Annotated in this window: 165 protein-coding genes, 2 tRNA genes and 2 pseudogenes (2 of these 169 only partly in view); 114 read left to right on the forward strand and 55 right to left on the reverse strand. The window is 37.3% G+C overall.

Translation table 11 applies throughout. The features are described from left to right. The 4 genes from EDF66_RS03660 to EDF66_RS03675 all read right to left on the reverse strand — a co-directional run. Positions 1 to 1,154 carry the 5' portion of a RagB/SusD family nutrient uptake outer membrane protein gene (locus EDF66_RS03660; protein WP_132840707.1) on the reverse strand. It extends 841 nt beyond the left edge of the window, so the window shows 1,154 of its 1,995 coding nt (coding positions 1–1,154); it begins with the start codon at positions 1,152 to 1,154; its stop codon lies beyond the left edge, outside the window. Between the two features lie 11 nt (positions 1,155 to 1,165). Then, positions 1,166 to 4,588 carry a TonB-dependent receptor gene (locus tag EDF66_RS03665; RefSeq protein ID WP_132840709.1) on the reverse strand — a complete coding sequence of 1,141 codons (3,423 nt, stop codon included), beginning with the start codon at positions 4,586 to 4,588 and terminating at the stop codon, positions 1,166 to 1,168. A 250-nt stretch (positions 4,589 to 4,838) separates the two neighbouring features. Beyond that, positions 4,839 to 5,984: a FecR family protein gene (locus EDF66_RS03670; RefSeq protein WP_132840710.1), complete on the reverse strand. Its 1,146-nt coding sequence runs from the start codon at positions 5,982 to 5,984 to the stop codon at positions 4,839 to 4,841. A gap of 66 nt (positions 5,985 to 6,050) precedes the next feature. Next, the gene (locus EDF66_RS03675) at positions 6,051 to 6,629 is read right to left on the reverse strand and encodes an RNA polymerase sigma-70 factor (RefSeq protein WP_132769655.1); all 579 of its coding nucleotides are present in this window, start codon (positions 6,627 to 6,629) and stop codon (positions 6,051 to 6,053) included. Between the two features lie 364 nt (positions 6,630 to 6,993). Here EDF66_RS03675 and EDF66_RS03680 point away from each other — a divergent pair, with 364 nt between their 5' ends. From EDF66_RS03680 to EDF66_RS03690, 3 genes are all read left to right on the forward strand, one after another. Further along, positions 6,994 to 10,260 carry a SusC/RagA family TonB-linked outer membrane protein gene (locus EDF66_RS03680; RefSeq protein WP_243655982.1) on the forward strand — a complete coding sequence of 1,089 codons (3,267 nt, stop codon included), beginning with the start codon at positions 6,994 to 6,996 and terminating at the stop codon, positions 10,258 to 10,260. A 13-nt stretch (positions 10,261 to 10,273) separates the two neighbouring features. After that, positions 10,274 to 11,725, forward strand: a complete 1,452-nt coding sequence (locus tag EDF66_RS03685; protein ID WP_132840711.1) for a SusD/RagB family nutrient-binding outer membrane lipoprotein — start codon at positions 10,274 to 10,276, stop codon at positions 11,723 to 11,725. A 290-nt stretch (positions 11,726 to 12,015) separates the two neighbouring features. Next, entirely contained in the window at positions 12,016 to 13,194 is a 1,179-nt protein-coding gene (locus EDF66_RS03690; protein ID WP_132840713.1) for an acyloxyacyl hydrolase, read from the forward strand. A gap of 62 nt (positions 13,195 to 13,256) precedes the next feature. Here EDF66_RS03690 and EDF66_RS03695 read toward each other — a convergent pair. Then, positions 13,257 to 13,331: transfer RNA gene (locus tag EDF66_RS03695), tRNA-Val, on the reverse strand. A gap of 279 nt (positions 13,332 to 13,610) precedes the next feature. Here EDF66_RS03695 and EDF66_RS03700 point away from each other — a divergent pair. From EDF66_RS03700 to EDF66_RS03805, 22 genes and pseudogenes are all read left to right on the forward strand, one after another. Next, on the forward strand, positions 13,611 to 14,267 hold the full coding sequence (locus EDF66_RS03700; RefSeq protein WP_132840714.1) for a Pr6Pr family membrane protein: 657 nt from the start codon (positions 13,611 to 13,613) through the stop codon (positions 14,265 to 14,267). Between the two features lie 181 nt (positions 14,268 to 14,448). Then, positions 14,449 to 15,129, forward strand: coding sequence for a response regulator transcription factor (locus EDF66_RS03705; RefSeq protein ID WP_132840715.1), 681 nt, complete (start codon positions 14,449 to 14,451; stop codon positions 15,127 to 15,129). Next, on the forward strand, positions 15,119 to 16,492 hold the full coding sequence (locus tag EDF66_RS03710) for a sensor histidine kinase (RefSeq protein ID WP_132840716.1): 1,374 nt from the start codon (positions 15,119 to 15,121) through the stop codon (positions 16,490 to 16,492). The genes EDF66_RS03705 and EDF66_RS03710 overlap by 11 nt, the downstream gene beginning before the upstream one ends. Positions 16,493 to 16,710: 218 nt before the next feature. Continuing rightward, positions 16,711 to 17,613 carry a dihydrodipicolinate synthase family protein gene (locus tag EDF66_RS03715; RefSeq protein WP_132840718.1) on the forward strand — a complete coding sequence of 301 codons (903 nt, stop codon included), beginning with the start codon at positions 16,711 to 16,713 and terminating at the stop codon, positions 17,611 to 17,613. A 96-nt stretch (positions 17,614 to 17,709) separates the two neighbouring features. Continuing rightward, positions 17,710 to 19,197, forward strand: a complete 1,488-nt coding sequence (locus tag EDF66_RS03720) for an aldehyde dehydrogenase (NADP(+)) (protein ID WP_132840719.1) — start codon at positions 17,710 to 17,712, stop codon at positions 19,195 to 19,197. A 21-nt stretch (positions 19,198 to 19,218) separates the two neighbouring features. Then, a complete protein-coding gene (locus tag EDF66_RS03725; RefSeq protein ID WP_132840720.1) occupies positions 19,219 to 20,220 on the forward strand; it encodes a 4-hydroxyproline epimerase in 1,002 nt (333 codons plus the stop codon). Positions 20,221 to 20,242: 22 nt separating this feature from the next. After that, a complete protein-coding gene (locus EDF66_RS03730; protein ID WP_132840722.1) occupies positions 20,243 to 21,502 on the forward strand; it encodes an NAD(P)/FAD-dependent oxidoreductase in 1,260 nt (419 codons plus the stop codon). 326 nt (positions 21,503 to 21,828) lie between these two features. Continuing rightward, positions 21,829 to 24,072 carry a S9 family peptidase gene (locus tag EDF66_RS03735; protein ID WP_132840723.1) on the forward strand — a complete coding sequence of 748 codons (2,244 nt, stop codon included), beginning with the start codon at positions 21,829 to 21,831 and terminating at the stop codon, positions 24,070 to 24,072. A 167-nt stretch (positions 24,073 to 24,239) separates the two neighbouring features. Beyond that, complete coding sequence (locus EDF66_RS03740; RefSeq protein WP_132840724.1) at positions 24,240 to 25,196, forward strand: ornithine cyclodeaminase family protein; 957 nt, start codon at positions 24,240 to 24,242, stop codon at positions 25,194 to 25,196. A gap of 197 nt (positions 25,197 to 25,393) precedes the next feature. Beyond that, entirely contained in the window at positions 25,394 to 26,356 is a 963-nt protein-coding gene (locus tag EDF66_RS03745) for a glycoside hydrolase family 43 protein (protein ID WP_132840726.1), read from the forward strand. A gap of 337 nt (positions 26,357 to 26,693) precedes the next feature. Beyond that, positions 26,694 to 27,896 carry a porin gene (locus EDF66_RS03750; protein ID WP_132840727.1) on the forward strand — a complete coding sequence of 401 codons (1,203 nt, stop codon included), beginning with the start codon at positions 26,694 to 26,696 and terminating at the stop codon, positions 27,894 to 27,896. Positions 27,897 to 28,011: 115 nt separating this feature from the next. After that, positions 28,012 to 28,314: an urease subunit gamma gene (gene ureA / locus EDF66_RS03755; protein WP_132769601.1), complete on the forward strand. Its 303-nt coding sequence runs from the start codon at positions 28,012 to 28,014 to the stop codon at positions 28,312 to 28,314. An 18-nt stretch (positions 28,315 to 28,332) separates the two neighbouring features. After that, a pseudogene (gene ureB, locus EDF66_RS03760) lies at positions 28,333 to 28,629 on the forward strand (urease subunit beta); the annotation flags it as partial. A gap of 77 nt (positions 28,630 to 28,706) precedes the next feature. Next, entirely contained in the window at positions 28,707 to 30,557 is a 1,851-nt protein-coding gene (gene ureC / locus EDF66_RS03765) for an urease subunit alpha (protein ID WP_132840728.1), read from the forward strand. Positions 30,558 to 30,571: 14 nt separating this feature from the next. After that, entirely contained in the window at positions 30,572 to 31,057 is a 486-nt protein-coding gene (locus EDF66_RS03770) for an urease accessory protein UreE (RefSeq protein ID WP_132840729.1), read from the forward strand. Between the two features lie 7 nt (positions 31,058 to 31,064). Beyond that, positions 31,065 to 31,751, forward strand: a complete 687-nt coding sequence (locus EDF66_RS03775; RefSeq protein WP_132769593.1) for an urease accessory protein UreF — start codon at positions 31,065 to 31,067, stop codon at positions 31,749 to 31,751. Positions 31,752 to 31,755: 4 nt separating this feature from the next. Continuing rightward, positions 31,756 to 32,370, forward strand: coding sequence for an urease accessory protein UreG (ureG, locus tag EDF66_RS03780; RefSeq protein ID WP_132840731.1), 615 nt, complete (start codon positions 31,756 to 31,758; stop codon positions 32,368 to 32,370). Between the two features lie 7 nt (positions 32,371 to 32,377). After that, positions 32,378 to 33,331: an urease accessory protein UreD gene (locus tag EDF66_RS03785; protein ID WP_132769589.1), complete on the forward strand. Its 954-nt coding sequence runs from the start codon at positions 32,378 to 32,380 to the stop codon at positions 33,329 to 33,331. Then, a complete protein-coding gene (locus EDF66_RS03790; protein ID WP_132769587.1) occupies positions 33,324 to 33,677 on the forward strand; it encodes a hydrogenase maturation nickel metallochaperone HypA in 354 nt (117 codons plus the stop codon). Before EDF66_RS03785 ends, EDF66_RS03790 begins: the two co-directional genes overlap by 8 nt. An 81-nt stretch (positions 33,678 to 33,758) precedes the next feature. Next, positions 33,759 to 34,217, forward strand: coding sequence for an urease accessory protein UreE (locus tag EDF66_RS03795; protein ID WP_132840732.1), 459 nt, complete (start codon positions 33,759 to 33,761; stop codon positions 34,215 to 34,217). 390 nt (positions 34,218 to 34,607) lie between these two features. Next, positions 34,608 to 35,225, forward strand: coding sequence for a LuxR C-terminal-related transcriptional regulator (locus EDF66_RS03800; protein ID WP_132840733.1), 618 nt, complete (start codon positions 34,608 to 34,610; stop codon positions 35,223 to 35,225). An 89-nt stretch (positions 35,226 to 35,314) separates the two neighbouring features. Continuing rightward, complete coding sequence (locus tag EDF66_RS03805; protein WP_132840735.1) at positions 35,315 to 38,137, forward strand: collagen binding domain-containing protein; 2,823 nt, start codon at positions 35,315 to 35,317, stop codon at positions 38,135 to 38,137. Here EDF66_RS03805 and EDF66_RS03810 read toward each other — a convergent pair. The 6 genes from EDF66_RS03810 to EDF66_RS03835 form a co-directional block, all read right to left on the reverse strand. Next, the gene (locus EDF66_RS03810) at positions 38,134 to 39,495 is read right to left on the reverse strand and encodes a hypothetical protein (protein ID WP_132840736.1); all 1,362 of its coding nucleotides are present in this window, start codon (positions 39,493 to 39,495) and stop codon (positions 38,134 to 38,136) included. The genes EDF66_RS03805 and EDF66_RS03810 overlap by 4 nt on opposite strands. 25 nt (positions 39,496 to 39,520) lie before the next feature. Then, entirely contained in the window at positions 39,521 to 40,318 is a 798-nt protein-coding gene (locus EDF66_RS03815) for a hypothetical protein (protein ID WP_132840737.1), read from the reverse strand. A gap of 25 nt (positions 40,319 to 40,343) precedes the next feature. Further along, complete coding sequence (locus tag EDF66_RS03820) at positions 40,344 to 40,880, reverse strand: hypothetical protein (RefSeq protein ID WP_132840739.1); 537 nt, start codon at positions 40,878 to 40,880, stop codon at positions 40,344 to 40,346. A 168-nt stretch (positions 40,881 to 41,048) separates the two neighbouring features. Then, entirely contained in the window at positions 41,049 to 41,684 is a 636-nt protein-coding gene (locus EDF66_RS03825) for a TetR/AcrR family transcriptional regulator (protein WP_132840740.1), read from the reverse strand. A gap of 1,282 nt (positions 41,685 to 42,966) precedes the next feature. Beyond that, positions 42,967 to 43,419 carry a carboxymuconolactone decarboxylase family protein gene (locus tag EDF66_RS03830; RefSeq protein ID WP_132840741.1) on the reverse strand — a complete coding sequence of 151 codons (453 nt, stop codon included), beginning with the start codon at positions 43,417 to 43,419 and terminating at the stop codon, positions 42,967 to 42,969. 73 nt (positions 43,420 to 43,492) lie between these two features. Next, positions 43,493 to 44,068, reverse strand: coding sequence for a Crp/Fnr family transcriptional regulator (locus tag EDF66_RS03835; RefSeq protein WP_132840743.1), 576 nt, complete (start codon positions 44,066 to 44,068; stop codon positions 43,493 to 43,495). 270 nt (positions 44,069 to 44,338) lie between these two features. On the opposite strand from EDF66_RS03835, the gene EDF66_RS03840 reads away from it, so the two are divergent. From EDF66_RS03840 to EDF66_RS03865, 6 genes are all read left to right on the forward strand, one after another. Continuing rightward, positions 44,339 to 46,903: a galactose oxidase gene (locus EDF66_RS03840; protein WP_132840744.1), complete on the forward strand. Its 2,565-nt coding sequence runs from the start codon at positions 44,339 to 44,341 to the stop codon at positions 46,901 to 46,903. Between the two features lie 246 nt (positions 46,904 to 47,149). After that, on the forward strand, positions 47,150 to 50,347 hold the full coding sequence (locus EDF66_RS03845; RefSeq protein ID WP_132840745.1) for a SusC/RagA family TonB-linked outer membrane protein: 3,198 nt from the start codon (positions 47,150 to 47,152) through the stop codon (positions 50,345 to 50,347). 18 nt (positions 50,348 to 50,365) lie between these two features. Continuing rightward, on the forward strand, positions 50,366 to 52,342 hold the full coding sequence (locus EDF66_RS03850) for a RagB/SusD family nutrient uptake outer membrane protein (protein ID WP_132840747.1): 1,977 nt from the start codon (positions 50,366 to 50,368) through the stop codon (positions 52,340 to 52,342). Positions 52,343 to 52,352: 10 nt separating this feature from the next. Further along, on the forward strand, positions 52,353 to 53,084 hold the full coding sequence (locus EDF66_RS03855; RefSeq protein ID WP_132840748.1) for a DUF3823 domain-containing protein: 732 nt from the start codon (positions 52,353 to 52,355) through the stop codon (positions 53,082 to 53,084). 182 nt (positions 53,085 to 53,266) lie between these two features. Next, on the forward strand, positions 53,267 to 54,250 hold the full coding sequence (locus EDF66_RS03860; RefSeq protein WP_132840750.1) for a family 43 glycosylhydrolase: 984 nt from the start codon (positions 53,267 to 53,269) through the stop codon (positions 54,248 to 54,250). A 96-nt stretch (positions 54,251 to 54,346) separates the two neighbouring features. Further along, the gene (locus EDF66_RS03865) at positions 54,347 to 56,602 is read left to right on the forward strand and encodes a GH92 family glycosyl hydrolase (protein WP_132840751.1); all 2,256 of its coding nucleotides are present in this window, start codon (positions 54,347 to 54,349) and stop codon (positions 56,600 to 56,602) included. Between the two features lie 75 nt (positions 56,603 to 56,677). Here EDF66_RS03865 and EDF66_RS03870 read toward each other — a convergent pair whose 3' ends face one another. Both EDF66_RS03870 and EDF66_RS03875 read right to left on the reverse strand, forming a co-directional pair. Continuing rightward, positions 56,678 to 59,176, reverse strand: a complete 2,499-nt coding sequence (locus EDF66_RS03870) for a glycosyl hydrolase family 95 catalytic domain-containing protein (protein WP_132840753.1) — start codon at positions 59,174 to 59,176, stop codon at positions 56,678 to 56,680. After that, on the reverse strand, positions 59,163 to 60,422 hold the full coding sequence (locus EDF66_RS03875; RefSeq protein ID WP_207898445.1) for a glycoside hydrolase family 71/99-like protein: 1,260 nt from the start codon (positions 60,420 to 60,422) through the stop codon (positions 59,163 to 59,165). The genes EDF66_RS03870 and EDF66_RS03875 overlap by 14 nt, the downstream gene beginning before the upstream one ends. Positions 60,423 to 60,817: 395 nt before the next feature. Between EDF66_RS03875 and EDF66_RS26015 the strand changes: the two genes are divergently transcribed. Continuing rightward, positions 60,818 to 60,991 (forward strand): hypothetical protein, encoded by a 174-nt coding sequence (locus EDF66_RS26015; RefSeq protein WP_165902355.1) that lies wholly within the window; start codon positions 60,818 to 60,820, stop codon positions 60,989 to 60,991. A gap of 12 nt (positions 60,992 to 61,003) precedes the next feature. Here the strand turns inward: EDF66_RS26015 and EDF66_RS03880 are convergent, their stop codons facing one another. Together EDF66_RS03880 and EDF66_RS03885 are read right to left on the reverse strand one after the other, a co-directional pair. Next, the gene (locus EDF66_RS03880) at positions 61,004 to 61,717 is read right to left on the reverse strand and encodes a LytR/AlgR family response regulator transcription factor (RefSeq protein WP_021190018.1); all 714 of its coding nucleotides are present in this window, start codon (positions 61,715 to 61,717) and stop codon (positions 61,004 to 61,006) included. Then, the gene (locus tag EDF66_RS03885; RefSeq protein WP_207898447.1) at positions 61,714 to 62,664 is read right to left on the reverse strand and encodes a sensor histidine kinase; all 951 of its coding nucleotides are present in this window, start codon (positions 62,662 to 62,664) and stop codon (positions 61,714 to 61,716) included. The genes EDF66_RS03880 and EDF66_RS03885 overlap by 4 nt, the downstream gene beginning before the upstream one ends. A 360-nt stretch (positions 62,665 to 63,024) precedes the next feature. On the opposite strand from EDF66_RS03885, the gene EDF66_RS03890 reads away from it, so the two are divergent. Then, positions 63,025 to 64,008, forward strand: coding sequence for a DUF6268 family outer membrane beta-barrel protein (locus tag EDF66_RS03890; protein WP_132840756.1), 984 nt, complete (start codon positions 63,025 to 63,027; stop codon positions 64,006 to 64,008). A gap of 70 nt (positions 64,009 to 64,078) precedes the next feature. Here EDF66_RS03890 and EDF66_RS03895 read toward each other — a convergent pair whose 3' ends face one another. From EDF66_RS03895 to EDF66_RS03905, 3 genes are all read right to left on the reverse strand, one after another. Beyond that, positions 64,079 to 64,822 carry a DUF2490 domain-containing protein gene (locus EDF66_RS03895; RefSeq protein WP_132840758.1) on the reverse strand — a complete coding sequence of 248 codons (744 nt, stop codon included), beginning with the start codon at positions 64,820 to 64,822 and terminating at the stop codon, positions 64,079 to 64,081. Positions 64,823 to 64,985: 163 nt separating this feature from the next. Then, entirely contained in the window at positions 64,986 to 65,567 is a 582-nt protein-coding gene (locus tag EDF66_RS03900; RefSeq protein ID WP_132840760.1) for an outer membrane beta-barrel protein, read from the reverse strand. Between the two features lie 308 nt (positions 65,568 to 65,875). Continuing rightward, positions 65,876 to 66,928, reverse strand: a complete 1,053-nt coding sequence (locus tag EDF66_RS03905; RefSeq protein WP_132840761.1) for a hypothetical protein — start codon at positions 66,926 to 66,928, stop codon at positions 65,876 to 65,878. A gap of 211 nt (positions 66,929 to 67,139) precedes the next feature. Between EDF66_RS03905 and EDF66_RS03910 the strand changes: the two genes are divergently transcribed. Both EDF66_RS03910 and EDF66_RS03915 read left to right on the forward strand, forming a co-directional pair. Next, positions 67,140 to 67,520: a DoxX family protein gene (locus EDF66_RS03910; protein WP_132840763.1), complete on the forward strand. Its 381-nt coding sequence runs from the start codon at positions 67,140 to 67,142 to the stop codon at positions 67,518 to 67,520. A 243-nt stretch (positions 67,521 to 67,763) separates the two neighbouring features. After that, positions 67,764 to 68,861: a mechanosensitive ion channel family protein gene (locus EDF66_RS03915; RefSeq protein ID WP_243655984.1), complete on the forward strand. Its 1,098-nt coding sequence runs from the start codon at positions 67,764 to 67,766 to the stop codon at positions 68,859 to 68,861. A gap of 157 nt (positions 68,862 to 69,018) precedes the next feature. Here EDF66_RS03915 and EDF66_RS03920 read toward each other — a convergent pair whose 3' ends face one another. The 6 genes from EDF66_RS03920 to EDF66_RS03945 all read right to left on the reverse strand — a co-directional run bounded on the left by EDF66_RS03920 (position 69,019) and on the right by EDF66_RS03945 (position 77,707). Beyond that, positions 69,019 to 70,206: a TlpA disulfide reductase family protein gene (locus tag EDF66_RS03920; RefSeq protein WP_132840765.1), complete on the reverse strand. Its 1,188-nt coding sequence runs from the start codon at positions 70,204 to 70,206 to the stop codon at positions 69,019 to 69,021. A 56-nt stretch (positions 70,207 to 70,262) separates the two neighbouring features. Then, complete coding sequence (locus tag EDF66_RS03925; RefSeq protein WP_132840767.1) at positions 70,263 to 71,681, reverse strand: RagB/SusD family nutrient uptake outer membrane protein; 1,419 nt, start codon at positions 71,679 to 71,681, stop codon at positions 70,263 to 70,265. Between the two features lie 12 nt (positions 71,682 to 71,693). Then, positions 71,694 to 75,170 carry a SusC/RagA family TonB-linked outer membrane protein gene (locus EDF66_RS03930; RefSeq protein ID WP_132840768.1) on the reverse strand — a complete coding sequence of 1,159 codons (3,477 nt, stop codon included), beginning with the start codon at positions 75,168 to 75,170 and terminating at the stop codon, positions 71,694 to 71,696. A 14-nt stretch (positions 75,171 to 75,184) separates the two neighbouring features. Further along, positions 75,185 to 76,282: a FecR family protein gene (locus tag EDF66_RS03935; protein ID WP_132840770.1), complete on the reverse strand. Its 1,098-nt coding sequence runs from the start codon at positions 76,280 to 76,282 to the stop codon at positions 75,185 to 75,187. A 62-nt stretch (positions 76,283 to 76,344) separates the two neighbouring features. Continuing rightward, entirely contained in the window at positions 76,345 to 76,908 is a 564-nt protein-coding gene (locus EDF66_RS03940) for an RNA polymerase sigma factor (RefSeq protein ID WP_165902356.1), read from the reverse strand. 397 nt (positions 76,909 to 77,305) lie between these two features. Then, complete coding sequence (locus EDF66_RS03945; RefSeq protein ID WP_132840774.1) at positions 77,306 to 77,707, reverse strand: hypothetical protein; 402 nt, start codon at positions 77,705 to 77,707, stop codon at positions 77,306 to 77,308. A 527-nt stretch (positions 77,708 to 78,234) separates the two neighbouring features. Here EDF66_RS03945 and EDF66_RS03950 point away from each other — a divergent pair. From EDF66_RS03950 to EDF66_RS03965, 4 genes are all read left to right on the forward strand, one after another. Next, positions 78,235 to 79,857, forward strand: a complete 1,623-nt coding sequence (locus EDF66_RS03950) for a tetratricopeptide repeat protein (RefSeq protein WP_132840776.1) — start codon at positions 78,235 to 78,237, stop codon at positions 79,855 to 79,857. Between the two features lie 206 nt (positions 79,858 to 80,063). Further along, positions 80,064 to 82,850 carry a TonB-dependent receptor gene (locus EDF66_RS03955; RefSeq protein WP_132840778.1) on the forward strand — a complete coding sequence of 929 codons (2,787 nt, stop codon included), beginning with the start codon at positions 80,064 to 80,066 and terminating at the stop codon, positions 82,848 to 82,850. Between the two features lie 88 nt (positions 82,851 to 82,938). Continuing rightward, positions 82,939 to 84,201 carry a right-handed parallel beta-helix repeat-containing protein gene (locus EDF66_RS03960; RefSeq protein WP_132840780.1) on the forward strand — a complete coding sequence of 421 codons (1,263 nt, stop codon included), beginning with the start codon at positions 82,939 to 82,941 and terminating at the stop codon, positions 84,199 to 84,201. 9 nt (positions 84,202 to 84,210) lie between these two features. After that, positions 84,211 to 85,287 carry a phytase gene (locus EDF66_RS03965; RefSeq protein ID WP_132840782.1) on the forward strand — a complete coding sequence of 359 codons (1,077 nt, stop codon included), beginning with the start codon at positions 84,211 to 84,213 and terminating at the stop codon, positions 85,285 to 85,287. Positions 85,288 to 85,816: 529 nt separating this feature from the next. On the opposite strand, the gene EDF66_RS03970 is transcribed toward EDF66_RS03965, so the two are convergent. The 5 genes from EDF66_RS03970 to EDF66_RS26025 all read right to left on the reverse strand — a co-directional run bounded on the left by EDF66_RS03970 (position 85,817) and on the right by EDF66_RS26025 (position 92,664). Beyond that, positions 85,817 to 87,601 (reverse strand): fimbrillin family protein, encoded by a 1,785-nt coding sequence (locus EDF66_RS03970; protein ID WP_165902357.1) that lies wholly within the window; start codon positions 87,599 to 87,601, stop codon positions 85,817 to 85,819. A 28-nt stretch (positions 87,602 to 87,629) separates the two neighbouring features. After that, positions 87,630 to 87,761: a hypothetical protein gene (locus EDF66_RS26430; protein ID WP_262708232.1), complete on the reverse strand. Its 132-nt coding sequence runs from the start codon at positions 87,759 to 87,761 to the stop codon at positions 87,630 to 87,632. 950 nt (positions 87,762 to 88,711) lie between these two features. Beyond that, positions 88,712 to 90,550, reverse strand: a complete 1,839-nt coding sequence (locus EDF66_RS03975; RefSeq protein ID WP_132840786.1) for a hypothetical protein — start codon at positions 90,548 to 90,550, stop codon at positions 88,712 to 88,714. Between the two features lie 113 nt (positions 90,551 to 90,663). Next, on the reverse strand, positions 90,664 to 92,466 hold the full coding sequence (locus EDF66_RS03980; protein ID WP_132840787.1) for a hypothetical protein: 1,803 nt from the start codon (positions 92,464 to 92,466) through the stop codon (positions 90,664 to 90,666). 30 nt (positions 92,467 to 92,496) lie between these two features. Then, a complete protein-coding gene (locus tag EDF66_RS26025; RefSeq protein WP_165902359.1) occupies positions 92,497 to 92,664 on the reverse strand; it encodes a hypothetical protein in 168 nt (55 codons plus the stop codon). 1,212 nt (positions 92,665 to 93,876) lie between these two features. Here EDF66_RS26025 and EDF66_RS03985 point away from each other — a divergent pair. The 7 genes from EDF66_RS03985 (at position 93,877) to EDF66_RS04005 (ending at position 101,927) form a co-directional block, all read left to right on the forward strand. Further along, positions 93,877 to 95,472 (forward strand): fimbrillin family protein, encoded by a 1,596-nt coding sequence (locus tag EDF66_RS03985; protein ID WP_165902360.1) that lies wholly within the window; start codon positions 93,877 to 93,879, stop codon positions 95,470 to 95,472. A gap of 30 nt (positions 95,473 to 95,502) precedes the next feature. Beyond that, on the forward strand, positions 95,503 to 95,676 hold the full coding sequence (locus EDF66_RS26030) for a hypothetical protein (RefSeq protein ID WP_165902361.1): 174 nt from the start codon (positions 95,503 to 95,505) through the stop codon (positions 95,674 to 95,676). Positions 95,677 to 96,035: 359 nt separating this feature from the next. Then, positions 96,036 to 97,619 (forward strand): fimbrillin family protein, encoded by a 1,584-nt coding sequence (locus EDF66_RS03990; protein WP_132840791.1) that lies wholly within the window; start codon positions 96,036 to 96,038, stop codon positions 97,617 to 97,619. Positions 97,620 to 97,645: 26 nt separating this feature from the next. After that, positions 97,646 to 97,819 carry a hypothetical protein gene (locus tag EDF66_RS26035; protein WP_165902362.1) on the forward strand — a complete coding sequence of 58 codons (174 nt, stop codon included), beginning with the start codon at positions 97,646 to 97,648 and terminating at the stop codon, positions 97,817 to 97,819. A 315-nt stretch (positions 97,820 to 98,134) separates the two neighbouring features. Continuing rightward, complete coding sequence (locus tag EDF66_RS03995) at positions 98,135 to 98,320, forward strand: hypothetical protein (RefSeq protein WP_132840793.1); 186 nt, start codon at positions 98,135 to 98,137, stop codon at positions 98,318 to 98,320. Positions 98,321 to 98,359: 39 nt separating this feature from the next. Continuing rightward, the gene (locus EDF66_RS04000) at positions 98,360 to 99,946 is read left to right on the forward strand and encodes a hypothetical protein (RefSeq protein WP_132840795.1); all 1,587 of its coding nucleotides are present in this window, start codon (positions 98,360 to 98,362) and stop codon (positions 99,944 to 99,946) included. A 118-nt stretch (positions 99,947 to 100,064) separates the two neighbouring features. Continuing rightward, a complete protein-coding gene (locus EDF66_RS04005) occupies positions 100,065 to 101,927 on the forward strand; it encodes an acyltransferase family protein (RefSeq protein ID WP_132840796.1) in 1,863 nt (620 codons plus the stop codon). A gap of 78 nt (positions 101,928 to 102,005) precedes the next feature. On the opposite strand, the gene EDF66_RS04010 is transcribed toward EDF66_RS04005, so the two are convergent. Then, on the reverse strand, positions 102,006 to 102,809 hold the full coding sequence (locus EDF66_RS04010; RefSeq protein WP_132840798.1) for a tyrosine-protein phosphatase: 804 nt from the start codon (positions 102,807 to 102,809) through the stop codon (positions 102,006 to 102,008). A 516-nt stretch (positions 102,810 to 103,325) separates the two neighbouring features. Between EDF66_RS04010 and EDF66_RS04015 the strand changes: the two genes are divergently transcribed. Together EDF66_RS04015 and EDF66_RS04020 are read left to right on the forward strand one after the other, a co-directional pair. Next, a complete protein-coding gene (locus EDF66_RS04015) occupies positions 103,326 to 105,317 on the forward strand; it encodes a nucleoside-diphosphate sugar epimerase/dehydratase (protein WP_132840800.1) in 1,992 nt (663 codons plus the stop codon). Positions 105,318 to 105,588: 271 nt separating this feature from the next. Beyond that, positions 105,589 to 107,727 carry a hybrid sensor histidine kinase/response regulator gene (locus EDF66_RS04020; RefSeq protein WP_132840802.1) on the forward strand — a complete coding sequence of 713 codons (2,139 nt, stop codon included), beginning with the start codon at positions 105,589 to 105,591 and terminating at the stop codon, positions 107,725 to 107,727. Positions 107,728 to 107,785: 58 nt separating this feature from the next. Here the strand turns inward: EDF66_RS04020 and EDF66_RS04025 are convergent, their stop codons facing one another. Continuing rightward, the gene (locus EDF66_RS04025; RefSeq protein WP_132840804.1) at positions 107,786 to 108,592 is read right to left on the reverse strand and encodes an anti-sigma factor domain-containing protein; all 807 of its coding nucleotides are present in this window, start codon (positions 108,590 to 108,592) and stop codon (positions 107,786 to 107,788) included. After that, on the reverse strand, positions 108,592 to 109,152 hold the full coding sequence (locus EDF66_RS04030; protein WP_132769506.1) for an RNA polymerase sigma factor: 561 nt from the start codon (positions 109,150 to 109,152) through the stop codon (positions 108,592 to 108,594). Before EDF66_RS04030 ends, EDF66_RS04025 begins: the two co-directional genes overlap by 1 nt. A gap of 320 nt (positions 109,153 to 109,472) precedes the next feature. Here EDF66_RS04030 and EDF66_RS04035 point away from each other — a divergent pair, with 320 nt between their 5' ends. The 11 genes from EDF66_RS04035 to EDF66_RS04085 all read left to right on the forward strand — a co-directional run bounded on the left by EDF66_RS04035 (position 109,473) and on the right by EDF66_RS04085 (position 123,433). After that, positions 109,473 to 110,039, forward strand: coding sequence for a fasciclin domain-containing protein (locus tag EDF66_RS04035; protein WP_132840805.1), 567 nt, complete (start codon positions 109,473 to 109,475; stop codon positions 110,037 to 110,039). Positions 110,040 to 110,438: 399 nt separating this feature from the next. Further along, positions 110,439 to 111,107, forward strand: a complete 669-nt coding sequence (locus tag EDF66_RS04040; protein WP_132840807.1) for a MarR family winged helix-turn-helix transcriptional regulator — start codon at positions 110,439 to 110,441, stop codon at positions 111,105 to 111,107. A 76-nt stretch (positions 111,108 to 111,183) separates the two neighbouring features. Continuing rightward, positions 111,184 to 111,618 carry a phytoene/squalene synthase family protein gene (locus tag EDF66_RS04045; protein WP_207898449.1) on the forward strand — a complete coding sequence of 145 codons (435 nt, stop codon included), beginning with the start codon at positions 111,184 to 111,186 and terminating at the stop codon, positions 111,616 to 111,618. Between the two features lie 245 nt (positions 111,619 to 111,863). After that, positions 111,864 to 112,334, forward strand: a complete 471-nt coding sequence (locus EDF66_RS04050) for an SRPBCC family protein (protein WP_132840809.1) — start codon at positions 111,864 to 111,866, stop codon at positions 112,332 to 112,334. Then, a complete protein-coding gene (locus EDF66_RS04055; RefSeq protein WP_165902363.1) occupies positions 112,331 to 112,786 on the forward strand; it encodes a sterol desaturase family protein in 456 nt (151 codons plus the stop codon). Before EDF66_RS04050 ends, EDF66_RS04055 begins: the two co-directional genes overlap by 4 nt. A 2-nt stretch (positions 112,787 to 112,788) precedes the next feature. Next, positions 112,789 to 113,475, forward strand: coding sequence for a lycopene cyclase domain-containing protein (locus EDF66_RS04060; RefSeq protein ID WP_132840811.1), 687 nt, complete (start codon positions 112,789 to 112,791; stop codon positions 113,473 to 113,475). 39 nt (positions 113,476 to 113,514) lie between these two features. Next, positions 113,515 to 114,804 (forward strand): cryptochrome/photolyase family protein, encoded by a 1,290-nt coding sequence (locus EDF66_RS04065; protein WP_132840813.1) that lies wholly within the window; start codon positions 113,515 to 113,517, stop codon positions 114,802 to 114,804. A 20-nt stretch (positions 114,805 to 114,824) separates the two neighbouring features. Continuing rightward, positions 114,825 to 115,337: an isopentenyl-diphosphate Delta-isomerase gene (gene idi, locus EDF66_RS04070; protein WP_132840815.1), complete on the forward strand. Its 513-nt coding sequence runs from the start codon at positions 114,825 to 114,827 to the stop codon at positions 115,335 to 115,337. A gap of 403 nt (positions 115,338 to 115,740) precedes the next feature. After that, positions 115,741 to 118,977 (forward strand): SusC/RagA family TonB-linked outer membrane protein, encoded by a 3,237-nt coding sequence (locus EDF66_RS04075; RefSeq protein ID WP_207898451.1) that lies wholly within the window; start codon positions 115,741 to 115,743, stop codon positions 118,975 to 118,977. Between the two features lie 12 nt (positions 118,978 to 118,989). Beyond that, entirely contained in the window at positions 118,990 to 120,726 is a 1,737-nt protein-coding gene (locus tag EDF66_RS04080) for a RagB/SusD family nutrient uptake outer membrane protein (RefSeq protein WP_132840817.1), read from the forward strand. Between the two features lie 376 nt (positions 120,727 to 121,102). Further along, entirely contained in the window at positions 121,103 to 123,433 is a 2,331-nt protein-coding gene (locus EDF66_RS04085) for a hypothetical protein (RefSeq protein ID WP_132840819.1), read from the forward strand. Between the two features lie 123 nt (positions 123,434 to 123,556). Here EDF66_RS04085 and gmd read toward each other — a convergent pair whose 3' ends face one another. The 3 genes from gmd to EDF66_RS04100 all read right to left on the reverse strand — a co-directional run bounded on the left by gmd (position 123,557) and on the right by EDF66_RS04100 (position 127,989). Continuing rightward, positions 123,557 to 124,654, reverse strand: coding sequence for a GDP-mannose 4,6-dehydratase (gene gmd / locus EDF66_RS04090; protein ID WP_132840821.1), 1,098 nt, complete (start codon positions 124,652 to 124,654; stop codon positions 123,557 to 123,559). A gap of 36 nt (positions 124,655 to 124,690) precedes the next feature. After that, the gene (locus tag EDF66_RS04095; protein ID WP_132840823.1) at positions 124,691 to 125,638 is read right to left on the reverse strand and encodes a GDP-L-fucose synthase family protein; all 948 of its coding nucleotides are present in this window, start codon (positions 125,636 to 125,638) and stop codon (positions 124,691 to 124,693) included. A 404-nt stretch (positions 125,639 to 126,042) separates the two neighbouring features. Next, complete coding sequence (locus EDF66_RS04100) at positions 126,043 to 127,989, reverse strand: polysaccharide biosynthesis protein (protein ID WP_132840825.1); 1,947 nt, start codon at positions 127,987 to 127,989, stop codon at positions 126,043 to 126,045. Between the two features lie 632 nt (positions 127,990 to 128,621). On the opposite strand from EDF66_RS04100, the gene EDF66_RS04105 reads away from it, so the two are divergent. From EDF66_RS04105 to EDF66_RS04120, 4 genes are all read left to right on the forward strand, one after another. Next, positions 128,622 to 129,887, forward strand: a complete 1,266-nt coding sequence (locus tag EDF66_RS04105; RefSeq protein ID WP_132840827.1) for a chloride channel protein — start codon at positions 128,622 to 128,624, stop codon at positions 129,885 to 129,887. A gap of 223 nt (positions 129,888 to 130,110) precedes the next feature. After that, the gene (hmpA, locus tag EDF66_RS04110) at positions 130,111 to 131,316 is read left to right on the forward strand and encodes an NO-inducible flavohemoprotein (RefSeq protein ID WP_132769486.1); all 1,206 of its coding nucleotides are present in this window, start codon (positions 130,111 to 130,113) and stop codon (positions 131,314 to 131,316) included. A gap of 496 nt (positions 131,317 to 131,812) precedes the next feature. Then, positions 131,813 to 133,720 carry a heparinase II/III family protein gene (locus EDF66_RS04115; protein ID WP_132840828.1) on the forward strand — a complete coding sequence of 636 codons (1,908 nt, stop codon included), beginning with the start codon at positions 131,813 to 131,815 and terminating at the stop codon, positions 133,718 to 133,720. Between the two features lie 115 nt (positions 133,721 to 133,835). Then, on the forward strand, positions 133,836 to 135,083 hold the full coding sequence (locus tag EDF66_RS04120) for a glycoside hydrolase family 88 protein (RefSeq protein ID WP_207898453.1): 1,248 nt from the start codon (positions 133,836 to 133,838) through the stop codon (positions 135,081 to 135,083). A gap of 229 nt (positions 135,084 to 135,312) precedes the next feature. Here EDF66_RS04120 and EDF66_RS04125 read toward each other — a convergent pair whose 3' ends face one another. Further along, positions 135,313 to 135,504 (reverse strand): cold-shock protein, encoded by a 192-nt coding sequence (locus EDF66_RS04125; protein ID WP_021190047.1) that lies wholly within the window; start codon positions 135,502 to 135,504, stop codon positions 135,313 to 135,315. Between the two features lie 256 nt (positions 135,505 to 135,760). Here EDF66_RS04125 and EDF66_RS04130 point away from each other — a divergent pair, with 256 nt between their 5' ends. From EDF66_RS04130 to EDF66_RS04200, 15 genes are all read left to right on the forward strand, one after another. Further along, positions 135,761 to 138,091 (forward strand): GH92 family glycosyl hydrolase, encoded by a 2,331-nt coding sequence (locus EDF66_RS04130; protein WP_132769482.1) that lies wholly within the window; start codon positions 135,761 to 135,763, stop codon positions 138,089 to 138,091. Between the two features lie 6 nt (positions 138,092 to 138,097). After that, positions 138,098 to 138,811: a basic secretory protein-like protein gene (locus EDF66_RS04135; RefSeq protein ID WP_132840830.1), complete on the forward strand. Its 714-nt coding sequence runs from the start codon at positions 138,098 to 138,100 to the stop codon at positions 138,809 to 138,811. A 12-nt stretch (positions 138,812 to 138,823) separates the two neighbouring features. Next, on the forward strand, positions 138,824 to 141,115 hold the full coding sequence (locus tag EDF66_RS04140) for a GH92 family glycosyl hydrolase (protein ID WP_132840832.1): 2,292 nt from the start codon (positions 138,824 to 138,826) through the stop codon (positions 141,113 to 141,115). A gap of 102 nt (positions 141,116 to 141,217) precedes the next feature. After that, a complete protein-coding gene (locus EDF66_RS04145; protein ID WP_165902364.1) occupies positions 141,218 to 142,618 on the forward strand; it encodes a sensor histidine kinase in 1,401 nt (466 codons plus the stop codon). 3 nt (positions 142,619 to 142,621) lie between these two features. After that, positions 142,622 to 143,305: a response regulator transcription factor gene (locus EDF66_RS04150; protein WP_132769474.1), complete on the forward strand. Its 684-nt coding sequence runs from the start codon at positions 142,622 to 142,624 to the stop codon at positions 143,303 to 143,305. A gap of 226 nt (positions 143,306 to 143,531) precedes the next feature. After that, positions 143,532 to 146,786, forward strand: coding sequence for a SusC/RagA family TonB-linked outer membrane protein (locus EDF66_RS04155; protein ID WP_207898455.1), 3,255 nt, complete (start codon positions 143,532 to 143,534; stop codon positions 146,784 to 146,786). 10 nt (positions 146,787 to 146,796) lie between these two features. Then, a complete protein-coding gene (locus EDF66_RS04160) occupies positions 146,797 to 148,728 on the forward strand; it encodes a RagB/SusD family nutrient uptake outer membrane protein (protein WP_132840836.1) in 1,932 nt (643 codons plus the stop codon). Positions 148,729 to 148,768: 40 nt separating this feature from the next. Next, entirely contained in the window at positions 148,769 to 148,825 is a 57-nt protein-coding gene (locus EDF66_RS26565; RefSeq protein WP_410528406.1) for a hypothetical protein, read from the forward strand. A gap of 190 nt (positions 148,826 to 149,015) precedes the next feature. Beyond that, positions 149,016 to 151,301, forward strand: a complete 2,286-nt coding sequence (locus EDF66_RS04170; RefSeq protein ID WP_132840838.1) for a GH92 family glycosyl hydrolase — start codon at positions 149,016 to 149,018, stop codon at positions 151,299 to 151,301. 281 nt (positions 151,302 to 151,582) lie between these two features. Continuing rightward, complete coding sequence (locus EDF66_RS04175) at positions 151,583 to 153,103, forward strand: DUF6377 domain-containing protein (RefSeq protein WP_243655985.1); 1,521 nt, start codon at positions 151,583 to 151,585, stop codon at positions 153,101 to 153,103. A 242-nt stretch (positions 153,104 to 153,345) separates the two neighbouring features. Continuing rightward, a complete protein-coding gene (locus EDF66_RS04180; protein WP_243655986.1) occupies positions 153,346 to 156,291 on the forward strand; it encodes a SusC/RagA family TonB-linked outer membrane protein in 2,946 nt (981 codons plus the stop codon). Positions 156,292 to 156,301: 10 nt separating this feature from the next. Then, positions 156,302 to 157,825 (forward strand): RagB/SusD family nutrient uptake outer membrane protein, encoded by a 1,524-nt coding sequence (locus EDF66_RS04185; RefSeq protein ID WP_132840843.1) that lies wholly within the window; start codon positions 156,302 to 156,304, stop codon positions 157,823 to 157,825. A 39-nt stretch (positions 157,826 to 157,864) separates the two neighbouring features. Then, positions 157,865 to 159,337 carry a glycoside hydrolase family 30 protein gene (locus EDF66_RS04190; RefSeq protein ID WP_132840845.1) on the forward strand — a complete coding sequence of 491 codons (1,473 nt, stop codon included), beginning with the start codon at positions 157,865 to 157,867 and terminating at the stop codon, positions 159,335 to 159,337. 12 nt (positions 159,338 to 159,349) lie between these two features. Then, a complete protein-coding gene (locus EDF66_RS04195) occupies positions 159,350 to 160,687 on the forward strand; it encodes a DUF5125 domain-containing protein (RefSeq protein ID WP_132840846.1) in 1,338 nt (445 codons plus the stop codon). Positions 160,688 to 161,122: 435 nt separating this feature from the next. Continuing rightward, a complete protein-coding gene (locus EDF66_RS04200; protein ID WP_132840848.1) occupies positions 161,123 to 161,491 on the forward strand; it encodes a hypothetical protein in 369 nt (122 codons plus the stop codon). A gap of 209 nt (positions 161,492 to 161,700) precedes the next feature. On the opposite strand, the gene EDF66_RS04205 is transcribed toward EDF66_RS04200, so the two are convergent. Beyond that, entirely contained in the window at positions 161,701 to 162,225 is a 525-nt protein-coding gene (locus tag EDF66_RS04205; RefSeq protein WP_132840850.1) for a hypothetical protein, read from the reverse strand. 220 nt (positions 162,226 to 162,445) lie between these two features. Here EDF66_RS04205 and truA point away from each other — a divergent pair, with 220 nt between their 5' ends. Next, positions 162,446 to 163,207: a tRNA pseudouridine(38-40) synthase TruA gene (gene truA, locus EDF66_RS04210; RefSeq protein ID WP_183917590.1), complete on the forward strand. Its 762-nt coding sequence runs from the start codon at positions 162,446 to 162,448 to the stop codon at positions 163,205 to 163,207. 5 nt (positions 163,208 to 163,212) lie between these two features. Continuing rightward, complete coding sequence (locus EDF66_RS04215; protein ID WP_132840854.1) at positions 163,213 to 164,976, forward strand: ABC transporter ATP-binding protein; 1,764 nt, start codon at positions 163,213 to 163,215, stop codon at positions 164,974 to 164,976. Between the two features lie 97 nt (positions 164,977 to 165,073). On the opposite strand, the gene EDF66_RS04220 is transcribed toward EDF66_RS04215, so the two are convergent. Further along, the gene (locus tag EDF66_RS04220; RefSeq protein WP_132840855.1) at positions 165,074 to 165,604 is read right to left on the reverse strand and encodes an acetyltransferase; all 531 of its coding nucleotides are present in this window, start codon (positions 165,602 to 165,604) and stop codon (positions 165,074 to 165,076) included. Between the two features lie 267 nt (positions 165,605 to 165,871). On the opposite strand from EDF66_RS04220, the gene EDF66_RS04225 reads away from it, so the two are divergent. Then, on the forward strand, positions 165,872 to 166,351 hold the full coding sequence (locus tag EDF66_RS04225) for a DUF4293 domain-containing protein (RefSeq protein ID WP_021190063.1): 480 nt from the start codon (positions 165,872 to 165,874) through the stop codon (positions 166,349 to 166,351). Positions 166,352 to 166,417: 66 nt separating this feature from the next. Then, complete coding sequence (locus tag EDF66_RS04230; protein WP_132840857.1) at positions 166,418 to 166,972, forward strand: hypothetical protein; 555 nt, start codon at positions 166,418 to 166,420, stop codon at positions 166,970 to 166,972. A 32-nt stretch (positions 166,973 to 167,004) separates the two neighbouring features. On the opposite strand, the gene EDF66_RS04235 is transcribed toward EDF66_RS04230, so the two are convergent. Then, positions 167,005 to 167,544: a tetratricopeptide repeat protein gene (locus tag EDF66_RS04235; RefSeq protein WP_021192435.1), complete on the reverse strand. Its 540-nt coding sequence runs from the start codon at positions 167,542 to 167,544 to the stop codon at positions 167,005 to 167,007. Positions 167,545 to 167,657: 113 nt separating this feature from the next. On the opposite strand from EDF66_RS04235, the gene ung reads away from it, so the two are divergent. Next, positions 167,658 to 168,332 (forward strand): uracil-DNA glycosylase, encoded by a 675-nt coding sequence (ung, locus tag EDF66_RS04240; protein ID WP_132840859.1) that lies wholly within the window; start codon positions 167,658 to 167,660, stop codon positions 168,330 to 168,332. Between the two features lie 9 nt (positions 168,333 to 168,341). Here ung and EDF66_RS04245 read toward each other — a convergent pair whose 3' ends face one another. Together EDF66_RS04245 and EDF66_RS04250 are read right to left on the reverse strand one after the other, a co-directional pair. Further along, on the reverse strand, positions 168,342 to 169,421 hold the full coding sequence (locus EDF66_RS04245) for a DUF6695 family protein (protein ID WP_132769449.1): 1,080 nt from the start codon (positions 169,419 to 169,421) through the stop codon (positions 168,342 to 168,344). A 384-nt stretch (positions 169,422 to 169,805) separates the two neighbouring features. After that, positions 169,806 to 170,276 (reverse strand): Lrp/AsnC family transcriptional regulator, encoded by a 471-nt coding sequence (locus EDF66_RS04250; RefSeq protein WP_021192431.1) that lies wholly within the window; start codon positions 170,274 to 170,276, stop codon positions 169,806 to 169,808. A gap of 342 nt (positions 170,277 to 170,618) precedes the next feature. On the opposite strand from EDF66_RS04250, the gene sufB reads away from it, so the two are divergent. The 3 genes from sufB (at position 170,619) to sufD (ending at position 174,256) form a co-directional block, all read left to right on the forward strand. Beyond that, positions 170,619 to 172,070: a Fe-S cluster assembly protein SufB gene (sufB, locus tag EDF66_RS04255; protein ID WP_021192430.1), complete on the forward strand. Its 1,452-nt coding sequence runs from the start codon at positions 170,619 to 170,621 to the stop codon at positions 172,068 to 172,070. Between the two features lie 70 nt (positions 172,071 to 172,140). Beyond that, a complete protein-coding gene (gene sufC, locus EDF66_RS04260) occupies positions 172,141 to 172,899 on the forward strand; it encodes a Fe-S cluster assembly ATPase SufC (RefSeq protein WP_132840860.1) in 759 nt (252 codons plus the stop codon). A 58-nt stretch (positions 172,900 to 172,957) separates the two neighbouring features. Next, complete coding sequence (gene sufD, locus EDF66_RS04265) at positions 172,958 to 174,256, forward strand: Fe-S cluster assembly protein SufD (RefSeq protein ID WP_132840862.1); 1,299 nt, start codon at positions 172,958 to 172,960, stop codon at positions 174,254 to 174,256. A gap of 64 nt (positions 174,257 to 174,320) precedes the next feature. Here the strand turns inward: sufD and EDF66_RS26570 are convergent. After that, a pseudogene (locus EDF66_RS26570) lies at positions 174,321 to 174,512 on the reverse strand (PH domain-containing protein); the annotation flags it as partial. 502 nt (positions 174,513 to 175,014) lie between these two features. Between EDF66_RS26570 and EDF66_RS04275 the strand changes: the two are divergent. The 5 genes from EDF66_RS04275 (at position 175,015) to EDF66_RS04295 (ending at position 184,620) form a co-directional block, all read left to right on the forward strand. After that, complete coding sequence (locus EDF66_RS04275) at positions 175,015 to 176,352, forward strand: sensor histidine kinase (RefSeq protein ID WP_165902365.1); 1,338 nt, start codon at positions 175,015 to 175,017, stop codon at positions 176,350 to 176,352. A 159-nt stretch (positions 176,353 to 176,511) separates the two neighbouring features. After that, on the forward strand, positions 176,512 to 179,127 hold the full coding sequence (locus EDF66_RS04280; protein WP_132840866.1) for a zinc-dependent metalloprotease: 2,616 nt from the start codon (positions 176,512 to 176,514) through the stop codon (positions 179,125 to 179,127). A 24-nt stretch (positions 179,128 to 179,151) separates the two neighbouring features. Continuing rightward, positions 179,152 to 182,493, forward strand: coding sequence for a SusC/RagA family TonB-linked outer membrane protein (locus EDF66_RS04285; RefSeq protein ID WP_132840867.1), 3,342 nt, complete (start codon positions 179,152 to 179,154; stop codon positions 182,491 to 182,493). An 11-nt stretch (positions 182,494 to 182,504) separates the two neighbouring features. After that, the gene (locus EDF66_RS04290) at positions 182,505 to 183,824 is read left to right on the forward strand and encodes a RagB/SusD family nutrient uptake outer membrane protein (RefSeq protein ID WP_132840869.1); all 1,320 of its coding nucleotides are present in this window, start codon (positions 182,505 to 182,507) and stop codon (positions 183,822 to 183,824) included. Between the two features lie 70 nt (positions 183,825 to 183,894). After that, positions 183,895 to 184,620 carry a LytR/AlgR family response regulator transcription factor gene (locus tag EDF66_RS04295; protein ID WP_132840871.1) on the forward strand — a complete coding sequence of 242 codons (726 nt, stop codon included), beginning with the start codon at positions 183,895 to 183,897 and terminating at the stop codon, positions 184,618 to 184,620. Here EDF66_RS04295 and EDF66_RS04300 read toward each other — a convergent pair. Beyond that, the gene (locus tag EDF66_RS04300; RefSeq protein WP_165902366.1) at positions 184,599 to 184,979 is read right to left on the reverse strand and encodes a PH domain-containing protein; all 381 of its coding nucleotides are present in this window, start codon (positions 184,977 to 184,979) and stop codon (positions 184,599 to 184,601) included. The genes EDF66_RS04295 and EDF66_RS04300 overlap by 22 nt on opposite strands. Positions 184,980 to 185,236: 257 nt before the next feature. Between EDF66_RS04300 and EDF66_RS04305 the strand changes: the two genes are divergently transcribed. Beyond that, on the forward strand, positions 185,237 to 186,472 hold the full coding sequence (locus EDF66_RS04305; protein WP_132840874.1) for an MFS transporter: 1,236 nt from the start codon (positions 185,237 to 185,239) through the stop codon (positions 186,470 to 186,472). A gap of 40 nt (positions 186,473 to 186,512) precedes the next feature. On the opposite strand, the gene EDF66_RS04310 is transcribed toward EDF66_RS04305, so the two are convergent. Together EDF66_RS04310 and EDF66_RS04315 are read right to left on the reverse strand one after the other, a co-directional pair. Further along, positions 186,513 to 186,585 (reverse strand) — tRNA-Gly (locus tag EDF66_RS04310). Positions 186,586 to 186,649: 64 nt separating this feature from the next. Beyond that, positions 186,650 to 188,188, reverse strand: a complete 1,539-nt coding sequence (locus tag EDF66_RS04315) for an NAD(P)/FAD-dependent oxidoreductase (protein ID WP_132840876.1) — start codon at positions 188,186 to 188,188, stop codon at positions 186,650 to 186,652. Between the two features lie 176 nt (positions 188,189 to 188,364). Here EDF66_RS04315 and EDF66_RS04320 point away from each other — a divergent pair, with 176 nt between their 5' ends. From EDF66_RS04320 to EDF66_RS04340, 5 genes are all read left to right on the forward strand, one after another. Next, on the forward strand, positions 188,365 to 188,943 hold the full coding sequence (locus tag EDF66_RS04320) for a LemA family protein (RefSeq protein ID WP_021188860.1): 579 nt from the start codon (positions 188,365 to 188,367) through the stop codon (positions 188,941 to 188,943). A gap of 89 nt (positions 188,944 to 189,032) precedes the next feature. Next, entirely contained in the window at positions 189,033 to 189,464 is a 432-nt protein-coding gene (locus EDF66_RS04325) for a TPM domain-containing protein (RefSeq protein ID WP_132840877.1), read from the forward strand. A gap of 69 nt (positions 189,465 to 189,533) precedes the next feature. Then, the gene (locus EDF66_RS04330; RefSeq protein ID WP_132770060.1) at positions 189,534 to 190,298 is read left to right on the forward strand and encodes a TPM domain-containing protein; all 765 of its coding nucleotides are present in this window, start codon (positions 189,534 to 189,536) and stop codon (positions 190,296 to 190,298) included. 44 nt (positions 190,299 to 190,342) lie between these two features. Then, positions 190,343 to 191,473, forward strand: a complete 1,131-nt coding sequence (locus EDF66_RS04335) for a TlpA disulfide reductase family protein (RefSeq protein WP_132840880.1) — start codon at positions 190,343 to 190,345, stop codon at positions 191,471 to 191,473. Between the two features lie 72 nt (positions 191,474 to 191,545). Next, positions 191,546 to 191,989, forward strand: coding sequence for a hypothetical protein (locus EDF66_RS04340; RefSeq protein ID WP_132840882.1), 444 nt, complete (start codon positions 191,546 to 191,548; stop codon positions 191,987 to 191,989). 69 nt (positions 191,990 to 192,058) lie between these two features. Here EDF66_RS04340 and EDF66_RS04345 read toward each other — a convergent pair whose 3' ends face one another. After that, complete coding sequence (locus EDF66_RS04345; RefSeq protein ID WP_132840884.1) at positions 192,059 to 193,645, reverse strand: glycoside hydrolase family 10 protein; 1,587 nt, start codon at positions 193,643 to 193,645, stop codon at positions 192,059 to 192,061. A gap of 153 nt (positions 193,646 to 193,798) precedes the next feature. On the opposite strand from EDF66_RS04345, the gene EDF66_RS04350 reads away from it, so the two are divergent. From EDF66_RS04350 to EDF66_RS04415, 14 genes are all read left to right on the forward strand, one after another. Next, the gene (locus EDF66_RS04350; protein WP_132840886.1) at positions 193,799 to 195,226 is read left to right on the forward strand and encodes an L-serine ammonia-lyase; all 1,428 of its coding nucleotides are present in this window, start codon (positions 193,799 to 193,801) and stop codon (positions 195,224 to 195,226) included. Between the two features lie 94 nt (positions 195,227 to 195,320). After that, the gene (locus tag EDF66_RS04355; RefSeq protein WP_132840888.1) at positions 195,321 to 196,124 is read left to right on the forward strand and encodes an MBL fold metallo-hydrolase; all 804 of its coding nucleotides are present in this window, start codon (positions 195,321 to 195,323) and stop codon (positions 196,122 to 196,124) included. Between the two features lie 494 nt (positions 196,125 to 196,618). Next, a complete protein-coding gene (locus tag EDF66_RS04360) occupies positions 196,619 to 199,771 on the forward strand; it encodes a SusC/RagA family TonB-linked outer membrane protein (RefSeq protein WP_132840889.1) in 3,153 nt (1,050 codons plus the stop codon). Positions 199,772 to 199,782: 11 nt separating this feature from the next. Continuing rightward, positions 199,783 to 201,246, forward strand: a complete 1,464-nt coding sequence (locus tag EDF66_RS04365) for a RagB/SusD family nutrient uptake outer membrane protein (RefSeq protein ID WP_132840891.1) — start codon at positions 199,783 to 199,785, stop codon at positions 201,244 to 201,246. Positions 201,247 to 201,258: 12 nt separating this feature from the next. Continuing rightward, the gene (locus EDF66_RS04370) at positions 201,259 to 201,945 is read left to right on the forward strand and encodes a hypothetical protein (protein ID WP_132840893.1); all 687 of its coding nucleotides are present in this window, start codon (positions 201,259 to 201,261) and stop codon (positions 201,943 to 201,945) included. Between the two features lie 5 nt (positions 201,946 to 201,950). Next, positions 201,951 to 202,943, forward strand: a complete 993-nt coding sequence (locus EDF66_RS04375; protein ID WP_132840895.1) for a DUF5007 domain-containing protein — start codon at positions 201,951 to 201,953, stop codon at positions 202,941 to 202,943. A 174-nt stretch (positions 202,944 to 203,117) separates the two neighbouring features. Next, positions 203,118 to 204,296, forward strand: coding sequence for an exo-beta-N-acetylmuramidase NamZ domain-containing protein (locus tag EDF66_RS04380; RefSeq protein WP_409049526.1), 1,179 nt, complete (start codon positions 203,118 to 203,120; stop codon positions 204,294 to 204,296). 426 nt (positions 204,297 to 204,722) lie between these two features. Then, positions 204,723 to 205,502, forward strand: a complete 780-nt coding sequence (locus EDF66_RS04385; RefSeq protein ID WP_132840896.1) for a hypothetical protein — start codon at positions 204,723 to 204,725, stop codon at positions 205,500 to 205,502. A gap of 195 nt (positions 205,503 to 205,697) precedes the next feature. Further along, positions 205,698 to 206,285: an RNA polymerase sigma factor gene (locus EDF66_RS04390; RefSeq protein WP_132840898.1), complete on the forward strand. Its 588-nt coding sequence runs from the start codon at positions 205,698 to 205,700 to the stop codon at positions 206,283 to 206,285. A 170-nt stretch (positions 206,286 to 206,455) separates the two neighbouring features. Next, positions 206,456 to 207,550, forward strand: coding sequence for a FecR family protein (locus tag EDF66_RS04395; RefSeq protein ID WP_132840899.1), 1,095 nt, complete (start codon positions 206,456 to 206,458; stop codon positions 207,548 to 207,550). 189 nt (positions 207,551 to 207,739) lie between these two features. After that, the gene (locus EDF66_RS04400; protein WP_243655987.1) at positions 207,740 to 211,135 is read left to right on the forward strand and encodes a SusC/RagA family TonB-linked outer membrane protein; all 3,396 of its coding nucleotides are present in this window, start codon (positions 207,740 to 207,742) and stop codon (positions 211,133 to 211,135) included. Positions 211,136 to 211,443: 308 nt separating this feature from the next. After that, positions 211,444 to 212,946: a SusD/RagB family nutrient-binding outer membrane lipoprotein gene (locus EDF66_RS04405; protein ID WP_132840901.1), complete on the forward strand. Its 1,503-nt coding sequence runs from the start codon at positions 211,444 to 211,446 to the stop codon at positions 212,944 to 212,946. A gap of 18 nt (positions 212,947 to 212,964) precedes the next feature. After that, positions 212,965 to 213,858 (forward strand): alkaline phosphatase, encoded by an 894-nt coding sequence (locus tag EDF66_RS04410; RefSeq protein ID WP_132840902.1) that lies wholly within the window; start codon positions 212,965 to 212,967, stop codon positions 213,856 to 213,858. A 142-nt stretch (positions 213,859 to 214,000) separates the two neighbouring features. Further along, positions 214,001 to 215,551 (forward strand): sulfatase, encoded by a 1,551-nt coding sequence (locus EDF66_RS04415; RefSeq protein ID WP_132840904.1) that lies wholly within the window; start codon positions 214,001 to 214,003, stop codon positions 215,549 to 215,551. 87 nt (positions 215,552 to 215,638) lie between these two features. On the opposite strand, the gene EDF66_RS04420 is transcribed toward EDF66_RS04415, so the two are convergent. After that, on the reverse strand, positions 215,639 to 216,208 hold the full coding sequence (locus EDF66_RS04420) for a hypothetical protein (RefSeq protein ID WP_132840906.1): 570 nt from the start codon (positions 216,206 to 216,208) through the stop codon (positions 215,639 to 215,641). 227 nt (positions 216,209 to 216,435) lie between these two features. Next, positions 216,436 to 217,287 carry a hypothetical protein gene (locus tag EDF66_RS04425; protein WP_132840907.1) on the reverse strand — a complete coding sequence of 284 codons (852 nt, stop codon included), beginning with the start codon at positions 217,285 to 217,287 and terminating at the stop codon, positions 216,436 to 216,438. A gap of 101 nt (positions 217,288 to 217,388) precedes the next feature. Between EDF66_RS04425 and EDF66_RS04430 the strand changes: the two genes are divergently transcribed. The 3 genes from EDF66_RS04430 (at position 217,389) to EDF66_RS04440 (ending at position 219,773) form a co-directional block, all read left to right on the forward strand. Further along, on the forward strand, positions 217,389 to 217,805 hold the full coding sequence (locus EDF66_RS04430) for a hypothetical protein (RefSeq protein ID WP_132840909.1): 417 nt from the start codon (positions 217,389 to 217,391) through the stop codon (positions 217,803 to 217,805). A 139-nt stretch (positions 217,806 to 217,944) separates the two neighbouring features. After that, complete coding sequence (locus EDF66_RS04435; protein ID WP_132840911.1) at positions 217,945 to 218,337, forward strand: hypothetical protein; 393 nt, start codon at positions 217,945 to 217,947, stop codon at positions 218,335 to 218,337. 215 nt (positions 218,338 to 218,552) lie between these two features. Continuing rightward, positions 218,553 to 219,773, forward strand: a complete 1,221-nt coding sequence (locus tag EDF66_RS04440) for a hypothetical protein (protein ID WP_132840913.1) — start codon at positions 218,553 to 218,555, stop codon at positions 219,771 to 219,773. Between the two features lie 59 nt (positions 219,774 to 219,832). Here the strand turns inward: EDF66_RS04440 and lipB are convergent, their stop codons facing one another. The 7 genes from lipB to EDF66_RS04475 all read right to left on the reverse strand — a co-directional run. Then, positions 219,833 to 220,531: a lipoyl(octanoyl) transferase LipB gene (gene lipB / locus EDF66_RS04445; protein ID WP_132840914.1), complete on the reverse strand. Its 699-nt coding sequence runs from the start codon at positions 220,529 to 220,531 to the stop codon at positions 219,833 to 219,835. A gap of 112 nt (positions 220,532 to 220,643) precedes the next feature. Beyond that, the gene (gene hflX / locus EDF66_RS04450; protein WP_021191965.1) at positions 220,644 to 221,831 is read right to left on the reverse strand and encodes a GTPase HflX; all 1,188 of its coding nucleotides are present in this window, start codon (positions 221,829 to 221,831) and stop codon (positions 220,644 to 220,646) included. Positions 221,832 to 222,057: 226 nt separating this feature from the next. Continuing rightward, positions 222,058 to 224,163 (reverse strand): ATP-dependent DNA helicase RecG, encoded by a 2,106-nt coding sequence (gene recG / locus EDF66_RS04455; RefSeq protein WP_132840916.1) that lies wholly within the window; start codon positions 224,161 to 224,163, stop codon positions 222,058 to 222,060. Positions 224,164 to 224,360: 197 nt separating this feature from the next. Beyond that, positions 224,361 to 226,028, reverse strand: coding sequence for a RagB/SusD family nutrient uptake outer membrane protein (locus EDF66_RS04460; protein WP_132840918.1), 1,668 nt, complete (start codon positions 226,026 to 226,028; stop codon positions 224,361 to 224,363). A 10-nt stretch (positions 226,029 to 226,038) separates the two neighbouring features. After that, positions 226,039 to 229,098 (reverse strand): SusC/RagA family TonB-linked outer membrane protein, encoded by a 3,060-nt coding sequence (locus tag EDF66_RS04465; protein WP_132840920.1) that lies wholly within the window; start codon positions 229,096 to 229,098, stop codon positions 226,039 to 226,041. 445 nt (positions 229,099 to 229,543) lie between these two features. Next, positions 229,544 to 230,263, reverse strand: coding sequence for a hypothetical protein (locus tag EDF66_RS04470; protein WP_132840922.1), 720 nt, complete (start codon positions 230,261 to 230,263; stop codon positions 229,544 to 229,546). Between the two features lie 18 nt (positions 230,264 to 230,281). Next, a protein-coding gene (locus EDF66_RS04475) for a hypothetical protein (protein ID WP_132840924.1) crosses the window boundary here: on the reverse strand, positions 230,282 to 230,686 show its 3' portion. It continues 300 nt past the right edge of the window; the window shows 405 of its 705 coding nt (coding positions 301–705); its start codon lies beyond the right edge, outside the window; it ends in the stop codon at positions 230,282 to 230,284.

Below are 230,686 nucleotides of genomic sequence, written 5' to 3' on the forward strand. Positions count from 1 at the left end.
AAGATCTGTAAACGGTTATCGCGGTCAATCTTTACATCGCTGATTAAATTATCGCCCTTATATCCTGAAGTTGCAGCATAAATCGGTAATCCATTGGCCATGGTAAAATTTTCGACTAATCCTTTTGCATATCCCGAATTCCCTGCATTTCTGTTCATGTAATGGTTTACAGTATGCGTAACATTTAAAGGTAGGCTATATTGCCTCCAAAGAAGCACTTCACTATAGGCATTTAGGTCAAAATCACCAAACATCTTGAAGTAAGGATTATTGGATGAATTAAAGCCATTATCTTTTGTATTGTTAACTAATGCTACTCCATCTGCTACCAACTGCGCAGACTCCATGGCCTGTGTCAGGAAGTAGTCGATTTCCTGATCGATGTTCATGGCGAAATTAGCATTTGATTTTGCTCCTGGCCATCCCGGTCCGCCGGGTACTAAAGCAGTTCCTTTATGGTATTTTAACCAAGTTGCTTCATGGAGTGCCACACGGGATTTTAACAATAGTGCTACATTTTTGGTGATCCGAGTTTTTCCGGAAGCAGTTGTTGTACTGAGTAAAGTAGCCGCTGAATCCAGATCTGCGATAATAAAACGGGCAACTTCGTTTCGGGGTTTACGAGTGGAAATGACGGTTAATTCCTCCAGATTATCTTTTACGGTATTTTTTAAGATGGGGAAATCTCCCAATGCCTGTACTTTGTTGAAGTATTCATAAGCCCGTAAGAAATAGGCTTCACCGATATAATGCTCAATATTGAGCTTATTGCCGGTTATGCTGTTACTTTTCCATTTGGGAAGTACCGATTCGAGGAAATAATTGACCTGACGGATATTCGTAAAATCCCAGTCTCCACCTGTAGCGCCTACCCGCCATTCGCCAGGTACCCAACGTGTCGCATAGCCCGAAGTCACTTGATTGTCTGTCCCGTTATCATTAGCAAATGTACCTAATCCCCAACCTCCATGTGTTGGGAAATTGTAACGGGTAATGGTATATGCCGCGAGATCAGCTTCTGTATTTAAGTACTCTGAGGGTGTTACATCGGACAAAGGTGCTCTATCCAAATATTTATTACAGGATAATAATGTACTAAAGGCAAGTACCGTTGCGCAGAGTTGTTGTATCTTATTTATATAGCTCTTTTTCATTATTCAAATCATTAAAAATTCACACTTAATCCAAAAGAATAGATGGTTGAGAACGGGTATGATTTACCATCGTTCCATCCTCCTAAACCAACCGTCTCCGGGTCAAATACTTTTGCCATTTTTGTAAATGTCAATAGATTCTCTCCGGAAGCATATACACGGATTTTTGACAGTCCGATCTTTGATAATAAAGCAGGGTTGAAGGTATAGCCGAGCTGCGCATTTTTTAACCGTAGATAAGCGGCATTCTGTATATATCGTGTCTGGGTCTGCTGGTTCTTTTGGGTGTTGAAATAAGGTCTTGGTAGGTAGGCATCGGTGTTGATCCCCAGCACATCGTTCTGTACCATCACTGAATTCTCGTCCCTAAAGAAATCCATGTTTTCCTGGAAACCTGCCGATTGCCACATACCGCCATTGGCACCCCAGAAATAAGGTCCGTTGGGCACGTGATCCCGTTTTCCAATTCCCTGAAGAAATATCCTAACGTCAAATCCTTTATAATTGGCAGTAAGATCTAAACTGTATCTAAAGCGGGGTAGGCTATTGCCGATTATGCTCATATCACCTGGATTGGACAAGGTACTTGCTCCATTATTTACCTGTCCATCTCCATTTTTATCCAAATACATAACATCTCCTGCTTGCCATTTGGTAGCGAAGGATTGTTTGGTATTGGCAATATGTGCATCCATCTGCTCCTGAGTCTGTGCGATACCTAGCGTTGTATAACCCCAGAGCTCTCCGTTCTTTTTACCGTTATACCATTGGGTAAAATTTCCGGTTGAATTAGGGTATTTGGTGATGGTCTGTTGATCGTCTGATAATACAGCACGTACGCCATAGTTGAAATCTCCGATATCGTCTTTCCATGAAAGTTCAACTTCAAACCCTTTAGAGTACATTTCTGAATTATTGATGCGAGGTACCGCTGTTCCTAAAATCGCAGGTAGATCGGGTGCTGGACCAATCATGTCATAGGTATTTCTTTTATAGAGATCAAATGCGAGTCCTAAACGATTATTCAGGGCCGCGACATCTAATCCTAGATTCCAGCTGGAAACGCGTTCCCAGGTTAAAGAAGAGGAGATTAAATTTGGAGCACTTGCCGAATTTGGTTTCACACCATTGAGTAACCAGCTACCCTGTCCCGCTGTAACCGGCATGATGGAATAGAAAGGATACCAGTTGTCTGTTCCTTGATTCCCTAGTTCTCCATATGATCCTCTAAGTTTGAATAAGGATATTTCAGATTTTAGAGGCCAGAAGGCTTCGTTGGAGATATTCCAGCCTGCAGAAAATGAAGGGAAGAGATTCCATCTTAGGTCTTTCGGAAATCGGGATGAACCATCATAACGGGCATTTAATTCCAATAGGTAACGGTCTTTATAGCTATAATTGACCCTGCTAAAAAATCCTGCAATAGCCCAGTGCTGATAACCACCATTGGTTTTTGGATCTAATGTTGCGGTATTTAACGTAGGGATATCGTCTGTGATCAAACCGCTCATATTACCGCTTAGCGTTCTGTACTTATTCAATTCTGAATTGAATCCTGCCAGAACTGTAAACTGGTGGTCTTCGGCAATATTGAAACTATAGTCTGAAAATAAATTGGTACTGAAGTATTCATCTTTTCGAGCAGTTTCCGCGACACTGGTTCCGCCAGCACTGTTGTAACCGACCGGAACAAGGAAAGGTTCTTTGTTTACAGCATAAGCATAAGCTTTTAAGATTTCCCCGTGATCATTCCTATTGGTGATTCTGTAATTGACATTACCGGTGATGTTCCAACCTTTGACCGGTTGATATTTTAACTGGATCTGCTGATATAAAAAGTCTTTTTGGTAGTTGGTACGTCCTCCGTCCAGTAATTGATTTATTTCTGAAGGTTCTGAAAAGAATCCATTATCATCGCGTACAGGAACGGTTGGCCAGCGTCGGGCTATATTATGATAATAAAGATCATTCATATGCGTTGCTTTATCAAAATCTTCTCTTACAAACCGGGTATTTGTTAATAGATCTAGCTTATCGGAAATTTTGATATCTAATTTTGTAGCAAATGAAAAACGTTTGAAATTATCGTTTGCATATTTATTTAAACCATCCTGATCCATATAATTCAGTGAAGAATAATATTTAACACGGTCTGATCCACCGTTCACACTCATGGTATGTTCATGTGAAGTGGAGAAGTTTTTATAAAATTCTTCAAACCAGTTGGTATTGGCGTTCGATCCGGTATAGTACTGCCATTTTCCATCTGCACCCGCTGTGGAGACGGTACTGATTTCTCCATTTTGATAGGCAATGATTTTATCAAGGACAGTTTGTGAAAATTTGGCCGCTTCGCCATCATTCGCTGCGACTTCATTGTAATAGTAAGCAAATGTTTTAGAATCCAGCATGGTTGGTAAACCTCGTGGTGCACTTAACCTGATATTGTTGTTGTAATTGACCACCGGTTTTCCGATTTTCCCTGCTTTGGTTGTAATTAAAATAACACCGAAAGGAGCTCTAGAGCCATATATGGCGGCTGAAGCGGCATCTTTTAAAACGGATATATTTTCGATATCCTGCGGATTTAGCGCATTCATATCGCCCTCCATTCCATCGATCAATACCAATACAGATGAAGAGGAACCAACACCAATTGTACCTGCTCCGCGTATATTGACACTCATGGTTTGGTTAAGTTCGCCACCTAGACCGGCAGTCTGTAAATTTAATCCGGGTACCATTCCTTGTAGGGCCTGTCCTAAGTTTTGCACAGGTCTGGACTCAAGTTGCTTTGCGCTGACCGTAGAGACGGAACCCGTCAAATTTATTTTTTTCTGTGTGCCATAGCCAACGACGACAACTTCGTCCATGGCAGAAGCGTCCTCCTCCAAGGTGATACTCATCTGCGCTGAAGCGATATTTTCGATTGTTTTAAAGCCTACATAACTAAAAATTAAGGTTGATCTGGAATCTTTTACGGTTAATGTGAATGTGCCATTTTCATTTGTAGTTGTACCATTATTTGTCCCTTTTTCTCTGATGCTTACTCCCGATAAAGGACTGTTGCTAGATTTATAGACTTTACCGGAAACAACCAATTGTGTTTGTACAGGTTCTACGATCACGGTTTTGACGATTTCCAATTTGGGCTTAATCAAAATTGTATTGCCATTCCATTCGTAATCAAAGGGTTGTTCTGCTAATACCAGTTCCAGGGTACGTTGTAACGGTAGTCTTTTTATATCTACAGAAACAGGTTTTGCTTTGCCGATTAATTCAGTATTATAGACCATCCTGATTCCTGTCTGTTTTCGAATACTGACGAGTACTTCTTTTAAGCGGGCTTCTTTTACGCTTAAGCTTATTTCTTGCGACAGTACATTGGCGGAAACCTGTAAGCTCACAATAATAAGGAAAGTTGTTATTTTCATTTTTAGGAAAAAACCATTACATAAGATTGCAGGGATTTCCTTCAAAAAAATGAAAAATAATTCCCTACAATGCATCATTTTATTTATACATTTGTTCATTAGGTGATTGATTAGTAGTACTTTAAGTTTATTTGGTTACCTTTTAATTGGTTCAGTTGCATGGCGGTGCAACTGGATTTTTTTGTTTTTAGGTGTTTGTTTAGTTGTTTTTTATCATAGGCATATTTTTTAGTAGGTTTTGAATGGATAATTATTTTTCAACTTTTATCGTATTTTGCTCGAATTGGAATTTGACCGGTCCTGTCTTTTCCAGCATTTTCAATACATCTGAAAGTCGTACCTGCTTGGATAATTGTAGTGTATAGCGTGTTCTTGGAAGTGAATTATAATCCACTTTTACATCATACCATCTTGCAATTACACGTAATATGGACGCCAATTCTTGATCTTCAAATAGAAAATCACCATTTTTCCAAGCCATAACAGATTCTATATCGGCTATGCTCTGTTTTGATAGGCCAGAATGATGATCGGTCGTTACTTTAAAATTGGGCCTCATGAGAATGGTTTTTTCATCTTTTCCCTGTAATGATCGAAGTGCAATTTGCCCCTCTAGCAGGGTAGTTTCTGAGTAGCTTTCATCTTGATAAGCATTTACATTAAAATGGGTCCCTAAAACCTGGATTTCCTGCATGCCGTGCCGCACAGTAAATGGAACTTTTTTCTTTGCCACTTCAAAGTATGCCTCTCCCTGCAGCTGTACTTTTCGTTGGTGGCTAAAATCTAAATTGTACGTGAGAGCAGATGCTGCATTTAACCAGACATGTGTTCCGTCTGGAAGTAAAACTTCATATTTGCCCCCACGAGGTGTTTCTATGCTATTGGTACCTTTCAATCCTTTTGCTTTTGTATCCGCAATGATATAGAGGAGCTGTCCATCTTGATTGCTTTTCACCGTCAATCCTTTTTCTTTTAACAATGTCCGATTACTGCTATTGCGATCATCAAGTGAAATAATGGTTCCATCCGCAAGTCTTAAGATGGCTTTATTCGTTCCTGGCATGATCTGTTCAGCTTGTTGAGAAAATTCTACTTCGGAAATATTTTCAAACTTTTGATTGAAATAAAGTATTCCAGCAATGCTCAGCATGATTAATACTGCCGCAGCTACCGGAAACCATCGTTTCCAATTTATAAACCTGCTCTTTTGAAAATGGATTTGATTTTCAATCTTGGATAAAATCGCCAATCGGCGCTCATCTGTAAAGAATGCTTCGTCCAATTCTTTTCCCTTACCATAGGTCTCATGAAATCTGGACAATAGCTGTTCTTCTTCGAAAGATGTTTCACCTGCGAGATACCTATCCAGTAATGCTAGAATTTCTTTTTGTGTCAAAATTTATGGTTATATGTATATATGAGTAAAAGGTATGATCTATCCCTAGGCAAAAATTGATTTTTTTTAAGGATGGAGTAGAAGAACCATAAATAACTCCACGCTGAGGGTTTTTCCCAGATTACTCCTTAAGAATAGTAGCGCATTTGATATATGATATTCAACTGTTTTCGTGCTAATGGCCAATTTTTCAGCAATTTCTTTATGTGAAAGATGCTCCAGACGGCTTAACTTAAAAACTTCTTGGCAACGGGAGGGAAGTGCATCGATAATCTGATTGATCTGTTGATCGAGTTCCTTATATTCCAATAGTTCTTGATTGCTATCGGTGCTCAGCGTATCCATAAAATTTACAATATCTTCTGTAATAGTCTTACGTCTCAATTGTCTCAGTACCTCATAACGTACAGATGCGTATAAATATGATTTTAAAGATATTTTAATGAACAGTTTTGAACGGATTTCCCAGAGGTTAACAAATACTTCCTGAATGGCATCTTCGCATTTGTCATGGTCCTGCAATATACGGTAACTGGACTGGTATAAGTTTTTCCAGTACTTATTGTATATAGCGGTAAGTGCTGAATGGTCATTATCCCTCAACTTTATCAATAGCTCGTCATCCCCAAATTGAGTGTTTTTCATAAAGCGGTTTTCTAGACACCCAATATATGTAGTATTTTTATAAATCACAAATTATGTAGTACATAATATAAGGTTTGCAATCTTGTTATTACTTTGAAACCTAGTTTTTTATAGGTTATTAATGAACTGATATGAACGATGAGTCAATGTTCATATCTCTATTAATTTCTAGAGATACCGTCTGATATGATTGTTATAATCAAGTTAATAATTATCCATCGTCTCCAGGTTCGTTTTGCCATTATGGTCAAACATAATGTTATGTTAACACAGTCTTAACCCGCAATTGATCTTGCATGCGTAGTATTGCAACAGTTTTAAACAACCCTGCAATTGCTTGCTGTGTTTTGAAGACTTATGAAGAATGAAAAATAGAAGAACTAAATTTTATCGGTATCCTGTATCTAAAGCTACCTCTTTGCTCTTGATCGCAGGATTAGGAATGACTACTGCTGAAGCGAACAACAATTTCTTTGCTAAACAGGAAATTTTAGCGATCAAGCAACAAGGTATAATCGTTTCCGGACGTATTGTGGATGCAAAAACCAATATTCCTGTTATAGGCGCTACGGTATTGGTGGATGCTAAGGCGGTAGGTACGACAGATGCACAAGGAGAATTTGAAATTAAAGCCCTGCCGAATCAACAGGTAACTTTTAAAAGTGTGGGCTACCAGCAGGTACAGCGCATTTTTACCTCTAATTCACAGCAAGTTGTCATTGCTTTAGAATCTTCAGATGTCGCAATTTCTGAAGTAGTCGTGACGGCTTTGGGAATTAAAAGAGAAGCAAAATCACTAGGTTATGCAGTGAGTACCATCAGTAGTAAGCAGATGACCGATGCCGCATCTAGCAACTGGGTGGATGCGATGAAGGGCAAAGTTGCGGGGCTTAATATTACGCAAGCGAGTTCGGGACCTTTAAATACGGCAAGAATTACACTACGAGGTGATCAATCCTTAGATCCGACGAAAAATGAGGCTTTGATTGTTGTTGATGGTGTGCCTATGGTAAATGGTCGCTTTAGTTCTGGCGTAACGGATGCTTATGGCGCCGGATCTAGCGGAGCAGATAAGGATGTACCGGTCGATTTTGGGAACGGTCTTGGTGATATCAACCCAGATGATATTGAGTCGATCTCCGTGCTAAAGGGTGCAGCTGCGACTGCATTATATGGAAGCAGAGCTGGTAATGGTGCATTGATCATTACGACAAAATCGGGCAAGCGGAATGCTAAGGGGATGGGCGTTACGGTCAATTCCAATACGAGTTTTCAAGATATCTTAAAGATGCCCGACTTGCAGTATGAATATGGTCAGGGAAACTTGAATCGGAATGCAGCGGGAGAGCTTTACTATTCGTACGGACTCAGCGAAGATGGCGCGAGTACGGGAGGTACTTCCAGTGCCTGGGGACCTAAATTTGATGGACAGCTGTTTTATCAGTACGATCCTACAGTGGAGGGACAGGGCGCGACGCGCACACCATGGGTACCTTACAAAGATGGGGTGAAAGGTTTTTTTAAAACTGGTGCAACCTACATCAATAGTGTCGCATTGGATGGTGGAAATGACAAGTATAGCGCCCGTGGATCTATTACCCATACTAATAATAAATGGATCATGCCTAATACGGGCTTCGAGCGTTTTGTAGCTTCTTTCAATACAAATGCTCAGCTCAGTGATAAGTTAAAGCTTAATCTAAAGGTAAATTATACCAATAAAACAAGTGGTAACCTACCGGCAACCGGATATAATAATCAGTCAATTTCATATTTTATGATCTTTCAGAATCCAAGTATAGACTTGGATTGGTACCGTCCGATGTGGCAAAAAGGTCAAGAAAATATTAAACAGATTCACCCTTTCAGTTCTTATATTGAGAACCCCTTTGTCATTGCCAATGTCATGACCAATAGCCTAAATAGCAATGGTTTTGACGGGATGGCGCAGGTACTTTATACTTTCAGTCCTAAATGGGATTTGATGGTACGTTCTGGTATGAATATGAACTCTAACATGCGCGAGCAACGTCGTCCATGGGATACTGCTAATTTTCCTAAGGGTTATTACAAACAACAGGATATCTTCTATTTCGAATCCAATACAGATGCCCTATTGACTTATAACGATCAACTTACTCCGGACTTTAATATCCGCGCCTCTGCTGGGGCCAATCTCATGAAACGTGATATGAAAGAGGCTGTAAGTGTGGCAAGAGGGCTCAATCTGCCTGGGATTTATAAATTGAGCAATGCCCTGACGAACTCTTTGGCAGATGGTAACAATCTGACCCGTAGAGAAACCCAGAGTGTGTTCGGTTTGGTTAACTTATCTTGGCAGGATAAGGTTTACTTGGATCTTACCGCACGTAACGATTGGTCTTCGACGTTACCATCGGATAATCGTTCTTATTTTTATTCGTCGGCAAGTAGTAGTTTTATTTTAAGTGAATTGATGACTTTGCCAAAGGCGATTTCATTTGCAAAATTACGTCTTTCAGTGGCGCAGGTCGGAACAGATGGAGACCCTTATACAACGCTTAAATATTATAAAACTTCGATTTTTCCAGGATCAGCAGAAGCACCATCCAAACTGCATAATGCGGAATTGAAACCGGAGATTTCCACTTCTACAGAGACAGGTTTAAATGTTTCTTTTCTGAATAACCGATTGACGGCAGATATCAATTTCTATTATAACCGTTCTCGAAATCAAATCTTGACAGTACCCTTGGATGTGACGACCGGTTATAGTGCGGCTGTTATCAATGGTGGTTTGATCAGAAATCAAGGTTTAGAGATCAGTTTAACCGGTACACCGATTAAAAATCAAAACTTCCAATGGAATACGACCTTGACCTGGTCAAAGAATGATAACAAAATCTTAGAATTAAGTGAAGGTGTAGACACACCGCAGCAGATTATTGCTTCTAGTGGGTCTGGCGCCGCAGAAATCATTGCGACTGTAGGTGGTTCGACTGGTGATCTGTGGGGTTACGGTCTGGTACGTAATGATGCCGGTCAGGTTCTGATTGATGGAAAGACTGGTCTTCCTGTTCGACCTTCGGACAAAGTCAAAATCGGAAGTGCTTATGCGGATTGGAGAGGTGGATTCAGTAACGAATTTCGTTACAAAAACTTGAGTTTAAATGTGTTGATCGATGGTCAGTTTGGGGGTGTCGTTTATTCGCAAACGCATCATAAAATGTCGGAACAGGGCAAGCTTACCAATACACTGAAGGGCCGTGAGACAGGAATGATAACTGGTGAAGGGGTGGTCGCCAATGGTGACGGAACTTTCAGCCCAAATACGAAAGAAGTACCTATTAATACCTGGTATGGTGATTACTATCGACGTGCAAATGTAGAAACGAATAGTTTTGATGCTTCTTATTTAAAGCTTCGTGAACTCCGTTTCGAAGTTGCTTTGCCGCAACATCTTTTATCTCGGTGGAAAGTGAATAGTGCTTCGATCGCCTTTTTCGGAAGAGATTTATTTATGATCAGCAATTTCCCGATGTTCGATCCCGAAACAGCTGCGCTAAACGGTGCTACGATTATGCCTGGTGTAGAAATGGGGCAGATGCCAAGTACGAAAACATATGGTGTGAATTTAAGAGTAAACTTTTAAGTAGAAAATTGAAATGAATAAGAAATATATTGGTATCGCATTATTAGTAACAGCAGGGCTAAGCTTTGGAAGTTGTACGAAAAATTTTGATGCTTTAAATACAGATCCTAATCAAATTGAGCTGATTACTCCGGGTTCTTTAATTACGCCAACTGTTTACGGTATGACAACCTATTTTACAGTGCGGAGCAATGACTTTACTTGGGAAATCATGCAGACAGGTCTTGCGAATCCGAGTGCTGCAAACGGAATACACCGTTACTATTTTACGGAACAATCTGGAGATGGTACTTGGAATAAATGCTATGCTTATCTGCGTAATATACGCGAAATGGAGACTTCGGCAGTAGCGAGAAATAATGAAGCTTATCAGGCTGTCGCCAGAACATTGAAAGCTTATATTGTCGGTATACTGACCGATAGCTTTGGAGATGTTCCGTTATCTGAAGCATTAGGAGCTGAAAGTGGCATAACAAAACCTAAGTTTGATACCCAGGAACAGATTTATGCGGATATGGTAAAGGGATTGGAAGAAGCGAATAAGCTTTATCAGGGTGAGTCTGTCATGAACGGGGAAGATATCCTGTATAAGAATGATAAAAAGCTATGGCGTAAATTTAATAATTCGTTACTACTACGTTATTATTTACGTCAGTCGAAGCGTATGGATGCTTATGCAAAAATTAAAGTGATGCTGGACAATCCCGCAGATTATCCGATCTTTCAATCAAATGCGGAAGCAGCGGTGGTACAGGTGACGGGCTTAGCTCCTTATGATTATGCTTGGGGAAGAAGACAGGATTATGTGAATTTTACGGCAATGGCTGAATTTTTTGTCGACAATCTGAATGCTTTGAATGATCCTCGCCGTCCCTTTATCATGAAAGAAGCGACACGTTTAGTAGATGGTAAAGTGGAGAGCATAGGCTATCGTGGAATCCCGGCAGGGCATTCCGGCGATCTTTCTGCCTATAACTTCAATCCGAGCACACCGAATGGAGATTTAGTATATCCAGAAGCGGTGGGTACTCCTGTTAAAGAACTGATCATGCCTTATGCTGAGGTTGAATTTATCAAAGCAGAAACTTACTTAGTATTAGGATTGACAAATGAAGCTAAAACGGCGTACGAGAAAGGTGTAAAAGCTTCGATAGAACAATATGGTGGTGTTATGCCGGTAACTTATTTTGAGAATGAATCCGCAAAATTTGATGGTACTCAGGAGCGCATCATGATGCAGAAATACCTGAGTTTATTTATGGTGGATTATCAGCAATGGTTTGAATATCGTCGCACGGGTTTTCCAAAACTGCCTAAAACACCTTATATGTTTCATGATGGGGTAATGCCATCGCGGTTTATGTATAAAAATGAGGTCAGAAGGTTTAACCCAGATAATTATGCAAAGGCTGTTGCGCAAATGGGGGGAGATACTTACCACACGAAAGTATGGTGGGAAAAATAGTTTTTTAGAGCGATATCATATCGTTTTATTTTATGAGCCGATTACATCATGTAATCGGCTCATTTTTTGTGATGGATGGAAGGTTAGCGTGTGAGAAGATTAGAAGTTCAGGGCTTTAGACTTTTAGATTACTCATTCACTATATGACTATTTGGAAGTTGAGAAAGTGATTGATACACCTGTTCCGATGTGAGCGATAAGCTGAAATTTTGTGTATAGTGTTTGCAATTGGTTTAGGAGTTGCTACTTTTGCAAACAAATTAATCTTTATTTAAATTAACATCCCTTTCATGATCATCCGAATTCTGATTTTTATCATGCTCACCTTTAGTTCCTTTGCCTTAACGGCTCAGGTCAGTCCCCGCATTTCCAGCTCCTTGGATTCCAGCAAATCAGTTGGTTCTGGAAAACCGCGATTGATCTTTCAGCTTGAACATGAAAGTGGCGGTGAATTGAAGATGAATGAACGTACAAAGGAAACGCTTGCAGATTCGTATTACAGTGGTATTAATTTCCGCGTTGGCTTTCAGAGTCAGTACCGTGACTCTGTCACGAGTGTGTACAATGAACTATACAATTACCCGATCTATGGTATTGGAGTGTATAGCAGTACTTTTGGACAGGAGCATCTGGGTAAACCTTTTGCAGTCTATGGCTTTGTTGCCATTCCTATTAAACCAAAAGTAGATAGCAAATGGAATTTTAATTACCGAATTGGTCTGGGACTTTCTGGGCGGTTCAATCCTTATAACGAAGAGGATAATCCTTTAAATCTGATTATTGGCAGTAAGAACAATGTTTACATCGATCTTGGGGTACAGGCAAATTACCGGTTGAGTCAAAAATTCCAACTTGGAGCAGGAATTGCTTTTCATCATTTCAGCAATGGTGCCCTGGCATTGCCCAATACAGGAATAAACTTACTACCGCTCAGTCTTTCTGTTGCATATAGCCCTTCAAGCAAACCTTTTGACTTTAGAAAATCGGCAATTCCGCCAATGGAAGATAAGCAGGAACTCCATTTTAATTATGCTTTTGGATTTAAGCAGATTGATCGTGAAAATGATAAGCAATACTTTAAATCAACCCTTGGCGCTTACTATAGTAAACATTTGGGGTATAAATGGCGTATCGGTGCCGGAATGGATGCTTTCTATTCAGCTAGCGGTAACGATAAACAAGTTGCAGGCGATAAAGCGGGGTCATTTTCAGCGTTATTTTCTTACGGACCGGCATTTTACATTGATCACGTTCTGAATTCAAGATTATATCTTAATGGTAATGTTGGAGCCTATTTACACCGTAATAAATTTAATGGAGAGAGTAGCCCGATCTATCTGAGAGCCGGGGTTCGGTACAAAGTTTATCGCGATATTTTTACAGGTGTTTCTATTAAAGCCCATGCCGGAAAAGCGGACTTTATCGAATGGACTATGGGGTATGGATTGCAGTTAAAAAAGAAAAAGTAGCATTATTATAAAATTACATCATAAAAAAGAGCATCTGAATAGCATTCAGATGCTCTTTTTTGTGGAGACTACTGGGTTCGAACCAGTGACCCCTACCTTGTCGAGGTAGTGCTCTAAACCAGCTGAGCTAAGCCTCCATTGTTGTTCCTATAGGTCACGGAAACGGGTTTGCTTCCCTATGCCTGAATGAACTGGTGCAAATAAAGCAATTTTATTTGTAAAATAAAAGTTAGTTATCTAAAAGCAGTTCGTTTTTAGTATTTAGATGGTAGTAATTAGTATTTAGATGGTAGAAGGTTAGTCGATTAGAACTTTTGTTGCCGGGTTATTTAATAGTATTTAGACGATATAAGATTACTCGGTCACTATTTAAAAGTTTTTTAATTATTTTTGAGAGAATTGACATTTGAGAAACTATGAAACAAACGGCTTTACCTCAGAATGTGAAAGGACTTAATGCGGTAGTATTAATCATAATGGCTATCGTTACCTTGGATTCTATTGAACCTTGGACCGCCTGGAATGTGGATCCGACATCTCCTGGTTATGGCTGGAACAGATTCAGTTATTTTACAATCCAGAGTAATTTTATTGCGATGGTTACTTACCTGATTGCGGCTGTGGCAATTTTTAGAAATAAGCAACTTGGTGAATGGTTCAGGTATCTTCGCGCGGGAGCAGTTCTTTATATGATGGTAACCGGGATTGTATTTGCCGTTCTGCTTCGTAACACACAACTTGACCCAGACCATTTTAGCTGGAGCAATTTTATTCTGCATGAATTTGGTCCATTTTTTATTACTGTCTGGTGGTTGTTATGGCCTTCACGAAAACCGATTACATCCGGCAAAGCCTTTTATTTATTGATATTCCCGTTTTTGTGGGTCATCTACACGTTTATCCGAGCTTCGATAACGGGTTGGTACCCTTATCCGTTTTTAGATCCTGCAACTGCCGGAGGTACAGCGGGGGTTATGACCTACGTATGCGGTTTAACAATATTCTTTGTCGTTCTCTGTCAACTGCTCGCATGGATTAGCCGTGCAAGGGAAAATAATAATACACTTTATTAAATATTGAGATAATAGTAGTTAGTAACTAGACTAGAGCTGATTGCTTCGAAGAAATTGCCTATTTTTGTAAGTTGTGAGATCTTTCTTATTGCGATGTTTAATAGAAGGTGAGATGGTTAAAAAGTTAATGGGTTAAGAAAGTATATCACTTATGACTGTTTTACATTAAAATAAAAAAGAATTGGAAATACTACTAGTTGAAGATGAGCCATCTGTAATTTCGTTGATTGAAAGGGGATTGAAAGGAGAAAACCATTCAATCAGTGTCGCTATGGACGGATTTACGGGATTAAAAATGGCAGGTCTTAACCAATATGACTTGATTATTTTGGATGTGATGCTTCCGGGGATGAACGGATTGGAGATCTGTCGAAATATCCGGAAGACGAATAAAGACGTGCCCATTTTGATATTAAGTGCATTAAATCAGACGGAAGATATTGTTGAAGCATTTAATCGTGATGCTGATGATTATCTGACGAAACCTTTTAAACTGGACGAACTTCGTGCGCGAATCAATCGGCAGTCCCGAAAGGCCAGACAGCAGACCACGACCAGTAACACCATTACTATTGATAATCTCGTTATGGATAGAGACAGTAAGAATGTGCAACGTGGAGGTAAATCCGTAATTCTGACGGCTACTGAATACCGATTACTGGAATATCTAATGGTCAATAAAAATAAGATTTTATCCCGGGTTGATATTTTGGAAGAGGTATGGGGTATGGATTTTAATATGAGTACCAATGTGGTGGATGTTTATGTCAACTACCTGCGTAAAAAAATAGATCATCCTACAGAAAAGAAACTTATCCATACTGTTATCGGTATGGGCTATATACTGAGAAATGAAAATTAGAACGAAGGTCATTGTACTTTTTTCAGCGATTTCGATTGCCTATATTGTATCTTTTGCCCTATACGTTTCTTATTTTACGAAGGACAGTCTGCAGACCAAATTCTATCACCGGCTGGAAGAAAATGCCACTATTGTCGGTAATCATATCATACAGAATGATGCGTATAATAATAAGGTGTACTACGAAGTAACCCGAAAATATCTACGCCAGCTTTCTGAGGGTAAAGATTATCTGTTGCGGATTGTTAAAGGACATACCGATCTCCGCTATAAACCCGATCTGCCTTTACCGGATGCTTTCTATGAAGAAGCAATCGTAAAAGGGAAAGCGCAGTTTCTGCATCATAAAACCTCCTATGTAGCCCTATTTTTTGTCGATTCTCTACACAAAGAAAACCTATTGGTTATTTCTGCGGGCGTTGATGAGTATGGACATGATGAACAACAGATACTGGATCATACTTTGATTTCAGGTGGATCCTTAGCGATTATCTTGGTTGTTCTGCTGTCTTTTTATTTCGCCAATAGACTGCTTGCACCTATCAAAGCCATCAATAAGGAATTAACTCAGGTGGATATATCAAATCTGAACAAACGGGTTAAAAATAACTATTCGAATGATGATGATGAAATCGGAATATTGATTTCCAATTTCAACGCCATGATGAAACGACTGGATATTTCGGTTAAATCACAGCAGAGCTTTATCGGCAATGCATCCCACTCGTTACGTACACCTTTAACGATTATTGGTGGGGAAGCTGAGCTGGCTTTGCATCATCTGGATAAAAATCATGAAGCATATTATTCGGTAGAGGCAATTGCTAAACATGCTTCAAAGATGAATCTCATCATCAATAATCTTTTGCTCTTGTCACGTACCGGATTTGAGGGTAAGATCGAAAGCAAACAGTGGATCCGAATCGATGAGCTCTTATATGATGTACAGAAGAGTGAAAAAAGCATGAACCCGGACTGTGAGATTTTTCTGGATTTCTCGCATATTCCTGAGGATAGCAGTGAGATGAATATCTTTGTGAATCCGGATCTCTTTTATATTGCCTTCAGTAATATTGTTTCTAATGCCTGTAAGTACGGGGATAAAAAAATGGTCACGATTTCACTGGTCTGTCATGAAAATCTTGTCGTAGTCAAAATTTCAGATCATGGTATCGGTATCCCGTTACACGATCAGCCTCATATTTTTGATTCTTTTTATAGGGCCTCCAATGTGGGTGCGATCTACGGGAATGGATTAGGATTAGTACTGGCCAAGCATATTTTTGAATTGCATCATGCCATACTTTCAGTGTCTTCGATTGAAAACAAGGGTACATCTGTGAGTGTTTATATACCCAAATAGTTTTTCTGATTTCGCTCTCCCAAATTTTAACCGCGTTTTTTGAAGCATATAGGGAATCTCGCTCAAGATGTATGTTGCTAATTATAAGAATTTACTTTACGGGTAGTTCAAAATGTTAAAATCCAATAAGCAATTATTAAAAGACGGTTAGTTTACTTCTTTTATAGTTGGTTTCTTTGATAAAAGAAAATATTAAATTAATTAAGTAAAGACCAACTATGGCTGAATTAAATTGGAAGGGTGTTTACCCGGCAGTATTAACCCCCTTTAAAGAGAATGGTGAGATTGACTTTGATATGTTTGCTAAGAATACCGAAGCACAGATTAAAGCAGGGGTGCACGGTATTATCATTGCAGGATCATTGGGGGATGCAGCAGTTCTGGATACGGATGAAAAATTTGAATTATTGACTTATGCAATCCAGGTTATTGCAGGCCGAGTACCTATTATATTGAACATCGCAGAAAATACCACTAAACATGCTGTTAATTTTGCTGTTAAAGCAAAAGAATTAGGTGCAGACGGTTTAATGTTATTGCCACCGATGCGCTATAGAGCTGATGACCGTGAGGTGGTCGCTTATTTTAAAGCAGTAGCCAATGCGACAGATTTACCTATTTTGATCTATAACAATCCTGTTGATTATGCTGTGTTTGTGTCAACAGTAATGTTTGATGAATTGAAAGACTGTCCAACGATCGTTGCGGTTAAGGAATCTACTCGAGATTTGACTAATATAACCCGGATGAAAAATAAATTTGGAGACCGGTTTAAGATATTAGGTGGTGTGGATACCATCTCGTTGGAGTCAATTTTAGTGGGTGCTGATGGATGGGTCTTTGGATTAGTGGATGCTTTTCCAAATGAAACTGTTGCGATGTACAAGTATGCCGTAAATGGCGAATACGATAAGGCATTAGAAATTTATCGTTGGTTTATGCCTTTGCTGGAACTGGATATTCACCCTAAGCTTATTCAATATATTAAGCTTGCGGCAACAGCCGAAGGAATAAGTACGCCACATCTTCGTGCACCTAGACTTCCGTTGATAGGTGAGGAAGCGGAGAGAATCAATAAAGTTATTGCTGATGGTATTGCTAATCGTCCTCAGTTAAATTAGGATCTGCTCGTTGAATAGCGTTAAAGTACTGTGGGCGATTGGTGAATACTATTCGCCTACAGTTCGTTTTTACATAAAAAAATTGGATTAAAAAAAATGAATCAATCACAAGTTTATTTGGATGAGCGTATTCGCATAGCGGCAGAAGCATTTCAATTTTTGAAATCTACGACGATTGCACAACGGGCAGCATTTATGCATGCTGTTGCAACTGAAATTGAAGGGTTAGGCCCGGAACTTTTGGAGACTGCTCATGCGGAGACGGCATTGCCGTTGCCTCGCCTTACAGGAGAAAAGGCTCGGACAGTAGGGCAATGGCGCAGTTATGCCAATGCGGTTGCATTGGGTATTTATACGGAAGCCCGTATCGATTTAGCAAATACTGAAACGGGTAAAAGTGATATCCGGAAATTCAATTTGGGTATAGGACCTGTTGTTGTATTCGGGGCCAGTAATTTTCCATTTGCCTTTTCTACGGCTGGAGGTGATACGGCCAGTGCCATTGGTGCAGGTTGTCCGGTGATTGTGAAAGGTCATTCGGGACATTCCCAAACATCGACCATTATGGCCGATACCATAGCTACTGTTATTAAGAGATTCGGCTGGCCTGAAGGGGTATTTAGCCATATTCTCGGAGCCAATATTGAGGGTACGGATACTAAGATAGGCGCTTATCTGACTGCCCATCCTCTTGTGAAAGCCGTCGGCTTTACGGGCTCGTATTGGGGTGGAAAAGCCCTGTTTGATATCGCTAACCAACGGGAAGAACCGATACCGGTATTTGCCGAGATGGGAAGTATCAATCCAGTATTTGCCTTTACCCATCTTTTAACTGACCGTGCGGAAGCGCTTGCGAAAGAATACGCCGCTTCACTGACTTTGGGTGTGGGCCAGTTCTGTACCAACCCTGGGGTATTTATAGCTGTAAAAGGTGATGCTCTAGAACGGTTTAAAAAAGCGTTGGCATCGGAAATAGCTGTTATTGCACCGGGTATCATGCTCAATAAGGGGATCTATGAACATTTTGAAAAAAATAAAATAACGTTAAGCAGCCAAAATGCGGTAGCGGTAATTGCCGAATCGCGTATTGAAGCTACTCTAGGTCAGGGACGTCCAAGAATTATTAGGACTACGGCAAGCAATTTTTTGAAAAACCAGGTATTGAGTGAGGAAGTATTTGGTCCTTTTGCGGTATTGGTAGAAGCGGAAAATAATGCAGAGGTATTGGCTATTGCGCAACAACTTAAAGGGCAACTGACCATTACAATTGCAGGGACTACGGAAGATGTGAAGGAGCATCAAGATGTTTTCAATGTGGTAAAAGATAAAGCGGGACGTCTGCTCTTTAATGGTATGCCCACTGGAGTAGAGGTTGTTTATGCTATGCAACATGGCGGTCCTTTTCCTTCTTGTACTGATCCCCGGTTCACCTCTGTTGGGCCAGATGCAGTAAAGCGTTTTGTACGCCCATTATCTTTTCAGAATTGGCCCGATGAATTTTTGCCAGAGGAGTTGAAAAATGAAAACCCATTAGGCATTGCACGCATCGTAGATGGTGCTGTCGTAACAAAAACAAGTATTTAGGACAATTTTGTATAGCAATTGATGAAGAAAACATTTTTTTGTATTGATTCCCACACCTGTGGTTGCCCTGTGAGGCTGGTAGCAGGAGGAGGACCGGTGTTGCGTGGAAACTCAATGATGGAGCGTCGGCTGCATTTTATGGAAGAATATGACTGGATTCGTAAAGGACTGATGTTTGAACCGCGAGGTCATGATATGATGAGCGGTAGTATTCTTTATCCTCCAACAGATCCCAATAATGATACCGCTGTACTTTATATCGAAACAAGCGGATGTCTTCCGATGTGTGGTCACGGGACCATTGGTACTGTGACGCTTGCGATAGAGGAGGGCTTGGTCATTCCAAAAGTCCCGGGTAAGCTGCGATTAGAAACTCCGGCCGGTTTAATCCTGATCGATTATGTACAAGAAGGTCCTAAAGTAAAAACGGTTAAACTGACGAATGTAAAGTCTTTTCTTTATAAAGAGGCGCTGACCGTACAGTGTCCAGACTTGGGAGAGATCGTGGCCGATGTCGCCTATGGTGGAAACTTTTATGCCATCATAGATCCTCAAAAGAATTTTAAAGATATCAGCGATTTTTCGGCTAGTCAGCTCATTCATTATGGAAAGATTATTCGTCGTCTCCTTAATGAGAAGACGGATTTTATTCATCCTGAAGATGAAAATATATATGGTCTTAGCCATATACAATGGACGGGAAAACCCACTAAAGAAAATTCTACAGGAAGAAATGCGGTGTTGGTCGGTGAAAATGCACTGGATAGGTCTCCTTGCGGTACCGGAACCTCTGCCCGTATGGCACAATGGTATGCTAAAGGGAAGTTGAGCAGGGGGGAGGAATTTGTTCATGAGAGTTATATCGGTTCGCAATTTGTCGGTCGTATTGAAGAAGAAACGAAGACAATATCGGGCCAGCCAGCAATCATTCCTTCGGTAGAGGGATGGGCAAGAATTACGGGCTATAGTCAGATCATTATTGATGACGAAGATCCGTACAAAGAAGGATTTCAGGTTATGTAATTATTATTAAAATATCAAAAACGTGTCAACACATAATAAAGGAAAAGTTGCTATCATAGGAGCGGGGATTGCAGGGTTATCCACCGCTTATTACCTCTTACAGGATGGTTGGGAAGTTCAGATTTTGGAGAAGGGTGACGGGCAAGATAATTGCTCCTATGGCAATGCAGGAATGATCGTTCCCAGCCATTTCACCCCATTGGCAGCACCGGGTATCGTAGCACAGGGTGTAAAATGGATGCTAAACAGTAAAAGCCCGTTTTACGTTAGACCCTCATTGAATTTTTCATTGATAGACTGGGGTTTAAAGTTTTTGAAACATGCCAATGAAAAACATGTAAACCGAAATGCAGCAGCTATACGTGATTTGAATCTTGCAAGTAGCCGCTCATATGATGAATTGGCGCAACAGGAAGGTTTTGATTTTGAGCTAAGACAGAACGGTATTATGATGCTTTATAAATCTAGCCATGTCGCACATGAAGAAATTGAATTGGCAGAAAAGGCTCAAAACTTGGGATTGGATGTGGAAGTTTTTGATCAAGCAGGGATTCAGGCTTTAGAACCTAATCTGCGAATGGATACGATCGGTGGTATTTTATACAAATGCGATGGTATCTTGTACCCCCCAAAATTGATGAAAATATTGACCGATTACCTGCTCGCTCATGGGGTGAAATTCAACTATCAAACAGCGGTGTCAGGATTCAAGTTTTCAGGTAAAAAGGTGTCTGAAATCATTACTTCAAAAGGGACATTTTATGCGGATGAAATTGTCGTAACAGGTGGAGCTTCTCTCCCTGCATTAGCCTCTAAATTACAGTTAAAGTTTCCTTTGATGCCTGGAAAGGGATACTCCTTCATGCATAATACAACGGGGAATAACCACATGGTGCATGCTGCGCTGTTGCTGGAAGCACGTGTGGCGGTGACGCCTATGAATAATCAAATCCGCTTCAGTGGAACCATGGAATTAGGTCCGGCTAATGATAAAATATACAGCAACCGGGTAAAGGGCATCGTCGAGTCAATACCAAAATATTTTCCTGATCTGCAAGTTGATTATCCGAAAGATATTTGGTTTGGCTACAGACCATGTTCGCCAGATGGGCTTCCATATTTGGGCAGGACTTCCAAATACAGTAATGTCAGCATTGCTGGTGCGGGTGGTATGATGGGGTTGAGTCTAGGACCTGCTTACGGAAAAGCGATCACGGCCTTACTGTCCAACAAAGCCACCGAAACAGATATCACGGGCTTTAATCCGGATCGGTTTCAATAGACAAAAATAAATACCTGTGCCGTTGTTATGTTTTATGCATCATCGGAATTTTTTGGTTGAGATATAAGTGCCCTGATGTACCGCTTACCTGATAAAGCCTTTGGATATCCTGTATAGCGGCCATCTATATTTTGATGAAGATCTCGTTTATTATTTTGTTGGTTATCGATAAACAGCAATTTACACAACCGGGTATTATCATTACGCTTTTGGGTATTCCATTATCCTATTTTGTAAAACATAAAGACATAATCTTACTTATTTTTTATCCTGCCTGTGCACAATTAGAGGCAGATCAACACATGCGATATAAAAAAATAACACATATGAAGATAACATTAACGACTGTTTTATTGCTGCTATTTCAGCTTACGACAATGGCTCAGGGAACATTGGAGGATTATAAACGTGCCAAAGAGATCAGAAGCTCATTTGGCAAGGTGTATGAGGTACCACAGCAGATTATTTGGTCTGAAAAAGGAGATAGTTTTTCTTATCGGCTGAATAAGAAAGACGGTAAGAGGAGCTTATATCTGGTAGATGTGGTTACGCAGAAAAAAATAGATACCGATGTTGCCGCGATTGAAAAGCAGCTATCGGCTCAATTGGGTAAAGAAGTGAATTTAGGTGTTTTGTGGGGGAGAGATCTGAAAGTATTGACGGCAAACGAGGTTGAGTTTACGGAAGAGAAAGTGATCTGGAAGTGGAATGGACAGGAAAATAAGTTGAGCAAATCGCGAGATATCGCAACAACAGGTGCTAACCGTAGATCGGATGGCTATTGGGGAGCACGCTGGGATGATAGTAAGGGTGAGCCGGTAGACTCTCCTGATAAGGTCTATACCGCTTATATTAAAAATAGTAATGTATATATCAGAAAAAAGGAGAATGCAAAAAGCGAGCAGCAGTTGACCTTTGATGGAAGTCCCGGAGAGTATTATAGTGCCCGTATACAATGGTCCAATGATTCAAAAAAATTGGCTGTTTCAAAAGTGAGAAAGGCTGAAATCAGACAGTTGACTTTACTGGAGTCTTCTCCAACCGATCAATTACAGCCTAAATTACAAACTAGAGACTATAATAAACCCGGTGATGCTTTGTCACAATATTATCCAACTATTATTGATGTGACGGATGGTCGGGTGATACCTGTAGATCCTGCTCAGGTAGCCAATCAATTTTCACTTTCTGCACTCGCATGGAAAGCGGATAATAGTGGAATAACATTTGAATATAACCAACGTGGCCATCAACGGTATGACGTGATGGAATTGAATGCTGTAGACGAAAAAACTAAAGCCATTATTTCAGAACGGAGCACAACATTTATTGATTATAGCGGGAAGAAATATCGGAAAGATCTCAAAAAAACAGCTGACATCATCTGGGCTTCGGAACGCGATGGATGGAATCATCTGTATCTGTTTGATGCAAAAACAGGAGCATTGAAACACCAGATTACCAAAGGAAATTGGGTGGTGCGTAAAGTTGTTAACGTCGATGAGGACAACAAAAAGATTATTTTTGAGGCGAGTGGCATGAATAAAGACTTGGATCCTTATTTAATCCGTTATTACGCGATTGGTTTTGACGGTAAGGGCTTGAAAGAACTTACTCCAGAAGCAGCCAATCATCAAGCAACATTTAATCCTGATCATTCTTTATTTGTAGATCTCTACTCGCGGGTTGACCAAGCTCCACAGGCCGTATTGCGACGTGTAGCAGATGGGCAGATCGTGATGGATTTGGAAAAAGCGGATATTTCGGATCTGGAGGCTACGGGATGGCGCAAACCTGAAGTGTTTAAGTCGCTTGCTAGAGATGGTAAAACAGATATCTGGGGCATTATCGTCCGTCCACGAAATTTTGATCCTAACAAAAAATATCCTGTGATCGAGTATATTTACGCTGGTCCACATAGTGCTTTTGTTCCTAAATCATTTTCTGCTAATCCGGCCGGACTTGCTGAGCTTGCTGAACTGGGTTTTATAGTCGTGCAGATTGACGGAATGGGAACATCCAATCGTTCGAAGGCATTTCAAGACGTCGCCTGGAAAAATCTAAAAGATGCTGGTTTTCCCGACCGTATTGCCTGGATGAAGGCTGCCGCGCTTCAATATCCTTATATGGACATTGAAAAAGTCGGTATTTATGGTACTTCTGCCGGAGGACAGTCTGCTGCTGGAGCACTCTTGTTTCATCCTGAATTTTATAAGGTAGGGGTTTCATCTTGTGGCTGTCACGATAACCGTATGGACAAAATATGGTGGAATGAACAATGGATGGGCTGGCCGATCGGACCTGAATATGCAGCTTGCTCTAATATCGAAAATGCGTATAAATTAGAAGGAAAGTTGCTATTGATCGTTGGGGAGCTGGATGATAATGTAGATCCTGCATCGACTTATCAGTTCGTCAATCAGTTGATTAAACATGGTAAAGATCATGACTTCATTATGGTTCCGGGAATGGGACATTCTTCTGGTGGTGATTATGGAGAAAAGAAACGTCGCGATTATTTTGTGAAACACTTGCTAGGGGTAGAACCTCCTGCTTGGAATGCTTATTAGCGAAGGTATTTGAACTGGAAGCAGCACCTTGCAGCCATGCTGATGGATGGTTGTTACGATCGGCTTAGCAAGGTATGTACAGATAGAAGGTCGTAAAATTAATTTTTGCAGTTAAGTACAGGGTTCAAGCTTTCTTGTATGCTGTTGAATTTAAATTGGATGAAAATATGAAAATCATTGATAAAGAAACTATTGAATCTATACTTAAATATGATAAATTGATTGAAGCGCTGCGCCAGATTTTTCAATCGACGTTTACTATGCCTGTTAGGCACCATCACTTTTATCAAAATGCTGAGGGAATTGAAAATACGCTTATTCTGATGCCTTCGTGGACGGACAATTATATCGGAATCAAGCAGGTTGTTGTCGCTCCTGAGAATCATAGCAAAAACCTCCCGGCTATTCATGCCTTGTATACGTTGTTGGATGCGGTCACTGGAAAACCTTTGGCACAGATGGATGCGGCAGGGTTGACATCCCGAAGAACAGCCTGTACTTCTGCTTTAGCGGCTTCTTATTTAGCTCGAGATGATTCAAAAATCTTACTGATTGTTGGAGGAGGGAAAGTTGCGCAACATCTTGTGCAAGCGCATTCGGCTGTGCGTGCGTATGACCAAATTTTGATCTGGACAAGAAATGAATCGAAAGGTGGAGATCTGGTATTGAACTTACAGCAGGCGGGATTTCGTAATGTTGTGTATGCCGATAAGCTGGAAGAGGCTGTGCGTAGGGCAGATGTGATCTCCTGTGCGACGCTTAGTCATGAACCTTTGATAAACGGGGAATGGATTAAGGCTGGAACTCACTTGGATCTCATTGGATCACATACGCCTAAAACGCGTGAAGTAGATGATAGCGCCATTCTTAAAAGTAGCATTTTTGTGGATTCGCGCGCGGGAGCGCTCCACGAGACGGGAGAACTTGCGATCCCCATTGCAACCGGTGTACTGGATCCTGCAAGTATAAAAGGTGATATCAAAGAACTTTGTTGTGGTGAAATTATGGGAAGATCATCATCAGATGAAATCACTTTATTTAAATCGGCGGGATTGGCAATTGAAGATTTGGCGGCAGCTTTGCTCGTGTATAGGAATGTGGGAGAGGAGATGACATCGGTTTGATCATTTCAGAAAATGAAAAAGAGTAGGACTTTGTCAGTCATCATACCGCAAAGAATATTTTTTGATTCTTTGGGAAGCATAGTAGGTTGATTTGGATTTCTGTCGAAATTATGATCGTTCTTTAGATAGATTTTGTATGACCATAAATTGGAATATTAAGTTATATTTCCTACTTTCAAGGCTACTAAAACCTTTTAATGATGAAAATATTTTTTTATTTCCTTGCAGGCTTCGTCCTCTACATTTCACAACCTGTCTATGCGCAACAAAATCCTGTATTTCCAGGTTGGTATGCCGATCCTGAAGGTATTATATATAACAATGAGTATTGGGTTTTTCCGACCTATTCTGCGCGATATGAAGATCAGATATTCTTTGATGCGTTTTCATCAAAAGATTTTGTCACCTGGAAAAAGCATCACCGTATCATTGATACGGCTGAAGTAAAATGGGCTAAAAAAGCGATGTGGGCACCAAGTGTTTTTCAGAAAGACAAGAAATACTATTTATTTTTTGGTGCGAATGATGTGCACAAAGGCGAAATTGGCGGTATCGGCGTAGCTGTTGCTGACAAGCCGCAAGGTCCTTACAAAGATCTGCTTGGGAAACCGTTAATTAATGATATTGTGAATGGGGCACAACCTATTGATCAATTTGTTTTTAAAGATAAAGATGGACAATATTATATGTACTATGGTGGCTGGCAACATTGTAATGTGGTCAAATTAAGCCCTGATTTTAAGAGTTTAGTTCCTTTTGATGATGGAACGATCTATAAGGAGGTAACTCCTGAAAACTATGTAGAAGGTCCGTTTATGTTTATTCGCAATAATAAATACTACTTTATGTGGTCTGAGGGAGGTTGGGGTCTTCCGAATTATAAGGTAGCCTACGCTATTGCGGATTCTCCTTTTGGTCCCTTTAAACGAATAGGTACCATTTTGGAACAGGATCCTGCAATCGCAACTGGGGCGGGACATCATTCGGTGATCAAGGTACCAAATAAAGATCAATATTATATCGTGTATCACCGCAGGCCATTAGGAAAAACGGGTGCGAATGAACGAGAAACTTGTATCGATGTGATGACATTTGATGCGAATGGTTACATTAATCCCGTAAAAATGACTTTCGAAGGTGTGAAGCATAAATTGAAGTAAGTTCAAGCAACCTCATTAAGAAATTTCTAATATAGAATCCCGGTAGTGCCTAACAACGCTATCGGGATTCTGCATTTATAGACATTTTTGTCTCTTTTTTGTAACAATTTGTGCTCTTAATCAAATAAATAGTCGAAAAATGAGAGTATAGACAGCGAATGGAAAGATTGATTAAGTTTTCTAATCTCGCTCTAATTTCGCTCTTATCACATTTTTATCTCTTTGTGATATACTTGTGCGAATGTACAGATAATGAACATGTCATGAGTACGCTGTTATCCTGCAGCATTTCATATGCTCATACATCTTCATTGTTATTGAAAAACAAGTTATTCTCATGAACATAAAAGCATTAATCGCGACGACGTTATTTTTTTTCCCTGCTATCTTGTTACTGGTCACAGCACAGGAGAGGCCTGCGGCATTGCTTATAGAACAAGAGGCTGACTCCTTGAAAAGCAAGGAACCTGCCCGTGCAGATCTTTTTAAACTGGATGTGCTTTTACGCGCAGGATTAAATATTGAGTCCATGGGCGACAATGAGCGCAGTAATAAAGTTAATTTGGATGAAGCCCGTATTTTGCTTCACGGTGATTATAATGACCAACTCTCTTATCGTGTTCGTTTTCGTTTAAACCGTCCGTTTACACCTACAAGTCAGGACAATGCTTCGCGGGCATTGGATATGGCTTACATCAAATATAAATTTGGAAAGGATGATAAATGGTCTATTACTGCCGGAAAGCAAAGTGCTTTGGTCGGAAGTTACGAGTTTGAAAATAATCCGATCTATGAATTTATGTTCACGGATTATGTGGACCGTATTCTTAATCTTTTTGTGGTAGGGGGAACGCTTTCTTATGAGCTTAATGCTGACCACTCGCTAAACGTGCAGGTTTATAATACAATCAACGACAGTTTTGTGGATCTGCATACCAAAAACGGTTATGCAATGGGTGACTTGAAAGCGTCTAAGACACCAATTGGGGCTTATGCTACCTGGATCGGATCGTTCTGGAATAAAAAGATCAGTACAAAGTGGTCTTATAATATTTCGCAGTTTGCTCAAAATAAAACCAATCACGGGATCTCTTTGGCTAATAAATTTAAAACAGATAAAGACATGCTGTATGTGGATCTGCAGTATAGTTATCTGGCGGTAGATCATGCTTTGATCGCATCTGCTGCGATGAATGACTTTTATGCGCGTACGAATTCCGATCGTGTACTGGCTCAGGATGTGACTTACAAGTCTATTGTGGTCCGTTACGATAGAATGCTTACGGATAAATGGGAGCTTGCTCTGAAAGGAGCATATGAAACAGCTGGAATGGATAAGGATGCAAACATTGATGCTAATTTCCGTCAAAACTGGACCTATTTTGCGGCTTTACAGCATAAACCGTTTAAAAAACAGGATTTACGGTTTTATCTGGGTTACGTCGGCAATACGGTGTCTTTTGATCGTCAGTTTGATCGCGCTCAACAACAGTTTAACCGCCTTACATTAGGAACTTATTTTACGATACCGGCACTATAAATTTTTTACACATCGATAGGGTGGGTTCAGGTGATAGGTAATGCTATGCTTACTGTAATTGAACATATCCAAGATGTTTTTATTAATAAAAAGCTTTGAATTTAAATCAATCAATATGCATTTAACACCGAGAGAAACAGAGAAGCTCTTGCTCCACTTGGCAGGGGAACTTGCTGCCAAGCGATTAAAAAGAGGGGTAAAATTAAACTATCCGGAATGTATCGCTTACATCAGCGGACAGATTATGGAAGAAGCACGTGACGGTAAGTCTGTGGCATCACTGATGCAGTATGGTACGACATTATTGAAGCGTTCCCAGGTGATGGAAGGTGTTCCGGAAATGATTCACGATGTACAAATTGAAGTAACCTTTCCGGACGGAACGAAATTGGTTACGGTTCACAACCCAATCCGTTAATTTAATAGCGTATACGATATGATACCAGGAGAATATATCCTTAAAAAAGGAGAAATAAAAGCGAATGTCGGCTATAAAACGACAAGTGTTACCGTGAAAAATGTAGGTGACCGCCCGATTCAGGTTGGCTCTCATTATCATTTTTTTGAAGTGAATAAAATGTTGTCTTTTGACCGTGAGGAAAGTTTTGGAATGCGTTTAAATATCCCTGCGAGTACAGCGGTACGTTTTGAGCCCGGAGAACAAAAGAAAGTGATCTTGGTCGAAATGGGAGGTAATAAAGAGATCCACGGGTTTAATGGCTTGACCAACGGTAAATATACCGATCCAAAGGTTAAGAAAGCCGCACTGGAGAAAGCGAAAAAATTGGAATTTAAAGATTCGAAATAGTTATGGCAGGTTGGAATAGAAGAGAGTGGATTAAAGTAGTCGGAATGGGTACTTTAGGTTCGATTGTAGGACTTGACGCTCTTGGTTTAGATAAACTGGGTTTAGATAAATCGTCGGTTAAGTATATAGATGGGGAGCTTTATATCCCTCGTGATAAATATGCTGCATTATTTGGCCCAACGACGGGCGATAAGGTCCGTTTGGCAGATACAGAGCTTTTCATTGAAATCGAGAAAGATTTTGGTGTTTATGGTGAAGAAAATAAATTTGGTGGCGGTAAAACAATCCGTGATGGTATGGGCCAATCTGCCCGTGCGATGCGCGATGAAGATGTACTGGATTTCTGTATCACCAATGTAATTATCATCGATCACTGGGGTATTGTGAAAGGTGATATCGGTATTAAAGACGGTAAGATCGTGGGTATAGGTAAAGCGGGTAACCCGGATGTGCAGGATGGTATTACCAAAGGCATGGTGATCGGCGGGTCTACCGAGGTGCATGGAGGTGCGGGACATATCTTAACTGCAGGTGGTATTGATACACACATCCACTTTATTTCACCACAACAGGTAGAAACAGCACTTTATAGTGGTGTCACCACTTTTATTGGTGGTGGAACCGGTCCTGCTGATGGTACCAATGCAACCACGGTGACTTCTGGTAAATGGTATATGGAGCGTATGTTTGAAGCTTTTGAAAACTTGCCGATCAACGTAGGTTTTTTTGGTAAAGGTAATATATCGACTACTGGACCTATTATTGAGCAAATTGAAGCGGGTGCACTGGGGGTGAAAATCCACGAAGATTGGGGTGCTACTCCAGCGACAATTGATGCCGCGCTTACTGTTGCGGATAAATACGATGTGCAAGTTGCCATCCATACGGATACGCTGAACGAGGCGGGATTCTTAGAAGATACAGTTGCGGCTATTGATGGCCGTGTGATCCATACGTTCCACACGGAAGGAGCGGGCGGTGGTCACGCGCCGGATATCATCAAAATTGCGATGTATCCTAATATTTTACCAGCATCGACCAATCCAACAAAACCTTTTACAGTAAATACGGTAGAAGAACATTTGGATATGTTGATGGTTTGTCATCACTTGGATAAAAACGTGAAGGAAGATGTGGCGTTTGCCGATTCACGTATCCGTCCACAGAGTATTGCGGCTGAAGATATTTTGCAGGATATGGGTGTGTTCTCGATTATGAGTTCAGATAGCCAGGCGATGGGACGTGTAGGTGAGGTAATTTCACGTACTTTCCAGACGGCACACAAGATGAAAATTCAGCGTGGTGCATTAGCGGAAGATAAAGGAAAAGACAATGATAACTTCCGTGTGAAGCGTTACGTTTCTAAATATACGATCAATCCTGCTAAAGCGCATGGTATCGATCAATACATCGGTTCTGTTGAACCGGGTAAGATTGCCGATTTGATATTATGGAAACCTGCAATGTTTGGTGTGAAGCCAGAAATGATCATTAAAGGGGGTATGATTGTGGGTGCTAAAATGGGTGATATCAATGCGTCTATCCCTACACCGCAACCCGTTTTATACCGCCCGATGTTTGGAGTGCACGGTAAAGCATTACAGAAGTTGTGTTTCAACTTTGTTTCCAAAGTTTCTTTGGAAAATGGCAACATCAAGAAATTAAACTTGTCACGTGTGAGTCTACCGGTAGAAGGTTGCCGTACAGTACGTAAAAAAGATATGGTGCATAATGATGCAACACCAAATATCGAGGTGAATCCAGAAACTTACGAAGTGTCGGTAGATGGTGTTTTGGCCATCTGCGAACCTCTACATGAAGTGCCAATGGCACAACGTTTCTTCTTATTTTAAAGAAAATCGGATTTATGCTACTGGCAAGAACAATCTTGGGCAATATCGCTAGCGGATCCTTCCAACTGGAGGTGGACTTCCTTCAGTTGGAATGGTTCGACACCACAAAAAAAATCATTCGGGCAATTACAGTAGGGGGACGTGAAATCGGTTTCAAAAATTTATCCTCCCGGCAACTGTCGGATGGTGATGTACTCTACCGTGATGAAAAGGCTGGTTTTTGTATTGCGGTCAAGATATTGCCCTGTTCTTGTCTTGTATTTCGAGCAAATGGCCCAAAGCAGATGGCCTACGCTTGTTTTGAAATCGGAAATCGACATGTTCCCGTTTTTATCAACGATCGGCAAGAAGTCATAACAGCATTTGAAAAACCTTTGTTTGATCTGCTCTGCCGTAGGGGGCTAGAGCCGACGATCGAAACGCGGGTGATAGAAAAAACGAGTACTCTGGTGATCCATCAGTATACTTCAGGAAAAATGAAAATAAAACTAGGACTATAACATGCATATGAATCCATTATTAACGCTGTTGCAGATCAATGACTCGGTATTTCCTATTGGAGGATTTACGCATTCATATGGATTGGAAACCTACATTACAAAAGATATTGTAAAGGATAGCAAATCTGCCGAAGAATATGCAAGAACCATGTTGGAGCATAATTTTTATTATAATGACGCCGCTTTTTTTTCAAAGGCCTGGACACTCTGCGTGAAGCGTGCTTCTAAGCAGAAAATCGCAGCGCTTGATGAACTGGTTACGGTGCTAAAAGCGCCTTATGAAATAAGGGAAGCCAGTAAGAAACTTGGAATTCGCTTTTTGAAATTGACGGAAAAACTACATCCTGTAAAACGCTGTTCTAATTACCTGCAGTCGATCAGCAGCAATGAGCTGCATGGTCATTATGCGTTAGCATTCGCCATGTATGCGCATGCATTAAAAATAAGCTATCAGGATGCGCTCAGTGCATTTTACTATAATGCACTTAACGGCATGATGACCAACTGTGCGAAACTTGTTCCGATCAGTCAGATGGATGCACAACAGATTCTTTTTAAACTTCAGCCTTTAATTAACCGCTTGGTTGCTGAGCAACCGAATATGGATGAGGGGCTTATCGGTAATTGCTGCGTGGCGCAAGATATACGCTGTATGCAGCACGAAAAATTATATACACGAATTTATATTTCATAATCATATGGAAACAAGAAACTACGTCAAGGTAGGCGTAGGCGGACCTGTAGGGTCTGGTAAAACTGCCTTGATTGAACGACTGGTAAGATCGATGTCTACTGATTACAGCATATGTGTTGTGACAAATGACATCTATACGCGTGAAGATGCGCAATTTCTTCAAAAAAATTCGGCTCTTCCGGCAGAACGTATTATCGGAGTGGAAACAGGCGGTTGTCCGCATACCGCGATCCGTGAAGATGCATCGATGAATATTGAAGCAGTGGAGGAACTGGCCACCCGTTTTCCGGATACAGAACTGATCTTTGTGGAGAGTGGAGGCGATAATCTGACTTCTACTTTTAGCCCAGATCTTGCTGATGTCAGTATTTTCGTCATCGATGTAGGTGAAGGAGAAAAGATGCCCCGTAAAGGCGGTCCGGGTATTACACGTTCCGACTTATTGATCATTAATAAAATCGATCTGGCTCCTTATGTACATGCCGATCTGGAAGTGATGCGTCAGGATACCTTACGCATGCGTGGCGAAAGACCTTTTATTTTTACAAATCTCATGACCTTGGAAGGATTGGAAGATGTAAAAGGCTGGTTGAAAAAATATGCATTGTTAGAGCAATAAGAATAAGATGGAAAGTGTAATTCAGCTAAACGTAGCTAAAGAGGGAACCTATAGTGTATTGAAAGAAAGCTGTCACAATGCTCCTTATAAGCTCACACATTATGGTGCCCCAAAGCTACAGGAGCATCTGGAAATGATTATCATGAGTGCTTCTCCCGGTATTATGGATGATGATACTTTGGATATTGAGATCAATATGAAAGCTGACACGCAATTGAAGCTTTTTACACAGTCTTTCAATAAACTTCATCCGATGAAACGCGGAGCCCGACAGACAACTGTTGCACGTATCGCACACGACGCGGTCTTTCATTATATTCCACATCCAGTTACTCCTTTTAAGGATTCGATATTTAAAAATGAAAACAGTGTCTATCTTGAAGGTAATGCAGTTTTGATCTGGGCGGATGTTGTCGGTGCTGGGCGTATACACATGAATGAGGCTTTTTTGTTCAACAGCCTACACAGTACGACGAAGATATACCGCAACAACAAGCTGATCCTGATGGACAACCAGTTCCTGTCACCTGCAAAACAACCGATAACAGGCCTGTTATTCTTTGAAGGATATACGCATCAGGCAACTTTTATTTTTTCAGCCCTATTTGCGAAAGAACTGAAGGAAGAGCTGGATGAAATTATGACTTTGGATTACAGTGATATTACGTACGGTTTCACAAAAGCTGCGGATGATATTGTCATGTTGCGGGCTTTAGGAAATGATGGCGAGCTGCTTTACGATTTTATGGGTATGCTCGGACAATTGTGCTGGGATTTTACACAACATATCAAGGAAGAGTCTAGACTTGCAGGTATTGCTGAAGATCAACTTGAGGAAAGTACTAAGGAAGTTGCTCCAGTACCGGTTGTTAAAGAGGTGAAAAAACGACCTGCTCTTAAAAAAACGAATGCGGTTAAGGCTCGTCCTAAGACGAAAAAAAAGGAGGTTGTGGATGCATGAGCTATCGATCGTAAGGGATATCTTTAGCACCTTGGAGGAAGCTTATCCGGGGCGGATGCAAGATATTATCAAAGTGGAGATAGAGGCTGGATTGTTATGTAATATTCAGCCTATCCTGATTCAGAATGCTTTTGAAGCCTACGTGCTTGATGAAGCGTTGTTTCAGGATCTGGAGCTCGAGGTGAAATTATTACCCATCATTGCTTACTGCAAAGTATGTGCAATGAATTTTGAAGTACATTATCACCGGTTTGTATGTACTTGTGGACAGCCCTCTGACCAGATTATACAGGGGGAGGAACTGCGCATCAGTAAGGTGCTGTTTAATAATAAAACTGGTCATTAAAAATCAATGATATAAAAAACAGATGGCTGTCTTGATTAAGGGAAAAATCTTAAAAATTGCGATCTGTTTATCCGATATGATATGCTTGTTATCGAAAGAAATTTAATCACTCCATCTGAAATTGATCCTTTGGTCATAGACCTACTGGCGATTGACTGGTATGAAGTCAACAAGACTGTTTTGAGTCGTGAGACAAGGGATGGCCGATTTGTGCGCCTCCATCGGACAGGCGGTACTGCTCTTGATGATGGAGAGTTTGTGTATTCTTCTCCAGAGGTCGCCATACAGATATATATCAAACCATGTGCTTGTATCGTTCTTAAATCTACAGATCTTAATGCTATCGGTCATTTTTGTTTTGATGTTGGCAATCGGCATTTACCTCTATTTTGGTTTGATGATGGGCTAGCACTTGCGTATGATGGACAGCTCTATCCAGCATTAAAAGGGCAATATGGCAACAATGTTGTTATAGAAACGCGCACACTTTCACCAGCCTCTGCTTTACAGGCGTTTGGCGCATCATGGTTATTAAGTTAGAAGGTCAAATGGCCTAACTGCTATCTACATGATGTTAAGCTCTCCCTCCGCTTACCAGCCCCAGCCGTTACTTTCGTATCAGGTCACTTTATGTGAGGTTGGAAAATAGAAAGTTAATAGTTAAGATTCTTTCTGCTTAAAGTTTTCATTTGTTGCTCAGGCAAATGATTGATATTTGCTGAATATAAGTTAAGTAATTCTTTATTTCTGAAGAATTAGTTTGCGGAAATACTGATATGACAGCAGTATTTATACTTAATATTGAAAAAAATGAACTATTTTATCCTTATAAAAAGTTATCTTTAATCAATAGTATAGATGTTCAATAACAAGTTTAAGTTTTGAATATTTTTATAAACAGATCACCTAAATTTTAAGTACAACTGTATTATGATTAAAGTGGGAATTATTGATAACAACGCACATACTCGAGAGGCTATTAAGCGTATTCTTGTGACACACACGTTGGGGGGCACCGCTATTCCTATAACAATTCTTTTTGATTTGGAATACTGCAATTTAACCCGGGAGGAGAAATCTCCAGTTCCTGATGTGTTGCTGCTCGATATTGAACACCAAGATACCTTGATCATGGAAAAAGTAAAAAAGCTTTTTCCAATGTCTGAGGTGATCATATTGACTAATCTATCGGATGTAAAAATTGTTCGTAAATGTTTTCGAAATGGAGCCGTCAGTTATTTGCTGAAGGATACGTGTATGCAGGATCTTGTGCATGCCATACTTATTACGCTTAATCAAGGTTCTTTTATCAGTCCTACAATCAATAGGGCACTGATCAACCAGGCTTTTAGTTCAAAAAAATACGAAGATCTGCTCACGGCGCGTGAGCTTCAGGTAGCCAATGGTATCGTTGAAGGATTGAGTTATAAGCTGATTGCTGAAGAATATAAAATATCATTAGATACGGTACGTATTTATATCAAACGTGTATATCGAAAATTAAATATCAACAGTAAAGGCGAACTGATTGCGCAATTGTCGATGTAGAGATTATTTCGTAACATGAAGATGTGACTTTATATATTTCTCACTGACCGAATTAAGACTGATTTTTGTTATAATTTGAATTTCCTGATATGCGCATAAAATGTCTGTGGAGTTTCTTGTTTCTGATGTGTTGCTCATGTGTTTTCTTATCCGAAGCGAAAAGTCAACAGGTTGCTGATGTGGCCATAAGCTTTGATCAGGATACAGTAAGCGTAACAGGAGGTCGGACATTTTCTAATAAAATCAGTCTCCATAATTTAACGGATAAAATCATCGAACTGATCCCTTCAGCTGTTGAGACGATGTCTTTATCGGGATTAATAAAGCTGCCGCAGCGAATCATATTACAAGCTCGGGAGCAAAAAAGCTACCCATTAAAGTATATGGGTGATCGGAATACCTTAAAAAACAATCATCAATCTTTTTCAATCAGTTTTTCTAGTGATGATCAATCCATCCGTTTACCCAAACCGGTATCTTTTTTCATCAAATTGAATGATGAAAAAACACTTGTGTTACAAACGGAACAGCCAGCATATTATTTGGATCTTTCCACCAATCAGGTACAATTGCTCGTGCAGGCATCAAATTTTGGACTTGTACCGATTACATTTAAGCTTCTTTTTTCAGGCTATCCTCAAGGCTTTACCATTACCGGAGACGTTATGCAGGTTACCTTACAGCCCGGGGGGCAGACACTACTTCCTTTAACGGCTACTATGCGGTATAAAAGTAGTTTTCAGGATTTTGACTTTGTCATGCAAGGGATTGATGAAGAGGGTCGAATCTTAGCGGCTAGTCGTGTCCGAATTATGCGGGTTGGAAGTGTTAAGCGGTTTGGAGCTATTAACAATCTTGAAAATGATTTTAATAACAATACGGTCGCCTTGCAGTACCTCAGTTTGGGACAGGGAAATTCTATTTATCAGTTCCAAGCTTATGGAGATCTGGAGCTCGAAGAAAACAAAAACCTGAACTACAGACTGAATGTCGATTATTATCAGGAACAAAAGGCGTTAAATGCTTATGACACCTATATCGATTATCAAGACAAAGACTGGGGCGTTAAAGTCGGGAATATTTATGAAAATCTGGATCAGACGATTAGTGGAAGAGGAATTAAAGCGAGTTATAAATTTAGTAAAAATCGCTCGATCAGTCTCTACGGAGTCGAAAATAATTATATGCTATTCAGTCAGCTGCAGAATTTGATTCCTGGCGCGAAAATTATCGGAGCTAATTATGCTGTTCGATCGGAGGATAATCAGGAAAGTTACCTCACCTATTTACATCGTGAACACAGTTATCGTGAGATCAAGAGCGATCAGGTAAGCGGAAAGACTTCAGTCCGGTTCAATGCACAGCAACAATTGGGGCTGGAAGGGGGGTACAGTATGGAGCGTACAGATTATAATGGAAGCAAGCATGCTTTTGCCATGGGCATTAATTATAACTATAGCACAGAACAGTATCAGATAACGAGTATGAATTATTACAGCTCTCCCTATTATACAGGTTTGCGGAGGGGTTTAATACAGAGTGATACCCGGATCAGTAAGGTGTTAGAAAATAATCAAAGTATCGCTGCCCGGATCAGTTATCTGGATAATAATCCCAAATTTCAGGAAAGGTATAAAGATTATTACATTAATAATCCTAGTCGGATCCAGATTTATGAGCTTGGTTATCATACTGGTCTGGGCAAATTTCAACTGGATTTTAGGCCTTATTTTATTTTTCAGGAAGTGGATTATCAAGGCTTTGGAATTCCAGGTATCGGTCCTGCAAATTGGAAATCAAATGCCATTAGAGGAATCGGCGATATCAATTTTTTTAGTACGGGACATCGCTTTTCCCTGCGCACAGATTATGGCTATACGTATAAGAATACTTCCAATAAGCCGCTTTCTCCCTTTCATTCGTTACGTGTGACGGGTACCTATGGATATCGGTTTATCGGTTTTAATACCTATATCCAAATAAATCCTTACTACTTAAACGATTTGCTTGCTACGGCATCGGATGCAAATTTTAGAATTTATTCTTTTGGACCCAATATGCAGATCAATAGTTTTAAGGGAACGCTGCAGGCACAGGTAGCGGGTATGTACAGCTATTATGGATTTTCCCGAAGTAATAATTTATCGGTTAACGGAAATGCCAAATGGCATTTAAAAGGGAACTGGAGTCTCACTGCTGACATCTTTTATAATTTTATGCGCAACCGCCTTCCTCTCAATTATCTATCTGAGGCAAATGCTGTAGAAACCATATCGTTTAATAACCGACAGTTTCGAGTAGGTATTGAAAAGAAATTTTCCAAATTTAATAGTGCGAAAGGACATATGTTGCAGTTGTCTTTTTTTGACGACAAGAATAAAAATGGCGTTAAAGATCCTGATGAAGCAACTCCTGAAGCAGTTGTGGTTAAAATTGCCGAAGATGTAGCGAGTACCGATGGAAAAGGACGGGTGAAATTTTTAAATATGGCTAAGGGTTCATATGCTGTCCTTGTTGAAAATAATCAAGGCTGGGTAGCTCAGGGACCGATTAGTATTGTTCTAACAAAAAATCAGAGGCTAGCTATTCCTTTGGTGAAAACACGAATTTTAAAAGGTAGGATTAAGCCTATAGCAGGTAAATACCTGCAAACAAATCCGGAGCTATCCGGTATTCGGATTAATGCAGTCGATAAGGAAAGTAATACGTTCACGACATTGAGTGATGCTGATGGCAACTTTACCTTTTTCCTGCCATTAGGGAATTACAAGGTAACAATACCGACGGCAGGTATGCCCTTTTCGATTGAAAATCCGAATCAGGAAATTGATCTAAGTGAAAAAGGAACCGTTTATCTCCAAGATTTTAATTATAAAGATGAACGTAGAAAAGTGGGTATTAAGCGTTTTTAAGGAGCCACAAAACTAAAGATGATATTCGTTGTATATGTTCCTGCCGGTTTGTTGAGCAATTTTGAAGTTTCTGATGCAGGAATGCTGTATCTGATATTTAAGGATCTGTCGATTACAGGGTCAGCTCCATTAATAAGCTGTTGCGCGGTGGCAGACAAGGTTACTGTCTGCATACCGGTTTGACCTGGCATCGGTCCTATCCGCATGACATTTAGTGGAACGCTATTAACTCCAGAGGCAAAGTTAGCCGAAGTGGCTCTTACATACACGTTATAAGGCGTAGTTTTACTTAATTTTAAGTGTGCTGACATATCTTGGTTAACTCCATTTTGGTAATGACCAGCTGTTGAAAAGGTTAAGTTAACTGTTGATTGGTTGGCTATTATTTCACTTAGATCGCTGACCACAACCTCCAAACTGCCGACAGCTTGCGCTTGTAAAGTTCCTGTAGGATAGGTAGCAGTTGGCTTGTTCCAGGTGTAAGTGATCGGTACTGAATAGGTTCCTGCCTGTAAAAATCCCGCTTTAAGTTTTGTCGCATCGATTGAAAACGCGTAATTCAGTGTTTGGGAATTATTCGTGGGTACTGCAAGTCCGGCAACAGGAGTCAATCCCTGAGCTGTGGTTGATAGTGTTATAGGGGTAGCTGTAGCGACGGCTGTTAAAGTAGCTGCCACTGAAGAAACAGGAGTGACCGGCAGGCTGTTGTAAGGCAATGTGGTGCTAAAACTGAAATTTGAATTACCTGTCTGTAAACTTGGTCTATAATTTACGGTGTTTGTAAGACTAAGGGCTTTACTTGCACTAATACCTGCGGGTGTACGATAAAAACTCAAATTGTTAACTAAGATGCTGGTCGTTCCTGCTGTGGTTAGTGGCGTTATGAAAGAAGGAACAATAATATTCATCGTATGGGTTGCTGGAGTAATCACATTCCCTAGTCCTAAAAGACCGGGAGCTAAAAAAAATAGTTCAGCAGTATATGTTCCTGCTACCCAAGTGAAGCCAGCTGTAGCCAATCGTAAGTTGTTGAGGACAGTGCCAGAAGCAACACTGGCAACTGCTGCAAATATATTTTGATTGGTCGTGGAAAGTGCAATTTCTGTAAAAGTACCAAGAACCGTGAGATTATTAATAGAGACCAGCTTGATATGTGCCAAATTGAGTGGAGCAGGACCATTACCTCCAAGCGTATTACTGAAATTAGCGGTATTGGACTTGACACCGATTGTAGGTAATAGGCCGAGTGCAGATGTATAGGTACCGGATGTGAAATTTTGTTGATAATCTGTTCTTGCGGTGATATTTGCTGCTGGTAGATTCACATTGATTTGAGCCTGTACATGTATAGTGTACAAGCTTACTGCTAGTGTGAGGGCGCTCTTAATATGTAATTTCTTTTTCTGCAATTTTCAAGTCATATTGAGTTCCGGCATCTAGGATAGCTACAGCGAGGTAGCGTCCTTTGAGTGTTGCTGGTAAATCCAGTTGAATCCATTGTTCTGCCTCGGGCAACATTGCTATTGCAATTGATTTGACCGGGACTTCTTCCCCAGTTTCAATATTGGTCAGCTCGAAACGAACATAGGCATCTTTATTGATCTGACCCGTGTTTTTCACTTTGACAAGCATTTTCCGGATGCTAATGCCCGTTTCCTGTGTGGTGAGGCCTTTATCTTCAAAAGCTAAAAATTCCAAATCTCCAGTTGACAATCCAGTAGGGACATGATAAATCTGTATACCCATTTCAAGGAGGACGTTCATATTTACGCCTTTTTGAAGTTCGCCTTTCTGTTCCTTCACCTGCGTGAAAAATAGCATGCTATTGGTTAATACAAGTGAGGTGCCGTCATTCGGAATGGTCATATTGAGGTTCACATTTTTAGTTTCGCCCGGCGCTAACCGGACAGAGTTTTCCGAGAGTAATAACCATGAGGCATTGGATTGCTTGCACTGACCTATAGGGTAATATTTTTTAACACCTACGGAATCACGATCCCAGTCTTTCATATTTGCTACGAAATAGAATTCGGATGTTGAGGTATTGCTAAAGGAAATGGTTTGACTGACTGTTTGCCCAGCCTCTCCTTTAAAAAAAATACGAGAAGGCGAAACAGAAATACCCTGAGCGTAGGTCAGGGTATTTAAGTATAGAAAAACTAGCGTTAAATAAAATTTCACAGATTAAGATAAAGTGTGCTATTGTTTACAATTGTGTTGCGGTATACGTTACCGTTGTTGTATAAACCTCCAAAGGTAAAGAAATTAATGAGCTTGGGTTTGTAATGGTATAATTTACATTGTATGCCGCATTTATTTCTGCAACTGCGCCCGACACCAGCACTTGATCTACCTGCGTTAATGCTGTTACAGGTGTAGGAGAACCCCCATGTAGTGTTGCAGGATCAATATTGATTCCGACTATTCCTAGCGCAGGAAGGTTTGTAGTATTGGTTGAGTTGGAAGAAGTAAATAACCCATCTGCACTAACGGCAATTTCGTATGGTTTGTTGCTGATCACCGTGAGATGTCCAGGTTTTGTAACTGTTTTGGAAGCCGTATATTCTGCTGCTGTTCCATAAACAAAATTGACCGTAGGTGCTGCATCTAAAGCAATGGACAGGACGGCTGCCTGCAAATCAATGTTGACCGTTACGGGCGCTGTACTTACTTGAGCTTTGGCTTGTTGTCCCAGACATAGTGCGACCAGGGCAAATAAAGATAATATTAGGTTCTTTTTCATAATTCTCATAATTATTATATGCTTAACACTGATTAAAATTAGTGATTATGAGAGGTATATCCAATGTAATGAAGTCACATAATGATGTTATAAAGAACGTGATACTGTTAGGTCGTTAGAGCGAGAGTAGGTTAGGGTTCTGCTCCGTCACTTCGTGTCTTGGCCACGCTAAACTATGCTATAGGTATCTTCTAAAATTTTTTTAATTGTCGTTTTAATTCTTCCCATTCCTTGGTCTGTTGTAAGGTCTATTTCGCAAAATGTGCTATTAGTTGTTTTGGTATGCAGAACAAGATAATAAATACCGGCAACCAAGATACTGGAAATCGCTCTTAGATCTACATGTTGATCTTTGAGTTCCTGATCAGCTTTGGGAAAAAGCAAGGGGTAAATTTCCTCTCTGTTTGCTGTCACGTGAGCCATGAGCTCTGTATTTTCACTAATCTGCCAGAGCACAATTTTTTGCATTTCGTCGTCGTTCGTGAAATGTTCAAGTTGCGTCAATAGTAGATTTTCAAGAATGAGGCGTGTACTTGTTTCGGGAGCAGTAGTTAAGAGGTTTATCGCACTTTCGTTAATAGTATCCCAATAGTTTTTACCTTTAATATAGGTTTCAATGAGATTGTTTACGGAACCAAAATAAACAGAGACGAGTTTTCTATCTACACCAGCTTCGGCCGTAATATTGCTGACCGTTAATCCAGTATATCCTTTTTGTTTAAGAACAATTCCAACAGCTTGAATCAGCTTATTCATCGTTCTACTTTTGTTGTTTTTTTCTCCTTGGTAAGTTTTTCTAGCCATTGAAATATCTTAGGTCATCATCATATAGCTATGCAATATAAGTATTTTATCTGTAGAAAAGTTAACCAATGGATAATTTTTTTTGACTTAAAGCGTTTAAATTCTCGTAAAAGCGTCTATAGGCTCAAATAAGGCGGTTTATATGTGGCAACATGAATCTTGATGTTTTTAAAAATTATTGTAATTCAATCAGAATTATCCTTTATTTGAGATAATTTTGATTGTCGACCCCGATCCATAAGCACAATAAATTCTTTTTACCGATCTGTTTTTTTGGTGATCGCTTATTTTATCCCGATCATCATGCTTTAAAAAAAATGCATTCGATTTTATTTTGGATTATACTAACCTTATATCGGGTATACGTTGCTATTAGTTGAAAATTTCTTTTTTAAATTTTATACATCTTAAAGCTGGGGAGAATACACTATTTAGTCATGTTAATTACTTTTTCCACATGCTGTTCACAAAATGGTTAATTGACCCCTAATTTTCACTTTTTTGAATACCGTTATTTTTATTTTATAAAGGATGTTTATAAAATGTGGATAACATGTTAATATAAGTGGAAAAATTGTGCGATACAGGTGATAAATAATTTTTAGAGCCTTTAATTGTAAATGATAAATGCCAAGATATCCACATATTGTGACTAATAGTTGTTTTTGTGTGAATGGAGTTGGATGTTGAATAGGTGTGGATTACTTTTTCCACATAATATGCACAATGTTCGATTTTAGTGTTATTTGCGCATATTTTTGACGAATTCAAATTTTTCAGTAATTAGATATCGCTAATGTGTGGATAACATGTTGATAACTCAATAAATTGAAGTTTGGTGTTCGGTGTAAATAGTTTGAATCTCGTCTTTTATCTGCGTTTTATGTTCATAAGTGCATATCTTGTTGATAGAAATTGAATTTTTGTTAATTAACATTACTGAACTAACAATGTTAATTACTTTCTCCACATATTGTCAGTAAAACTGTGGAAAGCGGTTTTTTGAGGTTGTTTTAGTGCAAATTTCCATTTTGTCTTTCTGTGTTGTTAACAAAATGTGGGAAACGTGTTGAAATGTGTGAATAAGTGTGTCGAAGGAGACTGTATACTTGTTTAAATGTTAGAAACTTATGTGGTGAGAAGGTTTTAACAATTTACTACGTCGCTGGATTATTGTGTCACTTACTAAGAGGTTAGCAAGTTAAGATGTTAGTAGGTGAGAAGGTAAGTGAGTTGGAAAGAAACCGTAGATAAGAAAATATACGGTTTCTTTTAAAGAGCTTTATCCGTGGGCTTCTTCGATTTTTAGATGGCCACTGATTGCAATTCTGTTCCAGGCATTAATCACTACAACTGCCATGATGATTTGAGCGATCTGATTATCGGAAAAGAACTTTAAAGCTTTGTCGTAGGTTTCGTCAGTTAATCCGTTTTTATGGATTAGTGTTACTTCTTCTGTAATTTTTAGCACTACCTTTTCCTCTTTGGTAAAAATATCATGTGTTTCATGCCATGCACTTATCAGAAAAATACGTTGGTTTGTTTCTCCGTTTTTCAACGCATCCTTGGTGTGCATATCGATGCAATAAGCACATCCATTAATTTGAGAAGCACGAATTTTAATAAGTTCTTTTAGCGATTTTGAAATCGGAGCCTGAGCGATATACGTTTCAAGGCCCATCATTGCTTTTAATGCATTGGGTTCTACCGAACCGATATTAATACGATTTTGCATAGTTTTATTTTTTAATAATTATTGTTAACAGTACAAAAATGGGTATTGTAAAATTTTAAAAAGTTAAACTGGTTTAAGAAACACTTTTCTTCCGGATTTCACTTAAATATTCTGGCGTAAAACCAAGAAAAGAGGCAATAAGATATTGAGGTACTCTTTGTACAAATTCAGGGTGTTTATGTGCCAAACTTAAATAAAACTCCTCTTTAGATAATGAAAAAAGATAGTGTACGCGCAACTGTGCGGCGGCATATGCTCTTTGATAGATAAATCGAAAATAGCGTTCCATAACCGGAAATGCAGCTAAAAGTTTTTCTTGACTTTCCTGATCTATATATAGCACTTGCGTTTTTTCTACTGCTTGAATGTAACAGGACGTCGTTTGTTTATGCTCATATGCAATATTATCGGTGAGCCACCAGGTTTCGATAGCAAATTCTGTTGTTTGTTCGGTACCTTTTTCATTGATAAAAAATTTACGGAGTAAACCATCAACAACAAAATAATGATACTTGCAAACTTGGCCTTCCTGCAGTAAATTTTCTTTTTTGGCGACCTGTTTTGTGTTAAAATACTTCAATATTTCATGAAACGTCTCATCATCAATCGTGACGAATTTTTCTAAATGTTTTCTGAATAACTCCGACATGGTATGCTTATATATTTTATACTAAAGTTAGGAATTTAAATATGTACTCTTGCTCCCCGATTTGACCGACCATTATTTTGTATTAAATATCTTTTTTTGATGATTTCATATAAATGTCCTCATCGACCCATGCTACACAAGAGATTTTTGACTTAAAGAAATTGTGTTACAGCAATAACATTAATGATGAAGCAAATTGGCCAAATTTGTCTTATATTGTTATATTTCATTTATAATTTTATATTTTTGAGATAAGGCATAAACCAAATTGTGAAAGGAAAATCAAAACATTTTCTACTATTTCTATTATTCATACTGATCTATCAGATTGGATCGGCGCAGTATGGTTTGGAATTTTCCAGTCATAATATGGAGGCTGATAAGCGTACAGGTCTGCTTATTGGATCAAAAGAATATATTTCCTTTCAGCATAAAGTTTCTGTATCATTTGACCTATCTTTTTTGCCATTTCAGCAAGATTATTTTGGATATATCTTTCGGTTGATGACTGAAGATGGTCTGAATATAGATTTAATTTATGATAGGCGCCTTGATCAGGGTAATCATTTTAAGCTAGTGGTTGGAGAGGATTTTACACCCATCTCATTTAATATTGCTCCCCTTGATTTATACTACAAATGGACATCTATGCGACTGGATCTAGATGTGGATAAAAAAGAATTAAATTTTGAAGTAGGAGGTAAGTCCTATCCTTATAAATTGAAAAGAAATATCAAGACACAGTTCAAACTGGCATTTGGCGCCAATAGTCTGAAAAGTTTCAAAACGATGGATGTACCCCCCATGCGTATAAAGGATATTCGGATAGCTGACAATTCAAAACCTAAGTTTTATTGGCCTTTGGATGAGTATTTCGGTATAAAAAATCTGGATATTTATGCGAAAAACCCTGCAGAAATCTTAAATCCAATCTGGATAAAACAGTTGCGTAGCGAATGGAAGATGCAATCTTCTTTTAAATTAGAAGGACAGGCGAGTGTCGCTTTTGATGCTGATGAGGAAACACTATTTTTTGTTGGAACTAATCGTTTAATTGTCAATAAGGTCGGAAGTGACTATTTGCGTTCTCAGGAATATACCAATGGGAAACTTCAACTTGTTAATGGGAGCCAATCTCTTTTTGACCCTATTCGGAAAAAAGTACTTAACATCTCGGTGGATCAAAAAATTGTAGCAAGCTATGATTCAATAAGTCGAAGCTGGGACAGACAGTTTGACTATCCAGCGGTTGGAACAAATTACTGGTGGTTCAATAAATGTTATAATATAAGCGACAGCAGTATTTATATGATCGGAGGTTATGGTCACTTTAAGTATAAATCGAGTGTACTCCGATACCATGTCCCAAGTCAGCAGTGGGATAGTGTAGCTTTAAGTGGCGATGAGATTTTTCCACATTATCTTGCTGGTATGGGGCAAGATAAAGATGGAGTTTATCTTGCTGGAGGATATGGGAGCTCAACGGGTAATCAGATGCTCAATCCACGGGTCTCCAATGAATTTTTAAAACTAGATTTACAGCACAAAAAGATCATAAAGCGCTATGAGTTCCCTAATAGCCTGGCAGACATGGTATGGGCAAACAGTTTGGTGGTTGATGAACATAATGGGCTGTTTTATGGATTAGTATTCTCCAATTCTAGATTTAAGTCTAAGTTGCAATTGGTCGCGAGTAATTTGAACAAAACACAAAGCCAATTTTTAGGAAACAGTATCGCTTTCCCTTTTCACGATATCCGATCATTTGCAGATCTCTATTTTGCGCCAAATTCAAAAACTTTTGTGGCTGTCACTTTACTGTATGATGATAAGACGGATCTGACCAATGCTACAGTATATACTCTTATGGCACCACCCTTGCCATTTGAACCACAAATCTCCTTAACATCTAAATCTGTCGTATTAAACTACATACTCGCTTTTGGGGCAACAATAGCACTCTTGCTATTGTCTTGGTTCTTATATCGTAAAAAAATATCTAAAGGGGTTAAAAGTAATACGAGTGTTAGCCCAGAAAAAGAAGAGAAAGTCGTTGTGACTGGTGAAATCATATCTATTCCCGCTACACTATCCGAGCCGCATGAAACAATGGATACTGCTGGTATTTATCTATTTGGTGGAGATCTGCAGGTTTTGGATCAGAATGGGAAAGAAATTACAAAAAAGTTTTCACCACTGCTAAAAGAATTGCTTCTGATTTTTATTCTGTATACTGTCCGTTGGGAAAGAGGGATCAGTTCGGAAAAATTAACTGAATTATTTTGGTCAGATAAGACACAATCGAGTGCCCGAAATAATAGATCAGTCAATATTGCCAAATTGAATAGTTTGCTGGAATTGCTAGGGGATTTTAAAGTTTCCAAAAAAAGTGGCTATTGGTGTCTTGAACCTTTGGATAGCATTTATATCGATTACTTAAGATTCAATCATCTCGTATCAAATAAAAAAGTTTTCAGTGAAACTGAGATCAGGGAGCTGCTTGACATTATCGATAAAGGAGGCTTTTTGTTTGAAGTGGATTACGAGTGGCTTGACCACTTTAAAAGTGAAATTTCTATTCAGGTATTGACCACTTTAGGAAATATTATAGAACATATCCAGATTTCGGACAACGCCTCGTTAATTATCGAGATCTGTAACAAGATTTTTTATTTTGATGAAGTCAATGAAGAGGCCATGATTTTTAAATGCCGTTCTTTACTTCAGTTAGGATATTATAGCGTTGCCCTGCAATGTTATGAAAACTTTTGCCAAGTATATGCCCGTATGTACGGGGAGCCTTACCCAAAGAGCTTTAAAGAAAGTATAAAATAAAAATATTTTATAGCGCTGATATACAGGAGTTAATGTTTGTTTTGGCCGGTTGTTAATGTTCTGTTAATCTTCTATTATACCCTCCAATTCTATATTCGTTCTCATATTTAATAACCAAGATTATGAGACCGAAAATACCACTTAGATTTTTCCTAAGGGAATAATTGCTATGGGTTACTTTTCCAAGTGACCACCCCTTCGAATACACCATTATGAGTCATTCTATAACCAATTAAAAACCAATTAATGAAAACAAACTTCATTTTTAGAGGAAATGTGGCGCCTTGGTGCAGGCTCCGTAAATACCCTTGGCAATGGGCACTTTCCTCGCTTATTTTACTATCGCCCATGGCATCAGTTGCGCAGCAAAAATCTATTGATGGTAAAGTACAGAGCTCAAACGAAAAACCTATCATTGGTGCTTCGATTACAGATGTACGGACTGGCCAGAGCACCTCAACAGATGCTCAAGGAAAATTCAAGATTAATGCTTCACCTGGTGACAAATTGATCATCAGTTATGTGGGCTTTCGGAAGTCAGAAATTATTGTTGGCCAGCAGTCTCTTTTAGAAGTACTGCTCGATGAAGACAATACGATGCTTGATGATGTTGTCGTTGTCGGTTACGGAACGCAAAAGAAAGCATCCCTGACAGGGGCGATCTCCTCAGTAAGTAACAAGGAAATTGCTGTTACTAAAAATGAGAATGTGGTCAATATGCTTGCAGGTAAATTGCCGGGAGTGCGCATTAGCCAACAGTCCAGCCAGCCAGGATCATTTGAATCTAATATTGATATCCGTGGTATGGGTGAACCGTTGATCGTCGTGGACGGAATCCCGCGCGATAAAGATTATCTGTCGCGTATGGATGCTAATGAAATCGAAAGTGTCTCTGTGTTAAAGGATGCTTCAGCAGCGGTATATGGCGTACGTTCAGCTAATGGTGTACTACTGGTGACCACGCGCAGAGGAAGTAATGCTGATGGCAATTTTGAAATCAATTATTCTTATAATCATGGTTGGCAGAAGTTCCTTTATGTACCCAATACGGTAGATGCTCTTGCCTATATGCAACTTAAAAATGAACAGATAGGCCGTGACTTCAATAGTAACTACCCGGTAAAAATGCCTAATATCTTTGGCGAATCGGATTTTGAGGCATATCGGAATGGTACCAAAAAAACATCGAATTATGTCGATGCTGCATTTGATCATGTATCGCCTCAGTACCAACATAATTTATCTGTTAATGGAGGAGGAAAGAAGGTCAATTACTTTTTTAATCTTGGTCATATGGATCAGATGGGGGCTTATAAAAGTAAAAGTCTCAACTATAACCGCTGGAACTTCCGATCTAATATAGATGCCCAAATTACGGAAAGATTAAAGGTTTCTTTGGATCTTGGAGGCTATGCCGACGAGACAAACCAACCCAGAACGGATATCTGGGCTGTATACAAACAGGCATGGCGACAAAGACCTATTGTACCGATCTATGCCAACGATAATCCGTTGTATCCCAACTTTGAGATGATTGATAACGAAAATCCAGTTGTTGTAACCGATTCCAAGCAAACAGGATACCGCAAGTTTTTGAGAAAACAATTTAATGGTATTCTTTCCTTAGATTATAAGATCCCTTTTGTTGATGGTTTAAATGCAAAAGCTACTTATAATTATGATTTTAAATACAGCGATAATACTGATTTTAAAAAATCATATTTCTTATACAGCTATACACCGCCTGTATATGACGGAAATGGGCAGATTGTTACTCCTGAAAAATATAATACACATGAAAAGAATGCTCCTACGACGATAAGAAGAAGTTCTTATCCCGATACCCATTCACTAATGCAATTCTCGCTGAATTATAACCGAAAGTTTGTCGATAAACATCAGGTATCGGGCTTGTTGCTATTTGTGGAGGAATATAATAAATGGGATAGCTTTTATGCCCAGCGTGAGATCATGGTCAATTCGGAATACTTATTTGCCGGAGAAGACAAAAATCAATTGGCCAATATGGAGGGAATCGGAGAGCGGACTGCACGTGGTTTAGTTGGTAAGTTTAATTATGATTACTTGGGCAAGTATTTGGCAGAATTTAGTTTTCGATATGATGGTTCTTCCAAATTTCCAAAAGAATCCAGATGGGGGTTTTTTCCGGCCGCATCAGTTGGCTGGCGGATGAGCGAGGAGTCTTTTATTAAAAACAATTATGATTTTATCAATAATCTGAAAATAAGGGCTTCCTATGGTAAGTTGGGAGATGACCGTTCGGCAGGTAATTATCCTTCTACTATCGTCGGTTATGCGCTTGAACCTAATGAAACGGGATGGATTTTTGGTGGCAATCTTGTTAACGGAGCCTTACCTACAGCTATTCCAAATCCCAACTTGACCTGGTATACGTCTAAGACTGCAGATGTGGGATTGGATCTGGACCTGTGGAATGGTAAACTGGGAGTAACGTTTGATTATTTTAACAGAAACCGTTCAGGATTATTGGCGACAAGTCTTGATCTTATTCCAGGAACGGTTGGAGCCAACTTACCTCAGGAAAACTTAGAAAGCGACCGTACTTTCGGGTACGAAATTGCATTGACACATCGCAATAAAATTAATGAATTCAATTATTTTATTAATGCTCAGGTGTCCTCGACCAAAAGTCAATTTGTAGATCGCGTAGAGTCGAAAGCAGGCAATTCTTACGACAATTGGCGAAACCGGAATTCAAATCGGTATAAAGATATCTGGTGGGGCAAAGATTATGCAGGGCAGTTCGGTTCCTATGATCAGATTTATAATCACCCGACTTTGGTTACTAGTGGTACACTGCCAGGAGATTATTATTATGAGGACTGGAACGGAGATGGTTTGATCAATGATGCTGATAATCATCCTATTGCAACTTATAATATGCCTTTAATTAATTACGGTTTTAATGTGGGTGGTTCGTGGCGCGGTTTTGATGTAGCTATGAATTTTCAGGGAGCTGCCAAAGTGTATGTACAGTACACAGAAGTACTGGCTGGACCATTGCAATTTGATGGTGGTGCACTGACACAGTTTTTGGATCGTTGGAGACCTTTAGATGGTACTGCAGATCTTTTTAATCCGCGCACCCAATGGACTTCAGGTTATTACCCTTCTACAGGTTCACCCATGGCCGAAGGAACGCGTGCTGTTCAAAATGCTTCTTACCTCCGTCTGAAAACTTTGGAACTGGGGTATTCCTTTCCAAAAGAATGGTTACAGGCTATTAAAGTCAAAAATTTTAGAATTTATGCAAGTGCCTATAACCTCTTTACCTGGACAGGTCTGAAATATTCAGATCCAGAGCATCCAGGTGCGGCAGGAGGCTCTTCTTCCGGTGAGATTGATGTGTATAAGTATCCCATTAACAAAACTTACAATATCGGGGCATCCATTAAATTTTAATTTCAAAACGAACAAAACATGAAAAAATCAATTGCTATAATAATCATTGGCCTTTTCCTGTGCTCGAATATGCAATCTTGCAGGAAAATGGATCTAGATCCTCTAGGAGTATTGGGTGAGGATGCGCTTTTTGGAAACGAGGCTGGAGCACGAAAATATGTTGCTGGTATGTACAGCTTCCTACCAATAGAAGATTTTGTCTATCATCCAGAACGTGGATTCAGGTGGGACAATTACTGGCAGAATTCTGAAACTTTAGCTGCAATGAGCGGCGAGATGACGGGACAATTTTGGGGAGTGGCAGGTGCGCAGGGCTTCGGCTATTGGCCTTATGACCGTATTCGGAACATTAATACTTTGATCGCCGGATTGCCCAAATATCAAACGAATTTTAGCGAAGAAGGCTATAATCAAATATTAGGAGAAGCACATTTCCTGCGGGCTTTCTATTATTTTGCACTGGTAAAGCGTTATGGTGGTATACCCATTATTACAGAAGTGCAGGATCCTACAGGTGATAAAGCGCAGCTTTTAGTAAAACGGAATAAAGAAAGTGAAGTCTATCATTTTATAAATGAGGATCTTCAACAGGCAATTACGAAGATGGCCGCCACTAGTGAACGTGGTAGAGCCAATAAATATGTTGCGGCTTCGTTACTTTCCCGTGCTATGTTGTACGCAGGGAGCATCGCAAAATATAGCGGTTACGGTAATCTAGCCGGAGATGCTACAGATCAGGAGTTGGTAGGGATTAAAAAAGAGGAAGCCGAATGGTTTTTTAAACAGTCTTATGATGCCTCTACCATCGTACTGGGAGGTCCATACAGTCTGTATAATAAAAATCCGCAGGATAAGGAACTTAATTATGTGAATCTATTTCTGGATCTGGATAGTCCCGAAGATATTTTTATCAAAGAATATAGCATTACTGCACCGCATAACAACCGCTTGAAGCATAGTTACGATGCAACCCATTTACCTAACCCGACTTTTTCGAGTGACAATGAGTCGGCCGCATATCCGGTGTTGAATGTTGTTGAACTGTTTGACGAACTCCCGATAACGGATGCCATAACAGGAAAACCGATCCGTTATACCGATCGTAAACAATTGTATGCGGAACTGGAACCCAGACAACGTGCTACTTTTTATTTCTCAGGTATGGAATTACGTGAAGGTGCTGAACGTCGTAGTTTTGATATTCAACGCGGACTTTATAAAACTTTTCCTGGAAAGGCTACTGATGCACAGATGGGATCTGGATCTGCAACAGTGAACAGCGAGTCAAACCGTATTTTGGGTGGACCTAAAAATAGTCAGTACGATTATAATGGTACGAAGATTAATATTACGGGTGAACATGGTATGTGGAAGGATGGTCATGCTAATAATACACGTACGGGCTTCTTTATTCGGAAATACATCAATTACAAGATGTCCACTAAGGATGTAAAATTGTACAACAGTACACAGCCTTGGAAGATTTTTAGGCTGGCAGAAATCTTGTTGAATAAAGCAGAAGCAGCCTATGAACTTGGAGTGATCAAAAATGATGGATCTCTGAAGCAGGAAGCTTTCCAATATATTGCTCAGGTTCGCTTAAGGGCAGGAGCAAAACCTTATGTATATAACGGCGCTCCGGCTAATCTTTCGGGAAAATATGGTTATCCTTTGGATGGCAATATGCAGTTTATCCGTGAAGAACGTGAACGTGAACTTTGCTTTGAAAACCACCATTGGTGGGATATACGCAGATGGCGTATTGCAGATGTTGAATTAAACAACTTTGTGCCTAATGCGTTGATGCCTTATTTGGTATTGGATGAGCTGAAGTATAGTCCTACTGGCCAGCGAATCAACTCTTTTATTTTCATCAAGGAAAAAGAACCTTGGAATAAAACCTTCAATTTTGAGAAAAAATGGTACTATGAACCTATTCCAGGAGGGGAGTTGAACAAGAATCCAAATTTATATCCACAAAATCCTATTTATTAATTCAACAGCAATGAAAACGATAAATTTATTGATGGCTTTAGCAGGTATGTTTTTTTTGAGTGCCTGTTCAAAAACTGATAATTACGAAGGGCCAAATGCCAGTATGAGCGGCCAGGTAACTGATCAAATTACCAAAGAACCTTTTCTGACAGGCCAGGGTGAATTTAGTATCCGGTTATTGGAAACAAGCTGGAGCGATAATCCAGCTCCGCAGGATCTGCAAGTCAAGCAGGATGGTTCGTACAGTCATACCAAACTATTTCAAGCCACTTACTCACTACAACCTTATGGTGGTGCTTTTTGGCCTGCAGATAAGATAGAAGGATTTAAATTGGGGGCTAATGCTAAGCAGAATTTTGAAGTAACCCCATACCTGCATGTAAAAAATGTAAAATGGAATCTGAAGGCTGAAAACAAATTGGATATTTCATGTTCATTGGCAGCTCCGGTTACCAATGGACTGCCACAGGTAATTGAGATAAGGCCATTCTTTAGTCTAACACCTTATTGTGGTGCAGGAAGCCGGATTGATGCGTACTATAAAGATGAATATCGGGTATTGATTAATCAAAATTGGGAGAACATCGGAAGTATGCAGACCGGTGAAGGAAAAGAGACCTACACCATTAAAGATATTCCTTTAAAATCTGGCTATACCTATTACGTTCGTATGGGCGCAAAAGTGCGCGATACTTACGAGAAATTTAATTATTCAAACGTTGAAGTGATAACAGTCCCATAGTGGTAAAACGAAGGCTATCGTGAGTTTAGTTCTTTTAGAAAATAAAGGAAAACAAACTCACGATAGTTTTCTACTCATGGGGAATACTATTCATGTATCAAACGAAGATTTTGTGCTTTTAATCTCAATATGAATGGAAGAATATCTCTAATAAACAAACATAAATACATAATTATATTCTGATGAAAAAACTATTTAAAACGGGTTACAGAGCCCTATTCTTAGGTTTGACTTTGTTTTATAATGCGTCTTTGATGGCGCAGGACAATCCATTTATTAAACATATGTATACCGCCGATCCGTCAGCACGTGTCTGGGCAGATGGACGACTTTATGTATATGCATCTCATGATATCGCTCCGCCTCAAGGTTGTGATCTGATGGATCAATACCACGTGTTCTCTACGGCTGATATGAAAAACTGGACAGATCATGGTGAAATATTACGTGCTTCTCAGGTTCCATGGGGCAGAAAGGAAGGGGGATTTATGTGGGCTCCAGATTGTGTATATAAGAATGGTGTCTATTATTTCTATTTTCCACATCCAAGCGGAACAGAATGGAATAAAACTTGGAAAATCGGAGTGGCGACAAGTAAATCGCCGATCAAAGATTTTGTCGTACAGGGTTATGTAAAAGGTGCAGAAGCTCTGATTGATCCACATGTCTTTATCGATGACGATGGACAGGCCTATTTTTACCAAGGCGGAGGCGGTGTGTGCATGGCCGGTAAACTCACGGACAATATGATGGAAGTAGAGGGGCAACTCCAGAAAATGGAAGGACTGGAGGATTTTCATGAAGCATCTTGGGTACACAAATATAAGGGTAAATATTATCTTTCTTATTCAGACAATCATGATGAAAATTGGAAAGACGGTGTAAAGGGCGACAATCGAATGCGTTATGCCATCAGTGAGAATCCTCTGGGACCATGGAAATCAATGGGTATTTATATGGATCCGACCGATAGTTATACTAATCATGGTTCTATTGTTGAATTCAAAGGTAAATGGTATGCTTTCTACCACAATAGTGAGCTCTCTCGAAAAAATGGAGAATTTAATGACTGGTTACGGTCAATAGCGGTGGATAAGCTGGAATATAATAAGGATGGCAGTATTAAAAAAGTAAAACAAACGGGACTAATCACAGTTTCTAAATAATACTGCTATAAATAGACCCTATATTGTCAAAATAAATTATCTTTAAGATCTTAAATGTTATTTTTCCTTAAACCGTTGATTCCTTAATTGTTTACCATGTTAAAAAAGATTATTAAACATAAATCGAATACATTATTACGCACAATATATTGCTGTTCTTTTCTTTCGGTTTTTATGCTAAAAGGTTTTTCTCAGACCCAAAGCCCCAAAGAATATGTGGATTATGTCAATCCTTATATGGGAAACATCAGTCATTTATTAGTGCCGACTTACCCGACCGTTCATCTACCAAATAGTATGTTGCGGGTTTATCCTGAGCGAGCGGACTTCACTTCAGATCGCTTATTTGGTCTTCCGCTTATTGTTACGAGTCACCGTGGAAAATCGGCTTTTAACTTGAGTCCGATGATAAAATTACCATCCGATCTGAAACCTGTGCAACTGTACAGTTATGATCAGGAAGAAATAAATCCCTATTCTTATACGGTACAGCTGGATCAGGAGGATATCAAAGTAGATTATGCGGTATCACATCAGTCGGGTATGTACACCTTTACTTTTCCTACCAAATCAAATAAGTATCTGCAGTTCAATTCACATGAAGGAAAATTGCAGTGGGATGGTCAGGGGCTTTCCGGTTCCCAGGATATCGGGAATGGCACCCGTGTCTATATTTATGCTGTTCCCGAATCAAAACCGATAACAGTGAGTCTTTTGAAAGGTAAGCAATTGGAAAAAAGTACAGAAGCCACAGGTAAAAATGCCTGTCTAGTTTTGCAATTTGAACAATCTGGATCAGCCTTACGGATGAAGTATGGTATTTCTTTTATCGATGTTGCGCAGGCAAAGGCTAATCTGAAACGTGAGATTACGGATTTTAACCAAGAAAAATTAGCAGCCAATGGACGAAAAATCTGGAATGAGGCTTTAGGGAAAATTGCTGTAGAAGGTGAAAATGAATCGGATAAAAAGGTGTTTTATACCTCTTTATATAGAACTTATGAGCGTCCTGTTAATATTTCTGAGGATAATCGCTACTACAGTGCATTTGACGGGAAAGTACATGATGATCAAGGGAAAGCATTTTTTACAGATGATTGGATATGGGACTCGTACAGGGCGCATCATCCGCTTCGGGTATTGCTCGATTCGGATAATGAAGCCTTGATTTTGAATTCCTTTGTTCGGATGTCTGAACAGATGAAGGAACCATGGTTACCGACTTTCCCTGAAATAACCGGTGATAGCAGACGCATGAATTCCAACCATGGCGTGGCCACATTGCTAGATGCTTACCGAAAAGGAATACGTAATTTCGATATTAAGAAAGCTTATCTGGCGGCGAAAGGTGCTATAACTGAAAAGACTTTAGCACCATGGTCAGGTAAACCTGCCGGAAAATTGGATGCTTTTTTTAAGGAAAATGGCTATATACCGGCACTGTATCCTAATGAGAAAGAGACAATACCTGAGGTGAACAGTTTTGAAAAAAGACAACCTGTGGCAGTTACTTTGGGTACTTCCTATGATCTTTGGTGTTTGGCTCAATTAGCCAACGAGCTTGGTATGAAAGCGGATTATGAACTGTTTATGAAACAGTCATTCAACTATAGGAATCTATTTAATGAGCAAACTAAATTTTTCCATCCAAAGGACGATAAAGGTAAATTTATTATGCCTTTTGATTATGTGTTTTCAGGAGGACAGGGGGCGCGTGAATACTATGGCGAAAATAATGCCTGGATATACCGCTGGGATGTACAGCATAATATTCCGGATCTTATCAAATTGATGGGTGGTAATGAATTGTTTATTCAATATTTAGACGATATGTTCCAGCAACCTTTGGGCAGATCTAAATTTGATTTTTATGCACAGCTTCCTGACCATACCGGAAATGTAGGACAATTTTCTATGGCCAATGAACCTTCGCTCCATATTCCATATCTATACAACTATGCGGGACAGCCTTGGATGACACAAAAACGGATTCACAAATTGGTGGGAGAATGGTTTAGAAACGACTTGATGGGAGTACCTGGAGATGAGGACGGAGGCGGTATGTCAGCGTTTGTTGTTTTTTCACAGATGGGATTCTATCCGGTAACTCCTGGACTTACTTCTTATAGCATAGGTTCTCCTTTCTTCTCAAAAGCGAGTATACAACTTCCTAATGGCAAGTCTTTTGTTATTATCGGAAAAAATGCTTCGGCAAAAAATAAATATATTCAGTCTGCCAAATTGAATGGCCAACCTTTAAATACACCACAATTAGATCATGCGGATATTCTTAAAGGGGGGATACTTGAATTTGTGATGGGTGATAAAGCCAATAAAAACTGGGGTAACTAAATCAGAATATTAGGTCTAATCAAGAAAGCGCCGGTATTTATGCCGGCGCTTTTTTTGTTGTTAGTACTATATCTTTTAATTATTGTTTTGAAATAACTGTGGCGTAATGATCACAGCTTTTCCTTGGGTGCCCATGATTTCAATCTGTTTACCGGCATAGCTTATGCAGAGTGGTCCTGTTCTGTTTGGTAGTAGCTGTGCTTTTTGTAAGGATCCATTATTCCAGTGGATATTAACCGTAATTCCACCTCTTGCTTTAAGTCCTTCAATACTTCCACTAGGCATATTTTTACTTAATGCGGGAAGTAATTCGATCAAGTAGTTGTTATTTTTATCACGAACTTGACTTTGAAGGAGCATCTCAGCAATTGCAACTGTAGCTCCAAAATTTCCATCAATCTGAAATGGAGGGTGATTATCAAATAAGTTAGGTAAAGTTTTATCGCTGATGAGGTTATAGAGTAACTGATAGGAGTGCTCGCCGTCATGCAGTCTATTCCACATATTGATTTTCCAGGCCAAGCTCCAGCCAGTTCCATGATCGCCTCGACTTAGTAACGTTTTTTTTGCAGCTTCGGCTAGATCTGGTGTATTAGCGATAGATATTTGGCTACCCGGGTGCAATCCAAAAAGATGTGAAGTATGGCGGTGGTTTACTTCGGTTTCTTCATAGTCCTCTATCCATTCCATAATGCGTCCCGTTTTGGCACTTATTTGTGTTGGTATAAGCTTTTGTAAAGTCTCTTGGCACTGCTGTCTAAAAGTTGCATCAACTTGGAGCACGGTAGAAGCCTCAATACAGTTTATAAGTAAGTCCCGAATAATTTGGCTATCCATAGTCGCTCCATAGGTAAAACTTGAAATCTCTCCATTAGGCAGTTTGAAACTATTTTCTGGAGAATGGGAAGGATTAGTGGTCAAGTAATTGGCAAAAGGTTTATTTTTTGGAATTTTTACCATGAAATCCATTATAAAATTGGCTGCTCCTTTCATGATGGGATAGGCTTTTTCTTTTAGAAACTGACGGTCACCTGTAAACGTATAATGTTCCCAAGGGTGCTGCGCTAACCATGCTGAGCCCATGGGCCAAATCCCCTGTACTCCGTCTGCAGGGGCGGTATAGCCCCAAGCATCGGTAAGATGATGCACGACCCAGCCTTTTGCACCGTATAGTGTGTGTGCTGTTCGTTCTCCAAAAGGAATGAGAGCTGTAGTCAGATCAAATAAAGGTTGATGTAGCTCAGATAGATTGGTCAATTCGGCAGGCCAATAATTCATCTGCAAGTTTATATTGGTATGAAAATCTGCATTCCATGGCGGATCCATCTGCCAGGCCCACATGCCCTGTAAATTGGCCGGCATATGACCCGGACGCGAACTGCTGATTAATAAATAACGACCAAACTGGAAAAATTTTGTAATCAGTTCACTCGGTATTTTTTGATGCTCTTTTGTAAGTGAAATGAGAGCATCTGTAGAAATGCCCGATCTGTTGTGTTGATCCGGATCTTCCAAACTTAGATTTACCCTGTTGAAATAATGCTGATAGTCTTGAATATGTTGACGTTTTAATAGCGGATAATCAACATTTTTGAATGGCTTTAGCGTATTCTTACAGCTGGATAAAGGGTCAATATTACTTTGTTGTGCAGGATAACTGATATGTTTTAAACCTGGATAATTTGTTGCCGCAGTGACCAGTATCGTAATCTCGTCGGCATCGGTAATCATTATTTTTCCATTTTTATTTGAAAATTGACCACCCTTTAGATATATTTTTGCAATTGCTGCAAAGCGTAGTCCTTTTTCCTGTTTAGTTTCAGCTTGTCCGATCTGTCCTTGTAAAATTAACTGAGATGGATCCTTTGGGTCGGATATGCAACTGAAATCCTGTGCTCTTTTCCATGTGAAATTAAGGTCTAATGATTTTTTTTTACTGGCAGTGTAATGGATAACCATGGTGTTTGCAGGAGCCGAAATAAAATATTGGCGTGAATAGTTGACACCTTTATGCTGATAGCTGGTCTGCTGAACAGCTGTCTTTAGGTCCAAAGAGCGTTTATAGTTCTCTACATGAAGATGGGGCATGTCCAGCCACAATTCACCCAGGGACTGGTAAGGTTTGATATGCATAGGTTTACCCATCAACGTACTGTCTGCAAGCTCAATGGCTTCTTTATTCTTTCCTTCGAAAATAAGGTTTTGGATAATTGGGAGTGCAGTTTTTCCTTTGGGATTGTTTGGATTTTGTGTATTTCCGGCCCAAAGTGTACTTTCGTTAAACTGAATACGTTCATCGGCTACACCACCAAAGACCATGGCACCGATTTGACCATTACCTAAAGGTAATGCTTCTTCCCATACCGATGCTGGACGTATATAGGTGAGATTTAAAGGTGCAAATGGGATCGTCTGGTGTGACTGAATTGCAGCACGGTCTGTCCAATATTGATCGATTTGCTGTTGCCGATCACTGGCAGGGATTGCGTTAGAGCTGGTCTTATTTTGGGCAGTGCTATGCGCTAGCCCTAAAAATATGACGAAGTAGCTGATTATGAATTTATTTTGAATCATTTCGTTTTCTTTTAGGTTGATGAAGCGGTATTGCCGTCTTGTTTTTTAGGTATTTGCTTGCCTGTCCGGTTAACCAAAGATAGTGATCGTTAGGAAGATGATCCTCTATGCCGACAAAAGCACCCGTTCCATTTAAGGGTACATCTTTCTGGTGAAGTGTTTTGAAGATTGCTGTACCTTCATCTACTTCATCAAACATGGCAATATAGAGCATTTCTGCACCTGACGTAAGATTATACTGCAATTGTGTCCAGAAGAAATTGCCTGAATCCCGAGGTACAAACGCCTTTGAACTACCGGTCATATTCGTCCACGAAAATCCAGGAAAGCAAAGCGGAACATAATCTACCTGATATTGTTTGCACCATTTCATATCCGCCTGGATCAGGGATTTGAACTGGTCAAATCCGACCTGATTATACCTTCCTACAAACCAAGGCATGATAATATCTGATTTTTTAATCAGTGCATGCAGCAAAGGATCTGACTCTGTATCCTGACGTTGTTCGCGCCAATAGGTGGGAACACCCAAAAGTACACTGTAACCATTTTGTTTCAGGTAGTTGACGATACGCTCGGCAGTTTTTAAATTATACTTGCGGCCATCATTAAATCCGATTCCCCAAACCGCAATCAGCGGTTTTCCATTGTGAAATAGATAAGTTTTTGCATGCTCTCTTTTTTTTAGATTCCATTTTTTTTCGAGTGCAGCAACATCATCCATCAGTATCTTATCGTCACCATCTTTTATACCGCTAAGATCGTACATAACGCATATTGCACGATCGAATTCATTAGCAGATTTGATGGCAGAATTTAATACGGTATTGAATTGGTTTAAGCCACTTGGATTAGCAATTTCTCCGACAAATCGTTGCATAAATACACCGTCTACTCCATAGTGTTGCATCCATTTGAAGTGGAGATTAACCGACGAGTAATCATAAGAACTATAGAGTTTAGCGGGCTTTCCTTCCTTTGTTAAAAAGGGACTATCGTAGGTAATGACATATTCTGTTACGTCTGGCCAGAAATCAACATTTGTAGAGCCGGGGTTAAATCCGTATTTACCTTTGTAGTGATACCATCCCCGATTAGCTCCGTCATCCGGACTATTAAACCAGCCTTGGTAGCCTGCCATAACCAAGCCTTTGTAGGAGTTGTACTGCTTTTGTGCAAATAATAGACTTGTTGAAAAGAATAAGAGCATGCTTAGGACATGAATTTTACATGTTTTAATCATCATACAGATTTATATTTAGTTTATAATTTCTAAATATCACAGCGAACCATTAATAGTATATTAACAAAAGTATTAATAGAGGTAATTTTATGTTTTTTTTTAATTTCAAGATGCAGATTCTTCGTTATACTGTTTTAATGAAAGCAGTTGATGTTCCTGTATAATGATAATCTTTTTTAATCAGAAGCGAGGCATCCATTCAATTTCGTATAATAATCTAACCTTTTGGTATAAAATTCAAATCTGGTAAGTCCATATCGAGTAGATTTGTTTAACAATGCTCTATTCCGGTTTGATAGAGTCAGAATAATTTGGTTAAAACTAATTCAAAGAACATGGTTAAGCAGGTATTAATTTTTAAGAGTTCAATAAAAACAGTAGAGAGCAAAATTTTTTTGATGCAATTATTGCAATTGAATATGCCGGAAGTGTTTTCTCCTACAGTAGATCTTGACGATGAAGATTCGATTTTTCGAGTAGAAACAGCTGGCTGTTCTATTGATCGGTTAACCAATTTGTTGGACAGCCATAATATTCGAGTTGATTTATTGGAACGCTTTGATGTTGCCTAATCGGATGAACTCTTATAAAAGACCGCTTGTATATTTTTGGAAAAAATCGTTGCGATAGATTTCTCCTATCGGTATCTCTGCGTCGTCTATGTAAATGGTATGACTATCAAAAGAATCGATAAATGACATATTGATCAGGTAAGATTTACTTACCCGGATAAAGAGTTCGGAGTTCAGTTTTTGATGGATTGTTTTTAAGTTCATGGCTGTGATCAGTTTGTTGTTGCGAGTATAGATCACGACATAATCTTTTAGGGCTTCAATGAATTTGATTTCATCAAAGGTGATTTTATAATATTTTCGATCTGATTTTATCAGTATAGAATTGTCATTGCTGGCTTCAAATGTGTTTTTCTGTTCATGAAATGTCAACAGTTTTTGGTAAGCGATTGCTTTCGTTATCGCTTTTGCTAGTCGCTCCTTTTTGATCGGTTTTAAGAGATAGTCAATTGCGTCAAGTTCATACCCCTGCAATGCATACTGACTATATGCTGTCGTTAAAATCACTAATTTATCTGTAGGCAATGACTGTGCAAAATCAAGACCATTGATGGTCGGCATTTCAATATCCAGAAATAGCAGATCAACAGCATTATTTTTTAAAAATTCCATTGCCCCAATAGCGCTGGAAAATTCCCCTACAATCTCAAGGGCTGAAATTTCTTGTACCAGATTGCTCATTTCTTCACGAGCGAGAGGTTCATCATCAACTATAATACACTTCATATTGGGATCGTTAATTTTACGCTATATTCCGTTTCTTGAACAGTAATATTTAACTGATAATCGTCTTGATATAACAATGCTAACCTACGTTTAGTATTGGTGAGGCCCAGCCCACTATATTTTTTGTTAGGATTGAGGGCAAGTTTTGGATCTTTGGAATTGCGGCATTCAAAGTGAAGCTGCCCATCACTTGCCATGAAGGAAATATGAATAAAGGACGTTCCTTCTGTCGCACTTAAACTGTATTTTATAGCATTTTCGATAAAGGCCGTAAAAATATGCGGAGGTAAGAAAATATTTTTTTTAACGAGTTCAGGTTCGCATTGTATGGTCGTTTTTAAGTGATCTCTTCTTATTTCTTCCAATTTTAAAAAATTGGTTATAAAGTTTATTTCTCCAGTTAAAAGTGTTTTATCGTTATCATTTTCGTAAAGCTGGTATCTTAAAAAATCCGATAGTTTGATAATGACTTCCGTTGCCATTTCAGGATCTTTACGTATCAGTGCTTTGACATTATTCAACATATTAAACAAAAAGTGTGGCTGTATCTGGTTTCTTAAGGAAGTTAACTCAGTTGTTAGGGCCAGATTTTTGAGTTCAGATATTCTCTTATTGTCTTTGATCCAACGATTAAAAAGTTTCAGTGTTGTGGTTGTCAAAATAATGGGAATACTGACTAAGATCCCGTTGAAAAAATTCATGTTTTGCCGCTTATCAACTTTTAAATTTGCAGCCGTTATAACATGCATATAATTGGAAACATACATGACGATCAGTAAACTTCCAATAACCAATAAGATTAATAATATTATATAGATCTCATACCTTCCCTTGAAAAAAAAACGTGGTATCAGCAGATACATGTTGATGTAGAACATACATACAAAAACGATCCATACTGATAAATGTAGATAGGTTTTATATGGATCAGATAGCTCTGTCTTCATGTCTGAATTGAAAAAAAGCAAAAGGAGTCCCACTACAAATACGCTGTGGCGGAGGACCCTATATTTTTTTTCGGTCAAGTAACGTATGATTATTCCATTTTTAAAATCTTGCATCAGTTCTTAGTAATAATGTTACTGTATAGGACAAAAGTAATTTTTTTTGAGCCTACTCTAATTTCTTTTATACCAAGAGTGCTTTTTTTTATACCAAAGTAATTGAAGTAGTATGGTGTGCGTTCTATATTATTCTAAGAAAGGATCTTTTGTATAAAATAAAGGGCGTTTCGTCTAAAATGTATTTTTCATATCCACATTTAGGATATTCTTGTACCGTTTTATCAACCATTTATCCATTGTTATATGTTAAAAAAGATTTTGCTCATATTTGGAATAGGCATTTACACTTTTATTACCAAAGCCCAGACAAAAGACAGTATCCCAGACAAAGTCCGTGCTATTATTGCGGATAAATTTCCGGCGATTCGCGTACTGAATCTGGAGTACGAAATTGTTGGTGGGTTTAAATATGCTTCAAAGTATTTAAAGAATCCACTTCCTAAGGGAGAGGTTCAAAATATGCATCAAGCGAATGCCAGTATGAATGTCAACTTGATGAAGAGAAAAAATTGGACTTTAGGAACGCTTGTGGGGTATCGGCATTTTTCTGTAGAGCTGCTGCAACCTGATTTGAGTACGCGGCAAATATATCAAGAGAAGCAAGATTATTACTATCACCATGAATCATTAAATTTTACTTACTACTCAAGATTATTTGGAAAAATGGCTATTTATAGCGCGAGTTTGATGACTGATGGAAGTGAGAAAGGCTTTGAACGTGTTCGTGGTATGCTGATGGGAAACTTGGTTCTAAAAGCTACCCGTGAGGTGCAGATGACCTTAGGTGTGGTCGGTTTATTGGATCCAAGTGCCCTTGTACCTGTGATACCTACTTTTACATATAAGAGACAGTATCAACAGGGCTGGGTGGTCGATGTCGTGTTGCCGAAAGCCGTTTATCTTCGTAAAACTATTTTGGGTAATGGACGTGCATCTTTTGGATCGGAGCTTGATAATAACACCTTCTATATCTATGATTTTGCTGGATTATCGAGCGTCCAGATCTTCAATCAGATGAATTTGAATTCAGGGCTGCTTTATGAACACAATCTGGGACGTTCTTTTATAGCTATGGTCAAAACCGGGATGAGAAATTCGTTAAGATCTCGAATATCAGAGAAAAACAAATCTCAGAACGATTTTATTTATGAAGCATCTACGGATCCATCTTTTTATTTTAATGCTGGTTTATCGTTTAATCCTTTTGCAAAAAAACGCGTTAATTAACGCGGATAATCCGTGAATGATATAAATGGAGCATTATATGCTGCCTTTTTAAATCAAAGAGCGCTATCGTTTATAATCTGAGGTAAGCTGCGACCTGTATGATATTATTTACAGTCTTATTATTTCTGCCTAGGCTATATTGATTCATGTAACCTGCTTCTATATCAAATTTTGGATTTACCCGCCATCCTAATGCTAGGTAAGCTCTGTTTTGGTCAAATAACTTACCATTGGTGGAATTTTGAATATGTGCAAAAATTTCATTTTGCAGTGCAATGAAAGGACCATCAGTAAAACTAGTGGTTTCGGAAACAGGGACAATGGCACGGGTGAAATAGCGCAGTCTTTGGGCAAAATCGTAACGGTCCGTAACCAGCTCGTTTTGCTCAACAGTAGGTTGGCCCATAAAGCGCTGTTCTAATCTAAAACGGTGCTGCAGTGTGGAAGGTCGATTTAGAACGGTAAATTTTTGGTTTATAATAAATTGCTCCCATATGCGGTGTTCTGGTACCCAGCCATGGGTAGCGCTAATATTTCTTTGGTTTCCGATGTAGGCATACCCTAAAGTGGCAATCATATTGTTCTTGATATGATAATTCAATCCCGGTCGGATAATAAAGGATTGTATGTCTTTGAGTTGATCTGTACTTCGAGCTTGTCCATCAAAATGTATGCTGAACCGGGGATCTATTTTGTAAGTGAAAAATGCGGCACTCCAACCTGTAAATGTCTGCTGTGTCTGTGCTTTTAAAGGACCACTAAATATGAACAGGAAGATCATGCAACTCTGAAGAAGAAATAATTTAGATAGCATTATTATAAAAGTTTGAATTGGTTTATTAAGTTTAATATTTAAATCTGTTAAGTATCCTTATCCTGAATGGAAAAATAAACAAATTTATTTTACATCCGATTGAAAACAATCACATTTAGATGAACTTTAACCGAGAATTTAGACACCTCTTTTTATAAGGCTTCTAGAAAAGGTTCCATTTAACGCCTATTTGATATTGCGAAATACTCGTATTCCAGTTGTGGTATACACCGGTTTTTCTTTCTACATTTTGATATCGGAAATACAATTTTCCCAATTCTAATCCAAAAGTGTAACCCATTCGGGAGCCTCTATTAAATGCCTCTTCTCCATTATTCAGTAGATATTTATCTTCATTCAACAATTTATTGAATTCGAGGCCACCTAATAATGCAAAATTTGATGTTAGGTCTAACTTAAATAATACAGGGAAATCAAAGAACTGGAGGGCCTTGTTTCCTTTTGAAATACCGTTAACCTGATCCACAGTTTCAGCATTTGTTCTGACACGTGTTACATTATAGGTGGGCTCTACTTGGATAGCCATATTAGGTCTAAAATGATAACTTAGTATACCTCCGACTTGAAAACCTATCCGATTTGCTGAACGGAATGATAGTCCATCAGCATGAGATAAATTTCCACCTAATTTTATTCCTGCTCCAATTTGGGAAAAAACCTTCGCAGTAGGTACTAAAAGTATTAATAGAAGCACTAGTAAAGTTAATCGTATATTTTTACACATATACAAAAGTACCTTTTCTAGATAGCTCAGCTTACTGACTTTTGTAAAGATTTGGTCAATAAGTTGGGTTTTTAATAGGTTATTTTCAATTTTTACAGTTAATAAAACTACAGTAAGACCAGTTTAGTCACATGGAAAAACAACTGGATGACTTTGGATAACTGTTGGCGCTTTAGGTATTAATTTACTTCCCTTATAATCAATATAGTCTTATTAATAGGTATCACTTTTGTCGATAGGAGACCAGATCATGTTTAAACTTTCCAATTATGTGCTCATCTTCATTTAATTTCAATAATTTGTATTGTTTATTTCTTTCGTATTAAATACATGCTCTGACTATTGGAAGAATAGAATGCGAACCCATGGGGTGAAATATAAAATGTTGGTCTAAAATGGAGTGCTGAATAATTTGCTTCTAACACCGTATAGAATCGATTTTTGTAATCGTCAAATCTTTCTTTCTCTACAGCGATATGGGGCTCAAAAAAATTAAAATCACGATCTCCGATCTTTGTTTTAAAGAAAGCTTTCCCGCGCCAGTTTTTGACACTATATCCTGGACTTCCACCACCGATATTGTGGCTGTATTTTAATTTTTCCTCAGGGTGAAAATGTAAAAAAGTAATGTTTTCAGGTAAATAAGGATCTTGTTCGCCGGTCCAAAAAACATCGTCACGGTAACGGCCGGCATCTTCACTGCTATCAATGCTTCTGTATGCTGGTATTTCTTGCCATAGCATCTGCCATTGTTCATCCTGGTAAAAGAAAAACTGCATGTAGTAATGATCATTTCTAGTAACATTTTTTAAAAACCAATATTTGCCATCTTTTTTCGCGCTTGCAATTTTTTGATTTATTTTTTCTCCAGTCCAACTCAAATCTTCATTTAAAACTTTAAAAGCATGTGTGGTGGTATCGCCATCTTGTGGCCAAGTGGTGTAATAGGCTTTTTCGTCATTGGTGAAAATGATGAAATCATCAATAAATTCTGGCCAATATTTATTTTGGGACAAGTGTAATGTATCTTCTGTAATTCCTTTACTATTTATTTTATAATAAAGCATATCACCTTGGGTCTCATCATTTTTTTCTGCATCGCAGGATACGATCAGTTGGTCATTCACAGATGGAAAGATGCGAATGGGATTAGGTGAACTGGAACGAGTGACTTCAGTTTCACAGAACAGTTTCACTTCGAAAATATCGGAATGATACTTTTCGTTAATTTCTTCAAAATTAGCATATGCCGCATCTAAGGGTTCGTTGTTCCGCTCTATAATTCCGTCGCAGGACGTTAAACTGGATATGAAAAGGATCGTCGTGCTTAAAATTGAAGTGAAAAGGGTTGTTTTATTCATGTGATTTAATTTAATCATTATACCTGTCATTTAAAATGAAGCCAATGGTAGAAAAGAATTTTTTGGTTTTGTAAATTCGTTGTTCCCGCTGTCGCAATTCACCCCTTATAATGTCGTTTTTGTAATCTGTTAATTTAAGCAAACCCTTGCATCTTTGTCATATCAATATAAACAATTTTGCAATATAAATAATTCATAAATCTTCAAAAACATGAAAAAGAATAAATTAATCTTTTGGATAGCTACAGCGATCCTTATTATCTGGGAGGGTATCATGCCTCTTGGTACGCTTTTATTTGCGCCACAGTATGTTAATGCTGGAACTAAACCGTTAGGATATCCAGACTACTTCGCTTATGCACTTATTATCTGCAAAGTGCTCGGAGTAATAGCCATTTCTTATCCTAAAACTCCAAGTAAATTGAAAGAGTGGGCCTATGCCGGATTAACATTTAACCTAATTTTTGCTTTTATTAGCCATGCAATGGTCGATAAAAATATTGGATTTATGCTGTTGCCACTTGTTATACTTGCTATACTTATTATTTCTTATGTATATGGCAACAAGACGTATGGTCTTGTAGTAAGGTGATAAATCTTATTACACGATGTCAATAATAAGTGAGAACTGTATTTTCTTCAATAGTAGATAAGCCGATTCAAGTAATCGGCTTATTTATTATTGTCGGTTAATGCTTTTTGGTGAATTGAATATATTCGTTGCGGTCTCTAAATCAGTTGGTTTTGTTCCTTTTTTAAAATAAAACAAACGTTAGGCCAAGCATACCGTTATACTTATAGTACATAATAATGGTAGCATAAAAAAAGAAAAATAATGATGAACGAAGAATTAATTCAACTTTCACAAAAATTTCCGGCTTGGATATGGAATACTGCATTTATACTGTTTTCCTTTGCACTCGGGATCCTCATTAAGATTTTATTTATCCCGATTTTGCGTTATCAGGCGATTGCACAGTCATCTTATTCCCTTTTTCGGTCTTTTATACGGCGATTTAATAAGATTTTGAGTCTTTTTATTCCCTTGGTTGTTTTTAACAGTTTGTTACCTTTTGCGCGTTTCAATACCACCACATTGCATATTGTCGGTAAAATAAATGAAATCTTACTGATCAGCTTTTTTGCTGTTGTTCTGATTCAGGCCATAAAAGTTTTTGAAGATTATTTATATCATCGTTTTGATATCAATAAAGAGAATAACCTGCGTGAAAGAAAAATTAGGACACAGATTGTTTTTATTCGAAAGGTCTTCATTACTATTATCATCGTTGTGTCTTTTGCCATTATTTTGCTAAGCTTTGAAAGTATGCAGAAGATAGGTGCTGGACTGCTGACGGGTGTCGGAGTTGGTGGTATAATCATTGGTTTTGCCGCTCAGAAATCTCTTGGAAATTTATTAGCAGGTTTTCAGATTGCTTTTACACAGCCCATTCGGATGGATGATGTGCTGGTCGTTGAGGGCGAGTGGGGTAAGGTCGAAGAAATCAATCTGACTTATGTCGTGGTTAATATCTGGGATAAGCGCCGTCTGGTGCTGCCGATTACCTATTTCATCGAAAAACCTTTTCAGAATTGGACGAGAACTACGGCAGAGATATTAGGAACTGTTTTTATTTATGTTGATTTCGCGATTCCTGTCCAACAATTACGAGAAAAATTAGGCTCATTGCTTATGCATCATCCTTTGTGGGATGGTAAGGTCAATGTCCTGCAGGTCACTGATCTGAAAGAGCGAACGATGGAGATTCGTTGCTTAATGAGTTGCCGAAACTCGGGACAGGCTTTTGATCTTCGCTGCTATGTAAGAGAAGAGATGATGAGTTATATAAGGACAAATTTCCCAGATTGTCTTTCTAAATCGAGAATTGATTATGGCGCTGAAGTTAATAGAAGTGAACTAAGAGGAATGTAGCAGTTTCATTTTCTAATCTATTCTTTTTCGTGTAAGTAGACTATGGATTACGTGTAAATATTTGCGAACCGTATTAAGAAGGGTTATTTAATGGATGAGCGGTATACCTAGATCATATACCGCTATCCATTGACATGTAATTAAGGTAGGTAATTTTTTATTGAATAAGCTCAGCTAAAGCTTGGTCTAAACTAGCACCACGCATAGCATGTTTTACGATACGTCCTTCATTATCAATTAATAATGCATAAGGAATTCCTTGGATATCATAACTTCGGGCGATTTTGCTATCAAAACCTGCAGGGGCATTGTATTGATTCCAATTCATATTTTCTTCAGACATCGCTTTTTTCCAGTCTTTGTCCTTTTCGTCAAGTGAGATACTGACAATGTCAAAACCTTTGTCTTTCCATTCTGAATAAGTATGTCTTAAATGAGGGATTTCGCCACGGCACGGACCACACCAAGAAGCCCAAAATTCTAACAAAATGTATTTCTTATCTTTTGGAAATACAGATAACAGCTGTACTTGTTTACCTTCCTGATCCATAAGCGGTCCATCGATAATTTTAGAACCTATTGCAGTTGCTCTAGCCTTTGTGATCATTTCTTTTAAATCAGTATACGCCCTTTTACCATTCCAATAGGGGGCGAAAATAGTAATCAGCTCATCCATCTGATTCCGGGATAAATTATCTTCCCCATAGCCCATGATCATATAGCTGGCCTCATCTAATGAAACCCGGGCCTCAGGGTTGTTTTTGATAAAATTCCATTTTCTTTCAAAAATATTCTTTTTAAGAGGGGCGATCTCTTTTAAGATCGCTATACCGCGTTGGGTGTTAAACTTTTCTTCCAAGGATGGTGTATAATACTCACTCATATAGGCTTGATCAAGACGACTGATTTCTTTTCTTTCGTTTTGGTTCAGGTTGCTAAGTTGATCTGCAAGGCTCTGTGCTTTTGAACCTTCGATTACTGGTTTAACCTGTGGAAGATTTGGTCGGTAGTAAAAAGATGGTAAACTATCAATATCTCCCGTTAAATTAATACGGCCTTGATCTAGATAAAACATACTCGCCTTCCAAGTCGATTCTTCAGCTTTTGCGGTAGGGGCAATAGTCATTCGGATCAATTCGGCTTCTGGAATTTCACCTTTGATCTGGAATGTATTATTTTTAATGACCGCAGACCCGATGATGCGCTGGTCACTGCCTCCTAATAATTTAACGAGTTGACCATTGGCTTTTTGGCCTTTAATTTTTCCTGTTAGCGTAAATTGTTTTTGAGCAATTGAGAGCAAAGTCAAACTGCTCAAAGCAAGGGTTAATAATGTTTTTTTCATTGTTATAGTTTATTTTTAGAGATCATCATTTTATTGAAATCGCACAACACCACTTGTTATAAAGGGTTTTGTTTTAATAAATTATTTCCAGCCAATGCGGATTGAGGTATCGGTAAAACCAATTGTGAATCGGTTTTAATACTGGATTTTATGGTATTTAATGCAAGGTTTTTTGCTTTGTAAAAACGAACAAAATCAAACCAGTCTTCGCCATTTTCAGCAAAAAGTTCGAGAATCTTATGTTTGAAAATGTGGTCTAAAAGGACTTCATTTTTTAATTTTGAAACATAATCTGGAGGGTAGCCTGCACGTGTTGCCACTGTCTGGAAGCTTTCCCGGCATAAAATGTCATTGCCATTGCGAATTGATGCTTCGGCAAGTATAAAATAAATCTCACCTAATCGTAAGATCATCTGGGCATTATGTTTTCCTGCTCCATTTGATGAGTAAGGGTATTTTCCATTTCCCTGGGCTCCGGCTAGAGTGGGATTAAACATGAGGTAAAAACGTCTGTCATAGCCATTTCCTGTTGTTAGATTACCGTCAGATTCTGATCCTTCAAGAGCGTCAGCCATACGTTTTGTGTAGTCGCTATATGTTGTTCTGGATACCTGATCAGAGACTGTTTCTGTTGAACCGGATGTGTAGGTTGCAAAAAGTGCTTCCGAAGATTCAAACCCATTCGTAAATATGTGGCTAAAGTTTTCTTCCAATAAGTATCCTTTATTTTGTGCCTCATCGATCACTTCTTTGGCAAAATATGCCGCTTCAGCATATTTTCCCATATGCAATAATACTTTTGCTTTAATGGCCTTGGCCGTTGTTCTGGTTACATAATAATGTAGTTCTTGATGTTCTGGTGCCTGGTTTATCGCATCGTCAAGATCCTGCATAATAAAATTGTAGCTCTCCTGAACATTTGCTCGTGGAGCAGTTTCTGTTCCTTCGAACGGTTTATTTCTCAGTACAATACCATAGGGTGAATTCAGATCAAAGAAGGAGCCGAAATGACGTAAGAGCTGAAAATGGGCAAGCGCACGCTGCACCTTACATTCAGCGATAATTTCATTGGTACGGTGTGCCGGCATCCCCTTGGCATCGCCACGTTCCATTAACATAATTAAGTTATTGGCCGTATTGATAGTCAGATAGGTGCCCTGGTAAATATTGGATAATGCTATATTGTTGGCCTGAATACTGTTGTTGATAAATTCTTGTCCACCTGTCACGCCCCCACCTTTACTGGCTGTGGTTCCAGATAAAATAGACATATAGGGACGAAATGACGCTATATTAAACGTTCTCCAGCTTTTGTAAACACCTCGGAGTACAGCTTCGGCCGATTCAGAATTGTAAATCACATTGTCCGTTTCCATCTTATAATAGGGTTTGATATCGTCAATGTTGCCAACCATTGAGCAGGCATTTAGACTGCTAACAGCAGTAATAAAAAAGGCTAAATATTTGATGTTCATATCGATGTTGCTTTAAAAGGATGCTTTAAGACCTAGTGAGAATGTTTTAGACATGGGATAGCTATCATTGCTGGAAGTATTGGAGACAATGGAACTTCCTACAAATTCAGGATCTAGACCGGGCCATTTTGTACCGGTCCATAGATTTGATGCTGATGCGGATACCGTGATCTGGTTCATCTTCCATTTTTGTAAACAGTCTTTTGGAAGTGTATAGCTTAAACTGATATTTTTTAGACGTAAAAAAGAAGTTTCATAAACCAATCGATCTGAAGTACGGGAATTTGCGGCCGGATCATAATAAGTTATTTTAGCAAAATGAGCATCCGTATCTTCGGGAGACCACATGTCGTTATAGATTTCTTGATTAAGATTTTGGCCTAGTATGCCGAATAGACTGTTCTGGAAATCATCCATAATCGCTTTTGCTCCTTTTGAATATTGGAATACAAACGATAAGTTGAAATTTTTATAGTTGAGGCGGTTGTAGATACCTCCAAAATATTTGGGTTGCGCAGTAGCAATGACTGTGCGGTCATCTGTATTGATAACGCCATCATCATTTAGATCCTGATATTTGTAGTCTCCAATGCCCGTCGCGATATTTTGATAATAACCTGTAGGAGATTGACTGTTAAGAAGATCAATCTCTTCTTGGTTATTGAATATTTTCTCGACCAAGTATCCCTTTCTTGTACCCGCGGGATAGCCCTCTAAATAGGAATCGACAGCATATTGATTAATATTGGCACCGTGTAATTTTTCAATTTTGTTTTTATTACGTGCAATATTAAAAGAAAGTTTCCAGTTGAAATCTTGTTTTTTAATGATATCATAACCCAATTCCAGCTCAAGACCGGTATTGCTCATGTCGATGATGTTGGCATAATAAGTATTTGAACCTGCCTCAAGTGGTACAGGTGCGGGAGCTAATGCCCCGGTTGTATAGCGGTCATAGATATCAAAGCTACCTGTGAGACGGTTTTTGAATAAAGAAAAATCTAACCCGGTATTGTATTCACGTGTTTTTTCCCATTTTACGTTCCGATTAGGCACATTTGGGTCGAGTACTATGGCGGGTTTTCCACCCCAGAGGTCATTTGAACCACGTACAAAAAACTGACGGTATAAAAAGTTAGCAATATTGGTTGATCCGGTATTTCCCCAGCTGAGACGTAATTTTAAATCATTCACCCAGTCTATATCGTACATAAACTGCTCTTTATTGATTCGCCATCCTAATGAGAGCGAAGGGAAATATGCGCGTTTATTTCCGGGTCCAAATTTAGAGGATTCGTCTGTTCTGAAATTGGCCTCAGCTAAATAACGATCCTGGAATTTATAGCTTAATCTGCTATAAATGGAGTTTAGGCCCTGGTCTGTACGGAAATAATTAAAATAAATATCTCTTGCCGCGGAACCGGGATCCGTCAAGATTTCATTGTCAGGGAATTCCTCATAACTGTGCGACTCGCCGCTGTTTTTGTAACGGTCGAAGCCCATACCGACCATTATATATAGCTGGTGTTGCTCCTTTTTCCAATCGTAATCGAGGCGAAAATTGAGACTTGTATTGCTGTTATTTGATGTATTGGTGTTGAGTGTCGCATATAGGTTGGATCCGTATGCCGAAAAATCATCTTGAGCATATGTCGGAGAGAATATCTGTGCTCCACCATTGTAGGATGCTACACTGATATCGGTATGGAGTTTTAAATTTTTAACGAACTCATATGTCGCGTAAGCAGCTCCTAAGAATTGATTGATATGATTTGCACCTCTATTATTGAGCTGTGCCAGTGGATTGGCCAGTAGGACAGGAGCACCATACATCAATGTCCCGTCTATGGATGAAAAGTTTCCAGCATTGTCGTAAGCCGAAACGTCAGGCCTTACAAGCCATGGTTTTGTTTGTCCTTCCGAGAACAACTGCTGACCATATTTTAATCTGCTGTAAGCGTAACTTAATGAGGCGCCTACTTTCAGTCGTTTATTGATGTCACTATCAAAAGCGATACGGCTACTATACCGCTTTAGACCATTATTAATGTATAATCCTTCTTGGTCAAAAGCGTTAAAGTTGAAGGCTAGGTTACTGCTTTCAGACCCGCCATTGAGCGAAACGTTAAATTGAGAGGTACGTGCATTTTTGTTACGAATTAATTTGGTCCAGTCGGTATGGCCATCGTAAAATGCACCTTCGTTTAATCCATCAAAACGATAAGTAAGGGGTGTACCAAAACCATCATCCTCCAGAGGGGTTAATTTGCCCATGATCTCCATTGCGGGTATCTGGTTGTAATAGGCCTCATATGGATCTATTTTTCCATTATTAATCCCATCTATGGTATTTTGAATGATTATTTTCTGTGCTTCTTTAAAATGTTCAACGGATAATGGGCTGTACATCTTCGTTGGATTGCTAATGGATTGTGTATAATCGGCAGCAATAATAAACGGTTTGTTTTTCTTGCCTCGATTTGTTTTGACAATAACAACACCGTTAGCGCCACGGGAACCATAGATAGCAGTGGCTGCGGCATCTTTCAAGATATCAATACTTTCTATTTCTGATACCGGGATATTGACCAGAGGATTGATGGTTGGAAAATCGGCAGATGGCTCAATAAAAAATGGAACTCCATCAATGACGTACAGCGGCTCATTGGTACTCCCTGATAATGGTGATGTAATACCTCTGATATTCAATTTAGCTGTCGCTCCTGGTGCTCCTGAATTTTGCGTTACCATCACGCCCTTTACGGCTCCGCCTAAGACTGATTCAAAAGTTGCCGCATTATTACTGAAATCGGCTAACTTTTGCTGATCAATCGACGATACTGCACTGGTGATGTCTTTTTGCTGTTTGCTACCATAACCGATAATGACTACCTGATCCAATTTAGCATCTGCAACAGTCATCTTCATCATCTGGTTGACATTTGCTCTATCGAGAACAATCAATGATGCGGTTGTGAAATAGCCGATATAGCTATAAGACAGTTGGTAGGTACCATAAGGCAATTCTGCAAAGATAAAACTTCCTGTATCGTCAGACATCGTGATGAGATCCAGACCTTTTCCAACAATTTTCACGGTTACTCCACGCATCGGCGCATTGTTTTCGGACTGTCTTATATTTCCTGAAACAGCTCCCAATTGCTGTTCTTTAGATTTAATGATGATGGTTTTATCTTGAATCTGGATCTGTAGCGGCTGTGTCTCAAAGATTTCGTTTAATACGTCTTTAAAATTAATCCTTTGACGAGAAATGGTTACCGGAATTGTGTTTTTTAAAACCTCATCTGCATATAAAAAGCGATATGAACTTTGTCGTTCTAATTGCTGAATAACCGATTTTAAGGAGCTGTTATGAACCTCAATCGTGACTTTCTGAGCATAGCCTGCAAGAGAAAACTGGATAAAAAAGGCTGTCAACAGCAATAACGTAAGATACCATCTTACATGATTGAAGTAATTTTTATTCATAAGGTTAGTATTAATTATTTTGTTTTTACATAGATCGTTTGATGCTCAATGGCAAATTTCACTTTATCGGTCATTTCCAATAACTGCAGTACTTGTTCGATATCTTGGTATTTTGAAATACTTCCTGTAAACTGGATCTGAGCGAGTTCTTTATTTTCAAAGGTTACTTCGATATTATACCATCGCGCTATTTTTTGCATGATGTTACCTAGCGGTACACTCTGGAAAATGAAGAGGTTGTCTTTCCATGCGGTACTTGAGGCGATCTTGGCTTTGGAGATTAGGATTTTTTCGCCATCAAATATGGATTGCTCTCCAGGTTTGAGTAAAACCTGCTCTTTTTCGGATGCTATGCTGACTTTTCCTTCAACTAGGGTTGTCGTGATATATTTATCATTGCGGTAGGCCTCGATGTTAAATTTCGTTCCTAGAACAGTAACTTCCTGTTCTTTTGACTGAACAATAAAGGGTTTGCTTTTATGCTTGGCAACTTCAAAATAACCTTCACCAACCATCTTGATGCGTCGTTCTGTTTCATTAAATCGGGAAGGAAACTCGATTTCTGACTCTGAATTTACTAAGATAACCGAGCTATCGGATAGGATGATTCGATATTGTCCGCCACGGGGTACGATGAGTTTATTATGTAAACCTGTTGTCGATGCAGTTTGCTTTACTTCGTATGAAATCGTACCATCTGCAAGCTTTTTGATTTTGATACCGTTTGACTCCACAACACTACCGATTTTTAATTGGGTTAGATCCAATGAATCTTTTTGTCCAAGGATTAAAGTGGCCCGGTTGGTTCCCGGTTTGATTCGGGAGAGTTCCACTAAATTCGGTTTATTCGTTTGGGATACATAATAGATCAACACGGAAAAAGATAGAAATGCTATCAGTATAGCAGCATAGCGGTACAGGTTATTTTTTTTCTTTTGAATCGGATTCACACGATTCCAGCTCTGTTCCTTTATCGATTCATATTCGCCACTTGTTATGGCGTGTTTAAAATCTAAAGTGTTGTACCATGATTCTACGGTACGTTTTTCAGATTCCGTACACGTACGGTTTTTATAGCGTGTTAGTAAATCTATTATTTCCTGATCTTTCATCTTTGTTTATTAGGTCTTCTATAAACAAGACAAGACTAAAGTGCAAAGGGAGTAGATGAAAATCAAATTAAAGTAAGAAGTACATAATTAATTTTTTTCTTCAGGATCTTGAGTGCATTTGCGACTTGTTTTTTTACTGTCAGTTCGGAGATGGCCATTAGCTCTGCAATTTCCTTATGTGATAGTTCCTGATTTCTACTCAACAGATAGATCTGCTTCATCTTAAGCGGAAGTGCATCAACCTCATTTTGTATGATCTGCTCAAGTTCATTTTTATGGATGGTGCGGTCAGTTGTTTCTTCACAATAGCCTTTAAAATATTGAAACAGTTCTTCTCGCTCATCCTGTTTTTTGGTTTTGATATAGAAATTGATCACACTATTGCGTAGTGAGGTAAATAGGAAGTTGATGACTTTACCTTCGATATGAATCGTATCCCGCTTGTTCCATAAGTTCATGAAAAGATCTTGTGTCAGATCTTGAGCATCCTCCTTTAATTTTACTTTACGTAGTGCTTGTCCTAATAGTGGATAGAATAACCGGTCGTACAGGAATTGAAATGCATTGGCATTTCCGAGCTTGATAAGCTCGAAGAGTTGTTCATCGCTGCAGTTCTTGTATTCCATGAGGTTCATCAACAAATATAATATTTATTTGTATTACATAATGTAATGTTTCCTAAAACTGTAAATGGCATATTTTTAGAGCCTTATGATAGCTGTTGATAATAATATTGGATAAATACGTGAAAAAATCATCGGTAGTAAGTATTATAGATTTTTATTACGATCAATCCATTTGCAATGATTGCATATAATGGATCCATGATGACAGCCAGAGTAAGTACACTCAAAATTTTCCTGGCTTTATGTCTAACAGTTATGGGTCTTATGAGTCGAGGCAGGTAAAGTAAAGTTTTTGCTACCGTTTTAGTAGTGGAACAACGAAAGCGCAAGGTACGCGAAAATCAGTACTTGAGCACGAAAGTGGAAGAATATAATAGTATTTACTTTGAAGAGATCGCTATTTAGATTGAACAATTTTTATGCCATCAAAGTAATTTCCATTTTGTAATCCAATCTGTAAAATCCTTTCACTATTTGAATTATTTCTTGTGAGACTAATAGTGATTTTATTACCCTCTTTTCTTTCTATTTGGAAATCTAGATTATTTACAACAAAATTTTTTGCTCCTACTTCGATATTCGTGATGTCCATACTCTTACCGTTGATGGAGATGTCATTTAGCCACCAATTTGTGGATTTAGTGGTAATGATGATGGAGCTTGCTTCAGAATCAAAATTTACTATTTTTTGAGAGAGTTTAATATTATCGTCCCAATCACCATCTATCCTATTTTTTTTACATGATATGGTACAAAATCCTACTAATAGAATCACTAAATAGAAGATAAAGTTTTTCATGTTAATTTTAAAATTCTTTTAATGTATCTAGTTTGCTGATTAATATTTTTTTATTGCTGGTGTTCTTATTAGAAATCTTCTTTCTAATCACTCGGTAAAACTGGATCAGGTTTATCACGATCACAATCCCATAAATTAAATGCAATATTATCATGTAGCTAAATTTAATGAAAATTTTCCTCATTTCTATTTGAAAATATTTTTATAGAGAAATATATAGATAGTTTACTTGAAATTATTCTCTTCTAATGTATATTATTTGTTATCCTGGTAATTTATAAGAGTATACTGCCTATAAACCAGTTCTTCTATGGGGATGTGGTGTTGTTATTATTTAAAGGCATATATGTTCTGTTTAGAGATAGTTCCCTGGTGTCTTATAATATGCCTTTAACACATTTTACACGATGTGATGATCGATCTTTTTTGTTCTATGATGTTAAGTGGCCGTGCATGTAATGTGATTTAATATTCTGTTAACATGCTTCGTGTACATTTGCACATCAACATCAATTAGTTACTTGAATATGAGGATTTCTGATAAAATTATATTTTTAATACTATTTATAGCACAGGCATTTATCGTTGACACCGCACATGCACAGGTAGAATCGTTTAAAGATATTCGGGTGTTAAGTCAAAACTATCCTGATTCTGCGATTACGCTAGTCAAAAAGCGGTATGCTGAGGCGGTTGGTGATAAAGACTTGTTATTACAAGCCAATTGTTTACAGGCAATAGGGTGGTTATGTGTTAATCAAGGGCATTATGGACAGGCGCAAGATTATTATTTCCAAGCGGACCGTATCTACACCCAATTAAATGCGAAACAATTACTCGCATCTAATTGGAGTGATATAGGTGAACTCAATATTTTTAACAAACAGCATGATCTTGCTAAAAATTACTTTAATAAAGCGCTCCATTCTTTCAGAGCCGAGAAAGATAAAAATGGTGAAGCTGGTGTATTGGGTAATATTGGTCATCTATTTGAAAAGGTCGCTGATTATGATTCGGCATTCGTATACCAAATGCGGGCCTTAGCGATTTATAACGAAGAAGGAAATAAAAATGGCGAAGCTAAGATTCATGAGAATCTGGGTAGTATTTATGAAGATTTGGAACAGTATGATCGGGCATTTGATCATTTTGAAAAAGCACGTGACTTATATGATGAAACGCAAGACAACTACGGAAAGATTGTAGTGGTGAATAATATGGGTGATATTTTCAGGAAAACCGGCAAGTTTTCGGAAAGTATACAATTAACAAAGTGGGCTTTTGATATGGCAGAGAAATTGGGAGATGTGTATCAGATGTCGGCAACGACTAAAGATCTAAGCAAAACATATGCATTAAGCGGACAAATGGATAGTGCTTATGTTTATGCAGAGCGAAGTCGGAAGCTTGTGCTGGAGTTATATAGTGTAGATGGGGCTAGGCATACTGCTTTTTTTCAGGCACTTTATGATATGAATCAAAAAACAGAAGAAATTGAACAATTGCAGGTCACTAAAAAGATCAACTCCATTTTGTTGCTGGGAACTATTGTTTTTTTGATCTTGTTAATTATTTTATCGTATGTGCTGTATAGTCGTCAAAAAATAAAAATCAATAATCAGATGACCGAGTCGCGAAAGCAAGAAGCGGAAAGGGAATTAGCAGAAATTGCACTTAAAAATCAGTTGCTTGAAGATAAACAGCTTAAGCAGGAGCTGACGCTCAAAGAGAAGGAGTTGACGTCGCATACTTTGAATTTAATCCGTAATAACCAATTTTTGGAACAGCTCCGAGATGAGTTAAAAGTAATGGTTAAGGATGAACGACGGGATCAAAAAAAGCAAATGCACGATCTGGTTTTGCAGATCAATGAAAATATTACACAGGGTATTCATTGGAAAGAATTTATGGTGACTTTTGAAAGAGTACATCATAGTTTTTTTGAAAAACTAATACAACGGTTTTCAGATTTAACTGCTGCCGATATGCGCTTGATCGCATTGCTTAAAATAAATTTGAACAACACGGATATTGCTGTGCTTTTGGGGATATCACAAGATAGCCTTCGTGTGGCTAGACATCGCCTGAGAAAAAAGTTAAAATTGGAACAAGGTGAAGATCTTACAGGTTACCTACTCAGTATTTCATAATTTCTTAACATAACGATAACGGAATGGTAATGGCGTTTACTTCCCTATTAAACGTTTGATTAATAGCTTGTTGATTGGTTTTGTTTCCTTGTTGTATAGTCCGTAAATCTACTTGTTTCCTTGTTGTAACGCTTGCTATTTTGTGAAACTGAAATTGGATGTCATATTTGCTCAACGATCAAAGATTCATATATAATCTAAGCAAAATGAAAAATTTTTTAACGGTATTACTTGCCTCCAGCATTTCGGTCAGTGCAGCATATGCAACCAAGATCAAAGGTAAAGTATTGGATGGTCAAACCGGTGAAGCCATAACTGGAGCCACTGTTTTTTTGGAACAAAGCGGACTATCTACCAAAACACAATTGGATGGTTCATTTGAATTAAAGGGATTGTCCGCAGGAAAGGTCAAAGTACATATTAGACATATGGCCTATGCCGAATTTACCCAGGAAATCGAAATTAAAAAAGAAGATACTCCCCATTTTATTTTTCAACTTACTTCTACAGATCAAAAATTGATGGAGGTAACGATCAAAGGACAACGAAACGGCGGTGATGATGATCCCAGTGCGAGACGGCTGGAAAAGAACGCATCGCAGATCATGAATGTTGTTTCGGCTAGAGCTATTGAGATTTCTCCAGATATCACGGTCGCAAACGTTGTGCAACGCGTATCGGGGGTTTCTATAGAACGGAATTCTAATGGAGAAGGGCAGTATGCCATTTTAAGAGGTATGGATAAGCGTTATAACACAACCTTGGTCAATGGTGTAAAAGTACCAAGTCCAGATAATAAGTATCGCTACGTACCATTGGATTTGTTTCCTTCAGATATGTTAGAACGTCTGGAAGTATACAAATCACTTACACCAAATATGGAGGCAGATGCTGTTGGCGGTGTTGTGAATATGGTTATGAAAGCTGCGCCAAGCAAATTATTACTACAGGCTAATTTGGCGACGGGATATAGTCAACGTTATTTTAATCAGGACTTCGGAAGTTTCGCGGCCGGTGGAACTTCATCCAAATCACCTTATGAACTTCATGGTAAAAATTACAATGCGACAGCAGCAGATTTTAATAAAGGGGTATTAGACTATACCTATAAAAAACCTTCGCCAGATGTCGTTGGTAATTTAACTTTCGGGAACCGCTATCTGGATGATAAGCTGGGTATAATCTTGGGGGCAAGTTATCAAAATCTGCACCGCGGAAGCCGCTCTATTTTTTATAAATCTGCTGTGGTCGGCGTAAATCCGAATGCAGTTATTACTGAGCAACAAGATCGTCAGTATGATGAACAGCAGCAACGCTTAGGTCTACATAATAAAATCGACTATCGTTTTAATCCAAACCATCGTTTGAGCTTCTATCAAATGTATGTGAATCTGAATAATACGCAACTTCGTGATGCGGTCAATACCATCTATAATGGTCAATATGATCCTAATATTGGAAAGGCAGAATTGACCTATGTAACGCGAAGTCGAAAGACACAGCAACAGATCTATAACGGAACTTTGCAGGGTGATCATCGTTTTATGGACAATAGACTGAATGTAAGGTGGTCGGGTGCGCTGTCCTCTGCTAGTAATCAATTGCCTCAAAATACCACGATAAGTTTAGACGGTATTCAAGAGAATTTTGAGCGTAAGCGCACTTCTCTTGTTAATAAATCGCCTGTTACCTACCGTTGGGAAAGGAATACCGACAATGATTATGCGGGTTACTGGGATGTGGCTTATAAAGTGCCTATGGCAGATCGCAAATTGGAGTTATCTACAGGTGGGCTATATCGTGATAAACAACGAAGTAGTTTCTATAACAATTATAACCTTTCTCCTGCATCTGCGGAAGAGGCAAAGTATAGATATGGTGTAGATTTTCAAAATTATACGGAACTGAATTTGACCGTGACCAATCCGACAGGTGCCGTTGCTAATCCGTTGACTTATGATGCCAATGAGAAAACTACAGCAGTGTACGGAATGTTCAATTATGAAAGTGACAAACTCCAAATGATTGGAGGGATCCGTATGGAACATACCAATCAAGATTATAAATTACTGTTTCCTGCAGGGGAAAAGAGACCAAAAGGATCTCAAGTCTATACGGAATGGTTGCCAAGTTTGACCGTCAAGTATCATTTGAATGAGAAACAGCAACTTCATGCCGCTTATTATCGCGCATTGAATCGTCCCGGTTTTTATGAAATCGTTCCTTCCTCTGTCGTGAATGAAGAGTTCTTAGAAAGAGGAAATCCAGATCTAAAACATGCGCTTGCGGATAATTTTGATTTACGTTATGAATTGTTTCCTGAGGCTTCGTCACAATTTTTTGTTGGCATGTTCTACAAAAAGATTAAAAACCCGATCGAGTATACGTTTCAGCCAGATGAAGTCCGCAAGCAGGATGTGTATTACACACCGGGTAACTTTGGTAATGCAAATAATTTTGGAATCGAAGTGGATTACATCAAGTACATCCAAAAGTTCGGGATAAAAGCGAATTATACCTATACACACTCGCGTATTACTACTGCGAAAATGTCACGTAGAATAAACGAAACGACACAAGATCCAGAACCTATTATTGTTGACCAAACGCGTCCATTATACGGGCAGGCGGCACACATAGCCAATCTATCTTTACTGTATAAGGATGCGAATAAAGGCTGGGAGGGACAATTGGCGGGTTCTTACACTGGTGATCGCATCAATACTGTATCGCAGTTTTTGAATGATGATCTATGGCAAAAAGGATTTGTGCAGCTGGATGCTTCTATTGAAAAGAAATTTAAGGCGGGTTGGGCTATTTTTGCCAAAGCCAACAATATTTTGAATACTCCGATGGAACTGTATGTAAAGGGAATGAATCCTGAAAATGAAAAGATTGCGGAGAAGCTAACGGAAGGTGGTAATACGCTTATCAGAAAAGATCTTTACGGTCAAAATTATATTCTTGGTTTGCGTTACTCATTTAATAAGTAATCGGACAGCATCAATATTTTATTTAACAATCTTGACCTAATCGTGGTTAGAAAACAAATCAATTATGACAATTAAACAATTTGTTACAATGAAAAATAACATGATTTTATCGTGTCTAGCGTGTTTTTTTCTAATGCTAACGGCATGTGAAAAAGCGAATATTGACGTCGATACGAGCGAGGCTGATGGCAGTGCGATCGGCGAAGTATCCGGAGTATGGAGTAAAGGCAGTGTCCAACATATAAAAGGAGATATTATTATCCCCGAAGGCAAAACATTGACCATCGAAGAGGGGGTTACAGTTTTGATGGATACAGAGAATAAACCCGAAATTGTGGTCTTGGGCAATTTGTATGCACTCGGAACAGATGATAACCCAATCAGGTTTACCGTAGAAGAACAGTATAAAACTAAAACAAATGAATTTGGAAAACTTTGGGGTGGAATTTTAGCGGCTCCGAGTTGTCAAGAGCTGGTTTTAGATCATACCGTTCTGGAATATGGCGGTGCGATTACATCAGATGCTTCAACTTCTGTGAAGATGGGTTTGTATAAGAAAGTATCGGGAGAGGCACTACCTGCGCTTTGGTTTTCCAATGCTGACGGGAAATTAGTGGTCCAGAATAGTACGATCAGTCATTTTCATGAAGACTGTACATATATTGAAGGTGGGAAAATTATCTTTGCTAATAATCGCTTTTTCTCAAATGGTGTGACAGGTGGTGAAGCGATGAACTTTAAATCTGGTTCTATTGCCGATATCGCCTACAATCTGGTTTACAGTGTGAATACGAATGCTTTAAAGCTGTCCAATTCGGGTGACAAGACTCCCCAAGCATACATTATGGTGTATAATAATACAATGCTTAATACGGGATGGCGCAGACCTACTGCCAAAGGCGGTTCGATATGGATAGAGGCATATGTAAGAGTGGAGATCTACAATAACCTTTTTGCCAATACCCGATTTGGCGTCAAGCGGGATCCTAAAAAATCGGAAGATAATCGTTCAATATTTAGCAATAACTGGTACTTTGGTCAAGATCAATTAACTGTAGATCAGTTTCAGGTTGGAAAGAATGATATTGTAGCAGGATCAAATGATGTTAGAGGTAAACTAGCAGGAGAGAACAATCCGAAATTTGTAACTTATCCTTTGGAGACTTCGGTTAATAACTATGTGTTTGATCCGGCTTGGGACTTTCACCTTCAAGGGAATTCTCCAGCCCTAAAATCGGGAACTTTATCTTTTAAACCACATTTCATTACCGGACTGGTCATGTCAAATGGATTAACCTATAACTCACCTGCACCCGCAGTTTATGCAGGTGCTTTTGGAACAAAATTTTAATTACTCAACATGATAACTTTAAAAACAACACTATCTATTTCTTTGATCGTATCAGCGATATTTCAGGTGGCTTGCAATAATCCACAAACTAATGCTGTTGCTACAGATACCATTAAGCCCATTTTCGTGACCGATGCGGTGCGTTATGATTCCGATGATCCTGCGATCTGGATCAATAAATCTGATCCAAGTAAGAGTTTAGTGATCGCAACGGATAAAGATGCTGATGGAGCGCTTTTTGTCTACGACCTAGCAGGTAAAATTGTAAAGGATAAGGTCGTGTCCAATTTGAAGCGCCCGAATAATGTGGATGTAGCTTATGGGTTGATCTTGAATGGGAAGCCTGTTGATATTGCTGTAACAACAGAACGTATGACGCATAAATTGCGGATATTTTCGCTCCCTGATATGAAGCCTATTGATCAGGGTGGATTGGATATGTTTGCAGGTGAAACAGCGCCTGATTTTAGGGATCTTATGGGCATTGCGCTTTATACTTCATCCAAAGGACAGATTTATGCTATTGTGGGGCGGAAAAATGGTCCTAAAGATGGCTATCTGTGGCAATATTTATTACAGGATAATGGTTCGGGTGCTATAAAGGCAACTTTTGTGCGCAAATTTGGTTCTTTTAGCGGGAAAAAGGAGATCGAAGCAATAGCGGTAGACAATGAACTTGGATATATCTACTATTCGGATGAACAGGTGGGAGTAAAGCAATATTATGCAGATCCTGCAAAAGGAAATGAGCAACTGGCTTTATTTGCAACTGAAGGTTTTAAAGAAGATCATGAAGGTATTTCTATTTATAAATTGACCGATAGTACGGGATATATATTGGTTTCGGATCAGGGGGCAAATCGTTTTCAGATTTTTAGCCGTGAAGGAACTAAGACAAATCCATTTGAACATAAGTACTTGAAAACGGTACCGGTCATGGCTACACAAAGTGATGGCTCGGAAGTTGTATCGGTTAAATTAAATGATACATTTAAACATGGTCTTTTTGTTGCGATGAGTGATGATAAAACTTTCCATTATTATCGCTGGGAAGATATTGCAGGTACAGATTTGAAAATGAAGTAGCTGGTTGGTCTTGGGGTAATGAGGCAGGTTTTTTGAACCGGTGGGAAATGCTCTTACGATACATCATAGAAAAGCTTATGTACAACGATTGGAATGAAAGGGTGAGTTGATATGACCTTAAAACATCCTTTTTCATCTGGTTTTTACATGGAAACCATTATTATTAATCTAGAAATCAGGGGTATTTCACTTTGTAAAAACTGTTGATTCGCAGTGGTATATAACTTGCTATGATACCGATAAAAACGAGTTTAAAAGAGGAATTCAAATTAAAGGTAGAATTACTTCTGCCTATAATGTGGTTAAATATTAAAATCGCTAAAATTTTCTTTGTTATATTTATTACTCTTAGTGTTATGAAATATAATCTAGGTTTTTAGATTAAATAATGGAAAAATGAGAAGCGTGAATAATAGTTATGGTTTTTAGTAACAAATTAAAGTTCATTTAAGCAATAAGAGCCGTTTCAAATTGAAGCGGCTCTTATTGTCTATGGAATTCTTAAAGCTTAGTCTGCTTTTATATATTCTTATAATGCCGGCTCAGGATTATAGCCTGGCATTACACTTTCAATATTCCAGCTTTCATCACGTACGCAACGTACATTCATCAGTTCGGAACTGATGACATCTAATCCTAAAAGATTGATGTTTAATAAACCTGCTCCAGTAGAAGCTATAGTTGCAGAACCTAGTAAACCAGATGCTTTGTAACCAATGAAACTTTGAGCGCCAACGCCTGTTCCTAGAAGAGATAAATCGATCAATTCACTACTTGACCAGAAAGCGGCATGTTTACCTTGAGTGTTGCCTAAATTTAAGGAAACTAAATCTGATAGTACAGAAATTTTTGTTTGTGAACCGTTATAGTTGAACCGAAGTACGTTTTGCGAATCATTATACGCAGGATTAGCTCCAGTTGCACCTGCATATTCAAGAGCTTTGTTGTTTTCTGATGTTCCTTTTGTTTTCGAAGGCAATACGAGATCCAATACACCGCCTAGTAAGTCTCCTAAAAGTCCCGCTCTTGATGTAACGGCTCCAACTTGTGTCGCGGTTGGAGTTTTCCAAAGTCCAGCAGGATAAACAAGTGCGCAAGGATCTTTTTGCTTTTTAGGATCGTTAGACGCTAATGTCATTGGAAGATGTCCTTTAAAACTAAAATATGCTCTTGGATCTGCTATTGCATTGAAATCGTTTGTTGGATTGAAACGGTATGGTGTCGCATCGCCCGCTTTATAATATAGGTTCGATCTTGACCATTGTACACCATCGCGTGTCAATGCAGACTCTGTAAGTCCTAATAATAGACGGTGGTTTTTACCGCGCTCAGGGGAAATAGCTTGCGTTTGACTTAACGTTGATGTTGAAAATACACGATTTGTACCATTGTCAAGCTTGATGTTCAGATCTTTAACAACAACTTTAATAGCCTGAGGAGTCTCGTCTGCAGTATAATAATAAGCTATCTTTTGACTCGCGTCCCCTTCACTTGTATTGATAAATGAAGCAAATGATATTTCTGGAGTATGAGCGGCTTGTGCCAAAACTAAAGCTCCTGTTGTTAAATCAACTGTCGCCGTTTTTGTGCTGTGACCAGTCACTGTCACTGTCGCAGAGTTCATTGGTCCGAACATACCTTTTGTGTTCAACTCGATGCCAATACGTGAAAATAAACGATTGAAAGTAATGTTAATTGGACTTGTGTTATCACCGATTGTTAAATCTGCTGCTGAAGAAGCAAAAAGAACATCTTTATTCTCTGGTAATAAAAGTTGATCGTCTGCTCCACGGTCTGCTACTGCTTCTTTGTTGTTATAAGATAAAGCTACCCATTTATAGGAAACACCTTTTTTTACCTGAATTGGCGTTTCTTGCCCTACTGTAAATTCGTAAGAATTATCGTAAGTATATGTTGCCCCTTCTTTCTTATATAAGAATAATCGGTATTTGGTACCTGCGGCCATGTTTGATGAGACTGGTGTTCCGTTGGCAGCTCTTAAAGATGGAGTTTTGCTTGCTGAAGGAACTTGGTTATCAACGGCAACTACGGCGTCAAAACCATTTCCTGAAACCAATTCAATTGATTTTTCTGAAGAAGTTTTGTGATTTGAAGTGCTTGATTTTGATCCTTTTGAATTATTGTTTTCGCCATCGCTAATGCCTGCAATGCGAACGATAATTTGACTGCTGCCGGCTGGAAGTTCTTGTCCAGATTCATTGTTGTCTTTGTTACAGCTGGTAATGGCTAAGCTGCCTAATGCAAAAAATGCTGCTAAGGCAAACTTACTTGCTAAGTTGTTCGTTTTTTTCATGATCTTTTTAATGTGGCTGATGTTGAGCTTAAAAATTATTTGTATCCCAGCCTGAGCCACCTTGACCTTCTTCATAATCACTGACGCCTGGAGCGCCGGGCTGTGCATTTCCTACTGAGGCAGCTGCGATACCTTGTTCTAATTCAATTACATGTTCCATAATGCTGGGAGCCACATACATTTTTTTTTGTTCGTTATTCATTAATTTTAATTTAAATTATCATTAGTGCTGACAATAATATATTTCAGAAAAATGATGTTGTATATAAAAGCATGCTAACCATAATTAATGCCTTATGGTAGCAGATTGTTCTTTATTAAAGTGTTATTCCAGTTTTCTAGTTGCAACAGCTGTAAGAAAGCTTTTTCTGTATTCAATGAATAAGAGAAATAAACTATGATTTAGCTGTGTAAAATTAGTTTTTTGTCATTTATAAGTTAAATACTTTCATTTATTTATCCAATTTCAATGATTTGTATTTCAATAGGAAATTTTTAAAATTCCCTTGTTGTAAATTTGTAACTTTTAGTTTAGTTGTGCAAATGTATATCTTTAAATATTGTTTTACAACATTTTAAATATATTTTTTATTTTTATTTACAATAACGCAAAAATTAACAAACAATATTTTCAATCACAACAACTTTTTGTTTATGTATTTCGCTTATTTATAGATGTATATGTATTATTTGTTGTGAAATGATAATTTTACTTCAAAATAATTACTACTCAATTGATAGCAATTTTATTTATTATAAAATAAGTCTAATTTGATTGTGTTATCAATGATGGTGTTTGCTTTTTGGTTGGTGAAAAACAGTGCTGTCTAATTATTTTGTGCCAAAATAATTTTGTAAGAATTTGCTTCTTTAAGGAAGGGGGGGGCTATTTTTTATCATTTACATGAATCAGTTTGTTTCTGGCTATTTTACACTGTTTATTGATTTTTATTGCATAAATGTATTTCTGGGTATTATGTTCTATAGTATTTAATTGTTTTAAGTATTGTAATGTGTGTTAAAAAATAAGAACGCCTCCGAAAGGGGGTGTTCTTACTTTTTTGCTTGATCTGATTGTTTACTTAAGGGGTGGTAATACCGGCTTTTATTTTATAATATGGGGTAGGGGTTGTAGTTTGGCAATGTGCTGACTGTGGTCCAGGAGTCGTCGCGTACGCAACGGACATTCATAAAGCCTGAAGCAACTAGGCCTAACCCTAAAAGGTCAATATTTAAAAGGCCCGCACTCTTAGTTGCAATTCCTCTTTGTGGTTGGAAAAGAGACATTGATTTTGTCGAGCCTAAATATCCCCATGCTCCGACACCAGTACTCAATTGATCTAACAATCCGCCGTCTAGTACGCGGTCGCTGGTCCATATTCCTGCGGTGGCTCCTGCTTCTATAATGCTCATATTGATTAGGCCATTTGCTAAGATGACATTATTTTGCACGCCGTTGTAATAGAATCGTACTCTATTTGTTCGGGAAGTTGTGCCTCCGTAGGCTGGGTTAAAACCTGCTGTAATGGGGTATTCAATATAAATCGTACCATAGTTTGATCCTGGTGTTGCTGGTAGGGTGCCTAGCAGGTCAAGTACGCTGCCAAGCGCGCCGTCAAGTAATCCGCGGTTGGATGTTAGTGGGGTTATTTGAGCTTCACTCGGTGTTTTCCAGAGGCCGGCTGGATACACCAGTGCGCAGGGATCTTTTTGGTTGGCAGGGTTTGCTGATGCTAATCTGCCAGGAAGGTGGCCTTTGAATGAAAAGAAGCTTTCTTGTTGATTGGGTAGATAGGGATTGTTGGCATAAAAGCGGTATGGTGTTGTTGCTCCCAATGCATCAGAAGTTCTATAGAAGAGGTTGGACCGTGCCCATTTAGTTGTGCCCAGTGTTAATGCGGATTCTGCAATGCCGACCAAAAATCGGTGGTTTTTCCCGCGCTCTGGAGTGATGGTTTTGGTCTGTGTTAGTGTGCTGAGAAAGAAATTTCTCGTAGTGCCGTCATCGAGTTTGGTGATCAGGTCTGATAAAGTTATGGTTAGGCTTTTCGCGGGCTGACCAGCTGTGTAGAAATAAGCGACTTTTTGATAGGCTTGACCTGATACTGGATTGATATCGGTAAAATCGTTTTTGGTGAGTGCCAGGTCGGTTCCTGTTGTTAGACTTCCGATAAACTCACCTGTGATCAGGTCAATTGTTCCTGTTTTAAGTATTTGATCTCCGGTGACACTGATTGTGGGGGTGCTTGTCATCGGGCTGAATAAGCCTAGTGTATTTATTTCAATCGCAACGCGGGCAAATGTACGATTGAAGTTGATTGCTATGGGTGTGGTGGCTCCGGTAACGATCAGATCTGTGCTGGATGTGGCGTAGAGTACATCTTTATTTTCTGGTAAGCTAAAATTATTGTCAGGGCCACGTTCTTGTACTTGATCTGTTTTTGAGTTGTAGGATACTGCTACCCATTTGTAGGTGCCATTGTTGAGTTGGATTGGGCTTTCAGTACCTGTGGTAAGTTCTACTGATTTTGAATAATTGTAGGTGCCGTTATTTTTTTTGTATAAAAATAGACGGTATAGTGTGCCAGTTTCCATGGGTGATGTTGCTGCTCGGGTGTTATTTGCAGCTTTTATTCCTGTTTGTGTTGTTGTTGGGCTGTTGTTGTCTATAGCGATGACAGCATCAAAACCGTCTCCCTCTACTATATTAATAGTGTGTTTCTGGGGTATTGTAGGTTTGGGGGAGGTGGATTTAGTTCCGTTAATAATGCTTAGGTTCCCTTCGTTGATGCTTGCGACACGAACGGTAATCTGACTTTGGCCATTAGGAGTTTTCTGTTCTGCTTGACTATTGTCTTTGTTGCAACTACTGGTTGTGGTGAGTATGCAACAGGTTAGCAGTGGTAGGAGGGTGCAATTGCTGATGCGGTTATTCTTGAATATCTTCATAAGAATGTGATTAGGGTAATAGACAAGAGCCGCTCCAGCTGGGGCGGCTCTTGTTGTTTTAATTCGTTGTTAAGTCTTAAAAGTGTAAGCAATTAAGATTAATGTTTTGAATATTATAGAGTTGGCATTGGATTGTAGCCTGGTGCTGCACTTATAGCTGTAAAGTTTGCATTGCGTACACAGCGAACGTTTTGGAAACCAGATCCAACTAAGCCAAGGTTTAGAAGATCGATATTTAAAGCGCCTGCACCTTTTGACGCGACAGATCTAGGATTTCCAATAACTGGGTCTTGTGTTCTACCGATGTAACTCCACGCGCCTACGCTAGTTCCTAATAATGCTAATAGGCCACCGTCTAAAACATTGTCTCTTCCCCAAAATGCTGCTGTTGAACCGACTTGTCCAAGGGTTACATTGATGGTTCCAGATAATAAATTGACCGTATTGTTCAGGCCATTATAATTGAAACGCAAAATATTTGCTGCTGGAGTGGTTGCATATGGTCCAGTTGCTGATCCGGCAGAGTTTGAATACTCAATATAATTAGGTCCGAATGTTGAATTAGGAGTTGCGGGATTGCCTAATAATGCCCCTAATAAACCGCTGATTACGCCTTGTTGAGAGGTTAACGTTCCTATTTCCGTGTTTATTGGGGTTTTCCATAAACCTGCTGGATAAACCAATGCACAAGGATCTTTTTGATTTGCTTCTACCGCATTAGCTAATACTCCTGGAAGATGACCTTTGAAAGAAAAGAAACTTTCTGAAACAGCTGGACTAAAAGGGTTGGTATGGTAAAAGCGGTAAGGTGTTGTTGTAAGTGTGCCCCCAGTTCTATAGTATAGATTAGATCTTGCCCATTTTACACCACCGTAAGTGATCGCAGATTCGGCTATTCCGACTAAGAAGCGGTGGTTTTTACCGCGTTCTGGTGTTATTAATTGTGTAAAAGTTTGGGGTGTTGTAAAAACTCGATCGGTGGCATTGTCAAGTTTTATGCTTAAATTACCTACAGTAACAGATAAATTTTGAGCTGTAAGATCTGCCGTGTAATAATAAGCAACTTTTCTGCTCGCGTTTCCGTCGATGTCAGTAAAATTTGCTTCTGTAAGAGCTGGTACACCTGCAGATGGAGCAAGAGTTAAAGCGCCTGTTGTTAAATCAAGAGTTGCTGCTCTTGCACTTTGGCCCGTAACAGCTATAGTAGCAGAGTTTATTGGAGCAAACATCCCCAAAGTATTAACTTCGATAGCAATGCGTGAATAAAGACGATTGAATGTAATACTTAATGGAGCAGTGTTTGCATTAATTACAATATCCGTAGCGCCCGAAGTTGCGTAAAGCACATCTTTGTTCTCAGGTAGTACAAGGTTGTTTGTTACATCTGCATCCGGAATTGCGTCTGTGTTGTTGTAAGACAACGCTACCCATTTATATGATCCGTTTGGTATTTGAATCGGAGCTTCTGTGCCAGGTGTGAACTGCATGGATTTTGCGAATGTGTATGTGCCACCGTTATTTTTATACAAATATAAACGGTATGTTGTTGTGGCGGCTAAGGGTGCAGAAACTGCTTTTGATCCGTTCGATGCTTTAAGACCTGCCTGCGCTATTGTAGGCGTTTCAATTGAAGGAACTTTGTTATCTAATGCGACGATAGCGTCAAATCCACTTGACTGCACCAGTTCAACAGACTGTGTACCGCTGTTATTTGAAGTGCTACCTTTGGTTCCTTTTGAATTAATATTTTCTCCGTCACTGATACCCGCGATGCGGACGATCAATTGGCTATTTCCTTCAGGTACTTCTTGTCCTGCTTGATTGTCTTTGTTACAGCTTGTGACGGCTAAAGTGCCCAGTGCTAAAAATGCAGCTAGGGCGAATTTACTAGCTAATTTGTTTGGAAATGTTTTCATAATGTTTTAATTGTTAGTTAGGATAAGTGATTAAAAGTTGTCTACGTCCCAACCGCTACCGCCAGCACCTTCTTCGTCATTAATAGCAGGTGCACCTGGTGATGCATTTCCTGATCCGGCAGCAATCCCTTGCTCTAGTTCAATTACGAGCTCCTCAATAGTTGGAGCCATGTACATTTTTTTGTTGTTCTTGTTCATAATGTTATTTATTTTATAATACCATACTGTTTCCAGTGTAGTTGTTAAATTATTTGTACGATTAAGTAAATTTTTTTATTTAACATGTTGTAACATGGATTGAAACCAAGGGAATAGCTAGTGATTTACATATCTACTTGTTATTTAGTATTTTAAGTTGTTCTGAAAAACTATAGTTAATTAATATATATAAATCTGCATTGTTGGTAACAAATTTTCTTTTCAAGATGTAATAATAGGAATTAATATCAACTTTGGCAAAATAAATATTCAAAAATTACTTTTACTTATGTTTTAAATGCAGAAAATCAATTACCTTATTGTTTGTTATAACATTAGTTTTTGTTTTTTGTTGTAAAATAGTTGTTTATCTAATTTTCTTTTTAAGCTTTTTAATAACTATATTTTATTGTTAATCAATGATGCTATTGTTTTAATTTTTGTTTCAGGAAAAACCAATGTTTTTGTAATCTAATTCCTATATAAAAATTTCAAATTAATGGATGTTTAACAATTAGTTTTTATGTTTTATTTTTATTGTTTTTTGATGGTTATTTAGTTAGCTTATTCCTATTAACAAAAATATTAGGAAAATTGTTTTTATAGGTTTAAACGAATTTGATTTAAATTTTCTTGATAACTTAAATGTAATAGTTGTAAAGGTACTTGAAAGTTTATTCTGTATAAACCATATAATCATCAATGGTAGTCTAATGTATTTCTAGCACTTCTACATGTATAGAATATATTTATTTATGTAGCAGCTGAGTTTAGTATTAATACAAAATAAACTGCTGTAAAAATAGATGCTCTCTTGAGGTTATTATCTTCTTTATCAGTATAAAATGTTTTATTTTTTTTGGAGATACTGCTATAGAAAGAAAAGTTATGTCCCAAAATTCTTTTCCGAAAACGCTGCTAAAAAAACTTTTTAAATTAAAATCGACATTTAAATTCATACTGATTTTGGTCGAATGGGTCAACATTATTACAAATCAAGAAGGACGCTGTTAGCTGATGTAATGATCTGTCTACAAAAAAAAATATTGCGACTCAATTAATTCATTATTGCTCTGGTTAGTTATATCTTCGTTGCCATTATGTTGTGTAGCAAACTATTATTGTGTTTTAGGAAAAGACATAAAATACTGCGCTAAAAGAAAAATTTATAGCATATCGTTTTTTAACAATTTTAATGTAATGATTTCAAAAATGTATCAAAAATCAAGAAGTAAGGTTCTTCTAGCGATTGTGGCTTTCGTATGTATGACCGCTTATTCCTGTAAAGAAACTCAAGATAGTATCACGAATGGCGAAACTGTTGTAAAGGTAAATCTTCTTGGCGTAGCTAATCCTACTGTAAGTAATGATAATGCAGTTTCCAAAAAAGGGAAGGTTGGGCAAGAGGCATCGCAAAGTAAACAAGTGGGTACTGTGCCTTTTTCTAGTAGTGGTTCCTTTGAGGTGACATTAACCTCCGCTCCTCAGTTACCGGTGTCTGATGAGTCGCAGTCGTCGGCTTCAAACCGAGCAACAGCAGCTACTGATCGTTCTCCGCTGGATGAAAATATTAAATATAAAGTACTGGTATATGATGCGGATGGTAATTATATAACAGAAAAGCTGTATACCAACGGAGTCGGTGATCAAGATGGTATCGCGTTAGATGCGGGAAAGACCTATTCGTTTATTGCCTATTCGGTTAATAGTACAACGTCAGTTCCTGCTGTAGTTGACGGAAGTAAACTGACTGAGGCTAGTTTAAAAGGAATTGATAGTGATCTAATGTATTTTTCAGGGAAAATGACTCTTGCAGCCGGTGAGAATAATTTGGATGTGATCTTAAAACATCAATATAGCCAGATTATCACCCGTATTAAAATGAGTCCGAATACAACTGGATCGATTACAAGTATTGTTACTCCGATAATAAATCCAACTCATGTAAGTGCAAACCTGAAGCTTGCAGATGGTAGTTTGACCTATAATGGCTTAAACAAATTGGGTGTCAATGTTGTGTTTCCTGCTTTAGGGAAAGGTTTGCGTGAAGTGACAAGTCTTCCAACAATGCTGATTCATCCTAATGAATCTGCTGGGACATTAAAATTTGGAAGTATCACGATTGATGGTGAAACAAAATCAAATATTGTAGTACCGGATTTAAAAGTTATCCCGGGACAGCGTTACTATCTAGATCTTGAATTTAAAACTTGTACACAGAATGTGGAAGGTGGCTCCGGTATGAATTGGTCGTTTGCTGAAAGAAAGCAAGGCGGAGTAGTGGGTATTGTTGCTGATGGTGTTTTTATCCCGAACGGACAAGCGCTGGAAAAAACTTTTACAGCTCCAGGAGCTGATTACGGTTTTGTCTTCGATATTTTACAGTTAGACAATTCCTTTAATATGGAAGTGAACGGTGTGAAACTTGCTAAACAGGAAATTCAATTTCAAGTGGATGCAATTTCATCTCGTCAAAATATCAAGTTTGCTGATGGTAGTAGTTTTAGCGGAAAAAATACGGAAAATGGAGCGACTTTGTCTAGTATTTATGGTTTGAAAGGTACAGCGTTAGCTCCGCTCATTAAGGTGGTTATTAGTCGTACAGGTGAGGTGACGATGTTTGCAAGTAAAAAATCTGGCGGTGCTTTATATCCATTGGTATTAAGCAATGGCAATTCATTTAATACTTTCCTTTGGGATGGTGCAAAAACAAATGTGGTTAAAGTTACGCAGTTAGTAGATGGTGAAACCATCATAAAAGGTGCAGGAAGCGGTGTGAAAAAAGTTTCTTGTAACCTAGTGAAATAGATAGTCTTTAATATATATAAAGTTGATAAAATGAGAAAGGAATTGAAAAAAACATATTTAAGTCCACGAGTTGAAGCAACTCAAGTGGAATTAGAGCAAGGTATCGCAGCGGGATCTGCTTGTGCTAACCCTGGAGATAATAGTAATACGGTACAACAGGAATGGACCGATGGTCCTAATGATTCCCGCACCCTAGATTGGTAATGTTATTTTAGAAGTAAAGCAAGCTCCCGACCATAAATCGGGAGTTTTTTTTATTTTTCAATTATTCTTTTGTTTTATTAAAAATTAAATTATAAATCTATAATTATTAAAAAAAACCAAATATATATTTATGTAGATGTTCATCTACAAAATTATTGATTGTGATATTTTTAGTCTATTAGCCGTTTTAAAGTCCCTACTTTCGCAATTGAATTTTATCATAATAGGGAAAATTTATTATGACAAGGGAAGAGTTCACAAAATATGAATACTTCTTTTATCAACTTTTATAATAATAAATAACTCAAGGGAACTCTATTAACAAAGCTTTAATACTATATTTTTAATAATTAAATAAAATGATTTCACAATTTTATCAAAATTCTAGAACTAAAGTTCTAGTGGCGATTGTTGCGCTTTTCTGTTTAGTGTCTTATTCTTGTAAGGAGACTAAAGACAGTGTTGAAAGTAATAACACTGTTGTAAAAGTAAATCTTTTGGGTGTTGCTAACCCTGTTGCAGATGAGCCTGCGAAAAAAGGTAAAGCTACTGCTGGTTCTGATCAATCCGTACAGGTGAGTACAGTACCATTTTCAAACAGCGGTTCTTTCAAAGTAACTTTGACAGCTGCGGGCAATCCGTCAAATGGGCTACGTGCTTCGGGATCTAATCGTGCGCCAACAGGTGCAGTACATACTCCTTTGGATCAGAATGTACAATATAAAGTGTTGGTTTATGATACCAATGGCGATTATGTAACTGAAAAAGTTTATACTAATGGTACTGATAATAGTATGGGTATTGAGCTGGATGCGGGAAAGACTTATTCATTTATTGCTTACTCGGTAAACAGTACAACAGCAGTGCCTGCGGTATCGGGAGCTAATAAATTGTCTACAGCTACTTTAGCAAACATTGATAGCGACCTCATGTACTTTTTTGGTACATTGACACTTGCTGCGGGTGATAATAATCTCAATGTGATTTTGAAACATCAATATAGTCAGATCATTACGCGTATCAAAATGAATCCGACAACTACGGGTTCAATTACCAATATCACTGCTTCTGTTATTAAACCGTCACATATCAGTGCAAACCTGAAGCTTTCAGATGGTACATTGACATATAATGGGTTGAACCAAGCTGGTGTAAATGTTGTATTTCCAGCGTTGGGTGCTGGACTTCGTGAAGTAACAAGTTCACCAACAATGCTGATTCATGAAAAAGCGACATCTGGCGAACTTACTATAGGAAGTATAACCATTGATGGTGTTACTAAAAGTAATCTTAAAATTCCACAATTGAATATTATACCAGGGCAACGCTACGTGCTTGATTTAGACTTTAATACCTGTACACAAGATGTGGTAGGTGGTGCAGACATGGATTGGAACTATCAAAATGTATCTCCAGGTGGTATTAACGTAAATGGAGTATTTAAGCCTAATGGAAGTATTCTTGAGACAAGTTTTACTGCTCCCGGAGCAGACTACGGTTTCGTTTTTGATATTCTGAAATTAGATAACTCTTTCAATATGGAGGTTAATGGAGTTAAGCTTGCTCAGAAAGAAATCCAATTTCAATCTGGTAACGCAACTTTGCCTCAAAATATCAAATTTGAAGATGGTAGTGAATTCAGCGGTAATAATACGCAAGGTGGAAAAGTGACCCATATCTACAGTATGACTGGTACGGCTGCTGCACCACTAGTTAAAGTGGTGATAAGCCGTTTGGGTGAAGTGAAGATGTACGCGAGTAAAGTATCTGGCGGTCCATTATTTCCATTGGTTTTAAGCAATGGTAATGCTTTTAATAAATTTACGTGGAATGGTGGAGCACAAAGCAATGCTGTTAAATTAACACAGATGGTAATTGGAACTACTGCTTTAAAAGGATCAGGTAGTGGTGTAAAGAAGGTGTCTTGTAACCTGGTGAAATAATTAATTCAAAACAATCTATTAATAAAATGACAACTGATATAAGAAAAGCATATATAAGTCCAAGAGTTGAAGCAACTCAAGTGGAACTGGAACAAGGTATCGCGGCGGGATCTGCTAGCACTCTTCCTGGAGATAATAGTAATTCGGTACAGCAAGAATGGACAAACGGTCCTGATGATTCACGTACTATAGACTGGTAATATTATCTTAATAGTTTAACAACTCCCGACTTCAAATCGGGAGTTTTTTTTGCTTAAAATCTATCTGTTTAGGTGAAAATTTTATGTTTGAATATCTTTTGTAGGTGGTCAGCTACAAAAGTCATTGTGCTTGTAATTGATCATCTACAAGAGTAACTATTTAGGTCAAAATCTGAGATGTGTAATCGATTATTATCTAGTTTTGCTCAAATTAAAATCTGAATTTAAGTTTGTAATTGTCTTATAAACAGTGTGGTATTGTTCGAATTGTTAATTCAGATTATGGATTTGTACTTAAAAATAAAGATAATAAAAATGAAAACTAACAATGTATTTTTGGCGAACTCTAAAGGCCAATTGAATTATGAGTCTCCTCGTGTTGAGATGTTAAAAGTTGAACTTGAGCATAGTATTGCAGCAGCTTCGGTAAATGGTGAAACCAATAATTCCATCAAAGAATCTTGGGGTACTGAAACGCAAGAACACGAAGTGGAGTGGTAATAACAAACCCTATTTTTTTAACATATTTAACATCTATAAATGAAAAATTTTAAAATTAAATTGGGCTTGGCTACTACATTGGCTCTTGCGCTATTTATATCTTCTTGTAGTAAAGAAGCAAATGAGGCCGTAACTGACGGTTCAACAATCCGTTTAAATATTGGTCAAACTTATGCTAAAGCAGCTCCAGCTAAAGTAGGTTCTGTAGGGCGTACTTTTACCGCAGCGGCACAGACTATTGAAGTTGCCTATAATAATGAGTATACGTTAGTCGCAACATTAACACCTGTAGCATCAGGTTCAAGCAATGATGTTTTGAAAGCTTCTAATCGTGCGGCAGTTACTAGTACGGGTAATTCTGAACAAGTTTTGAAGCAAGGAACGGTTTACTATGTCGCTATTTTTGATGCTACAGGCAAATATAAGGAAACAAAATCTTTCACTCAAGGGGCTGGTGCGCAGGACTTCGCAATTGATAAGGGTAAATATACCTTTGTGGTTTATGCTTCTGGTACGAATAAGTCTTTACCTACAATTGCCCCAAACGCAACTTTGAGTACTGTAAATTTTACAGGTCTTACAGCTGACAAAGATTTTATGTTAGATCAAGTTGAGTTTGAGGTAAAAGCGGGTCAAAACATTCTTAATGCAGATCTAGATCATTTATTTACACAAGTTACATTAAAATTTGATTCTTCTAAGATTGGTGCTGTTACTTCAATAGCGGGTGCAAATATCTCCCCTTCGAATACAAATGCAGATGTGATATTGTCTACAGGTGCTGTAACATATACAGGTAGTGCAACTGCTCCAGTGGCATTTCATTTGAAAAATACAACGGGCACAGTAATCATGTCTGACTCTACATTCATTACGACCGCGCCAACTACAACCGGTATCGTAGAGTTAGCGGGGCTTTCCATAAATAATAGTGTTGCAAAAGCATTATCATTTAAAAACCTAACCTTGAATCCAGGGATTAAATATAACTTGGAACTTAAGGTGAAAGCTCCAACAACTGTGGAACTTGGTGGTAAAGTTTGGGCTTTAGGGAACTTGACGTATAGTAATGGTGTATACGGTTTTGCACAAACGAATGATTCATACGGTAATTATTGGTTTGCTGGATTCCAACTTCCTAAAGTATTAGATGGCAGTGTTAACAATCAAAAACCTTCAACAGCTATTAATGGTGGCGCTACAGATCCTTGTTCTTTGGTATTACCATTAAATACATGGAGATTACCTACCGCGCAGGAGTTCAATACATTGATTACCAATACAAATGCAGGTGGTGTTGATAACCCTCAAAACATCAATAACTGGGATCCGGCACGTTGGGTGGATACTTATGATGGTACTGCCGGTACAAACTTAGGTATGTTCTTTGGTTCACAAGTGAATCCTGGTGCAGACCGCTATAAAGAATTTTATTTACCATACGGAGGTTCATATAATGATAATAATACGGGAGATTCATTTGGATCGCAAGGTTTATATTTATTAGCAAATAACCAACGTTTGCAAATGACAGGTTCTAAAAATACGCAGGGCTGGTCAATTAATACGGCTGCGGCGGATCCAAACTTTGCAATGCAGATCCGTTGTATTAAGAAAGGATTATAATAAATAAAAATTTTTAATCTACCTCTTTTTAAGAGCGCTTTCGATAGAAAGCGCTCTTTTTTTTAATCAGCTTATTTTTATAAATTTAGTGCATCCATCAAATTGGATGTTAGCCTAAATGACGTTTCGTTATGATATTGGCCTTTTGCGGGCAATTGCAGTTTGTTTTGTTTTACTCTTTCATTATAATTTTCCATTTTTTGAGGGAGGATATATAGGGGTTGATATATTTTTTGTGATATCAGGATTTTTGATGACTAAAATTATCTTAACAGAGATTAAAGGAGATCGGTTTTCTTATTTTTCATTTATTGAAAGAAGAATAAGGCGGATTGTGCCAGCACTATTAGGTGTTTCGGTGGTAATGCTGCTATTATTGCCTCTTTTGTATTTTGATGTCGATCTGAAGCTTAATGCGAAGTATATCGCATTGAGTCTCGCTTTTATGTCTAATATTTATTATGGAAGTTTATCTGGTGATTATTTTTCACCCGATGCTCAGGATAATCTGTTTTTACATAGCTGGTCCTTAGCCGTTGAATGGCAATTTTATATAATCTATCCACTGGCTTTATGGGTACTTAAGGATCGGTACCTACATCATTTAAAACAATTTCGCTTCATTTTAATTGTTTTAACGGTACTTTCCCTTTCTCTTTGGCTTGGTATGGGGAGTCGCAGTAGTTGGGCTTTTTATTTGATGCCGACGCGGATTTGGGAATTTTTAATTGGGGGTTTGGCTTTTTTGTACAGTCAAGAATTAAAAGAGAGGTTGAAACCATTCTTAACAGCACTAACCATTATGAGCTTAGTACTGATGCTTGTTTCCGCTCTCTTTATTCGCGCAAATCATACCTGGTCATCGACATTAGTTGTAATTCCTGTTTTGGCAACCGCTGTTTTATTAGCGATAGATCATCAATTGGTATGGTTTCAAAATAGCGGAATTCAATTTTTAGGAAAAATTTCTTACTCTTTGTACCTGTGGCATTGGCCATTTTATGTGCTCTATCGAAAATTTGAGTTTTTGATGCAATGGCGTTATAGTATTCTTATTCCTTTTTTTCTTTCTTTTATTTTTGCTATCCTGTCTTTTTATCTGTTTGAGCGAAAGAAAAATATATTTGGCGCTAAGATTTTAACAATTTCTGGATGTGTAGTTGCTTTACTTGCAACAATGCTCTTTGTATTTCCTAAGCATACATTATGGGATAAAATTCGCCTCGTTGATAATCAATATGTCAATTATTTTCAACAGGATGAACATCAGCATTTGAACCCATGTAATTGCTATATCACAAGAAGCCCGAATTATAACACCTATGATAAAGAAGAATGTTTGAAAATCGATGTGGGAAAAGAAAATATCTTATTGATCGGGGACAGCCATGCGGCGCAGCTTTCTACGGCTTTTAGAAATGCCTTGAAAGAAGATCAGCATCTGCTTGAGATGAGTTTAAGCCTAACTTTTCCTTTTCCAGATTCAAAAGGTTATGATAAGTCAGTTCAGTTATGGAAATATTTTTATACCGAGTTCCTGCCTAAAAATGAGAATAAAATCAATAAGGTGTTTATTTCTGTTCATTGGTTAATGAATACATATGAGGAAATGAACTATACACCTAAAGAAATAAAGCAGGGTTTAAGTCAGATGATTGCGCTCTTTGATAGTTATGGGCTACAGTATTATTTCATCGGACAAACCGAACTTTATCGGGTACCTTACCGGCAGATTGCATTAAAAAAAATGTTTAACCCTACTCTAGATGAGCAGCAATTTATTCTAGACGAAGGGCAACAAGTTAATGAATTTCTGAAACGAATTATTCCGGAGCAACATTATATTGATATTTATAAACATGGAGAAATAGAGCACAATTCTCAGGAAATGGGGATGTCTTACATCTTTGATAAACATCATCTCACTGCATTTGGGGCTAGTCAGGTTGTAGATTATCTACTGCGGAAGGAATATCTGTGATCACATATACGCTGTTAATGAAAAGGAGCTTTATGTACGTTAGTATAAAGCTCCTTTTTTATATGTTATTCAGATTATTTATCCGGCGATGATATGCTGTCCTTTGCCTGCATTGATATGATCAAGTAAGGTCGGATTTAAAATTGTACAGGTTTTCAACATTTCCCGTACAGGATATTTTTCAACAATATCTTTTAATGAACGGAGATGCTTATCATGGTGCAGGTCTGTTCCGACAAAATCGTACATACCCGATTTAACAAGTGTCATGGCAATGGCTTTTACATCGACACCATAATATCTGCTCAGAGATAAAAGGTTTAATTGCAAAAAACATCCAGCATCTTTTATTTGTTTGTAAATGTTGAAATTGCTGTGATAATAATTATAGCGTTCGGGATGTGCCAATATAGGTTTGTAACCTAATTTTTGAATATTCAATATGGTTTGAAATAAAGCCTTCGATTCGGAAAGGTATGACATTTCAATCAAAACATATCCTCCAGGCATTAAGCACAAATCATTACGCTCAACCAGTCCATGAAGACCGTCGTCGATCATGTGTTCCGCGGCTGCAAAAATCTCCACATCGCTTCCTGAATTTTTTAATCCTTCGCTTAGTGAATGGTGGGCTTGTCCAATGCTAAATTTAGTATTAGGATGTACACCCTCCATGATATGGGGAGTACAAATAAATTTTTTGAAACCAAGGCTGCTTAATTCCTTAATATAGCCTAATGATTGCTGTACTGATGTGCTACCATCATCAATGCCCGGTAGTAAATGATTATGCATGTCAACTTCAAGAAAATCCAATTGTGATATGGATCGAACCGAAGCGGCATTTTTATTTTTTGTGAATAGATTGCTAAAAAAAGACATCTGTGATTTTAGTAATAATTGTTTTTCGATAGTATAGATTAAAGTGCGCTGTGATCTGACAAATATTCATATATTAAGCAAAATCGAAATATGAGCTAAATGCCTGTTTTCACAACGTTATTTCCTCCAATTTATTGTAAATAAATGTTCTCAATTAGTGTGCCAACATTACTTGTGAGGAAATGTGTTTGAAAGGATGATAATATAACTGTTTAAACAGTTAAAGCCTTGATAAAGAAATTTTTTAGAATTTTATTTAGTAAAGTTTTTAAATCAAAAACCTTTTTGTAAGATTTTTGTTATTAACCCTGCCACTTCGCTAGAAAGCATAATAAAAGTGAACCGGGTTTTATTAATAATTAATAAATATATGAAAATTTATATACGAGGATTGTCAATTTTTAAGTAAATTGGTGTTGTGAATTATAATATTGAATAGGAGCCATTTAAGGGTCATCTAAATACCCTTTACTAACCATATCCTATTAATAAGAGTGAACTGTTAGCAATAAGATTATGATAAGTTTTTTTGGAGATTTAAAAAGACATTTATATCGAGACCATCCGCGTTGGATTATTTTGATGATCGATATGTTTATTGTATTTGTCAGTTATGTACTGTCTATTTATGTACTCTATGACTTGAAAGGGTTTGCTGATGTTTCGATGATGTTGAAAAAGCTAATCATTATTCTTTTCGTATATTTTACTTTTTTTGTTAGCAACAGTACTTTTAAAGGGATTGTACGCCAGACGGGTATTCAAGATGCAATTAAAATATTTAAAACTACAGCAACTGCTTATATTGTGCTGATGCTATTCATGATTATCATCAGGTCTGTTGTAGAGCGTGGAAGTGTGGTGTCAGATTACCTAAGATTGCCTTATGGACTGTTGACCATGCAGTTCTGTATGTTACTGGTATTCATGATCGGCTCTCGTGTGGTTTACCGTACGGTATTTGAATATCTCTCATTATCTGCCAGAAAGTTGGAAAACGTCTTGATTTTTGGTGCTTCTCGTCCCGGACTCTCAACTTACTCTCTTTTGAAAGAAGACCCTCAAGTGAAGTATCATGTAATTGCGTTCGTAGAAGATCAGTTAAATCGTGTCGGTAAACGACTTGCGGGCTTGAAAATCCTGGATATAACTGAAATTACATCAGATTTTATTAAAAGAAACCGTATTACGGATGTGATCATTGCAGTAGAAAATAATGATCCTGAACGTTTACAATATGTTTCGGACTGGTTCCATCAGCTTGGTCTTGAACTTAAAATCATGTCTCCTGCGCGTATTCTACCTAATTCAAGAGTGAATCGTGAGATTAGACCTTTAGAAATTGATGATTTATTGGGGCGTAAGCCTATCAAACTGGATCATCAGGAGATAGAAGCCGAGATGGAAGGTAAAGTAATTTTGGTGACAGGTGCAGCAGGATCAATTGGCTCAGAGCTTGCTCGGCAAATTGCCCGACGTTCTTATAAAAAATTGATTTTATTAGATCAAGCAGAATCTCCTTTGTATGATATACAACAATCAATAAAATGCAGCTATCCTGAACATTTACATTGTGTTGTTGGAGATGTGCGTAATTATTTTTTCATGCAAAAGATATTTGCAGAGTATCATCCGGATTTGGTATTTCATGCGGCGGCCTATAAACATGTGCCCTTGATGGAGGCTAATCCATACGAATCAATACAGACAAATGTGCTAGGAAGTAAAAATGTTGTAGACCTCTCGATGAAATATGGGGTTAAAAAAATGGTCATGGTATCCACGGATAAAGCGGTTAACCCGACTAATATTATGGGAGCAACAAAGCGCATGGCTGAAATATATGTGAGCAGTTGCAGTGGAAAATCCGATACTCAATTTATCATTACCAGATTTGGTAATGTGCTAGGTTCTAATGGATCGGTGATCCCACTTTTTGAGAAACAGATGGAGCAAGGTGGTCCATTGACATTGACTCATCCAGATATCACCCGATTTTTTATGACAATTCCAGAAGCTTGTCAATTGGTTCAAGAAGCTGGTGTGATGGGAAAAGGCGGAGAGATTTTTGTGTTTGATATGGGTAAGTCAATTCGTATCATCGATCTGGCAAAACGTATGATTAATTTGAAAGGTTATCGTTATCCAGAAGATATTGATATCAAAATCGTTGGGTTACGTCCTGGAGAGAAGATCTATGAAGAGCTTCTTGCCAATAATGAGAATACGATAAAGACTCACCATCCCAAAATTATGATAGCGAAGGTAAATCATGACGATTTGCCTCAAAAAGTAGAACGAATTAATTATTTGTGTCAACATATAGTAGGTCCGCATGCTATTTTACCCGATTTTATGAATCTCGTGAGACATATGAAAAAAATAGTTCCTGAATTTAAGTCGCAGAATTCAGAATTCGAAATACTGGATAATGAAGTTTTAGACATGGAAATTATGGATAAAATAGTTTCTGAAGTACCGATCTATCCTATCGCTAGAAATGCTTAACAGGATATTTCCTTAATAAATAATTTCCTTGTTTAGGAGTGTTATATTCTTTAATTAGAAAATTATCATACGAAATATAGATTGATGTAGCGGGGTAGCTACAAATTTATAAACAATCTATTTTTTATCCAACGATCTTCATAGGTGTACAGTTATAATAGTTATTATTGTTACTATTTTAATGCTCACATAATTTGATGTCAGCAAAATATGCTGCATGGACTATCGATGCCTGCACTTGCCATACATCTGAAGAAAATATACTGAACTCTTGTCAACACTAAAAAAGAAAAAAACATTTCTCCTTCGAGCTTTATTGATCGGAGCACTTATTGCTTCTTTTATATACTTAGGTGTTATATTTATTTACCAGTATTATGAACAGCAAAAGGTAAAAGAACGTCTTGATGCTGCATATGCATCTTCATATAAACAATCTTCTGGACTTGATCGATTATTCTCCGTATATAGTGAAGCCGAAAACCTTTTCAGGTTGTATACCGTGAATTTTGACAAGCCTACTTTTTCAGCTTACAAAAATAAATTGGATACGATTAGGTATTCTGTAGACTCATTGTCAAAATTGCCTTTGAAGGAAAATTTAATGCAGGTGAGTGCAGAAGATATGGAGCAAAAAAAGGTGCTTTCACAAGAATTTGCGACATTAAAGCAGACAGTAGATCAACTCATATTCTTTACAAAGGACTCCTTGTCTGTTTTATCTTCCTCCAATAAAACATTATTAAGGGATCCTAAGTTTGAGCAGGTCGATTCGATTGTGAAGAGGATAATGAGTGACACCTCCTTTAATACATTAACGAAAGATACGACAATCCGAAAAAAAGAAAATCTCTTTAAACGTATTTTTAAAGCTAAAAATGATACGCTTGTCGCTAAGACGATTATACAAGATTTTAATACGTTGCAAAAAGATGTAATTTCCCGTAATATAGCCTATCTGATACAGCAAAATAAAAAAGTTTACCGTCAAAATTTAAAGAACCTCCAAGAAAAGTTTGTTGCTCTTCAAGATAAGGAAAAACAACTGGTGCTGGCAAATAGAAGCTTACTGGATAATCTGAGGAAGGGAATTGATGTGATTAAAAGTCACGAGTTAGCGCTACTGCGAAAAGCAGAAAAAAAAGACTTGGCATTATACAAAGAAAGTACACATAATTTTAGAAATCAGCTTATTGGATCTTTTATCATAATTGGACTGTCAATTATTCTGATTTTCTTCTATCAGTCGAATGCCGTTTCTTATGAACGTAAATTGCAGGAGGAGAAGGATTATGCATCACAGGTAGCGGCAGAGAAAACGACTATTTTAGCGAGTGTAAGTCATGAGGTAAGATCTCCTATCAATGCATTGCAGGGTATTATTAGCATATTGCGAAAAAATAATGATAGTAAGCTGATTCATCCAGAGTATCTTAACTCGGCCTCGCACGAAATTGATGTTATCAACAGTACTGTCAATGATATATTAAACCTGAGTAAGTTGGAAGCTGGGGCAATGGATGTACAATATGATTATTTTGCACCGCACCAATTATTACTAAATATCCTCAATTTACACAATCATCAAGCCCAAAATAAAAATATTACTATTGTTAAAAAAATAGAAATAGACCCTACATTATTAATTTATAGCAGTGAGTTTAGAATGAAGCAGATCATTTCTAATCTGATCAGTAATGCCATTAAATATACTTCTCAAGGGGAAGTCAGTATCACTGCTTCTCTGAAACTGAAAAATGGAAAAACAACGCTGTTTGTGGCTGTTCAGGATAGTGGTATTGGTATTCTAGAAGAAGAACAGGCGCTGGTATTTCGTCAGTACTATATGGCCGGAGCGAAGAAGCAAACAAGTAGTTTTGGGCTGGGGTTATATATATCGAAATTATTTGCCCAACAAATGGAGGGCAATATTGATTTGGTCAGCACATTAGGAAAAGGATCTATATTTACTTTGGTACTTCCTGTCGAAAAAACGAAAATATTGGAAACCACCGCTGTTCAGTATACATTGGAAGATCTTCCTCAAGAAATGAAGATTGTGATCATTGATGATAACAGGATTAATGTTCTTTACTTGAATCACTATTTTAAAGATTTTCCTAATGTACATATTTTTGAGCAAGGTCATGTTGCTCTTGCATATATGGATGAAAATGACGTTGATGTCGTAATCACAGATTTAAGGATGGCTGATCTTGACGGTTGGGGAATTTTAAATAAGATACGAGCAAAAAAAGAATGGGAACTAGTTAGGGTATTTGTTTTTACGGCAGACAGTATGTATCTCGAAGCTGCTGAACAAAAGCAGGTAAATCTTTTTGATGCAAAATTGAAAAAACCACTGGATGCTCATGACCTAATTTCCTCTATCAAGAGGTCTATGGGATAACTAATGATAATACAATCAGTGTGGCCAGTTAACTTCTAAAATAATATATAACGAAAGCTTATGTATTTCCCATCACATAAAGTTGTGTCAAATTTGGTGTTGGATTTCCACCCTTTGTTTCTAAGGTTATAGCAAAAGCTTGTGCTTTAGGTATTTGATTCATACTGGTGATGCGATCAGTATGATCCAAAGGAAATACACCAGCATCTACTGGTTTACCATCAACGATTGCCCAAAGTTGGTACTGCATACCTTCTGGAGCAGGAGGTAAATTTTCTAGACTTAGATAAACATCTGTTGTATTGGTGTTCCAGAAAACATGTGCTTTGAGTTTTGGATGTTGCTCTACTCCGGCTAAAGTGATCGTTTTAATCGCAGGATCTTGCAACATAGCCCATTTTTCCTCTAAACTCAGCAATGCTTTTTGAGTAGATTCTTGTTTTGAAACTGATTGTTCCAGCAGATTTTGATTAACAGAAGTTTTATTGTGAAAATAGATATTAGCACCTATACTTAAAGCTAATAAGATAGACGCGGCAATACTCCAGTTTGACGTACTAAATTTGCGCACAGGGGACGGTAGAGCGGACTGTGGAATCAACTCTTCTGTCTTTTCAGCAGATACAATAGGATGATTAGCTTGATCGGATATTTTATTCCAGATTATCGATTTAAGCTCGGTGGGAGGAGACATAGCTTGGACAGTAGCAAAATCTTCTAAAGTTTCTTGTGCCTCTAGAATCGCTTGCTGTACTTCAGTGTTATGCTTACTTACGCACATCAAAACACTCACCTCTTCTTCGCTGGCGAGATTTAGCACATAAGCTTCGATAATTCCTGACGATATGTATTCTTTAATATCCACTAGTATTGGTATTCTTTAAGTATTTTTTTTAATTCTAAAAGTGCTCCTCGTGTACGCGTTTTTACTGTTCCAAGTGGGATGTTTAGTTTTTCTGCAATCTCTTGTTGTGTGTACCCTTCATAATAGGCCATTTCAATAAGTTCCTTCCATTCTGCACGAAGTTCATTCAATACGTTTTTAAAACCAATATGATCTACCTGTGTAGAAACACTAAAGTTATGTTTTTCTTTAGCATCTACGATATCTGGAAGAGATTGGTTTTTTTGTTCATTTTGGACGCCTTTTGATTTGATGTAATCAAATGCAGCATTACGGGCTATATTAATGATCCAAGTGTAAAGTTTGCCTCGAGAAGCATCGAATGAATCAATATGTTTCCATATTTTGATAAAAACATTTTGAAGTACTTCGTCAGCATATTCCTTGAGTGTAACGATACGTAGCACTAGACCATACAGTGCTCCCGCATAATGATCATAAAGATAATTAAAGGCGCGCTGATCCTTTTTCTGTAATAAGGAAATTAATGTATCTTCTTCTAAGTGGTGTATCGGGCTCAATTAATTAGTCTTTGAGTTCAAAGATATATAATAGGATTAAGAAATTCTATATTTATTTGAATTTTAATTGATTGTACTGGATTTATTGCACACAAACCTATTATTCATTTCTTAAATGAGTGCTCTCGACATAAAGTTGAGGTGACTTATGTTTTGAAATATTTTAATTAAATCAGCTCAGGACCAAGTTTTTTTTTAATGATGTAGCATAAAATGGCGGTGAGATATTTTTAATTTCAAAACGCAATCCAATTGAAGCATTATTTCGTAAGTGATATAAATAGGGTAAATAAAATGATAACCACTAAAAAAAATAGGAAATGAAAAAGAAATTCACTTTTATGACACTCGGATTATTATTGATGGGTGTTCTCTTTTGCGGAAATGTTGTAGCACAACATGCAAATAAAACTGTAATCGTAGGTGGAGCTGCAATGTATCCAACTAAAAATATTATTGAGAATGCGGTTAACTCAAAAGATCATACTACTTTGGTCGCTGCAGTGAAGGCTGCAGGTTTAGTAGAGACATTATCTTCTAAAGGGCCTTTTACTGTATTAGCTCCAACAAATGAAGCGTTTAATTTATTACCGAAGGGCACGGTTGAGAAATTATTAAAGCCTGAAAATAAAGGTATGTTAACGAAAGTGTTGACCTATCATGTATTGGCTGGAAAATTTGATGCCGCATCTATCTTAAAATCTGTTAAGGAAATGGGCGGTAAAGCTGATATGACTACAATAGAAGGTGGGAAGATTACTTTTTGGACGAAGGGTAAGGATCTTTATGTACGTGATGCTAAAGGAAAAGATGCTAAGGTGACGATTTCGGATGTTGTACAATCAAATGGTATAATTCATGTTATTGACCATGTATTGATGCCTTAGGTACTTTTTTAGGTTGCTAAATGTTTTTGTAATCTTAAGTCTTTTCTGAAAATAAAACTTACGCTTTTTCGGTGATCTTGAGACTTTTGAATATTATTTTAAAAAAGGTGTTTCTAAATAAAAAACTGTAAATCTATTTTAATAGTAGTTTTACAGTTTTTTTTATTGAGGCCAATTTTGTACTATTGGTTTTAAAAGGGAATTAATTTTTGAAAAATTATTCCTTAAAACAACTTTGATAGGGTAAAGTTTTAAAACATATTATCTGAGAATTTAAACAATATCAAAAAAATATTTAGAGCAATAATCAACTATATTTCAATATTAAATTTTAAAAATGTACATTTATGAAAATAAATAGAATATTTTTATTCTATTTATTTATTCAATGTATAAATCATGAATTACAATTTATTAAGAGATACTATTGAACTACTTGAAAAGTTTGAAAAAAATAAGCAAGAAAGTGGAAAGTATAGTGAAGACAGTGCAGGCTTTCAGCAATTTATAGTTGATCATTACAAAGGCATAGTTCCTGCAGAGCCGGATTGGGAGGGAAAGGAAAACGGGCGAAATCCTGAGAGTGTTATTAATACACTAATCGTGCAGATGAACAGATTTGCAAAAAATTATTCTAAATCGGCCATCCACGAATCAAGTTTTTCTACACAAGAAGATTTTATTTATTTGATTAATCTGAAAGTTTTTGGGCCAATGATAAAAATGGAACTTATAAAACGTAATATCCATGATAAACCTTTTGGTATGCAGATTATCAATAGGTTGATTCACCAAAAATGGGTATGCCAGGTCGATTCGGAGGATGATAAAAGGAGTAAAGTCATTTCTATAACAGATGAGGGACTACGTGTTCTCGAGAATCAAATGGATAAAATTCGGCAAGCAAGTCAAATTGTTACGGGGGATTTGACACGTCCGGAAAAAATGGAATTGATACGTTTATTGCAAAAATTGGAAAAATTTCATCAACCAATCTATGATCAAAATATTGACGTTGCAGATTTACTTACTTCTGTTGCTGAAAACTATCCTTTGTTGAATAATTAAGTAGGTACCTATAATTTTACTTAGGGGGCAAAATTTTAAGATCGCTTTGGAAGAAGGTATTTAACTAAACCCGATCATGCAGTCATTTCAAGAAACTTTACGCCTATATGGGATCGATCGCTGTTTGGTAAATCAGTTCCTGAGGAGTATGGAAATGGATCTAAATCAAGTTGAATATGACGAAGATGTGTATAAAGAGTATATCTTAGGCTTTGCTGAAGTTGTAGGATTGATGTGTCTCCATCTTTTTGTAGATGGTAACAAGGGAGCATATGAAAAATTGAGACCATATGCGATGAAATTAGGATCGGCATTTAAAAAAATAAATTTTCTACGTGATATAAAAGATGATTACCACCTTTTGGTCCGAACATATTTTCCAGATGTTGATATGAGCGTTTTTAACAATACGATTAGAGCGGCAATTGAATTGGATATCGAAAATGAATTTAAGGAGGCGTTATTAGGAATAGAAAAGTTACCTAGTTCTTCCAAATTTGGAGTTTTTTAGCATATAAGTATTATTGGCTATTATTGAGAAAGATAAAACAGGTACCAGCTCAGCGTATGTTAAAAGAACGTATTCGCATCCCAAATAGTCAGAAACTATCTTTAATGATGAGTAGTTATTTGTAATATAAAATAGAGGTAGCCAGACCGTTTCGCATATTTGGTATTTAATGAGGATATAAATATGAAATCATCAATAAATCTAACTTAATAAAACGAAGTGTAAATAATTAAAAACTCATTAATATGATCTATTTATTGCAAAGCGAGCAGCAATTGAATTGTGATATGGAAACGGCATGGAACTTTTTTTCTTCGCCTCATAATCTGGCTAAAATTACACCGGATGATATGAATTTTATAATTGTCAATGAAGTTCCAGATGTACCGATATACGAAGGTATGATCATTGATTATAAGATTTCGCCTTTATTCGGAATTACCATGAAATGGCGAACGAAAATAAAAAAGGTTAGACACCATTTAAGCTTTACTGATCACCAATTAAAAGGGCCTTATAAACAATGGAGTCATTTTCATGAATTTATTCCTAATGAGCATGGTATTTTAATGAAAGATATTGTACGATATGAAATGCCTTTCGGTTTTTTTGGTAGACTTGTGCATCGATTGATCATACACAAAAAATTGGAGCACATTTTTAACTATCGCTATCAAGTCTTAGAAAAAATATTTAACTCTGAAAAGCAGTCATGATGAATCTAATAATTGTGTTTTCTACTTTTTTTCTGATGGAAGGAGCAACCTGGTTGATTCACAAATATGTGATGCATGGCTTTTTATGGATTTTACATAAAGACCACCATGATCACAGTACAGAGGGACATCTTGAAAAGAATGATTATTTCTTCATCATATTTGCGATACCTGCTATCATCTTGATGTATTTAGGGCGTCAGGAAGGTTTTAATTACCTTTTTTATATCGGTCTGGGGGTTACACTCTACGGAATGGCTTATTTTTTTGTGCATGATATTTTTATTCATCAGCGTATCAGTTTTTTAAGTAATACCAAAAACCCATATCTATTAGCCATCAGGCGAGCACATAAGCAGCATCATAAACATTTAGGAAGAGAGAGGGGCGAATGTTTTGGATTTCTTTGGGTTCCAGTTAAATATTTTAAAATGTATTTCAAAAAGAATTAAGAATGCAAACATATACCTATATACTGATCAATTTTCTGACCATTGTCATTTGTTTTATTTATTCTTTTGATCGTCGAATACAGTTTAATAAATATTTTCGAGCATTTTTAAAAGCAAGTATTATTGTTTCAATTCCTTTCATTGTATGGGATATACAGTTTACTAAAATGGGTGTATGGTGGTTTAATACAGCTTATACCATGCCTTTACGATTATTGGGTTTGCCAATTGAAGAATGGTTGTTTTTTATTTGTATACCATTTTCCTGTGTTTTTACCTACTTCTGTCTCGACAAATTTTTTAATCTTAATTGGGCAAATCGATTCAACAATTTACTGGTATGGATTACTGTAGTGGTATGCATATTGACCGGTATTCTATTTTACAAGAAAATATATCCACTTGTTACGGCATCGATAACTGCTGGAACTATAATTTATTTGCACTATATAGCTAAAGTGAACTGGATTGGAAAAGGTTCATTTGTTTATCTGTGCTTAATGCCTGGTTTTTTTATGGTGAATGGTGTGCTCACCGGAACTGGATTGGATTCTCCTATAGTCAATTATAATTCGGATCAAATACTCAATATTCGTATGCTGACCATTCCGATAGAAGACGCAGTATATGGGTATGCGCAGTTTATGCTTAACATCTATTTTTTTAAACGGTTTCAAAAAAATGATTAAACGCAATAATTAACGTGTTAAGGATTAAAAATAGTAAAGATGAATGATCAGATTGTTGTATTTTGGTTTAGACGTGACCTGCGCTTAGAAGATAATGTGGGGTTACAGCAGGCTGTTGCATCGGGTTACCCTGTGCTCCCTATATTTATTTTTGATACGACTATACTTCAAAAGTTGGAAACTGACAAAGATCGACGAGTGGATTATATTCACCAAGCTTTGAATTCACTAAATAGTACTTTGCATAATTATGGATCAACGTTGCAGACTTATCACGGTAAACCACTTGAGATTTTTGAGATTATTACTAAAATTTATGATGTACAAGGTGTATACTGTAATAGAGATTATGAACCACAGGCAATAAAAAGAGATAAGCTGATAAAATCGTACCTGAAAGAGCGAGACATTCAATTTAATACTTACAAAGACCAGGTTATATTTGAAAAGTCGGATATTGTTAAAGATGACGGCAACCCCTACAGTGTATACACTCCCTATTCGAGAAAATGGAAAAGCCTATTGGTTCCTCAGAATTATGCCTCTGTAGTAGTTTCTGCAGAACATTTTTATAAAACTAATCCATTGAAAATTACAGAGCTAGAGGTATTGGGCTTTCAGAAAACGGATATAATATTTGAAAAGCCTAATTTAGAACTGGAGATTATAAGCGATTATGATAAAAAGCGTGATTTTCCTGCATTAGATCATACAACACGCTTAGGTATTGCCCTAAGATTTGGCACAATCTCAATCAGATCGTGTGTAGCGTTTGCTTTGAAATATAATGAGACATGGCTTTCTGAATTGATCTGGAGGGAATTTTTTATGCAAATACTGTATCACTATCCGCGCGTAGTCACACATAGTTTTAAACCAAAATATGATTCGATCATATGGCGAAATAATGAAGCTGAATTTCAGCTTTGGTGTTCCGGGAAAACGGGTTATCCGATTGTCGATGCAGGCATGAGGCAACTCAATGAAACGGGATTTATGCATAATAGGGTACGAATGATTACGGCTAGTTTTCTTTGTAAACATCTTCTTATTGACTGGCGTTGGGGTGAAGCATATTTCGCTCAAAAATTATTAGATTATGATCTGGCGGCCAATAATGGTAACTGGCAATGGGTGGCTGGATGTGGTTGTGATGCAGCGCCATATTTCCGTATTTTTAATCCCACAGCGCAAACTTTAAAATTTGATGCTGATCTGTCTTATATCAAGACTTGGAATCCTGATTATGAAAAATATATTCAGATACCGATAGTGTCGCACGAGGAAGCACGTAAAAGAGCACTGAGAGTATATAAGCAAGCATTGTAAATTTATTGTCTGTAAAAAATATGAAAAGAAATAAAGTAATATTGGTAGATGAACAGGATCACGTAGTAGGTGAAATGGACAAAATGGAGGCGCATGAAAAAGGAATTTTGCATCGCGCATTTTCTATTTTCATTTTTAACACCAAAGGACAGATGCTCATTCATCAACGAGCGAATGAAAAATATCATGGTGGCGGATTGTGGACGAATGCATGTTGCTCGCATCCACAATTAGATGAAGATATTGAGGAGAGCGCAAAAGAGCGCTTACAGTTTGAAATGGGATTACAATGTGAACTGAAAAGAGTGTTTTCATTTATTTATCATACCCCTGTGGAAAATAATCTCATCGAACACGAATATGATCACGTACTTGTGGGATATACGGATAGGGAACCTGTACCTAATGTCAATGAAGTCATTAATTATAAGTGGATCGATCGGTTAGATCTGCTTCAACAGATTGCTGCTGAGCCCGATGCCTTTACCTATTGGTTTAGAATAGCATTGCCCCAAATCATAAAACATATATAGTGCGGTTTAGTTACTTGAATTTTAAAATTTAAGTTATTACTAAATCTCGTTTCTTCGGGGGTGATTAACTCTAAAATCTTAGCAGCACCTGAATATATGGTCCTTTTTAGATGTTGTGATTACTAAATAACTTTCTACTGGGATTATCTGAGATATGATATACCATATGTGTATAGTGCTTTTACCATTTTAATTTTCCTATATCGCAGTATGATGCAAAATTATACTGTGTTTATTTTTGCATGTTCTTGCAAAATATTTTAACACATCTTTTTTCTACATCGTTTTCGTATGCCGTGCAATCGATTGCTTAGTCTGAGCGATAGTATACGTGGTTTTTTTTTGTTTAGACTTGTTTCACTATAACCAAATGTTACACGAATAAAAACCTAATACATAGAATATGGTTAAAAACAATTACTCAAATAAGAAGGAGTGGTCAAGATTATATTTTCATCTTGCACTTTTAACACCACTTTCGCTGACCATGCTACCTAATCTGGCAAGTGCAAATATGCTTTCGCCCAAGGTATTGGTGTACACTCAATCTATAGTGCAACATAACATTTCTGGTAAAGTGGTTGATGCAACTGGTAGGGGTGTCAGCGGTGTTACAGTGAGAGAAAAAGGAGGCAAAAGCTCCACTTCAACAGATAACAATGGAAGCTACACTCTTGCAGTAAGTTCCCTCAACCCCATTTTGGTATTTAGTTCGATCGGTTATATCAGTCAGGAAATTGCTGCAACAAGTGCCGCAATGGTAACTTTGAAACCAAATGAAGATATTCTTGAAGAGGTCGTGGTAGTTGGGTATGGTAATCAAAAGAAAACCAATCTAACGAGTGCAGTTTCACAGATCGATTCAAAAGTATTAAAGGATCGACCTGCACCTACAGTAGTCAATATGCTCCAAGGCGCCGCTCCGGGACTTGTAATCTCTAGACAATCAGGTCGACCCGGAGCACAAGGATTAGATATTCAGGTGCGCGGAGCTACTTCTGCAAATGGCAGTGTTTCCCCCTTAATTGTAATTGATGGAGTAATCAGTTCGGAAGCAACTTTTACGGCATTGAATCCGAATGATATCGAGAATATTAGTGTGCTTAAAGATGGGGGCGCGACTGCTATTTATGGTGCTCAATCTGCAGGAGGAGTATTATTAGTTACAACAAAGAAAGGACAGAAAGGTAGAAACCGTATTTCTTTAATGAGTAATATGGCTTGGCAACAACCGGCCAATATGCCTAAAAGATTATCGTTGATCGATGAAATGAACTATGTTAACCTTGGTAAAATTAATGCGGGTGATGCACCTGAATATAATGCCGAAGATCTGGATTATGCTGTTAATGGCCCTACTTTTGTTTTAGGGGCCAACAACCTTTGGAGAACATATAATCGGGAAAGCATAATTGACCAGACCGTGCGTAAATCTTATAACCTGTATAATCATAACCTGCAGTTTTCCGGTGGTAGCGATAATATTACCTACATGGCTTCTTTAGGTAATATGACGCAACAGGGAATGTTCAAAGTTGGAGAAGATCATTTTGAACGGTGGAATGCACGTCTTAACCTTTCTGCGCGTGTCAATTCGTATCTTAAGCTGGATCTGGGAAGTTCCTTTATCGATCAAGCAACAGATAACCCGCAGGACGGGGGCTATGGCATTGATGGAGGTGGAAATGGTTTATTAAGACAGTTGTATTCTTCACGAATGCGTTTTCCACTTTACAACGAAGATGGTACTTATTATCGCAGTGGTACATCATCGGCATTTGGCTATGCTTTATTGAAAGATGGTGGTTTTAACAGGGATCGCAGCAGTACATATTTCAATAATGTGACAGCAACGGTTAATAATTTTGTGAAGGGACTCGAAGTGAAAGCGATGTATAGCCGTGAAGATATTAATAGACAAAATAGAAATTTTAGAAGAACGGTTACATATTTTTCTGGTCCTTTACCAACTTCAGCGACTCAATTAAATAATCCAAATAATTATTCAATAACGGATTATAAAACCATTAGACAGAATTATCAAGCTATCATAGACTATGACTTTAAGCTATCTTCGGATCATAATTTTCATGTGATGGGCGGCTACCAGTTGTATACTTATGATTATCAAACGGTAAATGCAACAACTAAAAATCTGTACGTGAATGATAATCCAAGTCTAAATTTTACGACAGATGCGTTAAATAAATCAAATTTACAACTGGGTGAGCGGGAAAAGATGCAATCCTACTTTGGACGCTTCAATTACAATTACAAAGAAAAATATCTTTTTGAAGCTACTGTACGGAGTGACGAGAGTTCCCGCCTATCTGTCGGTGATCGTGTGAAAGTTTTTCCTTCGTTTTCTGCTGGTTGGAATATGTCTAAGGAATCTTGGTTTGATGGTATTTCAGGAGTTTTTGATGAATTGAAACCACGCGCCTCTTGGGGTAAAGTAGGTTCAAAACAGGGAATAGGCTATTATGACTTTATCTCTCAGTTGTTAAGTAAATCAGATGTTGTGCTAGGAGATGTTAGACAGACCTATTTGTATCAGGATTTATTACCTGCTGTTGGTTTATCCTGGGAAACTGTAGAAACTCAAAACTTTGGTTTGGATTTCAGTTTAATGAACAGAAAATTGAAAGGATCGTTTGATTATTATAATAAATTTAACAATAACATGTTGGTGGAGGTCAGTTTACCTGAAACTTTAGGTATTAGAGTGCCAAAATCCAATGACGGAAAGTTGAAAACCTGGGGATGGGAGGCCGCAATAAGTTATAATGATAAAGTAGGTCAAGACTTTACATACGGTGTGGCTTTTAATTTAGCAGACAATCAGAATAAATTAGTTAAATATGGTGGTGCAAATGATATCATAAACGGTGGGGTAAATGAAAGAGTAGAAGGGTATGCGTTGAATTCAATATGGGGATACCTAACGGACGGTTATTTTCAAAATGAGGCAGAAGTTGCACTGGCTCCAAGTTATAAAGATTTTATCAATAAAACAGGAGTTCCTGGAATTGGCGATGTACGATACAAAGATATTGATGATGATAAGAAGATTGGTATAGGTGATGGTAAACTTAGCAATACCGGTGATCTGGTATATCTAGGAGATATCAACCCACGTTACCAGTTTGGTTTTAATGTTAATATGGGCTACAAGAATTTTGATTTTAGCTTCTTTATTCAAGGAATTGCAAAACGTAAGTTTAAGCCAAGCAATGAATTGATCCAACCTTTATTGTATTCGTATTATTTACCGGTGAGTTTCCAAACCGATTATTGGACTCCTGATAATAGGGATGCTGCTTTTCCAAGACCATATTTAAGTGGGGATCATAATTTTCAGAGTTCTGATAAATGGTTTTTGAATGGTGCTTATGCTCGATTAAAAAATATTCAGCTAGGCTATACCTTAACCAAAGAAAAGTTACCTAGATTACCCTTTTCTAGAGTTCGCATATATGCATCAGGTGAAGATTTATTGACATTCTCTAGGATGGGTGTTTTTAAGGGAAGTATTGATCCTGAAATGAAAACGACAGATAAGAATGAACCAACACGTACGATCTCTAATCCTTATCCCTTTACGACTTCGTTCTCATTTGGTTTAAACATTGATTTTTAATTGATTATCATCATGAATAAAAGATTTATATATTTACTATTAACTTCTCTATCATTCGGTTCTGTTGTTTCCTGTGATATACATGAAGTTCCCGAAACAACTGTAAGTGATGTTAACTTCTGGAATACAGTGAGCGATCTGCGTATGGCAGCGAACTATTTTTATAGTACGCTCCCTGGTTTAACATTAAAGGACGTATCGATGGATAACTGGTCTACAGATGCTTATCCCAACAATAATGGGGATAAAATCAGTGATGGTTCCCGCGTAAAACCAGCGGAAAGTGATGATTATGATTATTACAAAATATTTCAGGCTAATCAACTTATCGAAAAATCCCAGCAGGTACTGGACAAAGGAGGGAATGCAACACAGGTAGGCTGGTATGTTGGAGAGGCTCGTTTCTTTAGAGCACTTTATTATTTCGAAATGTTTAAACGTTTTGGTGGTGTACCGTTAATCACTAAGACAATGGGGGTTGATGACCCTGATGTATATTTACCAAGAGCAAGTCGTGATGAAGTACTCAAATTAATTTTTGATGATCTGGATTATGCAACTTCTGTTTTACGGACTGCAGATGAAATAAATGCGGCGAAAGAATATGGACGAATATCTAAAACAGGAGCCTTGGCGTTGAAATCTCGTATTGCACTATTTGAAGGTACTCGTGAGAAATATCATCATTACGGAGATGCAACCAAACACCTTACGATGGCTAAAGATGCAGCAGAAGCAGTGATCAGCTCAAATGTTCATAGTTTGTTTACGCAAAAAAGTACTGGTACAAAAGGCGAAGTGCTGAATAATGCTTACTTTAATCTTTTTCAGGAAGCCGGTGATGGCCGTGCTAATAAAGAAAATATCGTTGCAAAAGTATATGGGGTAAGCCGTGAAAATGCCATTGTATCAACTGCTGTGCAGCGTTACTACGAAGGAGGGACAATCGTACCCACACAAAACTTTGTAGATAACTATTTAATGGCAGATGGACTGCCTATTGATAAATCACCGTTATACCAAGCACCGAATAAAACGATGACACATGCTCAGTACTTTAATAAGAAAGATCCGCGCATGAGCTTTACCTTATTCAAACGTGGAGATGAGTTTATATCGAGCAGTGATTACACAATTCCACATCCCACACAACAAAGAAGTGGTTATGGTATACGTAAATACGCGAATAAGAATTTCTGGAATTTGCAGGCATCTTATATAGATAGACCTTTTATACGCTATGCTGAGGTTTTGTTAAATTATGCTGAAGCGGTGTATGAATTGAATGGAGCTATATCTGACATTGTTTTAGACCAGACGATCAATGCGCTAAGAGATAGATTGCCACAGATTAATATAGGGACGGATACTAATCCTAATTTTGTAAGTATGGCTAAGTTGACGAATGCTTTTGTCAATGCCAACGGCTTAAATATGCTAACGGAAATACGGCGTGAGCGTAAAGTGGAACTGTCTTTTGAAGGTTTAGCTTATTGGGATTTGATACGTTGGAAGACTGCTGAGTTCGAATTGCCAAAAACACTTTATGGAAGTTATCTATTTAGTGAGTACTTAACCGACTCTGGTCAGAAATGGGATGCATCGACAACGAAGGTTAACGATAAAAATTATATCATACTTCAAGATGCATCGTTGAGAAGGTTTGATGAAAAAAAGGATTATTTATGGCCATTGCCAACTTCTGAACTCGCTAAAAATGTAAAGTTAGAACAGAACCCTAACTGGTAGTATTGAAAAAAAGCACGGGATTTAATTCCGTGCTTTTTTACCTTTAGTAATACACATTTTTATTCTTAATAGAGTAAAATCTGTCACGTTTCATAGAAATGATAGGATGAAGATATCATATATCATACAGTTTCTCATGTAAAGGTGTTTTTCATTAATGGTATTTTATTCTGTGTTATTCTCAAAAAAGATAGAACCTGCATAAGTTGGATTGCTAAAACCTTTATCGTAAAGTAACCTCTGAAAATGAGTTGAAAATTCAAGTAGAACTTTTTTAACCACTTGAAAATTTAACACTTAAGTGTTATGATTTATTATTACTTTAGATGGGAATTGCTAACCATTCAATTTTATAAACCAAAGCCATAATAAATACATGAAACTACTGCGCTTCATTACCTTTTTTAATTTAATTTTTCTTAGTCTTTTTACACAGGCACAATCAATCTCCAAAATAGCGATTCACTTGGATCGAACCGAGTATTTTCCTGGGGATACAATCTTGTTTAAGGGATATGTAGTGACAGATGGTGTTTTGGATAGTGCTATACGAAATGTCTATATTGATTGGGCTGATGGAGAGGGGGCGGTACTGGAAAATAATGTTTATGTTGTGGTTGATGGAGTTTTTGCAGCTCAGTATTTGGTGCCTAAAAACTATACAGAACATCGAATTTTATTGAATGCTTTTACAAAAAATACGGTTGATTTTCCTAATCTGATTTATGATAAAAGTATTGCTATTTATCAAAAAGATGAGAAAATTGTATTGAATGGCGGAATGAGTCAAATACCCGAATTGATAATGTATCCGAAAATAAAACATATGCTGCTCCATGAACCAGTTGGATTCCTCTTTAAAAATCCAGTAAATATTTTTTTTAAGGGACAAATCAAAACAGCCGATGGAAAAGTGGTAGAAGAATTTGAAAGCGATAAAAATGGAGAAGTCAATGTATTCCTAACTCCTGAGGCCAACGAATATATTTTGGAATGGCAGATGGTAGGTGGTGAAAAAATTAAAACAGTATTACCTAACGTTGTTGATCATGGTTATAAGATAACTGTAGGAGAAAGTGCAGATAAATATAAACTGACGGTTTCTAAAGTTGGAAAAATAAACGATGAAGTTATTGTTCAAGCTTATCTCGATCACCAGAAATTATTTGATGAAAAAGTAATTATAAAGGATGGGCAAGATGTAAAAACACTTGTATTGCCAAAGGATGGATTAGTAAATGGTGTTCTCCAATTTTTGTTGTACGATATAAATGGAAATCTATTACAAAAAGAAGGTTTGATCACTAAAAGTCAAGAAACTTTTATAACGCCAGATGTTAGCTTTGTCAATCGTTCTTCGGAACCATTGGGGAAAAATTTGTTACGTGTTCAATTGCCAGAAGGTGAGCTGGCGAATGTTTCAGTTTCTATTATTGATGGAATTTTTCCATTAGATAGCACTGCTACGATGATATCAGATCTCTTATTTAAAAATATAGCAAAAAAGCCATTTGAAAATCAATTTGTTCAAGACATTACTAAAGATGAGCGATACATTGCAGCATTATCCAAAGATGAATTTATTATACCAGATAATGGTAAAAGGAAACCAGATGATATATTACTATTACATGGTAAAATGGAATTAAAAGAAAAGGGTAAGAAAAAAATAGAAAAGACTTTAGACAACTTAGCTGAGGATGGAAAAGCGAAGCGTGGTATTTCATTTGGGTATCAAGGTGAACTGGACCCGGTTATGCGTTATATGGAAGTACCTTTTGATGGCGAGAATAGTTTTAAAATAACGGACTATGTTCCATTTGATACCGTACAGTTACGTGTCACGCAGGTGGAGGATAAAATGAGGTTCATACCTTTTAAAGTGAATTATACTTTTTATGATATGTCCAAGGTAGATACTTTGAGAAATATACCATATGCAGGATCGTTATGGATAAACACGGAAGTAGAAAAAAATCCGTTACTTGATAATTTTAGAACTCGGTATATGGCGACTTTGTTGAAAAGGGATATAACCAAACTTGATACAGTAAAGATTAGCGGCAAAATAGTAAATGAACAAAGGGTAAAAGATTTGAATAATAAATATGCTAAAAGTGGACTATTTTCAAAAGATGGAAGGGGCATAGATATTCAGGGCGACAAAGAGGCCAAAGGTAGTTTTAACCTGTTTACTTATCTACAGCTGGGTAAGATTGCGGGATTACAGATTATTAGTCAACCCATGACAAATGTGCCAATCGTGAAATTTAAAAGTGATGTTGTCGCATATTATATCAATGAGATCGAAACAACTGCGGAGGAAGTAAGCTACCTGGCTATGAATGAAATTGCTTATGTGAAGGTAATTGAAGGACCTACGCCAACGGTTAGTCGTGGACCTGTGGTCGCCGTTTATACGCTCCCGTCCTCTGAAGTGGTACGAGATAGAGGAAGGTTAGTTGATTTGCAGAAAGTTAAAGGATATACATCACTCCGCCCTTTTCAGAGTGTAAATGAAAATTTAAATTTAAGCGGTTTTGGAGATCGTATTACATTGTACTGGAATCCCATACTGGTTTACTATAAGAACGTTGCAGCAAAAGAGATCGAATTTTTAAATAATAATCGAGCAGGAAAGGTACAGGTCACGATCCAAGGTATCACAAAATCGGGAAAACTCGTGTATTTTCAAAAAGTAATGTAGATGGATAAGTAAAGACTAATAGGAGAACGTTTGAAAATTTGTCTTCAAAATAAAATAGGGTAGTGCATCAACTCATTGCAATGCACTACCCTATTTTATTTTGAACGTTATGAGAGGTCGTATCTATTTAACCTGTGAATGATTGGCTAGTAAGAAATCTCTTTTGACTAAAGCAACATCACATTCCATCATTTCTTTTACTAAACCTGCAAGATCGTATTTCGGCTTCCACCCTAATTGTGTGTTTGATTTAGTTGGGTCACCTACCAATAAATCGACTTCAGTCGGTCTGTAATATTGTGGATCAACTTTTACAACAACTTTCCCGATTTCTAATTGATAATCGGGGTGATTACAGGCTTTTACTTTTGCAACTTCAGCAGCTTCACTGCCTTCAAATTCGAGTTCTATACCTATTTCAGCAAATGCCATACGTACAAACTCACGAACAGAAGTGGTTACCCCTGTTGCGATGACAAAATCTTCGGCTACATCTTGTTGCAAGATAAGCCACATGGCTTCCACATAGTCTTTTGCATGCCCCCAATCGCGCTGTGCATTGAGATTACCTAAGTATAAGCATTCTTGTTTGCCGTGTGCAATGGCAGCTGTAGCCATCGTAATTTTGCGAGTAACAAAAGTTTCACCTCTTCGTGGCGATTCGTGGTTGAAAAGAATACCATTGCAAGCATACATCTTATATGCTTCACGATAGTTTTTCGTAATCCAAAAACCATAGATCTTTGCGACTCCATAAGGTGATCTCGGATAAAATGGTGTAGTTTCTTTCTGAGGAACTTCTTGAACCAAACCGTATAATTCGGAAGTAGATGCTTGATAAATCCGTGTTTTTTTCTCTAGATCTAAGATGCGTACAGCTTCAAGAATACGTAATGTTCCGATACCGTCGACATTCGCTACATATTCTGGTGAATCAAAAGATACTTTAACATGTGACATCGCCCCCAGATTGTAAATTTCATCAGGTTGTACTTCTTGAATGATACGGATGATATTAGTTGAATCGGTCAAATCTCCATAATGCAACTTAAAATTGACATGGTTTTCATGTTGGTCCATATAAATATGGTCAATACGCTGTGTGTTGAAAGAGGATGCTCTACGTTTGATACCATGTACCATATAGCCTTTTTCTAATAATAGTTCTGCTAAATATGAGCCATCCTGTCCGGTTACACCAGTGATTAATGCAATTTTCATCTTAATTATATGCTTAATTTAAGTAGTATTGAATACTTATAATTTTACTTCTTTGTAGTTATCCTGATTTTCTAAAAACCATTGATAGGTTGTCTGAATACCATCCTTTAATTCAATTTGATGTTTCCATCCCAATTCATGCATCTTACTTACGTCCATAAGTTTGCGTGGAGTTCCATCGGGTTTACTGCTGTCCCAGTTAATTTCTCCTTGGTGACCGACAACAGATTGAATGAGAGTGGCTAAATCTTTGATACTAAGATCTACTCCTGTACCGACATTATATAGGTACTCAGGAAGCTTATTTTCTAACGCAAATGCAACAGCTCGAGCTAAATCATCCACAAATAAAAATTCGCGCATCGGACTTCCAGATCCCCATAAGTTGACTGTGGTATGTCCTTCTAATTTCGCTTCGTGAAATTTTCGAATCATCGCTGGCAGGACATGTGAACTTGTGAGATCAAAATTATCATGTGTGCCATATAAATTTGTAGGCATAAGGCTAACATAATCTTTTCCAAATTGATTACGTATCGCCTGACATGCTTTAACCCCCGCAATCTTTGCCAAGGCATACCATTCATTTGTTGGCTCTAGACTATCCGTCAATAAACTGGATTCTTGTAAAGGCTGCGGTGCAAATTTGGGATAAATACAAGAAGAACCTAGGAAAATAAACTTTTCAACATCGTTTTGTAATGACTCGTTTATAAGGTTGTTTTGAATTTGCATGTTATCCATCAAGAACTGATAAGGATAATTGTTATTGGCTAATATACCACCTACTTTTGCAGCAGCATCAATTACAATGGCTGGCTTTTCATTCCTGAAAAATTCCTGTACTTCGGACTGGTTTCTTAAATCCAGTTCAGCAGAACTTCGTAAAACGAAATTATGGTAACCTAAGTTCTCTAAATTTCTTTTGACTGCTGAACCAACCATACCACGATGACCTGCTATATATATTTTTTTGTCTTTCATCTTTGTTCTTACTCTATTTACAGACTGGATGATATGAAAAAGGAAATCAGTATTGCTAAATAATAGCTCATTATATTGAACTCTTTGAGTACATATAAATTTGACTACCGGATTCTCATCCAAAATACTTGAATCGAATGAATTTATTTTTTATAAATAGCAACCCGATGAAGAATTCGATGGCAAATTACGAAAGAATAATTGGAATTGTATGAGAAATAAATGTATTAAAATATTTGAAGAGAGCCTTTAGAGATGGATAAATTCAATGTGAAACAAACAGGAGATTAAGACAACGACTGTACAGCTTTTATTCACAGATATAAAACTCAAAAAAAATAACCCACCTATATGTAGTAAAGCGGGTTATTTATTGTTTTGTAACGATATTTATTTATCGCATATTAAGTGTTTAAAATAACTTTTTCTTCAAGATGGTCGTCCAAATCTTTAAATATCGAATTCTGTGACTTAAATTCTGGAACAATTTTCTTAAGCTGTAGCACTAGTTGCATGTCATTGATATCACTTTTGTCAAACGAAGTAATGTCACGGCTCAACTGCTCAATTAGATGACATTTTTCAGCTATGTCTTCTCGATTTACTTGAGCGATCATAATTTTAGGATGATGCGTTTTTTGTGTATTCTCATCATTCGCTAATAATTCCTCAAATATTTTCTCGCCTGGTCTTAACCCTACGATCTTAATATCAATATCTTCAGGATAACGGTAACCTTTCAGCTTGATCATGCGCTTGGCCAAATCTATAATTTTGACAGATTTACCCATATCAAAAACAAAGATTTCTCCACCATTGCCCATAACACCAGCTTCTTGAACTAATAGACAAGCTTCTGGTATAGTCATAAAATATCGTGTGATGTCTTCATGTGTCAGTGTCAATGGCCCACCTTGCTCCATTTGTTTTTCAAATAATGGAATAACAGATCCATTTGACCCTAATACATTCCCAAATCGTGTCACAATGAAATTGGTTTTTCCTAATGCGCTACAGCTATTGACATATATCTCAGCCGCCCGCTTTGTCGCTCCCATGACATTAGTTGGGTTGACAGCTTTATCTGTAGATACCATGACAAACTTATGGATACCATATGCGACAGCCAAATCTGCCATGTTTTTACTGCCAATTAAATTGGTCCAGATAGCTTCATATGGGTTTTGTTCCATTAAAGGAACATGTTTATACGCCGCCGCATGAAAAATCATCTGTGGGCGATAACGTTTAAAGATCCGTTCCAAAAATAGCTTATCACGAACGTCACCAACAATACACTTAACGCGATCGGGATGAGAAGCTTTTAGCGATTGTTGAAGATCGTAAAGTGGTGATTCGGCTTGATCCAATAAAATAAGGTGACGGTAATTGCGTTGTGAAATCTGACGGGATAATTCTCCTCCGATCGAACCGGCAGCACCAGTTATCAAAATTACTTTATTGTCCAATTCTGCATCAATTCCCGGATTTTCAATCTTAATCGCTTTTCTTCCTAATAAGTCCTCAATCTTTAGTGGACGAATCTCACGTTTGGCACCAGAATTTAACATAACCCGTGAATTCGGCATGATTTTCAGTTCAAGGTTAAGTTGTTGAAAATGGTCTGTTACTTGTACTAACCTTTCGGGATCATTGTTTTCCACTGCAATAATAACTTCTGATATATTGAATTGGTCAATGAAGGCTTGATCTATTTTTTCTAGATAGAGTATACGTAATCCCGTAATACGTTTACCTACACGTGAAACTTTATCTTCGACAAACGCAACAACATGATTTTTGATACGGCGGTCTTCACGTAAAAGTGAGTAAGCTACTAATCCAGGTCTGGAAGCTCCAAAAATTAATACATTTCGATTTTTCCGATTGGGAAGAAAAAGCATGTCATAAATACTCCGATAAGTCACACGAGCCGCAACCAGCATCACCATCGTGAAAAAGCTGTGCATAAAAAGTATGATGTAAGAGAGACGTAAGAAATCGCCAGCAATTGTTCCTTTTGGAATATAGTAACGAATAGCAATCGTTGGTATTGCTAACAACATAAAGGCCAACCACACCGTTTTAAATATCTTTATAGCATCTTGAATACCAGTTTGACGAATAATGCCTTTATAGGTCCCCATTATCGAAAAAGCAAAGCTATATACCAGTAAAATAAGAATACTTTTCTTCAGCATCATGGCCGTCGAATATTGTTCATGCATGCTGTTAAAAATGAAATTAGAAATAGCATAACAGACAAATACGATAAACAAATCAATTAAAAGAATAACCCATCTTGGATTGTCTTTTCGAAATTTTCTCTTTAGCAGCGTAAGGTTAATCATGAAACATGTTTCAAATAGTAGGTGATTTTATTACAATAACTTTGATATAAGATAGATGTTGAAACAACTACCTAATTTTAAAAATTGTTGGTTTTTGTTGTCAGTAATACCCTATTCAAATTTCCCATCATGAAGTAAAAATCGTGCCAAGATATTCATGATAATGAAATATGATTAATAAAAGAAATACTGATTACAGCTAATTCGGCCGTTGGTCTACTAAATAAGTAAAAGGAATAAAAGATGTAAAAAATAATCTGTTCCAATTTATTCGAGTTCTTTTCTTTCATCATTTATTGTAAAATGATATATTCATTGTCCAATGGCTTGTAGCTACAAATCTACATAAATTTAATTGTTACAGTGATTTTTTTTCTCTTTCAAGGGATAATTTTTGTTAAATATTCGAGGAATAACTGAAAAATAATTCATTATACTGATTTAAATGGTTCAGTATTTTAGTAAACAATTTATATGTTACTGAGGTGTTCTTTGATTTTCTGTTTGTATGTACAGTTTTATGTTCATGGATTAACAATGATAGTAACCTAGATTTTGCACAGTTTTTCTTGCAAATACTTGAATTACTGCATTTTTTTATGGTAGCTTTGCGCCAGAATAGGAAATCGATCATGAAAGATAAAATAAAACTGTACAGTTATTTTAAGCTCATGATAGGCAGTATTATTGTCGCTGTGCTATCTGGACTTTTGGCGTATACACTCAAACATCTCACTACCCATTGGCAAGATTATCTGTTCGAGCATGTGTCGCAAATAAATCATTATCTCTATATTATTTTTCCATCCATAGGTATTACCATCATCTATTTTTTACGGAAATACGTATTTCAAAATAAAAAAAATAAGGGCATTCGTGAAATTTACCGTTCACTGGATACACGTCAGGATCATCTTCCATTATATAAAATTCCATCACATTATATAAACGGTTTTCTTACGGTTATTTTTGGAGGATCTACAGGTATAGAGGTTTCTACGGTAGTGGCTACTGCTACATTGGGCAACCAGATGAGTAAAGGAGGCTGGGCACCGATGAAATATAAGCGCGAGCTCATCTGTGCAGGCGTGACAGCTGGTGTCGCCGTGTTGTTTGGAACTGTTTTAGGCGGTTGGTTTTTTGCCATTGAAGTGATCGCTCGAGGATTGAAGAAAACTGTTTTGTTAAGCTGTACTATAGCTGGAATTGTTTCTTCTATAGGAATTTATTATTTTGAAAAAGAACCATTGTTATCCTTTCCAGTTGTGGAGTGGCATTGGTATGGACTGCCGTTTATGATGTTGGTCGCTGTATTCGGAGCAGTATTGGCTACTTATTTTATGAAACTGGTCTTGACTTCTAAAAAACTTTTTGCTCGAATAAATAGTAATTTTTTGAGAGTTAATATTGGTGCACTTACCGTTGGAAGTTTTATTTTGTTCTTTCCAGCCTTGTACGGAGATAGTTATCACGGTCTTCAGCAAATGATCAAATTATCTACAGCATCACAGGGAGCAGTGATGATTCCGATATCATTACTGATTCTGGTCATGTTGAAACCCTTGGTCGCATCCCTTACTTTGGGCGCCGGTGGTGATGGTGGAGTATTTGCGCCAAGTATTGTTGCTGGGGCTTTTTTGGGTATGGCAGTGGCATTGTTTTGCAATATGATTTTTGGTTTAGATTTATTGATTTTAAATTTTGCCTTGGTAGGTGCCGCTTCGACATTAGCAGCTGCTATTCATGGTCGTTTCACTGCCTTGTTCTTGATCTGCAGTATGGCTCCGGGTGCATATATCCTACTATTTCCAGTAGCAATTGCAGTATTGATCGCTTATGCAGTAGCAAAAAAGATAAACCCTTATAATGTCTATACGTATCCTGAAATAGCAAAGTAGTGGCTGTATTTCTTGCTTGTGTTATAAGTTTTTAAATAAAAGATGGAAAAGTCTTTTATTGTTTTTATCTTTGTGAGACTTAGAGATGAGTTTATTTATTTTAAGTTTATCATATAAAAATGATTAAATATAGCAATTAGCCACGTTTCTAGTACTTTGTTTCATAAAGCATTTTTTTACAACAATAAAAGATGTAATTATCTTTTATTTTTATTAATATAACATGACAGCAGATCAAAAACAATTAGTTAAGGCTACTGTGCCAATTTTAAAAGAGCATGGTGTGTTATTGACAACACATTTTTATAAACGTATGTTTGAGCATAACCCTGAATTGAAACATGTGTTCAATATGGGCAACCAGCAGAATAATAAACAGCAGACAGCGCTAGCAATGGCCGTACTGGCATACGCAGAGCATATCGAAAGCCCAGGTGTATTGATGCCTGTTGTCAATGGTATCGGTCATAAGCATACCAGTTTATCTATCCGTCCGGAACATTACATGATTGTGGGCAATCACTTAATTGCATCCATTGCTGAGGTTCTAGGCGATGCTGCTTCAGTGGAACTGTTAGAGGCTTGGACTCTGGCTTATGGGCAACTTGCTTCTCTGATGTCTGATCACGAGCAGTCACTCTATAGTAAGCAAACTGCCAAAGTCGGAGGCTGGTCTGGTTGGAGACCTTTTGTTGTAAAGCAAAAAATTAAAGAATCGGAAGAGATTACCTCATTTTATCTTTATCCTAGTGATCGCGGACCAGTGGCTGATTTTCTGGCAGGCCAGTATATAAGCCTACGTTTATTCTTACCAGAATTGGATCTGTTGCAACCGCGACAGTATAGTATTTCATGTGCCCCAAATGGAAAATACTACCGTATTTCTGTGAAACGAGAAATCGGAACTAAACATCCTGACGGGATGATCAGTAACCATCTTCATAATCATGTGGAAATAGGTGACTTGGTCGATTTATCTGCGCCGGCGGGAACATTTGTGCTCCAACCAGAAAATCAAAACCCAAAAGTATTTATAAGTGGCGGAGTCGGACAAACTCCTTTGATGGCGATGCTTGAAGAATTGGTAAAAGATAAAGTAGAATCACCTATTCCAATTACCTGGATACACGGTTGTAGAAATGAGTCGGTGCATGCATTCAAGGATAGGCTTGCAGAAATCGCTAGGGATAATAAGATCGATCGCCATATTTTTTATGATCATATTGAGGAAACAGCAGCATTTGAGTATAAAGGCAGGGTAGAGCTTGCGCAAATAAAAAATGTGGTATTGCAACCGGAAGCAGAATATTTTATTTGTGGTCCGGCTCCCTTCATTTCAAAACATTATCATTTTTTATTGGAACATGGAGTTGAGAAGTCAGCCATTTATTTTGAAGAATTTGGACCAGCATCATTACAGTTGAATTAATCAAAAAATATTTATTACATCAGTGATTCTTTCCAAATCAAAAAGATAATAATCGATATTAAAAAAGACCAAGTTTCATTATGAAGCTTGGTCTTTTCTATTCACCATAATTTAACCTATTATATTAAAGGTGATATCTCCCACTAGCTTATTGCTCATCATGATCCCTTTTATATTTTATCGAAATCGATTTCGATAATTTCAACATTTTTAATGTTGAAATACCTTACCTTAGAAATTTAAAAGCAGGTAAATCCCACTCAAGGATATCTTTAATATTGTTTCAAATTATGGTTAATACAGAATATTCCGTTTAAATCTTATTGTTATGATAATACACTTTTTAATTTCAAATTTGGCATCAACAGATATGATGACTCTTTTTATCAAGAAAAGTGAATACAGCATCTTAATGCTGGTGGCGAACTACTAGAGGAGTTAAATTGAGTGAATACATGAATAGGGTTATTTCCAAATTTATATCAACATAGATCTTATGAAGAAGTTATTGATGTGCTTATTGCTTTTACAAATTTGTTTTTTTGCAGTGGTAAAGGCAGATGAACTAAATTTATTAAGCGGAAAATTTAATCCAGCAGATCTCCAACGAGATCTGCTTCCGACTAAGCAATGGGTTCCATTCCCAGAATATCAGGATCGAGCAGCTTGGTCTGAGTTGACGAAAACAATAGCTGGTACTTTATTAAATAAAGGAAATAGTGATCTAGATTATCAATGGCAGGTTGTGAAAGCCTCAGATTACTTGGCTTATGAGCGTACAGGGTCACGTGTGATCATGGAGAAGCCGATGAATGAAAATGCGATCGCATTGAGCAACTTGTTTTTAGCCGAATTGGCTGAAGGAAAAGGACGTTACTTAGATCAGATTATCAATGGCATCTGGTACTTTACCGAGATGAGTACCTGGTCATTATCTGCACATCTACCCGCTTTTCAATCTTCAAAACGTACGCTACCACAAGAAGGTACACACGTCGTAGATCTAGTCGCAGGCGATATGGGATCCATGCTTTCTTGGATATACTATTACCTGCATCCTGAAATGGATAAGATTAATCCCGAGATTAGCAGGCGTCTAAAAAAATCAGTTCAGGATCGAGTTATTACACCCTATCTGAACCGCAATGATATGTGGTGGCAAGCACTTGCGGGAAAACCGAATCAGATGGTCAATAATTGGAATCCTTGGTGTAATTTTAATGTACTGACCTGTTTATTGCTCATCGAAGATGATGTCGAGAAACAGCGCGCCGGTATATATAAAACGATGCAATCTGTCGATATGTTTATGAACTATGTCAAAGCAGATGGAGCTTGTGAAGAAGGGCCTTCTTATTGGGGGCATGCGGCAGGTAAGCTCTACGATTACCTCAAGATCTTGGCAGATGCAACAGGTAATAAAATTAATATTTTCAATCAACCCGTGGTTCGAAATATGGGAGAGTATATTGCGCAGTCATATATCGGCGGAGATAATTGGGTTGTAAATTTTGCCGATGCTTCTGCAAAAGGCGGTGGTGACCCGTATTTGATATACCGTTATGGAAAAGCTGTCAACAGTACAGAAATGATCGATTTTGCACGTTATCTGCAAAATAAAAGAAAACCTTCTTTTAAATCAGATCGTGATATCTTCAGAAGTCTCGAAGATCTATTGAGTTTGAACGAAATTGAAAATGGGTCGGGAAAACTTCCAACAAATAGCTACAAGTGGTATCCGCAAACAGAATTCTTATACATGAAAGATGACGATTTATTTTTTGCTGCGAAAGGCGGTTATAATAATGAAAGTCATAATCATAATGACATCGGAACATTTATTCTATATCGTGCTGAAAAACCTATTTTTATCGATGCCGGTGTTGGTACATATAATAAAAAGACCTTTAGCAGTGAACGTTACGATATCTGGTCCATGCAAAGTGGTTATCACAACCTGCCACAGATCAATGGTCATGATCAAGTATTCGGAGCTTCATATAAGGCGCAAGATGTATCATTTGATCCGAAGAAAAAGTTGTTTAAACTGAATATTGCAGGAGCTTATTCAAGTCAGGCTGCGATCAGTTCATGGAATCGTAGTTATCAATTAAAAAACGGGGTGCTGGAAATAATAGATAAATTTGATCTTAAAACACCTACAGTATCTAATGTAATTCATTTTTTATTGGCAGAAAAACCGGTTGTTTCTGGGGGAAAGATTGCGTTGAATGGAGGAAAATATCATCTGGAATATAATGTTGCTGAATTTGATGCTGAATGTGAGGCTATTCCTCAGTCTGATATGAAACTAAGTCAGGTCTGGGGTGATGCTATCTTTAGATTATCATTGAAAGCGAAAAAAATAAAAGATAAAGGTACTTATATATTTACCGTCAAATAATTTTGAATGACTAGTATCCTTTGTGTTATTATAAAGAAAGATAGCACAGATTATATTGAGATGCTATTTAATTAAGAGATTTTATGTGTTTACTATTTATATTATGAAGATTTTTATGAAAAGAAAAATGTTGATTCCTTTATTGGGGCTTACAGTGGCAGGTTTAACACTAAGTTTTATACCTATAAAATTGCCATTTATCAAGAAAAGTTTTGAAGCTTCGGAAAAGCAATATATATACTTAGGAAAAGAAGCTGATAAATTGAGAAATTTTCCCAGAACAATAAATAAGAAAGGAGAGTTGGTCGTGACGAGTGAGTGGGATTGGACAGGAGGTTTCTTTCCTGGATCGCTTTGGTACATATACAACAAAACAGGTGACGAAGGAATAAAGAACGAGGCGATAAAGTGGACCGAGGCTTTAGAGAAAGCGAAAAACCTTGACCAGCACCATGATATTGGTTTTGTGATGTACTGTTCTTATGGTAATGCGATCAAATATCTCAAAGATCCAAAAAAGGTAGAAGCTTACAAAGATATTATCATTCACGCAGCTAATACGGCTTTAAAACGTTATAATCCAAAAGTAGGATTGATTAAATCGTGGAATAAAAAGAAGTCATGGGATGGCAAAACAACTTGGCAGTATCCTGTTATTATTGATAATATGCTGAATTTGGAGATGTTGTGTTATGTTTCGGATATTACAGGAGATCCTAAATTTAGAAATGTTGCGATCAGCCATGCAACCAAAACAATACAGAATCATTTCCGTCCGGATCACAGTACCTACCATGTTGTGGATTATGATGAAAATGGAAAAGCCATCCATAGGCAAACAAATCAAGGCTATGCTGATAATTCGACTTGGGCGAGAGGCCAGGCATGGGCAATCTATGGTTTTACGATGATGTATAAAGAAACCAAAAAGAAAGAGTTTCTGGAGACAGCTAAAGCTGCGGCAAGTTTTTATATGAATCATAAGAATTTACCTAAGGATAAGATTCCTTACTGGGATTTTAATGCACAGCAGGAAGGGTATAAGTCAGATCTTGACTTTGCCTACTTGAAGCTTGATTATATACCGAGAGATGCTTCAGCGGCGGCGGTTGTTGCATCAGCATTGGTGGACCTATCTACTTTTACTACAGGGAAAGAGAGTAGATCTTATTTAGACTTTGCTAAGTCAACTCTAAAAACATTATCTGGACCAGCTTATTTTGCTGACTATGGGACAAATGGAGGCTTTTTATTAAAACATAGTGTTGGAAGTATACCTCACAACTCGGAGATTGATGTGCCACTGGCTTATGCAGATTATTATTATTTGGAAGGTTTGACAAGATTGTCCGAATTGAAATAAGAAAATCTGTAAAGGAAAATATATTTTATATCGTATAGTTATGCTCAAGGATTTAAGTGTTCTTGAGCATATTTATGTTAGCATTTTTTTACGGTCGAAAAGAACCGTTAAAGAATCTTTTATGCTGGAGTTAAAAGATCGTATATCTGGATTTGAGTTTTTGCTGTTTGTAACAAAAAAAAGCAGCTTCCTGTGAGGAAGCTGCTTTTGCAAGAAAATATAATAGTAATTAGTTTATTCTTACATTAACAGCATTTAAGCCTTTTTTTCCGTTTTCAATTTCGTAGCTAACGCTATCGCCTTCTCTAACTTGGTCTTTTAAGCCTGAAATGTGTACAAATACATCGTCTCCACCATTTTCAGGGGTAATAAAACCAAATCCTTTAGTTTCATTGAAAAACTTTACAGTTCCTTTATTCATTTTATTTAAAAATTATATTGATACAAGGATAGGCTAAATATGTGATAATTTCCCAAAGGTGAGTAAAAAAGACTTTCAGATGACATTTCTGTTTTTTGTTATACCTCCTTTGTAATAAAGAAGATAGGAATTGCGAATTGCTGTTAATTTTATTTTTATTTATTGCTAAAAGGTTTTATCTTTAATCTCGTTAAATCAATTATTTCTTCGCTATGATGTTGAAATACCCAATTTATGTCAATTTAACTTACCACATATGATTTTTAAAACCCTAAAATGGGGGATAGCATGGAGTTTAAGCCTATCCTTATTTTGTACGAATACTGTTTCTGCCCAGAAATTAAATGGCAAAGCTGTTGATCCTGTTGATTTGGTCAACCCGCTTATGGGAACAGATTCAAAACCTTCGCTGTCAAACGGAAATACATATCCTGCAATCGGATTACCATGGGGTATGAACATGTGGACTCCTCAGACCGGGAAAAATGGCGATGGCTGGCAATATACCTATGCCGCAGATAAAATAAGAGGATTGAAGCAGACGCATCAGCCGTCTCCATGGATGAATGACTACGGACAGTTTTCTTTAATGCCAGTAACGGGTAAAGCCGCTTTTGATCAAGAAGAAAGAGCCAGTTGGTTTTCACATAAAGCTGAAAAAGCAACTCCTTACTATTATTCCGTGTATTTAGCGGATCATGATGTAACGGCAGAATTAACACCGACAGAGCGTGCCGCTTATTTTAAATTTTCTTTTAATAAGACAGATTCAGCATTTGTTGTCCTTGATGCATTCGATAAGGGATCTGAAGTACAGATTATTCCTGAAAAGAATATGGTTATCGGTTATTCTACACGATACTCTCGTGGAAAATTGACAAATTTTAAGAATTATTTTGTCTTAATATTTGATCAACCTTTTGACAATTACTCAACTTGGGAAGGTAAGGAACGTTTTAAAGGTAAATTAAAATCCACTGCAGATCAGACCGGAGCAATTTTAGGCTTTAAAGTAAAAGATAAATCTAAACCTGTTCAAGTTCGTGTAGCTTCTTCATTTATTAGTGCAGAGCAGGCACTGCTCAATCTCAATGAATTAGGTAACCGTACTTTTGATCAAGTAAAGGCTGATGGAAGAGCGATCTGGAATGAAAAGCTAGGTCGATTAGCTGTAGAAGGTGATAATATCGATCAGATGCGTACTTTCTATTCGACCTTATACCGTACGTTATTCTTTCCAAATAAATTATATGAAATCAATGCCTCTGGAGAAAAGGTACATTACAGTCCATATAATGGAAAAATATTACCAGGATATTTATATGGTGGTACAGGTTTTTGGGATACGTTCAGAGCGCTATATCCATTCCTGAATCTCATGTATCCATCCATCAATGTTGAAATGCAAGAAGGATTGAAAAACGCATATTTAGAAGGTGGATTTCTTCCAGAGTGGAGTAGTCCGGGTTTTGCAGATATCATGGTCGGTAATAACTCTGCTTCTGTAGTGGCTGATGCCTATATTAAAGGATTGAGAGGATATGATATCAATACACTTTATGAGGCTTTGAAGCATGGGGCTAACAATGAGGGACCAATGACTGCAGTAGGCCGTAAAGGAGTTGAGTACTATAACAAATTAGGTTATGTGCCCTATGATGTAGGAATCAATGAAAACGCAGCACGTACACTGGAGTATGCGTATGATGATTTTACAATTTATCAATTAGCCAAAGCATTAAAAAAACCGAAAGCAGATATTGAACTGTACGCAAAAAGAGCACAAAATTATCGTCATCTATTTGATTCTTCAACAAACTTAATGCGCGGAAAGAATAAAGATGGCAAATTTCAGAGCCCATTCAATCCATTGAAATGGGGTGATGCATTTACCGAAGGCAATAGCTGGCATTACTCGTGGAGTGTTTTTCACGATATAGAAGGATTAATCGGTTTGATGGGGGGTAATAAACAATTTAATACGATGTTAGATAGTGTATTTACACAGCCACCAGCTTTCGATGATAGTTATTATGGGGGTACTATCCATGAAATTCGTGAAATGCAGATCGCGAATATGGGACAGTATGCGCATGGTAATCAACCCATCCAACACATGATCTACTTGTATAATTATAGTGCCCAACCTTGGAAAACACAATATTGGGTTCGTCAGGTCTTAGATCGTATGTATCAAGCTACTCCCGATGGTTATTGTGGAGACGAAGATAATGGTCAAACTTCGGCTTGGTATGTTTTCTCTTCACTTGGATTTTATCCGGTTTGTCCTGCTACCGATGAATACGTATTGGGGGCACCACTTTTCGCAAAAACAACATTAAAACTGGAAAATGGTAAAACAGTAGAGATCATCGGAAATCAAGCTAGTGCACAGAATTTCTATGTCAATGACTTAAAAGTTAATGGAAAATCCTACACTAAGAATTGGTTGAGCCACCAAGAATTAGTGAAAGGTGGAACACTCTCCTTTGATATGACTTCTAAACCAAACTACAACCGCGGAGCTACATTAGACGCAGCCCCTTATTCGATGAGTACAGAATTAAAGACAGTTTTTAAAAAATAATGACAAATGAAATTTAGTCAGATAGTTGGTTGTGTAATAGGGTTGATTGCTGGTCAATCAGCCCTTGCTCAAGATAACTGGAACCATACAGAACATGATCGTAAGGTAGCAGTTGATACGGATAGTATTACAAAGAATGGTTACACATTGATTTGGATAAATAAGGATAAAGATTTCAGCCCTGTTTTGAAAGAAAAATTGATCCATACTTTTTTTGTCAATTACCCGAAGTTGGCAAAAACGTATAACAAAAAGACAATGAAAAAAGTATCTTTTGTGATCGATCCCGATTATAAAGGAGTAGCCGCCACAGCCGGTGGAATAGTAAGGTATAGTCCTGAATGGTTTGCGAAGAACCCAGGGGATATAGATGTCGTAACCCATGAAGTGATGCATATCGTGCAAGGCTACCCCAATGGCTCTGGACCTTGGTGGATTACAGAAGGAATCGCTGATTATGTCCGTTTTGCCGATGGTATAGACAATGCTGGTGCAAATTGGAAATTACCAGAATGGAATGCAAGCCAAAAGTATACAGACTCTTATCGTGTAACCGCCCGTTTTTTCTTTTGGATAGAGAAAAAGGTAAAAAAAGGATTTGTTAAAAATCTAGATTTGGCAATGCGGAATAAAACCTTTACAGATGGATTTTGGGAAAAGCAAACCGGAAAGACACTAGATGAGTTATGGAAAAACTATAGCCAGGCTCCAAGTCTTTAAAAATCTAAACTTATGAAAAGTAAACAACTCCTATATTTAGGATTGTTCCTGTTTCCTAACCTGCTACAGGCGCAGTCCAATTTAATACAATACGTAAAACCTTTAATTGGTACAGCCCGCATGGGGCATACATTTCCAGGAGCAACAGTACCATTTGGGGCCGTACAGCTAAGTCCTGATACAGACACCATTCCATATGCTATGAATGGTAAATATAATGGTGATGTCTACAAGTATTGTGCAGGATACCAATATGATGATCCGACCATCGTTGGGTTCAGCCATACTCATTTTAGTGGCACAGGACATTCAGATCTGGGTGACATCTTAGTTATGCCCACACAGGGTAAAGTTCAGTTGAATCCAGGTACTGCCGATAGACCACAGGATGGATATCGTTCACCATATTCACACAGTAATGAGGTTGCAGAAGCAAATTATTATAAGGTACTCTTAGACAAACATCAGATTAAAGCCGAGATGACGACCACAAGTCGTGTGGGCATACATCGGTATACATTTCCAAAATCTGATGCTTCACACTTGATCTTAGATTTAACCGCCGGTATTTATAATTACGAAGCTAAAAATGTTTGGACTGTAGTCCGTGTTTTGAATGACTCGACGATCGTAGGTTACCGTCAAACTAATGGGTGGGCTCGAACAAGGACAGTTTATTTTGCGATTAAAACTTCGAAAGCATTTAAAAATTATGGAGCTAAGTATGAAGATGCAAAACAGGTTTATGCGGGTTTTTGGCGAAAATTTGATCAAAAAAATAATTTTCCAGATTTAGCCGCACATCAGATCAAAATGAATCTGGATTTTGACACGAAGGATGGTGAGGAGGTTTTGATGAAGGTAGCACTAAGTCCCGTAAGTATGAAGAATGCGCTTGCGAATATGGAACACGAAGCACCAGATTGGAACTTTGAAAATTATGTGAAAGTGGGTCAAAAATCGTGGGAGCAGGAACTGAACAAAGTACAGGTGGATATGCTGAACAAAGAAGATCTGATTAATTTCTACACCGCCATGTACCATGCCAGTCTGATGCCGACAGTGTATATGGATGTGAATGGAGAATACAAAGGTTTGGATCAAGAAGTGCATCAGGCAAAAGGATTTACCAATTACACCTCTTTTTCGTTATGGGATACTTTTAGGGCATTCCATCCATTAATGAATTTAATCAATCCTACGCGCAATGCCGATATGGTATCATCCATGATGGCACACTATGATCAAAGTGTCTTGAAAATGTTGCCTATTTGGTCGCATTATGCCAATGATAATTGGTGCATGAGTGGGTATCATTCAGTCTCGGTGGTAGTAGATGCAATTTTGAAAGGAGTTTACAAAGGAGATGCTGAAGCCGCGTTGGCTGCATGCGTTCAAACAGCAAATGCACGTAAATATGAAGGAATAGGATCCTATATCGATTTAGGATATGTACCAGATGAAATTTCTGGGACTTCAGTTTCCAATACACTGGAGTATGCTTATGATGATTGGTGTATCGCGCAACTTGCTAAAAAATTAGGTAAAGACGACATCTACAAAGATTTTATTAAAAGAGCATCAAATTGGAAAAATGTTTATGATCATTCTATCGGCTTTATGAGACCTAAAGATGCAAAAGGAATATTTAGATCTAAATTCGATGCTTTGGAGACCCATGGTCAAGGATTCATAGAGGGTAATACTTGGAATTACAGTTTATATGTACCACATCAGCCAGTGGCTATGATGGAAATGATGGGGGGACCCAAAAAATTAGAAAACTATCTGGATTCCTTGTTTACAATGGAATTACCAGATAAATATTTCGAACATACAGAAGATATCACTCGCGATGGAATTATTGGTAACTATGTACATGGTAATGAACCATCGCACCATGTCGCATATTTATATAATCAAACCGCTAGCCCTTGGAAAACACAAGCTCGTGTACGTCAGATCATCCGGAATCAATATCATAATGGACATGCAGGCTTAGGTGGAAATGATGACTGTGGGCAGATGTCTGCATGGTATCTATTTACTGCTTTGGGCTTTTATCCAGTTGCACCTGGAGATGATGCTTACTGGATAGGGAGTCCATTGGTCAAATCGGCAAAGATTAACCTAGAAAATGGGAAAACGATTACAATAGATGTGAAAAATCAATCCGAAAAAAATGTCTATGTAAAAAAAGTAAGCTTAAATGGTCAACCTTTAGCTGATTTGAAACTTTCTTATGCTGCCATTATGAATGGAGGGGCACTGCAATTTGAGATGACTAATAAGCCAGGGAAATAGATTTTCATATTGACCTATCATATAAATAAATCAAGTTTCATAAAAGCATAGATCAGATCGTTTATTGTGGACCTGTCAATGATAAAGTTTATGAATAAGAAGATGAGTAAAATTAAGATCATTCAAGCAGTAGCCATTACCAGCTTTGTGGTCTTAATTTTACTTCAATTGAGACTGATATCGAGCGTTTATAAAATTGAACAGCTTGAGTTCTTGAAAAATGAAAAGGCAGAGATCAAATTAGCATATGAGGAATCTATCATCAATGACAAGTTGTATCCAGGGGGGCAGGCAATTATTGATTCGATCTTGGTACCACAGTATGAAACATTACTAAAGCTGTATCATGAAGACCCAAAGCTTTTTCGCCGTAAATTAAAAGATCTGGGAAATGAAATTTTGGTAGAATTAAAAAAGAAAGCAGATTTTGAGATTCAGTTTCACAATATCATTCGAAACCTAAAACTGGACTTGACCGAGTATGATTATGCTTTGTATTTGGATAAGCTGGCGCTAACGTTTGACGGTAAAATCTATTACTCATTGTTTGAAGTTAATTCGACAGATCAAGATGGATTAATCGATGGAAAGTTTGAGGTCGTTCGTCCGCAAAATATTGTCTCTGCCATTACGGTTACAGTTCCCTCCAATAATTCTAGCTTAATTGCCTTTAAGTTATATGCTAGTAAGCACAATCAGGTAAAAAATATAGTTATGGCTATTGCTCCATTGCTACTTTTGTCTAGCAGTAGTATTGTCGTTATTGTTTTTTTATTTTTCATCACCATGAGGAATTGGGTAAGACAAAAAAAATTGAATGAGATTTCAGCCGATTTTTTTAATCATGTGACGCATGAATTTAAGACACCCTTAACAACCATACAGGTCTCTGTCAAAAATTTAAAAGCAGACCTGGAAGATAAAAAATGGGAAGGTGGTTACAGAAGTGTGGATGTCATCACTAGGCAGACCCAAAGATTAGATAAACTGATCAATCAAGCATTGGAGGTGTCAGCTTTTGATCCACAGGCTGCACAATTTCAAAAACATCTTTTAGTAAAAGATCTCAATGATATTATTCTTGATAGTCAAATTAAATGGAAAAAAGAAGCAACTGTAGTATTGAATTTTGAACCTCATACAGTTGATTTATATGTTTATTACGATCATTTTATGTTAACCACTTTAATCACTAATTTAGTTGAAAATGGATTGAAATACAACGTAAGTGAACACAAGAGAGTGCAAGTAAATGTTTTATATATTTCCCCAAAATCGTTAATGATTGAAATTGGCGACAATGGATTTGGAATTGATAAACAGGATCGAAGTCGCATATTTAATAAGTTCCAAAGAGGTCGGCAGATCAGATCCTCAACAGGATTAGGGTTGGGTTTATATTTTGTTTATAATATTGTTGCGGTACATAAATGGAAACTCGACCTGGAGACTTTTCAAGATCAGGGGACTATTTTTAGAATAATAATTCCAATTAGTAAATAGGATATGGAAGGAAAAATATTACTTATAGAAGATGATGCAGATCTTGGAGTAGAGGTACAATGGTATCTGGAAAGAAGTGGGTTTCATGTACAGCTAGTCGATGATGGGGATAAAGCTTTAATGTTGAGTAAAAAACAAAATTTCGATTTATTGCTAGTCGATGTTCAACTGCCATCATTTGATGGTTTTGAATTGGTGAAGCGGATAAAGGTTTTGAAACCTGAATTTCGTTTCTTGTTTTTAACAGCACGCAATGCAAAGGAAAGCTGTATTGCAGGACTCAAGCTAGGAGCAGAAGATTACGTCACCAAACCATTTGATACGGAAGAGCTCTTATGGCGCATGAACAATATTTTAGCGCGTGGCAAAGAGAAAAAGATAGAAGAACTACAAATTGCAGATGTTGTTTTGTATTGCAGTGCTATGGAAGTACGTGTTAATGGAGGGAAAACATTACGTTTGACTGCACGTGAATTTGAAGTGTGGAAATATCTATTGCAAAATTTAGATCGTGTACTGACCAGAGAAGAAATACTCAATAAACTATGGGGGGAAAGTGACTATTTTATGGGACGCAGTCTAGATGTCTTTATTTCTAGAATACGGAAAGTGCTCTTAAATTCTAATCAATTAAAAATTGAAACAATCTACAAAGTTGGCTTTATCACCCGTTTAATCAGGAATTAATAGAAAAAGAATGATGTTAACAATTGATTAACAAGTTTCTAATTTCTTAAGTTTTATCTTTAGTAAATCGAATTAGTTTTGTTTTTTTTGCCAATTTGTTTTATGCAAATTTTCTTAAATAAGACACAGTAAAAAAATGTTGATTTTCTTTTTCTAACCAATTTTTAGAAATCAATATGTCGTAACAAACCTTTTCGTTTAGTCAACTGATTATAAAATTTAATTTATGAAAAGAAAAGTAATTCCATTATTTCTAATGCTATCCTGCTGTAGTTTGTATCAAGTTAAAGCTTCATTGCTTCATGGTATTTCTATATCTCCCGTTTTGCAGGAAGAGGGCTATGTTTCAGGGACTGTTCTTAATAATTCTACTGGACGACCAATAGAGGGAGTAACAGTCGTTGTTAAAGCTACGGGAAAGTCAACAAAAACAGATGTTTCGGGTAAATATCGGATACAAGTGCCCTATGGGGAGGCGGTCATCACTTTTTCATCTATAGGTTTTCAACCTCAACAAATTGCTCTGAATGGCAGAACTTTAGTACAGGTTAGCCTTGTGGAGGACGTTAAAGCTTTAGAGGATGTGGTTGTAGTTGGGTATACAACGCAAAAGAAGCGTAATGTCGTTGGCGCAGTTTCAACGATCACAACAAAAGATTTGATTCAGAGCCCTGCAGCAAATATTAACAACATGCTTGCAGGGCGCTTGCCTGGTTTGATTGTGAATCAATATGCTGGTGGTGAACCGGGCGTTGATCGATCTGAACTTCTTATTAGAGGTAAATCAACTTATGGAAATCAATCGCCAATCATTATTGTAGATGGTATAGAACGCGATATGAGCTACTTGGCTCCTGATGAAATTGAAACCGTTTCTATTTTAAAAGATGCTTCAGCAACAGCACCTTATGGTATTCGTGGAGCCAATGGAGTAATCGTGGTGACAACCAAAAGAGGGCAGTCATCAGATAAAGCATCTGTTAATTTCAGAGCTTCTTATGGAATAAATTCAGCTGCACAATTACCAGAATTATTGGGATCAGCGGATTATGCGACACTTTATAATGAAGCTATGACCAATGATGCTAAACTGAATGGAAGTGATCCTTCGACATTAAAATTATTTAGTGCAGAAGCAATAAATAATTTTAGAAAAGCGAAGGGTGATAATAGTGATGGATTAGGTTATAATTGGGATTATTTTGATTATATATTCCGAGCAGCTCCGCAACATGAATATAATCTTTCTATTCGCGGAGGAAATGATGTTGCCAAATATTTTGTTATGGGCGGATTTATGGGACAAGATAATAATTATGATCACGTGGATCTTTCCAAATACAATGTTTCACCTAAATTTCAACGTTATAACTTCAGGTCGAATATAGATGTTAATATTACGAAGAATTTATGGGTGAAATTGAATTTAGGCGCCCGCATAACCGATCGTACTTCTCCGGGGACATCAGCGTCAAGATTAACAACTTTGGCTATGACGCAACCTCCTTACTTGCCTATTGTTAATGAACCTAATGCACAACCCTCTACAGAAAACTATTTATTGAACAACCCGTCAGGTCTGTTATTTGGAAATCAAATATACCGTTATAATGTTTTAGGTGAGTTGACTAGGTCAGGTTATCACACCGAAAAGAATACAGTATTGGAAGGAAGTTTTGCAGCTGGTTGGAATTTAGACTTTTTAACAAAAGGATTATCTGTTGATGGTGTATTTTCTTACGATGCTAAAGAACAACAATGGCTTTATCGACAGTTAGGGACATATAGTGAGGGGTATCGTGAATATCCGAGTTATGCGACCTTTCAACCTGTAGGTGGTATTGATGTATTCATGAATGGTGGTCATTATGAAGGATTATATACAAATGGTAATAAATTTACAATCGATCAGACCTTAGGTAATACTTTTACACAAAGTAGTCCCTTTAACCGTACTTTTTTACAGGCAAAGGTAAATTATAATAGATCTTTTAATGATAAACATACTGTAGCCAGTATGCTATTGTTTAATAGGTCAAGTCAATCTATCTATGATGCAGCTAATTCAAAAGCGGGTGTTGATATTCGTTATCAAGGCCTTACTGGACAGTTTACCTATAATTATTCTGAAAAATATTTAGGCGAATTTAACTTTGGTTACAATGGCTCCGAAAATTTTATAAAAGGTAAGCGGTTTGGTTTTTTTCCTGCGGGGGCTGTTGGCTGGGTTGTCAGCAAAGAAAAGTTTATGGATGGTATGAAGGACTGGTTGAGTTTCTTGAAAGTGAGAGCTTCTATGGGGTTAGTTGGGAATGATAAGATGCCTGGAGATAGTAGATTTGGCTATTTAGCTTTTTATGGTGGTGGTGATGGTTATAGTTTTGGCGATCAGAACTTCAATAATTCGTTGGGAGGAGCACGTGAAGGACGTTTGGCAAACGAAAATATTAGTTGGGAAAAATCAAGAAAAACAAATATAGGTTTAGATATGGCATTTATGAGCAATAAAGTCAACCTAAATATTGATGTATTTGAAGATTATCGTTATGATATTATAACTGAATTGCAGTCTACTGATATTAGTTTTCCTGGTGTTGTTGGCAAATCATCTCCATTGATCAACATTGGAAAAGTAAGAAACAGAGGTATTGATATCGAATTGAGTTATTCAGATATGATTGGCGATGATTTTAGATTTTTTGTTAAACCTAATTTTACATTTGCTCGCAATAAGTTGATTTACAGACAGGAAATTCCACGTGAATATTCATATAGACAGGCCACAGGAAAACGTCTTTATGAAAACTTTTTATACCAATTTGATCATTTTGTAAAGGATCAAGCAGAAGCTGATCAATTGAATTCAAGCCAGTATCAACCTTGGGGTAAAGTAGGGCCAGGTGATGTTGTCTATAAGGATTTAAATGGCGATGGGAAAATTACAGATCTAGGTGATAGAACAGTTATGGGTAACCCAAGAAGTCCAGAGATTCAATTTGGTGTCCCAATTACATTACAGTATAAAGGCATTGATTTCAGTCTATTATTTCAGGGCGCATTAAATTCTTCTATTGTATTAAAAGATGCAGCAGCATGGGATTTCCCTAATTTTGATCAAGATAAGTTTGGATCTGTAAGACCAATACACCTAGGGCGCTGGACACCAGAAACTGCAGAAACGGCAACCTATCCGGCTTTACATATGGGAAATTCAGCTAATAATAAAAATAGTGAAAGTAGTCTCTTTTTATATGATGCGAAATATTTAAGGCTCAAGAATATTGAAATAGGATACAATTTTCCGAAGCAAATGTTGAAAAGAATTGGTTTGAACCAATTAAGAATTTATGCTCAAGGGATGAACCTATTAACATGGTCTGGTCTAAAGGATCTAAGTATCGATCCTGAAATGGGTAATGCCAGTGGATATTGGTACCCGATTTCAAAGATCTATAATTTTGGATTGAATCTTAATTTTTAATAGTGAGATTATGAAAATGAATAAATTTATTTTAAGTATATCAGTAATTACAGTTATTTTCTTTTGTCTTGGTTGTAATAAATACCTCGATAAATTGCCTGATGATCAACTTCGTGAAGATGAGATTTTCACAAGATATGATAAAGTCAATCAACTGGTAACTGATATATATGCAAAAGCTAAAGGTGCTAATCAACCTATATCTTGGTTTTATCACTTTTCAAGTGCTGCCATTACTGATGAGGCTGAGGGCTCTTCTGTAGAAGGCAATATTACAAATCGATATAATACAGGCGACTGGAGTGTGAATGAATTGCCCGGTGATAATGGACAATTTTGGAATAGTTTATACGATGGTATCCGTCGTACAAACGTTGTATTGCAAGGCGTAACCAAATACAATACACCCGATGATATCCTTGAGCCTGGCTCTTTACCAATGCGAATAGGCGAAATATATTTTATGCGTGCTTATTTTCATTTGTTGTTGATTCGAATATATGGAGAAATTCCTTATGTGGACCACGTAATTACAGCAACTGAGAATATGAATTTTGAAAAACAATCTTTTCATACTGTGGTTGAAAAGATTGTTAAAGATGCCGAGGAAGCTTATAAAAGAGTGCCAGAAAAATGGGAAGGTCAAAATTTTGGACGCATTGACAAAGGAGCATGTTTGGGTTTAATCGCGCAGGCTAGATGGATGGCAGCTACTCCATTGTGGAATGGGGCCGCTGCTAAAGGATATACCGGAACTAGAAAATTTGAAAGTGAATATGCAGCTGTAAGCCCTGATCGATGGGTAAAAGCAAAGGAGGCCGCAAAAGCTGTTCTAGATTTTACAATAGCTGGAGGAAAAAGATATAGCTTGTTTCAGAAGTATAGCAAAACTGATTTTGGAGATAGCGGTGGCCAAAATACAAATAAATCGACGGTGCCAACTCGGCTTTGGCAGATGTATTACGATATGGAAGCATTTAAAAATGAGTATGTATTGTTTTTTACAAAGTATAAAGGTGAAGGCTGGTTTGGAGATGTTTATCCACCGAGTCGGGGCGGCGGGTCTCGTCAAATGCCGGTTCAAGAACAGGTTGATGAGTATGAATATATTTCGCCAGATGGTTATGGATATCCGATCTATAGTGAAAAAGCAAAATCTGACGGATATGATGACGCTAATCCATACGTTTCAGTAGCGAGAGATCCAAGATTTTATCGTGATATTATCTTCCATGGTGCTGCTTTTAGGGGGGGAGATAATAATCCCTCGCAAATGAATACTGCAGAAGGAGCGAATAGAATCGGATCTAATAATGCGACAAAAACTGGTTATTACTTGAGAAAATATTTGCAGGAAGCTTGGAATAGAAATGGTAGTGTCTCGATCAGTGCACCCCCAGTTTGGAGATTACCAGATTTTATCTATATCTATGCTGAAGCTGTAAACCAAATTGATGGTCCCACACAAGAAATTTATGATTTGATTAATCAGGTTCGCTCACGATCGTTTATGGTGCCAATGCCTTTAGCAACCCTTAGTGACAAAAATTTAATGGATGAATACATTAAAAGAGAGCGAAGAGTAGAGTTTTTTTATGAAAATAAACGCGCTTTTGATTTTCGTTTATATTTAGAACCTAGCAGTTCTGTTGAAAAAGCTAAAAAGGCTTTGTTTGAGAGTGCAGGAGCTACTGATACGGAACGCAGTATTAATTACTGGAAAAATAACAGGGCCGCATATCCTAAGTTACAAAATATGATCAATGGCATGCGCCCAATAGAAGATCCAAATGGAAAGATTGAAATTGGAACAAAGCATTATAGAATGGAAAGGTTTTTTGTTGAAAATCGTGTTTTTGATGCACCTAAGCATTACTTGTTTCCAATATTAGATCCAGAATTACAGAAATCTCCAACATTAGGACAAAATCCTGGATGGTAATAAAACAAGAATCTTTAAAAAGCGGGATTATCTATTTCCAATTCCGAATAATGAAGTACTGAAAAATGAGAAACTAATTCAAAATGTAGGTTGGTAGTGTTTGTTTGTAATCAAATCGAGGTCTTTTTAAGACCTTGATTTGTTTTATGCTCTTTAACCTAAAATTTTTGTAATTATAACAGTATCATTTATTAAGTTAATGCAGGGATACGTAAATTTAACAAAATTTAAATATTAAGATTGAAACCTTGCTTCCTGCGGTTTCAATCAAAATGAAAAATACAATAATGAATTTTAAAAAAATTTTAGGAGCATTAGTTTTATTGCTCTCTGTTCAGTTGAGCAAAGCACAGTCATCTAGTCCTGTCGATTATGTCAACCCATTGATCGGGACACAGTCTAAGTACGAATTGTCAAATGGGAATACCTATCCAGCTATTGCAATGCCATGGGGCATGAATTTCTGGACACCACAAACAGGGAGTATGGGTGATGGCTGGGTCTATACCTATACGGCCGATAAAATCAAAGGTTTTAAACAAACCCATCAGCCAAGTCCTTGGAATAATGATTATGGACAGTTTTCTATTATGCCAACAATTGGAGAACCAGTTTTTGACCAAGAAAAGCGTGCGAGCTGGTTTTCCCATAAAGCAGAAGTCGTAAAACCGTATTTCTATAGTGTATATCTTGCAGATCATGATGTGACTACAGAATTAACACCATCGGAGCGAGGGGCAATATTTCGTTTTACATTTCCAAAAACTGCAGCAGCTCAGGTGGTTATTGATGCTTTCGATAAAGGATCATACATTAAAGTAATTCCAGAAGAAAATAAGATAATCGGGTATAACACCCGGAATAGTGGTGGCGTGCCTGATAACTTTAAAAACTATTTTGTCATCGTTTTTGATCGTTCATTTGATTTTAAAGCAGCTGTAAAGAGTGGCGATATCAAAAATGATGTATTAGAAATGAAAGATAACCATGCAGGTGCTATCGTAGGATTTAAAAATTTGAAACGAGGTGAGCAGGTTATCGCTCGTGTTGCATCATCATTCATCAGTTTTGAACAAGCGGAGCTAAACCTTAAAGAAGTTAAAGGCAAAACGTTTGATGAGATAGTTACGGTAGGAAAAGCGAAATGGAATGAAGTATTGGGACGTGTTGAGGTGAAAGATCCAGATATTGATCGTTTAAAAACTTTTTATTCCTGTTTGTATCGTTCGACTTTATTTCCGCGAGATTTCTCAGAAATAGATGCAAAAGGAAAAAGGGTGCATTATAGTCCTTATAACGGACAGGTTCTACCCGGAGAAATGTTTACAGATACCGGATTTTGGGATACATTTAGAAGCTTATTTCCCTTATTGAATCTCATCTACCCTGAAATGAATGATCGTATGCAGGCTGGACTGGTAAATGCATATAAGGAAAGTGGATTTTTACCAGAATGGGCTTCCCCGGGGCATCGTGAGTCAATGATCGGTAATAATTCGGCCTCAGTGGTGGCAGATGCTTTTGCAACAGGAAGAAAAGGATATGATGCTGATCTATTATGGGACGCTGTCGTGCATGGGGCAAATAACGCTCATCCTAAAATTTCAGCAACAGGAAGGTTCGGTCATGAGTTGTATAATACATTAGGGTTTATACCAATTGATAAGAATATCAATCAAAATGTCGCCAGAACTTTGGAATATGCCTATAATGATTGGAGTATCTATCAATTTGGAAAAGCCTTAGGAAAACCAAATTCAGAAATTTCAATTTATGCAAAGCGTGCCATGAATTATAAAAATATTTATGATGCTGAGACAAAATTGATGCGGGGAAAAAAATCTGATGGTACTTTTATTACACCTTTTGATCCAAGTGCCTGGTCTAAAGAGTATACTGAAGGAAATGCGTGGCACTGGAGTTTTTGTGTCTTCCATGATCCGCAAGGTTTGATTGATTTAATGGGTAGTAAAAAGGCTTTCAATGCAATGCTTGATACCGTATTTGTGATACCAAGCTACGAGGGCATGAAGAGCAGAAGTATGATCCACGAAATGAGAGAAATGCAAATCATGAATATGGGCCAATATGCACATGGTAATCAGCCAATTCAGCACATGCCATATCTCTATAATTATGCTGCTGAGCCTTGGAAAGCACAATATTGGGTGCGCCAAATTATGGATAAGCTTTATCTGCCAACTCCCGATGGTTATTGTGGTGATGAAGATAATGGACAAACATCTGCTTGGTATGTTTTCTCAGCTTTAGGTTTCTATCCCGTAGCTCCAGCTTCGGGCGAATATGTATTGGGATCACCACAATTTCAATCCGTTAAATTAAATCTACAAAATGGGAAAACACTGAAGATCGACGCGACTAATCAAAATAAAGATAACGTATACGTCAATGAAGTAAAGGTTAATGGGAAAATGTATACCAAGAATTTCTTTCAATATAAGGAGCTAATGAAAGGGGGGGAGTTGCAATTTGATATGGCTGATAAACCGAACAAAAAAAGAGGAATTAAAGATACTGATGCACCCTACTCATTCAGTAAAATGAAATTGTAGCAATAAATCAATTTTGAATGTACTAACGAAAATTTTTAAAAGAGATCTTTAATGCCAACAATGGTTGTTATTAGGCTGTTAAACAGGGGGCGACAATTTTTTGTCTGCCCCCTGTTTGTTTTTTATAGCTAAAATATGATATATTTATCTTCAACCATTGGGGAATTTAAATAATGACGAAACGTTTTATTACTCTTTTTTTATTCTATTTTTTCATTTTAACAGTCTTTGCACAAGATTTGAGCGATAGTATAAGTCTATATCGCAAGCTTGATTATGTTATGGAAAATCAAGAACTCTATGTAAAAAAAAGAGAAGATCATATTGCTAAACTTAAACAGGAAGCCTCTTTGGTAAAAAAAGATGAACATGACTATCTAAAGAAAAATTACGAAATATTTAAAAACTATAAAAAGTTTCAATCCGACTCAGCATTGCATTATATTATGCTATGTCGACAATTAGCTTTAAAAAATTCAGATTCGTCATCAATAGCCGTAAGTCTAGATCTGGCTTGGATCTATTCTTCAATAGGTAGGTACATTGAGGCAGAACATGTATTGCAACAGTTAAATCCCACTACACTATCAAGTACATTATTACCGCAATATTATGAAACTTATAGCGCTTTTTACAGTCATTATGGCCAAAGCAATAATCATGAAAAATACTACCAGGCAAGTGAGCGTTACCGAGACTCCTTGTTAATGGTTCTTGATCCACAGTCTTCTCAGTTTAAAAGTGCAACAGCGATTAAAATCCTATTTCAAGGACAGCGAGAAGAGGCTAAGACCTTATTTAAAGCCATGTGGAAGGAAAACAAAGAAGATTTAGAACAAAGAGCACTTATTGCCTATTTCATAGGACTAATCTATAAGCAGGAAAAAAATATAATCGCACAGCGTTATTATTTTGCGCAGTCAGCAATTGCTGATATTGAAATTGCTAATCGTGACAATGCCTCTTTGCAAGATCTGGCATTGACTTATTATGAGCTACGCGACTTTGATCATGCATTTAAATTTATTGAAAAAGCGATCGATGACGCAATGGGTTGTAATGTTCGTTATCGTATAGTAGAAGGCACATCTTTTTATCCGATTATTAACGCAGCTTATCAGAAGAAAATCAATACCCAGAATAGACAGTTACAAGTGATGTTAATTGTCATTAGCTTTTTATCATTGATCTTGATTATCGGTTTGGTATTTATCTTTAGGCAGGTACAACGATTAAGGTTAACACGTGAAGAGCTTTCGATGACCAACAGCAATTTACGTAAACTGAATGAAGAGGTCAATGATAAAAACATGCAGCTCTTTGAATCAAATCACATCAAAGAAGAATATATCGCCCAATTTTTTGATCTCTGTTCCAATTATATTGATAAGATGGAAGACATCCGGAAAGCACTTCTTAAGAAAGCCAGTGCCCAACAATGGGATGCGATCAAAGATCAACTGAAATCCACACAGATGGTCGAACGGGAAGTGCAGCAGTTATATATTAATTTTGACCGCATTTTCTTAAATCTATATCCTTCATTTGTTACAGATTTCAATAAACTGCTTGCTCCAGATGAGCAAATCCTACCCAAGAAAGGTGAGTTTCTAAATACTGAGCTCCGTATTTTTGCCTTGATTCGTCTGGGCATTTCAGACAGTGTTAAGATTGCGAGTTTCTTACGTTACTCCCTTCGCACAGTATATAACTATCGGACAAAAGTCCGCAATAAAGCCGTTGGAAATCGAGATGATTTTGAAGATCAAGTCCGACAAATTGCAGTAATTGATCGCTCTTAAAGGTCAATTTAGTACTTTTTAACTCCCTGAATTTTATTTAACCGTCTTGTTTTAAGGTGTTTAAAAAATATGATCAGTACTTTTTAGATTTAGACCCTTTTATCCCGCTCAGCGTTCTAGTAGCTTTGTTTTTGTCATAGAGCTGGGGAATTCTATGGCTATTTGAGTAGTTCTCAAACTAAATTATTGAAACCATTTTATAAATGCTTATGATTTTCTTTACTAAGAAAGCAACTCTTTTTATGTGGGTAATTTATTTCTTTGCGATAGTGGGTACATCCGTCGCTCAGGATAAAATACAGATCAGTGGACGTGTACTTGATGTCCAAGATCAAAAGCCACTAGGAGGAGTTACAATTGTTCAAAAAGGAACAGTCAATGGCGTATCTTCTCAAGAAGATGGACGCTTTCAAATCTCGGTTCCATCCGGAACAACTTTGTTATTTACCTACGTTGGTTATGATGGAAAGGAAGTGGTGGTCAATTCCAGTAATCTGACAGTACAGTTAAGCTCTTCTGCCAATGTACTGGAAGATGTGGTTGTGATTGGGTACGGTAGCGTAAAACGAAAAGATGTAACCACAGCAATCTCATCGGTATCAACAAAAGATCTTGAAAAAAGACCAATTGTCAATGTCGGTCAAGCAATTCAAGGAAAAGCTGCAGGAGTTGCGGTAATACAGCCGAATGGTGCACCAGGAGGTCAGATGAACATTCGTGTACGAGGAACAACTTCTTTCAATGGGAGTAATGATCCGCTTTATGTTGTCGATGGTGTACCGGTAGATAATATCAAATTTCTGTCGCCCAATGATGTGACCGATATTCAGATTCTGAAAGATGCATCTTCTGCAGCTATTTATGGTTCAAGAGCCGCTAATGGTGTAGTTTTAATAACGACTAAAACCGGGAAAGTTGGCGAAGGAAAAATTACATTTGGTGCGCAACTTACATCCAATATTGTGAATAACACCGTCAATGTGCTAAACACCGCGCAATATCGAGATCTTCAGAATGAAATTGGAATGGTTAATTTACCTGCTGGATTGACAGATCAAACAGATTGGTTTAAGGAAACCTATAAAACAGGGGTTCAACAGAACTATCAACTAACAATTTCAGACGGTACAGAAAAATTAAGATATTATCTTTCTGGAGGATTTACAGATGATAAAGGAACATTAAAAGGTTCGTTTTTCAAACGCTATAATTTTAAAGCAAATATCGATAATCAAGTCCGTAAATGGTTAAAAGTTAATGCAAATGTCACCTATTCCGATTATAATGATAATGGTATTACTTCAGGTTTAGGTTCCAATAGAGGCGGAGTAGTTACAGCTGTGATTACAACCCCAACATATGCTCCAGTATGGGATCCAACAGCTCCAGATCGTTATTACAATAATTTCTATGGGATTAACAACATTACCAGTCCTATTGAAAACCTCGCAAGAACAAAATATAACAACAACCGCGAAAATCGGATCTTAGCATCAGGTAGTGCCTTGATCACATTTAATCCTGATCTAAATTTTAAATCTTCATTTACTTTAGATAGAAGGAATGGCGTATTGACAACCTTTCTAGATCCTTTAACAACCACATGGGGTAGAAATCAATATGGTGAAGCATCAGATATCCGTAATATGAATACGGTATTGACATGGGATAATGTTTTGACCTATAATAAACGATTTGGAAAGCACAATCTCGAAGCAATGGCCGGTTCATCATGGACCGATTCAAAGTATACAAATAGCTATATCAATGGATCACATTATGCAAATGGCCTTATACAAACTTTGAATGCAGCAAATATGATTTCTTGGAATGGTACAGGATCTGGAGCCTCTAACTGGGGCATCATGTCTTATTTCGCAAGAGCTATGTATAACTATGATGGTAAATACCTGTTAACGGCTAATATGCGTGCTGACGGATCTTCCAAATTAAATCCAGACGATCGTTGGGGTTATTTTCCTTCTTTATCAGCAGCATGGAGACTTTCATCAGAAGATTTCTTGAAAGATGTCGAATGGATCAATGACTTAAAGGTTAGAGGAGGCTGGGGACAAACGGGAAACCAGTCAGGCCTTGGCGATTATTCTTATCTCGCATTCAACGGAATAGAGCGGATCGAATGGTTTAAGGTCGGACAAGAACATGCTGTACCTAATATTACCCAATCGAATACATTAAGAGCAACGGATTTAACTTGGGAAACGACTACACAATCCAACGTAGGCGTGGATGTTGCGGCCTTTCAGAATAGGATAAGCTTGACTTTAGATTATTATCATAAGAAAACAACAAATATGTTGATGGAAGTTTCCCTTCCGACAGGTTCGGCAGCCGCAAACGTGATCAAGCGTAATGAAGGCGAAATGACCAATAAAGGGTTTGAACTAACTGTAGGTTCGAAAAATTTAATTGGAACTTTTACATGGGGAACTGATTTTAATATCTCATTTAATAAAAATCGTCTGGATAAACTCGTGTTAAATAAGCTTTATAACGATGCAATGACCAACGACAATGTGCATGATTATGCAGTTCGAAACCAACCCGGACGTGCTTTGGGAGGTTTCTTCGGTTATATCAGCGATGGAGTTAATCCAGAGACTGGTCAATTGATGTATCGTGATTTGAATGGTGATCAAAAAATATCATCTTCAGATAGAACCTATATTGGTGATCCGAACCCCAAATTTACATATGGTATGACTAATAGTTTCTCTTGGAAAAACTTTGATCTAAGCATATTTATTCAAGGAACATATGGCAATGATATCTTTAATGCAAGCCGTATGGAAACAGAGGGAATGTATGATGGTCGCAATCAATCCACAGTGGTGTTAGACCGTTGGCGTGTGCCAGGACAGATAACCCATGTACCTAAAGCAGGATTTGATATGAAAAACTCGACTTATTTTGTAGAAGATGGAAGTTATTTGAGATTGAAAAATATTTCATTTGGTTATTCAATTGCTCCAGAACGATTGAAAAGAATCGGTATTCAAAAAATACAACCATATTTATCTGCTAGTAATTTGTTGACTTGGACCAAATATTCTGGTATGGATCCTGAAGTAAACCAATATGGAAACTCTGGACGTGTACAGGGGATAGATTGGGGAACTTATCCGCAAAGTAGATCATTTGTAGTTGGGGTAAATGTCGAATTTTAATGGAATAATCATGAAAACAATAGCTATAAAATTATTTTTCAACTTGTTTATAATATCTATTTTAGCCTCTTCTTGTTCTTTGAACAGGGATCCATTGGACGGTTATTCAGATGATAGTCAAGGAAAAACCGAATCGGGAACTCAGATTGTTTTTAAGAACAAGAGTGAAGTGGACAATTTTTTAACGGGTATTTATCAACAGATGCGCGACAGACAAGAACATTGGTATGTTGATTTATTACTCATCTCCGAATCGCATGCCGACAATGCATATGCAGGTACAACCGGAGCAGAAGTATTGCCCTTTGAGAACAATTCCATTGAAGGATCCAACTCTGTTGTTGACCGGGATTGGGGTCGTTATTTAGAAGATATAGCGCGTGCTAACCGTTTAATTATTAATATCGATAGTGTAGCAGATAAATCTGTAAATGATACAGATATTAAATCATATAAAGCACAAGCTAAAATCTTTCGTGCATTAGCAATGTTTGATATGGTAAGAATTTTCGGATCTATTCCGGTTATCACGACGCAAGCTGCAGATATTACAGCTGAAAATATTGAAGAAGTATATCCGCAATATTTCCCATTTCAAAGCACAGAAGAAGAAGCATATCGTCAAATTGAAAAAGATTTAGTGGAAGCATTAGCTGATGCACCTAATGGATCAGCAACGGATAAAACAAGGTTTACAAAATCTGTCGCAAAAGCTATGTTAGCTAAAATTTATGCTGAAAAACCGATTCGAGACTATGCAAAAGTAATCCAATATGTAGATGCACTTACAGCAGATGGCTTCGAATTGAATACTAATTATGCCGATATCTATGCCATGAATGCTGGTAATACAGATTTAATACAGCGTAATACGCGTGAGTCAATTTTAGAAGCACAATTTATACCTGGAGCGGGTAATTGGGCAACTTGGATGTTTGGTCGTGATCTTTCTAATTATGAAAATAGCTTTACATGGGCCAAATGGATCACACCATCTCGAGATTTAATTCAGACCTATCAAAATGAAGGTGATAAAATAAGGATGGATCAGTCAATCGTGTATTATGTAGCCAAATGGAGTAATTACTATCCGGCATCCCATTATCCCTTTATGTTCAAATTGAGATCGTCGATGAGTAGTATGGTGAAACTAAGATACGCCGATTTATTATTACTAAAAGCCGAAGCGTTGATTATGCAAGCAAGTCCCAACTTAACTGCTGCTGCAGATATAATAGATCGTGTTAGAGAAAGAGTAAAACTTCCGAAATTAGATAATTCCATACGTGTTGCTAAAGATCGTATGTTGGATGCATTATTGAAAGAGCGACGTTTAGAATTAGCTTTTGAAGGACAGCGTTGGTTTGATTTAGTAAGGTTAGATCGAGTCGAGTCTGTAATGAATGCGGTATATGCGAAGGATTCAGGACGCAAATCTCAGGTCTATCCGTTTAATCAGTATTCATATCGCCTGCCGATTCCACAAGCAAAGATCGATCAGAATCCAAATTTAGTGCAAAATCTAGGGTACTAATTAATTAAAAATTTTATGAAACGCAAAAATAATAACACTATGATATATACACTCCTGTTGTCCTGTTTAATTACGGCAACATCATGTAACCGAGATAGCTATAAACCTTCAGCTTCAGATAACATAAAAGACAAAGGCGATGTAACGATTTATACAACAACCAATACACGTTCCCAAGATTTTACAAAAGGATTTATAGATTTCAGCACGAAATTTAATATGTCACCAAACACGATCACATTAGATCCGAACCAAAAGTTTCAAACGATGGACGGTTTTGGTGCCGCTATTACAGGATCTACTTGTTATAACTTAATGAAGATGAGTAAAGAAGATCGTACCAAGTTTTTAACAGAAACTTTTTCAGATGAAAAAGGTATGGGAATGAATTATATAAGAATTGCTATTGGATGTTCTGATTTCTCTTTAAGTGAGTACACCTGTTGGGATAAAGAAGGGAAAGAAAATTTTGCCTTGCAGTTCGAAGAGAAGCAATATATCCTACCTGTGCTAAAAGAAATACTGGCAATCAATCCATCAATCAAAATCATGGGTTCTCCATGGACACCGCCCAAATGGATGAAAGTAAATAATTTGACAGATTTGAAACCTTTCGATTCTTGGACGAGTGGTCAGTTGAACCCTAAGCATTACCAAGACTATGGATGGTATTTTGTGCAGTGGTTGCAGGCAATGAAAAAAGAAGGCATCACGGTATCTTCGATTACAGTTCAAAACGAACCTTTAAACCGTGGTAATTCGGCTTCGTTGTACATGACCTGGCAAGAACAACAGGCTTTTATTAAACAAGCATTAGGTCCGCAATTGAAAGCAGCTGCGTTAGAAACTAAAATCTATGCCTTCGATCATAATTACAACTATGATAATATTGCTGATCAAAATGACTATCCTGTGAAAATTTATAACGATGCAGGCGCTGCTTCTTATATAGCTGGAGCCGCATTTCACAATTATGGCGGTGACAAAGCTGAATTATTGGATATTCATAACCAACGTCCAGATAAAGAACTGGTCTTTACAGAAACATCTATTGGAGAGTGGAATGAAGGTCGAAATCTTGAAAAGAGATTAATGGAAGATATGCGTGAAGTAGCGTTAGGAACGGTCAATAATTGGAGCCGGGCAGTTATAGTTTGGAATCTGATGTTAGACACCGATAAAGGACCAAATCGTGAAGGGGGATGCCAGACCTGTTATGGTGCTGTTGATATCAGTAAATCTAATTTTAAGAATATCACACGCAATTCGCACTACTACATTGTAGGACACCTTTCTTCAGTCGTAAAATCTGGTGCAGTGCGTATTGGAGCGAAAGGATATACAGCAGAGGGGCTAGTGTACACTGCATTTCAAAATAAAGATGGGTCTTATGCAATTGTATTGCTGAATGATGCCGAAGAAAATAGAAAGATTACAATAAGTGATTCAAAAAATCATTTCAGCTATGAGGTGCCGGCTAAATCAGTAGTTTCTTATCGTTGGGCCAATTAAAATCTAAAAAATATGAAAAGACCTATTTTAAATTTCCTATTTGGAACTGTCGCAGTTGCGGCGCTGTATTCCTGTAAAAAGGATGAAAAATATGTGTATCAAATAGGTGAGCCCAAATTGGAAGTGAAATCAGATATTTCAGCAGCTCACTTTGGAGACAGTTTAGTATTTCAAGTACATGCTTCGGATCAAGAGATTGCTTTATCGACTGTAAAAGTACAGTTGTTTTTTACAGATGACCAAGTGTCGGAAACCACTATACGAACAAAGGAAAATGGAGACTATTCTGGAAAAATCTTTATACCCTTCTATAAGAATGTGCCAAATGGTAAGGCAACGTTAAAATTTATTCTACAGAATATTAGTCAGAAAATGACTGAACAGTCTTATGAAATTGATTTGACTAGACCAGATTTTCCTTATTTGAATTTAGTAACAGAGTCTAAATCCTATAAGATGGAGAAAATAGGGACTAATGAATATGCGGTTACAGAAAGTTTTCCATCTTCAGTAAAGGGTTATATCCAGGCTCCAAAAGTAGGTGAGCAAGGAAATCCAATGAATTTTGGTTGTGTCAACAATACTGTTGAAATTGGATCTATGACCGAAATTCCTTTTACCAATTTAACTTCCGGTGTATATAGCATAAAGTTTAATACCCTGACTTATGAAGCATCGCCATTCATAAATATTTATTTGAATGGTAATTTATTAAGTCGCATGGATGATGATCATTTTAAAGGAGAGTTGGAGCTGAAAAATGGTGAACAGGTTACATTTGATGGTATCGACGATGTGAAAAACTGGTGGATTGATCCGGATTATTTCACACAAAAGTCAGATGGATCCATCAATTTTAACGGTATTAATGGAAAGTATCGTATAACGGTAGATTTTAAATTGAAGTATTTTCTTGTAGAAAGCATGGATGGAGCAAATCTGGCATCACTGAAAGCCGATGGTACAGGAGCTATCTGGATCATTGGAGAAGGTATTGGTAAGCCCGGCATTGCAACTAACCAAGTCGGTTGGAGCCCAGAGAAGGCTTTGTGCATGATGCCGATCGGAAACAAAAAATATCAGATTACCTTGAAGGCCGGAGAATCCATTCATGCAAGTAATATCAACTTCAAATTTTTCCATCAAAAGGATTGGGGGGGCGAGTTTGGAGCAACAAGTATCAGTACAGATAATGATATGATTTTTATTGGTGACGGCAATAATGGCAGGGATTCGGGTAATTTAGGCATAGTTTCTGGTAAATCTCTTGCTTTAGGAACTAGCTATATTTTGACGGTAGATTTGAGTCAGGGTAATAGCAAAGCTATTCTGACAGTCGTGAAAAAATAAACATATTAAAGAAGTAGATGTAAGCCTTTACTCATAATTGAGTAAAGGCTTTTTTATTGAATAGGTAAGTTAAAAATCACGATAGGGTAAAAAAAACCTATCATTTTGATAGTAGCCGATCATTTTGATATTGATATACAGTCTTTTGATTTTTTTATAATTCACTTAAACTGTTGTTTTATTATTTGTTCGGTCTGTTACGATTATTTGGCACAAATTTCGTGTATCAATAGCAAAAAGAGAAAGTGCTTTTAGTGAATAAGAAGTTTTTGGTTAGATAATGATTGCTTTGAAAGTGATTGTTGGAATCATATAACAAAACAGTGACAAAAATATGTAGAAACTGATCAATATTCTAAGGGTTTTGATCGTTTTTTATATGTTGACAAGATGATTTTTTAAGAAATTTAACAAGAAGATATAAATAAAAAAGGAATGGATACAATTAATGAAAATATAGCTACAGATTATATAACTGCTCATTATAAAGAAATAAATAATGAAATACGTCAGTTGTCCAATCATAAAAATTTCGCAGGGATTCTTCAGGCAGTCGTAAATTTTTTAAAGTCACAACTAACAAATGGACAAATACAAAAAATAGGTGAACGTATAAAAGTGATGGGCTGGCTTCATAAACGTGGAAATGATTATGTGCGGTTTATTATTGAAAACTTATTTGTGCGTTCTTTTGACAGTATGAAAAAAAGCTGTACACCGCCACAATGGGAGGATTTATATAGGAAATTTCCTCTGGATCTAAAAAGAGTTTATGCAGCACAAAAAGCAATGGCATACAGATAAAATCTACTCTTTAATAATAGAGAGGAATAATCAGATGCTTTACGGGTTGCATTGACTAAATAATTTGGATTGATTTAAAGATATACTAAAAATTGGGAATGTGATAGAATGCATTCCCAATCTTATTTCCTAAGTTGTTCTCATATTTACAGATGTAAATTCCGATTTCTATTTATTCGAGTTCATATTTTGTGAGAAGAAGAACATTTTTATGCCGTGATATAGGACTTTAGGTCTTTCAATTGTTTGCGGTATGACCAACTAACAGCAGATTCTGTCAGAATAAATAAAATTAATACAAAAACAAGACAAACGATAAATAAGTTTACTTGACCAGGGAATAATAATTCCATTTTATTTAGGGCTGGAATAATGCTTACCTTATTAAAATAACAATATAAAATGCCAAACCCCGATGCGATAAATGTAGTGATGTAATGAAAGCTTTTATAATTTGCTAGTTCTAATCGTAGCTCATGATAGAAAGATCTTACATCTTGAATATTTTGAACATTGATGGTATTACATATTTTATAAAAAAAATAAAACCGGCTGAAGTAATAGCTGGTAAAAATGAACAAAATACTATAAAAGAAATAGTATATCAATGCTAGTTCTTTAGTAAATCCAAAATAAGTCGGCAAAAAAGCAAGTAAGAACATAGCCAGAACTTGTGCCGAAAATTCCATTTTCATTTTTGATTTGATAGATTGAATGATGCTTAACGTTTCCATATTTTTGGTTTTAAATTGTTATTGTTTAATTATTATACAGTAAGTAAGAGAAAATTCTAAACGTTACACTTTTTTTTATTTCTTTTAAAACCTTGATATATAGGAGGCCCATTTTCGTCTTAAATTGTAAACTGCCATTGCTATTATGAATTTATTCAGACAGTTCTATCGTATCATTATTCTTGTATCTTCTTGCTAATTCATACCTTTGTCCTTGAAAATGGAGAAAAGTAGATTTTTTATAGAAGTAGCTTATTTTGGGAAAAATTACCATGGCTGGCAGGTTCAAAATAATGCAATTTCTGTTCAAGAGCGATTGAATGATGCTTTAGCAATTCTATTGCGTGTGCCAACAGAAACGATTGGAGCAGGTAGAACTGATACCGGTGTTCATGCCAAACAATTATTTGTTCATTTTGATGCAGATTCCACTGGAATATTAGCAAATCCAGATCGTTTTCTACATGCTTTGAATGGTTTATTACCTCATGATATTGCAGTTAAATCTGTTTTACCTGTTCATCAAGATGCCCATGCCCGTTTTGATGCGGTGCGTCGCTCATATGAATATCATCTTCATTTCGAAAAAGATCCTTTTATATATGCATACTCTTCATTTTTAAGAGATATTCCCGATGTAGAAAAGATGAATAAAGCGGCTGAATTTTTGTTAGGAAAACAAGATTTTAGTTGTTTTAGCAAATCTAATACACAAGTTTTTACCAATATCTGCACGGTATCGAGAGCCGAATGGATATGGGAAAGTGAAGCGAAACTTGTTTTTCACATTACAGCAGATCGATTCTTACGTAATATGGTACGAGCTGTTGTTGGGACCCTGTTAGAGATCGGAATAAAAGGTAAACCAATTTCATTTATGGAAGAAGTCATTGCTAGTCAAAATCGTTCAATGGCTGGTACATCTGTACCGGCTCAGGGTTTGTATTTGACTGAAGTGGCCTACCCTTACCCTGTAAAATAGAAAAAGTGAGTCAAGAGAAAATAGTAGGAAAAACATATGACGTCAATCTGTTACGTCGGATGGTTAAGTATATGAAACCTTACGGAAACATATTCTGGATCTCCGTGGTATTGACCATCTTATTAGCAGCGGTTGCGCCAGCACTGCCTATATTAATCCAATATACTCTGGATAAATATATATTACAGTTTAATACATCGGGACTTAGTTTGATGTTTATTCTGATGATTGTATTGCTTATTGTACAAACATTGGTCCGCTACTATCATACCCTTATGACCAATACGCTTGGACAATCGGTAATTCGTGACATCCGTATTGAAGTTTTTAATCATATCACCAAGCTTAGATTAAAATATTTCGATCAGACGCCATTAGGAAAGTTGATAACACGAACCATCTCAGATCTGGAAACCATCTCCAATATTTTTTCTGAAGGGTTGATCCAAATTATTGGTGATCTATTGCAGCTCGTAGTTATACTCGGGGTCATGTTTTATACCGACTGGAAATTGACCTTGATTGTTCTCGTGCCGATGCCACTGATGATAGCAGCCACTTATATATTTAAAGAGGCTATGAAATCCGCTTTTCAGGATGTTCGGAAGTGGGTTTCCAATTTAAATACCTTTCTACAGGAGCATATCTCTGGAATGGGCATTATCAAGTATTTTGCCCGTGAAGAACAGGAGATGAATAAATTTAAAGATATCAATGGGCACCATCGGAATGCTCATATTCGTGCCAATTGGTATTTTTCAATATTTTTTCCAGTTTTGGAGATTATCATGGCTATTTCTTTGGGTTTATTGGTGTGGTTTGGAGCCAAGCAGATTTTAGGTGATGTCATCTCAGCAGGGGTAGTGGTCGCTTTTATCATGTATATCAATATGATCTTTCGCCCTATTCGCGAGCTAATCGATAAATTCAATACCCTACAGATGGGTATGGTGAGTGCAGAGCGTATTTTTGAAGTCTTAGATACCGACGAACATACACCTAATGACGGCAATTTGACACCAAATCATATCCGTGGAGAAATCGAATTTAAAAATGTATGGTTCGCTTATAACGATGAAAATTGGGTTTTACGTGATGTTAGTTTTAAAGTAGCACCTGGAGAAACTTTGGCATTAGTTGGAGCTACAGGAGCAGGAAAATCATCTACTATCAATATTCTGAGCCGGTTCTATGAAATTAATAAAGGTCAGATTTTACTTGATGGTATTGATATTAGGGAGTATGAATTGAATTTTCTACGGAAAACAATTGCAACAGTACTTCAGGATGTTTTCTTATTTTCAGATTCTATCTTACATAATATAGATTTGCACGACGAACATATTACACGCGAATCCATCATTTCTGCAGCGAAACAAGTCGGGGCACATGATTTTATTATGAGATTACCAGGTGGGTACGACTATCAAGTGCAGGAAAGAGGGGCTACACTATCGTCAGGACAAGCACAACTGATTTCTTTTATAAGAGCTTTAGTACATGATCCACGAATTTTGGTATTGGATGAAGCAACTTCATCTGTCGATACGGAAACAGAAGAACTTATTCAACATGCGATTGATAATTTGATGGTGGGAAGAACAGCAATTGTGATTGCGCATCGATTATCGACAATTCAAAAAGCAAATAAGATCATTGTCTTAGAAAAGGGTGAGATCATGGAAGTTGGTACACACCATGAGTTATTAAATATCGATGGCTATTATAAAAAATTGTATGATCTGCAATTCCATTCTGCAGGAATTTAAAAAAGTAAGACCAAAGTCAGGGAAGCTTTCCTTACTTTGGTCTTATTGTGTAATAGATACTTTGCGTCCTCGTGTAAAAATCACCAAAAGAAGACACTTATTGTACAGACATTATATAACTGTTTTTTTCGATTGTCTCTTCCGCACTGATATGTATATTAGCACTTATTTCAGAACCACTTCCAATTAAAACATTACTTCCAATACTGCTATTAGGGCCAATTGTAACAAAATCTTCAACAATAGTATTGCTGGCAATCACTGCATTGCTACCAATAACACAATGGTTACCAATTTGAACATCAGGAGCAATGGATGCTCCAGGTAAAATAAGAGTACCTTTACCGATATCCGCTCTTTTAGAGACATGCGCTTTAGGATGTATCAGTGAACAGTATTTCCAAAAACAGTTTTCGGAAACAATTCTTTGTCGTAATCCCGAATCGAGAACAGCTACAAATACCATGTCTTCTTCCTGATTTATCTCTTGGTGAAGTTCAACCGGATAATCAAAGACATCAGTAATAAGTAATGATTTATCAATAAGACCTGCAATATCCAATTTAAGCTCTTCTGCAGTTTCGACAGCAACTTTAGCGTGTGCTGTAGCGCCATAAATATATAACATCTCGCAAAAGTAAAAAATACCAAATCAAAAGCTGGAATTAATTGTTATTGTTATGTAATGTGTTATTTTTAAATTAGCAGTTCGCGAATATAATAGAACAAGTGACCGTTAAGTCTAGTATAATCACATTGCAACACATTTGATTGTAACCCAAACAAAGACAATTTTCAATCTTATCTCCAGCTACGAAAGGCTGTTTGTATCGGAAATATATTGTGTTTGCAATCAAATTTATCTAAGTTTGTCATCAATCAATTTATATAAAAAATGATTCAACGTATTCAAACCATTTATTTGCTGGTAGCCGGACTTGTTTTGTTTGGCTTATTTCTGTTTCCATATGTTCATTATAATGATCTTGTAGGCCTTGGAAAAGATGTAAAAGTAACAGGTATTTATGGAACGTCGGCTGGTTTGCCAACACATGAAACTGGTTTTTATTATATCTTACAGATCATTGCAACGGTAATAGTGGGCCTGTTACCCCTATATACCATCTTCAAATTTAAGAATCGCAAAACTCAGATAAAATTGATTCTTCTGAATATTGTATTGATCATTTTATTAGGCATATGGTTATATGCAAGTGCAAGTGGTCATTTAGTAACGGTAAACCAGTTTTTAGGAGCAGGGACAATTGGTGTCGGCTTCTTTTTATTGCCTATATCCATTATTTTTCTATCCTTAGCATTAGGAGCAATTCGTAAAGATGAAAAATTGATTAAGTCTGCAGATCGATTACGTTAATAAGAAAAACAAGATTTAATATAGAAAGCTATGTATTCAGTACATAGCTTTTTTTAATATTTAAAAATGAAACCAGCATCTGCATATCGTTCACAAATAGTAGTGAATATGCTCATGTTAACTTTACTGCCGTTAAAAACAGCTTATATTCCAATGAAAATAATAATAAAAGACTTCGTTATCATATGCATGTTTCTCTTATTTGGCCAATTTGTGTATGCACAGTCCGATAAGATAGATAAGGAACCATTAGTAGTAGATGAGATTCAAATTGATGTTAAAAGCGTCCAAATTGACGCTAAATTAAAGACTGCAACCGTTGAACTTTTTCTTACCTCTTACAACAGAAATGAACGCGAACTTAAATTAAACACTTATGGTACGCAATTGGTTGATGTAAAAGGGAGAAAATATCTATTCGGAACGTTAAGTCTAGGGAAAATTCTGGTAAAATTAGAGGACAAGCAAAACTACATTAACTATTTAATGAAAATGGATGAACCTGTATTGTTGACCCTAAAAGTTGCAAACTGGGGAAAAGAAAAACCAAAAGAATTGATCCTTGTCTTTGAAGACAGTGAAGAAGAAGGTCACTATATAGAAACGGCTGTTCAATTATAATTGAACAGCCGTTTCTATATAAATTTAATAACTTATCTGCTGTATCGAATTTGTTGGCGATCCATCATACCCATTTGATCTTTCATCATTTTGATTTGATCGGCCAATAATTTACTCTTATCTGCTTTTTTAGCTTCCTGTAAATATTTCTCTGCCTCACGCTTATTACGTTTTGCCATTGCGATACCTGCTAAACTAAGTTTTGCTAGTGCAATATTGTGATCCATATGAAGACCTAATGTCAATGCCTTTTTGAAATATTTCTCAGCTTGCATAGGAGCACGTTGCGATTCGATCAGGCCGATTAACATATTGTAATAGCCATATTGAGCCGGAATTAACTGCTTTTCATAGTTTGTGATTTTATTTAACCATTTTTCAGCTTTTGGCATATCTTGCTTGCGAAGAAACCATTGCGCCAATAACATATATTCATGGAAGAAAACTGTTACAAATCCGATTATTGTTAAGAATATTCCTAAAATACCCCATCCCCATTGGCCAATCCAAAATAAAGCAACTGTTCCGATTAATAGCACACTGCTAATAATAATTCTTACAAGATTTGACATAAGTCTATATTTAATGTAAATGTATATCGAGTTTAATTTTGCAAATATCCGTTAAATTGTGCGCTAAAGCAACTTGTTTTAGTTGTTATTTTGTAAAATTGTATATTTAGAATATGGGAAAACGTTTTGATAAATCTTGGGAACCGATTTTAGGCCCACTTTTAGGTCAGTCTTATATGGTTGATCTATCTTTTTTTGTGCAACAAGCAAGAGATAATGGACAAGTATTTCCTCCGCAAGATCTAGTATTCAATGCATTTCGATTAACCACTTTTGATTCGCTTAAAGTAGTGATTTTGGGACAAGATCCCTATCACAACGATGGTCAAGCTCACGGTCTGGCATTTTCGGTTCCAGAGGGCATTGCATTACCGCCATCCTTAAAGAATATTTTTAAAGAATTGGAAACAGATATTTTAGACTTTAAAATTCCGAAATCAGGAGATTTATCGTATTGGGCCAAGCAGGGAGTTTTATTATTGAATGCTACACTTACAGTCAATGCACATCAAGCAGGGTCACATCAGAAAAAAGGTTGGGAAAAGTTCACAGATCAGGTTATTCAGGCAATTTCAGAAAATAAAGAAGCTGTAGTCTTTTTATTGTGGGGTGCATATGCACAGAAAAAGGCGAGCCTAATAAACGCTCAGAAACATTTGGTTTTGACAGCAGTACATCCATCACCTTTATCTGTTTATCGTGGGTTTTTCGGATGCAGGCATTTTTCTCAGACAAATGTCTTCTTACAGCAACATGGAGAAAAACCGATTGACTGGAAATTGATCTAGTTATCCATCTCAAGCAGTCATAACTTCCGCGAGTAACGATTGCAGTTCTTGAGTAGAAATATGATGGAGATGATTTATTTTGATTTTTCGTTGCTTATAAAGCACATGTGTCATTTGAAGATGGCTGTCATAAGTTATTTTTAGATCTTGTAAACACGTTATTCTTTCTTCAATCTCACCGATAATCGCATATTCAAAAGTGCCGATTATGGTAAACCGCTGTATCAGCAACTGATTGTTTCTAAGCAACGATAGATCAAACCAGGCTCCTTCACCAACGCCACCGAGATATTGAGAACTCTCAGGGATATGAAGCGGTTTATGTTTAGATAACATGCTTCCGATACTGATGTCTTCAGGGAGTAAAGCAGCCTGTTTGCTGTATACGTTTTCACTTAGCTTTTTAATTAAGAATAAGAGTGATTGAACGCGAGACATTCTGAAATTCTGCAATCCATATTCTGGAGAATAACGATAAATCATTTTGTTCTCAGCAGAATTCACAATATTGCTGATCGGACTAGCTTTAATAGTTTCCGGAAAATTAATCGGATGGGACCAGCAAAATTGGCGTGAAGAAGCAAACAGTAGCCGTGTAATGAAACGAGAGCAGTTATTGTTTCCTTTTGCCACTGCTCCGTATGGATAGGAACCTTTCTGTACCCATTTATCTGCAAATGCTTTTGCATGGTCAAAGTTAAGTCCTTTGACGATAGAGAAGAAAAGTTCACCACTTCCCTGCATAGCAGGTTTCATATTTTCAAAATGAGCAACGATAGCCTCTAAGTTTGAAATCTCCCCATTTTTGAACGTCGCTTTGATACTGATTGATAAAAGAGGGTCTGACTCTTTTGATCTTGTTCGTCCATAACCTCGTGGAGAGATATATCTGCCAAAATCATAATAAAACAAATCGCCTGTTTTTGAGGAAATGATAACAACACCAGTATGTCCAACCTTAAAATTTAAATTCTTAACGATCCCTATTTTTTTGAAAAACATCATCCATTTTTCATCACCTCTTATTGTGGCATCTGGCCAAGAAAGAATAAGTGCAAAATCAGGATATGGTGTAATACTATCTGTCATAACTGTATTGTAAAGATAATAAATATAATTTATTGCCTTCTCTAATGCTACCACATGCGAAAAATAGTAATTATGAATAACTATTTTTTCACACTTTTATTTATGATAAATTCATTATCAACACGTAACCTTAATCTACTTTTATCAGTCAAGTATATTAGAAAGAATATGTTATGTCAATTATAGTAGTTGTCAAGTAATGAATGGAAAGCAAAATAACTGGTGCTAAAATCGAGCCGATTTTTAAGTGGGACAGCAGATTTTTCGCTAAAGTGAAAATCCCTAAGGCAGATCATAAAGGAAGTAATCCAAAATAGGGATGTATATATACGATGAAGAACATTGCCCATCAGCAGGAAGCAAAATGGACAATGTATTTATTCATTAATATTCCAAAGGAATAATAGGTTCTTTTTTACTTGTGGACATTATCATCATGGTCTGGAAAGTTTTTACAAACGGAATCTTAGCTATTTTTTCCATAATTACAGCTTCATATGCTTTAATATCCTTAACATATACTTTAAGCATGAAATCACAGCTTCCTGTTACGTGATGACATTCAGTTACTTCGGGAATCATTTTAACTGCTGCTACAAATTCTGGGATAGCATTGTGTGTATGAAAATCCAACGATATTTGTATGAAAGATTTAATTCCTAATCCTAATTTTTCTTCATCAACAAATGCGTGGTAGCTCTTTATAAATCCTGAATTTTCAAGTTTTCGTACTCGTTCCAATGTTGGAGCGGGCGAAAGTCCGATGCTTGAAGCTAGTTGCAGGTTGGTGATACGTCCGTTCTCCTGTAATAATTTTAGGATTTTTAAATCTGTTTTATCTGGCAAAAATGGCATATTCAACTATTTTTATTGGTGATATTCTGTAAATATACACAATTGTTCCAAATTTAATTTGGTGTTGTAGTGTGTTTTTGATTTTTAATTTTTTGTATAATCAAAAACAATATTTTCGACAATATGATATAGATTTTTATTATGGTAAATCATTTGTTTGTAAAAAAAGAGCTACCTGTTAAGCTTAGAGTGCGTAAAAAGTGACATTCGTCACTTTTTTTATCAAAATGGGCGCTTAAACTACTAAAAGTAACGTTTTATTGGCATGTAAATCGTAACTTTGTCGTTCAGAAGATTGTGGGTTTTACCTGAATGCAATTTTTTAAACCGTGAGAGCGAACTATGAGTACTAAAGACGACGATTTACTAAAAGAGCTGGAGCTCGAAGAATATAAATACGGGTTCACAACAGACATCGAAATGGAATTTGCGCCGATTGGTCTTACAGAAGACACCGTGCGTTTTATTTCAGCTAAGAAAAACGAGCCTGAATGGTTATTGGAATGGAGATTAAAAGCATTCCGTCATTTTCAGACCTTAAAAATGCCGAAATGGCAAAATTTCGAAACACCAGAGGTTGATTTTCAAGGCATTTCCTATTATGCGGCGCCAAAGGCAAAACCGCAATTAAACAGTTTAGATGAAGTAGACCCTGAGTTATTGTCTACATTCGCTAAGCTTGGAATTCCTTTGGACGAGCAGAAAATTTTGGCAGGTGTAGTTGCCGTAGATGCTGTATTTGATTCAGTATCTGTGAAAACAACTTTCCGTGAAAAATTAAAAGAACAAGGTGTTATCTTTTGTTCTTTTGGAGAAGCTGTTCAAGAGCACCCTGAATTGGTTAAAAAATATTTAGGATCAGTTGTTCCTCAAACAGATAATATTTACGCCGCATTAAATTCAGCAGTATTCTCTGATGGATCTTTCGTGTATATTCCGAAAGGCGTTCGTTGCCCAATGGAATTGTCTACTTATTTCCGTATCAATGCACAAAATACAGGTCAATTTGAACGTACATTAATTGTTGCTGAAGAAGGCGCGTATGTCTCCTATTTAGAAGGTTGTACAGCTCCTATGCGCGATGAAAATCAATTGCACGCAGCAGTAGTCGAATTAATTGCAGAAAAAGACGCTGAAATAAAATATTCTACCGTTCAAAACTGGTATCCTGGTGATAAAGACGGTAAAGGTGGTATCTTCAACTTCGTTACAAAACGTGGTATTTGTAAAGGTGATAATAGCAAAATTTCCTGGACACAAGTAGAAACTGGGTCAGCAATTACATGGAAATATCCCGGTGTCATCTTAAAAGGCGATAATTCAGTTGGTGAATTTTATTCGGTAGCAATGACACGTAATATGCAAGTCGCAGATACAGGTACCAAGATGATTCACATCGGGAAAAACACCAAATCAAAGATTATTTCTAAAGGTATTTCTGCAGGCAAAAGCCACAACAGTTACAGAGGTTTGGTGAAAATCGGACCAAATGCAGATAACGCAAGAAACTTTACACAATGTGACTCCTTACTAATCGGAGACCGTTGTGGTGCACATACGTTCCCTTATATCGAAAATCGTAATAATACAGCAACTTTAGAACATGAGGCTACCACTTCGAAAATAGGAGAAGATCAAGTCTTTTACCTAAATCAACGTGGTATCGATTCGGAGAAGGCAGTGGGCTTAATTGTCAATGGTTACGCAAAGGAAGTATTAAACCAGTTACCGATGGAATTTGCTGTTGAAGCACAGAAGTTGTTGGCGATTTCGTTAGAAGGTTCAGTAGGATAGATAAAAAAAATAGTTGCAACCAGAGTACTTGTTGAAAGTACCATGCGCAATACACAATACTAATAAAGAAATGTTAAGTATAAAAAATTTACACGCGTCTGTAGACGGCAAACAAATTTTAAAAGGTTTAAATCTTGAAGTAAAAGCAGGTGAGATTCATGCAATCATGGGTCCCAATGGTGCTGGTAAAAGTACTTTAGGAAATGTTTTAGCTGGTCGTGATGCGTACGAAGTGACAGAAGGTGAAGCTTTATTGGACAACGTTGATCTATTGGATTTATCTCCAGAAGATCGTGCTCGTGAAGGGCTGTTCTTAGCTTTCCAATATCCAATTGAAATACCAGGAGTATCGAACATTAACTTCTTGAAAACAGCAGTTAACGATATTCGTGCATATAAAGGTCTGCCTCCAATGGAAGCAAAAGAATTCTTAAAAACAGTGAAAGAAAAGCAACTGTTGGTAGAATTCTCTGCGAACTTGGCTAACCGTTCATTGAATGAAGGATTCTCAGGTGGTGAGAAAAAAAGAAATGAGATCTTCCAGCTGGCCATGTTAAATCCTAAATTATCTATTTTGGATGAAACAGATTCAGGTTTGGATATCGATGCTTTACGTATCGTAGCAAATGGTGTTAATCAATTGCGTTCTAAAGATAATGCTTTTGTAGTTATCACGCATTACCAACGTCTTTTAGATTATATCGTGCCAGATGTTGTTCACGTATTATACAACGGACGTATTGTAAAATCTGGTCCTAAAGAATTAGCTTTAGAATTAGAAGAAAAAGGTTACGATTGGTTAAAAGAATTAGACGCACAAAACGCATAATTACACAAATCTTGTGAAAGAATAGAGGTGTTAATTAGCGATTTGATTAAAATATAAAATGAATACATTAGTTTCAGAATCATTACTTCAACAAGTGTTGAGCAATTTTCAAGAGCAAGTAGCAGAGCCTGCTTTTTTGTCGGCAATACGTCAGCAAGCTTTTGATCGCTTCTCAGCAGTTGGCTTTCCAACGGTGAAAGACGAAGAATGGAAATATACCAATATTCATAAGCTTATCGATCAATCATATGTATTGAATTCGGATGTGGATATTGAAGGATTAGATTTTAGTGCCGGTGAAATTCCAAATCTGGATGCACACCGCATCGTGTTGGTTAATGGTCAATATATGCTGTCATTCTCCTCTTTAGAAGAAGAAAAAGGCCTCATTGTGAAAACGATGGAGGATGCTGTAGAAGAACCTGCTTTTCAAGCACATTTTGCACAACATGCAGACAAAACTAGTAATCCTTTCGTAGCATTAAATACAGCTGGTTATACCAATGGTGTTTTTATTGCACTTGCAAAAAATACCATATTAGCTAAGCCGATTCATATTATCCATGTTGCGACAGGTACAGAAGATTTCTTTTCACAGACACGTAATTTAATCGTGCTGGAAGCAAATGCTGAAGCAGAGATTATCGAGTCTTATATGACTGTTGCTGGTGCCGCTAAAAACATTCAAAATAAAGTGTCAGAGATCATTGTCAAAGAAAACGCTAAAATGCAACATTATTATTTGCAAGTAGCGGAATCTGCGAGTAATTATTTCAATCATACTGAAGTATATCAAGAGAAATATAGCTTATACAATAACTATAACTGTAATTTTCCTGGAGCAGCTTTTATAAGAAATAATATCAACGTACGTCTTGACGCTGAAAATGTAGAAAGCCACTTATACGGTATCAACTTGACAGATGATAAACAGTTGGTTGATAACCACACAGAAGTGGATCATATGAAACCACATTGTGAATCTTACGAATGGTATAAAAATATTACGCAGGGAGAATCTGCAGCTGTTTTTAATGGTAAGATTTTCGTACGTGAGGATGCTCAAAAAACAAATGCATTTCAACAAAATAATAACTTGTTGATTTCAGATAAATCTGCAGTATATACCAAGCCGCAACTTGAAATTTTTGCTGATGATGTGAAATGTTCACATGGATGTACGATTGGACAATTTGATAACGATGCCTTATTCTATCTAAGAGCTAGAGGTATTGGTGAAGAAGCCGCTCGTATCTTATTAGTACATGCATTTGCATTTGATGTAACAACTCGTTTCTCGAATGAGGTTGTTCGTCAATATGTCGAAGAATTAGTTGAAGAGAGTTTATCCAGTTAATAGATAATACGATCTATTGTAATACAATAAAAGCGTTTGAGCCCTAATTCAAACGCTTTTATTTCTAAATAATTTCAAGATCTGGATTTATTTCTAATAAGTCTCGAATAAATGAATCCGTTGAACGTGGATTTATAAAAACATCATCATATTTATTAAAATATATAATTAAACCCTTTTGGTAAGGATTTAAAATGGGGTAAATTCCTCTGATTTGGTTTCGCTCAATTTTTCTAATGTCATCAATAGAGATGGCTTTTTTTCTAGAAAATTACTGAGTAGTAGAGAACGATCTGCAATCTGGTACTTCGGAAATATAAAAATAATGTACCAGATTAATCTGAGAAATAGAGTTGAAATTAGTGCAATTAGAAAAAATCCCTTATTGATATTTTCATAGTAATTGAAAGTAAGTAAGGTGATGATGCTAAGTCATCAACTGTAGGCTCCTTTACCAATTTTCGCGCTGTAACTCTTCATAATTAAGTATTTTCTGGTTCAGTTACTTGTTAATATAGTAAATTTTTCATTTTACTATAAGTAGGTGTTTTTTCTAAATGCTACATATATAATTTTTAAGCTTGGTAAGCAATAATTTCTTTTTGTTGATGAATAAATATATAACTTCATTATATTTTAAATATAACCGCTTTATAATCTTAGGGTTATCGCTATTTGTGATAGTTTCGATCTACGTCTTGATGTTTCGAGTCATTGACCATAGGTTACACACTTTAAACAAGAGGATTTTAAAAGAGATGTCATTTGAGAAATCACAATTAGTCCAAAAAGAATTCGATGATTTTGATCGTGTTTTCCATTTGATTGGGCTTGCCGCTGATGAAGGACAGCAAAAATTTATGAATAAACTGATTGATCAAGACAGTGTGCGACAGTTTCTCATTGCCTACACGTATTGGAGATCTGATGGTCTTAATTTTTCAAAAAGTCTGGAATGGTATGTCGATCCGAAGGCCGTCGATCCCGTGATTGAGAGTACAGCATTACCAGAAGATTTCAGAAAAACAAAATTTATTAAAAGTGAAAAAGGGATGTATTTACATGTTTATGTCCCAACCGATGAGGGAGTTCTTCAGCTGACACTAGATCTGCATAAACTGAACGCTTATTTTTGGGCTGGAAATCCAGGGACCCGGGCATATTTTGAAGTATATGATGCCAATGGAATATGTTTGATTTATCCTGATGAAAAACAAATAGGAAAAAAAAGAATAAAGAGCTGGAAGCAATATCCAGTAAAAAATAATCTGGTCATGTCAGACTATATTCTGATGGAAGTTCTGTTGGATGAATATAAATTCAAAGGAACATTTGAAAATAATCGATTATTTGTGAATGTGCTATTGATGCTGACAGAAGATGATGTACGTGATATTAGTAACAAGACATTCCTTCTAGGTGCTATAGGTATTGCTACCATGTTATTTTTTATGTTTTTGCTTGACATTCAAAATAGAAAGGCGAAGCGATTGCGGTTAAAAAATCTGGAATATCAAAAAGAAGATGCGTTGCTTCGTTTTGAAAATTTGAAACGGAAAGTAGATCCACATTTTCTGTTTAATGCTTTGGGATCTCTACAGCAATTAATTGGCAAAGACCCGGTTCAAGCAAAAGTTTTTGTTGGGAAGATGGCAAAAGTATACCGGAAGTTTTTAAGTGGCGATGAGTCAGGTCTAGCAACGATAAGAGAAGAATTGGCACTTGCAGAGGAATATTTTTTCATGCAAAAAATTCGTTTTGTAGATACTTTAAGTCCATTGAAAATCAACGTCACTCCAGAGGTCATATCTTTATTTATTCCGAAATTCAGTTTGCAGATTTTAATTGAAAATGCCATCAAACACAATGAACTTCGTAAGGAGCAACCATTATCAATTACGATTGAAGAGCAGGAAGGAAGATTGGTCGTTCGTAATACTGTATTGTTCAAAAAACCGGATATGGACGCCGCAGGTTATGGAACCAAAATGATAGCACATGTTTACGATTTTTACCAGGTACAAGGGTTTGAAATCCAACATCATGATGCTGATTTTACTGTATATCTACCATTCATCCATATTGACAGTCGATAAAGATAAAATAATAATTTTAGAGCACTGGACTATTTCTTCCAGTAAAACTGCGGATTCACTCCTGAAATTCACGCCTTCACTCGGATTCGCTTTTTGGAACCATAATATATTGGCATCTTCACCACCCTATATCTATGAGTCCTATTTTAATTTAAACAAATGAATAATCTGCCTTTCAAAAGAAATTCAGCATTAGCAAGCTTTGGTTTCTTTTCTATTTTCATTCTCAATTCTTGTCAGCTGCTCAGTCCTCTAGGCTTAGGTAAAAAGAAAGATGTTGTCGCTGATTCCACAAAAAAGGATTCTGCTTTAGTTTACGACAAGTTTCTAAAAAATGCCAAAATTGATAGCGGAATTTTTAATGTGATTAATAAAGAGAAAGATTTCTTTTTCGAAATACCGGTTGAGAAACTGGACAAAGACTTTTTGTTGATCAATAAAATCTCTTCTGTGCCTTTAGCTTTGAACGAAGCGGGCTTAAATAAAGGCATGAATTATGAAAATAAAGTAATACGTTTCTCCCTAAAAAAAGCACGTAAAGAGATTTGGGCAAGTGAAATTAAACCTCAGGTAGAAGTACCTAAAGAAGATGCGATAGCACGCTCAGTCGCCGATAATTTTACAGCATCGTTTATTGAATCATTCAAAATTGAAGGCTATAATAAAGATTCATCATCAGTAATTATCAAGATAAATAAAGTATTTGATGGAACTGAGAAAAGTTTCAACGATGTATTTACCAATATTGGATTAGGTACTGCTCCTAAAACAGCATTATCATTGATCGATCAGATGAAATCATTTGATAACAACATTGTGATTCGCTCCATATTATCTACACGTGTCACCGAAGGGAATGAGTCCATTCCAATCAGTTTAACCATCACTAGTAATATATTAGAATTGCCTAAAGATGCAATGAAGCCCCGTTTCTCAGATCCTAGGGTAGGTTATTTTACTACTCCACGCTGGTATTTTTCAGATAAGCAGCAAGAAATGGAGAAAAGAGAACTGGTAACACGCTGGCGGTTAGAGCCACGCGAAGAAGATGTAGAACGTTATTTAGCGGGCGAACTGGTTGTTCCAAAGAAACCAATAGTTTTCTACATTGATCCAGCTACTCCACAGCAATGGCGTAAACAAATTATTGAAGGAGTACACGATTGGCAAAAAGCCTTTGAAGAGGCCGGCTTTAAAGATGCCATCATTGCAAAAGAAGTTCCAAAAGGAATGGACTTTGATATCGATGATGCAAATACATCAGCCATCACTTATGCAGCTTCTCCACAAGCCAATGCGATGGGACCATCAGTTGTAGATCCACGTACCGGTGAAATATTAGAAGCAGATGTAATCTGGTGGCATAATGTGATGACTGCTTTAAATACCTGGATGCGTGTACAGACAGGCACGATCGATCCATCTGTTCGCGGTAACATATTCTCTGATGAGAAAATGGCACATGCCATCCGCTTTGTATCATCACACGAGATCGGTCATACATTAGGATTGAAGCATAATATGGGATCGTCTTTTAGTTTCCCTGTAGATTCATTGCGTTCAGCTTCCTTTACACAAAAGATGGGAGGGACAGCAACATCCATCATGGATTATGCCCGTTTTAATTATGTGGCTCAACCAGAAGATCAGGTACAGGCTATTACACCAGTGATTGGTCTATATGATAAATATGCAATTGCCTGGGCTTACCGATGGTACCCGAACAAGACAGCATGGGAAGAACTTCCATTGCTAAAAAAAGAGATTGAGTCGAAGCAGGACAATCCTTACTATTGGTACGGAGAGCAACAGGACCCTAAAAATACAGTTGATCCAAGATCGCAGTCAGAAGATTTAGGAGACAATGCCATGCTTGCTGGTACATATGGTTTGAAAAATTTGAAACGTATCATGCCTCAGATCATTAACTGGACAACTACTTCAGGTCAGGATTACTATAAAGCAGGTAAATTATATATGGCAGTTATTGGTCAATGGTATGCTTATGCAGATCATGTTTCCAATAATATCGGTGGTATCTATCTCAATAACCCTGTTTTAGGTGACGGTAAAGACGCATATGCACCAGTGCCGCGCCAGAAACAAGTAGAAGCATTAGCTTACTTGAAAGAAAACGTTTTTACTTTGCCAGAATGGTTGTTCCGAAAAGAATTGATGACAAAAACATTCCCATTAAAAGATAGTCCAGTAGGTTCTTTCGAATATGCTCCGTATACATTAAAAAGAGAATTTCAATACAGCTTATTATATAATTTACTTCAAGATCAGCGCTTATTGCGCATGACCGAGATGGAACTACTTTTCGGACGTGCTCAAGCATGGAGCGTAGAAGAATTTCTGAAAACATTACGTCAGGAGATCTTTGCAAAAACTTTAAAAAAGCAGAATTTAGATATTGATGCCCGTATGTTGCAGCAGAACTATATCGATATATTATTGGTAACCAATAATAAAAGTATGGATAAGTTGAATACGAAAAAATTGTCTTTTGTAGATCAATTTATGAAAGCGGCTAAACCAACGTTCTGTCCGGTACATGCAACAGCACATACTAATTCTGATGAACATGATTTACGCAATGTCCATGTTTCAGGTATGAGCAGAACATCTGAAATGCTGACCGTGAAGCGAGCGGAATTAATCCAGGTTCAGAAGTTGTTAAAAACAGCGCAGTCTTCAGGAGATTTCACCACTCAGGCACATTATCAGGACCTGTTAATGCGGATCAATAGTTCGTTAAATGTGAATAATTAACAAAAATCTATATATAAAAAACAAATGAACAAATTCTTACTCTTTGTCGTCTTTTCTTGCGTGCAACTTACTTCGTTTGCACAGGAAACGATAACCCTAAAGGGAAAAGTGTTGGATAGCAAAACGCAAACACCCATATTAGGTGCTACCGTTTTTATTGAAAGCACAGCAGTGGGGGAATCTACTGGAGTATCTGGCCAAGTACAACAATCGGCTTTGGGTGCTGTAACAGATCAAACAGGTGGTTTCACCTTAACTATTCCTACAGATGTGAAGTCTTTCACAGTTTCCTTTGTGGGATATCAGAGTAGACAAATTCAGGTTTCCAAAGTGTTTAATACTATTTATTTGGAGTCTCTTGAAAATTCCCTACAAGAGGTAATTGTGACCGGATACAATACAATTGCTAAGAAAAAAAATACAACTGCTTATACTAAACTTAAAGTCGATGATATTAAACAGAGCGGTGTATCAAGTATTGATCAATTACTAGAAGGTCAGGTTGCTGGTTTACAATTGACCAACTTAAGTGGTGGGCCAAACTCAGCACCGCAAATTCGTATCCGAGGTACTGTATCTATAAATGGTACTCAGGATCCACTTTGGGTAATTGATGGTTTGCCGATTGAAGGAACGGCTCTACCAAATTCCTTTGATAAGGATAATTTAAATAGCTTACAAAATTTACCTATTGCAGGTATTAATCCTGATGATATTGCGGATATTACTGTATTGAAAGATGCTGCGGCAACATCAATTTATGGTGCAAGAGCCGCTAATGGTGTCATCGTCATTACAACAAAAAAAGGTAAACGTGGACCTACGCAGGTTTCTGTTTCAGCTAATAGCTTTGTGACACAAAAGCCTGATTTTGATCGTTTAAACTTAATGAATTCTTCAGAGAAGGTAGATTTTGAGTTGGCTATGGCTCAACGTAACGACTTAGATTATAGAACGGGTAAAGGTGCTATTGCACGTTTACTGAATCAGTCAAATGAGTTGGATCTCTTCCGTCAAAATGGTTTATCGGCTTTATCTAACAATACACAGGATGCTATTCAGAATTTAAGGAATCAAAACCAAAACTGGGGAAATGAATTGTTTCGCACAGCATTAAATCAACAATATACAGCCGCAATATCTGGAGGTTCAGACAGTCACGATTTTTATCTTTCCGGCGGTTTTTATGATGAGCAAGCGGCAACAAGGGGAGTAGGTATGCGTCGTTATTCATTGACTTTAAATAATAACTTTAAGATCAGTAATAAGCTAAAGGCTGGTATTAATTTACTCGGATCAACAACGGGACGAAATAATTTTATTCAAGATGCTGATGCCTTTACGAATCCAGTAAATTATATCCGTTCAGTTAACCCATATTTGTCTACAAGAGATGTACACGGTAATTTTGTATATGATCCCGATATTGATGGATTTGAAAATGCTTATATCCCTTTTAATTCTGTTGAGGAACGCCAAAATACAAGCTATAATTTAAATAATAAAGCTTTAAAAGCAATTGCTAACTTATCTTATCAAGTATTGCCTTCCTTATTATTACGGACGGAATTTGGCTTGCAGTTTGATGAGAACCGTTCAGAGAGATTTGCTGATAAGGAATCCTACAATACTCGAAAATTAAGGGAGGGTACTCGTTATTATGATTCAGAAAGCAAGAAGAATAAATACTTTCTTCCGGATGGAGGAACGATTCAAAACGATAATCGCAGCATTTTTCAGTATAACTGGAAATCATTTGCACAATATAACCTAACCCTAAATGAAAAACACGATGTTGAATTTATGGGAGGTACGGAGTTACGTCGATCAAACTCTATTGGTATTGCTACTAAAGGCTTTGGTTATAATCCAAAAACCTTGACGACTCAAAGTATTCTGTTTCCTAATGCGACAAACATAGATAATCCATTGTACCGTCAGTATGCGAAAGTTATTGGAGAGACATCGTACGCATCTTTTTATGCAAATGCCTCATATACTTATAATCAAAAATATAATGTTTACGGTAGTATCCGTTATGACGGTTCAAATATGTTTGGGGTAGATCCGAAGTATAGATTTTTACCGATCTGGTCAATTTCTGGTTCATGGAATGCAAGTGAAGAAGATTTTATCAAAGAGCAAACTTGGATTTCAAACTTAAAAGTTCGAGGTTCTTATGGTATTCAAGGAAATATCGATCGTAATACCTATCCTTTTATTATTGGTAATTATGGAACAGGAACTGTATTGCCAGGAAATACTGAAGAATCTATTGTTGTAACCACACCAGCAAATAATAAATTACGTTGGGAGAAAACAAAATCTTGGAATGTAGGTCTGGATTTAGCAGTTTTAAAAAATAGATTGCAGTTTACATTAGATTATTACAGCCGTAAATCAACGGATCTAATTGGGAACAGTAATTTAGCTTTAGAAAACGGTTTCGAGAATGTGCAACGTAACTGGGCCTCAGTAAATAATGATGGTATTGAATTAATGATTAGTAGCCGTAATATTGTAAGAGATCGTTTCACTTGGTCAACGGATTTTAATATTGCGCATAACCGTAGTAAGTTCGCACGTGTCTTAAATAATCCTAAAGCATATTCGGTGGATGTTCGTGAAGGTAATCCTATTAATTCATTATATGTATTAGAAACAGCTGGTCTAGACAAAGATGGTATACCTCAGTTTTATAATGATAAAAGAGAGGTTATTTCATATGAAGACTTTTATGGTCTATACGATGGATGGGCCGATTTCTTACCGGGTTATAATGTGTCAACATCTTTAACAGTAAAGACATATCAGGAGAAATTTAAATATAAAGGTTCATTAGATCCTAAATTTATTGGAGGTATGACCAATAGATTTCGTTTAGGAGCGTTTGATTTGGCAGTTTCTGCAGTATTTAATATAGACAAATGGATGCGTCGTACACCAACTTATAATCCATCAATGGTAGATCGTGGGTTTAACTATACAACAGATGTTTTAACGGCTGTTCAAGGTGGTGCAGAAGATATACCAAAAATTGGTTCTTCAAATTCTGAATTGAATGATCGTTGGATGGCGTATAGTTGGATGATGGATAATGATCCGGGCGCTTCATATAAGAACTTAGATATCTGGTCTAAAAAGATTAGTTACCTACGTATTAATAGTATTCGCTTGGGATATACTTTGCCGAAATCTATTGCAGGAAAAGTTCAGGCATCGAATATCCGCTTTAATATTGAAGGACGTAACTTATTTGTATTCGGTTCAAACTATAATGGTTATTTCGACCCAGAGACATATGGAAATAACTTTGCACAACCTATTTCGAAGTCCATTTCCTTTGGTTTAAATGCATCATTTTAATTAAGCTAAAAATGAAAAAGAATTTATTAATTATCGGATTACTTGTTGGAGTGCTAATGAGCTCTTCGTGTAATAAATATTTAGATATACAACCCGTAGGAACGGTAATTCCTAAATCAGAATCTGATTTTAGAGCCTTAATGGTTTCAGCATACATTAGCTATCCAGCACATAAATCCAGACTGAATCTTCGCACTGATGAATTGATATTGGATGAATCATCTACAGATATAGCATCAATTAAAGATTTATATCTTTGGAATGATCAGAATCCGGATGCTACGACCTTTCCTATGGCATGGGAAACAATTTATAAGTCGATCTTTTATGCTAATTATGTGATTGCTGAAGGAAAGAATGTGGCGGGTGATTCTGAGGCGATGCAACAAATCCGCGCGGAAGCGTATTTAATTCGAGCATACTCGCACTTTGAATTATTAAACACCTATTCGGAGAGTTATAATCCAGCAACTGCAGCAATGGATCGTGGCGTGCCGATTTCTATAAAAGTGGATTTGGAACAATTGTTTAAACCTGCTTCAGTAGAACAGGTATATACACAGATCTTAGGAGATATGAAAGAAGCAGAAGCTCTGTTGCATGTTATTGATAATGCAAGTGATGTAAAATATAGGTTTTCAAAAAGAGCTTATTATGCTTTTGAAGCTCGTTTACGTTTGTATAGAGGAGAGTGGATGTTAGCAGAGATCGCTGCAAATAAAGCTTTGACAATAAATGCTGATTTAGAGGATTTAAATCTTGCTACTTCAAAAATTCCTACGGATTTTGAATCAAAAGAAATGATTCAGGCTTGGGAACGAGTAGGAGACTCTAGAGTGAGCCGTTCAACTTTTATTGATCCTAAGTTTATGGCAAAATATTCAAAAGGAGATTTGCGTTTAACACGTTTCTTCCAAAAATCAGGTCGTGATTATGTTTCTGCTAAAGGAACAGATACCCGTTATAATTCTACTTTTAGAAATGCAGAATTGTATTTGATTAAAGCTGAAAGCGAACTTCAGTTAGGTAAAAAGGACCAAGCAATAGTTTCGTTATCTACTTTATTGAAAAATAGATTAATACCAGAAACATACGCAACAGCGGTGACTAAATTATCAGGTTTATCAAATGAAGATTTAAAAGTGGAAATTATTGAAGAAAGAGGACGTGAATTAACCTTAGAAGGATTACGTTGGTACGATTTAAAACGTAGTATTAGACCGGCAATTGAACACCACTATCAAGGACAGGTTTCTCAGCTGCAGAAAAATGACCCACGTTATGTGATTCGTTATCCAAAAGCAGCGATATCTAATAATCCAGATTTATAGAATTAGAGCAATTTCATAAATTCCGATCCCCATTCTCAAAAGAATGGGGATTTTTTTTTAAATTCAGCACATGTTTAAAAAGATATTAATCGTAGAAGATGAAAATTGGGCCTCAGAAAGTCTATTGGAGAAATTAGACCAATTGATTGCTGCGAAATTTCAATCTACGATTATAACAACAGTGCGTGAAGCTGCCGATTGGTTGCTTAAAAATGAAGTCGATCTCATTTTTATGGATGTGCAGCTCGGTGATGGATTGAGTTTCGAAATATTTGACCAAGTCAAAGTACAGGCACCTGTTATTTTTACAACAGCGTTTGAAGATTACGCCTTAAAAGCTTTTCAGAATCAAGGTTATGCCTATTTGTTGAAGCCGTATGACGACGACGAGTTGCAACAAGCACTTGATAAAGTCGCTCCGTTTATCGTCCAGGAGACCAAGGAGATTCAATACAAAACTCGTTTTCTAGTACGGTATGGTATGCGGTTAAAATCGATACCGACAACAGAAATTGCCTATTTTATGGCTGAAGATAAAATATTGTACGGCTACACAAAAGGTGGAGATCAGTTTATTGTCGACGATACCATAACAGGGCTAGTGTCGCGCCTGGATCCAACATTCTTTTTTCAGGTCAATCGTAAATTCATTATCCAAATAGATGCCATTGTCGATATGCTCAAAGTAGCACGTAATCGCATAAGGCTCCAGTTACAACCACCATTGCCAGCAGGTATCGAGGTTATCGTGAGTGAAGATAAATCATCCGATTTTCAGATGTGGTTGGACCGCTGATTAAGCAGGTCGCACGATTTTAATAGCAGGATTGTATTGCTTAATTCATACAAAAAATCATCATTACCATCTGGACTGATGTATATTTCTTCATATTTATTGTAATGTACGATCAACCCTTTACGGGCTGCCGCGGGCCTGAAGCCCACCCATAAAGTCTTTCCAACCTCTATTTTGTAAATTTTCTTTATGGCGATCTTTCCTCTAAAGATACCCGATAGATAAGTAAGATATTGACTGTCTATTGAATACCTAGGTCCTGGTAGTAATAATATGGCCATGAAGAATTTCGGGAGACCTATTATAGTCATAAATTCTATAAAAGTAGCTTGTTCAGTACGAAGTGTAACGATCATCATGATTATCATGGATAAAATAAGGCCAATGATCATGGCATTCATCAAAGGGTCTTGACTGCTTCTGAAAACTTTTATAATTTATAGGATGTTGCTAATCTTAAAGTTAACAAATTTTTGTAAATTTGCATCGTTATGAAAGTCGCTTTATATACAACGTTTTATTTTATTCCTTGATGATTTTAGCTCAGTCAAGTAAATAGTTTTTTTAGTAAATGATATTTCGCATCATTTAAGGTTGTATTTTACTTTATTATTTTATGGAAAAGAAAAATTGGTTTCAAACCTATATGTATATTTGGATTGGACAATTTGTGTCACTGTTGACGAGCTCTGCTGTCAATTTTGCTGTGATTGTCTGGTTGAGTTTAACGCATAAGTCGGCCGAGGTATTGGCTTTAGCAGGTATTGCAGGCTTATTGCCACAGGCGCTTATTGGCCCCTTTGTAGGTGTTTTAATAGATCGCTGGGACCGGAAAAAGGTAATGATTTTTGCCGATGCATTTATTGCTTTATGTACCTTAATGATGACTTTTGTACTGCAGGAGGCTGCAGTAGGACTATCGCTGATCTATCTGTTGCTAACCTGTCGTTCCATTGGAGCCGCTTTTCATGCACCAGCTATGCAGGCAATAGCACCACTGATGGTTCCGGAAGATAAATTGTTGCGTGTATCTGGAATTAATCAGATGCTTCAGTCCGTCAGTAGTATTGCCGGGCCTGCATTAGGAACGTTGGCGATTACTTATTTTTCAATCGCTCAAGTGCTTTATCTCGATGTTATCGGTGCGGCAGTTGCCATAGTATCGTTATTCTTTGTTACCATTCCTCATTTAAAGGTTGAATCTAAATTAACCTTTGGACAGGCATGGAGTGATCTGAAACAAGGTATGCAGGCCATCTACCATAATCGTGGTTTGAGCCTATTGTTTTTATACGCCATGATCGCTACTTTTTGTGTTATGCCGATCGCTATTATGTTTCCACTTTTGACAATCGATCATTTTAATGGCGGAAAATGGGAGATGAGTGTGATTGAAATTATATGGGGAGTAGGCATGTTAATGGGAGGAGGATTATTGGGAGCATTTAAAGTGACCTTCTCGAAAATAATTATGATCAATACCATGCATATTGTACTGGGATTGACATTTGCTTTTTCAGGTTGGTTCCCATCCACTTGGTTCATTCCATTTGTAATTGTGACTGGAATAGGCGGTGTATCCATGTCGCTGTTCTCAGCATCTTTTATGACGACCATACAAGAAGAAGTCGTACCCCAAATGTTAGGTCGCGTATTTTCGCTCTATTTTAGTCTTGCTATTCTGCCAAGTGTCATCGGATTGCTTTTTACGGGTATGATAGCAGATGTAATTGGAGTAGCCAACGCTTTTGTGATCGCAGGATTATTGATGATGATTGTAGGCGTATTGTCCTTTTTTACACCAGCTGTCATGCGCCTGGGAAAAAAAATGCCCCATAACGAAACAGTATAAAATAAAAAAGCTTCCAAATTTTGGAAGCTTTTTTATTTTGAGCGAAAGACGAGATTCGAACTCGCGACCCCAACCTTGGCAAGGTTGTGCTCTACCAACTGAGCTACTTTCGCGTTGGTCTTACAAAAATACGGCTTTATTTGAATTTTTGCAAGACCAATTTAATATTTTATCAATTTAATTGATCGCATTGGCACAGTTCATACCATCAATAGCAGCGGAAATAATACCCCCAGCATAACCTGCCCCTTCAGCACAAGGGTAAAGACCTTTAATTTCAGGATGTTGTAAAGATAACTTATCACGGGGAATACGGACGGGTGAAGAAGTTCGGGATTCTACAGCAACAAGGATAGCCTCATTGGTATAGTAACCTTTCATCTTTTTACCGAAGATAGGCAATGCACCGCGTAATGCTTCGTACACAAATTTTGGTAACACCTGAGTTAAATCAGCAGAAACCGTACCCGGTTTATAAGAGTTTTCCGGAAGATCTTTGGATATCCGCCCCTCAACAAAATCAATCATCCGTTGCGCAGGAGCCACCATTTTTCCACCACCAGCTTCAAAAGCACGTTTTTCTATTTCACGTTGGAAATCTAACAAAGCAAATGGATCGCTTTCCGATCCCGGAACATCCTCCAGGTTGATTTGGATAACAGTACCCGAATTGGCGTGCGGATTATTCCGTTTCGATGGCGACCAGCCATTCACAACGATTTCATTGTCTGCAGTAGAACAAGGAGCAATGACCCCACCTGGACACATGCAGAATGAAAAGACCCCACGGCCATTTACCTGTTCCACAAGACTATAATAAGCCGGTGGAAGATGCTCGCTTCGGACTTCACAATGATACTGTGCTTGATCAATAATCTCCTGCGGATGCTCAATTCGAACACCCAGAGCAAAAGCTTTAGCCTCAAGTAACCAGTTTTTATTACGGAAGAGTTCGAAAATATCACGTGCCGAGTGTCCTGTAGCTACAATGACATGATTTGATTTCAATTGTTTTCCACTTGCAAGTGTGACACCTGTAACCTGATTATTTTCCGTATTGATATCAATTACACGTTGTTCAAAAATAACCTCGCCACCATGGGCGATAATCGTTTCTCGGATGTCCTGAATAATATGAGGTAACTTGTTCGTTCCGATATGAGGGCGCGCATTGACCAAAATATCTTCATTAGCACCATGGGTAACAAAAAGTTTAAGTACTTTCTCAACGTCACCACGTTTATCCGAGCGGGTATATAGCTTTCCATCAGAATATGTACCGGCACCACCTTCACCAAAACAATAATTGGAGTCTTCATCAACAATACCTTCGCGGTTTAACTTCGCAAGGTCACGACGGCGATCCTGCACAGCTTTACCACGTTCAACAATAATAGGTTTAAGCCCTTTTTCCAAACATTGTAGCGCTGCAAATAAACCTGCAGGACCAGCACCAATAATTAACACAGGTTGTGCGTTATGGACCGATTTAAAGTGGGTTTCAAAAACTTCATTTATAGGCTCTTCGTCGATAAAAAATATAATACGCGCTCTAAAAACGACATGTCGGCTACGGGCATCAATAGAACGCTTACGAATTTTAAATCCTTTAATGCGCTCACCATTTATTTTCAAGGCTTTAGAACCTTGAATTAGAATATAATTATCGTCCTCGATTCTTTCAGGAGCGATAGCCAGTTCAATTTCTTTCTGCATAAATTTCTTGCTGGGTTTTTATCCCAAAAACAGCCCAAAGTTAAGGATAACTGCTGTATTTTTTTAGTTATAAATACTTAACGCCTAAAATTATTCTTATATTCGTAGGAGTGGTATGAGCTTTGTAGTAAGCTTTCCATCAAAATTTAATTTGAAATATATTAATTCAACAAAAAATGAAAAGATTATTAGTCGCATTCTTTGGTTTAATGGTCGCATTATCTTTCAGTTCATGCGGATACAATACAATGGTATCGCAAGATGAAAATGTAAAAGGAAAATGGGCTCAAGTTGAAAATGCATATCAGAGACGTGCAGATTTAGTTCCGAATTTGGTAAATACCGTAAAAGGAGCAGCAAAGCACGAAGAAAGTACATTAACAGCTGTTGTTGAAGCACGTGCCAAGGCGACTTCTATCACGGTAGATCCTACCAATTTGAATGAAGAAACAATTGCACAATATCAAAAAGTACAGGACCAGTTTTCAGGTTCTTTAAGTAAGTTGATGGCTACAGTAGAAGCTTACCCAGATTTGAAAGCAAATCAAAACTTTTTAGAATTGCAAGCGCAATTAGAAGGTACTGAAAATAGAATTTCAACCGAACGTAGAGCTTACAATGAAGCGGTACAGCAGTTCAATACAACTGTGAGAAGTTTTCCTAACAATTTGATGGCTGGCATGTTTGGCTTTAAAGCAAAAGGAACTTTCACAGCACAAGAAGGTGCGGATAAAGCGCCAGCAGTATCTTTCTAAATACAGCGTATTAGTTTACTAGAAAAGATGAATGATGGCCGAAATTTGTGCACGCATTCATCTTTTTTTATTTAAAAAAGACTTTAATAATGGGAACATTTTCATCAGAAGAGCAGGAAAAAGTAGTACATGCGATCAGTATCGCGGAAAATAAAACTTCCGGTGAGATCCGTGTGGTTGTTGAGAAACACTGTCCTGGAGAAGTTTTCGAACGTGCAACCCACTATTTTGAAAAGTTGGATATGCATAAGACCGCTTTAAGAAATGGAGTTTTAATCTACTTAGCACACGAAGACCATAAATTTTCCGTTATAGGAGATGCAGGAATTCACAAGAAAGTAGGGGACGATTTCTGGGAGAAAACGAAAGAAATTATGGTTCAGGAATTTCGGAATGCACAATATGTGAATGGTTTGATCCAAGGCGTTGAGCATGCAGGCGAACAACTGGCGAAATTTTATCCACGAGAAGACGATGATATTAATGAATTACCGAATGATATTGTTTTTGGCGATAAATAAAAAATGGATAAACGAAAAGAATATAGGTCATTGACCAAAATTAGATTGTCAGCCATACGTATTTTTGTCATGACGGCAGTCGCAGTACTATTTAGTATTGCAGGTGTATTTGCACAGGATGATTTTCCGGCGACATCCAACAGATTGGTCAACGATTATACAAACACATTATCGCCCACTCAGGTACAGCAGTTAGAGCAAAAACTACTGGCTTTTGAAGACTCTACTTCCATACAGATTGCGGTAGTCTTGATGAATTCAACAGGATCTTATGATATCAGTGATTATGCCGTAAGATTAGCTCAAAAGTGGGGCGTAGGAAATAAAAAGTACAACACAGGAATACTGTTGCTTGCAGCAATTGGAGATCGTGCTGTCACTATTCAGACAGGGTATGGTATAGAAGGTGCTGTTCCTGATGCGATCGCACATCGCATCATTGAAAACGAAATAAAGCCAGCTTTTCGTGCGCAGGATTATTTTTCAGGAGTTAATAAGGCAACAGATGCTCTGATTTCCTATACCAAAGGAGAGTATAAAGCAGATCCTAAGCAACCCCAAGGAAAGGGGGGCACTTCAAAGATGTTGATCGTGATTGTTATTGTTATCATTGTCATCGCAGTGATTTCTAGAAAAGGAGGAAACGGTGGAAATGGTGGTGGTAAAGTCATGAATGGTACAGGAACTTCCGATCTGTTTTGGTGGACACTCTTAAATACACTTGGACGAGGTGGTTCCGGAGGTGGCGGTTTTGGTGGCGGTGGAGATAGTGGTGGTTTCGGCGGTTTTGGTGGCGGTGGCTTCGGTGGTGGCGGTGCCAGCGGCAGATGGTAATCCAACCCGTGTAAATGAAGTAATAAATGTCAAATTATATACAGATGAAAAAAGGAATATTATTGGGATTAGGACTTATCCCGACTTTAATTTTTGCACAAGAGAATTTTACCGTAACAGGTAAAATACAAGGAGCGACAGATAAAGCAAAAGTGTTTATGCAATATGCTGAAAACAATGCGCGAAAAATAGATTCAACAACAGTAACAGGTGGACAGTTTAAATTTAACGGTACAGTTGCTGGACCTGTTAAAGCGTACTTAATTCTTTCAGCAGACGGAACTAACATCAAAGAAATACAAAATCCTGATTTGACACAAGTATACCTGTCAAATGGAGTGATCAAAGTAGAATCTACTGGTGAGATGAAAAATGCAGTTATTTCCGGTAATGCGATCAATAATGATTTTGCAAAATACCAAACTGCTGTTAAGCCTTTCTCAGAGGGGTTTCAGGCATTAAATAAGCGTTATTCAGAAGCTACTGAAGAACAGCGTAATGACCAGACTTTTATTGCAGGTCTGCAAAAAGAAGCTGGAGAAATCAATGAAAAACAAGAATTGGTGGATGAGCAGTTTATTAAAAATAATAAATCAAGTTTCATTACATTGGATTTATTAGGAGATAAATTAGATGCTGAAAATGTCAATTCATTGATTATTCCAAGTTATCAAGCGTTATCAGCAGAGCTAAAAAACAGTAAAAAAGGTAAAGAATTAGCAACAAGAATTGAAAAGTTAAAAGCAGTAGCTATCGGAGCAGTAGCGCCGGACTTTACATTGCCTGATACTGCAGGTAATCAGGTTTCTCTTTCTTCTTTAAGAGGTAAATATGTATTATTAGACTTCTGGGCAAGCTGGTGCGGACCATGTCGCCAAGAGAACCCTAATGTTGTAGCAGCATTTAATAAATTTAAAGACAAGAACTTTACTGTATTTGGAGTCTCTTTAGATAATCCAGGTAAAAAAGACGCCTGGTTGAAAGCAATTGCAGACGATCAATTAGGACAGTGGCCGCAAGTATCAGATCTGCAAGGCTGGAAATCTGCTCCAGTAGGATTATATGAAGTACGTGGTATTCCACAGAACTTTTTAATCGATCCGACAGGAAAGATTGTTGCCTCTAATTTACGAGGTGAAGCTTTAGAAGCCAAATTAGCAGAATTGCTAAAGTAATAGCAGTGTAAGGATATCTTAAAAAGGGCTTTTCAATTCGTTGAAAAGCCCTTTTTATGTTTACTATTGTACATGCGTACTTTTTTAACCCTTATCGTAGCGACCGTGTTAATGGTCAGTTGCCAAAACAAACAAGAAGCGGGAGTACCCGTTCTGAACCTGGCCTCATTAGCGGCAATCCCATTAGACAAGCCCATTGATACTTTAGCGAAAGGCAAAGCCTTTATAGATGTTAAATTGCCCCCTAGAGCTCGAATTGAAGAATTGTCGAAAGAAGATTTAGGACTATTAAAAGCCGCTGCTTATCGTTTTTTTGGACAAGTTAAATTAGTGGACAATCAATATATCGCAAATATCAAAGAAGGAAAAGAAATTGCGGTTTCGGATGCTGTGGTTGCAGCTTATTTGAAAGCAATAGCCAATACCAATGCATTTGCAGACTCCTTAAAAAAAGAAGGACAAGAAATCCAATTGCCGGCTATAACAGATGAATACCGTAATGCTTTATTAAAATAATAAAAAAGCCGATTATATACTAATCGGCTTTCTTTTTGTCATATTTTGAAACCAGTACTGTATAACTTTTTATTGTTGCCGCGTTAATTCTTGATTTGTACTATATAGATGAGTTTTTTGGGTACTTCTTATGTTAGATGGTTCACTCTCATTTTTCATTCGGTCCAGTGCCGTCACCATATAATAGTACTGTTGATGTATATCCAGGTCACTATCATCAAATTGAAGGTCATCCTCATTGTAAGAAATATGGATGATATTCTTACTATTATTCAAATCAGGTTGATCCCCTTCTTTAAATCGGTAAACAATATAGCCATAAGCAGATTGACCATCAGACGCACGATCAGGTTTTTGCCAGACTAGATGATTTAATTTTGTGTTTTCTGAAGACCTCAACTGTAATCCAAAAGGTGCATTGGGCGGGATACTGTCGATCCACGGCATTGTCGGAGGCAAAGCCGATGTTTTATACAGATTACGTTGCAAAGAATCCTGAAGACCGGCAAGATTGTCCGTTAAAGATTTTGAACTAAAGAAGATACTTCCCTGTACATTCTGTTGTTCTCGTAAAAAACGGATCTGACGCGGAATTTGGCTTCGGTCAGTCCATCCAGGTTTTTGCTCATTCACGCGATAAGCACCATGACCGATATAAAAGTGTCGGCCATAAGTATGATGTTGCCACCATTCAACCAGAATTTCATAAGCGGCAGCACGGTTTTGGAAAGGAAAATAAATCTGGGGATTGATGTAGTCTATCCAACCCTCTTTGATCCATTTCACGCCATCCGCAAATAAAGTCCGGTAACCACTTAAACCATGTGTATTAGAACCGTCACGGTTTGCATCCTTATTATCCCAGATACCAAAAGGACTGACACCGTATTTTACATAAGGTTTTTTAGCTTTGATCGCAACGCCCAGATCGTGAATAAGCACATCGACATTATTTCTGCGCCAATCCTCTATATTTGAAAAGTTGTTGCTGTATTGGCCAAACGTTAGGCGGTCCGGAATAGCTGTGTTGCGACTGTCGGGGTAGGGATAAAAATAATCATCAAAATGAACACCATCAATATCATAATTGCTCACGACATCCATGATGACATCGATGATGTATTGACGTACCTCTGGTATTCCCGGATTAAATAATTTTTTTCCAGCGTAAGTAAAAAACCATTCGGGTTTCTTTTTCGTGATGTGATCTTCTGAAAAATGGTTCGGATTTAAAGTTGTCGAAGCACGGTAAGGGTTGATCCAGGCATGCAGTTCCATCCCTCTTTTATGGCATTCAGCGATAATGAAATCCAAAGGATCATAAAAAGGTTCAGGAGCTTTTCCTTGTTTCCCCGTTAAATAACGGCTCCAGCCTTCTCTACCACGACCATAGAAAGCATCTGCCGCAGGTCGAATCTGGAAAAGAATAGTATTCATACCCGACTTTTTGTGCTGGTCAAGTATTTGTATCAGCTCTCGTTTCTGTTTTTCAACATTAGTGCCAGTGGCGACTGTTGGCCAGTCAATATTACCTATAGTGGCAATCCAAACACCGCGAACTTCTCTTTTGGGGCTAGGTTGAGCGAATAAAAGTTGTGCTGTTGATGCTATTAAAAAAAATACTCCAAGTAAGTGCAGAACGTGTTTAATTCTCATTTGTTTAATGATAAGTTAACAAAGATAATTAAGCTTTATTGATAAAGTATTAAATCTTTGTAAGAACTTTGTGGTTGTTTAATATTCTGTAAATTGCAATGTTTTTGGACTGTCCTAAAAACATTATTTTTATAGCGCTTTTATTAGTATAGCATGAGCAAAGAGCAAATTTCCGTTTTTGATATGTTTAAAATAGGTATTGGACCCTCCAGTTCACATACCTTAGGTCCCTGGCGTGCGGCACAGCAGTTCACAAAAGTACTGCAGGATAAGGATGTACTTAATAACGTCGAATCTGTTAAGATATTATTATATGGATCTTTGGCCAAAACAGGTACAGGGCACGGAACAGATATTGCTGTCATGTTGGGTTTAAGCGGAGATGACCCTGTAACTTTTGATGTCAATCAAGTAACACCAAAAGTAGAACATATCAAATCTGTAAATCAGTTGCGCCTGGCTGGTACACATACCATTCCATTTACATACAAAGAAGATTTACTTTTTTTATATAGTGAAAGCTTACCTTTTCACCCCAATGCGGTTACTTTTCAGGCATTTTTGAATAATGGAAAAGCTCTTAGTGAAACCTATTATTCAATTGGTGGTGGATTTGTTGTTCAGGAAAATGATGAGAGCAGTTCTTCAGCAGAGGTCGATCTACCTTTTCCGGTAGATACCGCGCAGGATTTATTGCATTGGTGCCGTAAGACTGGTTTGAAAATCTCAGAACTCGTATTAGAAAATGAACATGCTTGGCGTGAAGAAGAAGAGACGCGCGCCGGCGTATTAAATATCTATAAAACCATATACGAATGTATATACCGCGGGTGCCATACAGCGGGAACACTTCCAGGGGGACTTAATGTAGAAAGAAGAGCTGCAAAACTGAATCAGCGATTGCTTAAAAACCGAAGCTATCACGATTATGAAAGCTGGATCGCAGCAATAAAAGCAGGAGGGGAGAATTTTCAATATATCCTGGATTGGGTAAGTTGTTTTGCTTTGGCCGTTAATGAAGAAAATGCCTCATTTGGAAGAGTCGTTACCGCGCCAACAAATGGAGCGTCTGGTGTTATTCCTGCCGTATTGCAATATTTTATTACCTTCCATAATGGAGATTCAGAAGATAAAATTATTCAGTTTATTCTGACAGCTTCCGAAATCGGTTCCATATTTAAAAAAGGAGCAACTATTTCTGCCGCTATGGGCGGATGTCAGGCTGAGATTGGAGTATCATCAGCAATGGCAGCTGGAGCATTGACGGAATGTCTCGGCGGATCGCAAAGACAGGTGCTTATGGCCGCTGAAATCGCCATGGAACATCATTTGGGTCTAACATGTGATCCTATTGGAGGTTTAGTACAGATACCATGTATTGAGCGGAATACCATGGGTGCAATAAAGGCCATTACAGCCGCGCAGTTGGCCCTGCAATCCAACCCTGATAAAGCCAAAGTCAGTCTCGACACAGTCGTCAAGACCATGTGGCAGACCGCGTTAGATATGAACGTTAAATATAAAGAAACGGCAGATGGCGGTTTGGCTGTACAGATTCCGTTAAGTTTACCGGAATGTTAATGATAAAGAATCCGTTGACATAAAAATATTTATGTTGCATGAATTAGGTCTGATCATGCAATATAAATATCAATAACGAATAAATGAAATACATATGAAGTATTGTGCTATTGCCTCAGGCAGTAATGGAAATTGTTATTATATCGCGAAAGGCGATACAGCTATTCTAGTAGATGCAGGTATTAATAATAAGCACATTCATCTCCGTATGTATAATCTAGGTATAATTCCAACTCAGATCAAGGCCGTTTTTATTACCCATGAACATACGGATCATATTCGGGGTTTATCTGTTTTTGTCAAAAAATATAATATACCGGTGTATATCACTCAGGGGAGTTACGATGGAACAAGATTGCATCTTCCTGGTCATTTGGTGCATATCATTACCCCAGATGCCGTCACCGAGATCGGAGAGATGAAGATTTATGGTATACCTAAATATCACGATGCAAAAGAACCATGCAGTTTTTTGATTTCCGATGGAACGCATAATATTGGTGTGTTGACCGATATAGGCCGTCCGTGTTCAAATGTGCAACATGTCATCAAACATGCAGATGTACTATTGCTGGAATCCAATTTCGATGAAGAGATGCTTAGAAATGGGCGATATTCCTATTTTTTAAAAAATAGAATCAGTAGCGGCTGGGGGCATCTTTCCAATGCAGTTGCGTTAGAGTTATTTAATAAATATCGGTCAGCCCGTCTCAAACACTTAATGTTAACGCACCTTTCAGGCGAGAATAACACCGTGGAACTGGTGCATGAAACATTTAGAGCCCATTGTGAAGATATTCTTCTTTCGGTTGCCACACGCTATGAAGAAACAGAAATTTTTGATGTTTTAGACCTCCAGATACAACAAGATAGACACGTTATTAGTCAGTGTGGATAAAAAAGTATTCTTTCTTAAAGTACCCAATAGAAACGCTAAAGTTTACAACTTTGGCGTTTTAGTTTTTGCGCTAAAATTATTAATAATCTTAAAATCAGAGATGTTGTATTTGATTAAATAATTTCATAAAGTTTTAATGTTTAGCATTTGTTAAAAGTAGAACTTTTTTAAAAACTTAAGTTTAGTTGCGTAGCACATTAATCTGTTATTTTATAAAAACCGGATTAATTAGTCCGAAACAATAAACTGTAAAATAGTCCTAAAAAGGGGAAAATTTGCATTAAATAAATTTGTTAAAAATTGTAAAAATTTCCTGTAATTAGGAAAAAAAGTCGTATAGATTGCGCAATCGATTGTTTAAAAATAGAACAAACGTTTGCTATGTTTTTAACTTAATTATTATTCCTAATAAGTAAGTTAAGTCAATGTAAAATTTGAGTTACCATTTCAATTGCTGTAAATTAACCTAAAATTTACTAACCAAATCAATTGTTATGAAGAAAATTTTACCAATTTTTCTCTTCTTTTTGATGTCATGTAATTTATTGTTTGCACAGGTAACTAATATTACTGGAACAATAAAAGACGACAAAGGAGGGGTACTACCTGGGATTACAGTATCCGAGAAAGGAACAACCAACCAGGCCGCCACCGGGAGTGATGGCGTATTTACACTAAAAGTCCAAAAATTACCAACAACCATCGTTGTCCGAGGTATTGGTTTTAAGTCCAAAGAACAGCAAGTTCAATCTGAAAAAGGGATCAGTATTGTATTAGCTACTGATAATTCAGCATTGGATGAGGTTGTAGTAGTAGGATACCAAAGACAGTCGGCAAAAAAATCAACCGGTGCAGTTCAGGTTATTTCCGGAAAAACAATCGAGGATCTACCTGCACCAAGTTTTGAGAGTTTATTACAAGGCCGTGTGGCGGGGGTAAACATTCAGAACTTTACAGGTGAGCCTGGAGCACGTAACACATTTACCATCAGAGGTAACTCGACCATTTCACCAGATTTAAATGCAGAGGTTGATCTTGCCAATACTATGAGTTCGCCATTGTACATCATTGACGGTATGCCACTATCAGTTACCGACCTAGCAAATGCTGGAGCGACAGGAACAAATTACGTGGCTGGTATCAATGTCAATGATATCGAGAGTATTGTAATCCAAAAAGATGCTGCAGGTACGGCCGTCTGGGGATCGAGAGGTGCCAATGGTGTTATTGTTATCAAAACCAAACAAGGGCGCTCAGGTAAACCGCAGGTTCGTGTTTCGTATTACAAAGGGATTACAGAACGTCCGCAATTGCAACGTACTTTAGGTGGAGCAACAGAACGTCGTGCGAAAATGGATATTTTGTCGCAATACGCTAACTGGTCTCAAATGAGAGGATTCAATCAACCTTTGACCGATAGTTTAAACCCGAGCTATAATAATGCCACCGATTGGCAGGATCTGTTTTATACCTCTGGAAATATCGATAATGCAGATGCAAGTATTTCAGGTGGAAACGAGGCCGTTAATTACCGCGTGTCTGCAGGTTATTACAACGAAGACGGTGTAGTGCGTAATACAGGTTTCAAACGCTATTCATTACGTGGTAACTTTTCTTTTACCTTATCACCTATTGTAAAATCCGATTTAATGTTTTCCACTGCTCGTATTAATAGAAAGCGTGGTTTAGGAAGAGGAATTGATGAGGTCGTTCCTGTAAATCAGGGATCTATGCCATCTTCCTTTGTTGGTCTTGGACAGACAGATTATGATTTGTTTTATGGGCAATATGATAAATTGAAAGATGATAATCAGACGGACAATCTAAATATTTTCTCAAAAACTTATGTTGATATTATCAAAGGTCTACAGTATTCACTTGAGGCTTCTGCACAGGTTAATTTGGATAAACGTTCACAGTTTCAACCCAAAGAGTTAAATAAAGGTGTGAACTATGCGGCATCCAATGGACGTAATGCATATACTTACAATTTAGCGAATATTTTAAACTACAATAAAACGTTTAATGAAAAGCATAGTATTATCTTAACAGCGATGCAGTCATTTCAGTATGATAAGCAACTTACGGATAATATAACAGCATACAATCTACCTACAGATGATATTAAAGTCATCCAAGGTGTAGCACAGAAAGATTTGTATGCAAATTCCAATATTCTTGAGGCCGGTCTTTTATCTTATCTTGGACAAATTTCATATGATTATAAATCCAAATATATTGTAAATGCCTCGTGGAGAGCAGATGCTTCATCACGTTTTGGTAAAGATACAAAATGGGGTTATTTTCCTGCAGTATCTGCAGCCTGGATAGCTTCAGATGAAAACTTTCTAAAAAATAGCTCGTGGATCAATTTATTAAAGTTTAGAGGTAGCTGGGGTCTGTCAGGAATATTGCCGACAGATTTTTATGCACCATTTAATATGTGGACCACATCTTCTGATACCTATAATGGAAATACATTTTCTTATCCTTCGTTCACAAAACCATTAACATTAAATAATTTAACGTGGAATAAGTCAGAGCAGACTAATATTGGTTTTGATCTATTTACTTTCGATAACCGCTTGAATATTACATTCGATGCATATCGTAAGATAACGAAAGATCCGATTATGGCTTTTCCATTCCCATATTATACGGGCTATACCAAATTATCTTTCAATGTACCGATGACTATTTACAACGAAGGAATTGATTTGACGATTGCCACACACAATCTTTCGAAAGAAAGCAAGTTGCAATGGAATACCAATTTTAATTTAACATTTAACAAAAATCGTATCGGTTCATTACCATTTGGTGATCGCAGTTTCTACGCAGATTCAAGAGGGTATAACCAACAGTTAATGTACACGGTTGGTAGTCCAATTTATCAATGGGCACAGATGAAGTATGAAGGGGTGTACGAAAATCAGGGGCAGATACCCGTTAATCCAATAACAGGTTTGCCATTAACTTATTTTAAGGGTAATACTGCTATAAAACCAGGTTTTCCAATATGGAATGATGTTAATCAAGATTGGGATGTTTGGAGTGATGAAGATAAAGGAGCAGCAGATGGTGATTTAGTGCTTACAGGTAATCCAAATCCTAAATTTACAGGTGGATTGTATAATGAGTTTATATACAAAAGCTTTTCTTTCAGTATGTTGAATACCTTTACTCTTGGTAGAGATATCATTAATAACTTAAAAAGTAATCAATATAATACAATCGGCGGTAATCTTACAAATTTCACAAACAATCGTTTACCTGATTTGGAAGGCGTTAATTATTGGACACCGGAGAAAGCTAAAGATCCAAATTATGTAGCAGATTTCCCTTCAATAGCACCATTTGGAGGATATTTCTATCAGTTCTTACCATTCAGTACGATGTTTAATGAAAATGGATCATACTTTAAGATCAAGACAATCTCAATGGGCTATATTCTTCCTAAACAGATTGTGGATCGGATGAAAATTGGTGCTCGAGTAATTCGCTTTTATGCGATGTTGGATAATGTACATACTTTCCAGAAAGCTTCTGTGCCTGATGCTGAATTGGTATCGCCACAAGGTGAATACAGTGGCGGTGCATATCCATTACCTAAAAAATACACCATTGGTCTAGAAGTAAACTTTTAAAATCTTGAAACATGAAATTTAAACATATATTATCAGTTATAGGAATTTCTAGTGCTTTAATGCTAGGATCTTCCTGTGGAAAATACCTTAATCTATCTCCTCAAGGTAGTACTTATGATGAGGTGTTTTGGATAGATGGCGCAAATGTAGAAAAGGCAACTTTAGGTGCATACGCTTTGTTACGCGATGCAGTTCGTAATGAACGTTCTTATTTTATTTTTGGTGATATTGCATCTGGATTATTCAAGCCAGGAGCAGATTACTGGAACTATGCATCGATCGTTAAAGCAGGAGGTTTCAAATTTAGCTATGCGCCATATTTGGAAGGAAGTTTATGGGACTGGACACGTTTTTACAAAATAATCAATCAATGTAATTTAATTATTGAACACACAGCAGAAATGGATGTGAGTTTATTTGAAAACGGTGAGGATGATAAAAACCAATACATTGCAAATGCAAAATTTCTACGTGCATATACTTACTTCTATATGCAGCGTGTCTGGGGTGATGTATTATTGGTAAAAGAAACGTTCAAAGATCCACAAAACATACCAGATATGGCGAGAAGTCCTCAATCGGAAACATTAGCCTTCTGTAAAGAAGATTTAGTTTATGCCGCTACAAATCTGGGTCAAGGTACTACCAAAAGCTTTGCATCTAAGGGGGCTGCCAATGCGCTTTTAGCACAGGTTTACGCCTGGGAACATGATTATGTCAATACAGAGAAATATATCGCAGAATCATTAAAGGGAGGTTATACATTGGAAGACGTGAAAGATTATAAAAAAATCTGGCAGGGAGATTCTAAAGAATCCATTTTCGAAATCAATATGCTGTATAATGAAACTGGTGGAGAGTGGAATAACGATTTCTTCAATGTATTTCTCACAAGTGCTGATGTTCCCGGTAAAGGAACTGCATCCATTTGGGAAATTGATCCTGAGTTTTTAGTAGAAGCTGAAGGCATGAACGATGGATCTGCTCGCGCAAATACAATAACAGCACCACTTCCTGATAATGCTGCTAGAAGAGTGATTACAAAGTATAATAATCTGGAGCATTATAATCCCAATGATGAAGACCTGTACGCTGTAAATAATAATTTAGTATTGATAAGATTGGCAGATATAATCTTACTCCGCGCTGAAGCTTATTATAAAAATGGAAAACAAAATTTGGCTTTAGGCGATCTGAATACAGTAAGAAACAGAGCCGGCTTACCTAACATTTCATTATCCGGAGATAATTTGTATAAAGAGATTTTTCTAGAAAGAAGAAGAGAATTAATTGGAGAAGGAACAATCCAGTTCGATTTAATTCGAATGAAGCTATTCTCACAACTTGACGATTATTCGGCTTATTATACAGAAGAGCGATTAGCTAGCCAAGGTTATTATTGGCCTCTGAATATGCGTAATTTATTGCCTCAAAACGAGAAATTAACGCAGAATCCATATTGGGCAAATCATTAATACATGTTAATTATGAAAAAGACAATTTTAAATATATTTATCCTGGTAGGAATTATAGTAGCAATAAGTTCTTGTAAAAAAGATGGTTATTTTGTGGGTGGCGAACTACATAATCCTAAAATCGATATGACTACTTACGACTGGATGAAGAGTAATAAATACGGGGTATTTGATACGGTTCTGATGCTAATTGATAAAGCAGGGGTTAAGGACAAAATCAATGCGTCTGGTATTACTTTTTTTGCACCCACCGATTATGATGTAGATAACTATGTTCAGGCGAGAACTGCGGCTGTACAAAAAGTGGACCCTAAGAAAAAGTGGACAGTAGATTCAATTATAAAATATGAATTGAACAAATTTAAGGATTCAATAGACATCTATATCACTAAAGAAATTCTGACGAATGATGTTTTGACAGCAAATGGAAAGAAATATAAAAACGTTAAAGGGGGAGAGTTTTTTGTGTCTTATGAAGAGACCAGAGATCCTGCTTTAGGCTATAATCCCAATTCTACTGTAATTCCAAGAGTTGTTATGTTTACGTATTTGTTCCAACCAGTCGCAACAGATGTTGATATAACAAAAATTGTTCCTCCTGTAGGTACTAGATCATTGGTGCAGACTTCAAATGCGCAGACAACAACGGGAGTAGTACATGTTTTAAATAACGCCCATATTTTATTTTATTATAGATAATCAAAATGAAAAAGAGTTTAATATATACGCTCGCTATCGGAATAGTAGCAGTGACGGCATGTAAAAAATTGCCGGAGGGAAATCTAAGTGATATCGTGAGGTACGAAGTATTACCTATGGAGATCAAAAGAGGAAGAGCTGAAGTTTCGACAGCCATTAATCCTGCAGGCTCTTCTAAGCCAACAGAGTATAAATTGCTTAACATTTATGAAAAGGAATCCGGTAAAGATGTAACCAGTGTTTTTGAAAAGACATATCCATTAAAAATTTGGAAGGCTTTACACGACCCTAAAGTAGATAAATCATTCGAGCTTATTTATGCAAAAATGAAAGATACACTTGTGGCTCCTCTAAGTATTAATAAATTTTCGGGAGCAATTGAAACAAATAAACATACAATCAATCTTCCAAAAGGAAATTATGTTTTTGATTTAGAAATTAAAAACAGCAATGGTACACGTATTTATCCAAAAATTGGTGAATTTAAAGTAATTGATGCGCCATTTTTTGAAATTCCAGCTGTTAGATCTACAACTGCAATGAAAGTGGGAGCAGAAACAACAACAAAAGCGATTCCTAGTAATGCTAGTCATATTAAGGTTACGCAATTGGATACAATTGGAAATACAATAACAGTCAGATTTTTGGATAAAAATGGAGGTGCTTTTAACCCAAAGGCAGGTGAAATTGAAAAAAGACCAAATTCTGGAACTGCAGGAGGCTTCTTGCAGACTATGGATGATTATGCTATGTCAAGTACACTTTTTGATGATCGCATAGAGTTCAAATATGGAGTTATGCCATTCCCTTTGTATTCTTTAGGTAATGGGTTTAATTACTATTACAGAATTCCAGCAAAATATGTGAAATATGACGATAGCTTAGGACTGCCTTATAATACATATTCTTGTAATCCGAGATTCTCATTTAGAGCTTTTTATAAAGGGAATTATACAATAGATGTGATTGTACCTCAGGTAACAAGAGTGACACCATAACTTATTCTTGAATAAAAGATAAGACGCTTAACTAGTTTTAGTTAAGCGTCTTTTTTATACCCCAATTATTTCCTGCCTCCAAACAAATGAAATCACTATCTTTATATAGATCACATTTGTAACCCTATTATGATGAATGCTAAACAATTAATCAGTTTTACGATAACCATTTGTATGATGCTTACGATTGGTAACGCACAGACAAACTTAAACTATTGCAACGATCAGATACGAACCGGAGCAGAACAGACAGAAAAATACCTACCCTATTTAAAAGATAAACGAGTTGCCATATTAGGCAATCCATCAACAGTAATAAAAGAGCGCCATCTTGTCGATAGCCTTTTGCTTAGAGGAGTCAATATTGTCAAGATCTTTGGCCCAGAGCACGGCTTTAGAGGAAATGCAAGTAATGGAACCGAAGTATCGGACGAACGAGATCCAGCGACACAGATCCCTATAATTTCCCTGTACGGAAATAAGAAAAAACCAACAGCAAAAGATTTAGCAGACGTCGATGTCTTTATTTTTGATGTGCAGGACATGGGCGTCCGTTTTTATACCAATATCAATACCTTACGGGATATAATGGAAGCATGTGCCGAAAATGGTAAAGAGTTACTTATCCTTGATAGACCAAATCCCAATGCATACCTCATTGATGGGCCTATACTCGATATGAAACATAAGTCAGGAATTGGCCAATTTCCAGTACCCATTGCCCACGGTATGACCACCGCCGAATTTGCACAGATGATCAATGGTGAGAAGTGGATGGCAACAGGCCGTAAATGCAAGTTGAAAATCATTCCGATAGAAGGGTACAACCATAGTATGCTATATAGATTACCCGTAAATCCATCACCAAATCTCAATACCGAACAGAGTATAATTTTATACCCCAGCACCTGTCTCTTTGAAGGAACCAAACTGAATCATGGTCGAGGAACAGATTTTCCATTTACCATCGTTGGCAGTCCAATATATAAAGACATCTTCACATTTTCCTTCACACCCGTCAGTAAAAAAGGAATGAGTGAAACACCATTATTTATGAATGAAGTCTGTTATGGATTAGATTTAAGAAATTATGACCTACAAAGTCTCGTTGATAGTAAAGAGATCAATCTTTCATGGATAAAAGAAATGTACAATAAATCCCCAGAAAAAGATAAATTTTTTGACCAGAGCTATTCCAAGCAAATCGGTAGTATAGAAAAGCTGGCTGGGGTGGACGAGTTTCGAAAGCAGATAGAGAACAATGTGAGCGATCAGGAAATCAGAGCAAGTTGGAAAGCAGGTTTAGAGAGCTATAAAAAGATGCGTCAGAAATATGTACTTTATAAAGATTGATGTAATACAGGAGAAAATCACCTATTCTACAGTTGGTACATCATTTTCATTAAAACCAATTAAAACACGCCATTAATCGACAGACGTTTGAAGTTGGCTTGGGAATCATTCGGGACAAGTAGGAGACAAGTTCGGCAATGGTATGCCTCCAGTTCGACATTTGTTTGCCTCCTTGCCGAACCCCTCCCGAACAATAGGCGAAGGAGAGTCGAACCATTCCCGAAGGTGTTCCCTATGAATGTCAAGCCACTACCGAGTCAATCCCGAGTAAAATATGGACTTTCACGGACTTCTACGGACTTGCATGGACTTTTACGCACTTAAATTTGCTTAATGTAGAGATATGAGCTAGTTGAATCATAAAGCTAAAAATTGTATTTATCCAATAAATAAACTATTTTTAATAAAACCAGTGTAGCATAAATCATGTTCGATTTCGAAAAACCTAAGAATCCATATCGAAAAAAAGGAAAAGATTATAATTTGTCAGAGAACAGCAAATTAGCAGGAGCAGATTTCGCATACTCCAATACATTAGCCAGCAGGATTTATAAGCAGATGAAAATCATACAAGATGATTCCGCTAAGTACGAATCCTTCTTACGTCTCAAAAAGAAACTTTACATGGTCATTCGAAATGACCGTCAACATGATCTAGGACAATTGAAATTAGGATATGGGAACATAAATCCGCTAAAGAACTTCCGTTTTTCACCAAAGACCAGTTGGCAAACTTTCTTTATGAATGATCCCACAGCAAATTTTGATGCGGAGAAAGAAGAATTATGTCTAAGTACCCCACCGATTTTAGCCCGTGAACTTGATCCACTTCCTGAAAGAGTAAGAAAAGTTATTCTGAAGATGCATATCATTAAAGTGACCATAGATGATGAAAATACAGTTGATATAAGTTCAAGTAAAGAGTTAATGATCGTTAAGGGTGATGACGTGAAATCACGATCGGTCATTTTTTCCATTAAAGATACACCCGATGTGCTAGTATTATGTGTGGCCACAGTAAGGATGTGGCTGTTATCCACAGATCGTAAAGTCGAATTTATGACCCGAAACACGAAATATATGACTGCGGAAATATTTGATGCGATATTGATTCGTGATGGCCAGATCTGCCAGTTTGAAGAAGAAACTAATAAAGAAAGCCATCCTCAGGTATTTCCCGATGATGAAGAAGTAAATTGGGTATAATAAACACTATAATTTTTAATAAGCTCATAGGAGACTAATTTCTGTTTATTCAGAATAGACCTATATGCTTAGAAATTCGTAACTGTAAAATGTTTAATATAGGTATACTTTAGCAAAATTTCTGATTTGAAAAATCAGCGAATATTTTGTAAGATTGTAATGATTAAATAACCATATTATTCAGCAATACGCTCCATGACTTCAATCAGTAATTCGGAATTAATAACGATGATCCGTACGGATGAGAGAGAAGGCTTTGCTCAATTATATGAACAATTCTGGGAAACACTGCTCAAGTACGTCATTAGAATATTACCCGATGAGGACGAAGCGTGCGATGTGGTTCAGGAAACTTTTTTGACCCTCTGGGAATTAAGAACTAAAATTCCCAAACTTAAATCCATAAAAGCCTATCTTTTAGTTATCGCCCGTAATCTCGCATTTAAACAGCTACGTGCAAAATTAGCGAACACAGATATGATTGATTTCTATACAGCGCAATATGCAGATGCATATCACAGCATCGATCAGCACTTGGAAAGTAAAGAACTCGGAGTAGCTCTGGAAGCCGAGATTCAGCAGTTGCCTCTAAAAATGCGCGAAGTATTCTTATTGAGCAGACAGCAGCATCTGTCTTATAAAGAAATATCCGAACGGTTGAATATATCTGATAAAACAGTGAAAAAGCAAATCCACAATGCCTTAAAACTGTTAAGAATGAAAGTCGATGAAGAGTATATTCCATATCTGATCCTCTTCTTAATATTTGATATCTGCCGTTGATTTTTTGATGTAAACTATTTTATACCTACTGACCCGAGTGACCCATAAATGTTTAGTAAAATATTTTTTTAATTGATAATCAGTTGTTTGTGATTATTTCATAAAATGATATACTACTCTGCATCCCTTAATGCCTCTTATCTATAATAACCAGTTATACTTGATGATACATGGACCTGCAAGACTTTAAAGACTTATTGAACCGCTACGCTGCGGACAAATGCTCTCCTGAAGAACAGCGGGAAGTAGAAAGGCTCATGCTAAAATATCCGCTTTCAAAAAATTGGAAATGGAAAAGTGAGCTGCATAAAAACCTGATAAAAGATAAAATGCGGAAACAGATATTTAATCAGGTAGACCGCGATCTTGGAAAACATAGAAAAAGAAAAGCTTACTGGATGACTGCTGTAGCATCGTTGCTGTTGCTGATCGGAATAAGTACCTTTTTCTATCTTCAATTACATAAAACGATTAATGGTGAGCAAGTGATTGCAGAAGCAATAAATGAAATATATAATGACGTTACCCTAACTGATGCAACAGGCCGCGTTACAGTATTAAAGAATAAAGAACAAACACTTGATCTACGGAAGTTAATTACGCAGGATAGCAAGTGGAATTCTTTGGCATCATTAAATACGTTGCATGTTCCAAGTTTGCATCAGTTTGCTCTGGTGCTGATGGATGGTACTAAAGTGCGGTTAAATGCTGGTAGCAGTTTATCGTTTCCGACACAGTTTACAGCGGTAGACCGCACCGTGACACTGGAAGGCGAGGCTTATTTTGAAGTCATGCCAAACCATAGTAAACCCTTCATGGTAAATGCTAAGGAAAGTCAGATCAAGGTAACTGGCACCAAGTTTAATGTAGTAGCATACCCTACAGATTCACGCATTATTACATCACTGATAGAAGGTGGAGTAGCTTTTCACATGAACAAGAAACAGTATCCGCTTAAACCGGGGTATGAAATAATCGCTGATGGAAACAAAAACTCGGTAGAAATGAAAAGCTTTGACCAAGATCAGGTAATGGCTTGGATAGATGGGTATTTTGTCTTTAACAATATGGATCTGGTATCGGTTATGAAACATGTGGCCAGGTGGTATAATATCTCGGTAATTGCTCCTGCTGTCGCTCCGACCAAGCGCATAGGAGGCACTTTTCCAAATACAGCATCTTTGGATGACCTGCTCAAAGATCTTGAATTATTGAGTGGTGTAAAGTTTATTAGAAAGGGAAAGGAGGTGCAAGTGGTCTACTAATACCCGATCATGGCGCCAAAAAACAAACCAGAAGTGCGACCAACACTTCTGGCTAAAAATGCACATAAATGTGCATAGGCGTAACACTATTAAGTCTCTAAATCTTAAACCATTAAACCTATACAAATGTATAAAAATAATCGCGCATATCCTTCGTGGTGCGGTAATGAACTATTTAAGTTCCTGTTTATGTTAAAGTTGATAATATTAACTTCTATTCTTTCGATGTCACAGGTCAGTGCCCGTGTGCTGGCACAGCATGTATCGATCAATGTGAAGAATAAAACCCTGAAAGAGATCTTCAGTCAGGTTAGTAAAAATTCTGGCTATCATTTTTTATATCTGGAGGAAGACATCAGGCATAAGAAGCCTGTATCCTTAGATCTCAAAAATGTGTCTGTTGATAAACTTTTGGAGAAGACGCTCTCAGGACAATCTCTCGCTTATATCATTAGAGGAAACCGCATCATCATTGAGAAAGTGGAACCACTAAATGTTAAAGAAAAAGAGATCCTGATCCAAAAAAGGGAAATATCTGGAGTGGTCACCAACGAAAAAGGAGAACCTATTTCTGGAGCATCCGTAACTGTGAAAGGCGAGCAAACCGGAGGAGTAACTGATGGTGCTGGTTTTTATAAATTTCAAGTCACAGCAGATGCGATATTAGTCTTTTCTTTTGTCGGATATCAAGCAAAGGAGCTAACTGTAGGTAACAGTACGGTGCTGAATGTGACGCTAGATCCACAGGTCAATACAATCGACGAAATTGTTGTAACAGCATTGGGTATTAAAAAAGAAAAGAAAGCTTTGGGATATGCAGTGCAGGAGGTAAAGGGAGCTGATCTGGTTAAAGCGCGTGAGCCAAATGGTATTGCCGCACTTACCGGTAAAGTAGCAGGACTAACCATCACACCATCCAGCAACCTTTTTGGTGATCCAGGAATCTATCTTCGTGGGCGTAGCGGTGTATTGATCGTGATCGACGGAGTACCGGTAAGTTCAGACTCTTGGAATTTAAGTCCCGATGATATTGCTTCATATTCTGTACTGAAAGGCGCAAGTGCAGCCGCATTGTACGGACAGCGTGGTATCAATGGTGCCTTGGTGATCACTACTAAGAAAGGAGGTAGCACAGGAAAGGGATTTTCTGTCGAATTTAATTCTAGTAATCAGTTGCAGACCGGTTTTAATGCAATACCGAAGGCCCAGACGACATATGGACCGGGAGATAACTTTGAATATGCTTTTAAAGACGGTCGGGGAGGTGGAATCAATGATAATGATTACAATATCTGGGGACCTAAATTTGAAGGACAGCTTATAACACAATACAACAGTCCGGTTGATGAAAAGACCGGTGAACTTATTCCTATCCCATGGTTAGCAAGAGGAAAAGACAATTTGACCAACTTTTTAAGAAATGGATTTTTAACGACCAATAATCTGGCAATAGCAACAAGTAGTGAATTAGGAGAGATCAGAATGTCTATTTCTCAGAATTACCAACGTGGACAAGTCCCAAATACAAGATTAGGAAGTACAAACTTTAATATGTCGGGAGGACTAAATGCAGGTAAAAAACTGCGCTTTGATGCTAATATTAATTATAATAAGCAATACACACCTAATTATCCAGATCTGGGCTATGGTCCGATGAACTTCATCTATCTCATGCAGGTTTGGGGCGGAGCAGATTATGATGTCAACGATCTAAAAAATTATTGGCAACCGGGAAAAGAAGGAATACAACAATATAACCGTGAATATACCATCTATAATAATCCTTGGTTTGTCGTGAATGAAAATCTGAGAAGTTATCACAAAGAAGATATCTATGGACACGCGCAAATGAATTATAAAATCAATGACGCGTTAACATTCAATATGCGTACGAGCGTAAGCAGCTGGAATCGTTTGCGGACAGTCAGATATCCAATATCAGGAGATTTTTATGAACCGTACAGAAGAGTAGGTGGATATTCGGAAACGTTTGATAAATTCTGGGAAAATAACACAGAGGCTTCTTTGAGCTATCAAAATAAATTTGGCGATTTTGGCTTTAAAGGTTCGGCATTTGCAAATTTACGTACAGTAGGTGTAAATAGTTTGACAGGAAGTACACGTGGAGGATTGATTGTTCCCGGAGTCTATGATCTGTCAAACTCCGTTGAACAGTATCTTCCTCAAAATGATCGGTCTATGCGTCAGGTCGGTAGTGTTTACGGTTTTACAGATTTTGATTATAAAAACTTTATTTTCTTAAACTTAACCGGCAGATTCGACCGCTCGTCAACAATGCCAAAAGCAAAGAACACATATTTTTATCCTTCAGCTTCATTAAGTGCAGTTATATCTGAAATGGTTGAGTTACCTAAAGTTTTTTCATTATTGAAACTAAGAGGGGCTTATGCGAATGTTGCCAGTGATCTAGTTTCAGAAAGCGATCCCTACAATATTTATAAATTATTTCCTACCTACAGTGCTTACGGTACAAGATGGGATAACATGGTGGGCGTAGGTTATGGCGGTGTCTTATATAATAACCAGATTTTACCTTCAAGGGTAAAAACGGCGGAATTTGGCTTAGAAACGAGATTATTTAAAGGACGTCTTGGACTAGATGTAGCATATTTTAGAAATATAGAAGGACCAAGTATAGTAGATGTTGCTGTATCAAACAGTTCGGGAGTAACGGGCATTCAAAAAAACGCATATACCTATCTACGCAAGGGGTTTGAAATTACATTAGAAGGTACACCTATCCAGACAACAGATTTTTCATGGAATGTCGTAGCCAATTGGTCAACTAATCATAGATGGCTAAGGGAGATTGACGGCGTATTACAACGTAATGGACTGACCAAGTTAGGAGATCGGGTTGATGGTTATTTTATTACGGATTTTCAACGCGACAAAGATGGTCAGATGATTGTCGGAACCGATGGGCTTCCAGCATACAATCCATTTAGTTCTAAAATTGGGTATAGTGACAATAATTTTGTATTGAGCTTGAACAATAGTTTCAAGTATAAAGATTTCGGACTTAGTTTCCAGTTTGATGGACGTTTTGGCGGTTTAATTAGTAACTACGTTGATAGCTACCAATGGAACTCAGGTACAGCTGTTGAATCAGCAAATAATTACAGGGATTTGGACTGGAAAAATAGAGATAATGATGCCTGGAAAGGTTCTATTATGAGCGAAGGTTTAAAAGTCGTAAGCGGACAGTTAAATACAGATCAAGATGGAAATGTCATATCAGATACACGACAGTTTGCGCCAAATGACGTTCCAGTACTCTGGCAGACTTGGGCACGTAACTATTACAGATCGGGAGATATGTTGGCACGTCGCCGAACATTTGTTAAACTGAGAGAAGTAGTATTGAGCTATAATGTCCCAAAAACATTATTGGACGGATCTAAATTCTTTAAAACCGCGAGCGTGTCATTGGTAGGACGTAACCTCTTGTACTTTACAGGTAAAGGAACGAAAAATATGGATCTAGATCAATTCATTGGCGATGCAAGCTTTCAGACACCATCAGTAAAGAGCTTTGGATTGAATATTAATGCAAGCTTTTAGATCAAGGAATCAAAGTTCCTATAAATAATAAGATAATTGCTAACGATCATTTATGGGAACTTTTATCAGCATTTTTGAAAATATGAAATGAAAATATAATAAGATCTTTCAAATAATGAGCAGTAAATCTATGCTAGATAGGTTTATTGTTAAGGGAAAATAAATGGAGTGAAATGAGCTTATCTTATATAAATGAAAACATATTCTTATAAAACAGTACGCTGATGAAATCATTTAAGCATACTGCTTAGAAATAGCAATTATGCCTCTAATAGCTTGATAACAGTTAAAAAAATAAATATATTTCAATGAAAAATATTAAAATAACATTACTCTTGATTCTTGTAGCTGCAATCTCTTCTTGTAAAAAGATAGATTCTTTACAGCAGGACTCAGCAGCTATATATAATGCCAAACCGCAACTGATCTTGACAGGCTTACTGTTGAACAGTTCAGATAGCCCCTGGTCTACAGATCAAAGACACAATCAATATATGGTACTCAATTTTGAACTATACGGAGCCCAATCATACAATTGGACCACCGGTTCTTTTGCTGAGTATGATCAATTGCGAAATGTGGTAAGAATGGAGATAGAGGCAGACAAAGCTGGAGCTGTAGGCGCTCCTTACATAGCACTGGCCAAATTTTTTAGAGCTTATTTCTTTACAAGACTAACGGAAAGATTTGGAGATGTCCCAATGAGTGAAGCCTTGCAGGGAACAAGCAACGGAAACTTTGTACCAAAGTACGATAATCAAAAGCAGGTGTATCAGCAAATCTTACAATTGTTGGAGGAGGCAAATACCTTATTGGCACCTTTGGTTACGGAAGGTAAGAAAGTAGAGGGAGACTTTTATTATGGCGGGAATTTGGCAAAATGGCAAAAACTAATCAATTCCTTTAAACTGAGAGTTTTGATGTCGCTAAGTAAAAGAGCCGATGATACTCCTGATCTGAATATTAAGCAACAGTTTGCCGCTATCGTCAATAACCCAGTTAAATACCCGATAGTACTTGATAATGCAGATAACTTCCAGCTCGTATACAATGGTAATAACCGAAATAATAATTATCCTTTATGGCCAGCTGATGGTGTGGTAATCAAGTATGATAATAGAAATACGCTTGCGGCTACTTATGTGAATATTGCGAAGAATACGCAAGATCCTAGACTAATGGTGGTAGCTTGGCCAACAGATTCTGCTAAAAATAGTGGCGATGCGAACTATGTCAAGAAATTTACATCGTACAGAGGTGGTAATACGGGTGATCTGCAATCGACTCTGCAGAAACAAACTGTTGATGGAAAACTGTCAATGATCAATTTTGATTATTGGATGGCTTCTCCTTCAGGTGTACCGTGCGTTCAATTAGGAGCATACGAAACACATCTGACAATTGCAGAAGCTATCAATCGAGGTTGGTTGACTGGTGATGCTGCCGAACATTATGGTCTGGGAATTAAAAGTTCAATGCAGTTTTATGGAGTAAAGATTGAAGATATTGAAAAATTTATGCTCATTAATCCATACAAGGGAAACAGCACAGAAGGGTTAAAGCAGATTTTAAATCAAAAGTATATGGCATTTTTTCAAAATTCTGGGCTGGAAGCTTACTACCAATTTAGAAGAACAGGTATTCCTGTTTTTAATATTGGGCCTTCAAATGCAAATAACAATGCCATACCAACCCGATGGGCATATCCTACATCTGAATATACGGTGAACGAGAAAAACATTAAAGACGCTATCGCAAGTCAATTTGGCGGTGCCGATACGCAAAATGGTATCATGTGGAAAACTAAGTAATTAAAATATATACAAATAATGAAAAGAATATCAATACAGGTGTTGTTGCTCTTAATATGCACATTCACTGCAGTGGCACAGTTTAAAAAAGTAAAACATATTGTTGTTATTGGATGCGATGGTCTAGGTGCTTATGCCATACCAAATGCAGAAATGCCAAATGTGAAACAATTAATGGCAACTGGTGCTTGGAGTTTAAAAGCTAGAACGGTGCTGCCTTCATCCAGTGCCGTCAATTGGGCGTCTATGTTAATGGGAAGTTCGCCTACTATGCATGGATATACGGAGTGGGGAAGTCAGGAGCCAGAAATCCCATCTATAGTTAAGCATAAGAAGTATAATAAATTTCCTTCTATCTTCAGTGTGATCCGCGATCAAAAACCCAAAGCTGTTACTGCAGCTGTGTATAGCTGGCCCGGCATTGGATATCTGATCGAAAAAGACGCGATAACACATGTTTTACCAGCAGACGATAATGAAGATGTTTGTACAGAGAAAGCTGTTAATGTGATTCTGCAGGACAAACCTTTATTTACATTTGTGCATTTTAGTGAGCCAGATTATACAGGGCACGGCAAAGGACACAGAACGGAGGCATATTACGATATGCTGAAAAAAGTTGATGCACGCATTGGGAAAATAATTGATGCGGTTAAAAAAGCAGGTATTGCCGATGAAACCATTATCATGGTAACAGCAGATCATGGTGGTATAGATAAAGGTCATGGCGGAAAATCTTTGGATGAAGTACAGGTACCTTGGATTATGAGCGGACCGGGTATTAAAAAGAATACCGAACTGAAAAGCACGATTATAACTTATGATACTGCTGCAACTTTGGCTACGATCCTTGGACTTGAGCAACCTCAGTCCTGGAGAGGAAAGGCAGTAAATGAAGCTTTTGCTAAATAATGATCTTTTAGAAGATATCTCCATTACTAGGCTAAATTAATAGTAACAGGAAGCCCTCTGATCTGCTCAGGGGGCTTTTGTATTTAAGAATCAATTTGATTAAAGAATAATACTTTGTAAATTAGAGCATATAAATCTAAACATGCTATTTAAAAAATCAACCTTCCTCCTGTTATTATTTTCTTGTGCAATCGGAAGTGGCGAAGTTCATGCCCAAACGAAAGAACGACCGAATATTATCCTATTTATTGTAGATGATATGGGATGGGAAGATACTTCGGTTCCTTTTTGGAAAGAAAAAACGGCGTTGAACAATTTTTATCAGACACCGAATATGGAACGTCTGGCCAGTCAAGGCATGAAATTTACACAGGCTTATGCCAGTAGTGTCTGTTCTCCAAGCCGGGTAAGTTTAATGAGTGGCATGAATGCCGCACGGCATCGGGTAACCAATTGGACATTAAACAGAAATGCTTCGGTAGATGCTAAAGATGATAAACTGGATTTTCCTTTGTGGAACGTAAATGGTATGCAGCCCGTGGATACTATAGAGCGATCTGTATTTGTCAATTCCTTGCCTCAACTATTAAAGGAGAATGGATATTTAACCGTTCATGCAGGAAAGGCTCACTTTGGAGCTGTGGGAACATTAGGAGCTGATCCTATAAATCTGGGGTTTGATGTGAATATTGCCGGTCATGCAGCGGGTGGTCCTGGTAGCTTTCTGGGAACAGAAAATTTTGGAAATAATAAAGATGGAACGCCAAAAAGTCCTTGGGGAGTACCGGGTTTGGAAGAATATTACGGTCAGGATATATTCTTGACAGAAGCATTGACGCAGAAGACACTAAAAGTTTTGAATGACTCATTGTCAAATCAAAAACCCTTCTTTTTGTATATGTCACATTATGCAGTGCACGTACCTTTTAATGCGGATAAGCGATTCTATCAAAAATATATCGATAAAGGAGCCACTCATGTTGAAGCACAATATGCTTCAATGGTAGAAGGTATGGATAAGAGCCTAGGTGATATGATGAGTTTTTTAGACCGTAAACATTTGACTGAGAATACAATTATCCTCTTTATCTCTGATAATGGTGGTTATGCCATACAGGATCGTGGTAGAACAGGCAAAAAACACAGATGGAATGAACCTTTAAAAAGTGGCAAAGGATCGGCCTATGAAGGTGGGATAAGAGTACCCATGCTGGTTAAGTGGCCAGCTGTTGTTAAAGAAAATTCGGTAACGGAATATCCCGTTATAATAGAGGATATATTTCCGACTGTATTGAGCATGGCAGGTGTTAAAAAAACAAAAGCTGTGCAACACATAGACGGAAAAAATTTTGTTTCGGTATTGAAGACAAATAAGCAGACAAACCGTAAATCGGCCATGTATTGGCACTATCCAAATAGCTGGGGCGAGACTGGTCCAGGAATAGGTGCGACAAGTACAGTGAGGGACGGTGACTGGAAATTGATCTATTGGCATAAAACACAGAAAAAAGAACTGTTTAATATCAAGAACGATATCGGAGAAGAGCAAGATCTTGCGATGAATAATCCTAAAATCGTAAAAAAGCTATCCGATAAATTGGGTGCTTATCTTCGAAATGTAGATGCACAGATGCCAATTGTTAAAAATACTAAAGCTACTGTTCCTTATCCAGACGTAGTTTCTGATCGGTAGTACTTCGTAATAAATTTTGGTAAATAATATATCAAAATAACAAAACCCTCTAGCATATATTAGAGGGCTTTTACTTTTTTTAGCTACCTAATTTATTCCTGAGTTTAATTTATGCTCCAAACATTTTTCTATTCCTCCCACAGCATATATCGTCTGCAGAGCAATGGGAAGATTAGTGAGAAATTGAGCAATGGGAATTATACTATCCGCACTTTGTATGAAAGAATCTTTTAATGAGCTAATGGAATAACTTTCTATTAATTCATCCATGATTTCGTACCATTCTCTATGAGTTTTGAAACGAAACATTCGAGCTAAGAAATCAGGAGGATAGATCCCTAAGTTATTATTGCAAGAACAAGCTATCTCGTGTTTATGATTTAAGAATAAATCTTTTTTCTTGCATTTTTGTAGGTCTGATTGGATGAAAATCAACCACGCGAGGTCAATTGCATAGCCGATATTCACATAGATGTAACCATAGTTAAAGCCTTCGCATCGCATTATGCTACTGACAGAAATATTAACAAGGTGGTTGAAATTTTTACTCCAGTCCGTACTGCTTTTTGCAAAATTCTCTAAAGAATTTGAATAATTCTTAAAGGTATATTTAGGTAAATACCTAAACTCTTTCCATTTTAGTTTTTTTCTTTTCATGATTGTAGTATTGGATTATTATGCTGTTGGGGTAGCATTAAATAGGCTGTCTGAAAGGCTATATCAAGGGGTGTGTGTTGTGTTCATTTGCTACATTTTAGTTTGTGTTATTTCTTGAAATATCTTTTTGGTGAGATATGGAGATGAAATGTAACATTGTATTCAGACGCCTTATTATTTATCGATTTTATAACATATTTTTTTGTTAACTGCTCTGTTTTTTAAGTTTATGGCGACTGTAAGGTTTGCTGAATACAGGTCATGTTCTCTTCTAAAGTGGTTACCGTGTCAAGATGATCTGCTGCTTCCATATATAGTCCTGTTATTTTCTGTGTAGCGTCTTCTTTTAAATTTGCGCCTTTATTTTTTGTTTCCAGTTCTGCTGAATTCATTTCCGACATTTTTTCTTCATCTCGTATATCATGAGGACCGCCTAATGATTCATTTGTTTCATTATTGGATTCCGCTTCTTCATGTTGTTTTCTAGATTGAATATGAACATAGGGAGGTAGAGGAATAGAGATACCCCCATGCTCATAGATGTAATAAAGTGCGTACGCCAGACGAATGAGAAATTCGCGAATAACGACAATTTTATCACCGAAATGTTCATTGCCGATAGATCTCTTTAAAGTTAGCTGTTCCATCAGGTCATCCATGGTTTTATACCATTTTTGTAAGGGCTGATAAGAGAAAAACTTACGAATCAAATCGTAGGGGCTTCTTTTATTATTACAAGTGAGTTCAAGTCCATACGAATAGTTGAAGTAATCGTTTCTTGTGTCAAATAATGTTAAGGGATCCTTATGTTTGGGTAGTCCACATTGTTTAAAAATAACATAAGCTATTTCCATCTGCTTAATCATTTGATGGCAATTGTAGCCATTTTCGGGATAACCACCGGTCGACATCGCTGGATAAGCTCCAGTTATTACAAAGAGATTGATATCATTTTGCCAGTTAATGATATCAGTTTGCTGTTGGAAAAAATCACGGATGTAGACCATGGGATTTTTGATATTCTTTTTACTTAAATAGCGAAATTGTTTCGCTTTTAGTTTCTTTTGCGTATTTTTCATAATGGAAATTTTGGTTTAAAATGGTTTTAATTATCTTCATAAAACTAATTTAGGAATTATTTTAAGTCAAAACAAATTATTTTAAGATTAAATTTGCATATATGAGTGATTATTTGAAGAGAATTAAGCTTGTTGCTGACCGGGAAGGAATGAGTGTTTCTGCTTTAGAAGCTACTATTGGAGCCAGTAAAGGCGTTTTTACAAGAGCCTTGACCAACGGTACAGATATTCAATCGAAGTGGCTAATCAGCTTGTTAGAAAATTATCCCGATTATTCAGCAGAATGGTTACTAAGAGGTGAAGGATCGATTTTATGTGCTAAATCAATCGTTAAAGAATTTAATGAGACCTACTTAACTGCCGAACAAGAAGGCATTAATAATGCTGTGATTAATGCCTTACATCAAGTAATAGCATCTCAAAATGCAACAATTAAATCCCAGGAAAAGATAATTTCCTTCATGGAGCGACAATTATCAGTTTACGAACAGGAAAATACATCGTCAAAAAAGGAGTAACCCATACGGTGTGATATTTAAGTAGGAATAAAGTAATATTGAAATGGCGTAAAATAATACGCAGAAATAGCGAGTTAAGAGGTAATAATGATGAGAGCGCTGTATTGCATCATAAAGTATAGGTTAAAAAAGAGAAATCATGTCGGGAGTTAAGGAACGTGTACTATTAATTGCGGAAAGTAAGGGGATCAGCAAAGCTATTTTTTTTGAAGGCTTGGGATTTTCTTATGCTAACTTTAAAGGCGTTCAAAAATTTTCAGCACTTAGTTCGGATGCAATGATAGCTATCTTAACTAAATATAATGATATATGTCCAACCTGGTTACTGATGGGTACAGGCGAAATGTATAGGAACAGTAACGGTGATGAAAGGGGGCCCCTTGAGCATTCCAAGCAGCGCCCAGATGATAATGCAATTAAGATGGACGAGGCAATGAATAAAGTCATCAATGCTTTGGAACAGACGATAAGAACACAAGAGAAGACAATTCTTGCCCTTGAAAAGCAAATTGGTTTCTTGGAAAAGGAATAGTATCGGGTATCATTGCACCTGCTTCTATAGATTAGGCCGATCTTGCCTCAAGAAAATTTGTATAGAACAATATTTCGTTATTATAATTTAAAAAATAACGGATTCTAGTGATTTTATTGCCGTGGTTTTCGTTTATTTTTGTCTAATGGAGGTAAACTATCGAATAGAAGAATTATCATTCCTAAGATCTTTTAGTAATTAATAATACCATATTTATGTTAGGAAGACTATATCATTTGTTTGCTGTGTTACTTTGTTTTACAACACTTGATGCTGTTGCTCAATCAGCCGGTGATCGTCCTGTTTACACTTCAGAATGGGGGCATCTCTATCGAACCGAAAATAACAAAACGGATCTGCTGGGGATATTTCCGACAGAAGCTCCTGTATATATTCTGGACTCTACAAAAACACAATATAAAGTGCAGGTAAGTAACGGCGATATTGGGTTTATAATGAAGCAACCTCTCCAACGGGCAATGTTTGGCAAGCGATCAGCAGGTGAACCTGCGCAATATTTTTATCGGGGTACACAAGGAAGTCAATGTCCTCATTTTTTTGTTCAGGTATCGGAATTACGGGTGCGTAAAGCTCCAGACGTTTCAAGTACTGCAGTAAGAAGAGCAAGACTCAATGAGCTGATCTGTATCGATTACTTTCCGCTTTACACGGACGGTTGGGTATATGTGGGTGATCACTTTCATGAAAGACCGGAATTTATTCAGGCAAAATTTTTAGGTGCGGAATTGACCTACGATAAAGTGCTAAAAGACTACCTCAAAGTAAAAGGTAAGGATCAAAAACAGGAAATTTTATGGGTAGGAAGACTCCGGGAAATTGCCTGGACCGATGATAAAAAATTAAAACAGGCATTGACATTTTGGAAAGAGTCATTTGAAAATGCTGGATTACAGGACCCGAAAGTTGATATTGATTTTGAATTGTATTTGGCAGATCGGTTTCAAGTTCGTCCGGCATTCGATGTGGTGGAGCAGCAGCTGACATCTTTACGGATGCATTTCGATTGGAAGGGATTGCTTCTTTATGATGGGAAGATAACAGAAAGTCAGATGAAGCAACTTCAAATGCAAAAAGTATCGGTTATTCCGGATATGCCCGAATGCGGTTGGGAACCTGTATATTATTATCGATCTGATAGTAATATCGTGGCATTTGAAGAAAATGTAAAGGGGAAAGTTTTTGGCTCTGTATATCAGGCTACCCTTAGCAATGAGCTTGCCTTGTGGATGGGAGAGGAGCGCATCGATATGAATTATGATGAAAAGGAATTTGTGAAACATTTTGGACATCTGGTTTCGACCGACTGGATCGGGGCCCCGCATGTTTATCGAATTCCCGATGGTGACGCAGGTCTATTTATGATCACTTTTGAAAATGGAAAAGCTGTCCGTTATGAATGTATGTTTTATTGTTAGAAAAGTCAATTAAGGATAAAATAAAAAAGGACCTGCAGCTTTTGTAAGTCCTTTTTATTTTAAATCAGTTCCATAGCGAAGAGATTGGCGATATGCCCTTTTAGCTTATCTTTTACCTCGTTAATATTGGGTTTATAGCCCAGTTCTCGCTCCATAGAGGTAACATCTTTGTCGTCAATACCACAGGGTACAATATTTCCAAAATAGCTTAGATCGGCATTTACATTGAATGCAAATCCATGCATGGTTACCCATCGGCTTGCTCGGACACCCATCGCGCAGATTTTCCGTGCCTTTTCGTTGTCCCCATCGATCCAGACACCCGTAAAACTTGGGTATCTTCCTGCCTGAATTCCATAATCATTTAGGGTTAGGATAATCGCCTCTTCTAACGTGCGTAGATAAAGATGAATATCGGTAAAGAAATTATCTAAATCCAGAATTGGGTATCCAACGATCTGACCAGGACCATGGTAGGTAATATCACCGCCACGGTTGATCTTATAGTAGGTTGCTTCTTTCTCTTCGAGCGCCTTTTCATCCAATAAAAGATGTTCAGGTTTCCCAGATTTCCCTAAGGTATACACATGAGGGTGCTCGTTGAAAATTAAAAAGTTTTCCGTTGGAAGTTCTGTACTGTTAACACGGTTTTCATGTTTTACAGCTAAGGTTTTATTAAAAATCTCTTCTTGTCTATCCCAGGCTTCTTGATAGTCAACCAAGCCCCAATCGATAAAGGTTACTTTTTTATTTTGCATAGTGATGTGGCTATATGCGTTTTAGCCCAGTTTGAAATGATTAAAGCACGCTTGATTTTACATCGGGTATACCCTGTCTTTCAAGCGTACTTTAAGTACTTATAAATTCGGATTAGTAAAGCAAATTATTATAAGGATATCTTTCACGGTGAATTTCCACAATGATATCGTATAATTTTTGTTTAAATTCCTCTAAGTTTGTTTTATTTGTAGCTGAAATGAAGATTGCTGGATCAGCATTCTTGGCCATCCAGCTGTTTTCAAAATCTTCCAATGTTACTGTTTTTTCACCTTCTTCACCCTCTTCAACTGTCGGTACATAAGCATCAATTTTATTGAATACCGTAATGATCGGTTTATCTAAAGCTCCAATATCTTTCAATGTCTCATTAACAGCGATAATATGATCTTCAAAATTTGGGTGTGAAATATCAACCGCATGAATCAATACATCCGCTTCGCGAACTTCGTCTAATGTTGATTTAAAACATTCAACTAAATGATGGGGAAGTTTACGGATAAAACCTACAGTATCGGATAATAAGAAAGGTAAATTATCAATCACTACTTTACGAACGGTTGTATCTAATGTTGCAAATAATTTGTTTTCAATCAAAACATCCGATTTTGAAATCATGTTCATAATGGTTGATTTCCCGACATTGGTATAGCCGACTAAAGCAACACGTATCATTTCACCCCGATTTTTACGTTGTGTTTCATTCTGTTTGTCAATCAGATCAAGACGTTCTTTTAAAACAGTTATTTTATTTAAAATAATACGTCTATCAGTTTCAATCTGACTTTCACCAGGACCACGCATACCGATACCACCACGTTGGCGTTCCAAGTGGGTCCATAATCTCGTCAACCGGGGTAATAAATACTGTAATTGTGCTAATTCAACTTGTGTTTTTGCTTGCGCACTTTTAGCATGGCTTGCAAAAATATCTAAAATTAAATTTGATCTGTCTAATATTTTAACTTGAAGCTCACGTTCGATATTACGTAATTGAGAAGGAGATAATTCATCATCAAAAACGACCATATCAATTTCTTCTGCGATAACAAAAGCTTTAATATCTTCTAATTTTCCTGCCCCTACATAGGTAGAGCGATCTGGATAAGTTAATTTTTGTGTAATAATACCTTTTGTTATCCCGCCTGCAGTTTGAACTAAAAATTCTAATTCTTCAAGATACTCGTGTGCTTTTTCCTCGCTTAATCCCTGAGGAATTACACTCACGAGTAAAGCTGTTTCGGGTCTTACTGCGGTGTCGTATATTTTGATTTTTGCCATTGTTTTCTATTCTAATTTTGTATTGCTTATTAAGATTTTGCATGAGTAGGCCAAGGGGCACTGCAAAAAGACGTGAAAATGATGTGACGTCATAGTACGATGACTCAATAATAATACAAAGATAATCGTTTTTAGTTTAATTGTTTTATGCCAAAAGCGGATCCTATAATTTTATTAAAGAAGCTTACAGACTAATGCATAATGGAATAGGAGTGAGATAAGTACTTTATGAGATCTTATCCCATGCAATACCGTCCGTTTTTCTAGCGAGGTATTGTCTGAGTGATGCATGACGTTCTTCTGTCATTTCTGGATCTTCCTTGAAGATATCAATAACAGAATTTCGGGCTTCTGACAAAAGCTGTTGGTCTGTTGCAAGGTTGGCCAGTTTTAATTCCAGTACACCAGATTGCTGCGTACCTGAAATATCGCCAGGACCACGAAGTTCTAAATCAACTTCTGCGATTTCGAATCCATCATTTGTTCGTACCATAGTATTCAATCGCAACTTCCCTTCCTTGCTTAACTTATTACTTGACATTAAGATACAGAATGATTGCTCTGCACCACGACCAACCCGTCCTCTCAATTGATGGAGCTGTGATAAACCAAATCTTTCCGAGTTTTCAATAATCATGACAGAAGCATTGGGAACATTAACACCGACTTCAATTACGGTTGTTGCAACCATAATCTGGGTTTCATGTTTCACAAAACGTTGCATCTCAAAATCCTTATCTTTGACAGGCATCTTGCCATGGACAATACTGATCTTAAATTCAGGAAGCGGAAATTCACGTTGGATATTTTCTAGACCTGCTTCTAAGTATAATAAGTCTAGTTTCTCACTTTCCTTGATCAGTGGAAATACAACATACACCTGTCTCCCCTTTGCTATTTCTTCACGGATAAGACCAAACATGCGCAATCTGGAGCTCTCGAAAAAATGAACTGTCTTAATCGGTTTTCTTCCCGCAGGGAGTTCGTCGATAACCGAAATGTCCAAATCGCCATACATAGTCATTGCCAAAGTACGCGGGATAGGGGTTGCGGTCATCACGAGCATATGTGGAGGAATGCTATTTTTACGCCAAAGCTTAGCGCGCTGTTCAACTCCAAATCGGTGTTGTTCGTCAATAACAACAAAACCTAAATTTTTAAATTTGACTTTATCTTCAATTAAGGCATGGGTTCCTATCAGAATATCCAAAGTGCCATTTTCCAATTCTTCATGAATGATACGGCGTTGCTTAGTACTCGTAGAGCCCGTTAATAATTTAATATTGCAGATATCCTCTCCCAGTAACTCTTTTAGCCCCGTATAGTGTTGGGTTGCTAATATTTCTGTTGGTGCCATCATGCAAGCTTGAAAACCGTTGTCTATGGCCAAAAGCATAGTTAAAAGTGCAACCACTGTTTTCCCAGATCCCACATCGCCCTGCACCAAACGATTCATTTGTGCGCCGGTAACAGTATCCTGTCTGATCTCTTTGACGACACGTTTCTGTGCGTTGGTCAACGGAAAAGGAATCCGTTCTTTGAAAAAGGTATTGAATTTGTCGCCGACTTTAGAGAAAATCTGTCCCCTGAATTTTTTAGTATTGAGCTGTTTATTTTTTAGTAATTTGAGCTGAATATAGAATAATTCTTCAAATTTGATACGTTTTATGGCCTGCGTCAGTTCCTCTTGACTCTGTGGAAAATGAATTGCAACAGTGGCTCTGGCTTGGTCCATCAATTGATGCTTGGCCAATAAATAAGCAGGTAGCTGTTCAGTGAGTTGACGAAATACGGTTTCTAAAGCAGTCTGCTGTAATTTTTGAATCCCTTTACTGTCTAAGTTGAACTTCTTCAGTTTCTCAGTGGAAGAATAGACAGGTTGCAAGGTCATGTTACCCAAGTTTTTTACCTGAGCTTGATAAGGTTCCATTTCGGGATGTGTGATCGATATCTGTCCATTAAATACAGATGGTTTGCCATAGAGCACATAGGCGGAACCTACTTTTAATGATTTCTGTAACCAGGTGATCGATTGGAACCATACCAGTTCGATGCTCCCTGTTTCATCTTTGAATTGTCCAACCAAACGTTTTGCTCTTTTTTCACCAACTTCTTTAAGCCCAATAAGTCTCCCTAATACTTGGGCCGAATACATATCGGCATCCAGTTGTCTTATTTTATGAAATAAGGTACGGTCAATGTAGCGAAAAGGGTAATAACTGAGCAGGTCACCAATGGTGAAAATCTGCAATTCTTTTTTAATTACATCAGCTTTCTGAGGGCCTACGCCTTTCAGATATTCTATTGGGGTTATTAAAGATAAATCAGCCATTCTTCTACTTTGCTAATTTAAGGATTTTACTTAAAAATTTAGTAAAATACTATAGATGATTGCTAAAGTTGTTGTATCGGTTAATTAAAAAGGAGTATTTAGTCCGGTGATGTGGTATCAGATATTTTTTCCACATATTAATAAAAAAAGCTGCCCCTTTATTGAAGAGGCAGCCTTTAAATAGGATAAGATGTTGATTAAAAATTTCCTTTATTCACATCCCACCATAGACGTGTACCACCGTTATCAGCACCGCCAAGTAATGAAATGGCATTTTGTACCTCAGCTGCATTCGTGTTGTACTCATTTTGTGGAAATGGTAAACGGCGGATCTGAATCTTAGTGTCAATAAGACCAGCGCTATTATTCACCGCAACAGGGAATAATTTTGGATATCCGGTTCTACGGAACTCACTCCAGGCTTCTTGTCCTTCTGGGAAGATCGCTAACCATTTTTGTGTAATAATACGTTCCAACTTTTCTTCATTAGAGGCTGCATCATTCCATTGAATAGTTAAGTTAGTTGGTGCAGCTGCATTATTGCTTGCATTGAATGGATCAACGTAAGCAGCAGCTTTACTCGTATTGTCTTGTAAATAGGCCGATAAACCACTTACGCCCCATTGTGCAAAAGAGGTCTCAACACCTTTTTCATAAAGTGATTTTGCTGTTCCACCAACATTTGCCCAACCTCTCAATGCGCCTTCAGCACGTAAAAAATAGACTTCAGCAGCAGTCATTAAAATTGGGGCAGTGGTTGCTGTGAATGACGGCGTACTTCCTCCCGTATTAAGCGCTGATAACATCTGGTATTTGTCTTTTTCAATACCTGCTGCACCTGTACGGATACCAATGTATTTGCCCGCGAAGCCGGTTGTCTGTTTGTCAACTGGTACTGGCTCCATATATTTAGAAATACGCGGATCGCCGTAACCTGTCATGTATGACTGTAAAGAAGCATTCATACGGGTATCTGCCCAATTCTTTGAAATAAACCAAAGGGGATTGCTGAATGTACCGTCTGTAGGAACTTTTACTTTGAAGTTTTCACTATTCGCTTCAATAACGCCACCATTTGCTGGATCTAACGCTTTCTCTGCTTGTGCTTTTGCTAGTTGAGGGTCAACTTTTACAATACGCACAGCAAGACGCAAGCGAAGTGAGTTCGCTAATTTTAACCAGTTCTTAAAACGTGTCTGATTATCCAAATTCGGATAAACTAAATCGATCTCTTCAATTTTGTCGGTCATTGGACTTTGAGCATTAAACGACTTTAAAGCCTCCGTCGCTTCATCCAATTCTTTGAAAAAAGCAGTGTAAAGATCAGCTTGCTTATCATAAGGAATATCTCCAGATGTGCCAACTTTGCTATATGGAATAGGTCCGTAAATATCAGTTACACGATTAGCAGCAGCTACCTTAATTACTTTTGCAGCTCCGCCAAGTGCTGGATAGTTTTTATCCAATCCATTTTTTTGTAGTTTATCAATAGATTTGATCACATCAAGGTAAAGTACTTTAAAGGGTTCACCATTCCAGCCATTTACCATAGCGTAATTCAGGTTATTTTGACCGCTATTGAAAGGTGTAGGGGACATGAAATAACCAGAGAATACGTCGGCATTCAGATTTTGTTGAAGTTGATATGAATTTGGATCACCACCTCCAGAAAAATTGTAGATGGCCATCTGTGCTGTTTTGAAGAATAGTACTAAATCTTTTCCATCGGCAGCCAGGTCTTCATCTGTCAGGCCGTTGTTGTTTTTGTTATATTCTTCGAAGTTTTTTGTACAGCTGCTCATGGCACTTCCAAGTACCACAAAAGCTAACATCAACTTACTTATGTTTTTGAAATTGTATTTCATCGTTGTTTTATTAAAAAGTTGCATTCAAAGTAAGACCATAGTTACGTGTTGGAGGCATCATGAAGATATCGACTCCACTTAATGTATTGCCGGTAGACATGGTCACTTCAGGATCAAAAGGTGCTTTCTTAGTAAAGTAGAATAGATTTCTGCCGACTGCCGAAACGCGGAGCTTTTTAAAGAAACTATCATTGAGGTTAAAGTCATAGCCTAACACTAATTCGCGTAGTCGAACAACTGTTCCGTCATAGATATATTGACTGCTTACAGGTCCCATACCACCAACGGTTGTATACCATTTCTCTGCTGCAACATTTGTAACTTCAGCACCAGCAGCTGTAACGCCATTGATTGTTACACCCCCATTAGCGCGGGCATCTCCACTTGCTTTTGAAACACCATAACCGTCAAGAAGCGCCTGTGTTATGGACATCACTTCGTAATCAAACTTACCGTCGATCAAGAAACTTAAGTTGAAGTTTTTATAACTAAAGCTATTGTTCAATCCCATTTGCCAAACTGGATTTGAATTTCCTAATTTGGTATAATTGGAATTCTTTTGAGGAGTACCGTCTGCCGAGACTAGAATACGGCCTTGATCATCACGAGCAAAATCTTGACCATAAATGTCACCAAAAGAACCGCCTACTTCAAATTTGGAAGCGTAATTGTTACGTCCATCTCCGGTTAATGCAAATTCTTTAATGCGATCATCTAATTTGATAATCTTATTTTTGTTATAAGTGAAGTTTAAACTTGTTGTCCAGGTAAAATTGTCATTCTTAATGGCATCTAATGACACTAATGCTTCAACTCCTTGATTTTGGATATCTCCAGCATTGATGGCATATTGATCATACAATGATGCTTGACTGGCAGCAATTTTGAAGAACTGATTCTTCGTATTTGTCTTATAGTAGGTTACATCTACGTTTAAACGGTTGTTCCACATACGCCATTCAGTACCAATCTCTAATGAATGTGTTTTCTCTGGTTTAAGACCTTTAAGAAAAGCAATATCATTGAGGTTGATAACACCATAAGCATTCAGATTATTGGTTAATAAGGTGGTGTATGGAGGTAAATCATTACCAACGATAGCATATGAACCCCTAATTTTGGCCATGTTGACAAAATCAGGCATGTTCAATTTGTCGTTTAAGACAACACCTAAACCTACTGATGGATAAAAGAATGAATTTGATTCTGTGAAAGCAAGTGTACTTGACCAATCATTACGAGCAGTTAAATCAAGATATAACCATTGATCGTATGATAGATTAGCACTGGCAAAAACAGATTGCAGTTGTCTTCTGTTATTTGATAAACCTGTCGGAGTAGGTGTAGTCGAATTCTGAATGATAAACTGATTTGGATATTGCAGACCTGCTGTTCCACTGGTGTAATCTACTCCTTCAGTCTTCCAGTCTGTAATACTTGTTCCCACGACACCGGTAATCTGAAGCTTATCGTTCACATTGAAGTTCATATTGGCGATTAGATCACCATATTGTTGTGTGATGGTTGTATTCGTGTAATTATAGCCGCCATTTGGTCTAGCTAAAATATTTTGAGTACCTGCATATATTTTTCGATCCCAAACTTCACTTGTACGATCTACACTTCCACGTGCTTGAACATTAATCCATGGTGCAATTTGATATTTGGCACTTCCATTTAATAATAAACGGTTTCTTTTAGAACTGTTCTGGTTTCTGTTTACGATCCACCATGGGTTTTGTTGGGTTGTAGGATCATCGGATAAAGTAAACCAGTTCTGATCATAAAGATTACGGCTTGGATTAAATTTCTCAAAATCTTTGTAAGGTGAAATATCAATACTACGAGGCAATAAATAAAGTCCTACTAGAGGATTATAATAAAAACCAGATGTTGGTGCATTATCCAATTTTTGGGTAATATAATTGGCACTTCCTTCAACCGTTAATTTGTCATCAAAGAATTTAGCGCTTTCTTTCAGATTGAAATTGTGACGGGTCATGTCATTATTTGGCGTAATTCCTTTTGCTAAGGTATTCGCGTAAGAAAAATAAGTCTGATTTTTCTCGTTTCCGCCCGATAATGTCAATGAATTTGTAAAATTACTACCTGTTCTTAAGAACTTGTCAACATTATTAAAATTAGCTTGATCGCTTTTCTCTCCCCAACTGGATACACTTGTTGCACTATTTTTTCCACCCGATCCCTGTCCATATTGATTTTGAAATTCGGGTAAAGATGTTGCTTGTTCGATTTGTGCACTGGAAGAGAAATTGACGGTTGTACGTCCTCCTTTTCCAGACTTTGTTGTGATCAAGATAACGCCGTTGGCCGCTTGACTACCATATAAAGCCGCAGCAGATGCTCCTTTTAGTACAGAGATATTTTCCACATCTTCTGGATTGATCATAGCAATTGGATCTCCGGGATCGCGTTGCCCACCAAATACGTTATCAGGTTGTGTTCCTAATGTCTGATTATTGATAGGTACACCATCAACAACATACAATACCTGATTGTTGCCTGATGCAGATTTATTACCTCTAAGCACAACTTTAGCAGAACCGCCGGGGCCCGATGAACTGGAAGCAATATTGACACCTGCAACTTTACCATTTAGATTATTGGCTAAGTTGGTGCTTTTTACGCGATTCAGTTCATCACCTTTGAGTTGTTGGGTCGAATAAGTTAAGGATTTTTGAGAACGGCTAATTCCTAGTGCTGTAACGACTACACTTTCTAATTGCTGTGTCTGCGGTACAAGACTCACGTTGATAGTAGTCTCATTTGGTCCTAATGTAACAGTTTTGGTTTCGTAACCAATCACACTAATGCTCAAAATACGATTCTTATCGTCAACGTTAATTTGAAAAACACCATTAGCATCTGTAGAACTAGCTTTAGATGTCCCTAGAACTTTAATGGTTGCTCCAGCTATTGCGGCTTTAGACTGGCTGTCCACAATAGTACCCTTTACTTGATTGTTTTGGGCATGGAGTAAAGAAGCTGAAAAAAGCATTGTCGGAACAATACCCAGTATCTTTAATGTAGTTTGTAATTTACTATTCATTCAGTAATATGTGTTATGATCTAATTATGTCTTTACACATTTCATAAGAATAGATTTATTGTAAATGGCTAATTCAATTTAGCACATTGGTCAGTAGATGTCTCATATTGAAGATAGGTAGGATACGCAATTTCGCAAATGTGAATAAATATCAATACAAGGTAAAAATAAGAAGGATTCTTATTCTAGGAATCTAATGTACTACTGTTCTATAAAATTTAAAAGAATTTTATAACATATGTGATACATTTTAACGTTTGTTTCCTGTAAATAGCTATTTATCAGGTTGTTTTATTTCAATGTTTTTTGCAGGGAAATTAAGTTTTGTATCATAATTTGTTTTAATCTCAAAAAATATATGTTCAGACGTAGAGGGGGAGATCAAAAAAAATCGGCCAATACTTTAAGAGCTTAGCCGATTTTAAAAATACTGCTGTTTGTTTTATTATTCTGAGAGCTCAACAACGGGTTTGTTATTGACGCATTTTACTCCTTTGGGATATGTATATTTTCCTGTGGAACAATTCGGCTTTTCACGTTCTATGATATTCTTTTTTAAGGAATTGTAAAGTGCAATATCTTTCATGATTTCTGGACGTTCTGCTGTTCTAATATAAGCTATATGTTCAACTCCACAGTCTTTTAATAGTATTGTCGTACCCCAGTTTTCGGTTCCGCTACAAGTAAGATTATTCAGGTATTTGTCGATCTTTATTTTTAAAGGGGCAATACGTATTTTACTTTCTGATAAGCTTAAATCTTTTATGTACAGTAATTTGGCTTTTCCATTTACGCAGGAAAGTTGAGTGGGTTCACTATTAAACAAAATATACTCCTCACAGGGCTCGTAAATAATTCCTTCTTTGATACCGGCATTGACTTCGTTGGATCTAAGTGCTAAATATTCCTCCCATAGTTTATTGAATTGTGATTTGAAACGTTTATGCACAGGGAAATAAACATGCCCACACCAAAAGTTGCTGACTTTTTCAATGTTCCATTCGTTCAAATTTTCACATTTTTCTGAAGCAATGAGTTTATCAATTTCGGCTTTCTTTTCTTCAGCTTTAGCAGACCATTGTTCAGAAGTAAAATCGTCTTTTTCGCAAGCACTAAAAAGTAACATAAATAGAAACAAATAGCTGACTAGTTTTATAAATTTCATATCGAGTAAGTATAAAGTCTAAAAGACTACAATCGGTTTATTATTTTCACATCGCACGGATTTGGGGGCGGGGGCACTATTCGGAGTACAATTTTGTAGTTCTTTATCTAATTGTGTTAGATGGAAATATAATGTATTATATTCTGTAAGAATTGCATAAAATCCATTACGATATGTTTGATTAGCAATGGTTGGAATCCATATTTGGGAACAATCTTTTTTTATGCCAGTAACTATCCAATCACTCGCCGCGGTACATGGTTTATCTTTAAAGTAATGCTGCAGTGTTTCACTTCTTTCGTTTAGAGCTGTTCGTGTCTGTTCGGTATTGAAATCTTCGGCAGTTTTTACCTTTGCAAATCCATTCTGACATATGATTCCGAAATGTACAGGCATATGTAGAGATACAAAGTTTGGATATGG

It is taken from the genome of Sphingobacterium sp. JUb20 (assembly GCF_004342035.1).
Lineage (GTDB): Bacteria > Bacteroidota > Bacteroidia > Sphingobacteriales > Sphingobacteriaceae > Sphingobacterium > Sphingobacterium anhuiense.

Coding starts and splice junctions, on each gene's coding strand:
- EDF66_RS04335 (WP_132840880.1), top strand. CDS start 190,343: ATGAAAAAAGGAATATTATTGGGATTAGGACTTATCCCGACTTTAATT.
- EDF66_RS04440 (WP_132840913.1), top strand. CDS start 218,553: ATGTTAGGAAGACTATATCATTTGTTTGCTGTGTTACTTTGTTTTACA.
- EDF66_RS04360 (WP_132840889.1), top strand. CDS start 196,619: ATGAAGAAAATTTTACCAATTTTTCTCTTCTTTTTGATGTCATGTAAT.
- EDF66_RS04195 (WP_132840846.1), top strand. CDS start 159,350: ATGAAAAGACCTATTTTAAATTTCCTATTTGGAACTGTCGCAGTTGCG.
- EDF66_RS04120 (WP_207898453.1), top strand. CDS start 133,836: ATGAAAAGAAAAATGTTGATTCCTTTATTGGGGCTTACAGTGGCAGGT.
- EDF66_RS04410 (WP_132840902.1), top strand. CDS start 212,965: ATGAAAAGAATATCAATACAGGTGTTGTTGCTCTTAATATGCACATTC.
- EDF66_RS03920 (WP_132840765.1), bottom strand. CDS start 70,206: ATGAAAAAAACATTATTAACCCTTGCTTTGAGCAGTTTGACTTTGCTC.
- EDF66_RS04355 (WP_132840888.1), top strand. CDS start 195,321: ATGAAGTATTGTGCTATTGCCTCAGGCAGTAATGGAAATTGTTATTAT.
- truA (WP_183917590.1), top strand. CDS start 162,446: ATGGAGAAAAGTAGATTTTTTATAGAAGTAGCTTATTTTGGGAAAAAT.
- EDF66_RS03785 (WP_132769589.1), top strand. CDS start 32,378: ATGGAAAGTGTAATTCAGCTAAACGTAGCTAAAGAGGGAACCTATAGT.
- EDF66_RS04050 (WP_132840809.1), top strand. CDS start 111,864: ATGATCTATTTATTGCAAAGCGAGCAGCAATTGAATTGTGATATGGAA.
- EDF66_RS04300 (WP_165902366.1), bottom strand. CDS start 184,979: ATGATGATCGTTACACTTCGTACTGAACAAGCTACTTTTATAGAATTT.
- EDF66_RS04135 (WP_132840830.1), top strand. CDS start 138,098: ATGAAATTTAGTCAGATAGTTGGTTGTGTAATAGGGTTGATTGCTGGT.
- EDF66_RS03855 (WP_132840748.1), top strand. CDS start 52,353: ATGAAAACGATAAATTTATTGATGGCTTTAGCAGGTATGTTTTTTTTG.
- EDF66_RS03870 (WP_132840753.1), bottom strand. CDS start 59,176: ATGATTCAAAATAAATTCATAATCAGCTACTTCGTCATATTTTTAGGG.
- EDF66_RS04125 (WP_021190047.1), bottom strand. CDS start 135,504: ATGAATAAAGGAACTGTAAAGTTTTTCAATGAAACTAAAGGATTTGGT.
- EDF66_RS04045 (WP_207898449.1), top strand. CDS start 111,184: ATGCAGTCATTTCAAGAAACTTTACGCCTATATGGGATCGATCGCTGT.
- EDF66_RS04175 (WP_243655985.1), top strand. CDS start 151,583: ATGGAAAATCAAGAACTCTATGTAAAAAAAAGAGAAGATCATATTGCT.
- EDF66_RS04000 (WP_132840795.1), top strand. CDS start 98,360: ATGAAAAATTTTAAAATTAAATTGGGCTTGGCTACTACATTGGCTCTT.
- EDF66_RS04205 (WP_132840850.1), bottom strand. CDS start 162,225: ATGGAAACGTTAAGCATCATTCAATCTATCAAATCAAAAATGAAAATG.
- EDF66_RS04470 (WP_132840922.1), bottom strand. CDS start 230,263: ATGAAATTTATAAAACTAGTCAGCTATTTGTTTCTATTTATGTTACTT.
- EDF66_RS03850 (WP_132840747.1), top strand. CDS start 50,366: ATGAAAAAATCAATTGCTATAATAATCATTGGCCTTTTCCTGTGCTCG.
- hflX (WP_021191965.1), bottom strand. CDS start 221,831: ATGGCAAAAATCAAAATATACGACACCGCAGTAAGACCCGAAACAGCT.
- EDF66_RS03800 (WP_132840733.1), top strand. CDS start 34,608: ATGATTAAAGTGGGAATTATTGATAACAACGCACATACTCGAGAGGCT.
- EDF66_RS03980 (WP_132840787.1), bottom strand. CDS start 92,466: ATGAAAACATTTCCAAACAAATTAGCTAGTAAATTCGCCCTAGCTGCA.
- EDF66_RS04145 (WP_165902364.1), top strand. CDS start 141,218: ATGAGTAAAATTAAGATCATTCAAGCAGTAGCCATTACCAGCTTTGTG.
- gmd (WP_132840821.1), bottom strand. CDS start 124,654: ATGAAAATTGCATTAATCACTGGTGTAACCGGACAGGATGGCTCATAT.
- EDF66_RS03825 (WP_132840740.1), bottom strand. CDS start 41,684: ATGGCTAGAAAAACTTACCAAGGAGAAAAAAACAACAAAAGTAGAACG.
- EDF66_RS03995 (WP_132840793.1), top strand. CDS start 98,135: ATGAAAACTAACAATGTATTTTTGGCGAACTCTAAAGGCCAATTGAAT.
- EDF66_RS04330 (WP_132770060.1), top strand. CDS start 189,534: ATGACGGCAGTCGCAGTACTATTTAGTATTGCAGGTGTATTTGCACAG.
- recG (WP_132840916.1), bottom strand. CDS start 224,163: ATGGCTGATTTATCTTTAATAACCCCAATAGAATATCTGAAAGGCGTA.
- EDF66_RS26025 (WP_165902359.1), bottom strand. CDS start 92,664: ATGAACAAGAACAACAAAAAAATGTACATGGCTCCAACTATTGAGGAG.
- EDF66_RS03905 (WP_132840761.1), bottom strand. CDS start 66,928: ATGAATAAAACAACCCTTTTCACTTCAATTTTAAGCACGACGATCCTT.
- EDF66_RS03795 (WP_132840732.1), top strand. CDS start 33,759: ATGCTTGTTATCGAAAGAAATTTAATCACTCCATCTGAAATTGATCCT.
- EDF66_RS04400 (WP_243655987.1), top strand. CDS start 207,740: ATGTTAAAGTTGATAATATTAACTTCTATTCTTTCGATGTCACAGGTC.
- EDF66_RS03830 (WP_132840741.1), bottom strand. CDS start 43,419: ATGCAAAATCGTATTAATATCGGTTCGGTAGAACCCAATGCATTAAAA.
- EDF66_RS03820 (WP_132840739.1), bottom strand. CDS start 40,880: ATGAAAAAGAACCTAATATTATCTTTATTTGCCCTGGTCGCACTATGT.
- EDF66_RS04305 (WP_132840874.1), top strand. CDS start 185,237: ATGGAAAAGAAAAATTGGTTTCAAACCTATATGTATATTTGGATTGGA.
- EDF66_RS04150 (WP_132769474.1), top strand. CDS start 142,622: ATGGAAGGAAAAATATTACTTATAGAAGATGATGCAGATCTTGGAGTA.
- EDF66_RS03835 (WP_132840743.1), bottom strand. CDS start 44,068: ATGTCGGAGTTATTCAGAAAACATTTAGAAAAATTCGTCACGATTGAT.
- EDF66_RS04060 (WP_132840811.1), top strand. CDS start 112,789: ATGCAAACATATACCTATATACTGATCAATTTTCTGACCATTGTCATT.
- EDF66_RS03890 (WP_132840756.1), top strand. CDS start 63,025: ATGTTAAAAAAGATTTTGCTCATATTTGGAATAGGCATTTACACTTTT.
- EDF66_RS03900 (WP_132840760.1), bottom strand. CDS start 65,567: ATGTGTAAAAATATACGATTAACTTTACTAGTGCTTCTATTAATACTT.
- EDF66_RS04375 (WP_132840895.1), top strand. CDS start 201,951: ATGAAAAAGAGTTTAATATATACGCTCGCTATCGGAATAGTAGCAGTG.
- EDF66_RS03895 (WP_132840758.1), bottom strand. CDS start 64,822: ATGCTATCTAAATTATTTCTTCTTCAGAGTTGCATGATCTTCCTGTTC.
- EDF66_RS03700 (WP_132840714.1), top strand. CDS start 13,611: ATGAAACAAACGGCTTTACCTCAGAATGTGAAAGGACTTAATGCGGTA.
- EDF66_RS04290 (WP_132840869.1), top strand. CDS start 182,505: ATGAAAAAGAATTTATTAATTATCGGATTACTTGTTGGAGTGCTAATG.
- EDF66_RS04220 (WP_132840855.1), bottom strand. CDS start 165,604: ATGTTATATATTTATGGCGCTACAGCACACGCTAAAGTTGCTGTCGAA.
- EDF66_RS04170 (WP_132840838.1), top strand. CDS start 149,016: ATGAATTTTAAAAAAATTTTAGGAGCATTAGTTTTATTGCTCTCTGTT.
- EDF66_RS03875 (WP_207898445.1), bottom strand. CDS start 60,422: ATGATGATTAAAACATGTAAAATTCATGTCCTAAGCATGCTCTTATTC.
- EDF66_RS04010 (WP_132840798.1), bottom strand. CDS start 102,809: ATGTCTTTTTTTAGCAATCTATTCACAAAAAATAAAAATGCCGCTTCG.
- EDF66_RS04370 (WP_132840893.1), top strand. CDS start 201,259: ATGAAAAAGACAATTTTAAATATATTTATCCTGGTAGGAATTATAGTA.
- EDF66_RS03935 (WP_132840770.1), bottom strand. CDS start 76,282: ATGAAAGATCAGGAAATAATAGATTTACTAACACGCTATAAAAACCGT.
- sufB (WP_021192430.1), top strand. CDS start 170,619: ATGAGTACTAAAGACGACGATTTACTAAAAGAGCTGGAGCTCGAAGAA.
- EDF66_RS04385 (WP_132840896.1), top strand. CDS start 204,723: ATGTTCGATTTCGAAAAACCTAAGAATCCATATCGAAAAAAAGGAAAA.
- EDF66_RS04160 (WP_132840836.1), top strand. CDS start 146,797: ATGAAAATGAATAAATTTATTTTAAGTATATCAGTAATTACAGTTATT.
- EDF66_RS03930 (WP_132840768.1), bottom strand. CDS start 75,170: ATGAATAAAAATTACTTCAATCATGTAAGATGGTATCTTACGTTATTG.
- EDF66_RS04180 (WP_243655986.1), top strand. CDS start 153,346: ATGTGGGTAATTTATTTCTTTGCGATAGTGGGTACATCCGTCGCTCAG.
- EDF66_RS03955 (WP_132840778.1), top strand. CDS start 80,064: ATGAAAAATTTTTTAACGGTATTACTTGCCTCCAGCATTTCGGTCAGT.
- EDF66_RS03975 (WP_132840786.1), bottom strand. CDS start 90,550: ATGAAGATATTCAAGAATAACCGCATCAGCAATTGCACCCTCCTACCA.
- EDF66_RS04005 (WP_132840796.1), top strand. CDS start 100,065: ATGACGTTTCGTTATGATATTGGCCTTTTGCGGGCAATTGCAGTTTGT.
- EDF66_RS26035 (WP_165902362.1), top strand. CDS start 97,646: ATGACAACTGATATAAGAAAAGCATATATAAGTCCAAGAGTTGAAGCA.
- EDF66_RS04115 (WP_132840828.1), top strand. CDS start 131,813: ATGAAGAAGTTATTGATGTGCTTATTGCTTTTACAAATTTGTTTTTTT.
- EDF66_RS26030 (WP_165902361.1), top strand. CDS start 95,503: ATGAGAAAGGAATTGAAAAAAACATATTTAAGTCCACGAGTTGAAGCA.
- EDF66_RS03770 (WP_132840729.1), top strand. CDS start 30,572: ATGCTACTGGCAAGAACAATCTTGGGCAATATCGCTAGCGGATCCTTC.
- EDF66_RS04380 (WP_409049526.1), top strand. CDS start 203,118: ATGATGCTTACGATTGGTAACGCACAGACAAACTTAAACTATTGCAAC.
- EDF66_RS04250 (WP_021192431.1), bottom strand. CDS start 170,276: ATGCCATTTTTGCCAGATAAAACAGATTTAAAAATCCTAAAATTATTA.
- ureC (WP_132840728.1), top strand. CDS start 28,707: ATGGCAGGTTGGAATAGAAGAGAGTGGATTAAAGTAGTCGGAATGGGT.
- EDF66_RS03965 (WP_132840782.1), top strand. CDS start 84,211: ATGATAACTTTAAAAACAACACTATCTATTTCTTTGATCGTATCAGCG.
- EDF66_RS04415 (WP_132840904.1), top strand. CDS start 214,001: ATGCTATTTAAAAAATCAACCTTCCTCCTGTTATTATTTTCTTGTGCA.
- EDF66_RS03710 (WP_132840716.1), top strand. CDS start 15,119: ATGAAAATTAGAACGAAGGTCATTGTACTTTTTTCAGCGATTTCGATT.
- EDF66_RS03725 (WP_132840720.1), top strand. CDS start 19,219: ATGAAGAAAACATTTTTTTGTATTGATTCCCACACCTGTGGTTGCCCT.
- EDF66_RS04460 (WP_132840918.1), bottom strand. CDS start 226,028: ATGAAATACAATTTCAAAAACATAAGTAAGTTGATGTTAGCTTTTGTG.
- EDF66_RS04345 (WP_132840884.1), bottom strand. CDS start 193,645: ATGAGAATTAAACACGTTCTGCACTTACTTGGAGTATTTTTTTTAATA.
- EDF66_RS04100 (WP_132840825.1), bottom strand. CDS start 127,989: ATGATTAACCTTACGCTGCTAAAGAGAAAATTTCGAAAAGACAATCCA.
- EDF66_RS03715 (WP_132840718.1), top strand. CDS start 16,711: ATGGCTGAATTAAATTGGAAGGGTGTTTACCCGGCAGTATTAACCCCC.
- EDF66_RS04430 (WP_132840909.1), top strand. CDS start 217,389: ATGAGTGATTATTTGAAGAGAATTAAGCTTGTTGCTGACCGGGAAGGA.
- EDF66_RS04065 (WP_132840813.1), top strand. CDS start 113,515: ATGAATGATCAGATTGTTGTATTTTGGTTTAGACGTGACCTGCGCTTA.
- EDF66_RS03885 (WP_207898447.1), bottom strand. CDS start 62,664: ATGAAGACAGAGCTATCTGATCCATATAAAACCTATCTACATTTATCA.
- EDF66_RS03915 (WP_243655984.1), top strand. CDS start 67,764: ATGATGAACGAAGAATTAATTCAACTTTCACAAAAATTTCCGGCTTGG.
- EDF66_RS03735 (WP_132840723.1), top strand. CDS start 21,829: ATGAAGATAACATTAACGACTGTTTTATTGCTGCTATTTCAGCTTACG.
- EDF66_RS03925 (WP_132840767.1), bottom strand. CDS start 71,681: ATGAACATCAAATATTTAGCCTTTTTTATTACTGCTGTTAGCAGTCTA.
- EDF66_RS03970 (WP_165902357.1), bottom strand. CDS start 87,601: ATGAAAAAAACGAACAACTTAGCAAGTAAGTTTGCCTTAGCAGCATTT.
- EDF66_RS04235 (WP_021192435.1), bottom strand. CDS start 167,544: ATGTCAAATCTTGTAAGAATTATTATTAGCAGTGTGCTATTAATCGGA.
- EDF66_RS04200 (WP_132840848.1), top strand. CDS start 161,123: ATGGATACAATTAATGAAAATATAGCTACAGATTATATAACTGCTCAT.
- EDF66_RS04425 (WP_132840907.1), bottom strand. CDS start 217,287: ATGAAAAATACGCAAAAGAAACTAAAAGCGAAACAATTTCGCTATTTA.
- EDF66_RS04295 (WP_132840871.1), top strand. CDS start 183,895: ATGTTTAAAAAGATATTAATCGTAGAAGATGAAAATTGGGCCTCAGAA.
- EDF66_RS04155 (WP_207898455.1), top strand. CDS start 143,532: ATGAAAAGAAAAGTAATTCCATTATTTCTAATGCTATCCTGCTGTAGT.
- EDF66_RS03845 (WP_132840745.1), top strand. CDS start 47,150: ATGAAAACAAACTTCATTTTTAGAGGAAATGTGGCGCCTTGGTGCAGG.
- EDF66_RS04395 (WP_132840899.1), top strand. CDS start 206,456: ATGGACCTGCAAGACTTTAAAGACTTATTGAACCGCTACGCTGCGGAC.
- EDF66_RS03940 (WP_165902356.1), bottom strand. CDS start 76,908: ATGGAATACAAGAACTGCAGCGATGAACAACTCTTCGAGCTTATCAAG.
- EDF66_RS04085 (WP_132840819.1), top strand. CDS start 121,103: ATGAAACTACTGCGCTTCATTACCTTTTTTAATTTAATTTTTCTTAGT.
- EDF66_RS03860 (WP_132840750.1), top strand. CDS start 53,267: ATGAAAAAACTATTTAAAACGGGTTACAGAGCCCTATTCTTAGGTTTG.
- EDF66_RS04040 (WP_132840807.1), top strand. CDS start 110,439: ATGAATTACAATTTATTAAGAGATACTATTGAACTACTTGAAAAGTTT.
- sufD (WP_132840862.1), top strand. CDS start 172,958: ATGAATACATTAGTTTCAGAATCATTACTTCAACAAGTGTTGAGCAAT.
- EDF66_RS03720 (WP_132840719.1), top strand. CDS start 17,710: ATGAATCAATCACAAGTTTATTTGGATGAGCGTATTCGCATAGCGGCA.
- hmpA (WP_132769486.1), top strand. CDS start 130,111: ATGACAGCAGATCAAAAACAATTAGTTAAGGCTACTGTGCCAATTTTA.
- EDF66_RS03990 (WP_132840791.1), top strand. CDS start 96,036: ATGATTTCACAATTTTATCAAAATTCTAGAACTAAAGTTCTAGTGGCG.
- EDF66_RS04405 (WP_132840901.1), top strand. CDS start 211,444: ATGAAAAATATTAAAATAACATTACTCTTGATTCTTGTAGCTGCAATC.
- EDF66_RS03685 (WP_132840711.1), top strand. CDS start 10,274: ATGAATAAGAAATATATTGGTATCGCATTATTAGTAACAGCAGGGCTA.
- ureA (WP_132769601.1), top strand. CDS start 28,012: ATGCATTTAACACCGAGAGAAACAGAGAAGCTCTTGCTCCACTTGGCA.
- EDF66_RS03950 (WP_132840776.1), top strand. CDS start 78,235: ATGAGGATTTCTGATAAAATTATATTTTTAATACTATTTATAGCACAG.
- EDF66_RS04325 (WP_132840877.1), top strand. CDS start 189,033: ATGGGAACATTTTCATCAGAAGAGCAGGAAAAAGTAGTACATGCGATC.
- EDF66_RS04420 (WP_132840906.1), bottom strand. CDS start 216,208: ATGAAAAGAAAAAAACTAAAATGGAAAGAGTTTAGGTATTTACCTAAA.
- EDF66_RS03750 (WP_132840727.1), top strand. CDS start 26,694: ATGAACATAAAAGCATTAATCGCGACGACGTTATTTTTTTTCCCTGCT.
- EDF66_RS03910 (WP_132840763.1), top strand. CDS start 67,140: ATGAAAAAGAATAAATTAATCTTTTGGATAGCTACAGCGATCCTTATT.
- EDF66_RS03960 (WP_132840780.1), top strand. CDS start 82,939: ATGAAAAATAACATGATTTTATCGTGTCTAGCGTGTTTTTTTCTAATG.
- EDF66_RS03680 (WP_243655982.1), top strand. CDS start 6,994: ATGAAAAATAGAAGAACTAAATTTTATCGGTATCCTGTATCTAAAGCT.
- EDF66_RS04105 (WP_132840827.1), top strand. CDS start 128,622: ATGAAAGATAAAATAAAACTGTACAGTTATTTTAAGCTCATGATAGGC.
- EDF66_RS03880 (WP_021190018.1), bottom strand. CDS start 61,717: ATGAAGTGTATTATAGTTGATGATGAACCTCTCGCTCGTGAAGAAATG.
- EDF66_RS03985 (WP_165902360.1), top strand. CDS start 93,877: ATGTATCAAAAATCAAGAAGTAAGGTTCTTCTAGCGATTGTGGCTTTC.
- idi (WP_132840815.1), top strand. CDS start 114,825: ATGAAAAGAAATAAAGTAATATTGGTAGATGAACAGGATCACGTAGTA.
- EDF66_RS03690 (WP_132840713.1), top strand. CDS start 12,016: ATGATCATCCGAATTCTGATTTTTATCATGCTCACCTTTAGTTCCTTT.
- EDF66_RS26430 (WP_262708232.1), bottom strand. CDS start 87,761: ATGGAACATGTAATTGAATTAGAACAAGGTATCGCAGCTGCCTCAGTA.
- EDF66_RS03675 (WP_132769655.1), bottom strand. CDS start 6,629: ATGAAAAACACTCAATTTGGGGATGACGAGCTATTGATAAAGTTGAGG.
- EDF66_RS04275 (WP_165902365.1), top strand. CDS start 175,015: ATGTCATTTGAGAAATCACAATTAGTCCAAAAAGAATTCGATGATTTT.
- EDF66_RS03865 (WP_132840751.1), top strand. CDS start 54,347: ATGTTAAAAAAGATTATTAAACATAAATCGAATACATTATTACGCACA.
- EDF66_RS03790 (WP_132769587.1), top strand. CDS start 33,324: ATGCATGAGCTATCGATCGTAAGGGATATCTTTAGCACCTTGGAGGAA.
- EDF66_RS03945 (WP_132840774.1), bottom strand. CDS start 77,707: ATGAAAAACTTTATCTTCTATTTAGTGATTCTATTAGTAGGATTTTGT.
- EDF66_RS04280 (WP_132840866.1), top strand. CDS start 176,512: ATGAATAATCTGCCTTTCAAAAGAAATTCAGCATTAGCAAGCTTTGGT.
- EDF66_RS04080 (WP_132840817.1), top strand. CDS start 118,990: ATGAATAAAAGATTTATATATTTACTATTAACTTCTCTATCATTCGGT.
- EDF66_RS03775 (WP_132769593.1), top strand. CDS start 31,065: ATGAATCCATTATTAACGCTGTTGCAGATCAATGACTCGGTATTTCCT.
- EDF66_RS04465 (WP_132840920.1), bottom strand. CDS start 229,098: ATGAATAGTAAATTACAAACTACATTAAAGATACTGGGTATTGTTCCG.
- EDF66_RS26015 (WP_165902355.1), top strand. CDS start 60,818: ATGCAATTATTGCAATTGAATATGCCGGAAGTGTTTTCTCCTACAGTA.
- EDF66_RS04390 (WP_132840898.1), top strand. CDS start 205,698: ATGACTTCAATCAGTAATTCGGAATTAATAACGATGATCCGTACGGAT.
- EDF66_RS04035 (WP_132840805.1), top strand. CDS start 109,473: ATGAAAAAGAAATTCACTTTTATGACACTCGGATTATTATTGATGGGT.
- ureG (WP_132840731.1), top strand. CDS start 31,756: ATGGAAACAAGAAACTACGTCAAGGTAGGCGTAGGCGGACCTGTAGGG.
- EDF66_RS04190 (WP_132840845.1), top strand. CDS start 157,865: ATGATATATACACTCCTGTTGTCCTGTTTAATTACGGCAACATCATGT.
- EDF66_RS04340 (WP_132840882.1), top strand. CDS start 191,546: ATGCGTACTTTTTTAACCCTTATCGTAGCGACCGTGTTAATGGTCAGT.
- EDF66_RS04365 (WP_132840891.1), top strand. CDS start 199,783: ATGAAATTTAAACATATATTATCAGTTATAGGAATTTCTAGTGCTTTA.
- EDF66_RS04140 (WP_132840832.1), top strand. CDS start 138,824: ATGAAAAGTAAACAACTCCTATATTTAGGATTGTTCCTGTTTCCTAAC.
- EDF66_RS04230 (WP_132840857.1), top strand. CDS start 166,418: ATGAAACCAGCATCTGCATATCGTTCACAAATAGTAGTGAATATGCTC.
- EDF66_RS04075 (WP_207898451.1), top strand. CDS start 115,741: ATGGTTAAAAACAATTACTCAAATAAGAAGGAGTGGTCAAGATTATAT.
- EDF66_RS03745 (WP_132840726.1), top strand. CDS start 25,394: ATGATGAAAATATTTTTTTATTTCCTTGCAGGCTTCGTCCTCTACATT.
- EDF66_RS04015 (WP_132840800.1), top strand. CDS start 103,326: ATGATAAGTTTTTTTGGAGATTTAAAAAGACATTTATATCGAGACCAT.
- EDF66_RS04435 (WP_132840911.1), top strand. CDS start 217,945: ATGTCGGGAGTTAAGGAACGTGTACTATTAATTGCGGAAAGTAAGGGG.
- EDF66_RS03805 (WP_132840735.1), top strand. CDS start 35,315: ATGCGCATAAAATGTCTGTGGAGTTTCTTGTTTCTGATGTGTTGCTCA.
- EDF66_RS04285 (WP_132840867.1), top strand. CDS start 179,152: ATGAACAAATTCTTACTCTTTGTCGTCTTTTCTTGCGTGCAACTTACT.
- EDF66_RS04095 (WP_132840823.1), bottom strand. CDS start 125,638: ATGAAAGACAAAAAAATATATATAGCAGGTCATCGTGGTATGGTTGGT.
- EDF66_RS03740 (WP_132840724.1), top strand. CDS start 24,240: ATGAAAATCATTGATAAAGAAACTATTGAATCTATACTTAAATATGAT.
- EDF66_RS04315 (WP_132840876.1), bottom strand. CDS start 188,188: ATGCAGAAAGAAATTGAACTGGCTATCGCTCCTGAAAGAATCGAGGAC.
- EDF66_RS04130 (WP_132769482.1), top strand. CDS start 135,761: ATGATTTTTAAAACCCTAAAATGGGGGATAGCATGGAGTTTAAGCCTA.
- EDF66_RS03665 (WP_132840709.1), bottom strand. CDS start 4,588: ATGAAAATAACAACTTTCCTTATTATTGTGAGCTTACAGGTTTCCGCC.
- EDF66_RS04185 (WP_132840843.1), top strand. CDS start 156,302: ATGAAAACAATAGCTATAAAATTATTTTTCAACTTGTTTATAATATCT.
- lipB (WP_132840914.1), bottom strand. CDS start 220,531: ATGCAAAATAAAAAAGTAACCTTTATCGATTGGGGCTTGGTTGACTAT.
- EDF66_RS04350 (WP_132840886.1), top strand. CDS start 193,799: ATGAGCAAAGAGCAAATTTCCGTTTTTGATATGTTTAAAATAGGTATT.
- sufC (WP_132840860.1), top strand. CDS start 172,141: ATGTTAAGTATAAAAAATTTACACGCGTCTGTAGACGGCAAACAAATT.
- ung (WP_132840859.1), top strand. CDS start 167,658: ATGGGAAAACGTTTTGATAAATCTTGGGAACCGATTTTAGGCCCACTT.
- EDF66_RS04245 (WP_132769449.1), bottom strand. CDS start 169,421: ATGACAGATAGTATTACACCATATCCTGATTTTGCACTTATTCTTTCT.
- EDF66_RS04055 (WP_165902363.1), top strand. CDS start 112,331: ATGATGAATCTAATAATTGTGTTTTCTACTTTTTTTCTGATGGAAGGA.
- EDF66_RS04320 (WP_021188860.1), top strand. CDS start 188,365: ATGAAAAGATTATTAGTCGCATTCTTTGGTTTAATGGTCGCATTATCT.
- EDF66_RS04225 (WP_021190063.1), top strand. CDS start 165,872: ATGATTCAACGTATTCAAACCATTTATTTGCTGGTAGCCGGACTTGTT.